The organism is Calothrix sp. FACHB-168 (assembly GCF_963889195.1).
Classification (GTDB): domain Bacteria; phylum Cyanobacteriota; class Cyanobacteriia; order Cyanobacteriales; family Nostocaceae; genus Aulosira; species Aulosira anomala_A.
Map to the genome: position 1 here is coordinate 1 of NZ_CAWPNJ010000014.1, position 186,926 is coordinate 186,926.

Consider the following 186,926-nt stretch of genomic DNA (forward strand, 5'->3'; position numbering starts at 1 on the left):
AATAATCTGGCTACATCAACAATAAAGTATTATTTTAATCTCATTTTAGAAGCAGTACTCAGTAATAACCCCTTTGTGACAGTTAGGGTGCGGAATGTGGGATTTATTATCTGAAAACTGCTGAAGCAATCATACTTGCTACTATTTATTCTAAATCCGATATTTCTGATGTTAATAATGAAATCATTGAAGAAGCAATCGCACAATATGAAAAAGAAACTCAAATAGAAGATACCCCAGACTAAGGCATCAAGTAAAAATAAGTAGTGCGAGCATCTTGCTCGCGCGGGCAAGACTTCGGCGTGAGCGCTCAGTCGAACGCTGCCCGCACTACAAATATTAAATTGTTCAACTTATTTTTACACGACTCCTAACACTACAAATTAAATTTTTGAACTACCATCAACTGTTAACTCTCCCATGAACGAAGCCGAAACCCGTGCCGAACTAATTGACCCCGCACTCAAAGCCGCAGGCTGGGGAGTTATTGAAGGTAGTCGCATCCGCCGCGAAGTTATTGCCCCTGGTCGTTTAATTGGCAACGGTAAACGCGCTCAATCAGACATCGCTGATTATGTGCTGGTATATCGTGGTGAAAAACTCGCCGTCATCGAAGCGAAAAAACGCGACTTACCAGATACCGAAGGTTTAGGACAAGCCAAAAAATACGCCGAAAAATTGCAGACTCGATTCGCCTACTCTACAAATGGCATCGGTATCTACCAAGTAGATATGCACACAGGGATAGAAGGCTACATCAAGCAATATTCCACCCCTGAAGAACTGTGGAAAGCTACATTTACTGGAACACTGAGCGAAGTCGAAGTGTGGCGCGATCGCTTTGCTGCCATCCCCTTTGAAGACAAAAGCGGCACATGGGAAGCCCGTTATTATCAACACAATGCCATTAAGCACGTCCTAGAAGCAATCTGCCAAGGACAAGACCGGATTTTGTTAACGATGGCAACAGGCACAGGTAAAACATTCATCGCCTTTCAACTCGCCTGGAAACTCTTTCAAAGCCGTTGGAATCTTAGCAGAAAACCCACACTTCGGCAAGGCTCAGTGACCGCCCGTCGTCCGCGAATTTTGTTTTTAAGCGATCGCAATATCTTAGCCAATCAAGCTTATAACTCTTTCTCTGCGTTCCCTGACGATGCTCTAGTCCGCATTGACCCCGAAGCCATCAAAAAACGGGGTCGAGTACCCAAAAATGGTAGTATCTTTTTTACCATTTTCCAGACATTTATGACCGGACGGGACGACGCTGGCAATTCTACGCCCAAATTCAGCGACTATCCCCCCGACTTCTTTGACTTTATCATCATTGATGAATGTCACCGAGGCGGAGCCAGTGACGAAAGCACATGGCGGGGTATTTTAGAATACTTTTCCCCAGCAGTACAACTGGGACTCACTGCTACTCCTAAACGCAAAAACAACGCAGACACCTACGCCTACTTTGGTGAGCCAGTTTATACCTACGCCCTCAAAGACGGCATAAACGACGGGTTTCTGACTCCCTTTAAAGTCAGGCAAATTGAAACTACCCTAGATGAGTATATTTACAGCAGTGAAGATGAACTGCTTGAGGGTGCTATAGACGAAGCCAGAACCTACACTGAAGACGACTTCAACCGCATCATCGAAATTGCCGAGCGTGAGCGTTACCGGGTGCAACTGTTCATGGAAGAAATTGACCAGAATCAAAAAACTCTGGTGTTTTGCGCCAACCAACCCCATGCTCTAGCTGTGCGGGATTTGATCAACCAAATGAAGATTAGCAGTAACCCTAATTACTGTGTCCGCGTCACCGCCGATGATGGGAAACTCGGCGAACAGCACCTCAGCAACTTTCAAGACAATGAGAAGAATATTCCTACCATTCTCACCACCTCCCACAAGCTTTCCACTGGCGTTGATGCTCGGAATGTTCGTAACATCGTGCTGATGCGCCCCATCAACACGATGATTGAATTTAAGCAAATTATTGGTCGCGGTACTCGCCTATTTGAAGGAAAGGACTACTTCACCATTTATGATTTCGTCAAAGCCTACGAACGCTTCGACGATCCTGAATGGGACGGCGAACCCCAAGAACCTGTTCTCGTCAAAATTGCCAGAGGTGGGGAGCAATCAGGTAAATACAATACCTCCACAGCAGATAGTAGCAAAGATAGAAGCCACAATAGAAACGAAACTACAGAAGATTCCCGCCCCAAAACCATCAAAATCAAACTCGCTGATGGTAAAGAACGCACCCTCCAGCACCGGATATCTACCAGTTTCTGGAGTCCAGACGGCAAACCTATGAGCGCTACAGAATTTGTAGAACGTCTCTTTGGTGAAATTCCTGAACTATTCAGAAATGAAGACGAATTAAGAGCAATTTGGAGCCGCCCTGACACCCGTAGAGCTTTATTAGAAGGAATGGCAGAGAAGGGCTACGGAGAGGAACAACTTACAGAAATTAGCCGCATAATTGATGCCGAGAAAAGCGATTTATATGATGTGTTGGCTTATATCGCCTATGCCTTTCCACCAATTAGCCGCCGAGAGCGCGTTCTTGCTCACAAATCATTGATTTTCTCTCGTTATATTGGCAAACAGCAAGAATTTCTCGACTTTGTGCTGGAACAATACATCAAAGCCGGGGTGGGAGAACTCGATCGCACTAAATTACCTCAACTGTTAGAGTTGAAATATCATACCGTTCGTGATGCTGTGGAAGAGCTAGGAAGCGTTGCGAATATTAGTGAAGTCTTTATCGGGTTTCAGCAGTATTTGTATTCACAGGACAGAGTAGCTTAATTAGGCACTCCAGTTAGGTAATTAGCCTAAAGCTACATAACCATAGCTAAAAAAGGCGATCGCTTCATGAGTTGAAAGTATTTTGTAGTTTTCTGTAGTAAGGACTTCAGCGCTTTCTTTTGATAGCTTTAGATCGTTGGTTGCTGCTGAGGAGATATTTTATCTACCCCTACTTCTGGTAGAGGTGGACGCACACAAAGATAGAATAGCGGGCCGAACAATGGTATAAAACCGATTAACCAAATTGAGTCATTTTTCCAACCGCGACGCGCCATATCATCTCCTAATAATGCCGGAAATAATAAGCTAAGTAGGCAGAAATCTAGGCTCATTACATGAATAAAGCGGCTATTTTGCCATTGTTGGACAAAATCTCCCCAATTTCCTGCTATTAAACCATAAGCGACTAAAATAGCCGCAGCTATGGTAAGTATAATTCCAGTGACGCGAGAATCTAAAGCTTTAATGAAAGCGTTCTTTTTACCCGCAAATTGTGGATTTGAATTTCTCAGGGCTAAGTATGGTAAAAGTGCAAAAGCACCAACTGCAAAAGAAGCACTAGCAAAAGGCCAAGCGGGGATTTTTTGTCCTCTACCATCAATAAATAAAACTGCACTATAAATTACAGGCCAAATACCCATAATATTAAATAGTGCAATGATGAAAGGATTAATACCTTGCCATTGACCTGTACTCAGGTTTTTAATTAACTCCAATGTATTAGGAGCATCGGGAGGCGCGAGGAGGAAAGCGTAAGCAATAAATCCCAGCCACAACAACCCAAAGCTGATTTTTTTCACCATGATTTACTTTGATTAACTGAAGGCTTCCGAAAGGTAATCAGCAGCCGCAGTGACAACCGCGATCGCACCTTCATAATCTAGTCTAGTTGGGCCTAAAACTCCTACACTGCCTACGGGGACAGAACCTCGGCGATAGGTAGAAGTAATTAAGGTACATGTACGCATTGGTTCTAGGGGATTTTCTGTGCCAATCCGCACAGTTACCCTGGGTTTACTGTGATCTTCAACCTCTGGTTCTTCAAAAATTAATCGCCCTAGCTGCTCTTGTTCTTCTTCCAACAGATGGATAATTGTTTGTACTTGCTGGAGTTGGGAAAATTCTGGCTGACGCAAAACTTCGGCGACTCCACGCACCATGATGTTTGTCGCAGTTGGTGCTGACTTTTTGCGGCTTAATTCAGCGACGGAATTTTTCAAGAATTCGCCATAGCGTTGGAATTCTTGATTTAATTGACTCCAATCCAGATTACCTAATTCTAGTAAGCTCTGTCCCCGCAAATGCGTATTTAAGAAGTTAGAGACTATTTGCAATTCCCGATCTATTACTTCCGGATCGAGTTTTGTTTCTTCTCGCGTCGGTGACAAATCCATCAAGCGTGAATGGGTTTCATAATTATCGGTGACGACAATCAGCATGATCCGCCCAGTTTCAATTTGCACTAATTGCAAATGTCTTAACAATGCTGTATTGGTTTGGGGCATGGTAATCAAGCTAATACACCCACTTAAGGTAGCTAATATCTGTGCTGCACCTTGTAATAGCGCTTCTAAACTCCAATCTTCCCAGTGGAGGCGATTTTGTAGGGCTAGTTCTACCTCTTTGGCTAGAGTTTCTGAAGGTGTAATTAAGCGATCAACATAAATGCGATAGCCAGAATCAGAAGGTACTCGTCCAGCAGATGTGTGTGGTTGGTACAGTAAACCAGATTTTTCGAGGACACCCATTACATTGCGAATTGTGGCTGAACTCACACCGAGATCGTATTCTTCAATTAAAGCTTTCGATCCAACAGGTTCTGCGGTAGCAATGTAGTGACGTACTGTTGCCCAAAGTATATGCTGTTGTCGATTTGTCAACTGGACTTGCATAGGGTATTCTTTACTGAAGGCAAATTTTAATGAAAGTTTGGAAAAATTTGTTATTTTTTACGAAAAAAGTAAAAAAATATTAATATTTAACTAATATATCTAATTATTGAATTATAAACCAGTTAATTACCGTAAAGTTCCATGTTGGCGGATTATGGGTCTGTTGTGTTATACAGCTTGACTATCACCATTAAAGGTGCTTGTCTCAAAAAAATATTTAGTTGATTAACCGTATTTTTTCATAAGCTTTGCGGAAAAAATGTATTTCCACTTACGGATTTTTTTGCTATCGAGAGATATAAGCGTATGAGAATCATCTATAGATAACTCATGATATAAAAATTCGCCAGTATTACTACAAGGCGAAAATCAGGTTATTTGCTAGACAATACTATCAGTACTAAATTGGCAATATATAGTACAAATTTTTTAAATTAATACTGAGGAACTGAAGAGTCAACTAAATTGGAATAAGCATCAATTCCGCCTGAGATGTTCTTAACGTTGGTAAAACCTTGTGCCATTAACCACTGACACATTTGAGCCGAACGCATACCATGATGGCAAAGTACTAAGGTTTCAGCATGAGGATTTAAAAGCGTTGGTACTTGATCTCCCCATTCAGCAAATTCACTCAGAGGGAAGTTGACAAAGCCCTCAATACTGGCGATCGCTAGTTCTTGGGGTTCGCGCACATCTACAAGCTGAATAGTAGCATCCCCAGCAGCTAGACGTTGTGCCAGTTCTTCAACAGTAATTTGGGTAATTGCGTTTCCTGTCATGAGGTTTTTGTAAACAATCCGATATCATTTATGTTGGCAGAAGATGTTGATACTCGCATCAGCATCGATTACTAGATAAATTACTAGATATATGCATTATCAAATATTTGGCAGGCAATGCAAATCTCCTGCCCCTTCTTCTCTATGCTTAGAAATTAAGGGCTGTGGAGGTGAGGAGGTATGGTGAACAGACAAAATTCATTATTTGGTTTTTTAGTAGCTGGTGCGATCGCAATTTTGGCACTTGTGATTGTTGGCTTTTACTGGTTATCTGTCAAAAGTCCAGTGACTATTACGGCTGCGACTCCTTCCCAGCCAGAAGCCAGCATATTTGTATCAAAATTTTCGCCAGTAACAGTATCTTTACTAGTAAACCCCGAACAATTACAGGCTTTAGATAAAGATGGTGAATTATCTAAGCTGAAAACTAATTTATTAACTAAGAGTAATTTAAATTACCAAGAAGATATTCAACCTTGGCTAGGTAAGGAAATTACTGTAGCTGTAACTAGTTTAGATATCGATCGCGATCCCGAAAATGGACAGCAAATTGGCTATTTGATGGCGCTAGCAACCACACAACCAGAAAAAAGCCGCGAATTTTTAGAATTGCTATTTTCTAAACGGGTATTAGCTGGGGGAAACTTAGGTACAGAAGAATATGAAGGAGTCAAGCTACTGTATGATAATCCACCACCAAAGCAAGATTTTTTAGCTGGTGCAGCAGTAGGCGATCGCTTTATTTTATTTGCTAACGAACTCAAAGTTCTCAAAGATGCGATTAATAATGTCCAAGCTCCCGATCTCAATTTAAGCAGCTTGGTGCAATATCAAAAAGCTACCCAACAATTACCCACAGGAACCTTAGCTTTAGCCTTTGTTAATCTCCCCAAGTTAGTCAAATGGCAAGGCTTAGAATTGCAAGAAGCAGTCTATGATAGCGAAATTGTTTCTTTAGTTTTAAACTCTCAAGGCTTACTAGCAGAAACCAGCTTTTTGAGTGCATCAGCAAATACTTCTTCTGCACCAGCGCCTGTACTTTCTCAACCTATACAAGCATTGCAATATATTCCCCAATCAGCAGGATTAGCAATTGCTGGCGCTAATTTGAGCAATTTGGGCGAAACAGATTTAGCTAAACTTTGGAAAGAAGCAACAGCGACTATATATAGTTCTGCTAAGAGTGCTAATTCCCCAACAGCCAAACCATTTAGCGAACTGCAAAATCGTTGGGATATTAACTTAGGTGAAGATATTTTTAGTTGGGTAAAAGGAGAATATGCGATCGCACTCTTACCCCAAACCGATAAAAACCTGCAAAGTTGGGTATTTGTTGTGGAAAATACCCCAGAAGTAGCAGACGGGATTGCGCGGTTAGATGCGATCGCTTCCAGCAAAGGATTAAATACTAATTCCCTCAATCTAAATAATCAAAAAGTCTCAGCTTGGACAGAATTAATCGCCGCTAGCAAAAAACCTGACGATAAAAACCGCCCCGCTTACAGTGTAGATACCAAAGTGCAGGGAGTACATACAACTGTAGGAAATTACGAAATTTTTGCTTCCGATTTAGAAACAATGGCAGAAATTCTCACAGCTAAAGATAATTCTTTAGTTAAAAATCGGAATTTTCAAGATAGTATTGCGGCGATACCCCAACCAAATCAAGGTTATGTATATCTTGACTGGAAGAAAAGTAAATATCTTGTAGAACGTCAACTACCGATTTTGAAACTAGTAGAAGTATTAGGTAAGCCCTTCTTTGAAAAATTGCGATCGCTCACAGTTAGTAGTTACGGTAGTGATACAGGATTGCTCAAAGGTGGGGTTTTCTTTAAATTACAATCTTAGTAATTGGGCTAGGGCGTGTTTTCAAACTACAAAAGTAGGTTACTGAAGGTGGAAGCAACCCAACGAAGTGACATAAATGTTGGGTTTCGTTCCTCAACCCAACCTACACTGAAGTCTAATTTAGGGTTTGAAAACAGTCCCTAGCCCCTAACCCCACATCTTCTAATTTTTCAGCCCTAAATTGTGGCACATTTGAAGGTGTCACAGGTTGGTCAATATTACGGTTTTCTGATTACAATATGTATATATAGTTACTTATAAAATTAATTTTTGGCAGGCTACTATGAAATCTCGTCGCCTCCGGTTTCAGCCTCAATATAGCTGGTTATTAGCTATATTTACCGCTATTATGACTCAACCTGTAATAGCAGAGCCAGCAAACTTTGGCACAATCAAGCTTTCTCCAGGATTTGACCCAGCCAAAGGAGTTGTTGAAGGTTACACGGGTGGTTCTTTTTCCCTGTCTGCGATTAGTAACCGCGATCGCGATAAAAAAGCCTGCATTGGCTTTGCCGATCCTAAACCAGATCACATACTAATTTTAGAAAAAGACTTTCCTCGCCTCAAAATCTTAGTTAACACTGGCGGCAAAGATACTACATTACTCCTCAAAGGCCCAGACGATCAAACGATTCGCTGTGGTGATGATACTGGCAAGAGTAAAGACGCTAGCATTGACGATCGCAACTTCAAAAAAGGAACCTATGAACTGTGGGTAGGCACATTTGATTCGGGAGCTAGGCATAATTACACCTTAACAGTGCAGCAGCCATGAAGGGAGGACAAGGAAGACAAGGGAGACAAGGGGGACAAGGAAGACAAATGACTCTTGTAGAGACGCGATTCATCGCGTCTTTGCCCAATGCCCAATGCCCAAATCTCAACTTTGTGATGAAGAACACATCGAACGATAATATGGGAAAGTAGCTTATTTTGCTTTCCGAGGGTACTATCTCGTGCTATCTACACTGCGTACCGACTTTCGCATTATCTTTGAACGCGACCCCGCCGCCCGCAACTGGTTGGAAGTATTATTCTGCTACCCAGGTTTGCAAGCCTTGTTATTTCATCGATTGGCTCACTGGTTGTATGCAATTGGTATTCCTTTTATTCCTCGTTTAATATCTCATATTGCGCGATTTTTTACGGGAATTGAAATCCATCCTGGTGCAGTCATTGGACGAGGAGTATTTATAGACCACGGTATGGGCGTGGTTATTGGTGAAACTGCGATCGTGGGAGACTATGCCCTAATTTATCAAGGTGTCACCCTTGGGGGTACTGGTAAAGAAAGCGGTAAACGCCATCCTACCTTGGGTGAAAATGTAGTGGTTGGTGCTGGCGCAAAAGTATTAGGTAATCTGCAAATAGGAAATAATGTCCGCATTGGTGCAGGATCGGTTGTCTTGCGGGATGTTCCTTCTAATTGCACAGTCGTTGGTATACCTGGTCGGATTATCTATCGTTCTGGAGTCAGAGTAGCACCGCTAGAACACAATAACCTACCAGATTCAGAAGCTGAAGTAATTCGCGCTTTAGTAGACCGAATTGAAGCACTGGAAGAACAAATACAACGCCTTCAGCCCAGCCATGTATCTGAACCAACTCCTGTTTTGGCAGGTAATATAGCTGTAAATGAGGAAGAACCAGTCAAAGAAACAGTAAAAGAAACCGCTTGGTGCAACCTCAGAGATAAAGCTATTCAGCAGTTTTTAGATGGTGCTGGTATTTAGCGACAGTCAACCGTCAACCGTCAACCGTCAACAGTAAATTATCTCCTTTCCTCATCTCTCTAATCACGGATTAATTTCTTCACTAGACCATTCCTGCTGGTCATTGCGGTGGTACAACCAGCGATTTTGAGGTTCACCACGTAACTTTAAATGATCTACTTGTGTAGGGTCTAGTAGGAGTAAGCAAAAATTGGGTAATGGCTGACTGGGATCTGGTGGGGGAGGAGAATAAGCAGCTTGTTCATCTTTATTTCTCGCTTTACTGGGATGAGGCCAAGCAAATTGTATCCGCGCTGCGTCGCTTAATTCTCGCCAAGTAGAAATGCGTGCTGATGCTAATTCTGGTTGAGAATTATCGCTTGCGACTAAGGTTAAGCTACCAGTAATCCTAAATTGCTCTCTGGAATTGGGGAAGTACCAGCAAACTTCTGCCCAAGGTTGTTGCTGTATCTGTTCAGCTTTTTCACTGCGGGAATCAGTAATAAATTTTAGCTGGTTGGTATCTGCTAAAAAGCCACGAAAAACTATAGTTCGATTGGCAGGTATACCATTTGCCCTTACTGTTGCTAGTTGCACGTAACGGGCATAAGCCAGACTGCGATTTTGATGGAGGGCGTGAGCGATCGCACTTCGCCAGGGAGCAAGAGACATTTTGTGGCAAGAAAGACAATATTATACATTATCGCTGGATGTTGCATTTTGTACTCTTGTGAAGCAAGCCTAAGTTATCATTTTTGACAATCTTTCATCCTAAATTTACTTGGTCTATAGTCTTAATCTGTTAGCACGCAACAAGACTGGATTTATGGTTCGAGAGCTTGAAAGAAAACGCCAGAGTGCAAAGTTTCCAGAAACTGCCCCCGCAGTTAATGACGATCCATACTTGAAAATAGTATTAGATGTGTCAAAAGAACATCTACGCCAAGCACGACAAACATTTAACCTCAGTTTGGTAGCAATTTATGCTTCCGTTGGTATGAGTTTAATTGGCGCATTTCTTCTAATTTCTGGTAGAGCAAGCGAGGGAAGCGTCACAACTGCAATAGGGTTAATTTCAACAAAATTTTGTACTCAAATTACAAAAGAATCCAGTCAAAAACTGGAGCATCTGAGACAAAATCTCAAAGAACTACGTCCCGAACTTAGAAAGTAGGATAATCGCTAAATTTAATCCTGTGTGTCTTTTATCAAGCCATATAGCGGTGTAATGCACTTACTCGCAAACCGCTATTTTTTTCATTACCACTCTGGATGAACACTTCGCCAGGGAGCAAGAGACATTTTGTGGCAAGAAAGACAATATTATACATTATCGACGGATGTTGCACTTTGTACTCTTGTGAAGCAAGCGCAAGTTGTCATTTTTGACAATCTTTCATCCTAAATTTACTTGGTCTATAGTCTTAATCTGTTAGCACGCAACAAGACTGGATTTATGGTTCGAGAGCTTGAAAGAAAACGCCAGAGTGCAAAGTTTCCAGAAACTGCCCCCGCAGCTAATCCTGTGTTTTTCAGAACCTATAGCCGCCGCAGTCCGGCGGGTTTAAGAGAAACTTGGGATGAAGTATGCGATCGCACCATCAAAGGCTTAGTAGAATTGGGGAAACTCAGCCAGGAAGAAGCTGCTATTTTAGACAAGATGCAGCGTAATATGAAAGCCCTTCCCAGTGGGCGCTGGTTATGGGTTGGTGGTACCGATTGGATAGCCAAGCCGAAAAACTTTTCTGGGGCTTACAATTGCACCTCTACCAACCTGCAAGACTGGAAAGCCTTTGGGTTGATGATGGATTTAGCAATGATGGGCTGTGGTACTGGAGCCATCATAGAACCTAGATATATTAATCAACTGCCCCCAATCCGCAATCGCCTTGATGTCACAGTCAAGGGCGAAATTGGTGCTACTCCCAAACAACTGCGTCGTGAGTATACAGAAATCTCTATTGAGGGCAATCAAGTTACTATCTATGTCGGCGATAGCCGTGAAGGTTGGGTTGAATCTTATCAAACCTTATTAGAACTTTCTACAGATGAAAGATTTAACGGGGAAGTTCAAGTATTTGTTGAGATTAGTGATGTGCGTCAAGCGGGAGAAACCTTAAATGGCTTTGGTGGTGTAGCTAATCCGGTTAAATTGCCCATACTTTACCAAAATTGTGCATCTATCCTGAATAAAGCTTTAGGCAGGCAATTAAATTCTGTTGAGTGCTGTCTATTAATTGACCAAGCTGCTGTAACAATTGTTGCAGGCAATATTAGAAGAAGTGCGGGCATGAGGCAGTTCAGATCTGACGATGAACTAGGTGCTACTGCCAAAGATAATTTATGGCAGCAAGATGCCGAAGGTAACTGGCGGATAGATCCAGAGCGTGATGCATTACGTATGGCAAACCATACAAGAGTTTTTCATCGCAAGCCGACATTAGAAGAATCTATTGATGCTGTTCGCAAACAGTATTACAGCGGTGAGGGAGCGATTCAATGGGCTGGTGAAGCAGTAGCTAGATCTAACATTGATTTACTACCAACATCAGCATTGAAAGTTGATTTCTTGAAGGCTTACGAACAGGGAACAGCAAAAGATTGGCTGCAAGAACACTATGCAAATCTTGATGCTGATGAGCTAGAACATCGCTTAACTCGATTTGGTCTTAACCCGTGTGGTAAGTAGTTTTGCCTCACGTAAAAAACCCTGCAAATACGGGGAAAGCTGAGATGCTAATCCCGTGGTAATCAATGGATCTAAAAAGCCGTTGACACCGTACAGCGTAGAGAGTGAAACTAGATTGCAATGAAAATTGTTTTTTAGAATATAACCTCTCCAAGAGTGTGGGGGTACGTGTGACTAGTACTTTCTATGGCTACTCAGGTTTTTACGGTGAGCATTGTCTCCGGTCTAGTCTTGAATACATTTACGCAAGATATTTAGACTATATGAACATTGGTTGGACATATGAACACAAAACCTATTCACTCTCCAACGGAGTTAGGTATAAGCCTGATTTTCTGCTGGAGACAGGAGAATATGTTGAAATCAAGGGTGCTTTCAACTTTCAGTATGACCTGCCAAAAGTTCAGCTTTTTGAGTCTGAGTACAATGTAAAAGTTAGCATTCTGCAAGAAAAAGACTTAAGACAACTCATCAAGCCAACTCCTTTTATATTTGAACACTTAAAACAGGAATGGAAATCTCTTGCTAAAGTCAGAGGGATGAATAGCTTTGGGAATAAAAACCCAATGTATGGTGTTAATCAAACTCAAGAAACCAGAGCAAAAATTCGTGCCCAGGCAATAGCCAGATTTGCAGATCCTGAATTTAAAGAGAAGTTTCTCAATAGTCCCAAAAGGAAAGCTTATCACCAGTCTCGAAAAGGGCAAAAAACAGGTCTAATTGCCCCTAGATATACTTTAACTTGTGAGTTCTGCCAAAAAAACTTTGAGGTAATACGGCATAAAGTATCTCAAAGACGTTTTTGCTCAAAGCATTGCTCAGTCCAAGCACAGCATGGCAAAACATCAATCACAAATTCAGGTATCCAAGTCCTAGCCTATACTTTTGCATTAGACAATTCTGAGAAACTGTATTCTTTAAAACTCAATAAGCTGAAGGAATTGTTTCAGCCTTTGTGGGATTTAATTCAAGAGGAGTACAACATTTTGGATATCAGGACTATCTGCCAAATTGTTGTAGGAAAACCCTGTAGTCGTAAGGAATTTCTCTATTATTTACGGTCATACGTACAAAATGTACGCGGATCTACAGGGAATATAGAACCTGTAGAACTAGAGGATAAAAAGCCTCTAGGTTAACAAAAATGGAAATTATTGGTAGTAACTTTCACTGTAATTTGTCAGAAATTCACCTGAATCAACTTGACCCAAATAATTACAAAGAACAAGAGGAAGCTTTCACTGCTGGGGCGCTTTCTGTAGCCTCACTTTTAAATCATCAATTCCTCGAACCTCGCTATCAAAAAAGCCGGGAATTAGACCCAATTGTTGGGGTTTCTTTCACTGGTTTATTTGATTTCTTTGTTCATGCTTTTGGTGTTGATTGGTTACGGTGGTGGGAAGCGGGAAGACCTGCTACGGAACAAGGATTAGCATTTAAGCGCCAAGAAGCGGAATATCTGAGTTACTGGAGAGATATTGTACATCGGGTAGTTTGGGATTACTGCGATCGCCATAATCTTAAACGCCCTAATCGCTGTACAACTGTTCAGCCTAGCGGTACTAAAGCACTATTAACTGGTGCTAGCTCTGGTTGGCATCCCCCCAAAGCCCAAAGATTTATTCGCCGGATTACTTTCCGCAAAAATGACCCCGTAGCCTTAGCTTGTATTGACTATGGCTATAATGTTATTCCTTCTCAATCTGACAAAGATGAAAATGGTCATTTACTTAACGATCCTTTCGATCCTCGTGTGAGCGAATGGTTAGTAGAAATCCCTGTAGCTGTACCTTGGGCTGATTTACCAGGAGCCGATCAAATTGATGTTTCTAAGTTCTCTGTTTTAGCTCAATTAGATTTTGTGATGCAAGTTCAGAAGCATTATGTGACTCACAATACTTCTGCAACTTTAGAACTACGTTCTGATGAAGTTGAGATTCTCGGACAGCGTATTTACGAAGCAATTCAGAATGATGAAGGATATATTTCCGCAGCGCTTCTCGCTCGGTTTGATGATTTGCAATCATTCCCACGTTTACCCTTTGAACCAATAGATAAAGTCACCTACGAGCGATTAACTCAAGAAGTCAAAGCACGAAGAATCACAGATGATTTCTGTGCAGTTCTCAGTCGCTATGATTTAGGTGAATTAGCCGAAGCTGGCCCTTCTGGTTGCGATTCTGATAAATGTATGTTCCCCGAACAGCAACCATCTGGTGACATAACTAGCAACTAAGATTCTCGGAAATTTTTTGTATTATCAATGGCAGTGGTTAAAATTAAATACCACTGCTTTTTTATTAACTGATATGAGAAACATGATTTTTTAGTAAATATGGTAGTTGGATAATAACTTGTGTTTCTTTCTTGAATTGCGAAATAACTTGAATATTACCTTGATGATTTTGGATAATTTGATAGCATACACTTAAACCTAAACCTGTACCTTTACCCACAGATTTAGTTGTAAAAAATGGATCAAATATTTGGGAAATATTTTTATTATCTATCCCGATGCCATTATCAATAATTTTAATAGTTACAGTTTTATCTTGATTATTTTTAGTTTGAATAATAATTTTTTTATCAACCCGTTCTTGATGTAATTCTAGAGCATCTATAGCGTTGACTAAAACATGCATGAATACTTGGTTTATTTGGCGAGAATAACATTCAACTAAGGGTAAATTATCGTATTCTTTAATTACCTGAATGACTGGAAAATTATGATGAGGATTGAGACGATGTTGCAGCAAGACTAAAGTACTATCAATTCCTTCATGAAGATTTACTTTTTTAATCTCAGCTTCATCATGACGAGAGAAATTTCTGAGAGAAGAAATAATATCTTTAATGCGAGTAGCACCTGTATCCATCGAAGCTATGAGTTTTGGTAAATCTTGAATTAAGTAATCAAGTTCTATTCTGTCTGCATAGCGTTGAATTTCTGGATCGGAATAGCGTTGCTGATATTGTTTTATGAGATTGAATAAATCTTGAGTATAGTTTTCTATATAACTAATATTAGCGTAGATAAAATTAATAGGATTGTTAATTTCATGGGCGATACCAGCCACGAGATTACCTAAAGAAGACATTTTTTCTGTTTGAATTAACTGAGATTCAGCCATTTTTAAATTCTGTAATGCTGCGTGTAATTGTTCTGTTTTAATTTCTAATTCTTGATTTTTTTGCACAAGCTCTAATGTCCGCTCTTCTACTCGTTCTTCTAATGTTTGACGGGCTAGTTCTAATTCTTGCGTGCGTTGTGCTACTAGTTGTTCTAAATTGTTGATTAAAGTAGAGAGGGAATTAGCCATTTCTTGATATGCATTGGCTAATTGTCCAATTTCTCCACCATTTTGAATACTAGGAATAGGACTAGTCAAATCTCCAGAGGCTAAAGTTTTACTGCGATTTGCAAGTTGAATAATTGGGTGACTAATTTGTTTAGCTAGAAAATGAGCGATTAATACAGACAGTAGCAATACTAAAGTTAAGACAAGTACAATTAATCTGGTAAGAGTTAACCTAGCCTGCTGAAAGTATGTAGCGACAATTTGCAGCTTAAGAATCGCAATCGGCTGATTCCCAGAATAGAGAGGAGCATAAATGGTATTTAATCCTAGTTCTGGTTGAATATGATAAACTGAACGTTTTTGTGATATTTTTGCTAAAATTTCGGAAGTGAAATAATTTTTTTCCCAAACATCTAGTTTCCCATCAGCATTACTAGAAACAAAAACCTTGCCTTTTAAAGAAATTATTTCTACTCTAGTTGTCGGCTGAGAATAATTTAAAAATTGTCTTAGCCATACTTTATCTAGTAATTGTCCTGCAATTAAAGTTCCGGCTGCTTTTCCTGTACCATCACTGCGATAAATTGGCGAACTTGCTAACAATACTAAATTTTGTTTTCCTGTATCTATTAAATATTGAGATGATTTATCTTTCTTGCTTAAAGCTTGGATCTTTTTTTCTACTAAAGGTAGAGTTAATATCTTAGTGCCTGCTTCCCCAATTATCTTTTCATTAGCGGACTGAATTACTCTAACTAAATCAATGTCAGTAGTAAATAATAGTTGATCGGAAACTTCTTTTTTTACCCATGCAGGATTAGGAGTTTGCACTGCATTGTATAAATCAGTCCAATTAGCATAACTAGAAATTAAATTTTTTAGTCCCTTTTCTGTGGCTGATTCGTAACCACGAAAAGCTAAAACTTGGTCGTCTAGTCGAGTTTTTTCGAGTTCAACGAGTGGTTTTTCGAGTATTTTCCAAACTACACTAATCAAAACTAAAACTGGTAATAAAGATGCGCCAAATGTAAAAACTAAAATTTTGAGTTGAAGGCTTTGCAAAAATTTTAGCCTTTGAAGGTTTATCATCCTTGTGAACAAATTTATAATCTTAACTGCTTGCGAAAATTAAACTTTTAATATAAAATTGCGAAAATTGCTCGCTTATGCACTTTTATCCACAGTTGCCTATAACGCAAACAGCCATAAGGGGTAATTTTAACTGCTACATAAATCAAGCCATTATAACTTAACAGATTCAGGTAATTAAGTGCGATCGCCTTTTCTTGTTTATGTCTAGCTAAAAAATTTCTACTGCGGTAAATATCAACAATATTGTGTATATTTATTTACCAGTAACTTGAGATTGGTTTCCGCGTTACGATTAGTAAAGAAGTAATAATTTTCAAAGGCATAGCCAGGAGACTTTTAATGTTCATTGATGAATTGTCACCAATCTTTAAAGAACTCGCCCAACATCCAGTCTCATTTTTGGGTGGTTTCTTTTCGGGTGTATTTCGGCTGAACCTTGCAGACGATCCTGTTAAAAGCTGGCTGGATAAACAAACAGGCTCAACTAATTATACTGGGGCGACAACTGAAGCTAATAATGGTAAAGCTTCTGGCCCCCAACAAATTACCATTGACTAATAGCTGTAGTATGAACACAGCTAGCGGATTAATTTAGTCCTGAATATAAGAATAGAGTCTTAAATGGGATAGAAAGCTTAGGGTACAACTATTGTTGTACCCTAATTAATAATTGATGTATTGGTATTTGCAGAGAAAATTATGAGAATTGGGATAAGCTAGCAGAATCACTATCAAGAAATAATGTTGCTTGAGCTTGCTGGCGGAGAATTGACGCTGGACATTTTGGATTTACCTCTCCCTGCAATATATCCTTAACTATATGTGCTTTACGTTTTTCTGGAGCTAGGCAGATAATTTTTTTAGCTGCACAAATTAAAGGTAAAGTAACAGTAAATGCGTATTGGGGTACAGTTTCTAAATTAGGAAATTGACCTGTATTTACTTGTTGTTGTCGGTTGATGGCATCGAGCTTGACTAATTTTACTGTGTAAGGGTCTTGAAAATCAGCCACAGATGGATCGTTAAAAGCTAAGTGTCCATTTTCGCCGACACCTAGACAGCATAAATCAATTGGTTGTGTTTGCAGCAGTTTGCTATAGCGATCGCATTCTGCTAAAGGTTGCAAAGTATCCCCTTCTATATAATAGAATTGCTGAGGTTTTACGCGCTGCTCTACACGCTCCCGCAGATAGCGCCGGAAACTAGCAGGATGATCGCCAGAAATACCTAAATATTCATCTAAATGAAATAATATAATTCGTGACCAATCCACACCACCTAAAGCAATTAATGTATCGAGAAACTTTAATTGCGAGTTTCCTGTAGCTAGTAAGACTGCGACTGTATCCTGTTGCTGAAGCAAGTTCTGTAAATATTGACTGACAATTTTTGCAACATCTTGCGCCATTTCGGCTTCATGGTTGTAAATTTGCACAGTCAACTCATCAACACGAAAACATTTGGTATCGGCTAACATTTGCTTACTCAGGTGAAAATAAATATATATAGCAATCCTATTTCAGTTGTGAAAAATATCGGTTTTGGCTGTTGACTGGTGACTGTTGACTGTCAACGGTTAACAGTCAACAATCATTTATGTAATCTTTCACAAATCATTTAGAATTGCTATACCTCAATTAAATCAGTTATGAAACTGAGCAGTTGAATGCAATATAACTTTTAGAGTAGAAGAAATATGGAGCAGATATAGCAGATTAATTTGTTGTTTAAATTTAATTACAACTGCATAATTTCTTACTAATCAATTTTTGCCTTGCAATTGATTTGAGGGAGTCTTAGATTGAGGAATTTAAGAAGATATTAGGTATTTTGTATAGTGCGATCGCCAAAAGTAAATTTTCATCAAATAACACTACAGGTGAATTATGAAGTTATGTTAGCGGGCGATCGCTTGTGTAATTTTTCACTCAAAGGGGTATTGACAGAAATTTAACACTGTGCAATTCTCATTATAGAGGCAGCAAAATAATCTCACTTTCAAGTGTATGTATTTGGTGTTGTCTCAGCAGCAGAACTCCTAGTTTACTGCCAAGCTTCGTGTCCTCCCTTCGGCTGAATCTTCAGACAGACATCTAGTTGAATCATTGACTAGAGTTTTCAAAGGTTAGACAAAATGTTTGGGTGAACATTCAGGGGAAGCGATGACGCAAAGCTTGGTAGTAAGCCAGGAGTTCTACGGCTGAGACTTGAACCAAACAAAAGCCTCAGTAGAAAGCTTTATATAAGGGAAGTACAGTTTGAGTATAAATCCCTCATGTAGACTAATGCTGCTACTGAATGTGTGATTTTTTGGATCTGTCCAGTTCACCAAAAAATTATGGACATATTAAAATGGCAGACATTCATCTATCCTCAAATGGAGAAGCAAGCCAACAGAAAAATTCTATCGGCATTTTTTGCGATATTCAAAACGTTAGCTCAATTAAAGGCAAAGGTGATTTATTACTAAAATTTGCCCAATTGAGAGGACGTATAGATTGCAAAAAACTCTACTATAATTCACGAAATAAAGACCAGACTGCTATCAAGAATATTTTAGAAAGTCTTGGTTTTTTATGTGTTGATGTTCCCGATACTTCACCAAACAGTGCAGATCATCGATTGATGGCTGACTGTGTTCAGTTGTTTGCTCCAAAACGCTCACCTATTCCTAATATTATTATTCTTGTATTAGGAGACTGGGACTATGCTGGGTTAATTTCCATACTCAAAGCTTTGGGTAAAAAGGTGATAATCTTTGCTCAACGAGGTAGTGCAAGTCCAAAACTGATTAAATTAGTTGGTAATGATAACTTCCATTTTGTAGACGAGTTACCTCAGTTAGTTGGTAATGAAACTCAACCTCAAGCCACTGTTGTTAAATCTCAAATTAGTTACGATGAAGCTATAGAGTATCTAACTGAAGCTATCAAAACTGCTTTACACCAAGGTAAGCCTACAGTATTTGGATACATTGATAAACTAATGCGTCAGCGTTGTACTAAATATCAGGGAGCTTCCTCCATTCTTACACCCAATTGTAAGGCATTTTCACGCTTTAGCAAGTTTGTTTATGCTGCTGTGAAGGATGGAAAAGTCAAAATGCAAAATCAGCAATTGTTTTTAGTTGAGTTAGATAAACTTGCTGGTTGAATTGACTTTTAACAACCTAGTCTAGCGGTGCGTTATGGCTTTAGCATAACGTACCTTACCCAAAGATTTACTAACCAGCGCCGCTATTTGCGGTTTTTTCATGTTTAAAGACAAATTTCCCAACAAGACACAAAATTAAAATGCACAAACTTCTAACATTTCGTGATGAAAAACTTTTGCGCCGTGCGCTTACCCATCGTTCTTATGTTCATGAAAACCCAGGAGAAGGTGAACATAATGAACGCCTAGAATTTCTCGGTGATGCTTTGTTAAATTACTTAAGTGGCGAGTATCTCTATCGTCGTCATCCAGAAAAAGGAGAAGATGAATTAACCCGTCGGCGTTCAGCATTAGTAGATGAGAAACAATTAGCAAAATTCGCTATTGAGGTAGGTTTAGATTTCAGAATGCGGCTAGGAAAAGGCGCTATTCGCGATGGAGGATACCAAAATCCTAATTTACTCAGCAGTACTTTTGAAGCTGTTATTGCTGCTTATTATCTAGATAACAATTCTAATATTGAAGCAGTACGCGACATTATTGAACCGCTATTTAATTCTGTACCTGAGCAAGTTGTTGTAATTCGTTCTAATGTAGATTCAAAAAATCGCTTTCAAGAATGGGTACAACGCAACGTTACCCAAAATCCTCCTGTATATGAGACAGTGCAAATAGGTGGTTTATCTCATGCGCCGGAGTTTTTAGCTAAAGTTTTTGTGGATAAAAAAGAGTATGGTGAAGGTAAAGGACGTAACAAGAAAGAAGCCGAAAAAGCTGCGGCTGAAGATGCATTAGCTAAATTAAAAAGACAAGGATTATTGTAAAAATAATTTTTGATTTATGCAAAGATACAAAATTATTTTTTGCGTCTATGCACATAATCAAATTTTTTATATTTTCAATTCTAAGGGGAAAATCACAGTAAAAGTAGAACCTACGCCAATATTTGAAACTAAATTAATTTCCCCTTGCAATAGTCTTACCAGTCGCGCCACTATTGCTAAACCTAAGCCAGTACTTCCAGAAACGTAGGATTTATGAATAGAACCTACGCGGAAATAAGGCTCAAATATCTGAGTTTGATTTTCTGGGGAAATACCAATTCCTGTATCCTTAACTGCGATCGCCCATTTTTGATTATCCACTACCTGAGAGCTAATCTCAACGCTGCCCGAATTGGTGTAACGAATGGCATTACTAATAAGATTAGTAACAATTTGTTGTAATCTAAATGGATCTGTGAGTATGTAATGAGGATTAATTTCACAGTTTTGCACCAGCGCTAAGTTTTTTTCTTGCGCTAGCGGTGCTAACATTTCCACTACATTGTTGATTAACTCACATACATTAGTGAATTCTAGATCCGGCTGAATTTTACCTGCTTCATAGCGGGAAACTTCGAGAATATCATTAATTATTCGCAGTAAATGTCTGCCATTGCGTAGCACTCGCTCTATATGCTCTAAATTTACTGGGGTATTATTTTTACCATTGTGCTGTCGTTGTTGGCGTAAAAATAAATCTGAGTAACCAATAATTGAAGCGAGGGGACTTTTGAGTTCGTGTGCTAGTTGATTGAGGTAATCTTGATTAGTATTAACGAGGCGATTTAGTTCCTCATTATGGAGAGTGAGCGAATTATACAGGTGTTGTAATTCCCGCAAACGTTCTTCAAAATAACTATTAAAACATCGCGCGATCGCTTCATCAATTACAGTATCAATTAAACGCATCACCCGTACAATTGCTACTGGTGTTCCCTGTAATAAATCTGGTTCTAGAGTGTCAATTATCACCCTGCGTAGTAAATGATATTCTCGCGCAATTTCTTCGGGATCGAAACCTTGCTCTGCCCGTAAAATGCCATGCTGCAAACTAGCAACTACAATAGATTTCACATCATTACCCACAGATGTGGAAAGTACTGTCACCATTGCTTCTAGCACATCAGGTAAATGATTTTGAATTGCTATGTATGATAAATCATCAGCACTTTCTATATATTTATCTTTACGAACCTCTAATACCCATTTTTGGGCAATAGTATCAGTTTTATCAGCCAATACTTGACTAAAATCCATTATTTTAAATCTTGTAAATAAAATAGATGACGAAAATTATCTATGGAAATAGTTTAGCAAGATAAATATTTAATGGATGAACTTAGCAAAACTGACCACTACCTGAAGATAGATATTTTTATTAGGCTTTTTTCTTGATAAATGCTGTGGTTGCTTAATAGCTTGCTCGGTAAATCATCGGGTAATGTATCATATTTACCCTTGAGCTTGAGACAATGGATAATTATGCCTACGCTCGTCTTGATGGTGCGGTTACTAATTCAGTATATAAAACTTAACAAATACTCAACACCGAGAATATTTATGGACTTCGAGTAGTTAAATCAACAACTTTTATCTTGAGAGAGATATTTTTACGGAGAAAGCATGTTATATTATGCCCAATTAGAGTAAGTCAGCCTAATCTAGCGGCTTTCAGTAGGTAACGCTAGAACGGAGGAACCAAATTTTGGGGCGTATCTCTTGCGGGATCGAGACTCATTCTTGAGAAATCATCCTGTAAAAGAGGGGCATCTCTCAGCCCTAGCCCGTCAGCTAACTTCGTAGGCATTGAGAGGAGACTGAAGAGAAGACATTTTTGTAATCTCATCAGTGTCCAAGGCTGGTACTGCTCGGATTATTGTACCCGTGCTGATATCTGTTGAGGTTGTAAATGATCTTGCAACTAAATATAGCGGCGATTTTGGCGATCGCTGGACAAGCCGCTTGGAAAAAAGCTAAACCTGTCATAGTCCAAGATGTTGTCATCCTCCCCGCATTAGGATTTTTAGGCATCATCTTACTGTGGTGGATTGTGGCACTATTCAACCATGAATTAATGCCCACCCCACCAGAAGCATTAGTTGCGAATTTGGACTATATTTTAAACCCCTTTTATGAAAGAGGGCCGGGTAACCTAGGAATTGGTTGGCTATTAATTGCCAGCTTGCGCAGAGTCTTGCTAGGTTTTCTATTAGGAGCCATAGTAGCCATTCCCTTGGGATTTTTAATTGGCATGTCCAAACCGGCAATGTTAGCCTTAAATCCCATCATTCAAATCTTTAAACCAGTATCACCTTTAGCTTGGCTACCAATAGCTTTAGCTATCTTTAACCTGGCAGATCCTTCAGCGATTTTCGTCATTTTCATTACCTCCCTCTGGCCGACAATTATTAACACTGCCTTAGGAGTTTCTAGCGTTCCCAAAGATTATTTAGATGTCGCCAGAGTCTTAGAAATTCCGCGTTGGCGGCGAATTACCAAAATTATTTGGCCTGCTAGCCTACCATACATTTTTACCGGATTGCGCATCAGTTTAGGCATTGCTTGGCTAGTAATTGTTGCCGTAGAAATGCTCACCGGCGGTATTGGTATCGGCTTCTTTGTTTGGGATGAATGGAGCCGTTTAAATTTAAGTTCAGTATTTCTCGCCGTATTCGTAATTGGTATTACTGGATTAATTTTGGATTACGCCGTCGCCAAACTTCAAGAATTAGTAACTCGTCGCCCAACAGTTGCTAAATAAATTGAATCTGGCTTTCTTAATTACGAATTACGAATTACGAATTATTTCCCCCTATTAATCACCTCGGCTGGAGCCAAATCTATGGCTGCTTATAACTGGACTAGACGCGATTTTATCTTAGGAATGGGAGCAACAACCGCCTCAATGGCGCTCTCTTCTTGTGCTATAAAAGGTAATACTGGCGCTACAGGACTCAGCGAAGAAGCCTTAGCCATAGAACCAGTAGTTAGATCGCAAGACTTAGAAAAGCCAGATATTACTGTTGGCTACGTACCTGTAAATGATTGTGCGCCATTTGCGATCGCCTGGAAAAAAGGCTTCTTTCGCAAATATGGCTTAAACGTCAGACTCAACCGCGAAGCCAGTTGGGCGACTTCCCGCGACGGCTTGATTTTTGGGCGTTTAGATGCTGCGCCTGTCGTCTCTGGTGCAGTCACCAACGCCAGAATTGGAGCTGAAGGCGCACGCCATGCACCCCTCTGCGCCGGTATGACAATACACCGTCACGGTAACGCCATGACGATGAACAAAGCCATGTGGGATTTTGGCTTGCGTCCGTGGTACGAGTATCAAGAAAAATATGGCGATGGTGCTTTAGAAGCCTTCGGTAGAGATTTTCGCGGTTATTTTGACAACCAGCCTCCAGAACGCAAAGTTTGGGCGGTAGTCCTCAGTTCTGCCATCTACGAATACTTTGTGCGTTATATTTCTGCGGCGGCTGGTGTCGATCCCTTAAAAGAGTTTCGTGTCATAATTGTCCCACCACCGCAGATGGTAACCAACGTGCGGATTGGGGCAATGCAAGCTTACATGGTTGCCGAACCTTGGAATACTAGAGCAATTACAGGCAACGAAGGTATCGGTTTTACCTTTGCCCAAGGTAAAGAAGTTTGGTTAGGACACCCCGATAGGTTATTGGGAGTGATGGAATTATTTATCGATCAATATCCCAAAACCTATCGTTCCCTCATCAAGGCGATGATTGAAGCTTGTCAATATTGCAGTAAGCCAGAAAATCGCCAAGAAGTTGCGGAATTAATTACAGATAGATCCTTTACCGGCGCAAAACCGAAACAGCCAGGCGCGCCAATTACCAAATTTACCGGGCCAGGAATTTTAGGCAATTATAACTATGGTGGATTTGATGGTAAAGACCGCACCATTACAGCTGCTGACAATACGATTTTCTTTGATATCCCGGATAACTTACCCAAACAACCAAAAGAACACTCGACATTTTTGTGGCGATCGCGCAGTATTTGGTTAATGACACAAGCTGCACGTTGGGGACAAATTAAAGAATTTCCCAAAAATGCAGAAGAATTAGCCGCTAACGGTTGGCGCACAGATATTTATCGCGAAATAGCCGCAGAAATGGGGATTGAATCCCCAAAAGATGATTACAAAGTTGAACCAAAAGAAGTATTCATTGATAAAAAAGCTTTCGATCCTAGCGATCCTGTGGGCTATTTAAATAGTTTTGAAATTAGGGCGAAATCTCCTATTCGTTTCTATATGTCTTAATTTCACAGTAGCAAGATTAACTGACGACTCAATATTTGCCGGAGCATTTGATGATGAAATCTACCTCATTACCTATTAATCCCCATAACCAAGTTATGCCCGCTACGGGATTTTTGGAAATTGAAAATTTAGTCAAGTCATATCCAACACCAGATAAAGGTAATTTTGTCGTTCTCGATGGTGTAAATCTTTCCATTGGTGCAGATGAATATATATCAGTAATTGGGCATTCTGGTTGCGGTAAATCAACTTTGTTAAAAATTGTTGCGGGATTAGAAACAGCAACTTCTGGATCGGTACGGCTAGACGGTAAAGAAATTCGCCAGCCGGGTGCAGAAAGGATGATGGTATTTCAAAATTACTCGCTTTTACCTTGGTTAACAGTGCGAGAAAATATCCGGTTAGCTGTAGATGAAGTGCTAAAAAATGCTAATCGCTCTGAAAAAATTAGCATTGTGAACGAACACTTGGCAATGGTAAACTTGACGGCGGCTGCTGACAAATATCCCGATGAAATTTCTGGGGGTATGAAACAGCGTGTGGGCATTGCTAGAGCTTTAGCAATTCGTCCAAAAATGTTGCTGATGGATGAACCTTTTGGGGCGTTAGATGCGTTAACTAGAGGTAAATTGCAGCGACAAGTATTAGATATCTGGGAAAAACATCGCCAAGCCGTGATGATGATTACTCACGATGTAGACGAAGCAATTTATATGTCAGATCGCATCGTCTTAATGACAAATGGCCCCGCCGCCACCATCGGAGAAATCTTAGAAGTACCTTTTTCCCATCCACGCGATCGCGCAGCCATGCGTAACTCGAAAGAATATTTTGAATTGCGCAATCATGCCTTGAATTTTCTGGATCGCTATTTTACCCAAGATGAATAATTTAGATTATGATGCTTTTAGTGGGTAGCCTAATTCAAATTCGGTAAAATCTGAATTTGAAACGGAGGAACCAATGTTTGGGGCTAATCTTTATGAGAGACACCTTCCAGTCTTAGCCCGTCAGCTAACTCCGTCGGCAGTGGAAGGAACCGCCAAAAACTTTGGCTTTTATACCAGTTGTTATTGGGGTTTCTTTTACCGATTTTAGTTATTAGTCATTGGTCATTAGTCATTAGTCATTAGTCAGTGGTAAAAAATTTGAGCAACTGATAACTGACAACTGTACAGACGCGATTAATCGCGTCTCTGACAAAGGATCAATGACAAAAGACAAAGTTGGTTACCCTGCTTCTCATTTAGTCATTTGTTTCATGGGAGAGAAGTTAAGCTGTGAAAATCAAGCCAATGCTAGTGCGCCTACAAAGCACCATCGGTCGAGATGACTTAATTGAGCAAATGGTATTGCTACCAGAGCCAAGAAAAACACTTTCTAGAAACGCCGATCCAGCAAAACCAGTCAACTTAATTGTCGCTTATGATGCTTCTCCCAAAAGCCATACCGCCTTAGATATCGCTTTTTGGATTGCCCATCAAACACGCTTGGCTACTAATACATCAGTTACAGTTCAAGCAGTTTATGTGGTAGCAGATAAGCAAAAAAGCCAGTATTCAGATATCTTTAGTTTGACTAGACATATTACTCCTTTAGAATGTCCAGCCAGCAACGTCTCGAAAACTGTCACCCCCGTTTTAACTCAACCAAAACTACAAGCAGTAGCGCCACATTTACAAGAAAAATCCTTAGCTGTTATCCAAAAAGCAGACCAAATTCTTTGGCAAGCACGTAGTCTTGCAGAAGAATGGCAAGGTTCTTTTAAATCTCATTTGCGTTTTGGTATAATTGGTTCAGAACTGAGAAAAGTTGTAGAATTAGAAAGTGCCGATATTTTATTTATCGGTTGTCATTCGGTTCATCATCCTATTATCAAAGCACTAGGTTCTGATTTCCCTTCCGCAGTGTTAGGAATACCTAGTTGTATTGAAGAATAAACTGAAGAATTCAGGCTGTTGAGTTCAGTTCCTCTTCATTTCACTCAGGTTCTTAAATATTCCTATTTGATTGCTGAAAAAACTTTGTATATACCTAACTTGCCTTTTCCCTGTTCCCTGGTTTGTGTTCCCTGTCTGTTTAAGTGATTTCAAAAATCAAATAGGATTTTTAGATCCACAAGTCACCTATACTTAGGTGGCTTTTTTCATTATTATGCAGTTATAAGAATAGAGGATAGACAGGGTGGAAAATTGGCAAGCGCTCCTGAGCATCATTACTTTTATATCTGTCATCGTCTTCATCATGACAGAATGGGTACATCTTACCATTGCAGCCTTTTTAGGAGCATTATTACTAGTTTTTACCAACGTCATGACTTTAGAAGAAGCCGTTGGATATATCGGCAATAGTCATGGCACACTCGGTTTATTCTTTGGAGTCATGGTACTAGTAAGAGCATTTGAACCTACCAAAGTATTCGATTACTTAGCTACGCAAATGGTATTACTAGCTAAAGGTGATGGTAAGCGACTGTTACTAGGTATTATTGCCATTACCACACCGATTTGTGCAGTATTACCTAATGCCACAACAGTGATGTTATTAGCGCCTTTAATTCCGCCAATGGCGCAAGAAATCGGCGTTAATTTTGTCCCCTTATTAATTTTGATGGTATTTGTTGCTAATAGTGCTGGCTTATTAACACTTGTTGGCGATCCGGCTACGTTTATTGTCGGTGATGCTATTAATATCAGCTTTACAGATTATTTATTACGCCTCAGTTTAGGTGGTGTAATTGCCGTCATCACAGTCACAGCCACATTACCATTTTTATTCCGCAAAATTTGGCGGACAAAACTCGAAAATTTAGAACAACTTCCACATCCAGAAATTAATCATCCCCGTGTTTTATTTATAGGCGGGTTGATTATTGCTTTTGTACTACTATTTTTTGTCATTGGCGAATCTCTACCAGTTCCCATATCACCTGCGGCGGTTGCTTTATTAGGCGCTGGTTTAGCTTTACTCCTATCTCACCAAAGCAAAATCGATTCAGTTAACAATATCTTGCGAGATGTAGACTGGAGTACCTTAATATTTTTTATGAGTATTTTTGTGCTGATTGGTGGATTAGAAAAAACTGGAGTAATTAATAGCCTCTCCGGTTTATTAGCAGCAATTTTAGGAAAAAATATTATCTTAGGTTCAATAGCTTTAATATTTTTTGTTGGGATATTATCTAGCGTTGTCCCCAATATTCCCTTAGTCGTGGCGATGGTTCCCTTACTCAAACAATATGTTGTTAACGTCGGATTAGCACCAGCAGAAGTTCTCGCATCCGATTTTCAAGGACAATTTCCGCCAGAGGTATTACCACTGTTTTACGCCATGATGTTTGGTGCTACTTTAGGCGGTAATGGCACATTAGTAGGCGCATCATCTAACATCGTCGCCGCCGGCGTCTCTGAACAGCATGGACGGCGCATATCTTTTAACACATTTCTTCACTATGGTATCCCAGTAATGATACTGCAACTAGTGACTTCGGCTTTGTATGTGTTGTTTCGCTTTCTCCTGTAAGTATTTAGCGGTGAATATTCTCGAAACCTAATTACCCGAAGATTTTTTTTAATTATTACTTAATATTTACCAAAGTCAATCTGTATACAGATGCATTTCTATCTTTAGGGGGATGCATCTATTTGTGGTATTCAATGATTCCACCTTACGGAGAGATTTTTGCTCTCTAGATCTGGTAAAACAACTATAAGTACAACTAATTACACCCTGAAAAGGATTAAACCCATGAACCCGCCTGAAGAATACATCAATAATAATTTGAGAGAGCCAGGTCAAGGGGTTTCGGCATCTGATATCAATAAATCGCAATTCAATGGTACAAATCTTAGCGAAATTAACAGTTTAGATAGAGTCAGAGATATTCTTTTTGGTAATCAAGTTAGGGAGGTTGACAAAAGATTTGCACGGTTAGAAGAACGCCTAACTAAGGAATTAACTAACCTGCGTGATGAGACAAAAAAACGCTTAGATTATTTAGAAACTTATATTAAAAAAGAAATAGATTCCTTAACAGAACGCTTAAAACATGAGCAATTAGAAAGAGATGCAGGTGTGAAAGCACTAGCTGAAGAACATAAAAATCTGACTATTTCTCTAGAAAAAAAGATTACTCAATTAGATGAACATACGACTAATAGCCAAAGAGAACTCCGCGAACATCTCCTAAATCAATCTAATAGTCTCCAAGATGATATTAGGCAAAAATATGAAGAGATTATAGCGTTACTAGAACGGGAATCTCAAGAACTGCGGCGAGAAAAAACCGACCGTTCTCAGCTAGCTTCTCTATTTAGCGAACTAGCGATTAGGCTGAATAATGATGTGAAATCATGATAAAAGTAAGGAGAGAGGATTTTTCCGCCTCTCCTTTCTAATACCAATTCTCTGTAAACTGCACTTACAGTATATTTCAGGTAAATGAGGTACGCGCTTCGGGGCATGGCAGTGCCAGTGCCCCTACAATCAACGATCATCTTTACCTCACCAACTGGCAATCTGCTGTAATAATTGCTTAGTTTCTCTTGGCGTACTTGGCGGTTCATTAAATAAATATTAAGTGCATCATAACGAATTGGTATAAATTACATTTTCATAATAAAAATATATCTTCAAATTATCAATTGAAAAATTAAACCTTATTTACAAGACAACACAGATGACCTAACATTCCCTGATTCTCTCTGCGTTCTCTGCGTCTCTGCGGTTTATAAAAAAATATCAATAACAAAATTTTAAACTTTACTCAACCTTCTTAATTTATGGCAAATATTATAGCTATTAAATGCTTAAAATCAAAAATATTGAAACTCATAACAGGTATAAATTAGGGGATTTTAAATATGAATAAAAAATCCACCAATGGCATAAGTAAACAATCCCTCACACAAAGTAATGGTAGCCAAATTACTGTCAGCCCTGGAAATACAGAAGACAATCAGCAATTAGATAAATCACCAATATTAACAAATAACGATCAACAAAAAATTAACGATGAATTAAATATACTGCGCAGTTTATTACTGGGTGTTGAACCAACTCAACTTAATAAACTCTACGAAAGATTAAATAATCCCCAAATTCAAGCAGAAGATATTAGTCGCTTGCTTCCAGACGCGGTAATTTTACGAGCAAAGCAAGATAAACAATTAGGTGAAGCGATAGTATCTACTGTGGAAACAGCTATTCATTCTTCAGTCACGCAAGACCATAATATACTTTCAGAAGCCTTTTTTCCTATTGTGGGGCCAGCTACGCGCAAAGCAATTTCTACTGCCCTAGAAGAGATGATGCAATCGCTCAATCAAACTTTAGAACATAGCTTATCACCTCAAAGTTTGCGTTGGCGTTTAGAAGCAAGAAGAACAGGTAAATCATTTGCAGAAATTATCCTGCTGCGGACGCTGGTTTATCGTGTAGAACAAGTATTTTTAATTCATAAACAAACTGGATTATTACTGCAACATTTAGTAGCACCAAGAGTCACTAGTCAAGATCCAGATTTAGTATCAGCGATGCTGACAGCGATTCAGGATTTTGTCAAAGATTCTTTTACTGTGGACAAAGCTGAAGGATTACACAGCTTGCAGTTTGGCGAATTAACGATTTGGGTGGAAGAAGCGCCACAAGCTGTCATCGCCGCAATTATTAGGGGGACAGCACCGCAAGAATTTCGGGTAACTCTGCAAGATGCGATCGCTAAAATTCATTTAAGATTAAGTAGCGAAATTAACACATTTAACGGCGATACAGAAACAATGGCAGCCAGCAAGCCTTATTTAGAGGCTTGTTTAGTCGATAATATTAAGTATACATATAAAAAAAATTATACTTATGCCTGGACTTTTTTAGGTACAATAGCGATCGCTACTGGGATTTGGGGTTTTCTCACCCTCAGAGAACAATTTCGTTGGCATTCCTATATGCAAAAACTGTCAACGCAACCGGGAATTGTTGTTATGGATACCAAGCAACACCAAGGTAAATATGTAATTTCGGGAATGCGCGATCCTTTAGCAGTAGATCCCCAAACCCTCATCAAGTCAGCGAATCTCAACCCAGAAAAAGTAATCGGTCAATGGCAACCTTACCTATCCTTAGAGCCAAAATTAGTTACTATAAGATCTGAGAAATTACTGTTACCACCAAAAACAGTATCATTAACAGTTGATGACAATGGCATTCTCCATGCTACTGGTTATGCCCCGCGTCAATGGATTTTAGAAACGCGAAAATTATGGCGCTTTATTCCCGGTGTCAATCAATTTAACGATACAAATCTTCAGGATATTGCACTGAAGCAATTAAAGTTATATAAACAGCAAATTGAACAAGAAACACTATTATTTGTAGAGGCAAAAACCGAATTAATTCCAGGTGAAGCTGATAAACTCGCTAAATTAGCGAACACAATTAATCAGCTATTAGCTACTGGTAAATATCTCAATAAAGAGATTAGCCTGCAAATTACAGGACACACTAGTTCTACTGGAACCGAACCAATCAATAATTTGCTTAGTCAAGCCCGTGCTAACACGATATTATCTTATCTAAATTCCCAAGGAATCAACACCAACAAATTTAAAGCTGTGGGTGTAGGCTCCAACCTATCTTTAAACTCAGAAGCAACACAAGCGGCTAACCGCAAAGTATCTTTTAAAGTATTCGTAACCGATACTTCTCGCTGAAGTAATTATCAGTTTATGCTCCAGAAAAAAATCTGTATGGTAGGTGCATTTGCTACAGGTAAAACTAGTTTGGTGTCCAGATTTGTGAGTAGTATTTTTTCAGAAAACTACCATACCACTGTGGGCGTAAAAATAGATAAAAAAACGGTCAATATTCAAGATAAAATCATCAATCTCATTCTTTGGGATCTCTATGGCGAAGATGAATTTCAAAAAGTCCGCATGTCTTATTTACGGGGTTCATCTGCTTATTTATTAGTTGTAGATGGCACGAGAAAAAATACTCTAGAAAAGGCTTTAAACCTCCAGAGTAGAGTAGAAGAAACTATCGGTCAAGTTCCTTTTATTATGATGCTGAATAAATGCGATTTGACCGATGAATGGGAGATTGACGCGGTAGAAATTGATGCAATTAAACAAAAAAATTGGATTGTGATGAAAACCAGTGCAAAAACTGGTCAGGGTGTAGCAGAAGTTTTTCAAACTATTGCTGAGAAAATAATGGATGAATAAATGCTAGATGTTCCCACTCCTGTGATTGCTTATCTATTAACTTTTATTTTAGAAGAACTGTCTTTAGCCTATCTTCTAGTCAATAAAGACGGCTGTTTATCTGCTTGGGGAGGAAAATTAGCTGCTTACGGAGTTAGTAACCTCAAAGTAGGAGAAAAAATTAAAGAAAGAGTCTTCTTTTTAGAAGGTATGTTGCCATTAGATGATTTTCCGTTATTTTTACCCAGATTAAAAACCGAATATGGCATTTGTGCCGATGTTCATCTATTTCCTTCAATAGAAGGAGATTGGATCTTAATGTTAGATGCAACTAGGGATGAGAGAGATTATGCATTTATTCAACAAAATGCTAATGAATTTAGTTTATTGCAAGAGAAATTAGCCAAACTTTTTCAGCAGTAATTGAGATAAAAATTAATTTATAATGGCGTAAACTAATGACTGACTCTATCACAGACGACTTATTCGCAGCTTTGAATATTCTAGTGTTAGAGCGACTGCACCTTGGAACTTTTAAAATTACTGGTACAGTCCCAAATTGGTTAAGACATTTTTGTCATCCCAGGGTGACATCAGGTACAGAGGTATTAATTCCTGAACAACAGTTTCCTTTTTTAGAAAACTTTTTGATTGATGCTGAAGAATTTTGGCAAAATCATAGCCCAAATAAACTTAGTTCTGGCTTCTGGACTGACAATGATTTAGCTGGTAGAGAATATCACTTTGAAGCCTCAGCTATTTCTTTAAATAACAGAAAATTTTTATTAATTGAACTATTAAATGATGTTTATATAGAAAAGCAAGATATTATTCAAAAAGCCAGAGAAAATCAATTAAAGTATCAACAATTAGTAAAAGATAAGCAAAAAAAAGAAGTTTTAATTCATTGTATAATTCATGATATAGCCGGACAGTTAAGCAGTATTAATTGTTGTCTAGCTTTGTTGGAATTTGAAAGTTTAACACCAAAAGGACAAGAAAGGCTAGAAATTGGCAGACACCAGACAATTAAGCAAGAAACGCTGATTCGGGAAATATTAAATGCATTCTCTGAGGAAATGCGATCGCTTGAAGCCTTTACCCTCGATCCAGAACAAGCACCGAATATTTTAGCTTCTGTGCAAGAGGTAATCAAGCTGCTGAGTCCAAGTTTCACGCTAAATAACGTCAAATTACAACTAGCCAGCAATATTGATGTTACAGCAGACTGGAGAGTAATAGGCGATCGCTCTCGTTTAGATCGGGTAATGTCAAATTTAGTAGAAAATGCATTGCGCCACAGTCCGCCAGACTCTACAGTAGAAATTGGTTTACAGCCAGATGAAACATCTATTCTCGTGACAATTGATGATCGCGGTACAGGAGTAGCACCAGAAATAGCTAACAATTTATTTCAAAAATTTACCCAAGGTGGGCAAAAATCAGGTAGATCTGGATTAGGACTTTACTTCTGTCGCATTACAGTTGAACGTTGGAGCGGTAAGATAGGTTATTTACCTCGTCCTGATGGTGGTTCGCGCTTCTGGTTCCGTTTATTAAGACCTGAAACTTAAGTTCCCGATTTTAATTTCCAGTTTTAATTAACAGTATTTAGCAAAAAATTAGGGTACAAAATATTGCACCCTAATTGGCGAAATCTATAGATTAATTAAGTGCAAATAGACTTAATAACTCATGAGGTGTAGTACATCGCGCAGGACGCTGTAGCCTGCTAAATCCCACAATAAATAAGCTAAAAAGCCAATAGCTGCAAGGCGACCATTCCAGATTTCTGCTTGTGGTGTCCAGCCAAACAGAAAAGCATTTCTATCTACACCGTTATATTCTGTAGCTACGGGTGGAACATTAGAAGAAGAACGAGTTTCCATTTTTTATCTCCTATTTTTGAGTACTAATTGCCCAGATTTTTGACTATTTAATTGTTAATAACCAATTAGATGCAGCACATCGCGCAGTACGCTATAACCTGCTAAATCCCACAATAAATATGCAAGAAAACCAATAGCTGCAAGGCGACCATTCCAGATTTCTGCTTGTGGTGTCCAGCCAAACAGAAAAGCATTTCTATCTACGCCGTTATATTCTGTAGCTACAGGTGGTAAATCACTGGAGGAGCGAGTTTCCATGTTTTCCCCTAAAATTTGTTTTCTGTTGTTTCTTGCTTTTAATGTAACGATTTATAAATGGATTGCTTTCTGTCTGTAGATACAAAGAATAGCAACTTCTTGTGGATGAAGATTAAGTCGTTAAGTGCTGAATATATCTACCTAAGGATGGTGATAAAAAACTAATTGTAAATAAATGTAACGGCGATAACCAAAAAGCGCGTATAAGCTATTTTGCTTTGGTTTCAGACATCAGGTCTAATAGAAAATTTGCCAAAATATCAGATTTATCTTTAATTTTTAGCTATATAAAGTGGGTAGGCATTGCCCAGTATTTATTTAGATGCAAAAGTAATTATTGCAATAATTAAGCTGAATTTCTGTATTATTGCCTGATAATTATTGTTCAGGTTTCTTGGAGAAACTTTTAATTGAAAATCTAAAATTATGTGGTGTACCCTCGCCAGCGAACACACCCTTGTATTTGAGCAAGAGTGCATTCATGGATAGTTAAATTAACTCGTAATCTCCCAGGGAGACACCACTATTCAAATTGCAGTTGAGGGACGAGTTGTAGAGTCCCTATACCTAAATCTTTGGGAGAAAGCGATCGCGCTTCAAATAAAGCCATCATATCCTTTAATTGAGGATTACCGCGAGAAGCACCTGTTAAGCCCTTGGCAATGATTAAACCACAGTAGCCTTTGGTATTCTTACAGCGCTGATTCCATTTTTTCCTTGCTTCTACATGGACGGGATCGTCATCTAAAAATTCCCCAAACAAGAACAACTCATCATTATGGGTTTGTAATAAACCTAAGTCGTAGTTATTACCATCAAAGGGATCTGCGCCTGGATTAAAGCAAATTGCTTGTAATCCCCCAGATGCTTCTAAATTTTCAATTACCGTCTTAGCTCTGGGTCGGGAAGTTTGAATTAAAATCACAGGTAAACCATCCCCTACTTGGGGAATTTCTCCCACAGGATGATAGCTAACGCCTTGACGCAAATATTCCAGCATTTCCCAAGAAACTACTCCCAAACTCAGGAAAGAATCATCGGGGATCAAATCATCCCGCAAAGAACGGAACATAGAGGAAGCTTCGTCCATATCCTCATCTTCATCAAAGCTAGCCATTTCCTCTAATTCTGCGGCTAACTCTGGCATGGTAGAAACAGTCACAGATACTGTTTTAGTAGCTTCCTGAGACTGGGGAAGGGTAATGCGATAGCGATGGTTAAGGCTGGGGAAGGAGTCTGCATATAGTTGGCGACGGTGATCCCGGATAAAGCGGTTCAGGCTTTCTAACGCCACAAACATGACTAATGCTTCTTCGTCATATAAAACCGATCGCAATCCTTCTAGGGGATGGATATTCCCAAAAGTCGGGTCAATTTCTGATAATGGTAAATCCGCTAAATCTTCGTCCTCGTCCTCAAATTCTTCTGTATCATCAGTCTGTTCAAAGGTAAGAAATAGACAATCTTGTTTGAGGAATGCTTCTTCTAAACGTCCTTGAGAATCTTCATCTTGTAACACCGCAGCGCGAAACTGCTTCAGTGATTCTTCGGAACGGTACAGTAAAATACCATACTCCATTCCCAACATTCCCATAATTGAAGCGTAGAGTTTACCAACATCCCATTTATTAATCTCTATACATAAGATTTGTTGTTCTTCTAAAAACTCCCAAGGAGAGGCTTGCCAAATGGCGAAAGCCTTTTCTTGCAAAGCTTGGGCAAATTGGGGCGGTAAATCGGGGATCTGACTATCGAGGATTTCGCCAAAAGAGCGGAATAGCTCGTCAATCAAAGGTAGTTCGGGTACGTAGTCAATCGCAATATCCAAGTCTTGCAATACACCACGTAGATAAAATTGGATTTCGCGATCGCGCACAACAATTCTTTGCGGTCGAGCCGGTTTAGCCGGACTATGAGGATGTTCCATTGCCCGCATGAGAGTGCGTACCACGGCTTCCGGCCCAGTATCCGGTGCAACTACGTCCATACCTCTGACAATACCTTGAGAGCCATCCACCCACAGAATGCAGTCCCCCTTAGACTCCTCATCTATGGGCTGGGTTTGCGATGATGACAACGGACGGCGATCGCCCTCCCACACAGAAGGAATTTGGGATAATTTCTTCAACCGACGACTGGTAGAGCGATTAAAACTTGTCATAGAGTAAATTAATTAAAAGAAGCAATAACCTCATCAATTTTTGGGAACGGCTAGCCTCGGATCAACTTTTCGAGAGCTAAACAAAGAAGATTGGTTGCGATTTTTCTACCCACAAGGCTGAATCTCCCAAAATAGCGCATCTCTAAACGCACCGAATCCCTCAATTCTAGAATAAAAATATCTAGCCGCTTTTAGCGGAGTCTTTACAATTTGCCAATTAGAGACATCAATGTCGCTAGAATGGATACAAAAACACACAATATAACCCCAGGGTACTGGTTAAACCTCTTAAGGAGTTGAAACAGCAGATGACACAAGCAACTCAGCCACAACAACGCGGAATTCAGTTAAGCGAAGCCGCATTACGCCAGGTAAAAGCCCTCCGTGACAAGCAAAGTCAAGATTTATGCTTGCGCGTCGGCGTTAGACAAGGCGGCTGCTCTGGGATGTCTTACATGATGGATTTTGAAGACAGCAGCAAGATTACCGAGCACGACGATATTTTTGATTACGACGGCTTTAAAATTGTTTGCGATCGCAAAAGCCTATTATACCTCTATGGCTTAATGCTAGATTACAGCGATGCCATGATTGGTGGTGGCTTCCAATTTACTAACCCCAACGCCAACCAAACCTGTGGTTGTGGCAAGTCATTTGGCGTTTAGTTAATAGTCTAAAGTCAATAGTCCCAAGTTCACAGGCCAAAATTTAGTCAGCCTGCACTCTTGACTCTTGGTCATTGACCATTGACTATTGACTATTGACCCTTGACTGTTGACCATTGACAACTGACCAATGACTAACTCCGTTGAATCCCTATTTGATACAGGTTTAGAACGCTATAAAGCTGGAGAAAGCGCTGCTACTTTAATTCCCGTATTTAAAGAAATTTGCGATCGCGCTCCTAAAAGCAGTTCTGCTTGGACTTGTTTAGCTTGGTTGTATCTGCTGGAAAACAAAGGTAACCTCGCCTATAAAGCCGCTTTAAAAGCAGTCAAGCTCAATCCCCAAGACCCACAAGCTAGAATTAACCTGGCTATAGCTATGCTAGAAACTAAGCAAAAAGGCCTACGGGAGCATGTTGATTTTGCCCAACAGTTAATCTTTGTTAACAAAGAATGGGAAGAAGAAGTCAAACACAGCATTGAAGATGGTTTATCGAGGAAACCAGATTGGCAAAGTTTGACAAAAGTTAAAGGCTGGCTGTTTGATAATTAGGGTTATGGGGTATGGGGCATTGGGCATTGAAACAATTTTGGATTTTGGATTTTGGATTTTAGATTGGAATCCAAAATCGCAAATCTAAAATCTAAAATTCCTTGTCTCCCTAGTCCCTAGCCCCTAGCCCCTAGCTTCTAGCCTCTAATTCCCTATTCCCCTATGAAAGAGAAATTATTAAACTGGCTAAACCTGATTTTAGTCGCAGATGTATTTCTGGTTTTCTTTGGCTTTGGGTGGTTTGCGATCGCAGTTGTTGGTGATGCTTCTGGGATCAATCTCGGATTAGATTTGTGGCATCAACTCTGGCAGCCTTTATTTAACCCAGCCATTGGTATTCTCATGGGCGGCGCAATTCTTAGCGGTGTTATCAGTTGGATTTCCCGCAAATTCCCAGCAAATTAATTCCCCCTACGGAAAATTTAAAATCAACTCATGGGAATGCATCTGGCTCAAAAAGCCAATGCCCAATGCCCAATGCCCAATGCCCAATGCCCAATGCCCAATGCCCCATGCCCTATTCCAAAATCTGTGATAACGCAGCCCGCAAATTAGGATATTGATATTCAAAGCCAGATGCTATAGTGCGTTTGGGAAGAACTTCTTGCCCTTCTAACACTACTGTTGCCCCATCTCCTAAGAGTGCTTCCAAAGCAAAAGCAGGAACCGGCAACCAAGAAGGGCGATGCATGATTTGCCCCATAGTTTGAGTTAAATCTGCCATCCGTACCGGATTTGGTGCAGTAGCGTTATATACACCCTCTAATGCTGGATTTGTTAAAGCTTGGATAATTAAATTAACTACATCATCTAAGTGAATCCACGAGAACCACTGCCGCCCGCTCCCGATGGGGCCTCCGGCAAATAGTTTGAAGGGGGTAATCATTTTTGCCAAAGCGCCACCCATTCCCAAAACAATACCTAAACGCAAAATTACCAAGCGGACATTAGCATCTTTAACTTTATTTGCTTCTGCTTCCCAAGCTTGACAGACTTCAGCCAAAAAATCATTTCCTGACTGGCTAGTTTCGTCAAAGGTAGCAGTTTCACTAGTACCGTAGAAACCAATAGCTGAAGCGTTGACTAACACCTTTGGTTGAGGGTTAGCCTTAACTATTGCTTCCACAATTTTTTGTGTACCTAGTTGCCGGCTATTAAGAATTTTCTGTTTTTGTTCTGCTGTCCAGCGTTCCTCAGCAATCGGTTCGCCAGCAAGGTTAACAACACCATCACAACCTGCAATGGCCTCTTGCCAAGAACCCGATCCAGTAGGTTGATAAACAGCTATTTCTAGATTAGGAAAAGCTGTGGCGGGAAAAAGCTTTTGGGCAAAACTAGCATTACGTGTTAACACCAACACAGTATGACCTTCCCGATGCAGCCGTTGTACTAAACGACTTCCGACAAATCCTGTTGCTCCAGCAATTGCGACTTTCATTCTGCACTCCACTGCCAAAGTCTTATTTTAAAGTTTTTTATCAAATTTTCTGACTGCACCCCCTGCTTTTTGGATAAAAGAGATTTGGCTAGAGAATTTCCCCTAGATTTCTTTAATGAATTTATAAAGACTTGGAGTTTACATAGTTCGGTATTATAGGATGGACGGAGTGTTGCAAGGCGTGGGGCTATTATGGCTCGCTATACCTGTTCATTTATTGTTTCTGTTCCGATTGAGCATCTTCAACCTTTGCTTGTAGATCTGCTACGAGACTTAGAATTAGATGTTCAGTACTACAATGCCGATTACATTATGGCGCGTGAGATTCCTGGTATTGTTCCTTATACCAAGTTTGTGAAGGTGGAAGTACTGATTGATAAATCAACAGCCACAGAAACAGAAACTAGATTGAGTATTGTGGTTAAAAATGAGGAATTGCCACTCCAACTAGATAATCACTGCCGACAAGTATTTGAATATGTTAAACAGGCGATTGAACACAGTCGCCATTGGCATCTCATAGAAAGTTTGGCTGGCTAACTTTTAGTGTTTTTCGTTTCGGCGTCCGTTGCTGCTAGCTTCATGACAAAGCTAGCTTAAGCAACATATCAAAACACCTGACAAATCAGCAAGAGTTGAGGAACACTTACTTGAGATTTTGATATTGCTTAAGCAAGAGAGTGGAAGTTAATAATATTGTGGTTGTTAAATTTCTTCCATATCCTCAGTCATCCCAGGATTGATGAGTGTAATATCATACTCGCTAGCATCTGTTTGCCCCGATCGCTGAGAGTTACGTAGCAAGTAATAAATGGCACGTACCTGAGGCCCGAAGATAATTTCATCTTCATTTCTCAAATCGTGAGATGGAATTTTGCGTCCGTTAATCATTAGACCGTTAGAACTGAGCTTGCCTTTAGCATCACCATCTACTATTCGGTAATAAAAGCTGTGACTATTGTGTTCTCTTGGCAATCTTACCAATGTTGCATGGCGACGAGAGACGAACTGGGAGACCAAGCGGATATTGCAATCGCGGTCTCTACCAATAGAGTAGACTGGGTTTTCTAGAGTAAATTCCTTACGACCTTGATCGTCTTCAATAATTAGAAGATGACTTTCATTGGTTTCTGCTGCCATTGATGCATCGCTGCTAACATTGGTTGAACTGTGACTTACCAAGAATTGTTGAATATAGTTTCCTGCCATTCTCACTTATTACAGCTTATGGTACTGCTTTAATCAGCATTAAATTGGATGCTGTCTGTTAAAAAGTAGAATTGGACGGTTCTACTTTTGTTAGTTTAACTTTAGTCAAATTCTCAACTAGCTTCAGTAGATGCATAACTCCTGATTCTGATTTTAATTTGTCCAATCAGTATAGAAGCGAAATTAAGTTGAGAATGTTACCTCAAAAGAGGTTTTTACGGTCGATGAGCTAAACGCCGTAATAAAACTGAGTTACTGACAACACTAACTGAGCTAAAGGCCATTAATGCGGCGGCACCAGATGGGCTAAGTATGAAACCCAAACTAGGTAACAACACACCTGCTGCTAAGGGAATACCAATTGTATTATATGCAAAAGCCCAGAATAAATTCTGGCGAATTTTGTTGAATGTAGCACGACTGAGGTAAATAGATTCTACAACATCGCTCAAGCGATCGCGCATCAAGACAATGGCGGCGGTTTCCATAGCCACATCTGTACCGGAGTATAAAGCAATTCCCACATCGGCTTGAGATAAAGCTGGTGCATCATTAATGCCATCACCAACCATTGCCACAACTGATGCCGATTGGGTTTGTAATTCTTGAATAGCGGCGGCTTTTTTACTGGGGGGAACGCCAGCTAGAATATCAGCGCTATCTAATCCTAACTGTTGACCGATCGCACTGGCCGCTTCTAGGCGATCGCCACTGAGCAACATTACCCGCAAACCCATCTGTCGCAATTTATCTACTGTAGCTTTGGCATCTAATCTCAGGGTATCGCTAACAGCTATAATTCCCGCTAAAGTTCCGCCCACCGCTACACAAACAACTGTTTTTCCATCTGTGGCTAACTGCTGACTTAACTTTTGTGCAGCGTCGCTAATGACAATTCCGTGCCAACTTAACCATTCCCAATTACCCAGGAGGACTGTTTTACCTGCAACTACAGCCGATACTCCTAGCCCTGGTTCGGTATGAAAATCTTTGGCTTCGGGAATCGCTAACTGTTGATTTTGGGCTGCTTGCTGAATCGCTTTGGCGAGGGGGTGGTATGTGCCGCTTTCTACTGCTGCTGCTAACTGTAACAGAGATGCGCCTGACTCTATCTCCATTGGCAGACAATCTGTGACTGTAGGATTACCAGTAGTCAAAGTGCCAGTTTTATCAAAAACTACCGTATTTAACTGATGTACCCGTTCGAGAACATCACCGCCTTTAATTAATAAACCCCGTTCTGCACCTAAGCCAGTACCCACCAGAATCGCTGTAGGCGTCGCTAACCCCAAAGCACAGGGACAAGCAACTACCATAACAGCGATCGCTAATTTTAAACTAATCAACAATGGTGGATAGTGAATTGGTACTGTATTGTGATGGGTAGTCGGCAGGTGAGTCATTTCCATGCTGCTAGACATGGTAATCTCTGGCCAGATATGGGTACCCCAAAAGAACCAAAAGATAAAAGTTAATACAGCGGCTGTTAATACCCCGTAGGTAAAGTAACCAGCAACCGTATCTGCTAATTTTTGTACGGGGGCTTTACGGGTTTGAGCATCTTCCACCAGGGCGACAATATGGGCTAAAGTGGTATCGCTACCAGTACGAGTTGCTTGGATGGCGATCGCGCCTGTTTGATTTAGCGTCCCTGCTGTTACCATATCCCCTGGTTGCTTAATTACGGGTACAACTTCCCCTGTCAGCATTGACTCATCCACCGTGGTTTGTCCGCAGCGCACTTCACCATCAACAGGGATTTTATCACCAGGCAAAATTTGTAACCATTCGCCCACGCGCACCTGTTCGGCGGGAATCTCCACGCTAGGCGACACAATTACCCGATCTGATTCTTGTCCAATTTTCTCTGGATTGGCAATCAACCGTGCAACTTGCGGCTGTAGTGCTAATAATTGCCGAAATGCGGCGGCGGCTTTACCTCTCGCTTGTTGTTCTAGAGTTCTTCCCAACAGAATAAACCCCAGCATCATTACAGGTTCATCAAAGAAGCACTCCCAACCCATTTGCGGGAACAGTAGCGCCACCAAACTAGCCGTATAGGCTGTTAAAGTTCCCAACCCCACCAGGGTATTCATATTTGGCGCATTGCGTCGCCAACCTAGCCAACCATCAACTAAAATCGGGCGACCAGGAAATAGTATGGTTAAAGTTGCCAGTCCACAATGTAACCAGATGTCATTTAATAATGGCAATGTCAAGCCTGCCATACTACTAATATGTCCAATTCCCGACAAAATTAGCAGTATTGCTGCAACCAGCAATTGCTGTACAGAAGATTGCATTTCGCGGCGCTGTCTTGCTTGTAAATCTTCTCTGGTAAATATAGATCCTGCGGCTGTGCGCGGTTGAGAGGGGAAGCCATTGACAGTTAAATGCGTTGCCAATTGTTCTGCATTAATTGTGCCAGCTTCTGCTTCTACAACTGCTACCTCTGTCGCCAAGTTCACACAAGCACTCTTAACTCCTGGCTGTTGAGTGAGTTGTGATTCTACTGCTTTCACACATCCAGCACACTTCATACCCCCAACATCCAGAATAATTTTCTCAGTTGTGGGGATTGGTTCTAGCTGGAGTTGAGTTTCCGGAACAAGTTGCATGGCAAGGTTTAGTTAGATTCGCTTCAAATTAGACGCCATAATCAAAGCGCCCTAATTTCAGGGTAGGCGAAATCTGCAACTAAGACTGTATGTCAAACAGATTTAACGACGACTCCAGCGCGGCTGAGAAACATACACTAGCACTGCTAGTTGAATGGGGAGAACAGCTATAAAGCTTTTTAAGAAATAATTAATTTCTAAACTAGACATAGCTGAGAAATATCCTATACCTAGTAATAAAAATAAAACCAAGGTCAACTTGTGACGTTTGAGCGTTAACATATCAGTAATTCGTAACTTCTGATTATAAAAAATCACCAATGACTAATGACCGAATTTTAGATTTTAAATTTTGGATTTTGGATTGAAGATTTAAACTTGAAAATTTAACAAGGTGACAAGCCTCCGAATTTATTCGGATAATAAATCTAAAATCTAAAATTTATGATAAGCCCCTGACTTGATGCATGGGGTAAATCTAAAATCTAAAATCCAAAATCCAAAATTGTTTTACAAGCCCCTGACTTGATGCATGAAGTCAATCTAAAATCTAAAATCTAAAATCCAAAATTGTTTGACCAATGACAATTTAAAACCAACCTTGCTTATTAACACAGTAAGTATCAACAAATTGTTTTGGTGATTTGTTTAAATAAATCATGCCTTCAATTAAACCCACGAGTTGCATAATTAAAAATGTAAATCCGTAGGTAAAAGTTCCACCCACTACAGAAATTACCAGCATGATAAAACCTTCGGAATAATATCCTAAGGTAAATTTATGCACTCCAAATCCGCCAAAAATAATGCCACAGTAAGCAGCCATGAGTTGCCGATTTTTTTGACTGGAGTTGAGATTTGCCATATTAATTCTTGTTCCTTGATAAATTAAGTGTAATTTTTCCTGATTATTTCAGAAAAAAGTAAATATATTTACGTACTCAATATATTTTTACTTTCTCAAAGAAAAAGTAATGCTTTGAGAAATAGCGACAACCAAAAACCTACGATTACCCTAGTAAACGCCGGAAAAATTACACAAATGAGATGATTTAATATCGCCTGTAACTATAGATGGCGACGCTCGATGTCCGCAATAATCATTAGTCATTACAGCATAGTAGATTTGTCAATTACTCAGTGAAACTTTTCTCTTGAGGAGAATTCACTGTTGATAATCAGCAAATACTCTTATGCTGGAATAACCCTTTCTACAAGGCTATGAGTTTGATGTCCGGACTGTTTTAGAGATAGCTACGATGATAATGACATCTGTTTTGAACAGTACCAATATAGGCATTGTTCAACAGGATAGAAACAGATTAGCACTGCTAAAGCTCAAAATAGTAGCACTTTCATCAATCCTATCAATTGTAGCTATTTAATTTCCTCATTATTCCTGTTCAGAAAAACTGGTGAAAGAATTTACCTTGTGAGACAGGCAAAGATTACTTAGACTAAATCAAAAGCTGAGGTTTAGCTATAGTAATCCTAAATTATGGGTGAAATATTACACGTAGAGTTGTTAAATGTTAACCATTGACAGTCAACAGTCAAAACCGATATTTTTCACAGATGAAATAGGATTGCTATATTTATATTCTCAGTATTAATGAGTGAGTTTTAACACCCGCATTAAATTTGCAGATAGTACTGACTCATATTTATTTCTATGTTTAATCAGTGAATTGTTGCCATATATGCAGATAAAAGCAAAAATTTTCAGTACATGGCAACCGTAATAATACTGAAAATTAATTGCCACTACCAAGGATAAATAAACTCAGTAATGTGCCGCTATTCCAAAGACTGTGTAATAGCATGGGAGCCAGTAAGTTACGCGATCGCGTATAGACTACTCCCAACACGATCCCCAAGGCGGTCAGTGGTAAAATTTCTGACAAGCTCAAATGAGCAGCAGCAAATAGCAGGCTACTAATGAGAATAGCTGACCACACAGGTAAGAAACGAGTCAGGGAAGGTAATAAAAAGCCGCGAAAGAGAATTTCTTCAAAAAATGGAGCTGCGATCGCAGCTGTGACAAAAAATAAGCCTAGCGCCACCGAATCTTGGCTTTCTAGCGCCAGTTGTAGTAAGGGATTACTACCACCTTGTCCTTGCCATAGTTGCTGATTAATCAACGACACCACCACAACTATTGGTAAAGCGGCGCAATAACCGCCAAATCCCCACAAAAACCAATTACCTCGGAAATTAAAGTTAAACCAAAATTCTGGTAAGGGGAAAAAGCGCTTGATCGATACGTACAGTACTAATAACGCTCCCAAGGCTACCAACACATAACGTACCAAAACAGAGAAAGCTTGAAAGCGGACATTACCACCCGCAAATTCGATCGGAAGTAGAGAGAATAACAGGGGGATAAACACCTGTCCCATTAAGAAAAAGCCGATGACAAACACCTGTAAAATGACTTCACCACCCCAAGGTGTTGACCAAGGTAGATCGGCATTTTGCGCTAGTAAGGCGGACTTTCCTTTTACCAAGCGCTGCGCCAACACAGTAATTAGCAGTACCAGACCCACCAAAGCTGTTAAGGTAGGAACAATGCCAATTACCGCTAACTTAACTACAGCTTGGGTAGCCGCTTGTTGTTGTGCAGCTTTTACTGTTGATAGTGCTTCTGTTCGTTGTTGAAGTTCATAGAGTTGCACTAACGCCTGCGAACGAAACCAACCATCTAAATTCTTTTGTATCAGTTCCTGCGCATTCGGTAACAGGCGTGGGGGATTGCTCCACAAACCAATCAACGCCGCCGATGTTTGTGAAAATTCCGGACTATTTTGTGAACGTTGCTGCAAATCAGTCCAAGTTGAGATTGCTGCTTCTGTCTTTCCTGGTGCAGCTTGTAAAATTCCCAAACGTAAATCTAATTCAGCCAATAATTTTTGTAGCTGGTTAATAGACTGCTGTAACTGCTGTTCCTGTTGATTAGAGGGACTTTCTCCAGGACGAGTTGCGGGTAAGGGTTTAGCCGGTGCAGGTGGAGTATTTGCTGAAGAACGCAGTTTTGCTAGTTGATTTTTGGCTTTATCCAAATTGGTTTGCACCGATTGCTGCGCTTGTTGATATTGCTGGGCAGCATTTTCTAGGGGTTTATCGCCCAGTATGGCATCCTTCACCCCCGAAAAATTCTCCTCTGAACTATCCTCTGGTTCCCAAGCTTGGGCTTGTAGCGCCAGATTTGTTTGATAAAGTTCTAGGCGACTTTGAAATTGAGGTTCTTGCCAACTGCTGAATAAAGACAAGCCGGACAAAACTAACGAGATCAGCGTCAGCCCAATTAAACCCAACCGTTTGATGCTCATCTACCTTCCCTTGATTAACCAGTTTAGAAGCTCATGCCCCTTGGGAATTATCGCAAGAAAAAGCAGGTGGTGGGTAGATTTGGGGATCGGTAATTTATAAGGATTTTCAAAAGTAGATTTATTTCTCAGTGTTTATTCGTAATTTGTCCTGAGTTGATTTGGCGATCGCTTCCTCAGACTTGCAAGGGCTTCATTAAAAGTTAGCACTTAAGTAAGCTATATAAAGATTGTATAAAAAACGTATCAATTTATCTTAGTAATGATAACTTGTAGAATACATTGGTAATTCCCAAGAGCAAGGCTATATAAAGACTTTAAATTATACTGTCGGAGTAATTACTAGAAATGTTAGGGTTATTTTTTTTACATAAAGTGTGGGATGTAAGCTGCAAAAAAAATCTACGATTACCAAAATTAGGAATAATTATGGGAAAAATAGGTTTAATAGCTCTATCTGATGTAATTTTCTTGACTACTATTGCAAGCGATCGCGCTTCTGCAACCAGAATCAGTCTGATTAATCCCAGTGAGTCTATTTGTGTCAAAGGTCAGGATGCTTGCATCAAGAAAATTGGCAGTGACACCCTCAAAAACTTAGATGAAGTCAATACATTTTTGCAAATTGAACCTTCAAGCAACTCGGCTACAAAACAAGGCTATAACACAGATTCATTTGTAGTTAAATTAGATACACGTAAAAAATCCCAAGTGTCCCGTTCATTAAAGTTAAGTGATGTACCCATCGTCAATATAGGTGGTACAGACTACCGGGAGTTTATCTTAACTATTAATGAAACAAACCAGACAGTTAAAACCAATAGCAATCAAGAGACAGCAAAGATTGTCTTAGAACAGTTGCAAGTGTTTTTAGGGAATTCTCCCGATCTGACGAGTTATCCCACCTTCAAAGGTCGTGCTACCAAAAGGTTCGACCTCGATCCAAATACAGTTGAGCTAGAAGATATCAACGCGGATAAAGAGATTGGTAGCCATGATTACTTTGTCTATATCAACAACAGCTTTTTTGTAGACAATCAAAAAGGTGACAAAGATCAGCAATATGTTTATTTATTCTCCAAATTTAATAATGCCAGTACTGGAATAGAGTCTTGGTCTGTCCGCAAGTTAAAAAAATCGCGGATATTACCAGTTGCAGCAGCCGGTGGCGCTGGTGGCGGTGCCGGGGGTATATTAGGTGTCCTTCCCTTCGCCGGACTTTTATCACTGCTTGGTGGTGGTAGTGGTGGTAGTGGCGGTATTGGTGGTATTGGCGGTGGTGGTGACACCAGCAATTCTGCTTACAATCCAATTGTGAATAACGTCAAAAAGGAAGCCTTCATTCCAGAGTTACCCAGGCCACAAGGGAGAGGGCCCGCAACAGATGTACCTGAACCCTCAACAGTGCTAGGTTCTTTGATTGGGATTGGTTTATTAGCCAAAGGAAAGTCTGTATTCAGCCGCAAGAAGGACAGGAAGGAGAATTAGGGACTGGGGGAGCAGGGAGCAGGGAGCAGGGGGACAAGGAATTTTAGATTTTAGATTTGCGATTTTGGATTCCAATCTAAAATCCAAAATCCAAAATCCAAAATTGTTTCAATGCCCCATGCCCCATGCCCCATACTAAGAAATAGTACTAAAATCTTGTTCGCTCATCGAGTTGAGTAATGTCCAGAGTTGCAGATTTGTAAAATCGGGGATGGCGATAAAAGCGCCAACTTCTAGCAGCACTTTGGGATCGTGAGTAGAAGCTATACCAATGGTGCGGATACCAGCAGCTACAGCAGAACGAATTCCAGAGGGGGAATCTTCTAGCGCGATCGCATCTTGGGCTTGAATCCCCAACTGATTTAAGGCAACCTGGTAAGGTGTGGGGTCTGGTTTACCTGCTATACAGTCTTCAGCTAAAACAACTGTCTGAAATGCTTCTTTAATGCCCAAAACCTCAAGCATAAATTCAGCATTCAATCTCGGAGCATTGGTAACTAAAGCACGTTTTAGCTGATGTGCTTCTGTCCAGGCGATTAACTCTGCAAATCCATTCAAAGGTTGGAGATTTGCCGCCATTTCCCGGAATAGCGCTTCTTTCTCATCTGCAAATACTTGTCCTTCTGCCGATGATAATTGCGGTAATATGTCTTTGACAATTTCTGGGTTCAGTCGCCCACTAATGCGAGATTTATAAAACGCTTCATCAATTTCTATGCCATAACTAGCCAGCTTTTGCTGCCAAGCTAGGTAATGTATCGGGTCGGTGTTGACAATAGTACCGTCTAGGTCAAAGAGAATAGCAGCTAGCATGGCTGAAGATTTTATGTAAATAAATGTTACTTTACTGACATTCTAGTTTACATTGTTCTTCGCCTAAAGGTCGCTGACGAATCAGTAGTTACAGCATATTTCAGGTAGATAAGCGCTTCGGGGCATGGCAGTGCCAGTGCCCCTACAATCAACGATCGTTTCTACCTCACCAACTGGCAATCTGCTGTATGTTGACCAATGACCAATGACCAATGACTAATGACCAATGACTAATGACTATATTTTAAATGTGCCAGAAGCTTGATATGCTAAAAGCCGAGACTAGCTATATTGCCAAACCATGCCTGCGCCTACTATCAATCCTCAAATCACTTCCTTCCCTCTGACAGCCGTAGTCGGACAAGAAGCGATTAAATTAGCTTTGCTATTAGCTGCTGTCGATCCGGGATTAGGTGGAGTAGCGATCGCAGGTCGTCGCGGTACGGCAAAATCTGTGATGGCACGGGCTATTCACGCCCTACTACCACCTATTGAAGTTGTCAAGGACTCGATTAGCAACTGCGATCCCAATCAACCCCAAGAATGGGATGACTTACTTTTAGCAGAATACGCAGATAAAGATATTCAAGATGTCCCTACTGCCATTATCCCTGCACCGTTCGTACAAATTCCGCTTGGCGTGACAGAAGACAGGCTTCTCGGTTCTGTGGATGTAGAACAATCAGTCAAGCAAGGAGATACAATATTTCAGCCGGGATTACTCGCCAGCGCCAACCGAGGGGTGCTGTATGTGGATGAAATCAACTTACTTGATGACCAAATCAGCAATCAACTGCTTTCTGTTTTATCGGAAGGACGTAACCAAATTGAACGGGAAGGAATTAGCTTTCAGCATCAGTGCAAGCCGTTGTTTATTGCTACCTACAACCCAGAAGAAGGAGCGTTAAGAGAGCATTTACTCGATAGAATTGCGATCGCATTATCAGCAGACGGAGTTCTGGGCTTAGATCAAAGAGTACAAGCAGTGGAACAAGCGATCGCTTATTCGCTATCTCCCCAAGAATTCCTCGCCCAATACAACGAAGACTTAGACGGGCTAAAAACTCAAATTATTCTGGCGCGGGAATGGCTGAAAGATGTCATCATTACCCACGATCAAATTGCATATTTAGTCAATGAAGCACTTCGTGGCGGCGTTCAAGGACACCGCGCCGAGTTATTTGCTGTGCGCGTGGCTAAAGCCGCCGCCGCCTTAGATGGACGCAACACCGTCAACGCCGACGACTTGCGCCGCGCTGTGGAATTGGTAATTGTTCCCCGCGCTACAGTCGTGCAGACACAGCCACCAGAACAAGCACCGCCACCACCACCACCGCCACCCCCACCACCAGAAAGTCAAGACGAATCCGAACAAGAAGAACAGGAAGAAGAAGAACAGGAACCAGAGGAACAAGAACAACAAGAACCACCCAGCATCCCCGAAGAATTTGTCTTCGATCCAGAAGGGGTGATTCTCGATGATAGTGTGCTTTATTTTACACAGATGGCAAAAAGGCAAGGTAAATCTGGTAGCCGCAGTATTATCTTCTCGGAAGATAGAGGGCGCTACATTAAGCCGATGTTGCCTAAAGGTAAGGTGAGACGCATCGCCGTAGATGCCACATTAAGAGCGGCTGCTCCGTATCAAAAAGCACGTAGAGAAAGACACCCAGGACGCAAAGTCATCGTTGAACAAGGAGACATTCGCGCCAAGCGTTTAGTCCGCAAAGCTGGGGCGTTGGTAGTGTTTGTGGTAGATGCTTCTGGCTCAATGGCGCTTAACCGGATGCAGTCAGCTAAAGGTGCAGTCATGCAACTGTTAACCGAAGCATATCAAAACCGCGACCAAATCGCCTTAATTCCTTTCCGGGGCGAACAAGCAGAGGTTTTACTCCCTCCCACTCGTTCTATTGCCTTAGCGCGCAACCGTTTGGAAAGATTACCTTGTGGTGGCGGTTCACCCTTAGCCCATGGTTTAACCCAAGCTGTACGCATTGGGTTAAATGCTCAAATGAGTGGCGATATTGGTCAAGTTGTGGTTGTAGCCATCACCGATGGCCGGGGTAATATACCCTTAGCCCGTTCCTTAGGCGAACCGCAGGAACCAGGAGAAAAGCCAGACATCAAAAGCGAATTATTAGAAATTGCGGCGAGAATTCGCGCTTTGGGAATACAGCTGTTAGTAATTGATACGGAGAGTAAATTTGTCTCTACAGGCTTTGCTAAAGAATTAGCGCAAACAGCCGGAGGTAAATACTATCATCTGCCTAAGGCGACCGATAAAGCTATTGCGGCTATGACCAAAGGAGCGATCGCTGATTTAAAATCTAGGTAATTAATTATTTTTGGGTCAACAGTCAACACTTCGACAAGCTCAGTGCGGCGCAGTCAACAGTCAACAGTCAACAACTAATAAATTTTGAACTATAGACTTGAGACTATTGACTATGACCCACTAGCTACAGCTTGAGGTTGCAAATAGCTAATCAAATCTTGAATACCTTTTTGCAGATATCGCGTTACAGTCATCGGACTTGTACCGATATTTTTCGCCGCATCTTTGCGAGAAAGTTCTTTCAAAAAGACTAACTCAACAGCCATCCGGGGCTTTTCTTCTAATAAATTGATTGCACCTTGGAGTTGTTGACGTTCTTCTTCTTGTTGCTGAAGTGCGTTAGAACGAGGACAAGGTAAAGCTTCACCTAAAGTAATTTGGCAATCAACATAGTGAACAGCCGTAGCATCTAAACTTAAAGGCATCCGGTTTTGGGCGGCTAATTTAGTTTCTTGCCATTCTTGCACAGATACGCGCAATTCACGGGCAATTTCTGTGTCTTTGGGTGGGCGTCCCAAAGCGATAGCCAAGTCCTTGCGTACCTTTTGCCCTTCATTATATAGTTCTTGCCAACGCCGGGGAATTTTTAATAGAGTACTGCGATCGCGTAAAAAGTGCAGCATCTCTCCACGAATATATGGTACAGCGAAAGAACTAAACGCATATCCTTGACTGGGATCAAAACGTTCAATAGCTCTGATTAAACCAAAATAACCGATCTGTTCTAAATCTTCATAAGGTTCATTACATTGATGGCTAAATTTATGAGCCATCTTCCGCACTAAACCAGTATGTAGCTGCACAAGTTGATTACGCAGTTTAATAGAGGGATTCTGGTGGTATAAGTGTAATAACTCTATACCATCTATTCGCACAGAGGACTCACTTGCTGCCATATAAAAATTCCTTTGTTGTAACTCCTTTTCCTAAAAAAATGGAGTTGCGTATATTGTTATCAAAGCTGTCATTATTTTCCTTAGTCACCGTTGAATAAACCATCGTCGTTATACTGAACTTATCAGGGTCTCGCAGGGATTGTTCAGTATTTCTACGCATGATTTTTTATGATTAACCCTGATTTTTTATCATCGTTTAGTGCAGATGACTTCTGTTTGATCAACCAGGATTCGCATTATTCATGGTCTTTTATCTGCTGGCAGAGAAATTATCTATTACTACAGAAAAATCTAGTAATTACACTACAGACATCTATCACAATCAGCAACAGATCAATTTCCCCTAGAGTTACATATTTTTATGTGTCAGCAAGACCCAAGAATATGCTGTCAGTAGAAACAAGACTGTAAAATCTTTGGGTTTTATAAATGAGCAATTTTCAGCACAGAACCCTTGATTTATTTGACTGCTACATTCACAAACATGATTTATCCCGGTTGGCTGAGTGGTGATTAGTTCAGAATATTGGTAAAAATGGAAGTATACAGGACGTTTCTCAGTAAAACAAGTTTTCCACATGAGCAACACCAGCAATTTTCGCGATGCTATCCGCGAGGCTAGAACTCAAGCCCTCGTAGGGCCTAATGTTATAGCTAATGCCCTACCCTATGTAGGTGGCGGTCTTGTACTTACCGCACTAGGAACCTACGGCGGTTTAGGAGTGATCCGCAATCATCCAGAACTGTTTTTCCCCACCTTTATTGGTGCAGTCATCGTTGAGTTAATTCTGTTCTTTGTCGCCCAAAATGTCGCCGAAAAAGGCAATAAAGGTCTAGCACTTCCTTTACTGGCTACCTACAGCCTTTTATCTGGATATACTCTCAGTGGCTTAGTCTTTGTCGCTTTGAGAACCCAAGGTGTTGGTATTCAAGGTATTGGCATAGCCGCCCTTGGTTGTGGCGTTACCTTTATTGTTGCCCGTCAAATTGGTTCCAATCTCTCGGAACAAGACGGGATGGCTTTGACAAAAACTATCTCTCTCGGCATCATTGCCTTGGTAGTTGTCTGTTTGACTCAATTTGTCTTTGCCTTATTCGGTGTCTACACGCCAACTTGGTTAGAAATCGCCATTTCCGGGTTGGGAGTATTTCTGTTTGCTGGCGCATCTGTGGTTGATTTCTATATCTTGCCACGTACTTATCGCAACGATCAGTACCTACCAGCAGCTTTATCTATGTACCTCACCTACATCAACCTATTCATCTTTATTTTGCGGCTATTAATTGCCCTCAATAGCCGCGATTAAATATCCGTAGGCACGAGATAAAAGTAAAGTTTTGTAAAAATTACCGTGGTCTAGCCTCAGCAGCCACGGTTTTTTCATGGGATGAGTAGATGAAATTATGTCATACCAATTTGAAAAAAAGAATGCGACAGATGGTAGGGGCATGGCAATGCCATGCCCTCTAGAATATATTGATGTGCCGCAACAGCTATTTAAATTGGTACAATATAATATTATTCATTGGTCAGTTATGGGCAAAATTATGCTGGAATTTGCCGGAATCAAACAGGAAGTAGAAAGATTAGCAAATATCTTGGGCAAAGCTGAGGATTGTCTTTGACCAAACACAACTAATTGCCAGAATTCAAGAATTAGAAACAATAATTGCTCAGTCTAATTTTTGGCTAAATCCAGCACCAGCTTATCAAATACTTCAAGACATAGAATACTTGATATTTTCCAGACAGGAAAAATATCAAAATTGGTGTGCTGTTCTTGAAGATATAAAAGCGGCTGTAGAACTTTTACAAGCTTCAACTGATGAGCAATTATGGCAAGAAACTCAATTGAATTTGAAGCATCTTAAAAAAGAACTAGAAATAGTCCAAATACAAAAGTTACTATCTCACCCTTACGACCAAATGGGTGCATTAGTCACCATTACGGCTGAAATTGCTGGTGCAGATGCTCAAGATTGGGCATATTTATTAATGAAGTTGTACTGGAATTGGGGCAGAAATCACAATTACCAAGTTAATTTAGTAGAAATAATTGATGGGGATAGTGCAGGAATTAACTTTGCTACCTTAGAAATTACCGGACGTTATGCATACGGATTTCTTAAATCAGAAACGGGTATACATAAATTACAAAGGATATCGCCCTTTCAGACTAACGGCAATTTACAGACAATTTTAGCTAGGGTAGAAGTCATACCAGTATGCGATGCAGCGATTAATTGGGAAATTCCCGAACATGATTTAAAAATAACTCAATGGCGTTGGCATGGTAAAAATCTTAAACGCTCACAACCTTGGGTAAAAGTATGTCATATTCCTACAGGAATTACTGTTTTTTGTGACCAAGAACGCAGTCAAATGCAAAACCAAACAAAAGCTTTAGGGCTTATTAAAAGTAAGCTATGGTTTTTAATGCAATCCCAAAGCGTTCAAGATATTGCCAAAATTGAAACTAGCAGCATAAAATCTCTATCTACAAAGCCCATTCGTGAATATATCTTGCATCCCGAAAATCGGGTGAAAGATTTGCGTACTAATGTAGAAACTACATCGGTGACAGAGGTGTTAAATGGTGAGATTAATTTTTTGATCGAGGCTTATTTACAACAGCAATCCATGACTCATAGTTAATTTGTGAATATCACTCTGTACAGGTTTACAAAACCTAGGTAAAAATTACCAAAAACCTTAATTTAATGAACCGCCTTAGCGTAGCGTCTCGCAGAGAAGACGCCAATTACGCCAAGAATTTGTGGATTGTGCTTAAATCCCATTTTATTATTTCTTCCCTGTTTACTGTTACCTATAGCCATCCTAAATCATTTGTGAAATTTACAAACTCTCAGTTGTTTTCTCTTACCCTTGGCGTACTTGGCGTACTTGGCGGTTCATTAAAAAAATATTTTCATAACTCAGATAGGATTGCTATATATAACTTAGACAAGTAAGACGATTGAATTTGCTCAACAACAGCTAAAATCAATAAAGCAAATAGAATTGAGAGCAAGTTCTTAACAATTAGACACGCTCTATCGTTAAGTAAGCAATATGGATGTTTTAGAACTCAAACGCGAAATCGAAACGTTGGCTTATCGCCTGGGTAAAACCCAGGACTATCTTTGACGTACCTGCACTGACAGCCAAAATTCAAGATTTAGAACAAATATCTGCTCAACCAGAATTTTGGAACGACCAAACGACAGCCCAAGAAACATTACAAGAACTCAACGACCTTAAAGCCCACCTCCAGCAGTATCATCAATGGCAATCTAACCTAGAAGATACGAAAGCTGTGGTTGAGTTATTAGAGTTAGAAACTGATGAAAGTCTGCTAACTGAAGCGGAATCTACCATTACTAAACTCAACCACGAACTCGATCAGTGGGAGTTACAACAATTACTTTCCGGCACTTACGATGATAAAGGGGCAGTACTGACAATTAACGCCGGTGCGGGTGGTACGGATGCTCAAGACTGGGCGTTTATGTTGATGCGAATGTATACACGTTGGGCAGAAGCTCACGGATATAAGGTGACTTTAGCAGAAGAGTCAGAAGGCGATGAAGCCGGAATTAAATCGGCAACTTTGGAAATTACCGGTCGTTATGCCTATGGCTATTTGCGATCGGAAACTGGTACTCATCGTTTAGTGCGAATTTCCCCATTCAACGCCAACGGTAAACGCCAAACTAGTTTCGCCGGGGTGGAAGTGATGCCCCAAATAGATAGTTCTGTGCATCTCGACATTCCCGAAAAGGATTTAGAAATTACTACATCCCGTTCTGGTGGTAAAGGTGGACAAAACGTCAACAAAGTCGAAACAGCCGTGCGGATTGTGCATCTTCCCACTGGTTTAGCTGTGCGTTGTACAGAAGAGCGATCGCAGCTGCAAAATAAAGAGAAAGCCCTCACCCGTCTCAAAGCCAAGCTGTTAGTCATCGCCCAAGAACAACGCGCCCAAGAAATCGCCCAAATTCGCGGTGATATGGTCGAAGCTTCTTGGGGTAACCAAATCCGTAACTATGTATTTCACCCCTACCAAATGGTCAAGGATTTGCGTACCAACACAGAAACCACAGCCATTACCGATGTCATGAACGGCGACCTTGACGCCTTCATCCAAGCCTATCTGCGACAAGAAAATCAACTGGTGGAAAGTACGCCAGCTTAGGGGATAGGGAAGGAGGACAAGGAGGACAAGGGAAGGGGGACAAGGGGGACAAGGAGGATAATTGTACAGACGCGATTCATCGCGTCTCTGACAAATGACTAATGACCATTGACGATAACTGTTACATTTATATATAAAAGAGTTTGTTATCGAATCATCATGAGCAGTTCTCCGTCAAAGGAAGCTCAACCGAGCTACGTTAAACTCGCCATGCGCAACATGGTGCGTAAAGGTGGTACTTCTGTTAAGCATTTTGTGCTTACTACTGTGGGACTTTTAGCTCTCTTCGTAGGTCTTGCTTACCTAACTCGCTGAACTTAAACCTAAACCTCGAGTTACTAGGAGACTTTGTAGCTAGTGCAAGTTGAACTAGATGTACAAGATTACTTTTATGAATCGTTCCCAGAAACAACAAAAAATTTTGGGACTAATGATAACCGCATTGCTGTGGAAACTTGGGAAGACTGGTTTAATAACTGGTTAGAAATACTTCACCCTTATCTTCCCTCAGCACCAGGTTATGAAATCGGGTTGCGGTTCACGGATGATGTAGAAATTCAGTCACTTAATTCCCAATATCGTCACCAGGACAAACCTACAGATGTATTAGCTTTTGCTGCTTTAGAGGTGGACAGTCCTCAAAATGAGGAAATGTTTGCCTCTATACCTTTATATCTAGGGGATATTGTGGTATCTGTAGATACTGCACAGCGTCAAGCCCAACAGCAGGAGCATAGTTTGCAAACTGAATTGGCCTGGCTTGTGGCTCATGGTTTGCTGCACTTATTAGGCTGGGATCATCCTGATGAGGAAAGTTTAGTAAGAATGTTAAAACAGCAGGTAATATTGCTGAGACAAATAGGTATCTCTATTGACATAGAATAACCTCTATTATTATTCTTTGCTGCTCCTAAAACTTCCGGATAAAATTGCCTAAACCTAAATTAAGCTCTTAAAATCGGCAACACCAACAACTGTATCTACTTGATGTGAGGATCTTGAAGCCTATGTCCCAAAAAGTTTCGCCACCACCCACTAATAACCGCATACCAACACTGGTGACTAAAGAAAGAGAATTTTCTTGGCAAGTAGCGACTAATTTATTTATTAGTTTTAAGTATGCTTGGGCGGGAATTAGCTATGGTTTTAAAACTCAACGCAATTTTCGCATTCATGTAGGCGTTTGTGCTGTAGCGATCGCTCTTAGCGTCATTTTACATTTATCATCGGTGGAAATCGCCATTATTGCGATAACTAGTGGTTTAGTTTTAACTTTAGAACTACTAAATACAGCTTTAGAATCACTAGTTGATTTAACAGTGAAGCAAACTTACCACGAGCTAGCCAAAATTGCGAAAGATTGTGCAGCCGGTGCTGTACTGGTCTCAGCTTTAGTATCGCTTTTGGTAGGTAGTATACTTATACTGCCGCCTTTGGCAACTTTAATTATCTCAGCTTTTTAAGTAAGATTGCTAAGTTTGCTTATTTTCATTCGATAATTGATGACGTTTACAGCTCCCATCTGGTGACAATTAAACAAAATAATCAAATAATCTGACCAGGAGTTATTAGCTGTGATTATAGTCATCGACAATTACGACAGTTTTACTTATAATATAGTCCAATATCTTGGAGAGCTTGCCGCAGAATTTCCTGTAGCAGCAGATATTCGAGTTTTTCGCAACGATAAAATATCTGTAGACGAAATTAAAGCTTTAAATCCTGAATTTGTCGTCATTTCTCCCGGACCTGGTCGTCCAGAAGATGCGGGAATCAGTTTAGAGTTAATTGAACAGCTAGGTTCTAGTTTGCCAATTTTGGGTGTCTGTTTAGGACATCAAAGCATTGGTCAGGTATTCGGTGGTAAAATCGTTTCTGCTCCTGAATTGATGCATGGCAAAACTTCTCAGGTGTCTCATACTGGGGTGGGAGTTTTCCAGGGATTAGAAAATCCTTTAACTGCTACCAGATATCACAGTCTGGTGATTGACCGCGAGACTTGCCCCGATGTGTTGGAAATTACTGCTTGGGTTGAGGATGGTACGATTATGGGAGTACGCCATCGGAACTATCCTCATATTCAAGGCGTCCAGTTTCATCCAGAGAGTGTTTTGACATCTTCAGGTAAGCAGTTGCTGCGAAACTTTCTGGAACAATTACAGTCGAGAGCGTAATTAATGAAACGACGACAGTTGATAGGCTATGCTGGGGCGGGTTTGGCAACAGCTTTTTTTACTACCTTAAGTTCTGAATTTCCATCCCAGGCCCAATCTAGCGGCTTATCAGTTCAGTGGTTGGGTCATACCTGCTTTCTGTTGACGGGTAGCGGGGTGAAGATTCTCGTCAATCCCTTTCGGACTGTCGGCTGTACTGCTGGATATCGTCCGCCAAAGGTTGCAGCAGATTTAGTGATGATTAGCAGTCAACTGCTGGATGAAGGTGCTGTAGACGGACTCCCCGGAAAGCCGAAACTAATCTATGAACCAGGGGTTTACGAATTCCAAGGAATTAAGTTTCAAGGAATTGGTATAGACCACGATCGCAAAGGTGGTAAACAATTTGGTATTAATACTGCTTGGAGTTGGAAACAAGGCGGAATTAATATTCTACATTTAGGCGGCGCAGCTGCACCAATTTCGGTTGAGCAAAAAATTCTGATGGGTCGTCCTGATATCGCCTTTATTCCTGTGGGCGGTAGTGCTAAAGCTTATAATGCTCAAGAAGCCAAGCAAGCAGTAGAAATTTTAAATCCGAGATTGATTGTTCCTACCCATTATCGTACACAGGCAGCAGATGCGACTAAGTGTGATATTTCGCCGGTGGATGATTTTCTGAATTTGATGCAGGGTGTGACTGTACGTCGGGGTACTAGTGACAGTATTAGTATTAGCTCTGGAAGCTTACCAGAAAATAGCGTAATTCAAATTTTGAGTTACAAATTTTAAAGTGAACATAATTTGTAAGGGCGGGGAAACCCCGCCCCTACGATGTGGGATAATTGATTTGGTAGAATTACCTTGATCCTGAGTTGTGTTCCGGCTCAGAATGAAACTTTTAGGTAGAGATGGTATTGTGGCTTAACTCTACTCAACTTGGCTTTGTGCGATCGCTAATATTGCGTTATTAAAAACGCTACAGTCTTTGCGTGAATACCGATAAGCTAATTATTTTCTAGCAATCTAGAAGGTAACCCATTTTCTCAAGGGTGTACCATCTGGGCCGAGGACAGGATTACCATCTTCTCCTACTTGAATTGGGGAAAGTCTTTCTGTTTCTGCGATTGGAGTTCTGGTTACGGTTGTTCCGTCTGTATTTGTAATCCAAATTTCGTCCGCACCTGTAGCGTAATCGCGCCAGTAGATATCTGTTCTACCATCGTTGTTGAAGTCGCCAAATGTTGCTTGTGCCGTGGTGGAACTGGGTGCAAGGAAGGTTTCAGTAACAATTGAACCGCCATCCATTAACCAGGTGGTGTTTTCACCGGTTGTTTGATTACGCCAGAAGATATCTGTCTTACCATCACCATTGAAGTCAGCAATGCTAGATTTCCAATTAGCATCTAGTGTTGTCAGAGAAGATTCGGTGAAGAAGACGTTATTGGGAATGAGGGAATTAGTTAACCAAGCTTTGTTTTCACCTGTGGTGGTGTTGCGCCATAAGATGTCAGAACGGAAATCGCCGTTAAAGTCTCCTATGCTGAAAGTCCAGCTGGCGTCTTGTGATTGGAGAGAATTCTTATTAACTTGAGTACCATCAAAGAACCAAGCGCTGTTTTCGCCGGTGGTACTGCGCCAGAAGATGTCAGTGACGCCGTTACCGTCGAAATCAACCATTGTTGGCGTCCAAGTAGTGTCGAGTCCCTCAAGTCTGATGCCACTTTTAATGGGTTGGCTGGAGTTACTACCATCTACTAACCAAATGGCGTTTTCACCTGTGGCGTTATTCCGCCATAATATATCAGTTTTGCGATCGCCATCGAAATCGCCAATGAATGGTGACCAGTTTCCATCTAGTGGATCTAGTGAAATCAGATTCGTGAAATTTGTACCATCCATCAATACCAGGGTATTAGCACCTGTTACTTTATTGCGTAACAAGAAGTCAGTTTTATTATCCCCGTTGAAATCGCCAATTTTGTAATCTACTGACCCTGGTTGGTTATTTGGATCGGCTGGAAAATTCCCTTTGGAGATAACAGTTGTACCATCCATCAACCAAATTTGAGTTGCACCAGTTTGGGCATCAACCCAAATTTTATCGGTTCTACCATCACCGTTAAAATCTGGTACAATTGCGGCGCTGGTGATATAAGGATTAGGGTTTGGATTGGCGTTAAATAAAGATTGTGATGATACTTGATTTGTATTTACCGGTTGATTTGACAGTGCTGAAGAAGAACTTGCACGGCTAAATGACGATGAAGAATTATCTTCAAAACCGTTGCTGATTTGTGCTGATTTTTCAAAAGAAAGTGCTGCCCAGCTATTTGTATCCAAATTCAATTCAGGCATGGTTTGTTTTTATAGCTTGTTGTTATCCAAGTTTTAACTTTTTCGGTTAAATGTTTTCTGTGCTTTAATAACATTTACTCAAAAAATATCTGTTTGACTTTTTCATATTTTCATGTTTTTGACCGTGCGAATACATATATATAAGTTGCTCTTTTCTAGCTAGCTTATTTAATTTTTTCAAGTTCCAGATAAGCATTTATGAAAATATTTTTGTTTATATCAGCATTTGTAGATAAGTTACAAAAGCCAGAAATAGCTTTAATTTAGAGGTTTTAGGCTAACAAGATAAATTTGTCTATCATCTAAAATGTAAGGTTATGCTGATAATTAGTGCTAGAACTATATCGAACGTAAGCATATATAGTCTGATGATTTCAACCGCCAATTCTCAATATATATATGCTAGATAGCAGTTCCATTTTTTAGCGCATTTCTCGACTTAGTAAGGTATACTTGTGAGCGCACAACTAGCGATAGTTATACTGCGGCTGATGCATAAAAGCTATATAAAAATCTAGACAATCAAAAACATGACTTATTCAAAAAGTTACGCTCGTGCTTGCCAATGATTTATGATATGTATATAACAAGTTAGGATAAATATCAAAGAACGATAACTTTATGTTTATATAATTTAGTTTTGAATGTAAAATTATGAGATGCAGATTGTCTGAAATCTATAACATGAATTTGACAATATACATGTAATATGTATTTGTGAATAATAGCAATATTAAGACTGAGATATAAATATCAAGCTCAATGAATAACTATTAGTTAAAACTGGATACATATTATTGATGTTGAGAGTGCTTGGCACTACATATAATATTTGTGATATATGCAATCTGTAGTGCGAAAAGGTTAAGATATCACCATAATTGGAAATATAAAGTAGCTATGCAAGCAGAATATCAGAAGCGTCGTCAGCAGTTGATGTCAAAACTTGGTAATGGTACGGCGATTTTTCGCAGTGCGCCAATGGCGGTGATGCATAATGATGTGGAGTACAATTATCGCCAAGACAGTGATTTTTTCTATTTGACTGGTTTTAATGAACCGCAAGCTGTAGCTGTGTTAGCACCTCATCACGCAGAACATCAGTTTGTGTTGTTTGTTCAACCGAAGGATCGGGAAAAGGAAGTTTGGACTGGTTACCGTTGTGGAGTGGAAGCAGCTAAAAAATTGTATGGTGCTGATGAAGCTTACCCAATTACCGAACTGGATGAAAAACTACCCCAGTATTTAGAAAAAGCCGATCGCATTTTTTACCATTTAGGACGCGATCGCAATTTTAATGACAAAGTTCTCAAACATTATCAAAGTTTACTCCGCACCTATCCTAAACGAGGTACAGGGCCGATCGCTATTGAAGATACCAGCCCTATTTTAGGTAGCATGAGATTGATTAAAAGTCAAGCTGAGTTGGAATTGATGCGCCAAGCAGCTGCGATCGCTACAGAAGCGCACAGTTTAGCGCAGCAAGTAACTGCACCCGGACGTTACGAGTATGAAATTCAAGCGGAAATTGAGCATATTTTTCGCTTGCGCGGAGCGATGGGGCCAGCTTATCCTTCAATAGTCGCGTCTGGTGTGAATGCTTGTGTGTTGCACTATATTGAAAACGATCGCCAAATGCAGGATGAAGATTTACTGCTGATTGATGCTGGTTGTGCCTACGGTTATTACAATTCCGATATTACCAGGACATTTCCTGTCGGTGGGAAATTTACAGCAGAACAAAAGATATTATATGAGATTGTCTTAGAAGCACAAAAACAAGCGATCGCTCAAGTGCAACCCGGTAATACTTTCAACTCAGTCCACGATACAGCAGTGCGCGTCCTCACAGAGGGTTTAGTGGAAGTAGGTATCCTCAAGGGTGAAGTTGACAAGCTAATTGAAGAAGAAAAATATAAACCATACTATATGCACCGTACCAGCCATTGGTTAGGTTTGGATGTCCATGATGTCGGCGTATATCAGCATGGTGATAACCCACAGATTTTACAACCAGGACAAATACTCACCGTAGAACCAGGACTTTATATAGTACCAGATACCAAACTGGCAGAAGACCAGCCAATCACCGATCCGCGTTGGGTGGGGATTGGAATTCGCATTGAAGATGATGTGTTAGTTACTAGCACCGGACATGAGGTGTTAACTGCTGGGGTTCCTAAAGAAGTGGATGAAGTGGAGAGACGATAATAATTCTCCAAACAAGCGTTACAGGAAATATGGTAGGGTGGGCAATGCCCACCATATCTGAGTTTTTAGGACATTTCAGTTGTATAGGAATTTGTGTAGGAGTTGTGAAAAGTATTTTTTTAATGGAACCGCAGAGGCGCAGAGAACACAGAGAGAGAAATTGATTAACAACTTCAACTTATAATTTGAATTTTGTCTAAGTAAGTCGGTATAAATAACCCAAACTATATTATTAAACGTAAATATACTTGCAACTCTTACCAATGACAAATGACAAATGATAATTGTACAGACGCGATTCATCGCGTCTCTAAAAATGACCAATGACTAATGATTAATGACAACCCTCGCTAGTTATATTTAATTACGCTGTTCTAATTAACTAAATTAAATGATATTTATTGAACTTGTATTACAAAACTTTGGCCCATACGCTGGGAAACAGGTAATTAATCTTGACCCAAGAAATCATGAAAATTCTCGTCCCATAATTCTTTTAGGTGGGATGAATGGTGGCGGAAAAACAACTTTAATGGATGCTATTCGGTTGGCGCTTTATGGTCATCGCGCTCAATGTTCTACCCGTGGTAATTTAAGTTATAGTGATTTTCTGACTCAATGTGTTAATAGTAAGACTGACCCTGTTGAAAAAACTCGCATTGAATTAGTTTTTGAACATGTTGAAAATGACCAGCCGATAAAATATCGGGTGGTGCGGACTTGGGAGAAAAATCCGCAAGATGGTAAAGACCATTTAGGGATTTTAGATGCTAATGAATGGTTAGATACGGCTTTAGTGAATATTTGGGATGAGTATATTGAAAATTTATTACCTTTAGGTATATCTAATCTATTTTTATTTGATGGCGAACAAGTTAAAGAATTAGCAGAACAGGAAACACCACCAGCAATTGTAGTTGATGCAATTAGCGGACTTTTAGGATTAGAGTTAGCTGATAGGTTGGCTGTTGATTTAGATATTTTAATGAATCGTAAACGTAAGGAACTGGCTGGTACTAAAGAATTAGCTAATCTGGCAGAAATTGAAGAGAAGTTACAAGATTTGCAAGAGACTTATAACCAAGAATTGCAAGCAATTACATCTTTGCAAGATGAATTAAAATCTGCGGAAATTCGGCAGCAGGAAGCTGTAAATAAATTTATTTCTGAAGGTGGGAAAATTGCCGGAGAACGCAGTCACTTAGAAAAACAAAAGAATGAGAAAACTACAGCAGCCGAGAAAGCGCGTCAGGCAATGTGCGATTTAGCGGCTGATGTTTTACCTTTAGCGTTGATTACACCTTTATTAAATGAGTCTTTGAATCAAGGAGAAGCAGAATTTCGGATTCAACAAATGCAGGTGGCTCACGATTTATTGGTAGAGAAAGAGCAGAAGTTACTGAATTTTATTAATCAATTAACTATTGCTGAGTCAGAAGTTACTCAAATTCAAGAATTTATCAAAAAAGAGAATCAAGATTTACATAACGCCGTTACCACCGAACCTTGGTTATTAGCTGATAGAGAAAGCCTGAATCAGTTAGATAATGTAATTCATCATTATCTGGGTTATGTGAAAACTCAGGCTCAAGAGAAAATTAAATTTCTCCAGTCTCAGGAAGAAGAAATTATCACTCTGGAACGACAAATTCAAACCGCAGCTTCACCCGAAGAATATCAAAGGCTGGCTGATGAATTACAACAAGCACAACAGGAAGTTGCTGATGCTAAGGCGGCTTATGAAGTAGCAAAACGCCGTTTAGTTGAATTAGAAACCGAGATTTACACTACTAAAAAAGATTTAGAAAGCTATACAGAAACAAGTTTAAAACGGCAAAATAAAGAACATATTATTGAATCGGCCGCGAGAGTGCAAGAAACACTCAAGGTTTTTCGCGAAAAATTAACTTTGAGAAAACTAAATAAATTAGAAGTTGAAGTAACAGAGTGTTTTCGTTACTTGCTACATAAATCTGATTTAGTTCATCGCGTTGCTATCGACAGTAATACATTTAGCCTGTCACTGTACGATTTAAAAGGTAAACCAGTCCCCAAACATCGCCTTTCTGCTGGGGAAAAACAACTATTAGCGATCGCCTTTTTGTGGGGTTTAGCAAGAGTCTCCGGTCGTCGCTTACCCGTAGCGATTGATACACCGTTAGGTAGGCTTGATTCTTCTCACCGCAGTAACTTGGTAGAACGGTACTTTCCCTCCGCCAGTCATCAAGTAATTTTATTATCTACGGATACGGAAATTGGTAAAAAAGAAGTGCAAATATTGAGAGAAAATGAAGCGATCGCTCACGAATATCTTTTAGAATATGACTCTGCGACTCGGCAAACAACAGTATTAGAAAATCAATACTTTTGGTAAGTAGACTATTTTACATTTGATTTGTATTTATGCCCACACTGACCGTAGAAACTCTCTGCTTAGAAGCATGAATATTTTCAGCATCCGAGTCTCAACACTCAGAATCTCTACTTTATGGAGTTACAGACGGTAAAGCAGTTGGAACATATCTGGAGCAAAAATTTAAGCTTTATCTAAAAGAAAAATATGAGTTTTTGCAGGGTAATTCAGCAAGCGGTATAGATTTTCCTGGATTATTAGTAGAATTTCATGACTCAAACTTTCAGGTCAAAAATAGAATATGGCGATTTTCAAACTCCTATAGAGTTAGCTGAAAAAATTTGCCATAAACTAGTTGAACTGGGTATTAAACCTGACATAATTATTGAGCCAACTTGCGGCTTAGGCAATTTTATTAAAGCTTCTGCACATATATTTCCATCTGCAAGAAAAATTATTGGCATGGAAATTAATCAAAATTATCTTAACGTGATTAACAATGAAGAATTGCTTTTAGCAGACAAAAGAATTAAAGTTCAGCAAGCAGATTTTTTTCAGTTTGATTGGCAGTCATTAATCAGAGAAAACCAAGAAAATATTTTAGTAATAGGTAACTTTCCTTGGGTTACTAACTCACGACAAGGAGTAATTCATGGTGTTAATTTACCCTTGAAAAGTAATTTTCAAAAGCTGAATGGATTAGATGCAATTACTGGCAAAAGCAATTTTGATGTTTCTGAATGGATGTTGATCCGTATAGTCCAATATCTACAAAAATGCCATGCCTATCTTGCCATGTTGTGCAAAACTTCTGTCTCAAGAAAGTTACTAAATTATATTCATGTTCAAAAAATATCTCTAGAATATTGTGCAACTTACAAAATAGATGCAAAAAAGTATTTTGGCGCAAATGTTGATGCTTGTTTATTATTATGTAAATTTGATTCAACTTCGCATAATTATTTTTGTGATGTTTTTAATAGCCTTGAAGATAAAAATTACCAGCGAATAGGCTATCAAGACAACATTCTAGTGAAAGATGTATTGATTTTTGATAAATTAAAAGATTTATATGCTTTCAAATCAGCAGAAAAATGGCGTTCTGGTATTAAACATGATTGCTCAGATGTAATGGAGTTATCTAAAATTAATGATATTTATATAAATGGATTAGGAGAAACTGTTGATATCGAAGAAAAATTTATTTTTCCTTTAATTAAAGGTTCTGATGTAGCTCAAGGTCGAACGCAAGTTACCAATCGATATGTTGTAGTTCCTCAAAGATTTATCGGTGAGTCAACTGAATATATTAAAAATATAGCACCTAAAACCTGGAATTATTTAGAGTCTCATGCAAATTATTTAGATTCTAGAAAAAGTCAAATATATCATAATAACCCCCGCTTTTCTATATTTGGTGTCGGAAATTACACATTTTTACCTTGGAAAATAGCAATTTGTGGATTATATAAAAAACTTAACTTCCGACTAATTGGAACGCTCGATAATAAACCTACTATTTTTGATGATACTGTTTATTTTCTGGCTTTTGACAATGAGCAATCAGCCGAGCAAGCTTTAATTATTTTAACTTCTACCTTAGCTTCTGATTTCTACTCTTCACTGATTTTTTGGGACGAAAAACGCCCAATTAAGTCTAGTATATTGAATAAATTAAATCTATCTGCCTTAGCACAGAGATTGAACCTGGTGCAATCGCTTCAATAAATTAAAATGAAAAATGACCATCATTTAAAGAATGGCTCAGACAATTTAGACATCAAAATCTACCCTGTTGCAGGGTGACACTATAAAAAGCTTGATAAATTTTAATTATGGAATCGCCAATAGAAAGAATAAAACTTTCCCAAACCGCTAAAGACCAACTGCTGAAACTGCGCCGCAGTACGAAAATTGACCAATGGAATATATTATGCAGATGGGCTTTTTGTCGTTCTCTCGCAGAACCTACCCCACCTTCCCCCGTTCCTATTCCCCAAGATAGCAATGTGGAAATGACTTGGCGCGTGTTTGGTGGGGAGATGTCTGATATCCTGCTCCTCGCACTCAAGCAAAGGTGTCACAACGACGGTTTTGCTACCGATAAAGAAACCCTTGCTAGCCAATTTCGCTTGCATTTACATCGAGGAATTGGCTACTTAGCCGGCGATCCAAATATCAAGAAAATTGAAGATTTAATTGTACTAGCGCTGAAAGATTGAAAGGATATTAGTTAACTGTTGACTGTTGACTGTTGACTGAAGATTATGCCTGAAGCGTTAGACATCGAACGTCATCGAGCTGCGATCGCTCGCATGGATATCTCTCGTCCTGTACGATTGGCTATAGAATGGGCAATTCTCAATCCTGAAACTACCTTTTTTGACTACGGTTGCGGCTATGGTGGTGATTTCCAGCGCGTCGCCAATTTAGGTTACACTAGTGGCGGTTGGGACCCTTATTATTATCCTGATGCATCGATTACCTCTGCTGATGTGGTTAATTTGGGTTATGTTCTCAACGTCATCGAAGATCCCCAAGAAAGGCGAGACAGCTTAATTAAAGCTTGGGAACTCACCCACAAAGTTTTAATTGTCGCTGCGCAGGTTTTAATTAACGCGCCTAGCAAAACCCAAATAGCTTATGGCGATGGAATTGTCACCCGTCGCAATACGTTTCAGAAATATTACGAGCAAGAAGAACTAAAAAGTTACATTGATGAGGTACTGAATGTTGATGCTGTACCTGTAGCCTTAGGCGTCTACTTTGTCTTTCGCCATGAAGCCGAAAAAGAAAGTTTCAAAGCCATTCGCTTTTTTAGTCGCAGTTCTACGCCTAGAGTCCGCATTCCTAGCAAGCGCTTTGAAGATTACCAAGAACTACTCTTACCATTAATGGAGTTTTTCACCCAACGGGGAAGATTACCAGTTAAGGGGGAATTAAGTAACGAACAGGAACTACTGAGTGAATTTGGTAACTTTCGCCGTGCTTTTGGCGTAGTATTACAAGCTACTGATGAGGCAGAATGGGATGCGATCGCTTATCGTCGCTCTCTGGATATTCAAGTTTACCTCGCCCTCACCCACTTTGAACAACGTCCCTCATGGCATAAACTAGCGCCAGAAATCCGCCACGATATCAAAGCCTTTTTTAGTAGCTATGAAGAAGCTTGTGGTGTCGCTGACCAAAAACTCTTTAGCCTCGGTCAACCTAGAGTCATTCAAAATGCTTGCGACAAAAGTAAAATCGGTAAACATACCCGTGGCGCTTTGTATGTCCATGTTTCCGCCTTAACAGAACTTGATGCTTTACTGCGGATTTATGAAGGCTGCGCCAGTCGTACCATCGGGCGGGTAGATGGTGCTACCTTAATTAAATATTGCACCGATAAACCGCAAATTTGCTATCTCTTTTATCCAGAATTCAACACCGACCCCCACCCAGCTTTAAAAGCCAGTATCATAATTGACTTCCTCACCTTAAAAATTACTCACCGCGACTACCAAACCAGAGACAATCCACCAATATTGCATCGTAAAGAAACCTTTGTTACGCCTAACTACCCACTCTACGAACAATTTGCCCAACTTACCCAACAAGAAGAAGAATTAGGACTCCTCCAGCAGAAAAACGAAATTGGTACTCGCGAAGGTTGGGAAAAATGTTTAGCTAGTCATAAAGTAGAAATTCGCGGACATCAGGTTTACAAGAGTCAATAGTCAATAGTCAATGGTCAATAGTTATTATTCTTCCTTGTCTTCCTTGTCCCCCTTGTCCCCCTTGTCCTTCTTCCCTTCCCTCATCTTTCAACTCAACCCCAATTCCTGCTTTAACAACTCTGGGACATTTTGCGCTGTCTCTAATCCCCGGACGGTTTCCCATTGCTGCTTTTCTCCCCAAGTCATTTCTTTTAGGTTGGCTTCTGTCACATCTGCATTACTGAGAATGGCGTAGCTGAGATTAGTATGGCTAAGGTCTGCACCATTGAGTAAAGCACCACTGAGATTACTACCACTGAGATTTGCTTTGTTAAGATTGGCATAGCTCAGATCAGTACCAAAAAGCATGGTATAACTTAAGTCAGCACCAGTCAGGTCAGCGTCACTCAGTAGAACACCACTCAGGTCAGCATCATTGAGGATCACTCCACTGAGGTCTACACCACTGAGATCGGCTCCTAAGAACATTGCGCCGTTGAGTTTGGCATAGTTAAGTTTAGCTCCATTTAGCTTGGCATAGCTGAGGTCAGCAGCAACTAAAATCGCATCGCTAAGATTAGTGCTAAAAAGAATAGTATCACTGAGGTTAGTGCCGTTAAGAATAGCACGACTTAGATCGGCACCACTGAGGTCAGCACGACACAAGTCAGCATGGCTGAGGTTGACGCTACTGAGTTTAGCTTCGCTGAGATTAGCACCGAAAACAATAGCATGGCTGAGATTGGCATTGTTAAGATTAGCATCTTTGAGGTTACTACTACTGAGATCGGCATGGCTGAGGTTAGCATTTTTTAAGTTCGCGCTGCTAATATCCGCATGGCTGAGGTTAGCGCGGCTCAAGTCTGTGTGGCTAAAATTGGCACCACTGAGATTGGCGCTACTGAGGTCAGCATGGCTGAGGTTGGCATTTTGCAAATTAGCACCACTGAGATTTGCATCGCCAAAGTTAGCACCACTGAGATTTGCATTAGTAAAATTCACGCCTGTTAAATTGGCGTCTCCTAAGTAAGCACCACTGAGGTTAGCACCGCTAAAGTTAGCACCTGTTAAGTTGGCATTACCTAAATAAGCACCGCGAAAATTCCCACCTTTGAGGAATTCACCAACAATACTAGTGAAATTACCAATTTCAATTGCATCGCTATAGTTTATTATCCGCAGTAGTTCGGAGGTGAAAAAACTTTCTGTATCTGGTTGGCTAGATGGATAAAAGTTAATTGACTGCTGAAGTTCAGCTCGACTTTGGGCGTAGCGATGTAACTCCAATAGTAAAATTAATACATTTAATCCAGTATATATATCTACTTCCCTCAGTCCGATAGTTATATTTTTTGCTAACAGAGTTAACATTTTTTTCTGAGGTAAGTTATTATCAGGTGCAGCATCAAGAAACTCACCCTGACACCAGCGACGATAAAATTCCTCTAAACGTTGGAACAGGAGCCGTGGCTGAAATGTTTTCCGAGCTATGAGTAAATTTATTAGCTGTTCAACTATATCTGGTGTTAAAGCGGCATGACCAAGTAGATCGTAAATCTCTTCATAAAATTGGCGCTGTTTGGGGGCTGTAACTATTCCGTTCTGAGCCGATAATAAACCATTACCGGGTTTTCCCCATTCTTCTAAGCTTTTTTGCAATTTTTGAATGAATAAAGAGTATTGTAAATTATTTTGAACATATCTAGGCTTTTTATCTAAATCTTGAGAAATTTTTGTACTAGGAAATAGTGTTTGGGCTTTCACAGAGTTAGTCTGTGGCTTATCTGTTACCTTTTTACCCTGAGCGTAATTCCTGAAACGCTGCCAAATTTGTGATAAATATGACATTTTGTATTTTGGATTACTATTTAATTACTAATTTATGAAAAATGATTCTACAGGTTGATGAACTCAGATGAGGCGGAAATTAATCAAATACTTGTATCGTATGTGACTTTGATAAAATAAGTGGCGATCGCCAAAGTGAAAAGTCTTTGAAGCTTAACTATTTTTCTCTGTATAAATTGAAATTGATCCGGTGAGAAGTTTTGCATTTGCCAGTAATTTCCTTGGTTTAATCCAGATTGTTATACTTTCTTATCAGCAAGTTTACTAATCTGATGCCAGAATAATACGTACTGTAGGCTACAGATATAATTGTTAGCAAAAATACTACAGGAAAACTGGCTAATAAAATTGCAGAATCGTGATGATAACTTAAATGAAAAGTTTACTGCTGCATATCAGACAGCTAATAATATTTTTTAAATAAGCTTATGTTAGATAACAGCAAAGCCGATGGACTTTGCCAATAATGAGAAATAGCTAATGATTGTTGTCGGGGGTAGATTAGATGAATAAATTAAGTCTTTATGTAATTTTGTTGTCTGGTTTGTTTTTGGGAGTAACAACTACTAGTGCTAAGTCATCACCTGTTAACAAAATAAATACTGAGTTACATAACAAACAAAAACAAGATAGATTTGGTGTAAATCAGACTACACCAGGAGTTATAGCGCCGTCTTCTAATGGTAAGTCAAGTTTAAAACCATTAAATAAATTAGATAATTATGCTAAAAAACCTGCTGTACCAACATCTCAGTTATCTAATTCTGGGGGAAAAGGCGGACAGCAAGTTTGGGTAATGAATCAAAACCAACAGCTACAACAACAACCGTTTAATTGGCTCGTTACTAGTCCTAAAGAAGCGGGAAAACAACCGTTGTTAGTAGCGGGAAAAACTCCAGAAAAGCCCAATGAAAAACCCAACGCATCGACTAAACCACCAAAGAAGGACGATCTAGAAGCCTTTGATGAAGTTACAAAAGATACAGAAAAGCAGCAGGGACTATTCACCATTTATCGGCAGAAAGAAAAGAATAAAATTTATTTAGAAATTCAGCCAGAGCAACTCAATAAAAATTATCTAGCTACATCAACCTTAGAATCGGGGATTGGCGAACAGGGTATTTATAGCGGGATGCCTTTGCAGGATTTTTTATTTTATTTCAAAAGGCTAGACAATAATTTACAATTTACTGTGCGGAATGTAAATTTTCGTACTAAAGACGGAGATCCTCAGGCGCGATCGCTCGCTCGGTCGTTTAGCGATTCTATACTCTACACTATCCCCATTAAAAGCATTCATCCAGAACGCAAAACCCTGCTTATTGACTTAGGGGATTTATTACTCACAGATTTAGCTGGTTTATCTTTGAGTTTGGGGATTCCTGGCGGTACAGATCAATCTTATTTTGGCAGTGCGAAAGTCTTTCCCGAAAACATCGAAGTCCAGACAGTATTAAATTTTTCTGGTGGTGGGAGTAGCAGCAGTCGGGAAAATCAGATGCTGAATTTTGAATCCCTAGCAGACAGTCGTGGCTTTACTTTACGCATCCACTATAGTCTTTCACAACTGCCAAATAATAAATATCAACCCCGTTTAGCAGACGAGCGCGTGGGCTATTTTATCACAGCCTATCAAGACTTATCCAAAGACGATCGCGGCGATCCATTTGTCCGCTATATTAATCGCTGGAACTTGGAAAAAGCAGACCCCCAAGCGCCTATATCTCGCCCGAAAAAGCCGATAGTATTTTGGATTGACAACGCTGTCCCTTATGAATACCGCGATGCGATTAAAGAAGGGATATTAATGTGGAATAAAGCATTTTTGCAAGCAGGATTCAAAGATGCCATTGAAGCTCGGCAAATGCCAGATAATGCTACATGGGACCCTGCGGATATTCGTTACAACACAATTCGCTGGATTAATACAATCGACGGCTTTTTTGCTAGGGGGCCATCCCGCGTCAATCCCTTAACTGGGGAAATTTTGGATGCAGATATTTTAGTCGATGGTAGTTTTGTCCGCGTCCTCAAAAATGAGTATCGCCAAATAGTACAACCCAACCAAGTACAAGGACGTAGTTCTTTAACAGCGTTGATGCAAAATAATGCACTGTGCGTCAATAAATTGGCTGGAAAATCCCAAAATAATCAGCAGCAGCAAAAGCCAATGTTGAGTCGGTTAGCTAAACTCGCTGGGGAGTCAGATTTGTGTTACGGAATCGAAGCTTCTAACCAGTTTGCTTTGGGTGCAATGGCGATGACATTGTTAGAAGACAACACCACCACTCAAGAGCAACTCAAAGAGTATATCCATCAATATCTACGTTTAATTATCGCCCATGAAGTCGGACATACCTTAGGCTTACGCCACAACTTCCGGGGTAGTAACTTGCTACCACCAGAGGAGTTAAACGATAAGCAAGTTACTGGTAATAAAGGCTTAACTGCTTCAGTTATGGATTATATTCCGCCAAATATTGCACCCCAAGGGACAAAGCAGGGCGATTATTTTCCTAGTATAGTAGGGCCTTATGATGACTGGGCGATTCAGTATGGCTATATGCCAACTCAAGCTTCAACTCCCATCGCCGAAAAACCGATTTTAGACGAAATTGCCAATCAATCCCATCGCCCAGAGTTAAGTTACTCTACAGATGAGGATCGCTATGACCTCGATCCTACAGCTAACGCTTGGGATAATAGCGGTAATGTTCTCCGCTATGCTCAATGGCAATTAGATAATTCTCGCGTCATGTGGGATCGGCTGAACAAACGTTATCCAGTAGCGGGTGAAAGTTATAGCGATCTTAGCGATCGCTTTGGTTCAGTATTGGGTAACTACTTCCAAAATATATTTTATACCACTAAATATATTGGCGGTCAGTCCTTTTATCGCGTCCATGCGGGGGAACCTCCCAGCAAAGCAGGTATTCGCCAACGCCGATTACCATTTGAACCTGTACCCTTAGAAGAACAACGCCAAGCTTTAGAAACCTTACAAAAGTATGTATTTGCTGAGGATGCTTTTAACTTCTCACCAGAACTGCTGAATAAATTAGCCCCTTCTCGTTGGTATCATTGGGGCAGTTATCCCTTAGTTGGGCGTTTAGACTACCCCATTCACGACTTGGTTTTAAACCTGCAAAGTGCGGTATTGGTAGATTTACTTTCAGGAGATCGCCTTTCTCGTCTCAAGGACATCGAACTCAAGAGTCCCCAAGGTAAAGCTTTGAGTCTGCCTGAATTATTTAATACCTTGCAAACTGGTATTTGGACAGAAGTCATAAAACCAAAAGGCAAGCCCCTGATGATTTCTAGCCTGCGTCGCGGATTGCAGCGTGAGTATGTAAATATACTAAGCGATATTATATTACGCAAAGAATACGTACCTGAAGATGCACGTACCTTAGCCTGGTATAAAATTCGCCAACTCAACGAGAAATTAGCAGGAGCCAATTCTGATGATGAGTATACCAAAGCCCATATTCTCGAAACACGCGATCGCATTGAGAAAATCTTGAATGCGCCGTTAAGGAGTAATTAAAAGGGCATGGGGCATTGCTCAGGTTCTTGCCCTTGTCTTTGCTGGTAAAGTAGCTTGCAAAATACAGCAGATTGCCAGTTGGTGAGGTACAGATGATTGTTGATTGTAGGGGCACTGGCACTGCCATGCCCCGAAGCTTCCACCTCATTTACCTGAAATATGCTGTATATCTAAATACCAATTTAAATAGCGTTTGCTGCACATCAATATATTCTAGAGGGCATGGCAATGCCATGCCCCTACCATTTGTCGCATTCTTTTTTCAAATAAATCTAATAATTTACGATGTCGAAACAGAGGAAATTATTCTATGGCAGACTTAAACCAATACCGTGAATGTATTCGGCAATTGCTGACAGAATATGCCCAGCTTACTGCATCTAATGATGAGATAGAATCACAAACAATTTTTGATGTAGAAAAAGACCATTACCAACTAATATATATCGGTTGGCAAAATAAACGCAGAATTTTTGGCCCGGTGATGCATTTTGATATTAAAAACGGCAAAATTTGGATTCAGTGGAATGGAACTGAAGAGGATGTAGGCGAAAAGCTAGCTGCAATGGGAGTACCAAAACATGATATTGTAGTCGGATTTCATCCGCCTTATATCCGTCAGTATACAGATTATGCCGTGAGTTAAATATCTACAAATTAATAAAATCTTATACAAATTTGAAAAAACAATGTGAAAGATTGTAGGGGCACTGGCATTGCCATGCCCTCTAGAATAGATGAATGTGCCAAAAAGCTTGTTTGATTTATTCTTAATCACAAAGCAATCTTGTCAAATGAAAAAATAGGGAGAATTGCTAGGGCACAATATTATTGTGCCCACATGTTTTAACTACTCAAAGCCTTTAAGAACCGTTGTAAACCCTTAAGTACGCTGGGCTTTTTCGCGGGTGCAGTATCGGTTGCTGTTTGTGGCTGTCCTTTCATGAGGATGATATCTAAGTCATCACCAGATGGCTTTGTCGGTAATTCGGCAATTTTTTCATACTCATCGCCCTTTTCTACCCAAACTGACCACTGACCGGGATAGCAACGAAAGACGGCAGTTTGGTCATCAACTGGGCGTAAGTAGTAGCAAGATTCGATGTTACCAATAAAACGCTGACGCACTTGTCTGGCGGCATAACCCAAGCCGACTATACCGTAATCTTCTAAGCGAGGATTTAAGAAAATTACAGGGCGATCGCCTATTTCTGCCATTAACTTTTCCATTTGCGGTACTTCTACAGAAGTTGGTGCAATAAACAGAAAAATTTCATCCTCTGGTTTAATTTTGGTATTAGGCGCATTAGCTCTACCCGTACCAATATCTGTAATTTGAAATGCAGCGTCTTTCCATTGGTTGCGTGCTAGAGCCGCAGCACCCGCATCAGCAAAGAAAACCTTCAAGCCTGAACCATATTCAGCAAATACAGGCAAATAATCTTCCGCCACTAGCATAAATTTAAGTTCGGGAAACAAAAACTCAACTTGTAGGCGAGTTTGTCCATCTGCTAGGGCTGCTTGGGTAGCTACGCGAGATTGGGCGATCGCTTCTTCAAGACTCTTGGGAAGTTTACTCATAGTCTGGCTCTTACTCTGGCTGTTAATTTGGTGTCTACCTTTATTGTTTCAGGATTCGCGATCTAACTTAGCAACCCTTCGTTGCTAAATGTAGTTCAAATTTGTCACTGTCGAGCTTAAAAATTGAATCAGTCTTGAGGATAGTTAGATATACAGCCTAGAGGAAGATTAAATCTGCCAAATTTTTGCATAAATTAATCTGGGATGTCTGTTTAAGCACCAGGATATAATCAGGCTTGGCTCAATGCCGAGCCTTTTTTTTGGATGAAGTAGCCCTTATGAATTGCTTACACCAGAACGGATGAAAAAACTTTCTTAACAGTCAACAGTCAACAGTCAACAGTCAACAGTGCTAGACAGTAGTTGGTTGTAAAAAAAGCTTCTCCCAGTCAAGGACAGCCGGTCTTGTTCCTTTATTCGCCAATTCATAAATTTGTCTTGCAGTGGCTGGGATAAAAATGCATTCTACACAAGCTGATGCGACATCGATGCGGCTAGCATCACCTGCAAGTTTATCGCCTTGACCGATAACTACACCCAACTTACTATCGGTTTTGGCTTTTAAAAGACTGTTGAGATCGTATGAGGTATAGGGGCCATCAATCAAACGTCCCGGACGGATAATAGTGTAGGGTAATCCAGAATTAGCGATCGCATGTTCACCTTTTTGTTTCGCATCCAGCACACCAAAACCATTGAGAATATTAAAAGGCGGCTGATCTTTACGCAAAACACCACAAGAAGACACAAACACAAATCGCTGAAGATTCGGCGGTGCTGCTGCTACTAAATTAATTACACCTTGAGCATCAACTTTTTGGGGACTGTTCTTCGCCCTAAATTCACGCAACTGCGGATCGAATAGTAGTTGCGCCCATTCAATCCAACTAGGATCGGGATCGAATTCCCATCGTCCAGAAGGAAAAGCAGTAGTACCAGTACAACAGATAATATGAGTAATATTCGCCATTGCGGCGGGTAATGTAGCGGCGTCGCGGATATCACCAACAGCAATTTCCACGCGATCGTTAAACATCTTTTGAGCTTTTGCTGGATTCCTTGTGAGAATGCGAACCCCTAAGCCTTTCTCTAGTAGTTCACCTACTACTAATTGTCCTACACCACCAGTAGCACCAGCAACCAGCACCAAATCTTTAACTGAAGAAGTCATAATAGCCCTTAATATCTTTATCTACTGCTTAATTTAATTAAAAATGCTGTGCTTGCCATCGCTCCCAAGGCATTACTCAAGCATTATTAAATTATTTCATTCAAACTATTTCAATTCTTAGCCCCCTCCTCGCTTGCGGGGAGGGGGTTGGGGGTGGGGTTCTACCGACTTTGCAGCTCATGCACAATCTTTACCAACGTCTCATCAATTGAATGCAAAACATCCTCATTTTTCAACCTCATCACCTTTAACCCAAGACTTTCCAAAAATTCTTGACGAATTGCATCTTCTTTTTGGGTATATTCGTGAATTCCACCATCAACTTCAATAATCAAATGCGCTTCTTGACAGTAAAAATCCACAATAAAGCGATCGATTACATGCTGACGGCGAAACTTAAAACCTAGTAGTTGCTTAGATCTCAACTTCTGCCATAGTTTCTTTTCTGCCAGTGTCGGTTCGCGCCGCATCTGTCGTGCTAATGGCTTGAGTTTTTCCCAAAGTTTTGGTGGTGCTTGCCAAGGAACCCCACCCCCTAACCCCCTCCCCGCAAGCGAGGAGGGGGAATCAGAGGGGGAATCCGAATTGGAATTTGATTGTTGGTTTTGAGACATTGATTTTTGTCTAATTTTTTCGTTGTTTATTGAGTTTTCCCAATCTTCGCACCGTCAAAACCAAAACAACTCCGCCCCATCAATCAACTTGCAGCTTAAATCTATGAAGTTCATTGATGAATGAGTAAGCCTTGCAAATATTGACTTTTATTCTCAAAAGTTCTAGATTGCTTTAAGGATTTACTTGCAACTAATTTGCAGAAATTTTGAGAAAAGTTCTTAATGGAGAGTGAGCAATGAGTGTGAGGAAAAAAGGCTTGTTGGCTGCTGGGGCTGCACTAACTGCCCTTGCAGGTGTAGTATTCAGCACATCTGGGGGATTAGAGGCAATTACTACTAATTCCACTATTAATCAACAAGCACCTACTTTGCTTGCCCAAAAAATTAATTCGTTGACAATAGTTTTTCCTAGTAGATCTGATTCCACTGATTTGCAAAATAAAGCCAATGCTGTAGGCGCGTTTTTATCTAAAGAACTGGGGATACCAGTGAAAGCACAAGTGGGTGATGATACAGCTGCGGTGGAAGCATTAAGAGCAAATCGCGCTGATGTCGCTTTCTTGAGCAGCCGTCCGGCGTTGAAAGCTGAACAATTAGCTAATGCTCGTTTGTATTTAGCTGAGGTGCGCGATAACTATTCAGGAAGATACACCTATAGCTCAGTATTTGTAGTTCCCAAAAATAGCCCTTTAAAAAGTAGAAACAACGCCAAAGGTACCCTAGAACAACTACGCGGTAAAAGAATGGCGTTTACCTCTCCTACTTCTGGTTCCGGGTTTATTTTCCCCACTAGTGAATTAGTTAAACAGGGATTTGTCCCCGATAAAGACCGCTTAAATGGGTTCTTCGGTCAAGTTAGCTATGGTGGTAATTACAGCAAAGCACTGCAAGCTGTACTGCGCGGACAAGCGGATGTGGCTGCTGTATCAGAATATGCGCTAAATCCTCCGTATATTACCGCAGAAGAAAAAAATCAGTTGCGCGTACTGCATAGAATTGCTGGCGTACCTGCTCACGGTATCGCCATTGATGATGATGTTCCCGCACCCATGCGCGAAAAAATTATTAATGCCCTACTCAAGTTAAATCAATCACAAAACAATCAGCTACTACGTAACTTATATAACTCTACAGAATTAGTGAGAGTAGATCACAATCGTCACCTAGCACCAGTACGGAATGCACTGGCAAGTATTGGTATTGAACCGTAGTTGACAAAAGGCATGAGGCAGAGAGGGACAAGGGAAGGACGACAAAAACAATTGTAGAGACGCGATTAATCGCGTCTCTACCCAATGCCCAATGCCCAATGCCCCAGCCCCAGCCCCATGCCCATTTTGATAACCTTACATACTGGTGGAATTAATTTAGGGATGAACGATTATGTAATTGAGTGCCATAACTTAGAGACAGCTTATGTAAATTCTCTGAATCGCCCGATTCTTAATGGCATTAATTGTCAAATTAATCGGGGCGAATTTGTCGTCTTATTAGGACTAAATGGCGCTGGTAAATCTACCCTACTGCGATCGCTTGTAGGATTAGTACCCCTAGTTAAGGGTGAAATTCAAATTAATGGTGTGAGAATGACACCCCGCACATTACCAGCAATTAGGCGTGATGTGGCGATGCTGTTTCAAGGTGGCGGATTAATTCGCCAGTTATCTGCTATCGAAAATGTGCTTTGTGGACGCTTGGGTAGTCGGACAACTTGGCAAACTTTATTTGGTTTTGGGCGACGCGATCGCCTTTTGGCATTAGATTTATTAGAACAGTTGGGTTTAAAAGAATTCGCTGAACAAAAAACCAGCCAACTCAGTGGGGGACAACAGCAACGAGTTGCGATCGCTCGTGCTTTAATTCAATCACCACAAATTCTCTTAGCTGATGAACCCATCACCGGCTTGGATGTCATCGCTTGTCAACAAGTGATGCAGACTTTATCAGAATTGCATTCTCAACAAGGCATGACAATTGTGACGGTATTGCACGATCTGGGTATAGCAGCTGAATATGCCCAAAGAGCGATCGTTGTCGATGCCGGATGTATTGTTTATGACGGTGCTTGCGACAACCTGCAAGCAAAATTTGCCCAATTATCCCAAGTGTAGAGTATAACAGCGCAAATACCCATTATGAATTACTTATTTAATTCCCATCCTCTGCGGCGCTACCCTTGGGTAAGTTTTTTAATTTTCCTGTTAATAGCCGTTGTCGTTTATAGTTGGGCATTACAAGGACTCAAAGTTGATTTTGCCTTAGTTTCTAACAGCTGGCCTTATATCACTGACTTTATCTCCCGTTTATTTCCACCAGATACAACAGTTTTGGATATAGCCATTCAAGCGTTAATTGAAACTGTACAAATGTCACTATGGGGAACTACTATCGGTGCAATTATTTCCGTACCAATTGCTGTAGCTAGTGCCAACAATGTATCCCCAAAATGGTTGCAATGGTTAGCCAACTTACTACAAAATACTGTCCGTTCCGTTCCTTCAATTATTCTAGGGTTAATTTTTGTCGCCGCTACAGGATTAGGCGCACCAGCCGGGACTTTAGCTTTAGGAATTTATACTATTGGTTATCTAGCTAAATTTTATCAACAGGCGATTGAGTCCGTGAATTCGCGCTCCATAGAATCTTTAGAAGTTATCGGTGCATCTAAATTACAAATTGCCCAATATGGAATTTTACCCCAAGTACTACCTTTGGGATTAGGTTATACATTTTGGATGTTTGAATATAATATCCGCGCTGCTTCTGTGTTGGGTGTAGTGGGTGCAGGTGGTATTGGCTTTCAGTTGAAAAGTTACATTGACGGATTTGAGTACAACAAAGCTACAACCATGATGCTAGTACTTTTAGTAGTCGTCACAGTTATTGATGCGTTTAGTAGCCAGTTACGCCGCCGTCTCGATTCTATGTAGTTTCATTTGATGTGTGAACAAAAGGGAGAAGGGAGACAAGGAGGAAAAACAAATGACTATTGACTATTGAGCAATGCCCAATGCCCAATGCCCCATGCCCATTTTTAAACCTTATCTATTGTTTTTTCAAATCGTTATTACTTCCAGCATTGATTTTTAAAAGTACTAGTTTTGCAAATATTTCGCAAAAAATTTGCAAAACTATAGTACCCAAAATAAAAAGAAAAGAGTAAAAAATTTCTTGTAATATATTCTCATTAACGAGTGGCAATTCCACTAGCTATAGATTGTATTGGAATAGGTACTTCTGTTACTTCTTCTAACTGGCGTTCTGGATTGCGATCGCCAAAATGTTTATCTATGATATTGGAGACTTGTGCGGCACTTATGCGAGTGTAGCGGGTTTTATCGGGCATAACTACGTTAGGGCCAGCTTTGCAGTTTTTCATACAGCCAGTACCTTTGATGGTAACTTGGTCTTCTAAACCGCGATCGCTTAAAGCCGCTTCCAACGCCTGACAAACTCCCTTACCACCGCGCTTCATGCAGTCAGATTTTTGACATACCAAAATCGTACTTTTACTTTTACTTGGCTTGGCATCAGCTTGAGTAATTGATGACGGTTTCGGTTGGTGAGAGATAGGTGAAGGAATACCCATCTGTGTAATTTTCTCATTTGCCGTATCTTGTCGCGCTGCCATCACCCGTTCAGCTTTAAATGTGACTTCACCCGATGCTAATTTGTGCTTTTTCTTACCTACAATTTGCAGCCAAGTACCTCGCGGTAAGTGTAAATCAAAAGCAAATCTTAAATGTTTCGCTAATTTTATATAACATTCACCCTCAGCCGTCCATATCTGCAAGCCTTTAAGCTTATACCCATCTTTAATCACAAAATCCATAAACCTGCCCTCAAGGCAAAAATCTGATATTTGCTGATTGTGGTATTCACTCATGTCTTTGTACCTAATTATATTGATTGGGACATAGTATTCAGCGAGAAAGTCTTAGCGGTAGCGACTTTGCCAGCATTTTTCCAGACTCCAAATTAAGTCTTGACGCGCAAGTGTAAATTGACGCATCAAGCACCAAAGTTGAATAGCCGCTAGAGAATTGCTAATTTCAACTTTCAACGGCTGATTAGGCTCACACCAACAAGGAATATCTAGTTCTTGTAAACGTTGATACACCTGCCAGCGATCTACCCAATTCACCTCTAAAACATGCTTGCTTTCGACTTGTGAGCTAGACGGTTTCAAGAAATGTATCCTCAAAGTGCAACAAACTTGCAGTAACTACCGCGCTTTAATTCGCTGCTGTTTCCCATTTTGGGGACTTCAGCTTTATAAACCAGCATAACCTAAGTGCAAACAATTCTCATTTATTTTAGATAAGAATCTCAAATACTTGCAATGATCTCCCATCAAAGAGGCAGGGGATAGGGGGACAAAGGGGACAAGGGGGACAAGGAGGACAAGGAGGAAAATTGTACAGACGCGATTCATCGCGTCTCTGCAACTGACTATCAACACACTTCACGCAATGAATAATTTTAATGAGAAAAATTTAAAATTCCATAAAATTAATTGGAATTGCGTTTAATTTTGAGAGTGTTACTATGTAGAAACTCAGCAGTTAAACCTAACTGATAAAAGCGAGGAGAACCATGTCTGAAACTACAACAGTGTTACGGAATTTCGGTGATGTTTATGACAATCCTGTCTTATTAGATCGCAGTGTAACCGCACCTGTTACAGAAGGATTTAACGTTGTTTTAGCTAGTTTTCAAGCACTTTCCTTGCAGTACCAAAAACATCATTTTGTTGTTGAGGGTGCAGAATTTTACTCATTACATGAGTTTTTTAATGACAGCTACAAAGATATCCAAGATCATATTCATGAAATTGGCGAACGCTTAGATGGATTAGGTGGTGTACCAGTTGCTACCTTCAGCAAATTGGCCGAATTAACTTGTTTTACGCAAGAGCCAGATGGCGTATATTCTTCGCGTCAAATGGTAGAAAATGACCTGGCAGCAGAACAAGCTATTATTGGTGTAATTCGTCGCCAAGCTGCTCAGGCAGAAAGTTTGGGCGATCGTGGTACACGCTATCTCTACGAAAAAATCCTGTTAAAAACTGAAGAACGCGCCTATCATTTATCCCACTTCCTAGCTAAAGACAGCTTAACCTTGGGTTTTGTCCAACCTGCGCAAAACTAAAACTCTCATAATTCGATAAGTTGCTTTTAACAGCATAAAAACTAGGCAGAAATAAGTCTTAAGAAAATATTAAATTTTTGCAGAGAGTAGGCTAACTACATCTCTGCAATTTTTAATGATTAATGTATACCAATTAACAAAATATTGACGATTATAAAATATTCTTTATTAGCTACTTAGCAATATTTTTATTTAATGTTACCGTAATTTAATTAATTATCAACTATATATTATGTACAAACTTCAGAATCTTTTGCAAAAAATTGTCATCTTCAATAAAAATTAGTCATTGGTCATTGGTCAATAGTCATTAGTCATTGGTCATTGGTCAATAGTTATTAACAAGGAAATAAATAATAGTTATTTGCCCCCCTTCCCTTGTCCTCCTTGTCCCCCTTCCCTGCCCCCTACACCCCCACTCTGTCATCAAACTTAGAAAACTTGATAATAAAAGGCGTGACCAGGGATAAACAATCTTAAAATAATCAGGATTTGTATTCTCGTACTCCATCCCAAAGACTATGCCCCGCCGTCAAGATATCCGGAAGATACTGCTTTTAGGTTCTGGCCCGATTGTCATCGGACAAGCCTGTGAATTTGACTATTCTGGTACTCAAGCTTGTAAGGCTTTACGTGAAGAAGGTTATGAAGTGGTGCTGGTGAACTCTAACCCAGCAACTATTATGACCGATCCGGAAACAGCCGATCGCACTTATATTGAACCGCTAACACCGGAATTAGTCGCCAAAGTTATCGCTAAAGAGCGCCCTGACGCTTTACTACCAACAATGGGCGGACAAACTGCGCTGAATCTCGCCGTAGCTTTGGCAAAAAATGGTGTTTTAGACGAGTATGGCGTGGAGTTAATTGGCGCTAAACTCCCAGCGATTGAAAAAGCTGAAGACAGAAAACTTTTCAATGATGCAATGGCGAAAATTGGGGTGAATGTCTGTCCCAGTGGTACAGCTTCATCTTTAGAAGAATCTAAAGCGATCGCTCGCCGCATTGGGACTTATCCTTTAATTATCCGTCCTGCTTTCACAATGGGTGGTACGGGTGGCGGTATTGCTTACAACCAAGAAGAATTTGAAGAAATGGCTCAGGTTGGTATCGATGCTAGCCCAGTTTCCCAAATTCTCATTGACCAATCTTTACTCGGTTGGAAAGAGTATGAATTGGAAGTCATGCGAGATTTAGCAGATAACGTGGTAATTATCTGTTCCATCGAAAACTTTGACCCGATGGGTATCCACACCGGCGACTCGATTACCGTCGCGCCAGCCCAAACCCTCACCGATAAAGAATATCAACGGTTGCGGGATATGGCAATTAAAATCATCCGCGAAATCGGTGTAGAAACTGGCGGTTCTAATATCCAGTTTGCCGTGAATCCAGTGAACGGGGATGTGGTTGTCATTGAAATGAACCCCCGTGTATCTCGTAGTTCCGCCCTTGCTTCTAAAGCTACCGGATTTCCCATTGCTAAAATGGCGGCGAAGTTAGCTGTCGGGTATACCTTGGATGAAATTAGAAACGATATCACCAAGCAAACCCCGGCATCCTTTGAACCGACAATTGACTATGTAGTTACCAAAATCCCCCGGTTTGCGTTTGAAAAGTTTCCCGGTTCGGAAGCAGTGTTAACTACGCAAATGAAGTCCGTCGGTGAAGCCATGTCCATCGGGCGGACTTTTAACGAATCCTTTCAAAAAGCCCTGCGTTCCTTAGAAACCGGACGCGCTGGCTGGGGTTGCGATAAAGCCGAAAAATTACCCAGTGGCGAACAAATTCGCGCTCAATTACGCACGCCGAACCCAGAGCGGATTTTTGCTTTGCGTCATGCTTTATTACTGGGGCTAACTAATGACGAAATCTACGAACTTACAGGAATTGATCCTTGGTTCCTCGATAAATTACAACAAATCCTCGAAGTTGAGAAATTACTCAAACGCACGCCGTTGCAGCAATTGACAAAAGAGCAGATGTATGCAGTCAAACGTGAGGGATTTAGCGATCGCCAAATTGCCTTTGCAACCAAAACCACCGAAGATGAAGTGCGGACATATCGCCAACAATTAGGAGTCATACCGGTTTACAAAACTGTAGATACCTGCGCCGCCGAATTTGAAGCGTTTACGCCTTATTACTATTCCACCTACGAAGACGAAACGGAAGTTTTACCCACCACCAAGCCAAAAGTGATGATTTTAGGTGGTGGCCCCAACCGCATCGGCCAGGGAATTGAGTTTGATTACTGCTGTTGTCACGCCGCCTATGCCCTCAAAGGTGCTGGGTATGAGACGATTATGGTCAACTCTAACCCAGAGACAGTCTCTACAGATTATGACACGAGCGATCGCCTGTACTTTGAGCCGCTAACCAAAGAAGATGTCCTCAACATCATCGAAGCTGAGAACCCTGTAGGCATCATTATCCAATTTGGCGGACAAACACCCTTGAAATTAGCTGTACCTTTACAAAAGTATTTGCAGCAGCTAAAAGCCGGGGAAAATTCTGTCATTCCCCAAATTTGGGGAACATCGCCCGATTCTATCGATATGGCAGAAGATAGGGAAAGATTTGAGAAAATTCTCAACCAGTTAAATATTGCTCAACCACCCAACGGTACCGCCCGCAATTACGAAGACGCGCTGATTGTCGCTAAACGCATCGGTTATCCGGTGGTAGTGCGTCCCAGCTATGTATTGGGAGGAAGGGCGATGGAAATTGTCTACTCCGATACAGAATTAGAACGCTACATGACGTTTGCGGTACAGGTAGAACCAGATCACCCGATTTTGATTGATAAATTCTTAGAAAATGCCATCGAAGTTGATGTAGATGCGATCGCTGACCACACTGGCCGCGTTGTAATTGGTGGTATTATGGAACACATCGAACAGGCTGGGATTCATTCTGGTGATTCTGCTTGCTCCTTACCTTCCATTTCCCTCCCACCGGCAGTGCTAAATCAAATTCGCACTTGGACAGTACAGCTAGCACAGGCGCTTTCAGTAATCGGGCTGATGAATATTCAGTTTGCTGTTGTTGGTGCTAGTAGCTATTCGCCGCAAATTTACATTCTTGAAGCCAACCCCCGCGCTTCTCGGACTGTACCCTTTGTATCTAAAGCCACTGGTGTACAGTTGGCAAAACTGGCATCCTTAATTATGTCCGGTAAAACCTTAGAAGAGCTAGGCTTTACCCAAGAAGTAATTCCCCGTCACATAGCAGTAAAAGAAGCCGTACTGCCATTTAATAAATTCCCTGGTACAGATACCATATTGGGGCCCGAAATGCGCTCCACAGGTGAAGTTATGGGAATTGACAGCGACTTTGGCCGCGCCTATGCTAAAGCCGAAATTGGTGCGGGGGAAAGGTTACCCTTATCAGGAACCGTCTTCGTCTCCATGAACGATCGCGATAAAGCCCCAGCCGTTAACGTCATCCAAGAATTTATCGATTTAGGCTTTACGGTAATGGCGACATTTGGGACACGCAAAGTCCTGCAGGAACATGGCTTAGATGTGGAATTAGTCCTAAAACTCCATGAAGGGCGTCCCCACGTTCTCGACGCCATCAAAAACCAGAAAATCCAACTAATTATCAACACCCCATCGGGAGAAGAAGCCCATACTGATGCCAGGTTAATCCGCCGCACAGCCTTGGCTTACAAAATCCCCATCATCACCACCATCGCCGGTGCCAAAGCCACCGTCGCCGCCATTCGTTCTCTGCAATCTACCACTTTAGATGTAAAAGTCCTGCAAGATTATTGTGTTTAAGTAGGGCATAGGGCATAGGGCATGGGGCATGGGGAGTCAACAGTCAACAGTCAACGGTCAACAGTCAATTGTCTCCCTGCTCCCTGCTCCCCAGCCCCTCCCCGCCCCTAGCAAAAATTAAGCAATTGTTATAGATGATTCTTTATAGAAACCATTGAGTTATTTTAAGAAATATGAGAAATAGTCACTGCCGCCAGCAAAACCTATTCTGAGCTACTAAACCATATCTAAATATATGACTGCCTTACATCAACTGAAACCGTCTGTAACATCGAGGCAAATCAATGATCCGATTTCTCTCATAAATGTTACAATTATTAATGATGAAATAATCCAAAAAATGTACTACTCATTACGGTTTATCTAACTCTAGATACTTGTGCAACCTGGTGAATAACTGTAACGTCTAGAACAGTTAAGCACCAAATTGAATTAATATGACCAGCCGAGCTTCTCGGACAAGTAAATCGCCAACTATAGCCTGGGTTCTCCTTTCAACTGGGTAGCACCCTAGCAAAGCATCTATCACTTAATCACCCCACTGTCAAATCCAATAATTAGCAATGAGTAGCGCCATGAAGACCGCTCAGACAGCCACGGACCTCGTGCGGACTTACCTGCGTGAGATTGGCCGTGTGCCACTCCTGACCCACGAAGAAGAGATTTTTTATGGCAAACAGGTGCAGCGTTCAACTGCTTTGCATGATTTAAGAGAGGAGCTAGCCACCCAGTTAGGTCATCAACCAACCTTAGAAGAATGGGCAAAAGCATCACAGTTAGAATTGGCTGAGTTAAACGAAGCGATCGCTGATGGTGAATATGCCAAGCGAAAGATGGTAGAAGCTAACTTGCGGCTGGTGGTATCTGTTGCCAAAAAGTATATTAAGCGTAACGTCGATCTACTTGACTTGATTCAAGAAGGTAGTATCGGGATGCAACGCGGGGTAGAGAAATTTGACCCCACAAAAGGCTATAGATTTTCAACTTATGCTTATTGGTGGATTAGACAAGCGATTACCAGAGCGATCGCAGAAAAAGCGCGGACAATTCGCTTACCAATCCACATCACCGAAAAACTTAATAAAATTAAAAAAGCCCAGCGACAATTATCGCAAAAACTAGGACGAGCGCCTTCGGCTGGTGAACTAGCGCAAGAATTAGATTTGACACCGAAGCAGGTACGCGAGTATCTCGAAAAAGCCCGTCTACCCCTATCGCTTGATTTGCGCTTGGGAGACAATTATGATACCGAACTCGGAGAAATGCTGGAAGATCCCGGTGCTTCTCCAGAAGAGTTTGTCATGCAATCTTCCCTATCTTTGGACTTAGAACGCTTGATGGGAGATCTCACACCCCAGCAGAAAGAAGTAATTACCCTGCGCTTTGGCTTAATGGATGGACAAGCTTTAACATTAGCGAGAATTGGCGAAATCCTCAACATTAGCCGCGAACGAGTCAGACAAATTGAACGGGAAGCCTTAACCAAACTGCGCAAATCTAAAGCCAACATGGATGAGTATTTGGCTAGTTAGTCATTTGTCAGAGACGCGATTAATCGCGTCTGTACAATTAATTGTCAATTATTATCTGTCTTCTCTCACAAAGCCTGAGCTAAGTCTGTCCTAGCTCAGGCTTTGCGCCTTATTATTTACCAATGCCCCATGCCCCATGCCCCATGCCCAATAGGTGAGAAAACACCAATCCTTTTGGTACGGTTACACCGACTGACTATCAATATATAACTTGTTACATTAGTTGACAGGAACAGGAAAGCACTAGCTAAGGTCAATTAAGGGTAGGCGTTGATTTGGAACCTTCATCAACACCGCAGCTAGTAGTATTAGTCAAGGAGTTGAAACGTGAGTAACCCATCCAATCGAGTCTCAGAATTTTTTAACAGTGAGTCAGAAACTAACGATACACTCTGGCAATATGTTAAGTCTTTGAGTCCAGAGACAGTTTCCCAGTTATCTAAACCTACTTCTGGAGAAGTGCTTCAGGTAATGGAACGCAATATTGTCGGGCTTTTGGGTAATCTCCCTTCAGAACACTTTGGCGTTACGATCACTACTAGCAGAGAAAGTCTCGGTCGGCTTTTAGCTTCGGCAATGATTAGCGGTTACTTTTTGCGTAACGCTGAACAAAGAATGAACTTTGAAATGGCCTTACAAGGCACAGAAACCAACGATAGCGAAATTGAATAACAATGCTGTTGAGTTTATTTATAGACTCAGCCAAGCTGATATCAGTGACAAATATTTCTCTGCAAAATCCTAATCTCCTCCTCATAATTTACCCCTAACTCATGGATGAAAATAAAATCAATGGTTGGGGGTTAATCATATTAAGGGACTTCCAAATAAAAAAATATTCCAATCATTAACTTACCAAACCCGCAACTCGTAGGGGCGGGGTTATCCCGCCCCTACAATTTGGCATAATTTATTTTTTGGAGTTCCCTAAAACTAGCATCCGGCAAGAAAATACTCATTATCAAGAATTAAAGTAACAACAATAGGTAGAATAAGTAGGCAAATCTACTCGGCAGATATAGATACTTTGCCGGGTTACAGCGAATTGCAAGTTGGTGAGGTAAAGATAATCGTTGATTGTAGGGGCATTGGCACTGCCATGCCCCAAAGTGCGTACCTCATTTACCTGAAATATGCTGTAGGTTTTTGAAATGCATGTATTAAGGATTTCAGTCCTGACTAAAAATACATAAACACCCAGCCCTACTAATTTTTAATTTCCCCCATTAACTATGAGTGAAACTATTTCTCTCCTACCCCACAAAATTATCGGTGTAGCCGTAATTTGGAATGACCAAGAGCAAATTTTAATCGATCGCCGGCGTGCTGGGGGAGCAATGGGGGGTTTATGGGAGTTCCCAGGCGGAAAAATCGAGCCTGGTGAAACTATAGAAGAATGTATTCAACGGGAAATTTATGAAGAACTGGGAATAGAAATTGCTGTAGGCGAACATCTCATTACCATTGACCACACTTATACAGAGTTGCGCGTTACCCTGACAGTACATCACTGCCGCCATCTAGCAGGTATTCCCCAAGCCATAGAATGTGACGAAATTCGCTGGGTAAGTCTAGCAGAATTAGAAAATTTTGCTTTCCCCAAAGCCAATGTGGAAATTATTGCCGCACTCAAGCAGGTTGTAGGGGCTAGGGGATGAGGCTGGGGGGCAGGGAGCAGGGAGCAGGGGGATAAGGAGGACAAGGAGGACATGGGGGACAAATGCCCAATGCCCAATGCCCAATGCCCCATGCCCCATGCCCCATGCCCCATGCCCAAGTAACGATGTATTAACTGTATCTGGTTACGACGCGCAATTTTTTAAAATAAACCCAGAGACTTTGATATAAGGTGTTAGTAAACAAATGCCGAAAACAGTTGCCGACGTAATGAGCCACGATCCAGTTGTTGTTCGCTCAGAAACTCCACTGAAGGAAGCCATTCAAATTCTGGCAGAAAGACGCATTAGCGGTCTACCTGTTGTAGATGATGTTGGTAAATTGGTAGGCATTATCTCAGAAACAGATCTGATGTGGCAAGAAACAGGTGTGACTCCTCCGGCTTACATCATGTTTCTCGATAGTGTGATCTATTTACAAAATCCCGGTGATTATGAACGTGACTTGCACAAAGCACTAGGCCAAACTGTCGGGGATGTGATGAGCAAAAATCCAATTACCATTACCCCTGATAAAACTTTAAAAGAAGCAGCCAAAATCATGCACGATCGCAGCGTTCACCGTCTCCCGGTACTTGACAGCGCGGGTCAAGTAATTGGTATCCTCACCCGTGGTGATATTATTCGCGCAATGGCTGCAAGTCAAGATTAGTCAACAGTCAATAGTCAACAGTCAACAGTCAACAATTTCTTGACAAATGACCAATGACAAATGACAAATGACTATTTTAAACATTTAGAAAAGTTAGGATAATTAAATGAGTATTACTCCTGAGTCGGTGAAGCAATTGCTCGGTTCTGAAGATTTGGGCGATCGCTTACGAGCTGTGAATCAAATTCGCGAATTAGAACCTGCGATCGCTTTTGAGTTAATTCAAACTGCGGTTGGCGATAGCAATGCTCGTGTCCGTTACTCAGCAGTTAGTCAGCTTGATGTACTCGGCACGCAAGATTTACAGTTATCATTGAATTTACTAAGGGAACTACTCAACGATCCCGAACCTGATGTACAAGCCGCCGCCGCCGATTGTTTAGGTGCGCTCAAGCTAGAAGAAGCTTTTGATGATTTGCTGCAACTTTACAACACAACCCCGGAATGGCTGGTGAAATTCAGTATCATTGCTACCCTTGGTGAGTTAGGCGATCCGCGCGGTTTTGATTTGCTCAAGCTGGCACTCGATACGGAGAATGATTTAATTAAAACTGCGGCGATTAGTTCCTTTGGCGAGTTGGGAAATCTTGATGCTGTACCACTTTTAACACCCTATGCACAAAATCCCGATTGGCAAGTGCGTTATAGAGTTTTGCTAGCTTTGAGCCGTTTGGGTGGTGCAGATGCAAGAGTTGTCTTAGAGACTTTGGCAAATGATGAAGTAGAAGCGATCGCTAATGAAGCGAAAAATTCTTTGCAGTCAGTTTAATGTTGAATAAACTTGTCTAAAAGCTGACATCAACATCTTTAAGGGTACAAAAATTTGTGCCCTTATTCTATAGGTAAGTTCAAATTAAAAAGTACGTCAGTAAAAAAAATTGTAGCAATTTCTTCAGGAATTACTACGAGTAAAAGGCTATTTTTTCTGTAATGAATTCTATCTGGTTGATAAATCTCCAGAAATAGCTTGAGCCTTACGAAGTCGAGACGCAGCAATGAATGTACCAAATAAACCCAAGCCTAGCATGGTGCTGGGTTCAGGAACGCTAACTGGTTCAGCAGTCAAAGTTAATTGGTAAGTGCTTCTAGTTCCAGAAAGAGAAGCTGTGACGAATCCTGTCGCCACAGTTTTTCCATCAAAGTTAAATTTTCCTGTAATCCCATCTAAGGTTACGTCGCTAATATTAGTAGACGATGTGCGAGTTCTTGTAATCACAGCATCATCTAGATCGAAAGTCAGCACAGCAGTAGTACTATTCAGGGTTCTGGTACCAAAATTAATGAATGGAAATACATTTCCAGTACTGTATGTAGCTCTTGTGATTTTTGAAATTGATGGTAAATTGCTTATCTTGGTGAGTTTAAGAGTGTTAATGCTAATCCCTTTAATCGGGGTTGTCACTGAATCTAAATTTGGCGAGAAATTTGCAAAATCACCTTCAGTATCAACTCCGTCAACATCGACAAATGTAATGCTAGTATTCTTTGGATTGATGCCATCACTAGGAACAATAGATGTACCATTAAGGCCAATACTTCCTTTGAGAATTGCAGCTTGAGCAGAACCAGCAGAGGTAAACACCCCAGCTGTAACTATAGGAATTGCAGCTGTCGCAGCCAACGTTGCGGTGATTACTCGAGATTTAATAGCAAACATTGTTATTGAAAGCTCCTATCAAAGAATTTACTAGACCGCAAAACCAGAGTATTATTACCCTCTTTATCATTAGTGGCTAATAGGTTGGTGCTTTTACACAGTTACATAGGCAAATCAGGATATACAAGGATTACCTGTGTAAATTGTATAAAATCTTTATGATTATAAAGTGTTGTCTCTGAATTGGCAAAAGTTAAGAGTATTTTAAATTACTGATGAATCATAAATTGGTCTAGTAGGCAAAAACTGGGCAATGGATCTGCAGATGAATGATTGAATTTTCACGCCATTATCCCTAAAATATCAGATTCCCAACTTCTATCAGAAGTCAGAAATCTAGCAAACCAGCAAAACTAATACCATAAACATAAAAAAAAATCGTAGTAATTATTACAATAATTACTACGATTTAACAGCTATAACACTTATTGCTAACCGAGTCTATTTAAATTATTTTGACACATTACTAAGCTTGATAATAAATTTACCTCCTTAATTTTTGACAATTTATATTTCAGTTAATTTCTCAGAACTAACTTGATTTTTGTCACGGAAAGATACACCCATTGAAAATAAGATACACCCATGAAATACCAGCAGATAAAAGGTTTTATTAGAAAATAAAATCAGAGGTATAAGAATTAGCCTCTTTTAACCCAGGTGCTGATGAATTTGTTATGTCTATAGAATTACATAGACCTTTACTGTGACGCAAGGTATAACTATTTAACTTAATAGAATCTTCATGACTTTCATAGTGTTATCCCTGACAAGTAAGAGTTAAATTTCCTTAGAAGACAACATTTTGCGACTCATGATAATTACTAATAACAAAAAATTTGATTTTAAAGATTGCTACACAATTTTGCTAATGAAATAGACTAATTTCTTAGAATTGAAATTGTGATTTTTAAATAAAGTATATTTAATGTTTATATCAAATCAAAATCAAGAAATGATAAGTAAAAATTAAAGTTTAAGTCTATTTAGGGGCTAGGGAATAAAGAAAGAAGAAAAATTTTTATGTTTGGTTGTGAGACTTTTTCGTGAGGTGCTAACTAGGAAATACTTGCGGCCAAGTTGTCACTAAGAAGACAATAACTGCTGCGATCGCTAAAATACCTTGGAGTAAATTTCCGACTACTGTACCTACAACAATACCGATACCGGCTTTGATTGCAGTTCCTAATTGGCGCTGGTAAAGGTATTCACCGATAATTGCACCTAATAATGGCCCTATTAAAATACCTAATAGAGGCCCGCCAAATGGTAAAGCTGGTAATAAGCCAAAAAATCCTAACAGTAAACCGACAAATGCGCCTATTTGTCCCCATTTACTAGCACCGGCTTGTTTTGCACCTATGTACCCAGCTAAAAAATCTACACCAATACTCAGCAGCAAGACAATAATGGTAACAATTAGCGGTATTTTAATTGCAGCAAAAGAACTGCTCACAAATCCCCAAATAATAATTGCAATTAAAATTAAACTGGTTCCAGGAATCGCAGGAACTACAGCGCCGATGATACCGACAATCATGACTGCAACCAGTAACCAATAAATAATTTGCATAAATTTTTAATTTTCCAATTTAATTGTTTAATTTAACTGTCTGATGCGACTTGCAAAGAAGAACTAAGAGTGACAGCTAATTTATCAGCAATTCCTGCTACCCAATTTTCATCTTGTTTGGTGTAACTGCGAGGTGCATTTGCTCCTAAAATTAATACGCCTTCATTACCAATTGGTTGACAAATTACCCCTTGAGTGTTTTCAGGCAAATAATCAAATTCAATTCGCCCTGGATAGACTTTTAATGCAACTAAATAAACTGGCTTTTTGGTTTCTAATACCCTTTTTAAAATTGGCCCTGGTACTACTTCCGATTTAGGAGCCAGAATACCGCGACGTAACAAAACCTTACCTTGATAAAAAACTACCAGCGATCGCGTGACGGTGTTAGTTAATAATAAATGTGATGCCCAAGCTAGTTCTGTTTTCACGGCTTCTGGTAAATCGTCAGCCAAGACAAAACCTTCCTCCCCAATCAGTTGTACAGTGTCAGGCGATCGCGGTTGTACTTGCTGCCAAATTAAACCCGTTAAAATTAACACAGCACTCAAAATCACACCCAGCACATCCCCCCGCGCTTGGGATTCTGTCAGTTCTGGTGTCAATAAGCGATTAATTAGCAATAGTACCGCGCCTAAACAACCAACTACTATTGGTAGACGGCGTAAAACTAGATTGGGATCGGTTTTTGTCATTATTTATTGGGCATTGGGCATTGGGCATTGGGCATTGGGTAAGAAGGCAATAGGTAAGTTTCCCTTGTCTTCCTTCCCTGCTCCCTTGTTCACTCCTCGCCTGGTTCAATTATCCGTTGAAATAAATAGCCAGTTCCTCTGGCGGTGAGGATTAATTCTGGGTTGCTGGGATCGTCTTCTAATTTTGCTCGCAGACGGGATATATGTACGTCTACTACGCGGGTGTCTACATGACGTTCTGGCGTGTAACCCCACACTTCTTGCAAAATTTCCGAACGGGAAAAAGCTTCGCCGGAGCGGCTGACTAATAATTCTAGTAAGCTAAACTCCATACCAGTTAAGCGAATGCGCTCGTCGCCTTTGTAAACTTGTCGCTTATTTGTATCAATTTTGATATTAGCAACATGGATCACCCCAGAACTAGGAATTCCCGAAGCACTGGTTTTGTCTACCCGTCTGAGTACAGAGCGAATCCGCGCTTCTAACTCTTTGGGGGAGAACGGCTTAACTACATAGTCATCTGCGCCTAACTCTAATCCGGTGATGCGATCGGCTACGTCCCCTAAGGCTGTTAGCATAATAATAGGGACATCTGACTCCTTGCGTAGTTCTTGGCATACGCCGTAGCCATCAAGTTTTGGCATCATAACATCCAAAACTACTAAATCGGGGTCAGCTTTGCGAAAAGTTTCTAAAGCTTCTTCTCCATCACCCGCAGTCACTACATCGTAGCCAATCATCGAAAGGCGCGTTTCCAAAATCCGGCGAATGCTGGCTTCGTCGTCTACCACCAGGATTTTTTCTTTATGACTTTCCAAGTTTCTCAACGCTCCTTAACTAAAATTTTTGATGATTAATTTTTAATACCATAATATTAAGATATCATTCCATCAATTACATGAAAAAAAGCTGTAACTACTACTATTATTGAACTTTTCTTTTCTCCAAGAATTAAGGAAAAATTAAGATTATTTAACTAGATTTAAGAATGGCAAAGTCCAAAACCTTTTACATTTGTAACGACTGTGGAGCAGAATCTTCTCAATGGTTTGGTAGGTGTCCTGCTTGCGGCACTTACAATTCCTTAGAAGAGCAAATTTCTATCCAATCATCAGTTGATATACCCAGCCGGGGGGGTGTGAGTGGTTGGCAATCAGCACAAAATAATGGCAAATCTCATGCTAAACCAGCCAAACCGCGCTCTTCTTTAACATTCGATCAAATTAGCGATCGCCAAATTGCGCGTTGGGAATCTGGCTATGGCGAATTAGATCGGGTTTTGGGCGGTGGGGTGGTTCCTGGTTCGATGGTGCTAATTGGTGGCGATCCGGGAATTGGCAAATCTACTTTACTGTTGCAAGTCTCAAATCAGTTAGCGCAGAGATACCGCATCCTTTATGTCACAGGGGAAGAATCTGGTCAACAGGTAAAATTAAGAGCATCCCGCTTAGGAGTATCAAAAAGCGTCAATGTTGTAGGCGATGAAAATACAGTTGTAGAGGAAGTAACACCTGTTTCCATAGATCCTAAAAGTGAAGTCATACCTGTTTCTATAGACCCTAAAAGTATAAACCCTGACAGTATAGGTGCAGATTTATATATATTGCCAGAAACCGATTTAGAAGAAATTCTCCGGGAAATAGACTCCCTCAAACCAAATGTGGCAGTAATTGATAGTATTCAAACAGTGTTTTTTCCGGCACTGACATCTGCACCTGGTTCCGTAGCGCAAGTTCGAGAATGTACTGCTGCACTGATGAAAGTGGCAAAGCACGAAGACGTGACAATGTTAATTGTAGGACACGTAACTAAAGAAGGAGCGATCGCAGGCCCGAAAGTTTTAGAACACTTAGTAGATACCGTATTGTATTTTGAAGGCGATCGCTTTGCTTCCCATCGGTTATTACGGACAGTAAAAAACCGCTTTGGTGCAACTCACGAAATCGGTATTTTTGAGATGGTATCTCATGGATTGCGTGAAGTTCCTAACCCTTCCGAGTTATTTTTAGGTAATCGTGACGATCCCGCACCTGGTACGGCGATAGTTGTCGCTTGCGAAGGTACTCGCCCCATCGTTGTGGAATTGCAAGCTTTAGTCAGCCCTACCAGTTACCCTTCACCCCGGCGCGCCGCTACAGGGATAGACTATAACCGCTTAGTGCAAATTTTAGCGGTGCTAGAAAAACGGGTAGGAATTCCCATGTCGAAGTTGGATTCTTACGTCGCTTCGGCTGGGGGATTGAACGTAGAAGAACCAGCCGTAGATTTAGGAATTGCGATCGCTATTGTTGCCAGTTTCCGCGATCGCATTGTCGATCCAGGTACAGTTTTAATCGGTGAAGTCGGGTTAGGGGGACAAGTGCGATCGGTTTCCCAGATGGAACTGCGGTTAAAAGAAGCGGCGAAGTTGGGATTTAAAAGAGCGATCGTCCCCAAAGGAACAAAATTTCCCGATCTTAATATCGAGATTTTACCAGTTTCCAAAGTAATCGATGCAATTATTGCTGCTATCCCCCATCAAGAACTCACAGAAGACGATTTAATGCCCGATGAAGATGAGTAACCCCACCCCAACCCCTCCCCGCAAGCGAGGAGGGGCTAAATTGCTCACACCAAATCCTTCCACTAAAGGAGACTTTGGTAAATTCCTCCCCCCTCTCTGCTTGCGGAGAGGGGGGTAGGGGGGTGAGGTTCTTTTCAACGTTGACACCACACCAAAGCAAACCCCACCATGACAGCCCTCACCCAAAACTATCAAATTACTTGGGAAAAACTACCCGACGATTACAAACTCCCAGACGATCCAGTGGACAACATTAACCAACCAGCCTTAGCTGCTGCACTAACACAAAGTTTAGAACTTGCTGGTAAACTTCCACCCAACGCCCTCACACCAACAAATTACGGTATCTGCGCCACATTAAATGGCAAAATTGTCGTCAAAGCCCCAGACTGGGCGTATATTCCCAAAATTAGCGTTAATCGAGAAGATGTAACCCGCAGTTACACACCACAGCTACAGGGAGACATTCCTGTAATTGTCATAGAATTTCTTTCTGATACAGAAGGTGGGGAATATTCCATCAAACCCACCTACCCCCCAGGTAAATGGTTTTTTTACGAATGCGTCTTAAAAGCACCAAATTATGCAATCTTTGAACCTGAGAGTGGAGATTTAGAAGTTTATAGTTTAGATAATAATACTGGCAGATACGTTGTCCAAAACCCCAACGAAAACCAGCGTTACTGGATAGCCCAAATGAATCTTTATCTTGCTGTATGGCAAGGTACTCGTGAAAATCGTACCGGAAATTGGTTGCGCTGGTGGGATGAAGAAGGAAATTTACTACTTTGGGGTTCAGAATTAGTTGAACAAGAAAGACAGAGCGCCGAACAAGAACGACAACGTGCTGAACAAGAAAAACAACGTGCTGAAAGATTAGCAGCACAATTGCGGGCGGCGGGAATTGAACCGCAAGATTAGATTTTTTGCAAATAATTTATAGTTGCTAGATTAGCTAATAATTGGCTAAATCTAGCAATTTTTTTAGCCAAAATTTAATAATAAAATATAGATTTTTGATAGACAGAGAAATGTTCTAATACCATTTCGCAAAACCCGATACCGTAGGGGAAAGGCAATGCCCATTGGTGTCAACTTAAGGTGAAACCCAGTTACCGCAAGGAACTGAAGTTCCTTGCTAATAGCCAAAGTCATCTCAAGATGACTAATATATACTCAAAATCTTGAGTCTACTTCAGTAGACTTAGACTATTAGCCTTGAGCGAAGTCGAAAGGCGGACGACAAAGCTAAGACAGAGGCTATTTTTAGCTTAAGTTGACATCAATGGCGAGACGCCCATCCCACAAGAGTGTGTTGTCACGCAGTGCAACACACCGTCAAGTATGAAAGCCTATGTCAAAATAAAATATCAGTAAAATTACAGTCTTGAGCAATGGCGTGGAATCCAGGGCAGGAGTTATTTGGTAGGCGCTACATAATTGAGAGAAAATTGGGCGAAGGTGGAGTTGGTATTACCTATCTCGCGAAAAATCGACGGGGTGAATTGCGAGTCATCAAAACCCTCAGAGAACAAATCCTCAATCATCCCGATTGGATACCGCATCAAGATAAATTACGGCATGACTTTCGTGATGAAGCTTTGCGGCTGGCTTTGTGTCGCCATCCTCATATTGTGCAGGTAGAAAATGTCTTTGATGAGGAGAATTTGCCATGTATGGCGATGGAGTACATTGAAGGCGAAGATTTGGGGAAGCGAATAACTGAAAAAGGGGCGTTACCGGAAGCGGAAGCGCTGGAATATATTCGGCAAATTGGCGAAGCTTTGATATTAGTTCATGAGAAAGGCTTGCTGCATCGGGATTTGAAGCCCAGTAATATTATGATGCGTGCGGGTAAGCCAGAAGCAGTGCTAATTGACTTTGGGCTGGCGAGACAATTTATTTCTGGTGGAGTTCAACGACATACAGAAAGTCTTACCCCTGGTTACGCGCCACCAGAACAATATGCACCCATCGAACAACGGGGAGAATATATAGATGTTTACGCCTTAGCCGCTACATTATATTCTTTAGTGACTGGACAATTGCCCATGCCAGCACCAGCTAGACTGCAAAATTTTACGCTACAAGCACCCAAGGAGTTGAATGGCAGTGTTAGCGACAGGGTGAATGAGGCAGTTATGAAGGGGATGGCGTTAAATTATAGGTTGCGTCCTCAGTCGGTGGAGGAGTGGTTGGATTTGTTGGGTGCAAGTCCCATACCGCCAACACAACCAGTAATATCTCGTCCCAATACACCCCCATCTTGGGAATGTGTCCACATCTTCCCAGGTATTTCTGGGAAAATAGCCCTTAGCCCCAAGGAAGATATTTTAGCAAGTGTGGCACGTTCAGTTATTCACTTGTTTTCATCAACTACAGGTGAACTTCTCCGCACCCTCACTGGTCATTCTGAAGGAGTTAATTCCGTAGGTATCAGTAGTGATGGGCAAATTCTCGCTACTGGTAGTCATGATAAGACGATCAAACTGTGGTCGGTGACAACAGGAAAGGAAATTCGCACCCTCACTGGTCATTCTGAAGGAGTTAATTCCGTAGCCATCAGTAGTGATGGGCAAATTCTCGCTAGTGGTAGTGAGGACACAACGATCAAACTGTGGTCGGTGACAACAGGAAAGGAAATTCGCACCCTCACTGGTCATTCCCACTGGGTTAGTTCCTTAGCCATCAGTAGTGATGGGCAAATTCTCGCTAGTGGTAGTGGGGACAGGACGATAAAACTGTGGTCGGTGACAAGTGGAAAGGAAATTCGCACCCTCACTGGTCATTCTGAAGGAGTTAATTCCGTAGCCATCAGTAGTGATGGGCAAATTCTCGCTACTTGTAGTTACGACAGGACGATCAAACTGTGGTCGGTGACCACCGGAAAGGAAATTCGCACCCTCACTGGTCATTCCCACTGGGTTAGTTCCGTAGCCATCAGTAGTGATGGGCAAATTCTCGCTAGTGGTAGTAGGGACAAGACTATCAAACTATGGTCGGTGACAACAGGAAAGGAAATTCGCACCCTCACTGGTCATTCTCGCTGGGTTAGTTCCGTAGCCATAAGTAGTGATGAGCAAATTCTCGCTAGTGGTAGTGAGGACACAACGATCAAACTGTGGTCGGTGACAACAGGAAAGGAAATTCGCACCCTCACTGGTCATTCCCACTGGGTTAGTTCCGTAGCCATCAGTAGTGATGGGCAAATTCTCGCTACTTGTAGTTACGACAGGACGATCAAACTGTGGTCGGTGACCACCGGAAGAGAAATTCGCACCCTCACTGGTCATTCTGAAGGAGTTAATTCCGTAGGTATCAGTAGTGATGGGCAAATTCTCGCTACTGGTAGTCATGATAAGACGATCAAACTGTGGTCGGTGACAACAGGAAAGGAAATTCGCACCCTCACTGGTCATTCTGACTGGGTTAATTCCGTAGCCATCAGTAGTGATGGGCAAATTCTCGCTAGTGGTAGTAGGGACAACACGATAAAACTGTGGTCGGTGACAACAGGAAAGGAAATTCGCACCCTCACTGGTCATTCCCACTGGGTTAATTCCTTAGCCATCAGTAGTGATGGGCAAATTCTCGCTAGTGGTAGTAGCGACAAGACGATAAAACTGTGGTCGGTGACAACAGGAAAGGAAATTTGCACCCTCACGGGTAATTCTTTCTCGGTTCATTCCGTAGCCATCAGTAGTGATGGGCAAATTCTCGCTACTTGTAGTTACGACAGGACGATAAAACTGTGGTCGGTGACAACAGGAAAGGAAATTCGCACCCTCACTGGTCATTCTGACTGGGTTAGTTCCGTAGCCATCAGTAGTGATGGGCAAATTCTCGCTACTTGTAGTTACGACAGGACGATCAAACTGTGGGAAATATCAACAGGTAAAGAAATTCACAGCCTGACTCATTTTGACCGAGTTTTTTCTGTCGCCTTTACCCCCAATGGAGATGGGCTAGCTGCGGGAGACTCTAGCGGAAATATCAAAATTTGGCGACGCAGCCAGTTGTACAATAACAGCATCAACACAGTAAACAGATAATTAAGGTGCGCGCAGTTTTACTCGAAGGTTAACTAGTTAAAACTTATCAAAACACTAGAATAAAAGCACATATCGATAAAATATATCGCCCTAACTATGACAACTGTAATTGCTAGACCTTCATCCTTGATTGGCAGTATCAAAATAGAAAAGCTGGATAAATTTAACCTGTTTAAATTTAATGATGAACTGCAAGCACGGATGGAAGAACTGTTAGAACGCAAAAAAGCTGACTTACTAACTCCAGAAGAAGTAATCGAACTAGAAGAAATTGGCGAACTAGATAGAATTTTCACCCATATCAATGCAATGCTGATAGCTCAACACAATGATTGATGATGCTACTAAAGAAATTGTCCGCAAACGCACTAATTATCAGTCTCAGATCCCCGACTTCTTGAAGAAGTCGGGGATCTTTTTGTTTGTGATACCTCGCTAATTATCAGCCTTGGTGCCGCGATCGCACAATTAGCTTTGATATCCTTGAGTTGTTGCTGAAATAAACTGTATTGCTCTACAAAAATATCAGGCGTTAGCTTAACTTACCCTAGCTATGGTTCTTTAGGGAACATCAACAAATAAATTATCCCGCTTGTAGGGGCACGGCACCGATATTTTATCGTTATCACCGAAAGTCTGTGGATGCCATGTCCCTACCGATATGCTTGTTTTGTCATGATAATTTCTTTAAAGAGCAACTGTTTAGTTCTAAACACAAAAATTTTCACTGGAAACGAAAACGTTCTCACTTCAACCCAAAACGTTCTCGTTTGAAACCAAAACATTCTCACCTAAAACGAAAACGTTCTCACTGGAAACGAAAACATTCTCACTTCAAACCACAAAATTTAAGCTTCTGACTCGGAGTTTTTCACTTAAAACTAAAACACCCAAGCTCAGAAGCTCAAAGTTGATGTTTTTATCTACAAACGTCGATTTATAGCCTTTCCTAACCACATGAGTTACATCATAGCCCCCTCCTCGCTTGCGGGGAGGGGGTTGGGGGTGGGGTTCTTATCCCTCACCAATAACGATAAATGCTAGACTTCATCAAATTACGACATTTGCGGTTGCACTTTTTTCGCTTTCCGGGCAAATCTTCGCCCCAAATCATCAACCATCGAATCTAAACCAGCGCCTTTACCACTAGCTTTGGCATAGTTATATACCAGCAAACCCGCCGCATAAGCTTCACTGCCAACAGCCACAGAAGTATCATCCACCAGTTCTTGCAATTGCGTCAACGAAAGCAAAATTGGATATAAAGCTTCAAATAATTCAATATCTCGCCGCATTTCATCCACATCAAAAGAACGCGGTAAGAAATCAGGGTTTTGTGCAGCTATTTCCAACGCCTTACTCACAAACGCGCGACTCTTATCCCCCAGCTTCGGTAAAGCTTTACGTTCCTCTGTAGACAAATCAATCAAAAACGGTAACTTTTGGCGAATCGTACCTATAGCTTCCATCACCGCTTCTCTATCTGCTGCGGTAAGTTTTGCACTGACTTGAGTATCTGCCATCTTTCATACACCTTGATTAGGACTAAATTTCAGTATTCCCCAAGATATTTAGGCAAATATAGTTATTTATTACTAATTACTACAAAATTTTTTATACTAATGCCTAAGTGATATCTCAGAATCACCAGCCTGAGAAAAGTTATGCGATCCTCAAAATCTTGAGTCTGCTTCAGTAGGGGCGGGTTTACAGATATGCTCCAATAATTCACGACTATCTCGCTTAACCCGCCCCTACTTGGGCTATGAGCCTCTTAATTCATTCTCAGGCGGGCGACTATTAGCAGAACGTTTGCGACAATTAGGCGTAAATCCTGATGATTTAGAAGAATTATTGTAATTTTAAATAACTTAATAGACCTGTAGATAGAATTGCGATCGCCTGAAAATTGTCACAATAAATGACGACAACTGTTATTTTGGGACAATCGATTCTATGGCCTTTGGTATTGGCGATTTATTCTGGATTTTCCTTCTCTTCTCTTCCCTGCAACCCATCTGGCAAAAGCGTCAAATTGAATATCGTCGTTTACGTGCTTTACAAGAATTTGAACGCGGGCGTAACAGCCGAGTAATTTTTCTCATTCACCGTCAAGAGTCTATCAGTTTACTAGGCATACCCCTATCACGCTACATTACCATTGAAGACTCAGAACAAATACTACGGGCAATTCGCCTCACTCCCCCAGAAGTTCCCATCGATTTAATTTTGCACACTCCAGGCGGTTTAGTTTTAGCTACCGAACAAATTGCTAGAGCATTAATTCGCCATCCGTCAAAAGTTACTGTGTTTGTACCCCACTACGCCATGAGTGGTGGCACTATGCTGGCGCTAGCTGCTGATGAAATAGTTATGGATGCCAATGCTGTCTTAGGGCCAGTCGATCCCCAATTAGGTAACTTCCCCGCAGCAAGTATCCTCAAGGTGGTAAAAGATAAACCCATCGGTGAAATTGATGACCAAACTTTAATCATGGCAGACTTGTCAGCTAAAGCCATTCAACAAGTTCAGCGCTTTGTGAGGACTTTACTCAAAGACAGTATTCCTAAACAAAAAGTCAGCCCAGAAAATATTGAACCAATTATTGAAGCTTTAACAACAGGGCGTGTCACCCACGACTACCCCATTACCGTAGAGGAAGCAACAGAAATGGGGCTACCCGTTACGGTTGGATTGCCCCATTCTATTTATGAACTCATGGATCTGTATCCTCAACCACAAGGAGGTAGACCCACAGTTCAGTATATTCCCATGCCTTATGATGACCGTCGGCCAATGTTACCATCACCTAAAGGCAGACCTTTAGAAGAACCAACTCAAAAAAGTTGAAATTGGTAAAGTAGAAAAAAGTCTAGCTTGTAGGTGAAGATGTTGGCGATGGCGATGCTGTCGGCGATGGTGATGGTGATGGTGATGCTGTCGGCGATGGCGATGGCGATGGCGATGGTGATGGTGATGCTGTCGGCGACGGGGATGCTGTCGGTGATGGCGATGGTGATGGTGTTGTCGTTCTTGGTTTAGTAGTTGGTTTAGCCGTCGGTGTAGGCGATGGCTTGGGTTCCGAGCCACCGATAGCTGACTTAGCCTCTGCATTCAGCTTTTGACGGAATACTAAATCAGCAATCCCGGTTTCTTTTAACTGGAATTTTTTCTGAGCTTCCTTTACCGCCGCTTCTGTTTGAGGCCCATAAAATTGATCGCGGGGTAGGGGTTTTGTCGGCTTCACTACTACATTTAAATTTGCTTGCAAAATTTGCATTATCTGCGCCGCCCAATCTTGAGTTTTTGGCCCGGCTATCCCATCCACACCTAACTTGTAACCTTTCTGAAATTCACGGATTGCTTGTTTTGCTTCGTTATCCGTCAGGGGTGAATTGTTTACAGTTATCTTATAGCCCAAACCGCGCAACACAGAACGAAATTCCTGTGGGGTATAGTTACGCTGGCGCGCAGCAAAAGAAGCACTTGAAGATACTACAGTTGCAGTTACCAGGCAAGCAGTCACAATGCTAATACTTGATTTTCCAAAGCCACACCACATAAATTGAAACTCCTTTGGTTGAAATCAGCCGAATCGAAGAGGCGTACAGATGCATTTTAAGTTTCTTTAACATCTGTTTTGATTATGATTAATGATTTTTGATTAAAAATACTTTGATAGGTTAATTTATTTAATAAAATATGAATATATTTTCATCCTTCGTTAGAAATATTTTTTAACAGTTGCGCTGACCTCTAAAAAGTCCTAAAACTATAGAAGTTAAAATTTTCTACACAATTAGAGTATAAATAATTACTTAAAAATGGTAGATTCCAAACCTTTAAAGCGATCGCAACTGTATTTTGAAAGATTGATGGCAATTACTGCCACTGTAAATTTATGCTTAGTTTTGTTTAATTTAAGTTACGTACCTTGGCGTGATTTTTATTTACGAAAATTACCGCAAATTACCCAAATTTATGACCCCATTAAGGGAATTGAACCCCATCGAGAAACCAATAATTATCTTAAAGCCGTAGACGCATTAGAAGAACAGGTAAGCCAGACAGGGTTACAGTCACCTCAGGTAAAAGCCAAGCTAGAAGAAATTAGCAGTCTGAGCATCGAGATAATAGAAAGCAATCCCTTTGCTGGTGTGGGTAAAAGTGGTACCTTAGAAAAAATAAAAAACCGAATGCGCGATCGCGTCGGTCAAGAATCCGCTAAACAAGCATTTAGAACTTTTTGGAGTCAGGCTTATTTATCGCAAAAGGGTTGGAATTCCGAAATTATTTTTTTCAAGCAAAATCTTCGTCCCTTAATAGCCACAAACTACTATCGCCGCATTGGTGAAGATGGAGATTTACTGGATAATTTTTGGCTAATTGACATACCCTTTATCGGTTTATTTGCTTTCGAGTTATTAGTCCGCAGCTTTTTGATAAAACGCAGCCATCCAGGTTTTAACTGGTTAGATGCTGTATTGTGGCGTTGGTACGATTTATTATTATTGCTACCATTTTGGCGATGGTTGCGAGCGATCCCCGTAGTGATTCGTCTAGATCAAGCGCGGTTAGTAAATTTACGTCCAGTGTGGCGACAAATTAATCAAGGAATCGTCGCCAATTTTGCCGAAGAAATCACAGAAATTGTAGTAATTAGGGTAATTAACCAAATTCAGGGATCTATTCAGCGAGGTGAATTTACAAATTGGCTCAAACAACAAGAGAATTTGCGTCCATATATAGATATAAATAATGTTAATGAGATAGAAGCGATCGCCGGAATTTTAGTCCAAACCGTCGTTTACCAAGTATTACCGCAAATTCAACCAGAAATTACCGCCATTTTACGCCACAACATCAACACAGCCTTTCAGCAAGTACCCATGTACCGTAACTTGCAAACACTCCCCGGCGTAGGACAAACCCAAACCCAACTCAGCGAGCAACTAGCCACCCAAATCACCACTAGTTTATATAATGCCCTAGTCAGCGCCGTCGAAGATCCCGTTGGCGCAAAACTCACCAGCAAACTCGTAGAACGCTTCAGCCAAGCCTTAGGTTCAGAAATCCAGAAAAAACAAGTACTTACAGAACTGCAAAGTTTGCTATTCGACTTTTTAGAAGAAGTCAAACTCAACTATGTTCAGCGCCTATCCCAAGAAGACATAGACCAAATCGTCGAGCAAACCAGACAACTACGTACCAGAGTTCCATTCCCCCCAGCAGTAGAAAGTAGCGCCCTAGCTAGGCGAGATCAGTAAGTGAACAGGGAAGGGGGACAAGGGAGACAAGGAGGATAAGGGAGACAACGAAGACAAATGACCAATGACAAATGACTAATGACCATTGACTAATGACCATTGACCACCTTCAAAAGAAATGCGCTAAACTCAGATCAGAGTCGAACTTTTTTGAGTTCGGCACAAGACTTCTTGGAAGATATCCCTATCGCAGGAAGTGGGTCGAAGCCCACTTTTTTTATTGGATTTTTGCATGACTCATCCCTTAGTCCCACAAATTATTGAATTGGCGACACCAGTAGCGGAAGAACTGGGATTAGAAATTGTTGGCGTGGTTTTTCATACTAACCAACGTCCACCAATTTTACGGGTAGATATTCGTAATCCCCAGCAAGATACTGGATTAGATGATTGCGAACGCATGAGCCGTGCTTTAGAAGCTTCCTTAGATGCGGTGGAGATTATTCCAGATACTTATGTCTTGGAAGTGTCTAGTCCTGGTATTTCGCGACAACTGGCGACAGACAGGGAATTTATTTCTTTCAAAGGATTTCCTGTAATCGTTTCCACTTATCCACCCCACGACGGACAGCAAGAGTGGACAGGTCAGTTGATTCGCCGGGATGAGCAAACGGTTTATTTAAACCAAAAAGGTCGTGTAGTCGAAATTCCCCGTACTCTCATCACTAGGGTACAGCTGGACGAACCCCGATAACCAAGGGGATAGAGGCTAGAGACTAGAGGCTAGAGGCGAGAGGCTAGGGACTAGAGTAAATGTTTTCTCTAATCCTTAGTCTCTTATGTGTAGTTGTTACTACATATTATCTAGTCTCTAATCTCTATTCTCTTATCCCTATCCCCTAGTCCCTAATCCCTAGTACCTAATCCCTATTCCTTAATTTTTAAAGGAGATTATTTTATGTCAATGGTTAGTTTACCTGGATTAAAAGATTTAATTGAAAGTATCAGTCGCGAACGCAATTTACCTCGGCTGGCAGTGCAATCAGCAATTAGAGAAGCCTTACTTAAAGGTTACGAACGCTACCGTCGTGCCCAAAATTTAGAGCGCAAACAATTTGATGAAGATTACTTTGATAACTTTGAAGTTGAACTAGATATTGAAGGTGAAGGTTTTCGTGTTCTGTCTACAAAAACTATAGTTGAAGAAGTTAGTAATACCGATCATCAAATATCCTTAGATGAAGTGCAACAAGTAGCACCAGAAGCTCAGTTAGGCGATTCTGTAGTGTTAGATGTCACCCCAGACCAAGGTGAATTTGGGCGGATGGCGGCGATGCAAACCAAGCAAGTATTGGCGCAAAAATTGCGGGATCAACAGCGCCAGATGGTGCAAGAAGAATTCCAAGACTTAGAAAGTACAGTTTTACAAGCCAGAGTCTTGCGGTTTGAGCGTCAATCAGTAATTTTGGCTGTCAGCAGTGGCTTTGGTCAACCAGAAGTAGAAGCAGAATTACCGAAACGCGAACAATTACCTAATGATAATTACCGAGCCAACGCTACATTTAAGGTATATCTGAAAAAAGTTTCTCAAGGACAGCAAAGAGGCCCGCAATTATTGGTATCCCGCGCTGATGCGGGTTTAGTAGTTTATTTATTCGCTAACGAAGTCCCCGAAATTGAAGATGAAGTTGTGCGGATTGTCGCCGTAGCTAGAGAAGCTAATCCCCCTTCCCGTTACGTAGGCCCTCGGACTAAAATTGCTGTTGATACCCTCGATCGCGATGTCGATCCAGTCGGCGCTTGTATCGGCGCGCGGGGATCGCGGATTCAAGTGGTAGTTAACGAATTACGAGGTGAAAAAATCGATGTCATTCGCTGGTCTCCAGACCCAGCTACCTACATTGCTAATGCGCTCAGTCCAGCCAGGGTAGATGAAGTACGCCTCATGGACCCAGAAACTCGGCAAACCCATGTACTAGTAGCTGAAGACCAACTCAGCTTGGCAATTGGTAAAGAAGGGCAAAACGTCCGATTAGCAGCACGTTTAACTGGTTGGAAGATTGACATCAAAGATAAAGCAAAATACGACCATGCCGCAGAAGATGCTAAATTCCTGGCATCTCGTGCTAAATATCAAGCAGAACAAGAAGAGTTAGAGGATGAAGAAGAATTAGAGGATGAAGAGGAATTAGAAGAACTAGAAGAATTAGAAGAACTAGAAGAACTAGAAGATGATGAAAATCAGGAAGAATTAGAATTAGAAGATGACTCTTTTGATAAAAATGATGACGAGTAGTTTAGTAATTTTATGGAGTTTTGGTAAGATTCTTTACAGGAAGTTTATAGAAATTACCTGACATTTAGCAACCTTGGTAAAAGCAAAAATAGATGGGCAACCTCTATTTTTTAACCAAACTGCTAAAGTGAGGTAGCACAAAATAAATGAAACCAAATTATCGGCGATGTATAAGTTGTCGCCGAGTAGCACTAAAAGAAGAGTTTTGGCGGATTGTCCGCGTCTTTGAGTCGAGAACGGTACAATTAGATGAGGGCATGGGGCGTTCTGCCTATATATGCCCGCAAACTAGCTGCCTGCAAGCGGCTCAGAAAAAAAATCGACTAGGGCGATCGCTACATGCAACAGTGCCAGAAACACTGTACCAAACATTGTGGCAGCGTCTAGCCAAAAGCAATCACCAGTCATCAAATTCTAGTTAAAGAAATTTGTGACGGTAATCTCTAGTGAGTTTTGCTAATAGCCGAACTTAGGCTAGCAACATCATCTCTCTAGAATGCTTGGGTTAGTGCCAAAATAGTAAAGGGGTGTAGTTGAGAAACGGCTCTCATACAATCTGGTGAGAGGTGGAGCAATACTCCCAACAAGTTTTACTCGATTGTGTTGTGGAAGACTCAGAATCAGCAAAACAAAAAACTACAGAATGGCAAACTGGTAGCGCTATTGCGCGGTTCGGCGTCAACCATCATTTTGGGTGGGGATGCCAAGATTAACCGAGACATCTCTCTTTCCTTATTGGAGGCACGGCAAAAATCTAAACGGCAACCAAAAAACAGTAATCAAAGGATGGAGATGTCACAAACCAGGCAACCATCCGCTAAAACTGTAAATTAAAGGGGAAGAGTGCATGAACAACGGCAAAGTTAGAATCTATGACTTATCAAAGGAATTAAATTTGGATAACAAAGAGCTATTAGCAATATGCGACCAGCTCAACATCGCGGTCAAAAGCCATAGCAGTACAATTTCAGACTCGGAAGCCGAACGCATTCGTTCAGCTGCGGAAAAACTCGCAACTACGAGTAGTTCGGCAAAAAAAGAAAATATATCCAATCATCCCAACAGTTCACAAGCTGGCTCGAAAAATCGACCAGCCGCACCCCACAAACAACAAATTTTGGAAATTCGTAAACCCAAAATATTGAGAAATCCTACATCCAACGCCCCAGAGGCGTCAGTTGCAATCAATAACCAACTTGCTTCTTCTGAAGCTAATCCTCCCTCTCCTCCAAAGCCTTTTGCCACACCAGTCTCGCCCATGCAGCCGACGGCACCAACTCGACCTGTACCCCGAAATGTGTCTGAGAACCCACAGCAACCAGCTGTCACAGACGCAGAGCGCAAGCCTCAACCTCAGCCGACAGAAAAAATAGCAGCAGAAAAATCGGAAAAACCCGAAAGACAAGAAAAACCAAATACATCGCGGCCTAGACCAGAAAAACCGCAAAAACCACAACTAGCAGCCCCGCCCGCTCGACCTGTAGCTGAAGCAGCAGAAGCGCCGGAGTCCCTAACTCAAGCAGATAAACCGATCCTCAAGCGTGAACGTCAGCAACGGCGGGATGAAGACCGGGAGCAAATTAAGCCCAAGGCAGGAAAGCCAACAACTGACCAATCGCCTCAGTCTTTACCTCAAAAACAATCTCGTCCGACACCAGCACCAGTCAAGCCGGAAAATAGAGGCAATCGACCACCAGGCGCACCAGGACAATTTGGCGATGCACCATCACGACCCAGCAAACCAGTACGTCCCAGTGAAGCTGTAGCAGCGATGCCAGTTGCTACCCCACCCAGACCGATGCAAGGCGGTGGCGGTAAAGCAGCAGCTATCGTTGATGAAGTAGTGCCACCAGATCTGCTGGACTTAAAACGTCCCACTCCACCCCGTCCGGCAAAAGGTGGTAAAAAGTGGCAAGAAGAAGAAATTATTGACGAAATCAAGGAAAAATCAGGGAAGGCAGGCGTTAAAGGCAAGCGCATCAAGCCAGTCCTCGATGATGATTTTGAAGATGAAGATTTACTAGATGAAGAAGGGCTAGAAATACCAGCTACTGTCCAAGTAAGCTTGTCAATTGCTCGCCCGCCCAAGCCCAAGGCAGCTAGACCGACACAGCAACCAGCTGTAGCGATCGCCGGCCCCACAACCAGAGGCAAAAGAGCGCCAGCTAACCGCGACCAAAATCGCCGCCAAGAGAATGTAGAAGTCAAGCGCGAGCGTCCAGCTAAAGTTGTGGTCACAGGTCCCTTGACAGTGCAAGAACTGGCAGACCTTCTGGTTGTCGCCGATACAGAGATTGTGAAAATCCTGTTCATGAAAGGCATGGCAGTGAGTATCACCCAAAATCTCGATATTCCTACCATTACTTTGGTAGCCAAAGAGCTAGAAGTAGAAGTGGAAACTGCTGAACCAGAAGCAGAAGCCCGCAAAGTCACAGAAATGCTCGATTTGGCAGACATGGAAAATCTCCATCGTCGTCCGCCAGTAGTGACAATCATGGGTCACGTAGACCACGGTAAAACTACCCTCCTGGATTCCATTCGCAAAACCAAAGTGGCAGCAGGCGAAGCAGGCGGGATCACCCAGCATATCGGTGCTTACCATGTTGACATCGAACATGAAGGTCAGCCACATCAAATTGTCTTCCTGGATACTCCCGGTCACGAAGCCTTTACGGCAATGCGGGCTAGAGGAGCTAGGGTGACAGACATTGCCGTGTTAGTAGTAGCTGCTGATGATGGCGTGCGTCCCCAAACTATCGAAGCGATTAGCCATGCTCAAGCGGCGGAAGTGCCCATTGTTGTCGCAATTAACAAGATTGACAAAGAAGGCGCACAACCAGAGCGGGTGAAACAAGAACTGACCAACTACGGTCTCACCGCCGAAGATTGGGGTGGTGAAACAATCATGGTTCCCGTGAGTGCCATCAAGGGCGAAAACCTGGATACACTCCTAGAAATGATTCTGTTGGTGGCTGAAGTTGGCGAACTATCTGCTAACCCAGATCGTCCGGCGAAAGGCACCGTCATTGAAGCTCATTTGGATAAAGCTAAGGGAGCAGTTGCTACCTTGTTGATCCAAAATGGTACCCTCAAGGTAGGCGATATGTTAGTCGCCGGCTCGGCATTTGGTAAAGTCCGGGCAATGGTTGATGACCGAGGTAAGAGAGTTGAAGCTGGTAGCCCTTCCTTTGCAGTGGAAGTACTGGGCTTAAGCGACGTTCCCGCAGCAGGTGATGAATTCGAGGTCTTCGAGAACGAGAAAGAAGCTCGTACCTTAGCAGGCGATCGCGCCGACAAACAGCGTCAATCTCGCTTACTCCAAGGTCGCGTTACTTTAACAACTTTATCGGCCCAAGCACAGGAAGGCGAGCTAAAAGAACTCAACTTAATCCTCAAAGCCGATGTCCAAGGTTCAGTGGAAGCTATTGTGGGATCGCTCAGACAAATTCCGCAAAACGAAGTCCAAATTCGGATGCTATTAGCTACGGCTGGCGAAATCACCGAAACAGATATCGACTTAGCTGCTGCTAGTAACGCCGTCATTATTGGCTTCAACACCACCTACGCCAGTGGCGCTAGACAAGCCGCCGATGAAGCTGGTGTAGATGTCCGGGAATACAACATTATCTACAAACTCCTAGAAGATATTCAAGGAGCCTTAGAAGGTTTGTTAGAACCGGAATTGGTAGAAGAACCTTTAGGTCAAACCGAAGTGCGTGCTGTTTTCCCAGTTGGTCGGGGAGCTGTGGCTGGTTGTTACGTTCAATCTGGCAAACTCGTCCGCAACTGCAAACTGCGGGTACGTCGTGGCGGTAAGGTAGTTTACGAAGGCGTTCTTGATTCCCTCAAACGGATGAAAGAAGATGCTCGCGAAGTCAATGCCGGTTATGAATGCGGTATTGGCATAGATAAATTCCATGATTGGGCTGAAGGTGACATCATCGAAGCTTATCAAATGGTTACCAAGCGTCGCACTCTGACATTGACAAAGTAGTGTTGAGTCTACTAGTGCTGAGTTCTAAGTCAAGTTGTGAGTTTTGAGTTCATTCTCAAAATTCCAACTGCTAACTTACAACTCAGCACTGATGACTTACAAGGCATAAATGTAAATATGGCCTCATTTCGCTCTGAACCGATTTTGTGGATTCATCTCGCCGGTTTGGCGACTCTGCCGATTTTTTTGTTTTTGTGTGTGCTGTTCCTATCCATAGGTGAGCCAGTCTTACCCGTATGGATGGAACTCTTTTTAGTAGCATCCATCGGTGTTTTACCACTGCTGTGGATGCAATTGAGTCGTCCTTTTTACATATTCGCTATTTTGGGCATTGCTCTCAAGCCAGAAAATCTGACTGAAGAGCAACGCAAAATGCTTTGTTTAATTAATACAAATTTAAATCGCTTTTTGGCCGTTTTAGCCGCAATATTATTAGTAGGGGTGCTGTGGCAGATATATCAAATTACTCCACTGGTAGCAAACATTGCTAGTTTTCTACCCCAATGGCGGAGTGTGGGATTACTGCTCGCTGCTTTAGCTTTTTTAGCCAGCAATTTGTTTTTGCAAATTCCCGTGAGTGTAGCCAGACTTTTGGTGACGAATGACACAGAATTTGCAGCCATAAAACCATTACCTTTAGAAAAGATTCAGCAGGATTTCACCATCGTAGGGGTACGGGTTAATCAAATATTGCCCCAGTTATTTCACTCCCTATGGGGAAGGAAAAAAAGCACAGAACCACCCCAAGCAGAAAACTCCGATGAAGGTTAGGGACTTACAAAAAATAAATTACCCACATTTCCTAGTGCGAGCATCTTGCTCGCTGGTGTTTAAAAGCGAGCAAGATGCTCGCACTACAAATTTATTGGGTATTTAAAAAATTGGATGTCCCTTAGGCAGATTTAAACTGTCTCCTGCAGAGAGTTGTCTGAAAATGAGAACTGCGCTAAATTTTGAAGTAAAACCAAGGAATGAGAAATTATGGCTCAAATTCCCACCTCTAGCGATCGCCAATTTACTGATGATAGTGAAATTTGGCACAGCCTGAAATACGCTATCGCCGCTAGTTCTGGCTTCCAACGCTGGCAATTAGAACATCATGTACAATTACAAGGGCTGCTTTTAGAACAACAAGTACAGCGCTATTTGCGGGAAACTTTAGAAACACTGGCTTACTAAATAAAAATTAAACCCATATTCTCAGTTAGCTAGCAAATAATGAAGTTGACGGTAGCTCATCTCCTGCAACTTCTACTTTACATAGAGAAGCGTCTAGAATTACTTCCTAGAGACTGCCGATAAAAAATATCTCACTCATAAATAGGGTACGTTACAGTTTGTTAACGTACCCTATTGGTTTTTATTATCATATTTTGTCTATTAATTTCGGCACTGTAATATTTATTAACAAAACAAAAAAAGTTTTTTACTTACGTATTTCAGAATTTAGCTGATCATTCGCTAACAATCCGGTATAGTTTTGCATGGGTTTGGTAGCTAGATCGCTGCTACCTCAAACCTTGTTTAAGGTAACCTAATTCAGCACTTCACAGACTTAAAAAATGAAATATCGGGGTTTTGAAATTTTGTCCGCCAAATATCTCAGTTCTGTTTTTGGCAGTAGTCCTACATCTCATCTACCATTGCGAGCCGGATTAACTACTGCATTAGTTATTGCCACTGGTTTAATCTTACCAGGTGCGGTCAATGCCGATCCCAGTCCCCAGAAAGCGATGTCTACGACGGGCTACGCCTACGCGCCAAATCTTATAGCCCAAGTTCCCGCCACTGGAACTGTAATTTACGTGAACCCAGCCAACGGTGCAGATACAGCCGGTGGGGGAACACAAGCTGCACCTTTTAAAACTATTACCTTTGCACTGAGTCAAGCTCAAGCAGGGACAGTGATTCAACTCGCTGCGGGAACTTATAACCAGCAAAGTGGAGAAACTTTTCCGCTGTTAATGAAACCAGGGATTACACTGCGCGGTGATGAAGCCAGTAAAGGTCAAACTGTCATAGTTACAGGTGGCGGTTTTTATACTAGCCGTACCTTTGCCAGACAGGATATTACAATTCTGGCGGAAAACAATACAGCGATCGCCGGTTTGACTATCACCAACCCTAATACAAGGGGTACGGCTGTGTGGGTAGAATCCACTAATCCCCTGATTACAAATAACACCTTTACTAAAAGTGTAAGAGACGGAGTATTTGTCACAGGTACAGGGAATCCCAAAATTGAAAATAATATCTTTGTGCAGAACACAGGTAATGGAATTTCCGTAACTAGATCTGCCCAAGGTGAAATTCGCAACAACTTATTTCAGGATACTGGTTTTGGAATTGCGATCGGCGGAGCTTCCACACCTTTAGTTGTCGAAAACCAAATTATCCAAAACCAAGATGGTCTTTTTATCTCCGAAACTGCTAAACCTGTTCTCCGCAAAAATATCATTCAGAACAATAAGCGGGATGGGCTAGTAGCGACTATTAGCGCCCTTCCAGACTTGGGAACTACGGAAAATCCTGGTGGTAACCTCATCCGGAATAACACTCGTTATGATGTGCATAATGCCACAACTAGTAATAAAATTAGTGCTATTGGCAACGATATCGATCAAAAGCGCATCTTTGGTTCTGTAGAATTTGTGGCTGCTAATGTTGGTGGTGCTACAGCCTTTAATGATGTGCCTACTGGTTACTGGGCAAAAGGTTATATCGAAGCCTTAGCTTCCCAACAAATTATTGCGGGTTTTCCCGATGGTGCCTTTAAACCAAACGATCCCGTAACTCGCGCTCAATTCGCCGCCATTATTACCAAAGCTTTCACACCGCCAGCAAAACGCCCAGCCATTCAATTTAAGGATGTCAACAGCAATTTTTGGGCTTTTGCAGCAATTCAATCTGCTTATCAAGGTCAGTTTGTTTCTGGCTATCCTGAAGGCACATTTAAACCACAGCAACAAATTCCTAGAGTACAAGCTTTAGTCGCTTTAGCTAGCGGTCTGAATTTAACCACTGACAACCAAAATATTCTCAGTTTCTACACGGATGCTGCCCAAATTCCCAAATATGCCCTAAATCAAATTGCAGCAGCGACAGCAAGGCAATTAGTGATTAACTATCCCACAGTTAAGCAACTTAATCCTAATCGCGATGCAACCAGAGCTGAAGTAGCAGCTTTTGTCTACCAAGCACTAGTCAATGCTGGACGCGTACCAGCCATTCCATCAGCTTATTTAGTTACAGCTCAGTAAGCAGTAGTTATACCAATTCAAAATTCAAAATTCAAAATTCAAAATTAACAAATCCATATATAACAAGGGTTTGTGAGTTTGGATCTGTTGCTGAATTTTGGCGAATTGGTATTAGGGAACTCCAGAAAATAAATTATCCCAAATTGTAGGGGCGGGGTTACCCATTGGTGTCAACTTAAGCTAAAAACCTTTCTCTATCTCGTTTCCAGCCTCCGGCTGGAAATGCGGATTGCGAGGCTCTGCCTCGTATGCTGATAAATTGAGGCAGAGCCTCATAAATCCTAGCTCCCACGCAGAGCATGGGAGCTAGATAGAATCGGGGTTTCACGTTAAGTTGACACCAATAGGGGTTACCCTGCCCCTACGAGTTGCGGGCTTGGCAAGTTAATGATTGGGATGTTTTTTTATTTGGAACTCCCTTAAGCCTATTGTCCACAGTTCAAAAACCGGAAATTTGAGAGGGCAATGGGCTGAAAAAGTCCCAACATCAAAAGGGAGAGGTAAATTTAGCTACTTCTCCCTATACTATTTTGAGCGTTCTTAAATTAGAGCATGGAATCTAATACCATTTTGGATTTTAGATTTTAGATTTTGGATTGTGAAACATCTATTGGATAAGCGTTTCAGATTTCCATCTGTCGCAATCATTTTTCAAATTGGTATAATTTGAGTCGTTGTCAGAAAATTAAGCCTCCAACCTCTTACCCCTAGAGGGATTAGACGAACACAAACTGAGTTGTATTGGTGAGGTTTAATTGCCCGAAAGCAGCGCCTGCGGTAACGCCTTGAACAAGAGCAATCAGATCGTCATCTGTAGTGCTGACAGTTGAGTTTCTGTCATAAATACCTACACCTGTGAATCCTCCAGCAACCACACTATTGACTAACCGATAATCAGCAGCTGTGCCTCTGAGCTGGATTCTATCTACCTCAGTTGCTGGTTCTCCAACAAAATCAATCAAATCAAAATCAGTAATGCGAGCAAAATCAGCATTACCTGCTGAGTCATAGAGAACGGAGCCGAATATACCGCCAGTACCCAGTACAAAGGTATCTCGATCGAATAAACTACCACTGGTTAAGACATCGATTTGACCGTCTCCACCACCAGTTAAGATGTCATTACCGGTACCGCCAATAAGTGAGTCGTTACCAGTACCACCGTTAATGATGTCGTTACCAGCACCGCCATTAATGGTATCGTTGCCACCATTACCATTGAGAACGTTACTTAGACTAGAGCCGACGATTGTCTCACCACCTTGGCTACCTTCCACATTCTCAAAGTTGAGAATAGTTTCTGTATTTCCACCAGCAACGCTAGTTAACCCTGTTGCCAAGTTAATTGTGACTCCAGGTGCAAAGCTCACACCAGAGTAATCAATGGTATCGATACCGTCGCCACCGTTGTGAACATCAAAGCTGACAAAATCGTCATCAATTACGCGATCGCTACCGACTCCACCGTTAACGGTATCTCTACCAGTACCACCGTTGAGGATATCGTTACCAGTACCACCATTAATGATGTCGTTACCAGCACCGCCATTAATGGTATCGTTGCCACCATTACCATTGAGGACGTTACTTAGACTAGAGCCAACGATTGTTTCGCCACCTTGGCTACCTTCCACATTCTCAAAGTTGAGAATAGTTTCTGTATTTCCACCAGCAACGCTAGTTAACCCTGTTGCCAAGTTAATTGTGACTCCAGGTGCAAAGCTCACACCAGAGTAATCAATGGTATCGATACCATCGCCACCATTGTGAACATCAAAGCTGACAAAATCGTCATCAATTACGCGATCGCTACCGACTCCACCGTTAACGGTATCTCTACCAGTACCACCGTTGAGGATGTCGTTACCTGTACCACCGTTAATGATGTCGTTACCAGCACCGCCATTAATGGTATCGTTGCCACCATTACCATTGAGGACGTTACTTAGACTAGAGCCAACGATTGTTTCAGCACCTTGGCTACCTTCCACATTCTCAAAGTTGAGAATAGTTTCTGTATTGCCACCAGCAACGCTAGTTAACCCTGTTGCCAAGTTAATTGTGACTCCAGGTGCAAAGCTCACACCAGAGTAATCAATGGTATCGATACCATCGCCACCATTGTGAACATCAAAGCTGACAAAATCGTCATCAATTACGCGATCGCTACCGACTCCACCGTTAACGGTATCTCTACCAGTACCACCGTTGAGGATGTCGTTACCTGTACCACCGTTAATGATGTCGTTACCAGCACCGCCATTAATGGTATCGTTGCCACCATTACCATTGAGGACGTTACTTAGACTAGAGCCAACGATTGTTTCAGCACCTTGGCTACCTTCCACATTCTCAAAGTTAAGAATAGTTTCTGTATTGCCACCAGCAACGCTAGTTAACCCTGTTGCCAAGTTAATTGTGACTGTACCAGCAAAGCTCACACTAGAGTAATCAATGGTATCAATGCCGTCACCACCGTTGTAAACATCAAAGCTGACAAAATCGTCATCAATTACGCGATCGTTACCGGCTCCGCCATTTACCGTATCTCTACCTGCTCCACCGTTGAGGGTATCGTTAGTCCCAAGAGCAGTGATAGTGTCATTACCGCCAAAGCCGTTGATGATATCAGGTCGATCTATCAATAGGGGAAATAAAGGATCAAATACACCTACCAAGTTATTGGGGTTGTTGTTACCGTTAATAGTTGCCATAATGAGTATTTCCTTCAATGAAAGGATAAATACACTAACTTGTTACTTGCTAATGAAGAAACAAGGTGTATCACTGAGAAGCTGTAACTTTCAGTGTTTTTACTCTATTAGACAAGATAGTAGTATGTGTAGTACCCCGAAGGGTACCTTTTTTTCACAACTAGTAGTCTGACAAGTTAACTTTGCTAGGTGCATCAAATTTTCTAGTTCTTTCTTTTCCTCTTTCTTTGGGTACTTCGCGTCTTCTCTGCGAGACGCTTCGCGAACGTGGTTCGTTTCTTTACCCCTTAAAGTTGGGTTGCCAGACTACTAGTACTCTGGCAAGTCAACTTTGCTGGGTGCATTAAATTTTCTCGTTCTCTTCTTTTCCTCTTTCTTTGAGTACTTCGCGTCTTCTCTGCGAGACGCTTCGCGAACGCGGTTCGTTTCTTTACCCCTTAAAGTTGGGTTGCCAGACTACTAGGAGAGTTCAAAATCCGTACAACATTAAAGCGCCAAGATTAACAATTTGTTAGCCTGACGCTTTAACAATTACTAATTTTATTAAAATAGGGTCTCGTAATTTAACTGACCCTTATTTATGGATTTATGTTCAGGGTCTTTATATGGGCTGACCCCGTTTGAACAATTTTCAGTTTCTCAGAAATTTTTTTAATTTCAGTTTTTCTAAGATTTTTTTTATGTTTTCTGTCTTTAGGTTTCTAAATTTGAATAAAAGTTAAGTAATTTAAAGACTATAAACATATATAAAGTAAAAGCAGTTGCAAATTAATTGCTTAACTTTGACTTAATTTATAAACGTTTTTGTCTGTTTTCTTCCCAACGCCAAAGGAATATCATCAAAGCGACAATTCCTATCTGCAATAAGAAATTAGGTAATCCACTTTCAACATCTTTTCCCGCTAGCAGTTGGAAAAAAAAGATGAATGCGCCAATAAAACCAGAAGCACCAAAAGCAACATAGATAAATTTTCGTAAGCCACGATAAGGAGCCGTCATTTCTGCTTTCAGGCGAGCATATTGTTCCGAGTTTAGGCGACTTTGGGGATTTTTTTCTACCATGCGTAAAAACTATGCTATAATTACGAACTGTATGCGCCGATGTGGCTCAGTGGTAGAGCAGCTGATTCGTAATCAGCAGGCCACGGGTTCAAATCCCGTCATCGGCTTTTATTTCAACTCAGTTGTCCTAGTTAATTGTCCTTAGAGGAAGGCATCAATAATTTTGCCACAAAAGCTCCTCTGAAATAGCAAGACTCAACAAAGGGCTAAGATAGCTTAACGCAATTCACTGGGCTACTTTTTTGTAGCGATCGCCTAATATTCGAGATTGCCAAAACGGCATATTCCTAAATTATTTAACTAAAACTTTAAAAAATTGCTATTTAGCTATAGAATATCTTTATTCCCAATTTGCAGTTGTTTTTTGCTGCGTTTTAGTTCTTTCCACAGCAATTTAATTTGCTTATAAGCTTCCGCAGGCGGAATTTTTCCCCCAGTTTCCAAATTACAGATATAGCTTATGCGTTGGCTAAATTCTTGTAAATTCGCATTAAAAACTAAGTTTTTGGGCTGGATTTGACCGTAGTAGCGACTACGCGGGTAGAGAAAATCATCTTTACTAGCCAATTATGTTTTCTCCTAGTTGGTTAACTCAGATTTTTATTCACAGTCCAAAATACACCTAAAGGAATTGTTAAATTTTTCTATGCAACCTTTTGTAATATTTGTATTCCTCAATAGTCGGTGTCAACTTTTGCCCGCATTTATAAAAACAGTAGGACTAACGTGTCTCAACTCCAGAGGTTGTATAAAATAAAGGTTTTGATTTTTCTAAGCGGAAATACTTAGCCTTCAAATCCTTAAGGAAAAACAGTTGTCAAACAAAAGTCGTTAGCCCTACTGTAAACTGACGTACTCAATATAAAGTTATGCCTTTTTAGAGACCATTTTTACTATGGGAAAAAATCATATAAAATCAGATCTTTCTAATTAGACAAATAATTCCGTAAAATTAAGGAAACTAATATTGGTATTAATTTAAAATAAATATCCAGAAATTATGCGTAGATTACTCTTAACACCTTTAATTTATTCATGATTGAGCAAATGGTGGGACTATTTTCTATACACAAATTTTCTCTAGACAAAATATTAAAATCACCTTCATTGCGGTAAATACGAATAAAAGCGGCGCAATTTGTGTTATTTTTTACTAAATATTGACGGCTAGCAGTTTGTTATCCTCACAGATAAGGCGTTGCATCCTTCCCTATCTGGAGAAGATATTAGCTTTTACCTCCCGATTGACCATCAATCAAACTCAGTGAGACAAAAAGCTGTTAGTAACTCTATACAATTAGCGATCGCGCCTAGATGAGCAATTTCATAACCATGTGTATTCTGTGTGGGAAATGCTAAACAGGCAGCACGACCCACATGTCCAAATTTCATCGCAATCGATGCATCGCTGCCAAATTGACTTAAAATTGCTAGCTGTACTGGTATATTACGCTGTTTAGCACAGTGGCGTAGTTGCCCATTCAATATTTCATCATACATGCCGTAGGCATCTTGAGACAAGATTACCGGACTTTTTCCCTCTTTAATCGGATATTCGCTGGATAAGGGGCAAATCTCTAAAGCAATCAAAGCATCCAAAACCTGATTTTGAGTGAAAAATAAAGCGCCAATTGCACCCACTTCTTCTTTAGCTGAGGCTACCAAATAAACATCGACTGGTGGCTGTTTGACTTGTTGCGCCAGAGCCAGGAGAATTGCCACTGAGGCTTTGTTATCTAAGGTGTAACTAGCAATATAATCCTTGAGCCTAATTGGGTGCTTGCGATGCTTACCGATCGCCATTCTGGTTCCTGGACGGATACCTGCTGTAGCTAACTCTTCTGTGGTGAGTTTTGTTTCAATCCAGGCGTTTTCCCACTTCACAGCAGTATCTTCTTGCTGGACTTTTTGGGGTGATTCATGGGATACATGACGGGAACCAAAGCTGAGAATACCGCTAATAGTTTGGTTATCGCCTAATAAATCAACCACACCTTCACCGTAAATCCACGGGTAAGAACCGCCCAGTTTGCGGACTTCCACCCGACCGTCATCGCCTATATTTTTAACGATACCGCCAATTTCATCTTTATGGGCAGTGATGGCAATAGCTCTGTCAGAATTTTTACCAGGAATTTTGGCAATGATATTATCAGCGCGATCGCTCCAAACTTCCACACCCAGACTAGCAAATTGCTGAAGTAAAAATTGGTTAATTTCTGTTTCCACACCACTAGGGGAATGGTGCATGACTAATTCTGCAATTATTTGAAATAATTGCTCGTAATCCCACATAGAGATAGATTTTAAGTTAACAATTAAGTATAAATATTTTTACCTAAAATCATCTATTCAGGGAGCAAGATGCAAGCTATATCTAGAGCTAAACCAAACTTTTTTCAACAACCAACCTTTGCTTCTGTTAAAGAAGAACGCCTACATCGTCAGCAACGCCTAGCCGCAGCTTTCCGGCTATTTGCGCGATTTGGATTTGATGAAGGTATTGCAGGACATATTACAGTCCGCGATCCAGAACATCCCGATCAATTTTGGGTTAACCCTTTAGGAAAGCATTTCGGTTTAATTCGCGTCAGTGACCTAATTTTAGTCAATCAGCAAGGTGAAGTCATCGCAGGCGATCGCCCAGTCAATACAGCCGCCTTTGCGATTCATTCTCAAATACATGCAGCTCGTCCTGATGTAGTCGCAGCAGCTCACGCCCATTCTATCTATGGTAAAAGTTGGGCTAGCCTGGGTCGTCTGCTCGATCCTTTAACCCAAGATGCTTGTGCTTTCTACCAAGACCATAGCCTGTTTGATGACTATACAGGCGTAGTTTTAGAAGTCGCTGAAGGTAAACGCATCGCCCAAACATTAGGAAAAAACAAAGCCATAATTCTTAAGAATCATGGCTTGTTAACAGTCGGTCATTCCGTGGATGAAGCTGCTTGGTGGTTTATCACAATGGAGCGTTCTTGTCAAGCTCAACTTTTAGCCCAAGCGGCGGGTCAACCGCAATTAATCAAACCAGAATCTGCCACCATTGCCCATCAGCAAGTAGGAGGGCATGATTTAGGTTGGTTTAGCTTTCAACCTTTATATGAGTTGATAGTCCACCAGGAACCCGACCTACTATCGTAAGTTGTGGCTGTTTGCGTTTGCGTCTGATAGCAGCTGCTGTACCCCAAGCTGCTATAGCCAATGTCCCCAAAGCTGGAGAAGGTTCGGGGACTGACTTCGCCTCAATTGCATTTAGTGCTGAAGTTGCAATTAACTTATGAGTAGCAGCTGTTGGGTGAAACTCATCCCAAAATAAATACTCGTCGGGATTAGAACAAGTGATGAAAGTTGTAGGACTAGTGAATGTTAGACAAGCATCACTAATATTCTTGATACCCAGTTGATCTTTATTGGCGATCGCCTGCTCAAATAAAGAATAAGCATCAACATAAACAATATTGAGATCCGGTTTTTGGCTCAAAACATTCAGCGTTTGTTCTAAAGCTGAATTAAAACTTTTGGTTGCTAGGCTAAGTTTGTTAGGATCTCGACCACCGATTTTAGCTGCTGGTAGTTTTCCTAAATCTGGTAAATTAAACACCATCAAATTTTTGACACCAACAGTATCACTTGCTAAAACATTCAACGCTTGTGATACATATTGGGCTGGGGTAATAAAGTCTGTCTCATCAAGAAATAGAAAATCATTCGCCCCAGCCCAGAAAGTATAAAGTGCATTGGGGTTAGCCTTTTGGTTACTTTGTTTTAAAGAATCTGCGTAACCTAGAACTTGTGCCAGTACTCCAGGTAAGCGAGGTATGCCTAAATTTGGATCTGGAAGAACGACCGCATTATCCAGACCACTAGAAGAACCGCCAAAAGCAAAATTTATCCCTTCTGTAGGATTGATCGGATTAGTAACTAAAGTAGGTTGTAAATTTAGCTTATCTCCTAGATTTTCTACCCATATAGACCCATTAGAAAAACGCCCATCTGCATAAGGTGGGCTGGGAGGGTATGTTTGACCTAATGCATTATATGTATTACCCGGATCGGAGAGACTATCCCCAAATACGTAAAGCTGATTAAATGTGGTGATACTTGCAGCATTTGCCTTGATTGGCAAGATCAAAGGTAAGAGAAAAAATCCTGCCTGAATAAATTGTTTTTTCATGATTATGTAACTTAGGTATTTTTGGCACTGTATGAATGGAAAAAATGGGAATAATTTCAATGAAATTACTGAATTTTGATTAATTAATAGCCAAAAAGAGCATGTTTTCTCAAATATTTGATTTTGCTTACGTATTTTTGATGAGATGAGCAAATTACGTACCAATCAAATATAAATTAAAATGCTTTTTCGTGCCTAAATTTATGGAAGTTTTATATATACAGCCTATTTTTTTTACAAAAAATTCTCAATTTTTATCCTGAAAATTATCAGTGTGGGTAGGGGAATGCCCACTTTACGCGATCGATTAGGTACGTAAGTACTAAAAAACAGCAAGGGACTTACAAAAAATGAATTAACCAAATTCTGTAGTGCGAGCAGCGTTCGACTGAGCGCTCACGCCGAAGTCTTGCTCGTTTTTGAACACCAGCGAGCGAGACGCTCGCACTACAAATTGATTGGGTATTTAAAAAATTGGATGTCCCCAATCAACTCAAGTCCTAGCTAGAAAATGGGCATGGGGCATTGGGGAGCCACTGCGTTGGACGGGTTTCTCGGCTTGAAGCAAGTGGTGTCATTGGGCTAGGAAAGAGATATTTTCATATAGGACTTACGCACACTCTACTAATTCTTGGCGTCTTGGCGTCTACCCTGCGCGAAGCCACTGCGTGTCTAATGCGGTGCCATAAATTAAGGATTTGGAAAATTTTTGCGTAAGTCCTGATTACGTTTGTGGACGCTGTAACTTTAAAGCATCAACAGCTGATATTCCCTCGCCTTGGCTGCCAAAGTACCACAGTGCTGCTGCGGCTTCAGCGCGAGTTACTGGTTTTTTCGGTTGAAATAATGTTGTATATCCAAATACTCGCCGAATATTTGATTGTTCGCCATTTTGATAGTCGGCTAATACAGCTCTTAAAGCTTTGGGGTCAATTTTCCCTGCATCTTGAAAACCCCAGGTTTGTTTTACCGCATCTAAGTTAGCTGTAGGTAAAGCTTGGCGGCTATCTAAGGGTATTTTCCACAGTAGCAACTGCTCCCTTGTTAAGGGAGCATCAGGACGGAATAACACGGCGGTAGTATCCCCAGATAAAGAACTAGGAATTAATCCAGCTTCGGCTAATCCTTGAATTGCCGGAAAATCAGGATCTTTGGCGGAAACATCAGTAAAAGCAGGTTGGGCGCTGTCTGCGGCTAGACGAATCTGTTTGGCTGGATCATTTGCATACATAGCATTGTTAGCAGCTACTAACCAACGAGCATATTCTCGCCGAGTAATGGTTTTTGCGGGGGCAAATTGGCTAGTTTTTGTTTGGGCGTTGTTTTTGGTTGCTTGTATGGCTGGAGATAAAACACCTAATTTAGCTAAATCCTGAATATGCTCTCGCAGTTGTTGTGGTGCTTGGTTAATATCAGTGAATACCACAGATGTATTTGTAGTTGCACTAGATACTTGACTGTTAGCTACAGTTCCCGGCTGTGTGGCTGCGTTTGTCGGTAGTACAGGGCCAATAAACTGCGAATCGCCTGGTTGAGGAACGCCGCTAGAAGTTTGGGCGTTATTAGTTTCAGTTACGCTGGGGCTGCTAGTTGGTGTAGCTTGCGCCGTTGTCGTGCTAGATGGTAAATACTCAATTAATAATTGAGTGGCTGTTTGTGGCTGATTAGGCGCGGGATTGGTGACTGATTGAGCTTGAATTGAAACCTTAACCAGTACATTATTACGCTGCGCTTCAAAAACGCCGCCAACATCATCGCTAGGTTTTTGGTTAATCTGCCAATTATTAGCTTGGAATTGATTGGTATAGAAATTGGTAATAAAATTGCTGGGGTCAGCACTTAGCCAGCGAGTTGAGACTTTTTTTTCTGTGTCAGTTGCAGGTGTAACTGTTTCTAACTTGGCATTAGGATATATAGGGATATCTTGGGGAAAATCAACTGGTAATTGAACTGTTGATTGGTTTGGCTGTGTTTGCGGTTGCTGATCCTTCGGTTCACCAAACACAACTGGATTAGTTTGCAACTGAGGATCTGCCGCCAAAGATTGTTCTAAGTTCTTGGCGGTAGGACTGTTGGCACAGGCTGTTAACGAAGAGAGGAAAACAGCCAAACTCAGAAAAACAGCTGGATTTTTACAGGGCAGCACAGGAATTTATCACATCTAGTGTCAATTCCTACCCTAGCGCAGACTGTCCCCTGAAAGTTCAAGCCTTAGGGATGAAGTTTGTCATTGGTCAGAGACGCGATTAATCGCGTCTGTACAATTTTTATTTGTCCCCCTTCCCTACCTCCTTTTCACTTAACGGCAATTTGAGGTTCGGGGAATTGATGTAAAACGCGCCACAGAACGGTGTAACTACCATCTGCACGGCGTCGCACTGGGCGAAAGGCAACTAGGATGTCGCTGCTAGGTATCTTTTCTAACTGATTTAAATATTGGCGCTCTTGTGGTGAAAGGGGTTTACCACCGATAATCATATCTGGGACTTGAAATTGTAGCGATCGCACTAAATAAGTATGGTTTAATTCTGCTTTCGCACTGGCGAAAATTACTTGGTTTAAGTTCCAGTTCTGGTCTTTACCAGTCACAAATCGCCGCCGTTCTACTTGTAACTCTTCTAATTGCTTGGGCGGTTGGTAATTGAGGAAAAATTCTCTCGTGGTTTTGGCTACAGGTTGCAGCTGAGAATCTAACTTAGTTAAGGGAATATCGCCTAAATCTACCATAAAACTGTAGTCTACACCTTGATGCCCTAATTCAAAGCGATCGCCTATTATTTGAAGTGCTAGACTGGGAGTAAAACCCCCTTGAGCATCACCTAGCAAGGGGTAAGGATAACGTTCGCTTACAGTCGGTGTTAAGCGATTTTCCAGCCTACTTAACGAATGCTGGTAAGCCAAACCAGGTAACACGCGGAAAATGCCAGTCTGAGGCAATTTCAAAAAAGTGGCGTAGGTTTGGGGTTCTTGGGAATCTATGTCGTAAGTAAAACGATCAAGTATGGCTGAAGTTTCCTGGGGATATGTAAATTGATTTGGTAAAGGAAATTCTACTTGAGCTGCGGTCAAGAATTTCTTGACAGTTGCTATTGTCTTGAGCGCGTCTTCGGGTGCGGCGATCGCCGGTGGCACAGGTGGTATATATTCAGCTATAGCTGTTTTGGCAGTCCGACCAATCATTATTTGGGGAGACGAAGCTAAATTCTCTGCTGGTGTCGCCAAAGGTGTCGCTGGCCGATCGAGTTGGGGATACTGGAGTGGTGCAATACTCAGCACTGGATCAGATTGCCGTTCGCCCGTCACTAAGGGTAGGCTGGTAACTAACCCTAATTCTCCCCGCCGAGACAATAACCGATCTAGTATCGGAGCCAGTTTTAATAATTCTTGGTTAGATGCATACAAAGAGCAGTAAATTTTTAATTGTGACCTATTTGACTGCTCGGCTAAAGGAGAATTCTGAGTGATATCCACTCCGGAGGTACATACATTTTTTGGGCTTTTATTTTGACGGGAGAGAAAAGCATCTACTAACTTGGTATGAACAGTTAATTGTCCTTGCACAGCTCGCATCTGATTGGCATCAGGTGAGATCATAGCTTGCTCAATCCGAGCTAGAAGATTTATCTGTTGCTGGATTAACTTACTAGCTGTAGTATAAAAGCTTTCATTTGTTGGCATTGTTGCCGGAATTTGTTTCCCAGAGGCTGAAGACCTATAATCAAGGCTTTGATTGCTAACTGGAATAGAAGCTAAAGAAAAAGGAAGTAAAAGACTGAAAAATATGTATCTCATCTTTAAAAGCCCTGGACTGATGGGAGTATGAAAAATCTAAAATAGATATTAAATTTAAAAGAAAGAACGACCACCGACAAGCGTCAGTCCATTTTAAATTTTCCTCAAGCGTCGCCGGGTTGTTACCAGTGCTGAAACACGATTACATGCCAGTTTCCCAAGACCAGCCGATCTCTTCTGAGGCTCCGCTTCAGCTGTTACTATTTGTTGATGGGCGTCCCAAGTCCAGACAACAAGTACAGCGTATACGTGCTTACTTAACCGAATTAAAAACTGGGTATCAATTTGAACTACAAATTATTGATGTAGGGCAACAACCTTACATGGCGGAACACTTTAAATTAGTGGCAACGCCAGCGTTAGTCAAAATCCACCCAGAACCCAGACAAATTATTGCGGGTAGTAATATCATCGGTCAGCTGAAAAACTGGTGGCCCCGTTGGCAAGCGGCGGTAGATACCTATGTGCAACTGCAGGAAGATTTACAAGAACGTTTAGATGAAAGCGATCGCGTAGTTGCCCCTCAACCTACTATAAATTCAGTGGCTGCTTCTGCCGAACTGATCCGCTTATCTGACGAAATCTTTCGTTTAAAACAGGAAAAAGAAAAACTTCAAGAGCAATTGCAATTTAAAGATAGGGTAATTGCTGTCTTAGCCCACGATCTGCGGAATCCTCTAACTGCTGCGGCGATCGCCATAGAAACTCTCCAATCTAATTACAATATTGAAACTGGGCAATTTCAGCGCCTCAAACCAGCAATGACAGCCCATTTATTAAAACAAGCCCGCAACCAAACTAAGATCATTGACCGTATGATTACGGATCTTTTACAGGGTGGTAGAGGCAATGATACAGAGCTACCAATAGTACCCCAAAAAATGGCGATCGGCAAACTTTGTCTAGATGTATTAGAAGAATTACGCGATCGCTACAATGCTAAATCTCAGCACATAGAAACCGATATCCCCAAAGATTTACCTTTTGTTTATGGCGATCCAGAACGCATCCACCAAGTGTTGATGAATCTGTTAGACAATGCCATTAAATACACACCTATTGCAGGTAAAATCAGCGTTACCGGATTGCACCGCACGAGTCAAAAAGTGCAGATTAGTATTGGGGACACAGGCCCGGGAATTCCTTTAGAAAACCGCGATCAGATATTTGAAAACCACTTCCGCCTACAACGTGATGAAGGCACAGAAGGTTATGGAATAGGTCTTTGTGTCTGCCAACGCATTATTCGCGCCCACTACGGTCAAATTTGGGTAGACTCTGTACCTAATGGTGGGTCGTGTTTCCACTTCACATTGCCAGTATATCCCTCTTAATCACCGATTTTGAGAAAGGTAAGTAGAGCGGCGCAATTAAAGATAGCTGGTAAAGACTGTCATTTGTTAGCGGCTTCCTTGTCTCCCTTGTACCTAAATTCTCAGTAAATATACTTGCTTAGAGAATATTTATTTAAGAATAATGCGATCGCGCCCCTCGGCCTTTGCTTGATAAAGTGCTTTATCTGCCTTGACAATCAAATCTGAGGGCGAAGATTCCCATGTCGGAACCATAGTTGCCACACCCATACTCAGGGTGACATACTCACTCACATCAGATCCGTCATGAAGTATTTTTAAATCCCTCACACCCGCTTGCATCGCTGCCGCAACATGAACTGCACCCACAGCATGAGTATTAGGCATAATCACAGCAAATTCTTCGCCGCCATAACGGGCGACTAAATCTTGATTTTTTTGTGCTGTATGACTTAAAACTTGACCTACCTTTTGTAAGCACACATCGCCGGCAGGATGACCGTATTTATCATTGTAAAATTTAAAAAAGTCAATATCACATAAAATCAGTGATAAAGGTGCTTCTTCTTGTGCTAGATTAATCCACTGCGTATTTAAATAATCATCAAAGCGGCGACGGTTCGCTAACCCTGTTAAACCATCAACGTTAGCGATATGTTGTAACGCCTGATTTGCCGCCTCTAATTGTTTATATACCTGTGCTTGTTGTAACAATCGCCGTAAACGCTGGCGTAAAACTGCCCAGTGAATTGGTTTGGTGATATAGTCCATCGCTCCTGCCTCAAAGGCACGGTTAACAGACTCTTCATCATCCAAACAGGTAATCATCAATATGGGCGTCCGTTCCCATAATTTTGAGATGACAGTATTGTTTAAAGCCGAGTCAGTATCAAAACTCGCCAATGCCGAAATCAAGTTATTCCTGGCAATCTTCAGCAATTGTCTACAGCATGTGAAGCCATCCATCACCGGCATGACCGCATCTAGCAAGACTATATCCGGTTTGATGGTATCGTAAGCATCTAAACATTGCTGACCATCATTGACCTCGACCACTCGATAGCCTTCTTGTTCCATAGCTTTACGCAACAGCACTCGCATGGTCTTATCATCATCAGCCACCAAAATTAGGGGCGGTTGCTTAGAAATAGAAAATGGACTTATGGCTGACATGAGTTGCGTTCCACAGAAATTGAGAGTATCGATAAGGGCGAAATTACTAAAACTTGCCCCTTAAACCAAATCGCCTGGGAGTGATAATTTTTTGTATTAGTCACAATCCTATTCAGCAAACGATTTGATAGAGGATATGTAAGCTAAGTAAAAAGCTGTAAGCAAAGCTGGAACAAAGGCTGTTATTCCAGACAACAGAGATGATTGTTCCCTAATTGCCAACACTTGCCGCAAAGGTGTGTTTTGGTGTGGAACGATTAAATCCTCAATTATTTTCAGCCAAGCAAAGGGTAGATGACGAGGTTCCATAGGCAGTTGATTGCAACACTAAGGCTTATTGATACCTTCTTGTCCAGCTAAGGACATGGGAAGAAATTTATTATTTATATTTCCCTACTGCTCCAGTCAAATTGTCATTTTGGGGAAAACTTCAAATACTTACCTTTCTTTTTTACGTTATACGGCGATTTTTGCCAGTAGCATGAACCCCAGATATTATGTATAGATAATCTGAGCATTGTACGTAAAAACCCTGATGCTAAATCGGATTTAATGAGCTTTGGCTAGAATTTATTAATTATTAGTTGTAAAAAAGCAGTACAGATGAAATGAGTTCCACTAGCAAAAATGAACCTAGTTTTGAGAAATAATCTCAATACAGCAAATATTCAGAAACGATGGTTTTTAATTGCTAAGAATATGAAATCATCAGCAACTTGAATTGCTTCATGGGTTTTAGCTTAAACTAGAGAAAGTGATGGTAATAAAATTTCTGCCATTACCAACAACAAGCGAAATTTTGAAAGTCAGTTATATACCCTCAATGCCCAATTCATTAATGTATGCTGAGGACTATTTTGTTGTCCTAGAAACAAACCAACCAGAGCAATTTTTAACAGCTTCAGAATTATTAGAAAAACTCCAGCTAATGTTGCAACAAGTAAATACTGAAGATTTACCACCTGATGTGCAAAAAATTAGTGGTTTAGCAGAACAAGCCCAATATTTAAAAGATACGAGTTGCGAATTAGATTTAGGCCCCGGACAATATCTACAATGGTATGCAGTGCGTTTAGAAAAATGAGTTTTTAGTCAATAGTCAATAGTCAATAGTCAATAGTCAATAGTCAATTGTTCCTCGCCTAAGAGGATGTTTTAAAAGTCCTATCGTTGGTAGCAAAATATTTTAGATCCCCCTGAATCCATGCCACTTGCTATAACGGGGGGAACCCCCGCAACGCAGTGGCTCCCCTTAAAAAGGGGGACTTTGATTTTCATTACCCTCTTTTTTAAAGGGGTAGGGGGGATCAATAAGTTTCTAAAATCACAGTCAACAACTTTTCAAACAACCTCTAAGATTTCTGAACAAATGACTAATGACTAATGACTAATGACTATTAACTATTTTTCTGGAGTAGTAATCAGTGTGAGTTCAATTTTATCTTCTTCTGGTTGCGTGATTTCTACTTTAACTCCGGGTCCAAAATATTTGGTCATTTTTTCTTGCTTTTGCTGCCACACATCAATTCCTATGAGTGGCGAATCAAATTCTACAATTAAGCTGTAAGCACCATTAATTTCTTTTTCTTTTAATCCTGTAACTATTGGTCTTTCTTCATCTGTAGGACTCAAACCTAAATAAGCAAGTGCTACATCAAAATGGGCTTTTTGTCCATAGCAATATCTGGTGATATCTTTACGAATTTTATTTTGTGTAACTGTTGCTTGTTGTTCGCGGAGTTGTAAAACTGCGGGTGTTGTAGCTTCGCTAAAGGGGATGGGTTTTAATTCATTGGCTTTGAGTGCTAATCCTCCTAGCAATAGAGGAAACCCATAAAAAAATCCAACAAGATTAAGTGTGGCATTATCGGCGGCGTAAGCAATAAATCCCCCCAGGGTTAAAATGCTACCGACGGTTAAACCGAGTGTTCCCAAAGAAATTTGGCGTAACATGGGCTGATGTGAGTATAAATTCTGAAAGCATTAATTTTAATATCATCGGCTATGAGTCACATCTAAGGGAAGAGTATTGGCTAAAACTATTGTGATGGCTGTTGACTGTTGACTGTTGACTGTTGACTGTAAACAGATCTTAATTAGTAGTTATGCAATTTATACGCGCATGAGCTTAACTAGGTTTAGCCATTAAATTTTCACTCTCGTCTTTTTTGCGTTAATTTAGACTTGAGGATAGTTAAGGAATGTAAAAACAATGGATATACAGACTATAAAAGAACGCATTGCTGCGGTTGAAAGCAAGCGCGATTACCTACTCAGCCTACTAGAACAACCTAATTTAGGAACTTTAAGAATTGATGTCAATCAAGCTTTGGAAGAATTAGACGAGTTGGTGGACGAATTTAAACGCACTATTCCTCAGACAGAAAATAACTAAGCCTATTTAAAGTTTATCTAGGCGATCGCAAATATGAAAACTGCGTCGGTATAGCTTTTAACTCAAGCTATACCGACGCTTTTATATAAGAGCATGTCCCTCATTCCCCAGATTTGAACTGCGCCTTGGTTCGTCCAGATCCTTGGCTGTCTCATCTATTGTTTACCTCAGTTATTTTTTTAGGTAGCACCTTTGCGGGTTCCTAGTTGTCTAACTAAAGCTATCAGTTCTGGTGTTGGGACATCTTTTTTACATACATCATCAAAGCTAGTCATGGCTTTTGTCTGCTGCAAACTTGCATCCTCTATGGAAGAGTAAGCAAGGATTTGTGTCTTAGGGGCGATCGCTTTAATATGACTAGATGCACTCCACCCATCCATGACCGGCATTTGCAAATCCAGCACAATCACATCCGGATGATGGCGCTTCACCATTTCTATCGCTTCTTGGCCATTCTTGGCTAAACCGACTACTTGAATATTTTCTTGGCAAGAAAAAGCTAACTGTAGTGTTAAGCGTGTTAATTCGTGATCGTCAACCAAAAGAACACGTAAGGTAGAAGACTCACAGGACAACATTAACATTCAAAGTAAAAGACTAAGTACTATAACCTTTATAGTTTAGGGGAACAAGTGGGAGGAATTACTCTATCCTATGGTTGAATAATTGCCTTTCTACCAAGAATAAATAATAGAGTTTTTGTGAGGACTTATTAAAGTTTTCTCAAAGACAGAATTTTTCTAGTTGTCAAGATAGAAAGAATTCTTTTTATTGTCAATGAGATTTGCGGCGATGCTGGTTGAGCGTAAGGCCATATTAATGAGAGTTTTTTGTGAATGGGCTTCTGGTGCGCGATCGCCTGGATGACGTTGAATATAGCTACCATTGCCTTGTAATTCCCAGGCTTGGCGGTTATCTGCCAGCATAATTCCTAATATTTCTTGCAAATCTTTGGCAATATCTTGGTCTTGGATGGGAACAATCACTTCTACGCGGCGATCCAAGTTGCGACGCATCCAATCGGCACTACCAATGTATATTTCTTCTTGACCATTGTTATAGAAATAAAAAATTCTGGAGTGTTCTAAAAAGCGACCAACTATGCTAATGATGCGAATATTTTCACTGATGTCTTTAAGTCCAGGTCGCAAACAGCAGACTCCGCGAATAATTAAATCAATTTGAACTCCAGCACGGGATGCTTCATATAAAGTGGCGATAATTTGGGGATCGACTAAGGAATTCATTTTGGCAACAATCCGCCCGGTAAATCCATTTTTAGCATTGTCGATTTCGCGATTAATTAATGCTAAAAAGCGATCGCGCATGTTTACTGGGGCTACAAGTACTTCTCTGTATGACTTTTGTCGCGAATAACCTGTTAAAAAGTTAAATAAATCAGTAATATCCGCACCGATTTCTTCATTACAGGTAAATAATCCTAAATCTGTATATAGTCTTGCGGTTTTCTGGTTATAGTTACCTGTACCGATATGTACGTAGCGGCGCATCCGGTCTTTTTCGCGACGCACAACCATGATAGTTTTACAGTGGGTTTTTAACCCGACTAAACCATAAACTACGTGAACCCCGACTCTTTCTAACCTTCTCGCCCAGTAAATATTATTTTCTTCGTCAAATCTCGCTTTTAACTCGACTAAAACCGATACTTGTTTGCCATTTTCCGCCGCCGCAATTAAGGCGTTGACAATAGGCGAGTCGCCAGAGGTGCGATAAAGGGTCATTTTAATCGCTAGCACATTCGGATCGTGGGCGGCGTGGGTAATAAAACGCACCACTGTAGCGGTAAAGGATTGATAGGGATGGTGAACTAATAAATCCCGTTCCCGAATCACCGAGAAAAAGTCCTTTCCTTCTTCAACTTCGGGAATTTCCGAACTAACGCTAGGTTCCCGTAACCACTGGAGGCGGGAAGGAACTACAGACTGTCTTGGTGGATCTTTAAATTCTGGCAATGGTAATGCCATGAAATACATTAAATCCCGCAGTCCCAAAAGCCCATCAACTTCATAGACATCGCTTTCGGTTAATTCTAAATCTTGTAATAAACGCGATCGCACTGCTTCGGGGGTTTGCGATTGAATCTCTAACCTCACAGGAGTTCCACCAATCCGGCGCTTTCTCAATTCCTGTTCTATCGCTAACAGCAAATCGTCGGCTTCATCTTCTTCCAAAGCTAAATCGGCGTCGCGGGTAATGCGGAAGGGATGATACTCTTGGATATTCATTCCCGGAAATAGGGAATCTAAATTATGCGCGATCGCCTGTTCTAAGGGTACACCAGTCCAGTGCGCTGGTTGACCGTTGTGTTGAATTCCCAATTCTGGCGGTAAAGGTAAAAACCGGGGTAAAACTTTAGGGACTTTAACTCTGGCGAAAAATTCTTCTTCTGTTTCCGGATTTTTGACAACAACTGCCAAATTTAAACTCAAATTAGAAATATAAGGAAAGGGATGACTAGGATCAACAGCTAAAGGTGTGAGAACGGGAAATATTTGTTCTTCAAAATAATTATCTAGATAATTGCGCTGTTTATCGCTTAAATCAATATAGTCAAGTATATGTATATGATTATTTGCTAGCAGTGGTCGTAATACTTGCTCAAAATGTTGGTGTAGTTTAGTCACCTGTGGACTGAGTGTAAACCTGATATCATCTAGCTGTTGTTGTGGCGTCCGCCCATCAGGACTTAATTGAGTAACTTTGGCTTCGACTTGTTGCTTTAAACCTGCAACCCGTACCATAAAGAATTCATCTAAATTCGAGGTAAAGATTGCTAAAAACTTGAGTCTTTCTAGCAGTGGTGTGCGCTGATCGCAAGCTTCATGTAATACCCGGCTATTAAACTCTAACCAGCTTAATTCTCGGTTGAGATAATATTGTGGATCGTTAAGATTAATCGAAGTACTGCTTTTTTTGGATTTTGGCATGATCGCTGGAAAACACAAAGTTGCCGCCCATCATCAACCATAGTAAAGGAAATGGTGTCCGGCTTTGTGGAGTTTAGCAAAATTACTTGTTAAAAAGCGATCGCTAACTGTATTGATTTGTTAAAAAGCTTTAAAAAACTAATATATATTCTGGTACGCAAATGTTTGTACAATAAGCATCTTGCGTGAATCATATTGGCAAAGTTAGATTAATAGTTTTTTCTTTATTCTCAGTTGGTGTAGCGCTCAAAGCTTGCAAGTGTATCGGTTTAATTAAGGATTGTTTGTCATAGATTTAAGAGCAAGGGCAAATAAATAATGTGGGGCGGTGCAATGAAAATACTGTCAATGCTCAATGGGCATTGGGCATTGGGCATTGCGCATTGGTTATTGGTAAGGGTTTAAAGAAGATTGACTTACCAATATAGTCAAGTAAAACCGCGCCTCAGACTAATCAAAAAATTTCATTTTTGAAATGTAAAAAAAATATGGGAGAATCTAAGCGTATTGGCATTCTGACTAGTGGTGGTGATTGCTCTGGTTTGAATGCAGCGATCAGATCTGTAGTTCACTGTGCTGGCGAAAAAGGTTGGGAAGTATTCGGAATTCGCCAAGCAACTTTAGGATTAATGGCGCGTCCGCCGCAAGTGACGAAACTGGAAATAGATCAAGTCGATCCCCTATTAACTTCTGGGGGAACAATGTTAGGGACGACGAATAAAGGCGATCCCTTTGCTTTTCCAATGGCTGATGGTAGTTTATGCGATCGCTCTGAGGAAATTATCGCCGGTTACCATCAACTCGGTTTAGACGCCTTAATTGGCATTGGTGGTGATGGTAGTTTGGCAATTCTTCGCCGTTTGGCGCAACAAGGCGGCATTAATTTAGTCGGCATTCCCAAAACCATTGATAATGATATCGGCATTACCGAACATGCCATTGGTTTTGATACGGCTGTTAACATTGCCACCGAAGCATTGGATCGTCTACATTTTACCGCCGCGTCTCACAGTCGCGTGATCATTTTAGAAGTGATGGGGCGTGATGCGGGACATATTGCGATCGCGGCGGGAATTGCTGGCGGTGCAGATGTAATTTTAATTCCCGAAATTCTCTACAATATTGACCACATTTGCCACAAGATTAAACACCGCCAAGAACAAGGCAAAAACTATTGTCTAATAGTCGTTTCCGAAGCGGTGAAAACTCAAGAAGGTGCAGCCGTCACCATGACTAACAGCTTGGGACAATCACGATATGGTGGTATCGGTCAATACCTAGCCGACCAACTAAGCGATCGCATTGGCGCAGAAACCAGAGTCACCGTCTTAGGGCATTTACAACGAGGCGGTACAGCTTCCCCCCTAGATCGCCTAGTCGCCGCAGCCTTTGGCGTCGCCGCCGTCAACCTCATAGAACAAGGTAAATATGACTACATGGTAACCTGGCAAAATCGCCAAGTTTTCGCCGTCCCCATCGCCGAAGCGATCGCTCAATATAGAGCAGTCAACCCAGGAGATACCCTAGTCAAAACTGCTCGTGGTTTAGGCATTTATTTGGGAGATTGAGCGCAAGAGTCAAGGGTCAATAGTCAATGGTCAATAGTCAATAGTTATGCCAATTTAAATAGTGTTTGCAGCACATCAATGTATTCTAGAGGGCATGGCATTACCCATACGTGTCAACTTAAGTTCTCTGGCTTACCCAACAGACCGCCCACAGGCTGTAAGCCTGGGGCTACCGTTACAAAGCCCACCTACGTGGGCTTTGTTCAATTAGCCGCACCCTTCCAGGGTGACGGCGGTTTATTGGGTAAGCGAGGAGTTGGGGATGAGGACAAAACCTTGTCAACCAAAAGGGTTTCACGTTAAGTTGACACCAATGCCCCATGGGGAGCATCCCAATTTTGACGCAATACCCTAGAAGGGTATTGCTATACCAACAAAGCCTGCCAAGGCAGGCTATCAAACTTTTAGCCTGCGAAGGCAGGCTTCGTATTTCTAGCCCCACCCTTATAGGGTGAGGGCGTTTTTGCACATTTGGGATGCTCCCGCCCCATGCCCAATGCCCAATGCCCCATGCCCAATAAATCATGTTCCAAGCTACCCGTCGTCGTTTAGCTGTTTGGTATACAGCTGTAACTGCTGTCTTACTTCTACTATTTGCTAGTGGCGTATATTTATATGTTCGCAGTACCCTAGTTGAGCGGATTGACGATACCCTCAATCATGTAGTGGAAATTGTAGAGCGATCGCTTGTTATCGAACCAGTTAATAGCGGTACTGATACATTACGTATTAATATAGAATCCAGCTTCCGTAATAATGCTGAGACTGTAGAAGACGATCATATTGATTTGGAATGGTTCAGTCCTAATGGTGAGTTATTGTGGTCAACTTTAACTACACCCCTAAATATTCCCATACATGGCAACCGCACAGGGGAAACGGTACATGTCTATAAACAAGAGGGTTGGGAAGAATCGCCTGTTTTATTACGCCAAGTCACCCAGCGCGTCGAAGTAGGACGGCAAGTATTAGGCTATTTGCGTGTTAGTCATCCTTGGTTTGAAGTTACCAAACCCAGCCGTCAATTAATTTTTGATTTAGCACTGGGTACGGGATTAATGGTTTTGTCTGTAGGTGCTAGCGGTTGGTTTCTTTCCGGGAAAGCGATGGAACCGGTAGGAGATTCCTATCAACGCCTGAAACAATTTACCGCCGATGCTTCTCACGAACTGAGAAATCCCATAACTTTAATTCAAACTAACGTCCAAGTAGCCTTAACTGATTTAGAGTTAGCAGAAGGAGAAGTTACTGCTGCCTCACATTATCGCCAACAGTTAAAATTAGTGGAACGACTAACCCAGCGTTTAGGCAGGTTAGTTAATGATTTACTCTTTCTCGCTAGACAAGATAGTGGTATCAGTAAAGATAACTTTTCTCCTTGTCCTTTAGATGCGTTGCTGATAGAAGTGGTGGAAGAACAGCAACTATTAGCCGCAGAAAAAGAGATTACTTTGTCTTTGCATTTAATTGATGCCCACAATAGCGATATTAGCCCCGAATTGCTAGACAATTGGTTTACCCTGGCGGGTAACTGGGATCAATTAGTGCGATTATTTACTAATTTAATTGGCAATGCGTTAAAGTACACCCCTGCGAGTGGGCGGGTAAATGTAGAATTGGCGCGTCTCGAAGGAATTCATCGAGTTTCGGGATTGCGTTACAGTAGTGCCCAATTACAAGTTAAAGTCAGCGATACAGGGATTGGTATTCCCTCAGAAGCGCTACCAAGATTATTTGATCGCTTTTATCGCGTAGATCCAGCACGTACCCACATCACCGAAAATACAGCTTGTGACATTTCTACAGGTTCAGGATTAGGATTAGCGATCGCTCAAGCCATTGTCGAACATCACCAAGGGCAAATACAAGTGGAAAGCAGCCTTGGTAAAGGTACTACTTTTACAGTTATTTTACCTGTCACTCTTGAGTCTTAATTTTGCTATCAATATTTATAGGACTTACGCAAGTGTCATAAAAAATGAAAATTGTTTTCTGTAGTAAGGGCTTCAGCCATTATTAAAATTCCTTATTGATGAGTCAATTACAGTATCTCAGCTAATTGAATTATAACTAATGATTGATTTCCTCACTCTTCAGAAATAAACATGAATTTTAATTTAATTAAATTTTCAAACCTATAGTAAGATACAGCCACAAAGCATAATTGTTAAATTAATATCAAAAGCGTTAATAAGAATTACGCTAAATAACTGACAAAACATAATTTGTCCATGCATTATATAGCTGAATTTTGTGTTGATTAAGCCGTAAAAATGTAAGTCTAAATCAATATAAAAAGCATTCAATGCGCCAGGGTAATAATCAATAATTTATTACCTGATTTAATTTGCTGATTTATCAAATTCTCGAATCAGTTTAGTTGAAATTACTCTAGGAGTGAACTAATGAATAGCAAGTCGCACAAGTTTCGCAAATCTGCTGAGTTTTTAGCCGCTATCTGTGGTGGTGTAATTATGAGTATGCCAGCATTAGCCCAAACACCAGTTCCTGTAACCCCACAGCCTAATTCTCCTAGCGGCCAAGTTAATCCTTGTCCAAGAATTTTCTACGAAGAACCACACAACAGCCGGGTTGTAGTTCCCCAAGGATGTCCGCCTAATGCTTTAACTCAACAGTTAGAAGCTCAAGGAACACTTCCTTATAACTCTAATTCTGGGGTTTCCTCACAAACTCAAACAGGTGTAGGTGGAGAAACACCAGGAAGAACAACAACCCCAGGACTTAACCCCAATCCCGGTATTTTAAACGAAGCACCTTACAATCGCTCCCAGCAAAATACACAAACAGGTAGTTACGGTACTTACTCTACACCCCAGCAGGTTCCTTCACAATCTAACTCTGTAACTTCTCCATCCCAAAGCCCAGTTGCTACAGTCGCACTACTCGAAAATGGTAATGTTAATATCAGGCTGGTAAATGACACTGGAGCGAATATTACTTATCAAGTTGTTGGTGATACAAATGAGCGATCGCTCGGCGGACAATCTGATGTAATATTACAAGGTCTACGTGCGCCCATAACAGTTACATTCCAACGTGCAGACGGCGGATTAATCTCCGTTAATGCCCAAGCTTCAGAAACCGGTTTGTTGGAAGTAAGATTAGATGAAACCACAGACGTAGCTCAAGACATAAAAGCCATGAGAATTCAATCTAATGGCTCGGTGTTTGTGAATTAGTGATTTGTTAGAGACGCGATAACCCTTGTCTGTACAATTGTCATTTGTCATATTAATCCGCAATTGTGGTAGGGGCGGGGTTTCCCCGCCCTTGTGAAGGTTTTAATGTTACGTTTGAGATTGCAGTTTAGTATCAATAGGAGCGGGCTTATTTGTATCATCTTTGCTCGGTGAAAATATCTGTGAACCCCTACCTACTGCTAATCAAATCACTGCTTAGGCATGTTTAGCAATTTATCTACTAAAAACACCTCTTGCTTCTTATCTCCCATATTTTGGGCTATTATCAGCGCTCTTTCGTAAAAATGACGGGCAGTAAGAGATTTATTTAACTGCTCGTACAATTGCGCATAAACCATGATAGCGTTGAATTCATCTCGCAAATTTTGCGTATCTCTAGCGATTTCTAAGCGTTGCTGCAATAAATCAAAAGCACGTTCATAACGCCCTGCAGAACTGTGAGCTGCTATTAAGCCATCAATAGATCTTAAATAATTAATGCGATCGCCTGTGGTTTTCGCTATCCGCAAAGCTGCACCATAGGTACCAATGGTATCAGGGTAATTTCCCATTGCGAAGTAAGCTTCACCTAAATTATTTAGGGTATTGGTTTCACCCAAAATATCCCCAACCTGACGGCGGTAATTTAAGGCTGTCTCGTACAATTTAATCGCTTTGTTGTAATTGCCCAATCTGGCATTTACTAGCCCTAAATTACTTAAAGATAACCCCTCACCCGCCAGATTATCGACATTGCGGGCAATTTTCAGTGCATCTTCTACGGTTTTACCCGCTTGGGTATATTCTCCCTTTTGCAACAGCACCGTACTAATATTATTTAAGGCAAAAATTTGCGACTGAAAATCCTTCGTATCACGCGCGATCGCTAATTGTCGCCGTAAGGCATCTTCAGCTTCCGTAAATCGGTTAAGCTGAATGTAGGACTTCGCTAGTAATTCGTAAGTTTTACCTTGGGCTTTATAGTCCCCCAAAGAATGATAAATTTCTAGTGCTTGTAAACAAGAATCAACTGTTTTATCACTAGCACCAGACAATAGCTGTTGCTCGCCGATTCGTAATAAACTGTCTGCTTGCTCTCTGGAGTCTAGCACAGCCGAATTATTTAACGGGCGGCGCAATTGTTGAGTAATATCCGCCCCATTGGCTTTGAAAGGAATCAAAGCCACAGCCAAAATTAACAAGCAAATAGCCAAAAATTTGGATTTGCCACCCTTGTTAGAGATGAGGATAGCACAATCCCAACTCCCCATTCCATCGCGTTTTGACTTCAGGGGGGGATTTAGATCGAGAATGCTAGCCTCTGGTAAGAAATACCTTTGTGTCATAAAACTTACCTGAGAAATTTGCTTTTAAGTAGAAGGTTTTATAATTCAAGTTTAAATTACCTTTTTTTTATAATTATCAGTACTTCTACTTAAGCTAAGATTAGGCAGCACCTTCACCTAAATAAATAGCACGAATATCTCCAGGTAATTTCGCTTCTAACATACGATATCCTTCCTGAAGAAAATTGGCTACTTCAAGGGGGGTAAAATTTTCGCCCTCAGCTTGCAAATAAGCAGCAATTCTCGTTTCACTCCAGCGAAAAGTCTGAGCCATTAACACTACAAACCGCAAAACTGGTGGTAATTGTTCTAAAGCTTGTTCTACATAACACCAAAAAGCTGGTGAAGTCGCCTTGAGAGAATAGTGAATTGCTTCTGTAGGTGGTAGTTCAATTTCGTTAATACAGAACGCGGTGATATTAATCAGCCAATTTTGCAGGGTTAAAGGCTCTTGATCTGGTTGGGAGCTTTTGGTTAAATCAAGTGCGCTCAGTTCATAATAAATATGCCGCCAGGTAAGAGCAAACAGATAATCTGCTTGCACAGGCGATCGCGCCGAGTGGCGAATCAGGGTGTAGACTATGGGACTATAGCGGCAAAAAATCGCCGTGAAATACTTCCCCGAATCGGGAGAGTTTTGAAAAGAAGTTAGCAAATCTTGATCGCTTTGATGAAACAGTGACTTGACTAGAGGGTGGTTAGCTTCGGGAAAGTGCGGTATTTGCATAAGACTTAGAGTTGATAGTTGTTAAAATAGTAAGGATGTAGTCTCTCCTGGTAAGCGCACAATATCTTCACATTTGTCTGTGAGACTTAAAATTCAGACGCTAAAGTTATTGATACACTATAAACAAACAGTTAATTTTAGTCTTAATCGACAATCATAAAAGCGTCTCCCTTATACAATAAATATTTGATTTATTCATGGTTATAGTAGCTAGCGTGATACCAATACTGCTCAGTCCTTTGACTTTAGCCTCTTTTTTACCTTCTTTGCCCCTGGATAGTCTATTATCAACCCAAGGCATTATGGTGTTGCTACTGGCGGCTTACGCTGGTGCAATGTGGATGTTCCTCACCAGTGCGCCAAAAGTGCATACTGTCATGGTTTCCGATTTAGAGATTGCGCGACAGTTGTATGAAGGGTTGCTAGATTTACCTGCTGCTGAAGTACCTTTACATTACTACTACAACTACGAACAAACCATCGGCGCAACCAGCATAGATCCGCTTTATATGTCTGCTGGTTCGAGTTTAGCTGGCAGAAGTATGAATAATGCTAGTGAAGGTTTGTGGTATCAGTTAAAGAAAAATACTCAGTTGCACGTAATTACTGGCGCTAGTTTAGGCACTAAAAATCAGCAACGCCATGTCTGTTTCGATCGCGACTGCTTAGAAATGATTTTACTGCGAGTCGAAACACGCGGTTTAAAGTTTAAAATTCGCAACCAAAAGCCCCTAAACTTTTTAGTTAAAGATTACGAAGGACGCATTATTGAAATGGCTGAAGTTGCCAATTAGGTTAATTTTCCAACAGTAATATAGGATGAGCAATGCCTAGCAAAAACCTTATCTGGTAAGCAATACCCATCCTAAAAATACTATTTCAACCAAAAATTATCAACATTATTTTCAGGGCGCGTTAAGCATTTTGTTAACGCGCCTTTTTCATTTATTGCGTTTTTTTACGAGACCCTACGCGAAAGGTGTCAAAATTCCTACCAATTTAAATCATACAGCAGATTGCTACTTGGTAAGGTACAGATGATATTTGATTGTAGGGGCACTGGCACTGCCATGCCCCAAAGCGCGTAACCTAATTTACCTTGAATATCCTGTATTTGCGGCACATCAATATATTCTAGAGGGCATGGCAATGCCCATACGTGTCAACTTAAGTGAAACCCTCTTGGTGAAAAGGTTTCGCCCTCACCCCCAGCCCCTCTCCCCTGGGGAGAGGGGAGCAAGAGATTTAATTCCCCTTCTCCTTGGGGAGAAGGGGTTAGGGGATGAGGGCGAGAGGGTTTTGCACAACGCCTGCCCTATATAGCTTTCGGCTTAAGTTGACACGTATGGGCAATGCCATGCCCCTACCACCCTTTTAAACCCCAATCCGTGGGTGGAGTTTTTTATTTACAAAAATTGACTCTGATATTTTAAAGAAATCTCTTGCAATTTATTTAAAAGCTTGGTTATTAGCTCGCAAAGTTCGAGTTCTGTAAAATTATTAGGAGTATGACCATTATTTTCTTCTATAAAACTATTAGTTAAAAAATTCCTGAAAGCAAACATTCTTTCTGCTTCTGGGAAACTAAAGTACTTTTCTAGCTTTTCAGCAATTTCGGGAATTGGTTTATTACCTAGCTGCTGGCGAACTATTAAGGCTATGGAGTCATCACTTTTGAGAAAATCAATCACTGAGTCTAAAAAACTCTGCTGTTCTTCTTCCTCCCACTTTTCCCACCAGTCTCCATCTACATCTTCAACATACCTATCTACATAATCAAGTCCATAAGTCATCCAATTTCTTTGTAAATCTCTAGCTGCAGCTAAATGCTCTAAAAATGTTTCCAATCTTTCTTGAGGTTCTACTGACCTTTGTTTCCCCATAGTGGTGTAGTTTAGTTAAGACAGTACAGGAAAAAGACTTAAAACTATAAACTAAATTTTAAATAGACGCCAGTTTTTAGGCGATCGCTGTTATACAGTGATATATTCACTAGCTGAGTGACAAAATCCGTAATATGGGGGTTGTAACTTAAAAACAAACCTCTATCTATGCCCCATTGTTGTAAGGTATTTTCCCAATTATCAGATTTTTCTTGAGAAAATTCATCCGAGAGGCTCGTAATCTGAATACACAGTGGTTGCTGCTCTTTATTACTTATAATTATATCAGTTGCCATCGAAAAGTCTGCTATATAGCAATGCCAAAATGTCCCTTCTCGATGGACAACATCTGTAGCGATCGCTCTTAATATATTGATATCCTCTTGCTGAAACTCCCCAGCCATCAATTTTCTTTTCCAGATAGAAAACTTAGGATCTGGTTGATTGAGCCATTTGGGAAATAAATACTTATACCAATAATATTCTGATGGCGTCATCCGCGCAAAGTACTTATCCTGCTCCTCCGGCGATTCTAACGCTTGAATATCCAACCAAATTAATGCATCTTGAATAATTTGTTGCAGAAAAAAAAGCACAAATTTTTTAGCTGTTAAAGAACCAGGCTTAACATCTTTAACCCAGCGATTTATATCTTCTAATTTTCTCGCTAAACCAGGATCGATAACAGATGCTTCCTCTATGAGTAATCTTAATTGTTTTTTAATATCTTTGGCGTGCAAATAATGATAAACCTCTAAACTGGAGTGAGTCGCTGGAATTGTAAAATTATTTTATAGCATTCTCACCGATTAACCTGCAAAAACCCTAAACCATCGTGTTGACGGTTAAGGAATCAAAAAGTGCGATCGCACATTATCGTAAACCTTGACAGATAAAAGCAGACCAATAACACGGATGGGAAAAGGGAAACTCTTGTGGTGAATTTTTTACCCGATTAATTTCCAGTGCGACTCCAGCATACTTCCTATATTCGCGATCGCACTCTAAATACTCTGGCGAGTCTGGGAAGTATTGTTTTCGTTTACTTCTAACTTCTTTGCGTCTCACTTCTACCTGCTGAGATATTTCTGTCAAATGTTCTTTTTTCATCTGGCGCAGTTGCAGTTGTGCTTGTCGCAAAGCTTCAGGACGGCTTTTAGCCTGTTGTCTGTGTTGATAGTAAAATACTGAAAATACTGCTGTTGCTAAATCATTGACTGCCCACAGAGTACTGATAACGCTTCTAGGACCAGCACACAAAAAGCCTGTGGAAAGAGTGAGAATATCATCAGTTAGCGCAGGAATACCCAAATTTGTCTCGCAGCAGGAAAGAAAAACATCAGAGAGATTGGGTAAACGCCATCCTGGTGTCATTAACTCCCCTAAAGTAATATTGCTGTCCCCTAATTTCAAATATGATGCGAGGGGATTATCAAGACAAGATTCAGCATGATGACAGCAGTGAAGTACCTGCACTTGTTCAGCTAGCTGGCGATAATTAGCTTTAGTAGCTTGATTGCTACCCCTCAAGCGTTGAGAGTGAGGAATGTTGTAAAGTTTGGCAAGTTGTTCGCCTTCAAAACTGGCACAGGGTAGATCGTCTGTAGCATCTTCCACAGTACCGTATGATAGATCGCCCCTTTCTATCTTGTCGCGCTGTTGACAAAATTCCAAGATTTGGCAGCTAGGAGTATAGCGAATGAGAAACTGATCTCCTAGATATTGATTATTCGTAATAGGTAAAGCAGCGAAGGGAATTTGGTGCAGCAATAAGTGAGGTACTAAAATTAGTTCTTCAATACCTTCTAAATGTTGGGAAATGAGTTTAGCCAGTTGTAGGCGTTGAGCTAGTTCGCCAAGAAACCGATCGATTTGGCTTCCCCATGTGGGATTATCATTTACATACACTAATAACCAATTATCAAAAATCCACTGTTGTAGCGTTTTTAGCCCTTGTTGGGTGCAAGTGTGGAGAGTAATTTGATTTTGTCGCAGGACAAAAATATGGGTGTCATTATCGGTAGTGTAGAAACTGAGAATTGCAGTATTAGGGTTGTCAATTAGGTTTTGAATTTCTGACAAGCTGAGAGGGTTAACTTGAATTTCGCCAGCTAACACAGGATCTAGGCGTCTGATTTGTTCCCAAACTTGCTGTTTTTCTGTTTCTAGAGATGCGATCGCTTCGTTGTAAGCTTGGAATGCAGCGCGTGTTTGACTGCGGTTATCGTTGGATTTTGGGATATCCCGTTCTCGATCAATTTGCTGTTGCAGTTCTTCATACTGCTGCAATAATTCTTTAACTTTTGGAGGAATTTCGTCGCTTTGGTAGAGATCGTTACTTGCCATTAAATCTACCAGACGTTTAGAGCGCGATCGCTCGGCATATTCAAAAGCTTTTTCAATTTGTCCTGCGTTGATGCAGATTTCTACCATCTCTTGGTAAATATCAATAGCTTCTTCTAGAATTTCTTGGCGGCTAGTTTCGGAATTTGCCCAAGTCCGACGAGTTTCGACAGCTTCTATAGCTGTGGCGTAGCCTTGAATGGCTGTGTCCCACTTTTCCTCTCTAGAACTTATCAAAGCAAGGGCTATTCCTGCTTCATAGGATAGCTGAGGAAACCTATTAGGTGTATATATTTCCAACTCTTGCTGCAAACAGTGGATAGCTAAAGCAATATTTTCTTGATGATTTCCTTGGATGCGATTTGCATAAACACCACCGAGATTATGTTGAATATCAGCCCATCTTTCTGGAAAGCGATCGCGGGTACATACTTGTAATGCTACTTGCAAGTGATATATAGCTTTTTCAACATCCTGAATTCCACCATAAGCAATCCCTAGTTCCATGTGAGTTAAACCACAAAGTTCTTGGTTGCGCTCTGGAGTATATTCTTGCAGTGCTTGATGAAAATAGAAAATAGCTTGTTTAATATTCTCAGTTTTAGAACCGCGCATTCTATCGACGTAAACTGTAGCAAGATGTAATTGAATTTCTGCCCATAGTTGTGGATCGCGATCGCGGATATCTACTTGTAAAGCATCTTGACAATGCTGAAGAGACAGTTCTAAATTTTCCGATTTATCTCCATCAATACGTCTGCGAAAAGCAATACCTAAATAGCTTTTGGTTTTAGCCCATGCTTCGGGGAAATGTTGTTGCGTCCTTACTTGTAGAGCTTGCGTAAAACAATTGATAGCCAATTCAAGATTTTCTGCTTCATCTCCTCGGATACGATGCAAATAGGAATTACCTAAATGTTGTTGAATCTTTCCCCACTCTTTGGGATATTTTTCAGCAGTAAATACTTGTAATGCCTGTGTATAAAAGTGGATAGATTTTTCTAAATTTTTACCTCTATCTCCTATATAACTAGCATGGTAATAATCACCCAAATCTAGTTGGATATTTGCCCATTCTGTTGGGTTTTTCTCTTGTGTAGATAATTTCTGTGTTAACTGACTGAGTCCCTGTTGAATATCTTCTATATCATCTTCCGTGTTTTCAAATGAGATTCTATCAAGATTATACTGGAGCTTTAACCATAGTTTAGTAAACCGTTCTGGTGGAAACTCTTGGATTGCCTCTGTAAGATGCTGAATTGCTTGTTTAATATTCTCAGAACGTTCACCTTGAATGCGATCGCTATAGGCTACTCCCAGATCATTTTTGGCACTTAACCATCGTTCAGGATAGCGCTTTGGTGTGTGTACTTCTAATTCTTGATAAAAACAGCAGATAGCTTTTTCAATATTCTCTGCTCGTTCTCCTCTCCAAGATTCCAGGTATAATTCCCCGAGATTGTGTTGAATCATCGCCCATATTTCGGGAAAGTGAGAACGAGTAACTAACATTAGTAAAACTTCATAACCAGCAATGCAAATCTCCTGACAAACAACTCTATTTCCCTGCTCAAACTCATTCAACAAAAGCATTAATTTTACAGTAGCATCTGCTGTAGCATAAGCTTGTGGAGAATTTGTAGATAATTTAGTTGTTAACCAGCGCCTGAAAACTGGAGGAAATTCCTGATTCAACTTATCTTTGTTAGCTTCAAGCAACCGATAAGCAACTTTAGGTTTATTTGGGTTAGCTGAAATTACCTTTAATAATTTATGTAAAAAATCAATATAAAATTTATATTGATTTTGGTTCTTTTTTGGTTTTCTCACACCAAAACCTTTCACTATATTATTAAAGCTCATGTTTAGTTATGTTTATCAATGAAATCTACTAACTTTTCTACTAGTTCTTCTGCTAAATCTAACAACTCAATTTCATCAATTTCATTATTGCTTCCGCGATTACTTTCTCCAACCGCCACACTACCCGCTAATACATTCTTAACAGCAAAAATTCTGTCTTCTTCAGATAGACTCAGACATTTTTCTAACTCTATAGCAATTTCTGGAATTGTCTTTGTACCTAAACGCTCTCTTACTTTCACTGCTACTAAATCATCACTTTCCAGCAATTTTACTAAAGCGGTTCTCAGTTCATTATTTTCGCTAGAAAATTCCTTAATTGCTGCAGAAACATATTCCCGCACGCTCATGTTTTTAGCTAATGCTTTTTGTACCACTACATCTGGTACATCTACCAGCAATACACCATCATTATCGCTGGCTTGATATAAGTCATCCCCTTGCTTAACGGCTACCAGCAAATCTGCACCCAAGGTATGTAAATAGTGCAACACTGATTCTAATTCATGGTCTTTTAACGCCGATTCCAATTTGGACACCGCCGCTTGCTTTACTCCTAATTTTTCGGCTAGCTGTGCCTGAGTTAATCCTGATTTATTACGTATTTCCCGCATAGCATCGGTAAGATAAAGACGCAAATACTCTAGCTTTCCTGCTAAAATCACCTCTGAGTCTTCGCTTATCGGCTGCTGTAACCAAGCTTGAAAGTTAGGCTTTTTCATGAATGTTCCCTCTGCTGCAATTCCCGCAATCTCTCTCTCGCAGGCGCTTTGTCTCTTTCTTTAATAGCGCCGTCGTATTTTTTCATAAAAGCGTGTAACACCACAAATCGCTCAGGAGTAACAGCCGTTAAGATAAACCTTGGATTATGTTCGCTCTTGGTCATCCGTAACTCATACAGATCATCTTCCAGCTTCTCAAAAATGCCACTGGTGAGTGATGCTAGTCCTTTGTTGCACAGGTAGCCAAGATTTACCTGCAAACGCCTGGTTTCGGAAGCACTTAGTAATGGTTTTGGTGGATTTTCTGGTTGTTCCTCTGCCGGAATCATCCTGATGAAAAAAGCAAGTAAATCTTTGGGGATTTCTCCATTGGCTTCTTGATAAACTTCCCAAGTCCAGGTCACTTCCTACCTCACAATATATTATTCCTTATAGGGAATGTCAAGCTAATTATTCTTTATAAGGAATATCATAGAGAATTAGTGAGTGCAAGTAAGATAATAAAAGATTAAATGATAAAACAAAGTGCGTTATGGCTTTGCCTAACGCACTCTACTGTTTTGATGCAATTGTGAATGTAGATTAAGTAGTTGCTTCTGGGGATGAATCAGATTTTTCGGGTTTGAGTAGGGGGAATGCGATCGCATCCCGAATACTGGCAGCATCAGTTAATAGCATCACTAACCGATCTATCCCAATTCCTAAACCCCCTGTAGGTGGCATTCCATATTCCAAAGCTGTCAAAAAGTCCTCATCAACACCTTGGGCTTCTAAGTCGCCAGCAGCTTTCCGCGCAGCTTGGGCTTCCAGGCGTTCCCTTTGATCGATAGGATCGGTAAGTTCGGAGAAACTATTCGCCGTTTCCCGCCCAACGATAAATAACTCAAACCGTTCTACCAACCCAGGCTGAGAACGATGGGGTTTAGCCAAAGGCGAAATTTCTACCGGATAGTCAATCACAAAGGTAGGCTGAATTAAATTAGCTTCTACCTTTTCTTCAAAAGCTAAATTCAGTAATTTACCAATTGATTGAGCTTCATCTATACCCGGAATTCCAGCATTTTTACTAGCTGCTTTTGCCTCTTCTAAGCTTGGGAAAGACGTAAAATCTAAGCCTGTATATTCTTTTACTAAATCGTGCATTGTTACCCGCCGCCAAGGTGGTGTTAAATCCACAGCTAGCCCTTGGTAGGTAATATGCAGCGTGCCGAGAACATCTTGGGCAACAGTGGTGACAATTCCCTCTGTCAGCTCCATCATATCGTTGTAATCGGCGTAGGCTTGGTAAATTTCAATGGTGGTAAATTCTGGGTTGTGTCGGGTAGAAATTCCTTCATTGCGGAAAATTCGCCCTAACTCAAACACTTTTTCAAAACCACCTACAATCAACCTTTTGAGATGCAGTTCTGTGGCAATCCGCAGATACAACTCCATATCTAAGGTATTGTGATAGGTAATAAACGGACGTGCATCTGCACCCCCAGCTTCACTTTGTAGCACTGGCGTTTCAATTTCTAGAAAATCGCGCTGTTCTAAATAGCGACGAATTCCCGCCGTGATTTGGGCGCGACGGCGGAAAGTTTGCCGCACATCAGGGTTGACAATTAAGTCAACATAACGCTGACGGTAGCGTTTAGCCACATCCGTCAACCCATGCCACTTGTCGGGTAGAGGCAACAAAGATTTAGTGAGGATGCTGTATTGTTTGACGTATACCGATAACTCGCCCTTTTCAGTCCGTTTGATAGTGCCTTTGACTCCCAAGATGTCGCCAGCATCTGACAATTGCTTCAGGTGGTTGAAAGCATCAGCATCAATATCTGCCATGCTTTCTTGAATGCGATTTTTCTCTAAATAAAGCTGAATTGTGCCTGTTTCATCTTGCAAAGTGAAGAAAGCCAGTTTACCAAACACGCGACGCGCTAGAATGCGTCCAGCAATGGCAACTTCTAAATCAACTTCTTCGCCACTGGCTAAGTCAGCAAATTTTTCTTGCAATTGTGCGGCATGGTGGGTAGATTCCCATCGATAGGCATAGGGATTCATTCCCAGCTGTTTTAGCTGATCTACTTTTTCCAGCCTCGCGGCACGGATATCTTCTTCCGACATGGTAACGAACGCTCATAGGGCAAGATTAATTATAGATGCTGCAAAAGTAGCCGCGACTGTCAAAGCCAAAAACAGACAGCACAAAATAAAGCAACAGAGAAAGAATAACTCTCAATACTGCTCGATTAAGCCCAAAAACCTTAACCTACGTGTTTCACTTTAAGCTTGATACAAATAGATTGCAGGGGGCAGGGAGCAGGGGGAAAGAAGTAAAAACCATTGGATTTGTATCAAGATTTTCGTGAAATGGTATAAGAGATCCCTAATTCTACAATTAGCAAGTTTTGACTGTGGTTTAAATCCCCATCCAAAACATTCTGTTTCCTGTTGCCTGTTCCCTGTTCCCTTTTTAAATTGCTGGAGTTTTTTTCGGAAACATAAATTTTAATTTGAGATTAGTAAATTTCAAAATTGCTTGAATCAGTTCTCGTTGTTCTGGTTGTAAATTTAATTTTTCTAAAGCTTGATTGAGTTTAGCACCTTGATGTAATTCTTTAGCTAGTTGCTCACGTTGTGCTGAATTTAAAATAGCCCGGATTTCTCTGTTTCTTCTTTGGCGTAATCCCTGAATTCTTTGGCGCTGTAAAGGGCTTAATTCAACATCTGAGGATGATTGAGTAGTTTGGGCAACAATGAAGTGAGATTTGCTATTAATTGTGTCTGGTGATGCTATGGCAATTCCAGATGTGAAGCAGAACAGCAAAACTAGATAAGTCAATATGCAGAGAAATTTGCTAAATTTAATTATCATTGATAAAACTTATTTATTACATTTTGATTACAATGGTAATAAACAAAAAAAGGGCAATTTTTAGTTTGATTATTCAACCTATCTTTTATAATAAAATAATTGGAGCAATTACAAAACTATTATTTTTTGAGCATAAAAGAGTAAATGGTACGTTATGAAAATCCTAACGTACCTGCATACAAAATACTGAGTAACTAAAATTACTCTTGTTTTTTAATTCTGTTAATTTCTCGTTGCAATTCTTCAATTTGTTGACGCAATTTTTCTGCATCATTAGCAGCAGTTTCGGAGGAAACATTCACAGATCCAGAGGCAGGCGATCGCTGATAATTTCCTTGGCGAATTTGCTGGTATTCTGCGGATACTGCCCACTCCCGTAAATAGCGCAGGCGTTCCACCGCAAAGGGATGACTAAGCATCATGCCTTGTGCGCCATTGTACATCAGAAATTTGTACACTTGATTGAGTACATCTGTATCTAATGCCTGATAATTTTCGGACTGCTGGATAAATTCTTGTAAACTACATTCATTGGCATATTTGATACTACCGCCTGAGACTTTCATCATCGAAGACATGACGGTATTTAAGTCATCAATCACCAACAGCGCCGCCCTATCTGCTGATAACTCGGCTTTGCGCCGCCACTCAAAAAAGGCATAAATTAAAGCTTGAGTCACAACATTACCTAAACCAAAGGTTAATTCACCTAAGGCGGAAGCAGCACTCATCGCCCACATCGCCATTTGAATTAAAATAGTATGACCACATTTAATATGCCCCAGTTCATGGGCTAGCACCGCCCGAATCTCGACTTCGTCTAGTAAGTCAAGTATCCCTGTATTTATGACTATGTAAGGATTTTCTTGCCCCAAAGCATAGCTATTTGCTTGGGGATTCTGCAAGACAAAAAGTGTAGGTTCTGGATAAATATCCAAATCCCGCACACATTCGCGAAACATCTGGTAAATAGTGGAGTATTGTCGCGGCCCAACTTGGATGGTGTTACCCATTAGATAAACTAACTGCGGGCGTTCATAGATAAATTCCACAAATTTACGAGCGATTAAATCAAATCCCGGTAAACTGCGTAAAGCTTGCTCGGCTTGGCGATCCAGTGGATGCCTAAAGGCTTCGCTGGAGATTCCTGTGTAAATTGGCATGATTCAGGTAATTGGTGATTTGTCATTTGTCATTAGTCATTAGTCATTGGCAATTACAAAGGACAACTGACAATTGACTAATGACAAGATAATGGAAATGGGGCTATTCGGAAGTAAAAATCATTTTGTATGGGATTAGAAGCGTGTGATTGAAGCAGAAGTTCATTTGTCACTACATAACTTTTTGCGATCGCAGGCGGGTTTCCCTTCCTGGCCCCATCATTTGACGATGGCAAGGTTGGTAGCACGCGCCTTGCGCTTGGGACGTAGCGCCTTAATTCAAGTCGGGGCAGTTTGTGGTTATCAAGGACGATATCGCACGAGTTTTGTCGCCTCAGCATTGATGTGGCACGGCCCTGTAATTATTGTGGCTTCTCAAACAGTGCAGCAACGGTTGTTAAAAGTCGAAATTCCGCGATTACAGCAGTGGTTACAAGCCAAAAAGCCAATTAGAACAGGTGACGCTTGGCCTGGTGCGGAGTTCCAAGGGCTACTGCTAACTACACCAGCCGCTTGGTTAAGCAAACAAATTCAAGATGAAGGACATTTCCCGCCTGGGGTGCCGACAATTATTGATGGGGTGGACGATTTGGAAGATTGGGTACGCCAAGAACTTACCCAAACTATTCAACCCCATGATTGGGATGAACTGATGCTAGCTTGTCCAGAACAAGGGGAAATTATTCGTTCTGCCAGGGCACAACTGACAAAGGATTTTTTCCAGCACCCAGCTAATCCTTATGAGTGTTATCTGATTTCCCAAGGCGAAATCGATGTTTTACAGCATCTCTATGCAGCGTTAACCTTAGTAGAACTTCCCGCAGCTTGGAAAAATTTCTGGCAATACTTCCAAAATGTTGACGAAAATCTCTCCGGAACGTCTGCTGCATCTCCTCCCCTCCTCTGGGCTACGATTGCTCGTCGTCAAGGTTTATTTTCCTTACACTGCGCCCCCATTGAATTAGGAAAAATCGTCGCCCCAATTTGGCAACGACAACCGATAGTTTTTGTGGGTAGCGCCTTAGAACCAGAAACAGAAGCGCCTCTATTCCGTCAACGCTTGGGCTTGGATGATGTGACTTGTTTGAAATTCTCATCTGATAGCCAAACAGATGCGATTCAACTGTACATCCCCTATAAGCTACCTTTACCCAACACCCCAGAATTTCAAGCAGCGTTTATTCATAAGGTGCGCACGCTGTTGTGTTTGAGTGCGACTGCGCCAGGATTAACAGTCATCTTAATTGGGGATGTGCCACTGAAGGCGCAAACCGGCGCAATTCTCGCGGCTGAGTTTGGTTCGCGGGTGCAGGTAGAAAAAACTTGTCTCGATGACAATGGGATTTTAATTAGCGGGTGGGAATTTTGGCGAGAACACCAAGGGGTTTTACCGCCACCTCATTTGTTAATTATTGCGACATTACCCTTGCCATCTTTAGAAAGCCCCCTAGTAGCTGGTAGGGTAGCTCACTACAAGCGATCGCATCAAGACTGGTTCCGTTTATACCTATTGCCTACAGCCTTAAACGAACTCCAACGCGCTGTGGCTCCCGCACGAGAAAGTCAAGGCATAGTAGCATTACTAGATGGGCGTGTAGTTAATCGCAGCTACGGTGCGCAAATTCTCGCCGCTTTAAGTCCCCTCGCCAGAATTAACTACCTCGATCCCAGCCTGTTCTCCCACAACAACGAAGAAAATTCAGCTTAGTGCAAAAAGTCAACAGTCAACAGTCAACAGTCAACAGTCAACAGTCAACAGTCAACAGTCAACAGTCAACAGTCAACAGTCAACAGTCAACAGTCAACAGTCAACAGTCAATAGCCCTCACAATGGATTGTGCAACTTAAAAGCTGATTAGCTTATCAGCCAGAGAAATTATTCTCTGGCTGTTTGGGGGAGAGATTAAGCAATTAGAGTAATATCACCACTAGTAAGTGCTACTTTGTTCGTTAACTGGGCGATTTGAATTTGGGCTGTACCGCCAATTCCATCTGCATCAAAGAATAAGTTACCTTTGCTGATATCGTAGATAAAGCGATCGCTAGCTGCGGTAGCCTTTGTACCTAGTCTGAACAAGCTCGGATCTAGGGTACCTAAGACTTGGCTCAAACCAAATTCTGATTTGGAGATGACGATAGTATCTACAGTTGGTAGAAAGTCGGTAAGCTTATCAAATTCACCAACGCTATTACGAGTTAAGTAGAAACTATCGTTACCTGCACCACCAGTTACGGTATCCTGTCCTTGACCGCCTACTAGCAAGTCATTACCATTACCGCCCAATAATTTATCTTTGCCATCATTACCGTAGAGGTTGTCGTTATCATCTCCGCCTTGCAGCTGATCGTTACCACTACCACCATATAGGGTATCGTTACCCAGCCCTCCGCTTAAGGTATCGCTGTTATCATCTCCGTAGAGAATGTCATTATTATTTTCTCCCTGAATATTATCCTGTCCCTGACCGCCATACAAGGTATCATTGCCGTTACCACCTTTGAGGGTATCGTTACCAGCTAGACCCAAGATAATATCGTCTCTGTTAGTACCTGTGAGTTTATCTTTACCAGATGTACCCGTAATTGTATTACTACCCAGGTTTACTGTCAGATTTACGGTTGCTGATGCTGTACCACCTTTACCATCGCTAGCAGTGTAGGTAAAGCTATCAGTACCAGAGAAGCCGATATTGGGAGTATAGGTGAAGGTATTATTCGCGTTTTTAACGACTAAACCTTGAGCAGCATTGGTGAAATTACTGATAGATAATGTGTCATTATCGGGGTCGCTATCATTTGCCAAAACATTAATGGCGATCGCTTGAGTATCAGTAGTATTAGCGCTGTCATTGTTTGCAATTGGCGCTTCATTCACGTTGGCGACATTCAAAGTAAAGCCACCAGTCGCATCGGGACTATTACCGACTGTGGGATCGTCTACTGCAACTGTGACGTTGTAGTTAGATTTGCTTTCGTAATCGAGGCTAGTTCCCGCTTTGAGATACAAAACAGAATTGTCGATTTCAAAGAAGCTGGCATCTGTACCAGTTAAACTGAGGTTATTTGTACCCAGTGCATCATCTGCGATCGCAATCTCTGCCACTTGTACTCTGCTACTTGTATCACTGTTTTCATTGATACTATTAACTTGATTATTCAAGTTAACTGCTGTTGGTGCTTGATTAGCGGGGAAATTAAATCTAGCGACGCTGGGGTCGTGGTCGCTATCTTGTTCGTAAAACTCGGAATTGATATGTACTACATCATACCCATCGAGTTTATTGAACAAGTTGTTACTTACCAGGATATGATCTAGAGCCTGAGCATTACCTTGAAAGTTGTAGGTATAACGCTCATTGGCGGGTAAAGTTTCAATTAAAGCACTAAGTCCCGCACTTTTGAGGGTATTTAGGGGATTGGAAAACTCAAAATCATTCAAATCACCGGCTACAACCACATTAGCGTTAGGGTCAATAGCTAAAATACTCTGCACAAAGTCTTTGACTATTGTGGCCTGCTGCTGGCGCTGTGTTTCGCTGGTGAGTGTTGGTGGTTGATTTGGCCCGTATAAAGGCTGGTCGCCACCTTTTGAGTTAAAGTGATTACCGATGACATATACAGTCTGACCGTTGAAAGTAAATTCACCAACTAACGGCTTCCGACTGCTATTAAAAGCGGAGTTTGTCGGATCAACTAAACCAGGACTAGCTGAAAGTGTCGCAGTTCCCCCAATATTGCTTACTGTAGTATTGATGGTGGAAGTACCGCCAGGACGGTCTACAAAACTGACACGATTGGGGTTAAACAAGAAACCTACGCGGATATTACCACCAGGTTCACCGCCATTAGTATCGTCTACTGGGTCAATTTGCCGATATTGATATGTGGGGCCACCAGCAGATGCGATCGCATTAATTAATGTTTGGTAAGTAACGCTGGCATCGACTACACTATCATTCGTCGCCCCGTTATTGTCTTGAATTTCTTCCAGAGAAATAATATCTGGAGATTTCAAGTTATTCACAATTCTGGCAGCTAAGTTGTTGAACTGGATAGCACCATCACCAGGATCGAGGTTTTCAACGTTGAAGGTAGCAACTGTTAGTTGGTTAGCAGTAGGAGTTAAATTCGTGACTTCTTTTTGAAGAGTACTGTTCTGTACTACTGTAGGCGCAGTCGAGACTAAAACTTCATAGTTGTTAAAGTCGTAGTTAACTACACCAACAACATTGCTAAGTTGCGTACCAACATTAACATCAGGTAGCACTAAGGCATTGTTGAGATCGTCGATCTGAATCCGCTCAGGATTGAAGTCTGAGGCACTAATTAGACTACCACCGCGAGCTGTGCGCCCAGTTGCATTTGCGCCGTTGTCTGCTAATACCCAAATTTCCTGCGATCCTGTCCCAAAGTTTGCAGTGGGCGAAGTAGCGATCGGGTTATTGATTTGCACCCGCATTCCTTCTAAACTTTCATAGAAGTCAATGCCATCGCTATCCGGATCGAAGGTGCCATTGGTTTCTACATTGGTGGCATCGTTTTCAATTACGGTTGTGGGGATGGTACGACCACCATTACCGAGAATGGTAGCAGCAGGCAAGGCATTACCGGAAGATAGGTTATTGATTGTGGGATTAGTAATTTGCGTATTAGTCAGGTTGTTAGGGTTATTACCAGGACGGAATTCAGAAACCCTACCACTCACCTGGATGTAATCGCCTACTGCAACTGTGGGAGCGGAACTAGTAAAGACAAAGATACCTTCGGAAGTGCGATCGTCATTATCGGGGTTGGGGTCTTGTAAGTAAAATCCGTTGCTAGCTACGGCAGTAACAATACCTGGTACATTGGTGACATTTTGCCCGACTAAAGGAGAACGATGGGCTGCACCTTGGATCTCATGAATCCGGGTAGTGGGTGCAGAATCGTTATCTGCGATCGCAATATTCACAGTAGTAGTGCTACCCAAAGTAATATCTGAGGATGGGTTACTAATCGTGATTGCTGCAGTTTCCGTACCTTCAAACACAGCATCATCAACAACAGTAAAGGTGACAGAACCAGAAGTTGCACCATTGGGGATGGTGATGACGCTATTGCTTAGGGTATAGTCTCCTGTGGTAATTCCCGTTCCTGTAACACCCAAATTCACAGTTTGATCGCCGGAAACAGTATTAGAAACAGTAGCCGTTACAGTAATAATTGTTTGTTCTGTCTCTGAACCAGAATTACTACTAACTGATAAATTGACTGTGGGAGTTCCACCAGTAATGGCAAAGTTTGTGGTGTTAGGAACTGCCGTAGAATAATCATTAGTGGTATCAATTGTCCAATTAGCACTATTAAAAACAAGTGCTTTGTAGTCAGCGAAACTGCTTTGACCAGTGCGTGAACCATTATATTCAGCATAGTCAGTGCTATTGGTGAGTGCGATCGCATTTACTCCATTAGTTAGTCCCGCAGGAGTGAGATTTGTCGATCCCTCCGTTGATACTGCTGTCAAAAATGTGGTTGGTTGAGTAGCACTAGTGCCAATATAGGCGTATACAGTCTCGTTAGTCGCACTCAGTGCGATATTACTCCCGTCAACAACTGTAAATGTACCAATAGATGCCGCACGAGTAGCTGCGTCAATTGCACTAAAACGAACTACAGTACCAGCTACAATCGTGTTAGCTCCTGTATCCCATTGAAATGCTGATTCACCAGTATTAAAGGCAGTTGTACTTGTAGCTTCGTTGTCGTTAAAGTAAATGATTGTATTAGCTGGTATGTCTACAAATGTCACAATAGACCAGCCATCTTCATCTGCATTGAAGGATATAAAAGCAATATCCCCTGTTGTCAAAGCCATAAGAATTGTCTCCTTAACAGTTGTTTTTAGATGGATTTAACTGGAAAATCAGCTAAATTAGGAACTAAATATTGAAGAGAAGTAATAGTTTTTGCAGAATATTTTTCTAAGTCTAAATATTCACAACAAATGTACTGAATCAAGGTTAAAAAGAAACTATGAATTGGTAAATTTTGTTAATTAAAAAAGGAATTACGCAACCGGCATATTATTTTAAGCTCATACTGTACTCCTCCAAGGAAGCAAGCAAGAGCCTCTCGAACAGATAAATTTAGTCCAGAAGATAAGGAATAGAGCCGCTTAATACAGAAAAAGACTGTCATTTTTTGTTACACTTGCATAATTCCTATAAAAAACAGGAATAATTCTTTCAAGAATTAGAAATTAAAAAATAAGCAACTTACCTCTGCTTCAGAATTTAGTAATTACGAATTACTAATTACGAATTACGAATTATTTACTCACTAGCCAAAACGGCTGGATATCTTGATAGTTGAATACTCTTAATAAAAATTGAAAAAAATTATTCAAAATATAAATTTTTTCAAAAAATATATGATTTATACTTAGTTTTTAAAATAAATTTATAGTAGATATTATGCTTGATTTAAGCAGAAATTTATGAGTTAAAATATGAGTTATAAATAAGACATCAATGTTGATATTGGTGTCCTAATATTGACATATCTTAGAAAAAAACATGAATAATCAACTATTGAAAATATCTACCGGATTAGCACTTATATGTGCCAGTGTAACTATCAACACAGGTATAGCCAATCAAATGGTATTAGCAAAAACAAAAACTCCTACCAAGTGTAATATTTATGCTTATGTTGATGTCTCATCTGGGCAAGCTTTAAATGTGCGTACAGGCCCAAGTATGCAAAATAAAATTTTAGGACAAGTGCCTGTAAACGAAACTGTTAATGTAATTGCAGTTGTTTCAAATTGGGCAAGAATTACTAATGCTAGTGCTGGTTATAAAGGTACTGGTTGGGTGTCTTTACCAAAGTTAGGTTTATCGACAACAGGCTATGGTACTAAAGGTGTGAGGCTTTATGCCAAAACTAATCAAAATAGCCAAGTAATCCTGCGAGTTCCCTCTAGTACAAGTGTGAATTTATTAGGCTGTCAAGGAGGCTGGGCGCTAATAGAATATAAAGGCATTAAAGGTTGGTTAACTAGAGAAGATCAATGTGGCGCAGCACTAACTACTTGTTCTTAATTAATAAACTAGAGGGGTAAAGAAAACATTCGACTATTGACTATTGACTATTGACTATTGACTATTAACTAACAGCTTCTTGTTTCTCTTTGATTGTTCGCCTTCCCCAAGGTTTGATAACTGAAATTCCAATGATGACAACAAGACAAAGAAATTGAATTACAGATCCAATCAAAACTCCTCTAGTATCAAAAGAATAGATTGAATTTTTAAACGCTTGCAATCCTTCTTGCGCCGAAATAATTTCTGCTGTATTTCCCCAAGGATATAGCCAGAATGTGCCAAATATAATCAATCCAGTTGTTAAAATCCACTTGACAATCACCCAGTAGAATTTGGTAAATCCATAATTTGTTGTCCAGCAAAGAAACGTTGCTGTGATAACTGCACCCATCGCTGAGGGAATTACAATATAATCATCCAGTAAATTAATTGCTGAGTTAATTGCATAGAGAGCATCCCCCTTATTAGCTTGCATATTCCTTAGTGATAAAAGAAACATACTTAAGACAGTTCCTGTCCAAAGTGCGGCGAAACTAACATGTGCAGACAGCAACCAGTTTTTCTGTTTGATACTCAGTTTTGGCATTTTTTCTCCTAAATTTATATTTCCAAATCTTTTAATGAGTGGGACATTTGATAACAAGATTGATTACTCAGAGAGATAGTTAATGCTTTAACTATTCTAGGAAGTTCATCTCGCTACAAGCTGGAATCTCAACAACAATATTCTCAAACTTTGTGCGCTCAATCAAATTTTTGGCAGAGTTTCGGCTTAAAGAAGGGGAAATCTTAAATGTTAAAGGTAAAAACCTTTACTCCTTCTTAAGGTAGTTATGTTTATCGCCATTAGTCTAATTAGAAGTCACAAAAGTATAAATTTACGCGAATCTCCGCAAAGTCAGAGAAATTAAAAATTAAATTGTTGATATTAATTGGCTATAAGTCAGAAACGAAATACTAATAAATCCTCAGCTTTGACAAACTGTTAATTAGAAATAATCTCAATAAATAAATTAAAAAAATTTAGTCTGTAGAGAGATGTATCTTTTAATCAAAAATAGTTTGATACACATTAATTACAATTTGAGTTTTAATGAAACAACGTAGAACTTGATGTTAAAAATAATTTATGACCTACGATAACCGCGCGGTGGTACGCAAGGTTCTAATTATCACCTTATTATTAAACCTGTTTGTCATGGCATTAAAAGCTTTTGTCGGCTACACAACAGGTTCTCTCAGCTTGCTAGCTGATGCTTTGCACAGCGTTACAGATAGCGCTAACAATGTTTTAGGATTAGTTACTAGTAAATTTTCTTCACCTCATCCCGATCGCGAACATCCTTACGGACACCAAAAATTTGAAGCTGTGGGTGCTTTGGGAATTTCTGCATTTTTAGGCATAGCTTGTTTTGAAATTCTCCAAGGTGCAATTGAACGCATTATTAAAGGTGGCGCACCTGTGAAAATTTCCACAGCAGAATTATGGTTATTACTAATTGTGTTGGGCGTAAATATTTTTGTAACATTTTACGAACGCAATGTAGGAAGGCGAGTAAATAGCCCGATTTTGATTGCTGATGCGACACATACCATGAGTGATGTCTGGGTAACCATTACCGTCATGGGTGGCTTAGTTGGGGTATCGCTAGGTTATCAATGGTTAGATATAATTTTAGCTTTTCCTGTAGCTGTGTTGGTGTTTTGGAGTGGTTGGTCAGTATTAAAAGATAACTTACCTTCATTAGTTGATGAAATGGCGATCGCGCCAGAAGCCATTCATGCGATCGCTCTTTCTGTACCAGGGGTAATTAACTGTCATGATATTGCTTCGCGCGGAGTTCTCGGTCGCCAAGTCTTTATCGAAATGCATCTAATAGTCGCTGCTGCTGACGTAGACACCGCCCACCGCATCACCGAAGAAGTAGAAAGACAACTCGAAGAACGTTTCCGCCCGGTGCGCGTTCTCATTCACGTAGAACCGCCAGCTTATCAATCTGAGGCGATTACGTTTGAGAAGTAGTTATTGGGCATGGGGCATTGGGCATGGGGCATCCTTTCGACTTCGCTCAAGGCTCGTGGGCATTGGGCAAGAGAGACGCGATGAATCGCGTCTGTACAATTGTCTCCTCTGCCCCTCTGCCTCCTAAGAAGCTAGGCGATTCCGCCGCCGTTCCGGGCTACCTGTGGGAATGGCGGCGATGAGTTTTTGGGTGTATTCTTCTTTGGGTTCGCGGTAGATGCTTTCGGCGGTACCTTCTTCGACTATTTGACCGCGATTCATGACTAAAATGCGATCGCTCATAAATTTGACGACGCTTAAGTCATGGGAAATGAAAATATAAGTCAGTTGAAAATCTGATTGCAATTCTTTCAGCAGATTTAATACTTGCGCTTGTACTGATACATCTAATGCGGAAACCGATTCATCGCAAATGATAAATTTGGGATTTAATGCTAGAGAACGGGCAATGCAAATTCGTTGACGCTGACCGCCGGAAAATTGATGGGGATAGCGGTTAATTGCATCTGCACTCAATCCCACCCGTTCTAACAGTTCAACTACCCGTTCTCGCCGTTGTGGCTTGGTTTTTCCGACAGAGTGAATTACCAAGGGTTCCATAATGGCGTCCCCTACTTTCATTCTCGGATCGAGGGCGCTAAAGGGATTTTGAAATACTATTTGCATTTCCCGGCGGAGTTTTTGCAAGGGTTCGCCTTTGAGTTGGGTGATATTTTGTCCCTCGAAAATAATTTCACCACCCATCGGTTCTATTAACCGTAATATGGTTCTTCCCAAAGTCGTTTTACCACAACCAGATTCACCGACTAATCCCACTGTTTCCCCTGGTTTAACATCAAAGGAAACGTTATTTACTGCCATATTGTAGCGTTTTGTCCCGCCAAATACACCTTTAACAGGAAAGCCAACTTTGAGATTGCGGACTTGTAGCAGAGGTGGTTTTTCGTTGAGTTCAGCTAATCTGGTAACTATCTCTTCTCTGGTAACTTCTAGCGGTGCTAAGGGTACTTTCTCTTGAATTACTAATTCTCCTGTAGATGTTTCCTCTGCATTCATGTAGTCAGAAACTGTCAAGAGTTTTTGCGGATGGCGCGTCAATGTAGGACGGCAAGCAACTAAACCTTTAGTATAGGGATGCTGGGGATTGCTGAAAATTTCTGTCGCGGTATTATATTCAACAATTTTGCCACGATACATCACCGCGACTTTATCCGCAATTTCGGAAATTAATCCTAAATCGTGGGTGATGAAAATCATGGACATGTCCCGGCTTTGCTGCAATTCTGCCATTAATTCCAAAATTGTCGCTTGTACGGTGACATCTAAAGCTGTAGTTGGTTCGTCAGCAATTAATAATAATGGATTGCAGGAAATTGCCATTGCAATCATTACTCTCTGTAACTGTCCTCCAGAAAGTTCGTGAGGGTAGCGTTCTAAAATAGATTGCTTATGCTGTTCTACCAATTCGCCTAGTTTACGTCCCTCTGGCTTGGGGTATTGGGAATTAGTTTGACTCCAAGTATCAAGATATTGCTGTGCTATTTGCTCGTCACTGGGGAGAAGTTTCACTTCTTGCAAACCTGCGATCGCAATTTCTCGCGCTTCTTTTTCTGAGACTTTTTGATGTCGCAGAATTGCTTCTGTTAGCTGAAAGCCAATGTTATAAACCGGATTGAGTGAACTCATCGGTTCTTGGAAAATCATCGCGATGTCACCGCCGCGATAAAGCTGCATTTCTTGGGGCGGTAACTCTACTAAATTAATTGCTGGTGCATTTTCCTGGGCGTGAAACAAAATTTCCCCGCCACTGATTCTCCCCGGATTCTGCAACAAACCCATGATGGCTAGGGATGTGACTGATTTACCACTTCCCGACTCGCCAACTATTCCTAAAGTTTCTCCTCGATTGAGTTGAAAGGAAATTCCATCAACGGCTTTGAGGGTGTTACCATCACCGGAAAATTCAACTTGGAGATTACGAACCTCTAGGATAGTTGCTGTCATGGAAGTTAGTTATAAGTTTTGCCAATAGTTATTTGGAGTTTAACAGTGATTTTAAGCGATCGGTTCTCAATTACAAAACAATCAATAAAAATATTAGTTATGCTCAGATATCCAACTTCTTCAGGGCTACTGCTGGCAAATAATAGCGATACAAACAGTGTTCTTGCTTACCCGACATATCGCCCGCAGGCTGGAAGCCTGGGGCTATTGTTACAAAGCCCACCTGCGTGGGCTGAATTCTTTAGCCCACAAAGGTGGGCTTTGTGCGATTAGCCGCACCCTTCTAGGGTGACGGCGATTTGTTGGTTAAGCGATAGATCTTACCCCTGATTCGTCGCCTGTATCTCTCAACAAGTCGAGGATTTAGCAAGTCTAAAAGGGAATGTCATCAATATTTGGTTCTTCTACTGGGGTATAAGTAGTCCGTTCAAAAGTAGCTGGTTGCGGTGCAGGTTCGGGATTGCTGACTCTAGGAGGAACGTTAGCTTTCGGTGTAGCTGGGGCTGGTGCGGGACGAGGTGATTCGTAATTAGCCGCAGTTGTTTGGGGTGGAGTTGAGGCGACAGGGGCGCTAGCTGGGGGGCGAGAGTAAGTTTCTGTGACTGGTGGTGTGTGCAGATTGAAACTACCACCGATGTTTTGAATTTGCTGTACTGTCAATTCAGCGCGTTTTTCTTTAAATCCTTCAGGACGATCGATAGTATTCATCCCTAATCTTCCTACCAAAATAACGCGATCGCCTTGATGATAGTTTTGCTGAATTTCCGTTGCTAAGTTACCCCAACCGACTACTTTCAATGTCGCTGGTGCATCTTCTGCTTTTTGGGAATTGGGAAATTGCACCAACATCTCCGTTACCGCCAATTGATCTGGCGTATAGCGTAGTTGTGGTTCTTGGATGATTTCCGCCATTAAAACGCAGCTATTCATTAAAATCCTCCTGATAATCGAACTTGCTGAATGAGAAGCGATACCAATTCAAAATTCAAAATTCAAAATTCAAAATTACAAAAGCCTTGTAGGAAAAATGTTTTTGAGTTTAGATCTAAATTTTGACGCTTGGTTTCAAGTTTTGCTGTTTAGCGTTAATTACTATCTATATATTGTTAACCTTGGCATTTTTTAATATACATTCTTTATATTTAGACAGTTTTAGCATAAAAGCCAAGCGATGGATGCTAACGCACCCTTCGCCTGACTAGAGCAAGCATTGAATTCTACAACTGAGTAGTATAATTGTACCATTATAGTTATGGAATGAGGCAAGAATTATTTTTGAGAATTGGGGATTGGAGATTGTGGGGATAACGGAGATGTGGGAGACACAATTTTTGGTGAGGTGAGGCTGACGGTTGAGCCTTTGAGGGTGAAGGTTGCAGCTTTGAGCTTGAATGTTGCGGTTTTTATCTGGAAATTTGCAGGTTTGAGCTTGAACGTTGCGGTTTTTATCTGGAAATTTGCAGGTTTGAGCTTGAACGTTGCGGCTTTTATCTGAAAATGTGCAGCTTTGAGCTTGAATGTTGCGGCTTTTATCTGGGAATTTGCAGGTTTGAGCTTGAACGTTGCGGCTTTTATCTGGAAATGTGCAGCTTTGAGCTTGAATGTTGCGCTTTTGAGCCTGAAATTTTGACCTTTTGTCCGACAATTTCACAAATATACCAATTCCGTTGTCGTAAAGGGCGGGGAAACCCCACCCCTACGAATGATGCCCCATGCCCAATGCCCAATGCCCCATGCCCAATGCCCCATGCCCAATGCCCCATGCCCAATGCCCAATGCCCCATGCCCAAATTAAATTTGCACGTGAACTGGGAACAAACCCAAACCAATTAATCGCGCGGGGAAGTCGCGCAGGATGGGTAAGCGGAGGAAGGCTGGCGGTTGAAAAGTCTCATCGGATGTGAGTATGCGGGTGAATATTTGTTTTTGGATGAAGGTTTGAAATGCTTGGATGATTCTTGTAGGTAATTCTCTTTGGTTTTGGACTTTTGCTAAATCTTTGAGTTGTAAATTTTGATTTTTTAGGGGTTTGGTAATAGCATTTGCTGCAACAACTGCATCCTGAATGGCGTAGTTAATCCCCACACCACCCACGGGGGACATGACATGGGCTGCATCGCCAATCAGTAGCAATCCGGGACGATACCAACGCTTAACGCGGCTGGATTCTACGGAAAGAAAAGCTACTTGTGACCAATCATGTAAATTAGAGATGCGATTCCCTAATTCTGGTACAACTTCGACTACAGATTTTTTTAACTCCTCTAAACCCGCAGTGCGTAGTTGTTGATAGCCGCCTTTAGGGATAACATAGGCAATTTGCCATTCTTCACCTCGATCCAGCATCACGAGAATGTGTCCTTTGGCAATTCTTCCCATTCCCCCTTCTGCATCTTCTGGGTGACGGGGGAGACGGAACCACAGCACATCCATTGATGGGGAAGTTTCCACAGACTCAAAACTACCCAGTTGTCTTAACTTGGAATGGCGTCCATCTGCACCTACAGTCAGTTTTGAGCGAATTTCATGCCAACCACCCCCTCCCCGATAGCGTACACCCGCAACCACGCCATCTTGAATAATTAATTCTTGAACATTCGCCCCCATAATTAACTGAAAACTGGGGTATTTTTGCGCTTCCTGGGTGATAAATTCCAGAAATTTCACTTGGGGAAGCATAGTGATGTATGGGTAATTGGTTTTTATATGGCTAAAATCTGCCAAAGTCACGCTATCTTCAGCAGTTTGAATCCGCAATTGGCGAATTTTACTATGGGGGAGTGCCAACAAGCGATCGCTCAAACCCAATTCCGCCATAATCTCCATTACAGATGGGTGAATGGTGTCACCGCGAAAATCGCGATCGAAGTCTTTATGTGCTTCCAACAGCATCACCGGAATCCCTTGACGGGCTAATAATAACGCCAATACAGCCCCAGCCGGGCCACCACCGACAATACAACAATCAGTGGTTTGGACATCTATAATGTCATGAATATCATGGGCAGGATTTTCAGATAAAGAGTTAGTCATAAGCTGACCTTCAGAAAGTCCTAAAATTAACGTTAGTTTGCTTTTATGGCTACGAGCTACTTTTTTAACTTTTCGTATTTAGTTGTCAGTTGTCATTTGCTAGAGACGCGATTAATCGCGTCTGTACAATTGCCTAATGCCCCATGCCCAATGCCCCATGCCCAATAAGAATCATTAAAACTCGTGTCTCAAGTTGTATTAGAAAATATTTATAAAAGTTTCCCCCCGCGTAAAGGGGAAAGTATTGCCGAGCCAACCTCAACGGCTTTATCCTCTGGTAAGAAAACTGATGCACAGCGAGAACGTGCAGATAATATTAATGTCCTGCGGCGAATTAACCTCACTATCGCTGATGGGGAGTTTATGGTATTGGTGGGGCCTTCTGGTTGTGGTAAAAGTACCCTGCTGCGGTTAATTGCCGGTTTAGAAACGATGACGGGCGGTAATATTTGGGTAGGCGATCGCTTAGTGAACGATTTACCACCCAAGGAACGCGACATCGCAATGGTGTTTCAAAATTACGCCCTTTATCCCCACATGTCAGTGTATGACAATATCGCCTTTGGACTGCGGCGTCGTTTTGACAGTAGAGAAAGAGAAGATGCAGAAATTGCCAATTCTTCCCGGTTTCCTATCTCCACATCTACTTTATCAACCTTGGCAGAAAATTTATTTGTCGGGATAACGCGATCGCTACCGAAAGGACTGCGTTACATTTCTCACAAGGAACGGGAAGTAGATCGGCGGGTGCGGAATGTGGCGCAGTTGTTGCAAATTGAAACTTTGCTGAATCGTTTACCTAAGCAGCTTTCGGGGGGACAAAGACAAAGGGTAGCTTTAGGAAGAGCGATCGCCCGCAATCCCCAAGTATTCTTAATGGATGAGCCGTTGTCGAATTTAGACGCGAAATTACGTGCAGAAACCCGCGCCCAAATTGTCAAATTACAGCGCCAATTAGGAACAACGACAATTTACGTCACCCACGATCAAACCGAAGCGATGACAATGGGCGATCGCATTGCGATTATGAATCAAGGACAAATTCAGCAAGTTGCTTCGCCTTTAGAACTTTATAATCGTCCAGCCAATCGCTTTGTCGCTGAATTTATTGGTTCACCACCAATGAATTTTATTCCTGTAGAATTTCATGCACCTTTATTAATTACCCATTCTCAATTTCGTCTCACTCTCCCACAAATTTGGGAAAGCGCCTTACAAAAATATGATGGACAAACTTTAATTTTAGGTGTGCGTCCAGAACATTTTATTGTCAGCGTACCTGCCACAAAAAATCTCCCCGTTTTAGTAGATTTAGTTGAAAATTTAGGTAACGATAGCTTTATCAGCGCCAGACTTGGCGAAGCCTGTTTTGCTGAAAATAATACGAGTGATTATCTACAAGTAAGAGTTCCGCCAGAACGATCAGTAAATATAGGCGATCAACTTTGGTTATCACTCATTCCCGAAAAAATTCACTTTTTTGATCCGATGACAGATTTAGCAATATTTCCTCATGCGGAATAAAAGTTATAGCTGTTGACGGTTGACGGTTGACGGTTGACGGTTGACGGTTGACGGTTGAAAGACTTTTATTGCCAGGATTTTATCTCAATACAGTTCAGTTAGCGCCAAAAACCTTACGCTGCGTAGGTTGGGTTGAGGAACGTAGACGCGGAGCGGCTTCCCGTAGGGTAACCCAACATTTTCAAGGGTTTGTTGGGTTTTACTTCGTTCAAACGCCAGTTGCTACAACGAGGGGAACCCCCGCAACGCACTGGCTCCCCAACCTACAATTATCCTTAACTGAACCTTATTGGATTTTATCTTAGTTTGATATCCTAATCTATCTGGCTACGGCTATATCGGCGATTAACAAGTAATTTATTTTAGAGAATTCAGTATTTATTTACTGAATTTAGGACTTACGCAATAAGTCTCTGAAACTCTTAGTTCTCTGTGTACTCTGTGTCCTCTGTGGTTTAATTTTTTGTAACTTTTGCGTAAGTCATATGAATTATTTTTACAAAAATCTTTCTATTAATTCTTGTGGTGATAATTGCAGCAATAAAGGAGTAAATTCTTCCGGTGATAATAATGATAGAGGTTCAATAATCTTGGTTAAATCATCATTTAAAACACCAAACCTAATACGCAATAAATTTTCTATAACTCGACGACGTTCTACATTTACGCCTTGCTGAATACCTGCTTGAATTCCAGCTTGTTTAGATTCTGCTAATTTTTGTTCATAAATAGGAGATAAGCGCATAATTAACTCTCTATCTTCTTGATCTATATTTTGCGTAAGTCCTATGAATTCTTGTCACAAAAATCTATCTATTAATTCTTGTGGTGACAATTGCAGTAATAAAGGAGTAAATTCTTCCGGTGATAATAATGATAAAGGTTCAATAATCCTGGTTAAATCATCACTTAAAGCACCAAACCTAATGCGCAGTAAATTTTCTATAACTCGACGGCGTTCTGCGTTTACGCCTTGCTGAATTCCGGCTTGAATTCCTTCTTGAATTCCGGCTTGTTTAGATTCTGCTAATTTTTGTTCGTAAATAGGAGATAAGCGCATAATTAACTCTCTATCTTCTTGGTCGATATTTTGATTAACTTCCAATGTAGTCTTTAAATTTAATAATAAATCGATTGCTCTCGCACGTAAGGGATTTGTTGGCGGAAGTGCTTCTAGTTCATCTATCGCTTGTTGCTGAACTCTTCCTTTACCTAAAATTCTTAACCATAGTGTTTCTTGGGTAACAGGTAATTGATGAATGGCGACAATTGCGGTACGGAAATAATCTCCGAAAAAATGGATTCCTACTCCCCAATTTTCTATATCTAAGCTGGTTCTAAAACCATTCAATATCCCTTCAGAGGCTGTTGGCGACAAAATCCACAATTTAGGTAAATCTGATTCAGCAATTTGCTTTTTCTCTACTTTAGATTGACGCTTTGACTCAGCAAAGATATCAAATAATTTATTTAAACAACTACGAATTTCCGCAATTGTCGCCGCATTTCTAAAGGGTTCAATTAACGCAGGTGTAGCTGCAAGTTTTCCTAGCAGCCCTAATTCTATTGTATCGCTGGTTAATTGGGTTGTCGGTGTGAAATATACGTCTATTTCGCGAATTTCCGCCGCTACTTTTCGACTCGTATCTACTTCCCCTAAGGGTTGTAAGAGTTCTGTCAGATAATCTTTGGCAAACTGATCGTAAAGAAACCTAGTCATTTTCTTCCTAGCATGGTTTGTTTAACGCAAACAACGAATCGCTTCTAACAAACCTCTAGCTTTATTGAGGGTTTCTTCATACTCTTTTTCAGGTTCGGAATCAGCTACCAAACCCGCACCAGCTTGAACGGTGACGGTGCGATCGCGAACTACCATTGTCCGAATGGCGATCGCGCTATTTAATTGTCCTTCAAAGTCATAATAACCATAAACGCCAGAATAAACCCCGCGACGGCTAGGTTCTAATTCGTGGATAATCTCCATCGCCCGAATTTTTGGCGCACCGCTAACTGTTCCCGCCGGAAAACAAGCTTTAAGTAAATCCCATGCTGTTTTATCAGTGGCTAATTTACCTACCACATTACTGACAATATGCATGACATGAGAGTAGCGTTCCACTACCATTAACTCATCAACTCTCACGCTACCGCTTTGGCAAACTCGTCCTAAATCATTCCGCCCTAAGTCCACTAGCATGACATGTTCTGCCACTTCTTTGGGGTCTTGGAGCAAATCTTCTGCTAATGCTGCATCTTCCTTACTAGTTTTCCCTCTAGGGCGCGTTCCCGCAATCGGACGGACTGTAGCGATTGTTTCTCCATCGCGATCGCGTTCGGCTTTTACCATTACTTCTGGACTAGAACCGATAATTTGCCAATCCTGGAAGTTAAAGTAAGCCATGTAAGGCGAAGGATTTATCTGCCGTAGGGAACGGTAAAGGGCGAAGGGGTCGCCTGTATATTCTGTAGATAATCGCTGAGAAATGACGACTTGAAAAATATCGCCTGCTTTGATGTAATCTTTAGCTTTTTGGACGCTAGCGCAAAATTCCGGGCGCGTAAAATTACTGTTATATTCTGTTGCTGCTGCTTTTTTGTTACCAGGAGGAGTCCATGCAAATTGGGTTTTCTCTGGTGATAATGGCAGAGATAACTTATTCAGCATTTGCGTCACGCGATCGCCTGCTTGTTGATAAGCTGCTTGTAAATCCACTTGCGGATCGCGTAAATCAGCATAGGCGATCGCCCAAATTTTCCGCTTCACCTGGTCAAAAATTAACAGGTGATCTACCTGCATCCACAACCCATCAGGTAAATTTCTCTCATCTTGGGGGTAAATGGGTACGCGGGGTTCGATCCAATTAATTAATTCATAACCCCAAAAGCCAAACAACCCGCCAATTCCCGGTGGTAATTGGGGTAATTTAACTGGTTTATAAGGTTCCAGACAATTAGCTAAAGCCGTAAAGGGATCGCCTGCAAAGACTTCCTGAGAACCATCCCGATGTGTTTGGGTTGTCGTCTCACCCCTAGCTTCCAACACCCACAACGGATCGCATCCCAATAAACTATAACGCCCCAGCTTTTCCCCACCTTCTACCGATTCCAACAAAAAGCTGTAAGGCTGACCAGCACAAACCTTATACCAAGCAGATACTGGTGTATCGAGATCTGCTACCCATTCCTGATATACAGGAACAAAGTTACCTTGTGCAGCTAATTGGGAAAATTCAGAAAAATCGGGGAAAATCATAAACTACTGAGGGATTGGGGATTGGAACATTGGGGTATAGGGAATAGGGCATAGAGAACTAAGTATAAAGGATAAACGATTGGGAGAAAATCTTTTCCAACCTCTAACCCCTAGTCCCTAGTCCCTAGTCCCTAGTCCCTAATAGTTCCCAGTACCTATTACCTAAGCGTCGTAGGTATATTTACCGCTGAACTTTAGTGCAGATGGATTGGGGTTGCTACCAATGTTGCGTGGCACAAAACGGACTTTCTCACGACCTGCGTTTACCTTTTCAGGGAATACGCCATCAGCAGGATGAATCATAGTGGTTTCACCTGAAGGCAGAATCCGGTAAATCTTGTAGTCGGTGATTTTGAACTTCCGGAGTTGACCGCCCAAAGCGATACCATATTCTTTCCGAGCAATATACAACAGGTTTTGACCCTCTTGCATAGTAGCCGCGCCACCTGTAGGCAATTCAAAAACTTGAGCCTTGGGGCTAGTCCAGGTGATAGCGTACTTTTCTTCCGTTGCTGCTTTTGTCAGCAAGCCACCAGTGCTGCCAGCAAATAGCGGAGTTTTTCCAGAAAGTGCTTCTGCCATAAAGTAGTCTCTCAACGTTTTTAGGGCATCCTAACACTGCCAAACGGATCGTGTTGCAATCGTGTCATAGACTGTAACAGTTTTTAGTCCTTTTTTGGTTGTTATTAGTCAATTGTCATTGGTCAGAGACAGAGACGCGATGAATCGCGTCTGTACAATTGTTCAGTTGTCCCCCTGCTCCCTACCCCCTGCCCCCCTGCCTCTTCTTTACCCCCCTGCCCACTGCTCCCTTGCCCCGCTCCGGGCTGCTCTGGACAATGGGGACGGTAAAGTGAAACTGGCTGCCTTTGTCTTTGCCTTTGGAGGTTGCCCAAATTTCTCCGCCCCAACCATTGACAATTTGCCGACAAATTGCTAATCCCAAACCTGTACCGCCTGTGCTGCGGCGGAGTGCGCCCTCTTCTTGATAAAATCTGTCGAATACTATCTCTAAGCGATTGGGTTCGATACCTCGTCCGGTATCGGCTACGGTGACTTCGACCATTTGCTTTTCGTTACGTATGGCACTAATCGTAATGTCGCCGTGGGAGGGTGTAAATTTAAAGGCGTTGTCTATGAGTTTGGCGATGACTTCTACTAGCCAATCGCCGTCTGCTTTGACTAAAGGCAGGTTTTCGGCAATATTCGTGGTAATTTCGGGCGGTTTTTCGATGGTGGGGCGCGTCCGCATTCTACTTAGGGCTAAGTCTATACATTCTTGTAATGTCAGCGATTCGGGATGCCATTCTACGCGACCGCTTTCTAAGTTGGAAAGTGTTAAGAAATCTTGCACTAGTTTGCGCATTCTTTCGGAATCAGCGAGGGCAGTTTCCAGCATGACTTGCTGTAAATCTTGGGGCATATCTGGCTCGCTGGCGAGGCTTTCGAGGCAAACTTGAATTGTTGATAGGGGGGTGCGCAGTTCGTGTCCGGTAATGGCTATGAGGTTGCTGCGGGTACGATCTAGGGCTTCTAGTTGCTGATTGAGTTCTTCTAGGTTGGCGTAGGCTTCTGCTTGAATTAAGGCTGCGCCTACTTGAGTAGCGATCGCTTTCACTAAGTCCAATTCCCCTGGTAAACACTCATGAGGTGAGGGATTGCAGTAATGTAACTCGACTATGCCCAGCAATCGCCCTTGATAAAATACTGGTTCAATCAGCCAAGAACGAATGTCAAATTTTTTAGCGATCGCTGATAACACTGGCGAATCAATTACCCAAGGATCTTCTAGGGTATCGCTAACACACACCCCCTCGCCTTGTTTGACTATTTCCTGAAATAGTTTATTTTGCTGTAGTTGCCAAGTTTGCCCTAATACCGATGACACCCCTGGATTTAAAAATTCATGTTCAATAATGGCTTGGGCGTCTGTAGCTTGGGCGCGGTAAATTAAACAACGTCCCGCCCCCAGGTGCTGTCCTAATTCTTGGGCGGCGATTTGCAACACTTCATGGGGATCGAGCGATCGCCTAATTGCAGTACTAATAGAATTAATTAACTGTTCTTTCCGTGCTTGGGCTGTAATCGAACGATAAGCTTTATGCAATTTATACTGACTTGCTTGCAGATAAGTTACCAAGCGTTGCACAAATGGATCTGTGTCTATATCACAAGCATACTTGCTGCTTTGCTCTGTATCTGAGGCAATTTTTGGTGTCCCAATTCCAAACCTTTGGCGTGCTGCTTCTACTTTCTTCGCTAAATCTGGTCTGTAAACTACAATTCTCTCTAAAAGTAATTGAGCAGCTTTGAGACTCACGCCTCGTTCTGATGTCCAAATTCCCTCAAACCTCCGCGCTGTATCCATATCCAGGCTAGGAATCATTTCCGGATTCTGCTTATTCTTGGCAATGGAACCCAGGCTTTCTCGACATACCAGACAAGTAGCATAATTATCACCAATTACTACTAAATGCCATTCTTGGCTTAAAGCGTCATCTGGCTCAAAAGCTACTTTTTCATAATATTCCGAGCTATTCGTAAAATCCGTTTCCGGGGCAGATAATACGTATATTTGGTTACTTCGCTCCGACAAACGTTGGTAGCGATGGGCTTCTTGACGATAAAATCGCTCGCGTTGAAAGCTCGCAATTACCAACGGCTGCTCTAAAGTCGCCGCTAGAACTTGGTCTTCCATCGCATGGGAGAGCGCTGTCAGCGAAGCCTTAAAATATAGCTGGGGTCTTAGGTAGGGGAGGAACTGTAGCAGATCACTCAGCACAGAAGTTGAAATGCTCATGAATGTCGTTATAAAAAGCCCAATTCGATCTCAATCCAAGTCACAGATGCATTGTACAAATTACAACGGACTCTAAAGTCATTTAGACAAAGGGAATATGTAAAGAATCTTGACACTCTCCGCCCTATAAGGGCGAAGATTCTTCAATCTTTGACCCAACTTGCTCAGACAGGATTTCTCCAGCATGTAACAAGCACGCTTTATGCTTACTACAAAACTATCAAAAGTTTACAGATAGATCACTTGTGAGTAATCCTCGATCAATTATCGCTGATTAATTGAACATCAGCCAATTAAATATATTAGTTAACGGTGCTTTTTAACTAAGTTTTATGTCTCGAAGTTTCTAATATTATTATAGTTTTTGATATTTTTGTATTTATGTAGCCAGCTTGACATCAATTCCCATTTTACTTTTGTGTAAATGTGGCTAAATGTGAATTATCAACCTGATTTTCTCATTAGCACGATAAATCTGCCGCTAATAATACTTGCTATCTAGAGATTTTCTTGGTAGTAAATTTAATCAAATATATGAGAAAAGCCGGATAGTTTGTAATTTCATTTTATATAAATTAATTATTTAGTTTTAATTTTTATTAAAAACTATATCATACATTGTCACATTCAATTTTTGCAGAATTTTTTGGCATTGGTAATAACTACTATTTCTCAACATAAATTTATATTAGTAGGCGAGCTATTGAAGTACTACTTATTGCCCACTTTATTTATATGATTGCCAATCCGACACCAGGCGATATCACAAAAAATCAAATTTTTTCTCTAGTCAGCATATTTATCCCTGATTTTTTTGACAAAAGTCTGCAATGTAAACTTTAAATAATATGCCAGTAGATTTATTAATGCCAAAAATTAAATAAACTGCCGATATAATAACCTATCTGCATATAAATATATATTAATCGCCAAATAATCCGCAAAATCACGTAAAATCACAGTTATTTAGACTTGACGCCAGCTTAATAAAACTTTAAAAAGTATAGGTTTACCTTCTGACACAATCGATATTTAACTATTGACAGCCTTAACTATAAATCTCAAATCGGCAGTTTTAGTCCTCGATTCTGATTGCTGTAGATTTTATAGCTGTCCTTTTTTGAAGATTGTGTCAGTATGATTTTGGCTGAAATAGCTTAACTACGTTTACTAGAGCGTCTTTTTACTTCAAATCTCTGGGTAAGGTTCTCAACTAGAACTTTTTTCCTGTTGACGCTAAAGCCTACACGAAAATCTAGACCTGTACACGGAACGTTGCCTAATGACACCGGATATACTAATGACACCGGAAAAAATTTTCCTGGATGGAAAAACTTATATTCCCGCAGAACAATTACCTATCCCAGAATGGCCTTGTGTTCTGAGTGACAGACCACAACCAACCCTGACGGTAAAAGATGACGATTTATTTTTAGTGACAGACACGCTGGGGAACATTTCTGGCTGTTCTCTCAACGATGGTAACCCCAGTATGGGACTGTTTTGCTGTGATACCAGATTTCTCAATCGCTTGGAGTTACAAATTGAAGGGCGATCGCCTATCTTACTCAGTAGTACAGCTGAAAAAGGATTTGCTCTCTCAGTGCTATGTACTAACCCCAGAATTGATGAACGTCTGCGGCCTGACACCGTAGGCATTCGCCGGGAAATGGTACTCAATGGGGCACTGTTTGAAGAAATCGAAGTAGCTAATTATAGCACAACTACCGTAAGTTTTGAACTCAGCATTAGCTTTGATGCTGATTTTGTCGATTTATTTGAAGTGCGCGGTTATGACAGAGGTAAACGGGGTAGATTGCTGCGCTTAGTCGAACCTTTAACAGAAGATGGTACATCTACAGAAGGCGATGGCTTTGCATCTGTGCAAACTCAGCCAGTGCTATCGCGGGATGAATCTTTGACAATGGCTTATCAAGGTTTGGATGGCTTAGTCATGGAATCTCGGTTGCAATTTCAGCACCGCCAACCAGACTACTTTAAAGGTTACACTGCGGTTTGGCAGTTAGAGTTAACTCCCCACGAAACCCAAAAGTTAGCTTACCGGGTAAATTTACTCCGCAATAATCAACCCAGTTCTACCGTCAGCGCCGCCATTACCTTACCACAGGCAAAAGCGGCTGAGTTAATCGAAGAACAACAATGGGTAAACCAAATTACCCGGATTAGTTCAGATAAAAGCATCTTCAATCGTGTGATTGAACGCGCTGAACAAGATATGTATTTGTTGCGCCAGTCTTTTGGCAAGTATAAGACTGTTTCAGCAGGCGTACCTTGGTTTTCGGCGCTGTTTGGGCGAGATTCTATCATCACAGCTTCCCAAACTTTGATGTTAAATCCCACAATTGCCAAAGAAACGCTGATACTGTTAGCGAAATATCAAGGTAAAGTCGAAGATGAATGGCGTGATGAAGAACCAGGGAAAATTTTACACGAGTTGCGCTTGGGAGAAATGGCGCGCTGTCAAGAAATTCCCCATACGCCATACTACGGTACAGTTGATGCGACTCCATTGTGGCTGATGCTCTATGCAGAGTATTATGCATGGACAAACGATCGCGAAACTTTAGAGCAACTTTGGCCTAATGCCTTAGCAGCAATGGAGTGGATTGACCGCAATATTAAACAAACCAGCTACTTAAGCTACAATCGTAAATCTAAACGCGGTCTAGCTAACCAAGGTTGGAAAGATTCTGGCGACTGTATTGTAGATCATAAGGGAGAATTAGCTAACGGTGCGATCGCTCTTTGTGAGGTGCAAGCATATGTTTATGCAGCGAAAATGCGCCTCTCAGAAATTGCGCGGATGAAAAAGCGGCTAGATTTAGCTGATAGATGGCAAGAAGAAGCTAAAAACCTGAAAATTAGGTTTAACCGCGATTTTTGGATGGAAGACCAAGATTTCTGCGCTTTAGCTTTAGATGGCGATGGTAAGCAGGTAGATAGTATTACATCTAATCCCGGCCATTGTTTGCATTTAGGTATTTTTACACCAGAAAAAGCCTATAGCGTTGCCGAAAGATTACGCGCCCCTGATATGTTTAATGGTTGGGGAATAAGGACTTTAAGTAGTTTATCTCCAGCTTATAACCCAATGGGCTATCACATCGGTTCAGTCTGGCCCCATGATAACGCCATCATTGCGATGGGATTGCGATCGCTTGGCTTAATCGATCAAGCCTTAGAATTATGCCAAGGTTTGTTTGATATGACTAGTCAGCAACCATATTTTCGTCCCCCAGAACTGTTTTGTGGTTACGAACGCAACGGAGATAACGCCCCCGTACAGTACCCAGTGGCTTGTACGCCTCAAGCTTGGGCTACTGGTAGTGTTTTCCAACTCTTGCAAATGATAGTAAATCTCGTACCTGATGCGCAAAATAACTGCTTGCGAATCATCGATCCGGCTTTACCAGAGTCGATTAATCGTTTATCCTTCCATAATTTGCAAGTTGGTACCACCGTTCTTGATTTAGAATTTGAGCGTTCTGGTAACACTACTGCTTGTCGTGTCGCCAAAAAACGCGGAAATCTGCGCGTAGTGATTGAGGCGTAATTTAGTGGGGTATGGGGCATGGGGCATGGGGCAAGTCTTGATTTTTGTTTTTCTTCTTGTCCTTGTATCCTGTGTTCCTTACGCACAATTTAAAACGTCAAATTAAATTCTTGGAAGGGTGGGGAAACCCATTGGTGTCAATTTAAGTTAAAAATAGCCTCTGTCTTAGCTTTGTCACCCGCCTGAGAATGAATTCTCAGGCTAATAGCCCAAGTCTACTAAAGTAGACTCAAGATTTTGAGGAGATTTAGGAATCTGACGATGACTTTGGCTATTAGCAAGGAACTTCAGTTCCTTGCGGTAGCTGGGTTTTGCCTTAAGTTGACACAGGTGGGGGAAACCCCACCTCTACGAGAATCGTCATTAAATATTGAAAACATCAACTCACAAATGACCCTTGTACAGACGCGATTCATCGCGTCTCTAAAAACTGACCAATAAAAAAAGAAAGAAGATCCAAACTCCTTTCTTTACCTTTTAATATTAATTTGTTCTTCGCTCAGGAATACAGTATTCTGATTTAGCTTTCTTCTTGATTCTCCACTTTACGACCTGGAGAAGATTCATATAAAGCATCTAGTTGTTGACGGGCGTCTTCTACATTGATTGACCGCATGACTAATAAAGGTTCTTTAATTAAATTACCTGCACTATCTAATAACTCTGGATGTGGTGTAAACTGTTTTCTCGATGTGGGATAGCCATATTGTCCCCGATCGTTCATTGTTGGGTATGTTCGGTCTCGATCAAAACTGAACATAATCAGGTTACGTATTAAATTGGCAACAGCAATCACAGCAAGAATTGTAAAGGCAAGAATGTAAAGCAGGTGTAACATCGGAATTGTCCTCCAGAGGAAGTGAATTTTAAAAGTTTTTACTGTAACGCTTTGCTTTGCTAATAACTTCAGGTACAGCAATAGCAATGGCGATTAAGTTACGTACTGTTTGTACGTATGGTGTTTTCTATTAAGGGTAATCTAGTAAACGTTATTCAGAACACGGTAGCATGGGATACCTAATTTTCTGATTTATTCAAAATTTATTAAGGATTGTGACTTTTGAGAAAATCTACATACCAACTAGACAAAATTTCAACAGCTAATCAAGCTAAGGTTGGCAATGATTGCCGCTAGCTAGTCTAGCTACGCGCTGGTTTTCACAAATACTGACTTGCTGCTATTAACTAAGTTTAGCGAACCTAACTTATAAAAAATTTATTCTTCAGTCTCTTGTTCCCCTTTTTCTTGATGAAAGCGCATAACTGCATTCCAGCATTCTGTTACTATGTCATGCCAAGGATTAAGGGTGCCCATATCAAGTCCAACTTGTCCATCGGTTGCATTAAATAGCATTCTCGCTGTTCTAAGTTCCTCTTGTGCTTGTTTGACTCTGGAAAGCAAGTCATCTTGCTCTTGCTCGCTCATAAATGAGAGTTGTCTGGTTTCCAAAAAATCGCGCGATCGCGTAAACCAAAAATGAAAATCATCTAACAACGGTTCTAAGAGGCTTTTGAGCAATTCAGACCCTGGTAAATTTGAGTCTCCCATAAATGAGAAGCATATTCTGAAAGTTTCCCTCTAATCTTAACTTTATTTACAAATCTTCACATCCTTTTTTTTTGCTTAATAGAACAAACTTTACAAAAAGATGTATTTTAATATACATTTTTCTATTCTATAGTCACTCAATCGCCTGGAATAGCTATCTCAGGTATGGTTTTTTGTTCTTACGCACAAAGATATTAAAAAGTCAATATCTTTATTATAAAAATAAATCAGCCTGAAGATAGAGGGTTAATTATGATGAGAAATTGCGAAATATTGCTCTTATATTAAGCGTTTACATTGAGAAATTACAAGAGAAAATATCTGCAAATCATAGCAAATCGCAGATGATATCAGCTTCAAGGGGTAAAGCAGCGAAAATCAATCATATTAGATGTTTGTAGCTTGTCGGATACACAGGTGCGATCGCGCCATGATGATTTACCTAGCTCTGCAATACCAAACTCAAGTACATATATATTGATAAGCTCATGCCCATCTAAATTGCATAACTACTAATAAGGGCTTTAAACAGTCAATGGTCAACGGTCAACGGTCAACAGTCAACAGCCTTCACAATGGATTGTGCAACTTAAAAGCAGAATAGCTTATGCATTGATCTAGCCGATAATTCCTCTACCAACATCAAACCCCATGCCCAATGCCCCATGCCCCATGCCCAATGCCCAGTTAAGTAAACTTGGTCTAGCATAGGAAAAAGCCTGTTAATATAGCATATTTGCCCATGCTATATTTGGGTAGATTTTTCAGCACCACACTGGATAAATCAGCATTTCAATCACTTCGCCAATGGTTTAGCAGCCGATGTCGCCTAATCAACTTCCTAATCAATCAGAACAATCTGCAAAAATGTATTTACCTCGTAGCAGCGAATCGGAAACTTTAAAAAAAATTCGCCACACTGCTTCCCATGTGATGGCTATGGCTGTACAAAAGCTGTTTCCCAAGGCGCAAGTCACAATTGGCCCCTGGATTGATAACGGTTTTTACTATGATTTTGACAATCCAGAACCGTTTAGCGATAAAGATTTAAAAGCCATCCAAAAAGAGATGGTAAAAATTATTAATCGCAAACTCCCAGTAGTTCGGGAAGAAGTCAGCCGCGAAGAAGCCAAACGCCGGATTGAGGAAATTAAAGAACCTTATAAGTTAGAAATTCTCGCAGATATTAAAGAAGAACCGATTACAATTTACCACCTAGGTAATGAATGGTGGGATTTGTGCGCGGGGCCTCATTTAGAAAATACCAGCGAAATTAACCCCAAAGCCATTGAATTAGAAAGCGTTGCGGGTGCTTATTGGCGGGGTGATGAAACCAAAGCGCAATTACAAAGAATTTACGCCACCGCTTGGGAAAGTCCCGAACAATTGGCGGAGTACAAGCGACGCAAAGAAGAAGCACAAAGAAGAGATCACCGCAAACTCGGTAAGGAACTGGGATTATTTATATTTTCCGACCTGGTGGGGCCGGGTTTACCTTTGTGGACTCCCAAAGGTACTTTGTTGCGGAGTATGTTGGAAGACTTTTTGAAACAGGAACAGCTAAAACGCGGATATTTACCTGTAGTTACCCCCCATATCGCCAGGGTGGATTTATTTAAAACTTCTGGACATTGGCAGAAGTATAAAGAAGATATGTTCCCCTTGATGGCGGATGATGCAGAAGCTGCGGCTTTAGAACAAGGCTTTGTGATGAAGCCGATGAATTGTCCGTTTCATATCCAAATATATAAGAGTGAGTTGCGTTCCTATCGGGAATTACCAATGCGCTTGGCGGAATTTGGGACTGTTTACCGCTACGAACAATCGGGAGAATTAGGCGGTTTAACCAGAGTGCGCGGTTTTACTGTGGATGATTCTCATTTGTTTGTCACCCCAGAACAGCTAGACAACGAATTCCTCAGCGTTGTCGATTTAATTTTGTCGGTGTTCAATAAACTGCAACTGAAGAACTTTAAAGCTAGGCTGAGTTTCCGAGATCCGGCTAGTGATAAGTATATCGGTGGTGATGAAGTTTGGGATAAGGCGGAAGGTGCAATTCGCCGCGCTGTAGAACAGTTGGGAATGGAACATTTTGAGGGTATTGGCGAAGCGGCTTTTTACGGGCCGAAACTCGACTTTATCTTTAAGGATGCTTTAGAGCGAGAATGGCAATTAGGAACTGTGCAAGTAGATTATAATTTGCCAGAACGCTTTGATTTAGAATATGTTGCTGAAGATGGTTCCCGCAAACGTCCGGTAATGATTCACCGCGCACCTTTTGGTTCTTTGGAACGGCTGATTGGGATTTTAATTGAAGAGTATGCGGGTGATTTCCCCTTGTGGTTAGCACCAGTACAAGCGAGATTGCTACCGGTAGGGGAAGCGCAAATTGATTTTACTAAAGATGTAGTTGCCAAAATGCAAGCTTTAGGCATTCGTGCCGAAGTAGATTTAAGTGGCGATCGCTTGGGTAAATTGATCCGCAATGCCGAAAAAGATAAAATACCCGTGATGGCTGTGGTGGGAGCTAAGGAAGTGGAAACCAACACCTTAAGCATCCGTACCCGCGCTTCTGGGGAATTAGGTGCTGTAGCAGTTGATGAAGTTCTAGATAAATTAAAAACTGCGATCGCTAATTTCGACAACTTCTAATCAGTCAACAGTCAATAGTCAATAGTCAATAGCTATACAATTCAATCTCAAATAAAAAATGGTGTGTTGATAGGCGACAACACACCATTTTTATCTTGATAACAGTAACAGTTAAGGAATTTCAAAATAAGTTTGCGCTTTACAGAGATTAGCCTCTATTAATGCCAGGGGCAAGTATTTATACATTATCTCCACAACTTTATCAGCCTCTACAGGTTTAGTCATAAAGTCTGTCGCACCATAAACCTTAGAGCGAACTTGATCGAAAACACCATTATTACCTGTTAAAATCACCACTGGCGTGTTTGATAATGCAGAAATTCGCCTTAACTGGGCACATATTTCGTATCCATTGACAACCGGCATCAGCAAATCTAAAAATATTAAATCCGGTTTATGCTGGATGAGAATTGGCAAAGCTTGTGTAGAATCTTGAATCTTAATAAATCTCAGACCATTTGCGGTAATTACTTGCTCTAACATTTTACATACTTGCAAGCTATCATCTATGCAAGCAATCAGTGGCGCATTTGGTTTGTTAGGCTGTGCAAAGTTATGGTTATTTTTCTCTGGTGTTGCTGGTAAAGGTAAGTCCTCTACTTCGATTAGTTCAGCAATTCCTTTGCGGATATAGGGAATGAGTGAACGAGTTAGTGACAATACATTCTGATTCATTTTTACAGATAAATCCCATAAAGTATATTTGCCATTAATCGAATGAGCCAAGTTTTTGTAAATGGTTGTGTTTAAAAACTTTTGTAGTTCTTCTGGTTGGCGGACGATTGGTGCTAAATGAGGAGAAACACTGGCTAACCCAGCTTTTAACCAATTCTGCCAAAATTCTTGAATTTGTGTCAAATTTATCTCGGCAATTGTTGAACCAGGTGATGCTTTAAAAATTACTTCTTGAGATTGCTCATAATCTAATTTTGCTTTATTGAGATGTTGAGCTATATCAAATAATATTTCTGATATTATTCCTCTCACAATGGCATGAATTTTTGGCGGTTCGACTTGATATTTGTTTGCTAAAACTTCTAATAAACAATAATCCCAATAATCTAGAGATTTATTTTCAATATGTAAAAATAATTTGTTGATTTCCAACTGAGGATAATACTGTTGAATATAGCGTTGTAATCGCCGGTAAGGATGATCGCCTCCCGTTGCCCAAACTATATTTCCTCGATGAAAATACAGAGTCCATTTTGATTTATGAGAACTTTTAATTTTTAGCTCACCGCTATAGCGAATATTAGTAAATTTTTGCAAATTATCTAATAAGTTATCTAATTTTGTTTGTGCCAAAAAAAGCATAAAGGTAATTGGTTAGTTCAGCCAGTAAGTATGGTAGTTGCAGGATAAGACAACCTAATTGCTCACCATATTTGATTAGCAATTAGGTAATCTATAGGATGCTTAATTACCCTAAAAACATGACAAAATCAGCAGTTTTGCTGGGAACTGCTATTTTTTTGTTTATCGGTAATTATTGACGATAAAAATACTTTTTTTTGAAAAAATACTCAGCATTTTTTGATGCTATTGGCTACTAATTAATTTATCTTCTACATAATTAAATGATTTATTATTAATAATGTTAATTTATCTCAATAATTCAGATAACCGTAATAACACTGATTTCAAAGTCAGTAATTTATAGGAATGATAAAGATTTTTCTCGCAACAAAAAACCCCGGCGAAACTAACCGGGGTGAGACAGAGAAGAACGAGTGACGATGAGAGATACCAATACAGAAATCTAGAAGTTTTAGCTGATACTGACAGCAACTAAAGTCAAAGTTGTTACAATCAAGCTAGCAAAAATACCTTGGATTACATATTTGCGTTGTTCCCAAATTGCTGGGTATTCAGCGTAGTAAATTTGGGGTTCGGTTGCGTAGTTGTTGAGAACGCCATCTTCGTTAACGGTGGTATACATAATCTTTTTCTTTGGTTGTTTTTATTGTGTTTGTTACTTTATGTAAATAAATTTAACAAATTTGTTACAAAGTGTCAAGATGGATTGACAAATAATTGCACATTAAGTTAATAAGCCAGGCTTATGTGTTGAGTTCAAAGCCAAGAGGTGCAGTAACCGAGCTAGGGGCTAGGGTGGGATTTTCCTGTGACTAGCTGATATGTAAGGGACTTACAAAAAATAAATTACCCATATTCCGTAGTGCGAGCAGCGTTCGACTGAGCGCTCACGCCGAAGTCTTGCTCGCGGTTGTTCAAAAGCGAGCAAGATGTTTGTCCTTCCCTGCGGGAGGCTGCGCCCTAAGCGAAGCTATGCCGCAGGCTTTACGGACAGGCTACGCGTTAAGCGAAGCTATGCCGTTCGCGTAGCGTCTCGTTCGCGTAGCGTCTCCCCTTGGGAGAAGAGAAGGCTTTACGCACTATAAATTGATTGGGTATTTAAAAAATTGGATGTCCCTAATTAAGATTTTGGTAGGGGCGGGGTTTCCCGTCCCGTTACAATTTACCTTGGGCATCAAAGATAACAAGCCAGTCTTGCATGGGAAAAACCCATAACCAAACCGGAAAATCTCTCTTTCCCATGCCCAATGCCCCATGCCCATTTTCTAACTAGAACGCAAAATAGGCTGCTTCAGCTAGAAATCTATCTAAAGTTAGAAATTATATCTACCTTATGACAGATTATCTGTCATCGGGTTATATTAATTCGGACTTCAAAATTGAGAATTTCATTCTTAATTGGGTATTTTGGGTAAGAATTGGTGGCTAAAAACAGTAGAAAAAATCGCAAAGGAGTTTGAGCAGGCATGACGGTTCAGTCAGTGGATTTAACCAACTGCGATCGCGAACCGATTCACATTCCCGGATTGATTCAGCCGCATGGGGTGCTGCTGGCGATCAATTTATCCACCATAGAAATCATTCAAGTTAGCAACAATACAGCTAATTTCCTTTATCGCCAACCTGAAGATTTATTAGGGAAGCCGTTGTCATACCTGTTTGAAGCCAAGCAAGTTGTGACAATTCAGCAATGTTTAAATGGAGACTTTGAAAGCCTCAATCCCCTACACCTTTCTATTAAGCATGAAGGTAAAACCCTGCGATTTGATGGCATTGTTCATCAATGGGATGGGGTGGCGTTGTTGGAGTTAGAACCGAAGAATCACAAGGGAAAAGCTGACTTTTTTAATTTTTATCAGCAGGTGAAGGGGGTAATCACCAAGATTCAAAAAGCGCCAACAATGGAGCAGATGTGTCAATTGGTAGTGAAAGAAGTGCGCAAAATTACGGAATTTGAGCGCGTTATGATTTACCGCTTTGATGATGATGAAACTGGGATTGTGATTGCAGAGGATACAGATCGGGAAATTCCTTATTTAGATTTGCGCTATCCACCTAGCGATATTCCGAAGCAAGCGCGAAAACTTTATACTAGCAATTGGTTGCGCATTATTCCCAATGCCAATTATCAGCCTGTAGAGTTGATACCGGCAAATAATCCCCTAACTAATCAACCACTTGATTTAAGCTTGTCAGTGTTACGCAGCGTCTCGCCAATTCATCTAGAGTATCTGCAAAACATGGGGGTAGGCGCTTCTATGTCGATTTCTTTAGTAAATGACAAAAAACTGTGGGGTTTAATTGCCTGTCATCATTCCTCTAGTAAGTATATTCCCTATAATATCAGGGCAGCTTGCGAGTTTATTGGGCAGGTGATGTCACTGCAACTGGCAAATAAACAAGCCAGCGAAGACCAGGATTATAAGATGCAGTTGAAGTCTTTGCAAACTCAATTTGTTGAATCCCTATCGCAAGCGCAGTATTTTCTCGATGGGATTGCACAGATGGGAAGGGAACTGTTAGCGCTGGTGAGTGCTACTGGTGCGGTTATTTGCAATAGCGATCGCTTGATTCGCATCGGTGAAACTCCCCCAGAAGCTGAGATTCCCGCTTTATTAGATTGGATTAAGCCCCAACTGCAAGAAAATTTGTTTCACACGCGATCGCTTTGTCATGTTTATCCGGCGGCTGAAGCTTTTAAAGCTGTGGCGAGTGGTGTCTTAGCCCTGGAAATTTCTCGAATTCACCACCATTACATTATCTGGTTTCGTCCTGAAGTCAAGCAAATTGTGAATTGGGGCGGCAATCCTGATAAACCCGTGGAAGTCGCGGAGGATGGTAGTTTGCGTTTGTCACCACGCAAATCCTTTGCTTTGTGGCAACAAACAATAAACGGTTATTCTCTAGCTTGGAAACCTTGTGAAATCGCCGCCGTAACAGAATTACGCAGCTTGATTGTGGGTGTAGTTTTGCGCCAAGCCGATGAACTCGCATCAATGAACATGGAATTGCAGCGAAGTAATGAAGAATTAGATTCCTTTGCTTATGTAGCTTCCCATGATTTAAAGGAACCATTGCGCGGAATACATAACTACGCCAACTTCTTAATGGAAGATTATGGCGATATCTTAAACGAAGATGGCATTGCTAAACTGCAAACTTTGGTTAAGCTGACTCAGCGCATGGAAAATTTAATTAATTCCTTGCTGCACTTTTCCCGTTTGGGACGAACTGAACTGCTGCGCCAACCAGTGAATTTACAAGATTTAGTGCAACAAGCGATCGCCACCTTTACCATATCTCGACCCCAAGACAAAATTGACTTTCGCATTCCCCAAAATTTACCCAGCATCGAATGCGATCGCGCTCAGGTAAATGAAGTATTTACCAATCTCATCGGTAATGCCATTAAATATAATGACAAACCAGAAAGATGGGTAGAAATCGGCTATTTTGCCAACCCGAATACAGCAGCAACTAGCTGTTACACCTTTTACGTGCGCGACAACGGCATTGGTATTCCCGAAGAACATCAAGAAAAGGTGTTTCAGATTTTCCGACGCTTACATAGCAGAGAAGAATATGGCGGTGGTAACGGAGCCGGATTAACCATTGCCCGTAAAATTGTCGAAAGGCACGGCGGTAAAATTTGGGTGGAGTCAATAATAAACGAAGGTAGTACCTTTTATTTCACCCTAGCCGCAGAGGTAGGATGAAATTTGGTCAATAGTCAATAGTCAATAGTCAATGGTCAATAGTCAATAGTCATTAGTCATTAGTCCTCCTTGTCCCCCTTGTC

Annotated in this window: 151 protein-coding genes, 1 tRNA gene, 4 pseudogenes and 2 riboswitches; of the genes and pseudogenes, 89 read left to right on the top strand and 67 right to left on the bottom strand. The window is 41.1% G+C overall.

Annotation, left to right across the window (positions count from 1 at the left end):
* Positions 1 to 420: 420 nt before the first annotated feature.
* Complete coding sequence (gene hsdR, locus AACW45_RS07270) at positions 421 to 2,811, top strand: EcoAI/FtnUII family type I restriction enzme subunit R (protein WP_190632407.1); 2,391 nt, start codon at positions 421 to 423, stop codon at positions 2,809 to 2,811.
* Between the two features lie 128 nt (positions 2,812 to 2,939).
* Here hsdR and AACW45_RS07275 read toward each other — a convergent pair whose 3' ends face one another.
* The 3 genes from AACW45_RS07275 to AACW45_RS07285 form a co-directional block, all read right to left on the bottom strand.
* Positions 2,940 to 3,614: a DUF2834 domain-containing protein gene (locus AACW45_RS07275; protein WP_190632408.1), complete on the bottom strand. Its 675-nt coding sequence runs from the start codon at positions 3,612 to 3,614 to the stop codon at positions 2,940 to 2,942.
* 12 nt (positions 3,615 to 3,626) lie between these two features.
* Complete coding sequence (gene hrcA, locus AACW45_RS07280) at positions 3,627 to 4,703, bottom strand: heat-inducible transcriptional repressor HrcA (protein WP_190632409.1); 1,077 nt, start codon at positions 4,701 to 4,703, stop codon at positions 3,627 to 3,629.
* Between the two features lie 434 nt (positions 4,704 to 5,137).
* The gene (locus tag AACW45_RS07285) at positions 5,138 to 5,485 is read right to left on the bottom strand and encodes a rhodanese-like domain-containing protein (RefSeq protein WP_190632410.1); all 348 of its coding nucleotides are present in this window, start codon (positions 5,483 to 5,485) and stop codon (positions 5,138 to 5,140) included.
* Positions 5,486 to 5,665: 180 nt separating this feature from the next.
* Here AACW45_RS07285 and AACW45_RS07290 point away from each other — a divergent pair, with 180 nt between their 5' ends.
* From AACW45_RS07290 to cysE, 4 genes are all read left to right on the top strand, one after another.
* Positions 5,666 to 7,336: a DUF3352 domain-containing protein gene (locus tag AACW45_RS07290; protein ID WP_199331082.1), complete on the top strand. Its 1,671-nt coding sequence runs from the start codon at positions 5,666 to 5,668 to the stop codon at positions 7,334 to 7,336.
* A 283-nt stretch (positions 7,337 to 7,619) separates the two neighbouring features.
* Complete coding sequence (locus AACW45_RS07295) at positions 7,620 to 8,111, top strand: hypothetical protein (protein ID WP_096644836.1); 492 nt, start codon at positions 7,620 to 7,622, stop codon at positions 8,109 to 8,111.
* On the top strand, positions 8,108 to 8,263 hold the full coding sequence (locus AACW45_RS07300; RefSeq protein ID WP_190632411.1) for a hypothetical protein: 156 nt from the start codon (positions 8,108 to 8,110) through the stop codon (positions 8,261 to 8,263). The genes AACW45_RS07295 and AACW45_RS07300 overlap by 4 nt, the downstream gene beginning before the upstream one ends.
* A 29-nt stretch (positions 8,264 to 8,292) precedes the next feature.
* Positions 8,293 to 9,069, top strand: coding sequence for a serine O-acetyltransferase (gene cysE, locus AACW45_RS07305; RefSeq protein ID WP_190632412.1), 777 nt, complete (start codon positions 8,293 to 8,295; stop codon positions 9,067 to 9,069).
* Positions 9,070 to 9,132: 63 nt separating this feature from the next.
* Here cysE and AACW45_RS07310 read toward each other — a convergent pair whose 3' ends face one another.
* Positions 9,133 to 9,720 carry an Npun_F5749 family FMN-dependent PPOX-type flavoprotein gene (locus AACW45_RS07310; protein WP_190632413.1) on the bottom strand — a complete coding sequence of 196 codons (588 nt, stop codon included), beginning with the start codon at positions 9,718 to 9,720 and terminating at the stop codon, positions 9,133 to 9,135.
* Positions 9,721 to 9,874: 154 nt separating this feature from the next.
* Here AACW45_RS07310 and AACW45_RS07315 point away from each other — a divergent pair, with 154 nt between their 5' ends.
* The 4 genes and pseudogenes from AACW45_RS07315 to nrdJ form a co-directional block, all read left to right on the top strand.
* Positions 9,875 to 10,222, top strand: a complete 348-nt coding sequence (locus AACW45_RS07315; RefSeq protein WP_190632414.1) for a TRADD-N-associated membrane domain-containing protein — start codon at positions 9,875 to 9,877, stop codon at positions 10,220 to 10,222.
* A gap of 282 nt (positions 10,223 to 10,504) precedes the next feature.
* Positions 10,505 to 11,734 (top strand): annotated as a pseudogene (locus AACW45_RS07320) (ribonucleoside-triphosphate reductase, adenosylcobalamin-dependent); the annotation flags it as partial.
* Between the two features lie 266 nt (positions 11,735 to 12,000).
* Positions 12,001 to 12,876: an NUMOD3 domain-containing DNA-binding protein gene (locus AACW45_RS07325; RefSeq protein ID WP_190632415.1), complete on the top strand. Its 876-nt coding sequence runs from the start codon at positions 12,001 to 12,003 to the stop codon at positions 12,874 to 12,876.
* Positions 12,877 to 12,884: 8 nt separating this feature from the next.
* Positions 12,885 to 13,973 (top strand): annotated as a pseudogene (nrdJ, locus tag AACW45_RS07330) (ribonucleoside-triphosphate reductase, adenosylcobalamin-dependent); the annotation flags it as partial.
* A 64-nt stretch (positions 13,974 to 14,037) separates the two neighbouring features.
* Here nrdJ and AACW45_RS07335 read toward each other — a convergent pair.
* Entirely contained in the window at positions 14,038 to 16,098 is a 2,061-nt protein-coding gene (locus AACW45_RS07335) for an ATP-binding protein (RefSeq protein ID WP_190632416.1), read from the bottom strand.
* Between the two features lie 369 nt (positions 16,099 to 16,467).
* Between AACW45_RS07335 and AACW45_RS07340 the strand changes: the two genes are divergently transcribed.
* Complete coding sequence (locus AACW45_RS07340) at positions 16,468 to 16,686, top strand: hypothetical protein (RefSeq protein WP_190632417.1); 219 nt, start codon at positions 16,468 to 16,470, stop codon at positions 16,684 to 16,686.
* A gap of 139 nt (positions 16,687 to 16,825) precedes the next feature.
* Here the strand turns inward: AACW45_RS07340 and AACW45_RS07345 are convergent, their stop codons facing one another.
* On the bottom strand, positions 16,826 to 17,605 hold the full coding sequence (locus AACW45_RS07345) for a glucosamine-6-phosphate deaminase (protein ID WP_190632418.1): 780 nt from the start codon (positions 17,603 to 17,605) through the stop codon (positions 16,826 to 16,828).
* A gap of 875 nt (positions 17,606 to 18,480) precedes the next feature.
* On the opposite strand from AACW45_RS07345, the gene AACW45_RS07350 reads away from it, so the two are divergent.
* Together AACW45_RS07350 and rnc are read left to right on the top strand one after the other, a co-directional pair.
* Complete coding sequence (locus AACW45_RS07350) at positions 18,481 to 19,281, top strand: NYN domain-containing protein (protein WP_190632419.1); 801 nt, start codon at positions 18,481 to 18,483, stop codon at positions 19,279 to 19,281.
* A 140-nt stretch (positions 19,282 to 19,421) separates the two neighbouring features.
* Positions 19,422 to 20,105: a ribonuclease III gene (gene rnc, locus AACW45_RS07355; RefSeq protein WP_190632420.1), complete on the top strand. Its 684-nt coding sequence runs from the start codon at positions 19,422 to 19,424 to the stop codon at positions 20,103 to 20,105.
* A gap of 66 nt (positions 20,106 to 20,171) precedes the next feature.
* Here rnc and AACW45_RS07360 read toward each other — a convergent pair whose 3' ends face one another.
* Positions 20,172 to 21,362 (bottom strand): sensor histidine kinase, encoded by a 1,191-nt coding sequence (locus tag AACW45_RS07360; RefSeq protein ID WP_190632421.1) that lies wholly within the window; start codon positions 21,360 to 21,362, stop codon positions 20,172 to 20,174.
* A 386-nt stretch (positions 21,363 to 21,748) separates the two neighbouring features.
* Positions 21,749 to 21,926, top strand: a riboswitch (cyclic di-AMP (ydaO/yuaA leader).
* A gap of 88 nt (positions 21,927 to 22,014) precedes the next feature.
* Between AACW45_RS07360 and ntrB the strand changes: the two genes are divergently transcribed.
* From ntrB to AACW45_RS07410, 10 genes are all read left to right on the top strand, one after another.
* Positions 22,015 to 22,866 carry a nitrate ABC transporter permease gene (gene ntrB, locus AACW45_RS07365; protein ID WP_190632422.1) on the top strand — a complete coding sequence of 284 codons (852 nt, stop codon included), beginning with the start codon at positions 22,015 to 22,017 and terminating at the stop codon, positions 22,864 to 22,866.
* Positions 22,867 to 22,947: 81 nt separating this feature from the next.
* Positions 22,948 to 24,390, top strand: coding sequence for an ABC transporter substrate-binding protein (locus AACW45_RS07370; RefSeq protein WP_190632423.1), 1,443 nt, complete (start codon positions 22,948 to 22,950; stop codon positions 24,388 to 24,390).
* Between the two features lie 53 nt (positions 24,391 to 24,443).
* Positions 24,444 to 25,280 (top strand): ABC transporter ATP-binding protein, encoded by an 837-nt coding sequence (locus AACW45_RS07375; RefSeq protein WP_190632424.1) that lies wholly within the window; start codon positions 24,444 to 24,446, stop codon positions 25,278 to 25,280.
* 38 nt (positions 25,281 to 25,318) lie between these two features.
* Positions 25,319 to 25,431, top strand: a riboswitch (cyclic di-AMP (ydaO/yuaA leader).
* 254 nt (positions 25,432 to 25,685) lie between these two features.
* Positions 25,686 to 26,330 (top strand): universal stress protein, encoded by a 645-nt coding sequence (locus AACW45_RS07380; RefSeq protein WP_096644821.1) that lies wholly within the window; start codon positions 25,686 to 25,688, stop codon positions 26,328 to 26,330.
* 244 nt (positions 26,331 to 26,574) lie between these two features.
* Positions 26,575 to 27,912, top strand: coding sequence for an ArsB/NhaD family transporter (locus AACW45_RS07385; RefSeq protein ID WP_190632425.1), 1,338 nt, complete (start codon positions 26,575 to 26,577; stop codon positions 27,910 to 27,912).
* A 225-nt stretch (positions 27,913 to 28,137) separates the two neighbouring features.
* Positions 28,138 to 28,746, top strand: coding sequence for a hypothetical protein (locus AACW45_RS07390; RefSeq protein ID WP_190632426.1), 609 nt, complete (start codon positions 28,138 to 28,140; stop codon positions 28,744 to 28,746).
* A gap of 506 nt (positions 28,747 to 29,252) precedes the next feature.
* The gene (locus tag AACW45_RS07395; protein ID WP_190632427.1) at positions 29,253 to 31,097 is read left to right on the top strand and encodes an OmpA family protein; all 1,845 of its coding nucleotides are present in this window, start codon (positions 29,253 to 29,255) and stop codon (positions 31,095 to 31,097) included.
* 15 nt (positions 31,098 to 31,112) lie between these two features.
* A complete protein-coding gene (locus tag AACW45_RS07400) occupies positions 31,113 to 31,610 on the top strand; it encodes a Rab family GTPase (RefSeq protein ID WP_096644817.1) in 498 nt (165 codons plus the stop codon).
* A complete protein-coding gene (locus tag AACW45_RS07405; protein ID WP_096644816.1) occupies positions 31,611 to 32,012 on the top strand; it encodes a hypothetical protein in 402 nt (133 codons plus the stop codon).
* A 35-nt stretch (positions 32,013 to 32,047) separates the two neighbouring features.
* A complete protein-coding gene (locus AACW45_RS07410; RefSeq protein ID WP_190632428.1) occupies positions 32,048 to 33,163 on the top strand; it encodes a sensor histidine kinase in 1,116 nt (371 codons plus the stop codon).
* Positions 33,164 to 33,274: 111 nt separating this feature from the next.
* On the opposite strand, the gene AACW45_RS07415 is transcribed toward AACW45_RS07410, so the two are convergent.
* The 3 genes from AACW45_RS07415 to AACW45_RS07425 form a co-directional block, all read right to left on the bottom strand.
* Positions 33,275 to 33,478 carry a high light inducible protein gene (locus AACW45_RS07415; RefSeq protein WP_096644814.1) on the bottom strand — a complete coding sequence of 68 codons (204 nt, stop codon included), beginning with the start codon at positions 33,476 to 33,478 and terminating at the stop codon, positions 33,275 to 33,277.
* A 54-nt stretch (positions 33,479 to 33,532) separates the two neighbouring features.
* Positions 33,533 to 33,736, bottom strand: a complete 204-nt coding sequence (locus tag AACW45_RS07420) for a high light inducible protein (RefSeq protein WP_096644813.1) — start codon at positions 33,734 to 33,736, stop codon at positions 33,533 to 33,535.
* Between the two features lie 523 nt (positions 33,737 to 34,259).
* Positions 34,260 to 35,897, bottom strand: a complete 1,638-nt coding sequence (locus tag AACW45_RS07425) for a DUF6930 domain-containing protein (RefSeq protein WP_190632429.1) — start codon at positions 35,895 to 35,897, stop codon at positions 34,260 to 34,262.
* Between the two features lie 308 nt (positions 35,898 to 36,205).
* On the opposite strand from AACW45_RS07425, the gene AACW45_RS07430 reads away from it, so the two are divergent.
* The 3 genes from AACW45_RS07430 (at position 36,206) to AACW45_RS07440 (ending at position 37,520) form a co-directional block, all read left to right on the top strand.
* The gene (locus AACW45_RS07430) at positions 36,206 to 36,562 is read left to right on the top strand and encodes an iron-sulfur cluster assembly accessory protein (protein ID WP_190632430.1); all 357 of its coding nucleotides are present in this window, start codon (positions 36,206 to 36,208) and stop codon (positions 36,560 to 36,562) included.
* A 130-nt stretch (positions 36,563 to 36,692) separates the two neighbouring features.
* Positions 36,693 to 37,115 (top strand): tetratricopeptide repeat protein, encoded by a 423-nt coding sequence (locus AACW45_RS07435; RefSeq protein ID WP_096644809.1) that lies wholly within the window; start codon positions 36,693 to 36,695, stop codon positions 37,113 to 37,115.
* 162 nt (positions 37,116 to 37,277) lie between these two features.
* Positions 37,278 to 37,520, top strand: a complete 243-nt coding sequence (locus AACW45_RS07440) for a hypothetical protein (RefSeq protein WP_190547453.1) — start codon at positions 37,278 to 37,280, stop codon at positions 37,518 to 37,520.
* Positions 37,521 to 37,632: 112 nt separating this feature from the next.
* Here AACW45_RS07440 and thyD read toward each other — a convergent pair whose 3' ends face one another.
* Positions 37,633 to 38,553, bottom strand: a complete 921-nt coding sequence (gene thyD, locus AACW45_RS07445) for a thylakoid membrane protein ThyD (protein ID WP_190632431.1) — start codon at positions 38,551 to 38,553, stop codon at positions 37,633 to 37,635.
* A gap of 192 nt (positions 38,554 to 38,745) precedes the next feature.
* Here thyD and AACW45_RS07450 point away from each other — a divergent pair, with 192 nt between their 5' ends.
* Positions 38,746 to 39,093 carry a hypothetical protein gene (locus AACW45_RS07450; protein WP_096644806.1) on the top strand — a complete coding sequence of 116 codons (348 nt, stop codon included), beginning with the start codon at positions 38,746 to 38,748 and terminating at the stop codon, positions 39,091 to 39,093.
* A 165-nt stretch (positions 39,094 to 39,258) separates the two neighbouring features.
* Here AACW45_RS07450 and AACW45_RS07455 read toward each other — a convergent pair whose 3' ends face one another.
* The 5 genes from AACW45_RS07455 to AACW45_RS07475 form a co-directional block, all read right to left on the bottom strand.
* Positions 39,259 to 39,762 carry an FHA domain-containing protein gene (locus AACW45_RS07455; RefSeq protein WP_096644805.1) on the bottom strand — a complete coding sequence of 168 codons (504 nt, stop codon included), beginning with the start codon at positions 39,760 to 39,762 and terminating at the stop codon, positions 39,259 to 39,261.
* A 215-nt stretch (positions 39,763 to 39,977) separates the two neighbouring features.
* Positions 39,978 to 42,380, bottom strand: a complete 2,403-nt coding sequence (locus tag AACW45_RS07460; RefSeq protein ID WP_190632432.1) for a heavy metal translocating P-type ATPase — start codon at positions 42,378 to 42,380, stop codon at positions 39,978 to 39,980.
* A 102-nt stretch (positions 42,381 to 42,482) separates the two neighbouring features.
* Positions 42,483 to 42,662 carry a hypothetical protein gene (locus AACW45_RS07465; protein WP_190632433.1) on the bottom strand — a complete coding sequence of 60 codons (180 nt, stop codon included), beginning with the start codon at positions 42,660 to 42,662 and terminating at the stop codon, positions 42,483 to 42,485.
* Positions 42,663 to 42,969: 307 nt separating this feature from the next.
* A complete protein-coding gene (locus AACW45_RS07470) occupies positions 42,970 to 43,245 on the bottom strand; it encodes a TM2 domain-containing protein (protein ID WP_190632434.1) in 276 nt (91 codons plus the stop codon).
* An 889-nt stretch (positions 43,246 to 44,134) separates the two neighbouring features.
* A complete protein-coding gene (locus tag AACW45_RS07475) occupies positions 44,135 to 45,709 on the bottom strand; it encodes a CPBP family intramembrane glutamic endopeptidase (protein WP_190632435.1) in 1,575 nt (524 codons plus the stop codon).
* Positions 45,710 to 46,135: 426 nt separating this feature from the next.
* Between AACW45_RS07475 and AACW45_RS07480 the strand changes: the two genes are divergently transcribed.
* Positions 46,136 to 47,194, top strand: coding sequence for a PEP-CTERM sorting domain-containing protein (locus tag AACW45_RS07480; protein WP_190632523.1), 1,059 nt, complete (start codon positions 46,136 to 46,138; stop codon positions 47,192 to 47,194).
* Between the two features lie 135 nt (positions 47,195 to 47,329).
* Here AACW45_RS07480 and AACW45_RS07485 read toward each other — a convergent pair whose 3' ends face one another.
* Positions 47,330 to 48,007: an HAD family hydrolase gene (locus AACW45_RS07485; RefSeq protein ID WP_190632436.1), complete on the bottom strand. Its 678-nt coding sequence runs from the start codon at positions 48,005 to 48,007 to the stop codon at positions 47,330 to 47,332.
* 301 nt (positions 48,008 to 48,308) lie between these two features.
* On the opposite strand from AACW45_RS07485, the gene bchD reads away from it, so the two are divergent.
* On the top strand, positions 48,309 to 50,342 hold the full coding sequence (bchD, locus tag AACW45_RS07490) for a magnesium chelatase ATPase subunit D (protein WP_190632437.1): 2,034 nt from the start codon (positions 48,309 to 48,311) through the stop codon (positions 50,340 to 50,342).
* A gap of 110 nt (positions 50,343 to 50,452) precedes the next feature.
* Here bchD and AACW45_RS07495 read toward each other — a convergent pair whose 3' ends face one another.
* Positions 50,453 to 51,238, bottom strand: coding sequence for an RNA polymerase sigma factor SigF (locus tag AACW45_RS07495; protein ID WP_190538435.1), 786 nt, complete (start codon positions 51,236 to 51,238; stop codon positions 50,453 to 50,455).
* A 578-nt stretch (positions 51,239 to 51,816) separates the two neighbouring features.
* Between AACW45_RS07495 and AACW45_RS07500 the strand changes: the two genes are divergently transcribed.
* From AACW45_RS07500 to AACW45_RS07540, 9 genes are all read left to right on the top strand, one after another.
* Positions 51,817 to 52,545 carry a Bax inhibitor-1/YccA family protein gene (locus AACW45_RS07500; protein WP_190632438.1) on the top strand — a complete coding sequence of 243 codons (729 nt, stop codon included), beginning with the start codon at positions 51,817 to 51,819 and terminating at the stop codon, positions 52,543 to 52,545.
* Positions 52,546 to 52,642: 97 nt separating this feature from the next.
* Positions 52,643 to 52,864: a hypothetical protein gene (locus AACW45_RS07505; protein WP_190632439.1), complete on the top strand. Its 222-nt coding sequence runs from the start codon at positions 52,643 to 52,645 to the stop codon at positions 52,862 to 52,864.
* A 22-nt stretch (positions 52,865 to 52,886) separates the two neighbouring features.
* Positions 52,887 to 53,894, top strand: coding sequence for a PCRF domain-containing protein (locus AACW45_RS07510; RefSeq protein ID WP_313933768.1), 1,008 nt, complete (start codon positions 52,887 to 52,889; stop codon positions 53,892 to 53,894).
* A 417-nt stretch (positions 53,895 to 54,311) separates the two neighbouring features.
* Positions 54,312 to 55,434 (top strand): peptide chain release factor 2 gene (gene prfB / locus AACW45_RS07515; RefSeq protein ID WP_190632441.1). Its coding sequence is split into 2 segments (ribosomal slippage): positions 54,312 to 54,383 and positions 54,385 to 55,434, totalling 1,122 coding nucleotides; the frame shifts between segments, so codons are not numbered across the junction.
* 159 nt (positions 55,435 to 55,593) lie between these two features.
* Entirely contained in the window at positions 55,594 to 55,749 is a 156-nt protein-coding gene (locus AACW45_RS07520) for a DUF3285 domain-containing protein (RefSeq protein WP_190538432.1), read from the top strand.
* A gap of 42 nt (positions 55,750 to 55,791) precedes the next feature.
* Positions 55,792 to 56,319 (top strand): rRNA maturation RNase YbeY, encoded by a 528-nt coding sequence (gene ybeY / locus AACW45_RS07525; RefSeq protein ID WP_190632442.1) that lies wholly within the window; start codon positions 55,792 to 55,794, stop codon positions 56,317 to 56,319.
* 122 nt (positions 56,320 to 56,441) lie between these two features.
* Positions 56,442 to 56,897 carry a diacylglycerol kinase family protein gene (locus AACW45_RS07530; protein WP_190632443.1) on the top strand — a complete coding sequence of 152 codons (456 nt, stop codon included), beginning with the start codon at positions 56,442 to 56,444 and terminating at the stop codon, positions 56,895 to 56,897.
* 111 nt (positions 56,898 to 57,008) lie between these two features.
* Complete coding sequence (locus AACW45_RS07535; RefSeq protein WP_096644721.1) at positions 57,009 to 57,608, top strand: anthranilate synthase component II; 600 nt, start codon at positions 57,009 to 57,011, stop codon at positions 57,606 to 57,608.
* 3 nt (positions 57,609 to 57,611) lie between these two features.
* Positions 57,612 to 58,379: an MBL fold metallo-hydrolase gene (locus AACW45_RS07540; RefSeq protein WP_190632444.1), complete on the top strand. Its 768-nt coding sequence runs from the start codon at positions 57,612 to 57,614 to the stop codon at positions 58,377 to 58,379.
* A 234-nt stretch (positions 58,380 to 58,613) separates the two neighbouring features.
* Here AACW45_RS07540 and AACW45_RS07545 read toward each other — a convergent pair whose 3' ends face one another.
* A complete protein-coding gene (locus AACW45_RS07545) occupies positions 58,614 to 59,945 on the bottom strand; it encodes an FG-GAP repeat domain-containing protein (RefSeq protein ID WP_190632445.1) in 1,332 nt (443 codons plus the stop codon).
* 900 nt (positions 59,946 to 60,845) lie between these two features.
* On the opposite strand from AACW45_RS07545, the gene AACW45_RS07550 reads away from it, so the two are divergent.
* From AACW45_RS07550 to AACW45_RS07575, 6 genes and pseudogenes are all read left to right on the top strand, one after another.
* Positions 60,846 to 62,156 (top strand): aminopeptidase P N-terminal domain-containing protein, encoded by a 1,311-nt coding sequence (locus AACW45_RS07550; protein WP_190632446.1) that lies wholly within the window; start codon positions 60,846 to 60,848, stop codon positions 62,154 to 62,156.
* A gap of 391 nt (positions 62,157 to 62,547) precedes the next feature.
* On the top strand, positions 62,548 to 64,530 hold the full coding sequence (dndD, locus tag AACW45_RS07555; RefSeq protein WP_190632447.1) for a DNA sulfur modification protein DndD: 1,983 nt from the start codon (positions 62,548 to 62,550) through the stop codon (positions 64,528 to 64,530).
* 71 nt (positions 64,531 to 64,601) lie between these two features.
* Positions 64,602 to 64,775: pseudogene (locus tag AACW45_RS07560) on the top strand (restriction endonuclease); the annotation flags it as partial.
* Positions 64,776 to 64,779: 4 nt separating this feature from the next.
* Entirely contained in the window at positions 64,780 to 66,237 is a 1,458-nt protein-coding gene (locus AACW45_RS07565; protein ID WP_190632448.1) for an SAM-dependent methyltransferase, read from the top strand.
* Between the two features lie 107 nt (positions 66,238 to 66,344).
* Positions 66,345 to 66,731, top strand: a complete 387-nt coding sequence (gene dndE / locus AACW45_RS07570; protein ID WP_190632449.1) for a DNA sulfur modification protein DndE — start codon at positions 66,345 to 66,347, stop codon at positions 66,729 to 66,731.
* A 45-nt stretch (positions 66,732 to 66,776) separates the two neighbouring features.
* Entirely contained in the window at positions 66,777 to 68,228 is a 1,452-nt protein-coding gene (locus AACW45_RS07575) for a DNA phosphorothioation-associated putative methyltransferase (RefSeq protein WP_190632450.1), read from the top strand.
* Between the two features lie 87 nt (positions 68,229 to 68,315).
* Here the strand turns inward: AACW45_RS07575 and AACW45_RS07580 are convergent, their stop codons facing one another.
* Entirely contained in the window at positions 68,316 to 70,055 is a 1,740-nt protein-coding gene (locus AACW45_RS07580) for a pentapeptide repeat-containing protein (protein WP_190632451.1), read from the bottom strand.
* A gap of 505 nt (positions 70,056 to 70,560) precedes the next feature.
* Here AACW45_RS07580 and AACW45_RS07585 point away from each other — a divergent pair.
* Both AACW45_RS07585 and AACW45_RS07590 read left to right on the top strand, forming a co-directional pair.
* Positions 70,561 to 73,602, top strand: coding sequence for a zinc-dependent metalloprotease (locus tag AACW45_RS07585; protein WP_190632452.1), 3,042 nt, complete (start codon positions 70,561 to 70,563; stop codon positions 73,600 to 73,602).
* A 310-nt stretch (positions 73,603 to 73,912) separates the two neighbouring features.
* On the top strand, positions 73,913 to 74,248 hold the full coding sequence (locus AACW45_RS07590) for a XisI protein (RefSeq protein WP_190538419.1): 336 nt from the start codon (positions 73,913 to 73,915) through the stop codon (positions 74,246 to 74,248).
* Positions 74,249 to 74,448: 200 nt separating this feature from the next.
* On the opposite strand, the gene AACW45_RS07595 is transcribed toward AACW45_RS07590, so the two are convergent.
* The 3 genes from AACW45_RS07595 to AACW45_RS07605 form a co-directional block, all read right to left on the bottom strand.
* A complete protein-coding gene (locus tag AACW45_RS07595) occupies positions 74,449 to 75,183 on the bottom strand; it encodes a DUF1995 family protein (RefSeq protein ID WP_190632453.1) in 735 nt (244 codons plus the stop codon).
* Positions 75,184 to 75,535: 352 nt separating this feature from the next.
* The gene (locus AACW45_RS07600; RefSeq protein WP_190632454.1) at positions 75,536 to 76,354 is read right to left on the bottom strand and encodes an SDR family oxidoreductase; all 819 of its coding nucleotides are present in this window, start codon (positions 76,352 to 76,354) and stop codon (positions 75,536 to 75,538) included.
* A 161-nt stretch (positions 76,355 to 76,515) separates the two neighbouring features.
* On the bottom strand, positions 76,516 to 76,968 hold the full coding sequence (locus tag AACW45_RS07605) for an endonuclease domain-containing protein (RefSeq protein WP_190632455.1): 453 nt from the start codon (positions 76,966 to 76,968) through the stop codon (positions 76,516 to 76,518).
* A 236-nt stretch (positions 76,969 to 77,204) separates the two neighbouring features.
* Here AACW45_RS07605 and AACW45_RS07610 point away from each other — a divergent pair, with 236 nt between their 5' ends.
* The 4 genes from AACW45_RS07610 (at position 77,205) to AACW45_RS07625 (ending at position 80,131) form a co-directional block, all read left to right on the top strand.
* A complete protein-coding gene (locus AACW45_RS07610; RefSeq protein ID WP_190632456.1) occupies positions 77,205 to 78,179 on the top strand; it encodes a phosphate/phosphite/phosphonate ABC transporter substrate-binding protein in 975 nt (324 codons plus the stop codon).
* A gap of 162 nt (positions 78,180 to 78,341) precedes the next feature.
* Entirely contained in the window at positions 78,342 to 79,079 is a 738-nt protein-coding gene (locus AACW45_RS07615) for a phosphonate ABC transporter ATP-binding protein (RefSeq protein ID WP_190632519.1), read from the top strand.
* Positions 79,080 to 79,103: 24 nt separating this feature from the next.
* Positions 79,104 to 79,898, top strand: a complete 795-nt coding sequence (gene phnE / locus AACW45_RS07620; protein ID WP_190632457.1) for a phosphonate ABC transporter, permease protein PhnE — start codon at positions 79,104 to 79,106, stop codon at positions 79,896 to 79,898.
* Positions 79,899 to 79,978: 80 nt separating this feature from the next.
* Complete coding sequence (locus tag AACW45_RS07625; RefSeq protein ID WP_190632458.1) at positions 79,979 to 80,131, top strand: hypothetical protein; 153 nt, start codon at positions 79,979 to 79,981, stop codon at positions 80,129 to 80,131.
* Positions 80,132 to 80,155: 24 nt separating this feature from the next.
* Here AACW45_RS07625 and AACW45_RS07630 read toward each other — a convergent pair whose 3' ends face one another.
* A complete protein-coding gene (locus AACW45_RS07630; RefSeq protein ID WP_190632459.1) occupies positions 80,156 to 80,854 on the bottom strand; it encodes a (2Fe-2S) ferredoxin domain-containing protein in 699 nt (232 codons plus the stop codon).
* A 51-nt stretch (positions 80,855 to 80,905) separates the two neighbouring features.
* Positions 80,906 to 81,157, bottom strand: a complete 252-nt coding sequence (locus tag AACW45_RS07635; protein WP_096644703.1) for an Asr1405/Asl0597 family protein — start codon at positions 81,155 to 81,157, stop codon at positions 80,906 to 80,908.
* Positions 81,158 to 81,564: 407 nt separating this feature from the next.
* Here AACW45_RS07635 and AACW45_RS07640 point away from each other — a divergent pair, with 407 nt between their 5' ends.
* The 7 genes from AACW45_RS07640 (at position 81,565) to nblB (ending at position 90,533) form a co-directional block, all read left to right on the top strand.
* A complete protein-coding gene (locus AACW45_RS07640; protein ID WP_190538410.1) occupies positions 81,565 to 82,119 on the top strand; it encodes a Dps family protein in 555 nt (184 codons plus the stop codon).
* 521 nt (positions 82,120 to 82,640) lie between these two features.
* The gene (gene carB, locus AACW45_RS07645) at positions 82,641 to 85,904 is read left to right on the top strand and encodes a carbamoyl-phosphate synthase large subunit (RefSeq protein WP_190632460.1); all 3,264 of its coding nucleotides are present in this window, start codon (positions 82,641 to 82,643) and stop codon (positions 85,902 to 85,904) included.
* 575 nt (positions 85,905 to 86,479) lie between these two features.
* Complete coding sequence (locus AACW45_RS07650; protein ID WP_096644700.1) at positions 86,480 to 87,436, top strand: RNA polymerase sigma factor, RpoD/SigA family; 957 nt, start codon at positions 86,480 to 86,482, stop codon at positions 87,434 to 87,436.
* A gap of 327 nt (positions 87,437 to 87,763) precedes the next feature.
* The gene (locus AACW45_RS07655) at positions 87,764 to 88,108 is read left to right on the top strand and encodes a DUF760 domain-containing protein (protein WP_190632461.1); all 345 of its coding nucleotides are present in this window, start codon (positions 87,764 to 87,766) and stop codon (positions 88,106 to 88,108) included.
* 560 nt (positions 88,109 to 88,668) lie between these two features.
* Positions 88,669 to 89,094 (top strand): 8-oxo-dGTP diphosphatase MutT, encoded by a 426-nt coding sequence (gene mutT, locus AACW45_RS07660; protein ID WP_190632462.1) that lies wholly within the window; start codon positions 88,669 to 88,671, stop codon positions 89,092 to 89,094.
* A gap of 205 nt (positions 89,095 to 89,299) precedes the next feature.
* Positions 89,300 to 89,764: a CBS domain-containing protein gene (locus AACW45_RS07665; protein ID WP_190538405.1), complete on the top strand. Its 465-nt coding sequence runs from the start codon at positions 89,300 to 89,302 to the stop codon at positions 89,762 to 89,764.
* A 106-nt stretch (positions 89,765 to 89,870) separates the two neighbouring features.
* Positions 89,871 to 90,533, top strand: coding sequence for a phycobilisome degradation protein NblB (gene nblB, locus AACW45_RS07670; protein WP_190632463.1), 663 nt, complete (start codon positions 89,871 to 89,873; stop codon positions 90,531 to 90,533).
* Positions 90,534 to 90,701: 168 nt separating this feature from the next.
* On the opposite strand, the gene AACW45_RS07675 is transcribed toward nblB, so the two are convergent.
* From AACW45_RS07675 to rpaB, 4 genes are all read right to left on the bottom strand, one after another.
* Positions 90,702 to 91,421, bottom strand: coding sequence for a PEP-CTERM sorting domain-containing protein (locus tag AACW45_RS07675; RefSeq protein WP_190632464.1), 720 nt, complete (start codon positions 91,419 to 91,421; stop codon positions 90,702 to 90,704).
* A gap of 1,054 nt (positions 91,422 to 92,475) precedes the next feature.
* On the bottom strand, positions 92,476 to 92,994 hold the full coding sequence (locus AACW45_RS07680; RefSeq protein WP_190538402.1) for a DUF456 domain-containing protein: 519 nt from the start codon (positions 92,992 to 92,994) through the stop codon (positions 92,476 to 92,478).
* A gap of 32 nt (positions 92,995 to 93,026) precedes the next feature.
* Entirely contained in the window at positions 93,027 to 93,689 is a 663-nt protein-coding gene (locus tag AACW45_RS07685) for a cofactor assembly of complex C subunit B (RefSeq protein ID WP_190632465.1), read from the bottom strand.
* An 89-nt stretch (positions 93,690 to 93,778) separates the two neighbouring features.
* Positions 93,779 to 94,507, bottom strand: a complete 729-nt coding sequence (gene rpaB, locus AACW45_RS07690; protein ID WP_045868271.1) for a response regulator transcription factor RpaB — start codon at positions 94,505 to 94,507, stop codon at positions 93,779 to 93,781.
* A gap of 170 nt (positions 94,508 to 94,677) precedes the next feature.
* Between rpaB and radA the strand changes: the two genes are divergently transcribed.
* From radA to AACW45_RS07710, 4 genes are all read left to right on the top strand, one after another.
* Positions 94,678 to 96,252 carry a DNA repair protein RadA gene (radA, locus tag AACW45_RS07695; RefSeq protein ID WP_190632466.1) on the top strand — a complete coding sequence of 525 codons (1,575 nt, stop codon included), beginning with the start codon at positions 94,678 to 94,680 and terminating at the stop codon, positions 96,250 to 96,252.
* A 168-nt stretch (positions 96,253 to 96,420) separates the two neighbouring features.
* The gene (locus AACW45_RS07700; protein WP_190632467.1) at positions 96,421 to 97,173 is read left to right on the top strand and encodes a Uma2 family endonuclease; all 753 of its coding nucleotides are present in this window, start codon (positions 96,421 to 96,423) and stop codon (positions 97,171 to 97,173) included.
* Between the two features lie 473 nt (positions 97,174 to 97,646).
* Complete coding sequence (locus AACW45_RS07705; RefSeq protein ID WP_190632468.1) at positions 97,647 to 100,304, top strand: protein kinase domain-containing protein; 2,658 nt, start codon at positions 97,647 to 97,649, stop codon at positions 100,302 to 100,304.
* A 96-nt stretch (positions 100,305 to 100,400) separates the two neighbouring features.
* Positions 100,401 to 100,640 (top strand): hypothetical protein, encoded by a 240-nt coding sequence (locus AACW45_RS07710; RefSeq protein WP_190632469.1) that lies wholly within the window; start codon positions 100,401 to 100,403, stop codon positions 100,638 to 100,640.
* A 719-nt stretch (positions 100,641 to 101,359) separates the two neighbouring features.
* Here the strand turns inward: AACW45_RS07710 and AACW45_RS07715 are convergent.
* Positions 101,360 to 101,827 carry a hypothetical protein gene (locus tag AACW45_RS07715; RefSeq protein WP_190632470.1) on the bottom strand — a complete coding sequence of 156 codons (468 nt, stop codon included), beginning with the start codon at positions 101,825 to 101,827 and terminating at the stop codon, positions 101,360 to 101,362.
* Positions 101,828 to 102,260: 433 nt separating this feature from the next.
* On the opposite strand from AACW45_RS07715, the gene AACW45_RS07720 reads away from it, so the two are divergent.
* Positions 102,261 to 103,154 (top strand): SDH family Clp fold serine proteinase, encoded by an 894-nt coding sequence (locus AACW45_RS07720; protein ID WP_190632471.1) that lies wholly within the window; start codon positions 102,261 to 102,263, stop codon positions 103,152 to 103,154.
* Positions 103,155 to 103,176: 22 nt separating this feature from the next.
* On the opposite strand, the gene AACW45_RS07725 is transcribed toward AACW45_RS07720, so the two are convergent.
* Entirely contained in the window at positions 103,177 to 103,866 is a 690-nt protein-coding gene (locus tag AACW45_RS07725; protein WP_190632472.1) for a peptidoglycan-binding domain-containing protein, read from the bottom strand.
* A gap of 262 nt (positions 103,867 to 104,128) precedes the next feature.
* On the opposite strand from AACW45_RS07725, the gene AACW45_RS07730 reads away from it, so the two are divergent.
* The 9 genes from AACW45_RS07730 to AACW45_RS07770 all read left to right on the top strand — a co-directional run bounded on the left by AACW45_RS07730 (position 104,129) and on the right by AACW45_RS07770 (position 115,061).
* Positions 104,129 to 105,571, top strand: a complete 1,443-nt coding sequence (locus AACW45_RS07730) for a hypothetical protein (RefSeq protein ID WP_190632473.1) — start codon at positions 104,129 to 104,131, stop codon at positions 105,569 to 105,571.
* Positions 105,572 to 105,803: 232 nt separating this feature from the next.
* A complete protein-coding gene (gene rimP / locus AACW45_RS07735; protein ID WP_190632474.1) occupies positions 105,804 to 106,265 on the top strand; it encodes a ribosome maturation factor RimP in 462 nt (153 codons plus the stop codon).
* A 204-nt stretch (positions 106,266 to 106,469) separates the two neighbouring features.
* The gene (nusA, locus tag AACW45_RS07740) at positions 106,470 to 107,807 is read left to right on the top strand and encodes a transcription termination factor NusA (RefSeq protein WP_190632475.1); all 1,338 of its coding nucleotides are present in this window, start codon (positions 106,470 to 106,472) and stop codon (positions 107,805 to 107,807) included.
* 146 nt (positions 107,808 to 107,953) lie between these two features.
* Positions 107,954 to 108,229, top strand: a complete 276-nt coding sequence (locus AACW45_RS07745; protein WP_096644639.1) for a YlxR family protein — start codon at positions 107,954 to 107,956, stop codon at positions 108,227 to 108,229.
* Positions 108,230 to 108,373: 144 nt separating this feature from the next.
* A complete protein-coding gene (locus AACW45_RS07750; protein WP_190538389.1) occupies positions 108,374 to 108,520 on the top strand; it encodes a hypothetical protein in 147 nt (48 codons plus the stop codon).
* Between the two features lie 134 nt (positions 108,521 to 108,654).
* Complete coding sequence (gene infB, locus AACW45_RS07755) at positions 108,655 to 111,801, top strand: translation initiation factor IF-2 (protein ID WP_190632476.1); 3,147 nt, start codon at positions 108,655 to 108,657, stop codon at positions 111,799 to 111,801.
* A gap of 117 nt (positions 111,802 to 111,918) precedes the next feature.
* A complete protein-coding gene (locus tag AACW45_RS07760; protein WP_190632520.1) occupies positions 111,919 to 112,572 on the top strand; it encodes a low-complexity tail membrane protein in 654 nt (217 codons plus the stop codon).
* 210 nt (positions 112,573 to 112,782) lie between these two features.
* Entirely contained in the window at positions 112,783 to 112,980 is a 198-nt protein-coding gene (locus AACW45_RS07765; RefSeq protein WP_190632477.1) for a hypothetical protein, read from the top strand.
* 383 nt (positions 112,981 to 113,363) lie between these two features.
* On the top strand, positions 113,364 to 115,061 hold the full coding sequence (locus AACW45_RS07770) for a DUF1565 domain-containing protein (protein WP_190632478.1): 1,698 nt from the start codon (positions 113,364 to 113,366) through the stop codon (positions 115,059 to 115,061).
* A gap of 716 nt (positions 115,062 to 115,777) precedes the next feature.
* Here AACW45_RS07770 and AACW45_RS07775 read toward each other — a convergent pair.
* Positions 115,778 to 117,775: a beta strand repeat-containing protein gene (locus AACW45_RS07775; protein WP_190632479.1), complete on the bottom strand. Its 1,998-nt coding sequence runs from the start codon at positions 117,773 to 117,775 to the stop codon at positions 115,778 to 115,780.
* Positions 117,776 to 118,567: 792 nt separating this feature from the next.
* Positions 118,568 to 118,837 carry a DUF3493 domain-containing protein gene (locus AACW45_RS07780; protein WP_190632480.1) on the bottom strand — a complete coding sequence of 90 codons (270 nt, stop codon included), beginning with the start codon at positions 118,835 to 118,837 and terminating at the stop codon, positions 118,568 to 118,570.
* Positions 118,838 to 118,872: 35 nt separating this feature from the next.
* Between AACW45_RS07780 and AACW45_RS07785 the strand changes: the two genes are divergently transcribed.
* Positions 118,873 to 118,944: transfer RNA gene (locus tag AACW45_RS07785), tRNA-Thr, on the top strand.
* Between the two features lie 220 nt (positions 118,945 to 119,164).
* Here AACW45_RS07785 and AACW45_RS07790 read toward each other — a convergent pair.
* Both AACW45_RS07790 and AACW45_RS07795 read right to left on the bottom strand, forming a co-directional pair.
* Positions 119,165 to 119,404, bottom strand: a complete 240-nt coding sequence (locus tag AACW45_RS07790) for a DUF7219 family protein (protein ID WP_190632481.1) — start codon at positions 119,402 to 119,404, stop codon at positions 119,165 to 119,167.
* Positions 119,405 to 120,088: 684 nt separating this feature from the next.
* Positions 120,089 to 121,132 carry a M42 family metallopeptidase gene (locus tag AACW45_RS07795; protein ID WP_190632482.1) on the bottom strand — a complete coding sequence of 348 codons (1,044 nt, stop codon included), beginning with the start codon at positions 121,130 to 121,132 and terminating at the stop codon, positions 120,089 to 120,091.
* Positions 121,133 to 121,201: 69 nt separating this feature from the next.
* On the opposite strand from AACW45_RS07795, the gene AACW45_RS07800 reads away from it, so the two are divergent.
* Positions 121,202 to 121,978, top strand: coding sequence for a class II aldolase/adducin family protein (locus AACW45_RS07800; protein ID WP_096644647.1), 777 nt, complete (start codon positions 121,202 to 121,204; stop codon positions 121,976 to 121,978).
* On the opposite strand, the gene AACW45_RS07805 is transcribed toward AACW45_RS07800, so the two are convergent.
* From AACW45_RS07805 to AACW45_RS07815, 3 genes are all read right to left on the bottom strand, one after another.
* Positions 121,920 to 123,011, bottom strand: coding sequence for an SGNH/GDSL hydrolase family protein (locus tag AACW45_RS07805; protein WP_190632483.1), 1,092 nt, complete (start codon positions 123,009 to 123,011; stop codon positions 121,920 to 121,922). The two genes, AACW45_RS07800 and AACW45_RS07805, sit on opposite strands and share 59 nt — an antisense overlap.
* Positions 123,012 to 123,735: 724 nt before the next feature.
* Positions 123,736 to 125,157 carry an S-layer homology domain-containing protein gene (locus AACW45_RS07810; RefSeq protein ID WP_190632484.1) on the bottom strand — a complete coding sequence of 474 codons (1,422 nt, stop codon included), beginning with the start codon at positions 125,155 to 125,157 and terminating at the stop codon, positions 123,736 to 123,738.
* A 149-nt stretch (positions 125,158 to 125,306) separates the two neighbouring features.
* Positions 125,307 to 126,803 (bottom strand): hypothetical protein, encoded by a 1,497-nt coding sequence (locus AACW45_RS07815; RefSeq protein WP_190632485.1) that lies wholly within the window; start codon positions 126,801 to 126,803, stop codon positions 125,307 to 125,309.
* Positions 126,804 to 126,931: 128 nt separating this feature from the next.
* On the opposite strand from AACW45_RS07815, the gene AACW45_RS07820 reads away from it, so the two are divergent.
* Positions 126,932 to 128,137 carry a histidine kinase gene (locus tag AACW45_RS07820; RefSeq protein WP_190632486.1) on the top strand — a complete coding sequence of 402 codons (1,206 nt, stop codon included), beginning with the start codon at positions 126,932 to 126,934 and terminating at the stop codon, positions 128,135 to 128,137.
* A gap of 129 nt (positions 128,138 to 128,266) precedes the next feature.
* Here AACW45_RS07820 and AACW45_RS07825 read toward each other — a convergent pair whose 3' ends face one another.
* A complete protein-coding gene (locus tag AACW45_RS07825; protein WP_190546950.1) occupies positions 128,267 to 129,289 on the bottom strand; it encodes a response regulator in 1,023 nt (340 codons plus the stop codon).
* Positions 129,290 to 129,397: 108 nt separating this feature from the next.
* Positions 129,398 to 129,598: a hypothetical protein gene (locus AACW45_RS07830; protein ID WP_190632487.1), complete on the bottom strand. Its 201-nt coding sequence runs from the start codon at positions 129,596 to 129,598 to the stop codon at positions 129,398 to 129,400.
* A gap of 514 nt (positions 129,599 to 130,112) precedes the next feature.
* On the opposite strand from AACW45_RS07830, the gene AACW45_RS07835 reads away from it, so the two are divergent.
* A complete protein-coding gene (locus AACW45_RS07835) occupies positions 130,113 to 130,373 on the top strand; it encodes a chlororespiratory reduction protein 7 (RefSeq protein ID WP_190632521.1) in 261 nt (86 codons plus the stop codon).
* 317 nt (positions 130,374 to 130,690) lie between these two features.
* On the opposite strand, the gene AACW45_RS07840 is transcribed toward AACW45_RS07835, so the two are convergent.
* Entirely contained in the window at positions 130,691 to 131,242 is a 552-nt protein-coding gene (locus AACW45_RS07840; RefSeq protein WP_190632488.1) for a DUF2854 domain-containing protein, read from the bottom strand.
* Positions 131,243 to 131,501: 259 nt separating this feature from the next.
* Between AACW45_RS07840 and AACW45_RS07845 the strand changes: the two genes are divergently transcribed.
* Positions 131,502 to 131,684, top strand: a complete 183-nt coding sequence (locus AACW45_RS07845) for a hypothetical protein (RefSeq protein WP_190546956.1) — start codon at positions 131,502 to 131,504, stop codon at positions 131,682 to 131,684.
* A 179-nt stretch (positions 131,685 to 131,863) separates the two neighbouring features.
* On the opposite strand, the gene AACW45_RS07850 is transcribed toward AACW45_RS07845, so the two are convergent.
* Complete coding sequence (locus AACW45_RS07850; RefSeq protein ID WP_190632489.1) at positions 131,864 to 132,268, bottom strand: response regulator; 405 nt, start codon at positions 132,266 to 132,268, stop codon at positions 131,864 to 131,866.
* Positions 132,269 to 132,424: 156 nt separating this feature from the next.
* On the bottom strand, positions 132,425 to 134,635 hold the full coding sequence (gene ppk1 / locus AACW45_RS07855; protein ID WP_190632490.1) for a polyphosphate kinase 1: 2,211 nt from the start codon (positions 134,633 to 134,635) through the stop codon (positions 132,425 to 132,427).
* A 488-nt stretch (positions 134,636 to 135,123) separates the two neighbouring features.
* On the opposite strand from ppk1, the gene AACW45_RS07860 reads away from it, so the two are divergent.
* The 3 genes from AACW45_RS07860 to AACW45_RS07870 all read left to right on the top strand — a co-directional run bounded on the left by AACW45_RS07860 (position 135,124) and on the right by AACW45_RS07870 (position 139,403).
* On the top strand, positions 135,124 to 136,203 hold the full coding sequence (locus tag AACW45_RS07860) for an ATP-dependent 6-phosphofructokinase (protein WP_190632491.1): 1,080 nt from the start codon (positions 135,124 to 135,126) through the stop codon (positions 136,201 to 136,203).
* A 524-nt stretch (positions 136,204 to 136,727) separates the two neighbouring features.
* The gene (locus AACW45_RS07865) at positions 136,728 to 138,137 is read left to right on the top strand and encodes a sensor histidine kinase (protein WP_190632492.1); all 1,410 of its coding nucleotides are present in this window, start codon (positions 136,728 to 136,730) and stop codon (positions 138,135 to 138,137) included.
* 471 nt (positions 138,138 to 138,608) lie between these two features.
* Positions 138,609 to 139,403: a hypothetical protein gene (locus AACW45_RS07870; protein WP_190632493.1), complete on the top strand. Its 795-nt coding sequence runs from the start codon at positions 138,609 to 138,611 to the stop codon at positions 139,401 to 139,403.
* A gap of 209 nt (positions 139,404 to 139,612) precedes the next feature.
* Here AACW45_RS07870 and AACW45_RS07875 read toward each other — a convergent pair whose 3' ends face one another.
* Together AACW45_RS07875 and AACW45_RS07880 are read right to left on the bottom strand one after the other, a co-directional pair.
* The gene (locus AACW45_RS07875) at positions 139,613 to 140,749 is read right to left on the bottom strand and encodes a tetratricopeptide repeat protein (protein ID WP_190632494.1); all 1,137 of its coding nucleotides are present in this window, start codon (positions 140,747 to 140,749) and stop codon (positions 139,613 to 139,615) included.
* A gap of 100 nt (positions 140,750 to 140,849) precedes the next feature.
* Entirely contained in the window at positions 140,850 to 141,476 is a 627-nt protein-coding gene (locus AACW45_RS07880) for a sigma-70 family RNA polymerase sigma factor (protein ID WP_190632495.1), read from the bottom strand.
* A gap of 197 nt (positions 141,477 to 141,673) precedes the next feature.
* Between AACW45_RS07880 and AACW45_RS07885 the strand changes: the two genes are divergently transcribed.
* A complete protein-coding gene (locus AACW45_RS07885) occupies positions 141,674 to 142,270 on the top strand; it encodes a glyoxalase-like domain protein (RefSeq protein WP_096644663.1) in 597 nt (198 codons plus the stop codon).
* Positions 142,271 to 142,882: 612 nt separating this feature from the next.
* Here AACW45_RS07885 and AACW45_RS07890 read toward each other — a convergent pair.
* From AACW45_RS07890 to AACW45_RS07925, 8 genes are all read right to left on the bottom strand, one after another.
* Complete coding sequence (locus AACW45_RS07890) at positions 142,883 to 143,359, bottom strand: hypothetical protein (RefSeq protein WP_190632496.1); 477 nt, start codon at positions 143,357 to 143,359, stop codon at positions 142,883 to 142,885.
* Between the two features lie 44 nt (positions 143,360 to 143,403).
* Entirely contained in the window at positions 143,404 to 144,099 is a 696-nt protein-coding gene (locus AACW45_RS07895; RefSeq protein WP_190539071.1) for a hypothetical protein, read from the bottom strand.
* Positions 144,100 to 144,232: 133 nt separating this feature from the next.
* Positions 144,233 to 147,565 (bottom strand): CHAT domain-containing protein, encoded by a 3,333-nt coding sequence (locus AACW45_RS07900; protein WP_199331083.1) that lies wholly within the window; start codon positions 147,563 to 147,565, stop codon positions 144,233 to 144,235.
* A gap of 2 nt (positions 147,566 to 147,567) precedes the next feature.
* Positions 147,568 to 148,287, bottom strand: coding sequence for a helix-turn-helix domain-containing protein (locus AACW45_RS07905; protein WP_190632497.1), 720 nt, complete (start codon positions 148,285 to 148,287; stop codon positions 147,568 to 147,570).
* Positions 148,284 to 148,691: a type II toxin-antitoxin system RelE/ParE family toxin gene (locus AACW45_RS07910; protein WP_190632498.1), complete on the bottom strand. Its 408-nt coding sequence runs from the start codon at positions 148,689 to 148,691 to the stop codon at positions 148,284 to 148,286. Before AACW45_RS07910 ends, AACW45_RS07905 begins: the two co-directional genes overlap by 4 nt.
* A gap of 178 nt (positions 148,692 to 148,869) precedes the next feature.
* Positions 148,870 to 150,396, bottom strand: a complete 1,527-nt coding sequence (gene lysS, locus AACW45_RS07915) for a lysine--tRNA ligase (protein ID WP_190632499.1) — start codon at positions 150,394 to 150,396, stop codon at positions 148,870 to 148,872.
* Positions 150,397 to 150,745: 349 nt separating this feature from the next.
* On the bottom strand, positions 150,746 to 151,114 hold the full coding sequence (locus AACW45_RS07920) for a hypothetical protein (RefSeq protein ID WP_242045555.1): 369 nt from the start codon (positions 151,112 to 151,114) through the stop codon (positions 150,746 to 150,748).
* Between the two features lie 233 nt (positions 151,115 to 151,347).
* On the bottom strand, positions 151,348 to 152,310 hold the full coding sequence (locus tag AACW45_RS07925; RefSeq protein ID WP_190539083.1) for a M48 family metallopeptidase: 963 nt from the start codon (positions 152,308 to 152,310) through the stop codon (positions 151,348 to 151,350).
* Positions 152,311 to 152,455: 145 nt separating this feature from the next.
* Here AACW45_RS07925 and AACW45_RS07930 point away from each other — a divergent pair, with 145 nt between their 5' ends.
* Positions 152,456 to 154,018: a helicase C-terminal domain-containing protein gene (locus tag AACW45_RS07930; protein WP_190632501.1), complete on the top strand. Its 1,563-nt coding sequence runs from the start codon at positions 152,456 to 152,458 to the stop codon at positions 154,016 to 154,018.
* A complete protein-coding gene (locus AACW45_RS07935; RefSeq protein ID WP_190632502.1) occupies positions 154,018 to 154,158 on the top strand; it encodes a hypothetical protein in 141 nt (46 codons plus the stop codon). The genes AACW45_RS07930 and AACW45_RS07935 overlap by 1 nt, the downstream gene beginning before the upstream one ends.
* Positions 154,159 to 154,213: 55 nt before the next feature.
* On the opposite strand, the gene AACW45_RS07940 is transcribed toward AACW45_RS07935, so the two are convergent.
* The gene (locus AACW45_RS07940) at positions 154,214 to 158,164 is read right to left on the bottom strand and encodes an Ig-like domain-containing protein (protein ID WP_190632503.1); all 3,951 of its coding nucleotides are present in this window, start codon (positions 158,162 to 158,164) and stop codon (positions 154,214 to 154,216) included.
* Between the two features lie 700 nt (positions 158,165 to 158,864).
* On the opposite strand from AACW45_RS07940, the gene AACW45_RS07945 reads away from it, so the two are divergent.
* The gene (locus AACW45_RS07945; RefSeq protein ID WP_190543509.1) at positions 158,865 to 159,392 is read left to right on the top strand and encodes an SH3 domain-containing protein; all 528 of its coding nucleotides are present in this window, start codon (positions 158,865 to 158,867) and stop codon (positions 159,390 to 159,392) included.
* 64 nt (positions 159,393 to 159,456) lie between these two features.
* Here the strand turns inward: AACW45_RS07945 and AACW45_RS07950 are convergent, their stop codons facing one another.
* Entirely contained in the window at positions 159,457 to 159,981 is a 525-nt protein-coding gene (locus tag AACW45_RS07950; protein ID WP_190543512.1) for a hypothetical protein, read from the bottom strand.
* 543 nt (positions 159,982 to 160,524) lie between these two features.
* Between AACW45_RS07950 and AACW45_RS07955 the strand changes: the two genes are divergently transcribed.
* Positions 160,525 to 161,418 (top strand): cation diffusion facilitator family transporter, encoded by an 894-nt coding sequence (locus tag AACW45_RS07955; RefSeq protein WP_190632504.1) that lies wholly within the window; start codon positions 160,525 to 160,527, stop codon positions 161,416 to 161,418.
* Positions 161,419 to 161,541: 123 nt separating this feature from the next.
* On the opposite strand, the gene AACW45_RS07960 is transcribed toward AACW45_RS07955, so the two are convergent.
* Together AACW45_RS07960 and AACW45_RS07965 are read right to left on the bottom strand one after the other, a co-directional pair.
* Positions 161,542 to 163,422, bottom strand: a complete 1,881-nt coding sequence (locus AACW45_RS07960; protein WP_190543518.1) for an ABC transporter ATP-binding protein — start codon at positions 163,420 to 163,422, stop codon at positions 161,542 to 161,544.
* 372 nt (positions 163,423 to 163,794) lie between these two features.
* On the bottom strand, positions 163,795 to 164,352 hold the full coding sequence (locus tag AACW45_RS07965) for a single-stranded DNA-binding protein (RefSeq protein WP_190543521.1): 558 nt from the start codon (positions 164,350 to 164,352) through the stop codon (positions 163,795 to 163,797).
* Between the two features lie 385 nt (positions 164,353 to 164,737).
* Between AACW45_RS07965 and AACW45_RS07970 the strand changes: the two genes are divergently transcribed.
* On the top strand, positions 164,738 to 164,917 hold the full coding sequence (locus AACW45_RS07970) for a hypothetical protein (protein WP_190692805.1): 180 nt from the start codon (positions 164,738 to 164,740) through the stop codon (positions 164,915 to 164,917).
* Positions 164,918 to 165,213: 296 nt separating this feature from the next.
* Here the strand turns inward: AACW45_RS07970 and AACW45_RS07975 are convergent, their stop codons facing one another.
* Positions 165,214 to 166,455, bottom strand: coding sequence for an FAD-dependent oxidoreductase (locus AACW45_RS07975; protein ID WP_190632506.1), 1,242 nt, complete (start codon positions 166,453 to 166,455; stop codon positions 165,214 to 165,216).
* 354 nt (positions 166,456 to 166,809) lie between these two features.
* Here AACW45_RS07975 and AACW45_RS38390 point away from each other — a divergent pair.
* Both AACW45_RS38390 and AACW45_RS38395 read left to right on the top strand, forming a co-directional pair.
* Positions 166,810 to 167,286: pseudogene (locus AACW45_RS38390) on the top strand (ABC transporter ATP-binding protein); the annotation flags it as partial.
* Between the two features lie 291 nt (positions 167,287 to 167,577).
* Positions 167,578 to 167,979: a TOBE domain-containing protein gene (locus tag AACW45_RS38395; protein ID WP_445223250.1), complete on the top strand. Its 402-nt coding sequence runs from the start codon at positions 167,578 to 167,580 to the stop codon at positions 167,977 to 167,979.
* A gap of 496 nt (positions 167,980 to 168,475) precedes the next feature.
* Here the strand turns inward: AACW45_RS38395 and AACW45_RS07985 are convergent, their stop codons facing one another.
* The 5 genes from AACW45_RS07985 to AACW45_RS08005 all read right to left on the bottom strand — a co-directional run bounded on the left by AACW45_RS07985 (position 168,476) and on the right by AACW45_RS08005 (position 174,032).
* Positions 168,476 to 168,724, bottom strand: coding sequence for a hypothetical protein (locus AACW45_RS07985; RefSeq protein WP_190632508.1), 249 nt, complete (start codon positions 168,722 to 168,724; stop codon positions 168,476 to 168,478).
* 54 nt (positions 168,725 to 168,778) lie between these two features.
* Positions 168,779 to 169,699 carry a hypothetical protein gene (locus AACW45_RS07990; protein WP_190632509.1) on the bottom strand — a complete coding sequence of 307 codons (921 nt, stop codon included), beginning with the start codon at positions 169,697 to 169,699 and terminating at the stop codon, positions 168,779 to 168,781.
* Positions 169,700 to 169,720: 21 nt separating this feature from the next.
* The gene (gene trpE / locus AACW45_RS07995; protein WP_190632510.1) at positions 169,721 to 171,232 is read right to left on the bottom strand and encodes an anthranilate synthase component I; all 1,512 of its coding nucleotides are present in this window, start codon (positions 171,230 to 171,232) and stop codon (positions 169,721 to 169,723) included.
* A gap of 162 nt (positions 171,233 to 171,394) precedes the next feature.
* Complete coding sequence (locus AACW45_RS08000) at positions 171,395 to 171,814, bottom strand: photosystem I reaction center subunit II PsaD (protein WP_190632511.1); 420 nt, start codon at positions 171,812 to 171,814, stop codon at positions 171,395 to 171,397.
* Positions 171,815 to 171,995: 181 nt separating this feature from the next.
* A complete protein-coding gene (locus tag AACW45_RS08005) occupies positions 171,996 to 174,032 on the bottom strand; it encodes a DICT sensory domain-containing protein (protein WP_190632512.1) in 2,037 nt (678 codons plus the stop codon).
* 1,282 nt (positions 174,033 to 175,314) lie between these two features.
* Between AACW45_RS08005 and AACW45_RS08010 the strand changes: the two genes are divergently transcribed.
* Positions 175,315 to 177,606 carry an amylo-alpha-1,6-glucosidase gene (locus AACW45_RS08010; protein WP_190632513.1) on the top strand — a complete coding sequence of 764 codons (2,292 nt, stop codon included), beginning with the start codon at positions 175,315 to 175,317 and terminating at the stop codon, positions 177,604 to 177,606.
* A 520-nt stretch (positions 177,607 to 178,126) separates the two neighbouring features.
* Here the strand turns inward: AACW45_RS08010 and AACW45_RS08015 are convergent.
* Together AACW45_RS08015 and AACW45_RS08020 are read right to left on the bottom strand one after the other, a co-directional pair.
* The gene (locus AACW45_RS08015; RefSeq protein WP_096644966.1) at positions 178,127 to 178,444 is read right to left on the bottom strand and encodes a DUF2973 domain-containing protein; all 318 of its coding nucleotides are present in this window, start codon (positions 178,442 to 178,444) and stop codon (positions 178,127 to 178,129) included.
* A gap of 378 nt (positions 178,445 to 178,822) precedes the next feature.
* The gene (locus AACW45_RS08020) at positions 178,823 to 179,155 is read right to left on the bottom strand and encodes a DUF2605 domain-containing protein (RefSeq protein ID WP_190543549.1); all 333 of its coding nucleotides are present in this window, start codon (positions 179,153 to 179,155) and stop codon (positions 178,823 to 178,825) included.
* Positions 179,156 to 179,977: 822 nt separating this feature from the next.
* Here AACW45_RS08020 and thrS point away from each other — a divergent pair.
* Positions 179,978 to 181,807, top strand: a complete 1,830-nt coding sequence (thrS, locus tag AACW45_RS08025; RefSeq protein WP_190632514.1) for a threonine--tRNA ligase — start codon at positions 179,978 to 179,980, stop codon at positions 181,805 to 181,807.
* A gap of 111 nt (positions 181,808 to 181,918) precedes the next feature.
* Here thrS and AACW45_RS08030 read toward each other — a convergent pair whose 3' ends face one another.
* Both AACW45_RS08030 and psb34 read right to left on the bottom strand, forming a co-directional pair.
* Positions 181,919 to 183,124, bottom strand: a complete 1,206-nt coding sequence (locus AACW45_RS08030; RefSeq protein ID WP_190632515.1) for a response regulator — start codon at positions 183,122 to 183,124, stop codon at positions 181,919 to 181,921.
* 454 nt (positions 183,125 to 183,578) lie between these two features.
* The gene (gene psb34 / locus AACW45_RS08035; protein WP_190632516.1) at positions 183,579 to 183,749 is read right to left on the bottom strand and encodes a photosystem II assembly protein Psb34; all 171 of its coding nucleotides are present in this window, start codon (positions 183,747 to 183,749) and stop codon (positions 183,579 to 183,581) included.
* Positions 183,750 to 184,593: 844 nt separating this feature from the next.
* On the opposite strand from psb34, the gene AACW45_RS08040 reads away from it, so the two are divergent.
* Positions 184,594 to 186,843: an ATP-binding protein gene (locus tag AACW45_RS08040; protein WP_190632517.1), complete on the top strand. Its 2,250-nt coding sequence runs from the start codon at positions 184,594 to 184,596 to the stop codon at positions 186,841 to 186,843.
* Positions 186,844 to 186,926: the final 83 nt, after the last annotated feature.

Excerpts from the sequence above, each read along its gene's own strand:
- hsdR (WP_190632407.1), top strand. The coding sequence starts at position 421 with ATGAACGAAGCCGAAACCCGTGCCGAACTAATTGACCCCGCACTCAAA.
- AACW45_RS07275 (WP_190632408.1), bottom strand. The coding sequence starts at position 3,614 with ATGGTGAAAAAAATCAGCTTTGGGTTGTTGTGGCTGGGATTTATTGCT.
- hrcA (WP_190632409.1), bottom strand. The coding sequence starts at position 4,703 with ATGCAAGTCCAGTTGACAAATCGACAACAGCATATACTTTGGGCAACA.
- AACW45_RS07285 (WP_190632410.1), bottom strand. The coding sequence starts at position 5,485 with ATGACAGGAAACGCAATTACCCAAATTACTGTTGAAGAACTGGCACAA.
- AACW45_RS07290 (WP_199331082.1), top strand. The coding sequence starts at position 5,666 with ATGGTGAACAGACAAAATTCATTATTTGGTTTTTTAGTAGCTGGTGCG.
- AACW45_RS07295 (WP_096644836.1), top strand. The coding sequence starts at position 7,620 with ATGAAATCTCGTCGCCTCCGGTTTCAGCCTCAATATAGCTGGTTATTA.
- AACW45_RS07300 (WP_190632411.1), top strand. The coding sequence starts at position 8,108 with ATGAAGGGAGGACAAGGAAGACAAGGGAGACAAGGGGGACAAGGAAGA.
- AACW45_RS07310 (WP_190632413.1), bottom strand. The coding sequence starts at position 9,720 with ATGTCTCTTGCTCCCTGGCGAAGTGCGATCGCTCACGCCCTCCATCAA.
- AACW45_RS07315 (WP_190632414.1), top strand. The coding sequence starts at position 9,875 with ATGGTTCGAGAGCTTGAAAGAAAACGCCAGAGTGCAAAGTTTCCAGAA.
- AACW45_RS07325 (WP_190632415.1), top strand. The coding sequence starts at position 12,001 with ATGAACATTGGTTGGACATATGAACACAAAACCTATTCACTCTCCAAC.
- AACW45_RS07340 (WP_190632417.1), top strand. The coding sequence starts at position 16,468 with ATGTTCATTGATGAATTGTCACCAATCTTTAAAGAACTCGCCCAACAT.
- AACW45_RS07345 (WP_190632418.1), bottom strand. The coding sequence starts at position 17,605 with ATGTTAGCCGATACCAAATGTTTTCGTGTTGATGAGTTGACTGTGCAA.
- AACW45_RS07350 (WP_190632419.1), top strand. The coding sequence starts at position 18,481 with ATGGCAGACATTCATCTATCCTCAAATGGAGAAGCAAGCCAACAGAAA.
- rnc (WP_190632420.1), top strand. The coding sequence starts at position 19,422 with ATGCACAAACTTCTAACATTTCGTGATGAAAAACTTTTGCGCCGTGCG.
- AACW45_RS07360 (WP_190632421.1), bottom strand. The coding sequence starts at position 21,362 with ATGGATTTTAGTCAAGTATTGGCTGATAAAACTGATACTATTGCCCAA.
- ntrB (WP_190632422.1), top strand. The coding sequence starts at position 22,015 with ATGATCTTGCAACTAAATATAGCGGCGATTTTGGCGATCGCTGGACAA.
- AACW45_RS07370 (WP_190632423.1), top strand. The coding sequence starts at position 22,948 with ATGGCTGCTTATAACTGGACTAGACGCGATTTTATCTTAGGAATGGGA.
- AACW45_RS07375 (WP_190632424.1), top strand. The coding sequence starts at position 24,444 with ATGAAATCTACCTCATTACCTATTAATCCCCATAACCAAGTTATGCCC.
- AACW45_RS07380 (WP_096644821.1), top strand. The coding sequence starts at position 25,686 with ATGCTAGTGCGCCTACAAAGCACCATCGGTCGAGATGACTTAATTGAG.
- AACW45_RS07390 (WP_190632426.1), top strand. The coding sequence starts at position 28,138 with ATGAACCCGCCTGAAGAATACATCAATAATAATTTGAGAGAGCCAGGT.
- AACW45_RS07395 (WP_190632427.1), top strand. The coding sequence starts at position 29,253 with ATGAATAAAAAATCCACCAATGGCATAAGTAAACAATCCCTCACACAA.
- AACW45_RS07400 (WP_096644817.1), top strand. The coding sequence starts at position 31,113 with ATGCTCCAGAAAAAAATCTGTATGGTAGGTGCATTTGCTACAGGTAAA.
- AACW45_RS07405 (WP_096644816.1), top strand. The coding sequence starts at position 31,611 with ATGCTAGATGTTCCCACTCCTGTGATTGCTTATCTATTAACTTTTATT.
- AACW45_RS07410 (WP_190632428.1), top strand. The coding sequence starts at position 32,048 with ATGACTGACTCTATCACAGACGACTTATTCGCAGCTTTGAATATTCTA.
- AACW45_RS07415 (WP_096644814.1), bottom strand. The coding sequence starts at position 33,478 with ATGGAAACTCGTTCTTCTTCTAATGTTCCACCCGTAGCTACAGAATAT.
- AACW45_RS07420 (WP_096644813.1), bottom strand. The coding sequence starts at position 33,736 with ATGGAAACTCGCTCCTCCAGTGATTTACCACCTGTAGCTACAGAATAT.
- AACW45_RS07425 (WP_190632429.1), bottom strand. The coding sequence starts at position 35,897 with ATGACAAGTTTTAATCGCTCTACCAGTCGTCGGTTGAAGAAATTATCC.
- AACW45_RS07430 (WP_190632430.1), top strand. The coding sequence starts at position 36,206 with ATGACACAAGCAACTCAGCCACAACAACGCGGAATTCAGTTAAGCGAA.
- AACW45_RS07435 (WP_096644809.1), top strand. The coding sequence starts at position 36,693 with ATGACTAACTCCGTTGAATCCCTATTTGATACAGGTTTAGAACGCTAT.
- AACW45_RS07440 (WP_190547453.1), top strand. The coding sequence starts at position 37,278 with ATGAAAGAGAAATTATTAAACTGGCTAAACCTGATTTTAGTCGCAGAT.
- thyD (WP_190632431.1), bottom strand. The coding sequence starts at position 38,553 with ATGAAAGTCGCAATTGCTGGAGCAACAGGATTTGTCGGAAGTCGTTTA.
- AACW45_RS07450 (WP_096644806.1), top strand. The coding sequence starts at position 38,746 with ATGGCTCGCTATACCTGTTCATTTATTGTTTCTGTTCCGATTGAGCAT.
- AACW45_RS07455 (WP_096644805.1), bottom strand. The coding sequence starts at position 39,762 with ATGGCAGGAAACTATATTCAACAATTCTTGGTAAGTCACAGTTCAACC.
- AACW45_RS07460 (WP_190632432.1), bottom strand. The coding sequence starts at position 42,380 with ATGCAACTTGTTCCGGAAACTCAACTCCAGCTAGAACCAATCCCCACA.
- AACW45_RS07465 (WP_190632433.1), bottom strand. The coding sequence starts at position 42,662 with ATGTTAACGCTCAAACGTCACAAGTTGACCTTGGTTTTATTTTTATTA.
- AACW45_RS07470 (WP_190632434.1), bottom strand. The coding sequence starts at position 43,245 with ATGGCAAATCTCAACTCCAGTCAAAAAAATCGGCAACTCATGGCTGCT.
- AACW45_RS07475 (WP_190632435.1), bottom strand. The coding sequence starts at position 45,709 with ATGAGCATCAAACGGTTGGGTTTAATTGGGCTGACGCTGATCTCGTTA.
- AACW45_RS07480 (WP_190632523.1), top strand. The coding sequence starts at position 46,136 with ATGGGAAAAATAGGTTTAATAGCTCTATCTGATGTAATTTTCTTGACT.
- AACW45_RS07485 (WP_190632436.1), bottom strand. The coding sequence starts at position 48,007 with ATGCTAGCTGCTATTCTCTTTGACCTAGACGGTACTATTGTCAACACC.
- bchD (WP_190632437.1), top strand. The coding sequence starts at position 48,309 with ATGCCTGCGCCTACTATCAATCCTCAAATCACTTCCTTCCCTCTGACA.
- AACW45_RS07495 (WP_190538435.1), bottom strand. The coding sequence starts at position 51,238 with ATGGCAGCAAGTGAGTCCTCTGTGCGAATAGATGGTATAGAGTTATTA.
- AACW45_RS07500 (WP_190632438.1), top strand. The coding sequence starts at position 51,817 with ATGAGCAACACCAGCAATTTTCGCGATGCTATCCGCGAGGCTAGAACT.
- AACW45_RS07505 (WP_190632439.1), top strand. The coding sequence starts at position 52,643 with ATGTCATACCAATTTGAAAAAAAGAATGCGACAGATGGTAGGGGCATG.
- AACW45_RS07520 (WP_190538432.1), top strand. The coding sequence starts at position 55,594 with ATGAGCAGTTCTCCGTCAAAGGAAGCTCAACCGAGCTACGTTAAACTC.
- AACW45_RS07530 (WP_190632443.1), top strand. The coding sequence starts at position 56,442 with ATGTCCCAAAAAGTTTCGCCACCACCCACTAATAACCGCATACCAACA.
- AACW45_RS07540 (WP_190632444.1), top strand. The coding sequence starts at position 57,612 with ATGAAACGACGACAGTTGATAGGCTATGCTGGGGCGGGTTTGGCAACA.
- AACW45_RS07545 (WP_190632445.1), bottom strand. The coding sequence starts at position 59,945 with ATGCCTGAATTGAATTTGGATACAAATAGCTGGGCAGCACTTTCTTTT.
- AACW45_RS07550 (WP_190632446.1), top strand. The coding sequence starts at position 60,846 with ATGCAAGCAGAATATCAGAAGCGTCGTCAGCAGTTGATGTCAAAACTT.
- dndD (WP_190632447.1), top strand. The coding sequence starts at position 62,548 with ATGATATTTATTGAACTTGTATTACAAAACTTTGGCCCATACGCTGGG.
- AACW45_RS07565 (WP_190632448.1), top strand. The coding sequence starts at position 64,780 with ATGACTCAAACTTTCAGGTCAAAAATAGAATATGGCGATTTTCAAACT.
- dndE (WP_190632449.1), top strand. The coding sequence starts at position 66,345 with ATGGAATCGCCAATAGAAAGAATAAAACTTTCCCAAACCGCTAAAGAC.
- AACW45_RS07575 (WP_190632450.1), top strand. The coding sequence starts at position 66,777 with ATGCCTGAAGCGTTAGACATCGAACGTCATCGAGCTGCGATCGCTCGC.
- AACW45_RS07580 (WP_190632451.1), bottom strand. The coding sequence starts at position 70,055 with ATGTCATATTTATCACAAATTTGGCAGCGTTTCAGGAATTACGCTCAG.
- AACW45_RS07585 (WP_190632452.1), top strand. The coding sequence starts at position 70,561 with ATGAATAAATTAAGTCTTTATGTAATTTTGTTGTCTGGTTTGTTTTTG.
- AACW45_RS07590 (WP_190538419.1), top strand. The coding sequence starts at position 73,913 with ATGGCAGACTTAAACCAATACCGTGAATGTATTCGGCAATTGCTGACA.
- AACW45_RS07595 (WP_190632453.1), bottom strand. The coding sequence starts at position 75,183 with ATGAGTAAACTTCCCAAGAGTCTTGAAGAAGCGATCGCCCAATCTCGC.
- AACW45_RS07600 (WP_190632454.1), bottom strand. The coding sequence starts at position 76,354 with ATGACTTCTTCAGTTAAAGATTTGGTGCTGGTTGCTGGTGCTACTGGT.
- AACW45_RS07605 (WP_190632455.1), bottom strand. The coding sequence starts at position 76,968 with ATGTCTCAAAACCAACAATCAAATTCCAATTCGGATTCCCCCTCTGAT.
- AACW45_RS07610 (WP_190632456.1), top strand. The coding sequence starts at position 77,205 with ATGAGTGTGAGGAAAAAAGGCTTGTTGGCTGCTGGGGCTGCACTAACT.
- AACW45_RS07615 (WP_190632519.1), top strand. The coding sequence starts at position 78,342 with ATGAACGATTATGTAATTGAGTGCCATAACTTAGAGACAGCTTATGTA.
- phnE (WP_190632457.1), top strand. The coding sequence starts at position 79,104 with ATGAATTACTTATTTAATTCCCATCCTCTGCGGCGCTACCCTTGGGTA.
- AACW45_RS07625 (WP_190632458.1), top strand. The coding sequence starts at position 79,979 with ATGCCCAATGCCCCATGCCCATTTTTAAACCTTATCTATTGTTTTTTC.
- AACW45_RS07630 (WP_190632459.1), bottom strand. The coding sequence starts at position 80,854 with ATGAGTGAATACCACAATCAGCAAATATCAGATTTTTGCCTTGAGGGC.
- AACW45_RS07640 (WP_190538410.1), top strand. The coding sequence starts at position 81,565 with ATGTCTGAAACTACAACAGTGTTACGGAATTTCGGTGATGTTTATGAC.
- carB (WP_190632460.1), top strand. The coding sequence starts at position 82,641 with ATGCCCCGCCGTCAAGATATCCGGAAGATACTGCTTTTAGGTTCTGGC.
- AACW45_RS07650 (WP_096644700.1), top strand. The coding sequence starts at position 86,480 with ATGAAGACCGCTCAGACAGCCACGGACCTCGTGCGGACTTACCTGCGT.
- mutT (WP_190632462.1), top strand. The coding sequence starts at position 88,669 with ATGAGTGAAACTATTTCTCTCCTACCCCACAAAATTATCGGTGTAGCC.
- AACW45_RS07665 (WP_190538405.1), top strand. The coding sequence starts at position 89,300 with ATGCCGAAAACAGTTGCCGACGTAATGAGCCACGATCCAGTTGTTGTT.
- nblB (WP_190632463.1), top strand. The coding sequence starts at position 89,871 with ATGAGTATTACTCCTGAGTCGGTGAAGCAATTGCTCGGTTCTGAAGAT.
- AACW45_RS07675 (WP_190632464.1), bottom strand. The coding sequence starts at position 91,421 with ATGTTTGCTATTAAATCTCGAGTAATCACCGCAACGTTGGCTGCGACA.
- AACW45_RS07680 (WP_190538402.1), bottom strand. The coding sequence starts at position 92,994 with ATGCAAATTATTTATTGGTTACTGGTTGCAGTCATGATTGTCGGTATC.
- AACW45_RS07685 (WP_190632465.1), bottom strand. The coding sequence starts at position 93,689 with ATGACAAAAACCGATCCCAATCTAGTTTTACGCCGTCTACCAATAGTA.
- radA (WP_190632466.1), top strand. The coding sequence starts at position 94,678 with ATGGCAAAGTCCAAAACCTTTTACATTTGTAACGACTGTGGAGCAGAA.
- AACW45_RS07700 (WP_190632467.1), top strand. The coding sequence starts at position 96,421 with ATGACAGCCCTCACCCAAAACTATCAAATTACTTGGGAAAAACTACCC.
- AACW45_RS07705 (WP_190632468.1), top strand. The coding sequence starts at position 97,647 with ATGGCGTGGAATCCAGGGCAGGAGTTATTTGGTAGGCGCTACATAATT.
- AACW45_RS07710 (WP_190632469.1), top strand. The coding sequence starts at position 100,401 with ATGACAACTGTAATTGCTAGACCTTCATCCTTGATTGGCAGTATCAAA.
- AACW45_RS07715 (WP_190632470.1), bottom strand. The coding sequence starts at position 101,827 with ATGGCAGATACTCAAGTCAGTGCAAAACTTACCGCAGCAGATAGAGAA.
- AACW45_RS07720 (WP_190632471.1), top strand. The coding sequence starts at position 102,261 with ATGGCCTTTGGTATTGGCGATTTATTCTGGATTTTCCTTCTCTTCTCT.
- AACW45_RS07725 (WP_190632472.1), bottom strand. The coding sequence starts at position 103,866 with ATGTGGTGTGGCTTTGGAAAATCAAGTATTAGCATTGTGACTGCTTGC.
- AACW45_RS07730 (WP_190632473.1), top strand. The coding sequence starts at position 104,129 with ATGGTAGATTCCAAACCTTTAAAGCGATCGCAACTGTATTTTGAAAGA.
- rimP (WP_190632474.1), top strand. The coding sequence starts at position 105,804 with ATGACTCATCCCTTAGTCCCACAAATTATTGAATTGGCGACACCAGTA.
- nusA (WP_190632475.1), top strand. The coding sequence starts at position 106,470 with ATGTCAATGGTTAGTTTACCTGGATTAAAAGATTTAATTGAAAGTATC.
- AACW45_RS07745 (WP_096644639.1), top strand. The coding sequence starts at position 107,954 with ATGAAACCAAATTATCGGCGATGTATAAGTTGTCGCCGAGTAGCACTA.
- infB (WP_190632476.1), top strand. The coding sequence starts at position 108,655 with ATGAACAACGGCAAAGTTAGAATCTATGACTTATCAAAGGAATTAAAT.
- AACW45_RS07760 (WP_190632520.1), top strand. The coding sequence starts at position 111,919 with ATGGCCTCATTTCGCTCTGAACCGATTTTGTGGATTCATCTCGCCGGT.
- AACW45_RS07765 (WP_190632477.1), top strand. The coding sequence starts at position 112,783 with ATGGCTCAAATTCCCACCTCTAGCGATCGCCAATTTACTGATGATAGT.
- AACW45_RS07770 (WP_190632478.1), top strand. The coding sequence starts at position 113,364 with ATGAAATATCGGGGTTTTGAAATTTTGTCCGCCAAATATCTCAGTTCT.
- AACW45_RS07775 (WP_190632479.1), bottom strand. The coding sequence starts at position 117,775 with ATGGCAACTATTAACGGTAACAACAACCCCAATAACTTGGTAGGTGTA.
- AACW45_RS07780 (WP_190632480.1), bottom strand. The coding sequence starts at position 118,837 with ATGGTAGAAAAAAATCCCCAAAGTCGCCTAAACTCGGAACAATATGCT.
- AACW45_RS07795 (WP_190632482.1), bottom strand. The coding sequence starts at position 121,132 with ATGTGGGATTACGAGCAATTATTTCAAATAATTGCAGAATTAGTCATG.
- AACW45_RS07800 (WP_096644647.1), top strand. The coding sequence starts at position 121,202 with ATGCAAGCTATATCTAGAGCTAAACCAAACTTTTTTCAACAACCAACC.
- AACW45_RS07805 (WP_190632483.1), bottom strand. The coding sequence starts at position 123,011 with ATGAAAAAACAATTTATTCAGGCAGGATTTTTTCTCTTACCTTTGATC.
- AACW45_RS07815 (WP_190632485.1), bottom strand. The coding sequence starts at position 126,803 with ATGAGATACATATTTTTCAGTCTTTTACTTCCTTTTTCTTTAGCTTCT.
- AACW45_RS07825 (WP_190546950.1), bottom strand. The coding sequence starts at position 129,289 with ATGTCAGCCATAAGTCCATTTTCTATTTCTAAGCAACCGCCCCTAATT.
- AACW45_RS07830 (WP_190632487.1), bottom strand. The coding sequence starts at position 129,598 with ATGGAACCTCGTCATCTACCCTTTGCTTGGCTGAAAATAATTGAGGAT.
- AACW45_RS07835 (WP_190632521.1), top strand. The coding sequence starts at position 130,113 with ATGCCCAATTCATTAATGTATGCTGAGGACTATTTTGTTGTCCTAGAA.
- AACW45_RS07840 (WP_190632488.1), bottom strand. The coding sequence starts at position 131,242 with ATGTTACGCCAAATTTCTTTGGGAACACTCGGTTTAACCGTCGGTAGC.
- AACW45_RS07845 (WP_190546956.1), top strand. The coding sequence starts at position 131,502 with ATGGATATACAGACTATAAAAGAACGCATTGCTGCGGTTGAAAGCAAG.
- AACW45_RS07850 (WP_190632489.1), bottom strand. The coding sequence starts at position 132,268 with ATGTTAATGTTGTCCTGTGAGTCTTCTACCTTACGTGTTCTTTTGGTT.
- ppk1 (WP_190632490.1), bottom strand. The coding sequence starts at position 134,635 with ATGCCAAAATCCAAAAAAAGCAGTACTTCGATTAATCTTAACGATCCA.
- AACW45_RS07860 (WP_190632491.1), top strand. The coding sequence starts at position 135,124 with ATGGGAGAATCTAAGCGTATTGGCATTCTGACTAGTGGTGGTGATTGC.
- AACW45_RS07865 (WP_190632492.1), top strand. The coding sequence starts at position 136,728 with ATGTTCCAAGCTACCCGTCGTCGTTTAGCTGTTTGGTATACAGCTGTA.
- AACW45_RS07870 (WP_190632493.1), top strand. The coding sequence starts at position 138,609 with ATGAATAGCAAGTCGCACAAGTTTCGCAAATCTGCTGAGTTTTTAGCC.
- AACW45_RS07875 (WP_190632494.1), bottom strand. The coding sequence starts at position 140,749 with ATGACACAAAGGTATTTCTTACCAGAGGCTAGCATTCTCGATCTAAAT.
- AACW45_RS07880 (WP_190632495.1), bottom strand. The coding sequence starts at position 141,476 with ATGCAAATACCGCACTTTCCCGAAGCTAACCACCCTCTAGTCAAGTCA.
- AACW45_RS07885 (WP_096644663.1), top strand. The coding sequence starts at position 141,674 with ATGGTTATAGTAGCTAGCGTGATACCAATACTGCTCAGTCCTTTGACT.
- AACW45_RS07890 (WP_190632496.1), bottom strand. The coding sequence starts at position 143,359 with ATGGGGAAACAAAGGTCAGTAGAACCTCAAGAAAGATTGGAAACATTT.
- AACW45_RS07900 (WP_199331083.1), bottom strand. The coding sequence starts at position 147,565 with ATGAGCTTTAATAATATAGTGAAAGGTTTTGGTGTGAGAAAACCAAAA.
- AACW45_RS07905 (WP_190632497.1), bottom strand. The coding sequence starts at position 148,287 with ATGAAAAAGCCTAACTTTCAAGCTTGGTTACAGCAGCCGATAAGCGAA.
- lysS (WP_190632499.1), bottom strand. The coding sequence starts at position 150,396 with ATGTCGGAAGAAGATATCCGTGCCGCGAGGCTGGAAAAAGTAGATCAG.
- AACW45_RS07925 (WP_190539083.1), bottom strand. The coding sequence starts at position 152,310 with ATGCCAATTTACACAGGAATCTCCAGCGAAGCCTTTAGGCATCCACTG.
- AACW45_RS07940 (WP_190632503.1), bottom strand. The coding sequence starts at position 158,164 with ATGGCTTTGACAACAGGGGATATTGCTTTTATATCCTTCAATGCAGAT.
- AACW45_RS07945 (WP_190543509.1), top strand. The coding sequence starts at position 158,865 with ATGAATAATCAACTATTGAAAATATCTACCGGATTAGCACTTATATGT.
- AACW45_RS07950 (WP_190543512.1), bottom strand. The coding sequence starts at position 159,981 with ATGCCAAAACTGAGTATCAAACAGAAAAACTGGTTGCTGTCTGCACAT.
- AACW45_RS07955 (WP_190632504.1), top strand. The coding sequence starts at position 160,525 with ATGACCTACGATAACCGCGCGGTGGTACGCAAGGTTCTAATTATCACC.
- AACW45_RS07960 (WP_190543518.1), bottom strand. The coding sequence starts at position 163,422 with ATGACAGCAACTATCCTAGAGGTTCGTAATCTCCAAGTTGAATTTTCC.
- AACW45_RS07965 (WP_190543521.1), bottom strand. The coding sequence starts at position 164,352 with ATGAATAGCTGCGTTTTAATGGCGGAAATCATCCAAGAACCACAACTA.
- AACW45_RS07975 (WP_190632506.1), bottom strand. The coding sequence starts at position 166,455 with ATGACTAACTCTTTATCTGAAAATCCTGCCCATGATATTCATGACATT.
- AACW45_RS38395 (WP_445223250.1), top strand. The coding sequence starts at position 167,578 with ATGAATTTTATTCCTGTAGAATTTCATGCACCTTTATTAATTACCCAT.
- AACW45_RS07985 (WP_190632508.1), bottom strand. The coding sequence starts at position 168,724 with ATGCGCTTATCTCCTATTTATGAACAAAAATTAGCAGAATCTAAACAA.
- AACW45_RS07990 (WP_190632509.1), bottom strand. The coding sequence starts at position 169,699 with ATGACTAGGTTTCTTTACGATCAGTTTGCCAAAGATTATCTGACAGAA.
- trpE (WP_190632510.1), bottom strand. The coding sequence starts at position 171,232 with ATGATTTTCCCCGATTTTTCTGAATTTTCCCAATTAGCTGCACAAGGT.
- AACW45_RS08000 (WP_190632511.1), bottom strand. The coding sequence starts at position 171,814 with ATGGCAGAAGCACTTTCTGGAAAAACTCCGCTATTTGCTGGCAGCACT.
- AACW45_RS08005 (WP_190632512.1), bottom strand. The coding sequence starts at position 174,032 with ATGAGCATTTCAACTTCTGTGCTGAGTGATCTGCTACAGTTCCTCCCC.
- AACW45_RS08010 (WP_190632513.1), top strand. The coding sequence starts at position 175,315 with ATGACACCGGATATACTAATGACACCGGAAAAAATTTTCCTGGATGGA.
- AACW45_RS08015 (WP_096644966.1), bottom strand. The coding sequence starts at position 178,444 with ATGTTACACCTGCTTTACATTCTTGCCTTTACAATTCTTGCTGTGATT.
- AACW45_RS08020 (WP_190543549.1), bottom strand. The coding sequence starts at position 179,155 with ATGGGAGACTCAAATTTACCAGGGTCTGAATTGCTCAAAAGCCTCTTA.
- thrS (WP_190632514.1), top strand. The coding sequence starts at position 179,978 with ATGTCGCCTAATCAACTTCCTAATCAATCAGAACAATCTGCAAAAATG.
- AACW45_RS08030 (WP_190632515.1), bottom strand. The coding sequence starts at position 183,124 with ATGCTTTTTTTGGCACAAACAAAATTAGATAACTTATTAGATAATTTG.
- psb34 (WP_190632516.1), bottom strand. The coding sequence starts at position 183,749 with ATGTATACCACCGTTAACGAAGATGGCGTTCTCAACAACTACGCAACC.
- AACW45_RS08040 (WP_190632517.1), top strand. The coding sequence starts at position 184,594 with ATGACGGTTCAGTCAGTGGATTTAACCAACTGCGATCGCGAACCGATT.